At 47.6% G+C, this 230,686-nt stretch carries 180 protein-coding genes, 1 tRNA gene and 1 pseudogene; 108 read left to right on the top strand and 74 right to left on the bottom strand.

Going from position 1 to position 230,686, the window contains the following annotated elements:
- Positions 1-278 precede the first annotated feature (278 nt).
- The 8 genes from BUB30_RS09055 (at position 279) to BUB30_RS09020 (ending at position 13,780) form a co-directional block, all read left to right on the top strand.
- The gene (locus BUB30_RS09055) at positions 279-1,268 is read left to right on the top strand and encodes a DNA-processing protein DprA (RefSeq protein WP_221408682.1); all 990 of its coding nucleotides are present in this window, start codon (positions 279-281) and stop codon (positions 1,266-1,268) included.
- The gene (locus BUB30_RS09050; RefSeq protein ID WP_073132937.1) at positions 1,249-1,626 is read left to right on the top strand and encodes a hypothetical protein; all 378 of its coding nucleotides are present in this window, start codon (positions 1,249-1,251) and stop codon (positions 1,624-1,626) included. The genes BUB30_RS09055 and BUB30_RS09050 overlap by 20 nt, the downstream gene beginning before the upstream one ends.
- 770 nt (positions 1,627-2,396) lie before the next feature.
- A complete protein-coding gene (locus tag BUB30_RS09045; protein WP_073132935.1) occupies positions 2,397-3,116 on the top strand; it encodes a hypothetical protein in 720 nt (239 codons plus the stop codon).
- Positions 3,117-4,053: 937 nt separating this feature from the next.
- A complete protein-coding gene (locus BUB30_RS09040) occupies positions 4,054-7,215 on the top strand; it encodes an SIR2 family protein (protein WP_073132933.1) in 3,162 nt (1,053 codons plus the stop codon).
- An 11-nt stretch (positions 7,216-7,226) separates the two neighbouring features.
- Complete coding sequence (locus BUB30_RS09035; RefSeq protein ID WP_073132931.1) at positions 7,227-10,364, top strand: RNA-directed DNA polymerase; 3,138 nt, start codon at positions 7,227-7,229, stop codon at positions 10,362-10,364.
- Between the two features lie 595 nt (positions 10,365-10,959).
- Positions 10,960-12,642, top strand: a complete 1,683-nt coding sequence (locus BUB30_RS09025) for a DUF262 domain-containing protein (RefSeq protein ID WP_073132927.1) — start codon at positions 10,960-10,962, stop codon at positions 12,640-12,642.
- A 165-nt stretch (positions 12,643-12,807) separates the two neighbouring features.
- Positions 12,808-12,972 carry a hypothetical protein gene (locus tag BUB30_RS35110; RefSeq protein ID WP_178377060.1) on the top strand — a complete coding sequence of 55 codons (165 nt, stop codon included), beginning with the start codon at positions 12,808-12,810 and terminating at the stop codon, positions 12,970-12,972.
- Between the two features lie 505 nt (positions 12,973-13,477).
- A complete protein-coding gene (locus BUB30_RS09020) occupies positions 13,478-13,780 on the top strand; it encodes a hypothetical protein (RefSeq protein ID WP_073132924.1) in 303 nt (100 codons plus the stop codon).
- Between the two features lie 106 nt (positions 13,781-13,886).
- Here the strand turns inward: BUB30_RS09020 and BUB30_RS09015 are convergent, their stop codons facing one another.
- Positions 13,887-14,516, bottom strand: a complete 630-nt coding sequence (locus BUB30_RS09015; protein WP_073132922.1) for a hypothetical protein — start codon at positions 14,514-14,516, stop codon at positions 13,887-13,889.
- 582 nt (positions 14,517-15,098) lie between these two features.
- Here BUB30_RS09015 and BUB30_RS09010 point away from each other — a divergent pair.
- From BUB30_RS09010 to BUB30_RS08990, 5 genes are read left to right on the top strand one after another with little or no spacing between them, the layout of a single operon-like run.
- Entirely contained in the window at positions 15,099-15,701 is a 603-nt protein-coding gene (locus BUB30_RS09010; protein ID WP_073132920.1) for a hypothetical protein, read from the top strand.
- Between the two features lie 24 nt (positions 15,702-15,725).
- Positions 15,726-21,344 carry a hypothetical protein gene (locus BUB30_RS09005; RefSeq protein ID WP_073132918.1) on the top strand — a complete coding sequence of 1,873 codons (5,619 nt, stop codon included), beginning with the start codon at positions 15,726-15,728 and terminating at the stop codon, positions 21,342-21,344.
- Between the two features lie 54 nt (positions 21,345-21,398).
- Positions 21,399-25,397, top strand: a complete 3,999-nt coding sequence (locus BUB30_RS09000; RefSeq protein ID WP_143164824.1) for an Ig-like domain-containing protein — start codon at positions 21,399-21,401, stop codon at positions 25,395-25,397.
- A 22-nt stretch (positions 25,398-25,419) separates the two neighbouring features.
- On the top strand, positions 25,420-32,847 hold the full coding sequence (locus BUB30_RS08995; RefSeq protein ID WP_073132914.1) for a GDSL-type esterase/lipase family protein: 7,428 nt from the start codon (positions 25,420-25,422) through the stop codon (positions 32,845-32,847).
- A 6-nt stretch (positions 32,848-32,853) separates the two neighbouring features.
- The gene (locus BUB30_RS08990) at positions 32,854-33,237 is read left to right on the top strand and encodes a hypothetical protein (protein WP_073132912.1); all 384 of its coding nucleotides are present in this window, start codon (positions 32,854-32,856) and stop codon (positions 33,235-33,237) included.
- 39 nt (positions 33,238-33,276) lie between these two features.
- Here BUB30_RS08990 and BUB30_RS08985 read toward each other — a convergent pair whose 3' ends face one another.
- Positions 33,277-34,389, bottom strand: a complete 1,113-nt coding sequence (locus tag BUB30_RS08985; protein ID WP_073132910.1) for a T9SS type B sorting domain-containing protein — start codon at positions 34,387-34,389, stop codon at positions 33,277-33,279.
- Positions 34,390-34,688: 299 nt separating this feature from the next.
- On the opposite strand from BUB30_RS08985, the gene BUB30_RS08980 reads away from it, so the two are divergent.
- The 3 genes from BUB30_RS08980 to nhaA all read left to right on the top strand — a co-directional run bounded on the left by BUB30_RS08980 (position 34,689) and on the right by nhaA (position 38,819).
- Positions 34,689-36,164 carry a hypothetical protein gene (locus BUB30_RS08980; protein ID WP_143164823.1) on the top strand — a complete coding sequence of 492 codons (1,476 nt, stop codon included), beginning with the start codon at positions 34,689-34,691 and terminating at the stop codon, positions 36,162-36,164.
- A 519-nt stretch (positions 36,165-36,683) separates the two neighbouring features.
- Positions 36,684-37,151 carry a glycosyltransferase gene (locus BUB30_RS08970; RefSeq protein WP_073132904.1) on the top strand — a complete coding sequence of 156 codons (468 nt, stop codon included), beginning with the start codon at positions 36,684-36,686 and terminating at the stop codon, positions 37,149-37,151.
- A gap of 480 nt (positions 37,152-37,631) precedes the next feature.
- Positions 37,632-38,819 carry a Na+/H+ antiporter NhaA gene (nhaA, locus tag BUB30_RS08965; protein ID WP_073134997.1) on the top strand — a complete coding sequence of 396 codons (1,188 nt, stop codon included), beginning with the start codon at positions 37,632-37,634 and terminating at the stop codon, positions 38,817-38,819.
- Between the two features lie 115 nt (positions 38,820-38,934).
- Here nhaA and BUB30_RS35780 read toward each other — a convergent pair whose 3' ends face one another.
- On the bottom strand, positions 38,935-39,060 hold the full coding sequence (locus tag BUB30_RS35780; protein ID WP_262485789.1) for a CBS domain-containing protein: 126 nt from the start codon (positions 39,058-39,060) through the stop codon (positions 38,935-38,937).
- A 500-nt stretch (positions 39,061-39,560) separates the two neighbouring features.
- On the opposite strand from BUB30_RS35780, the pseudogene BUB30_RS08960 reads away from it, so the two are divergent.
- The 3 genes and pseudogenes from BUB30_RS08960 to BUB30_RS08950 form a co-directional block, all read left to right on the top strand.
- Positions 39,561-40,310 (top strand): annotated as a pseudogene (locus tag BUB30_RS08960) (sigma-70 family RNA polymerase sigma factor); the annotation flags it as partial.
- A 1,076-nt stretch (positions 40,311-41,386) separates the two neighbouring features.
- Complete coding sequence (locus BUB30_RS08955; protein ID WP_073134995.1) at positions 41,387-42,544, top strand: sensor histidine kinase; 1,158 nt, start codon at positions 41,387-41,389, stop codon at positions 42,542-42,544.
- A gap of 531 nt (positions 42,545-43,075) precedes the next feature.
- Entirely contained in the window at positions 43,076-43,453 is a 378-nt protein-coding gene (locus BUB30_RS08950; protein ID WP_073132902.1) for a tellurite resistance TerB family protein, read from the top strand.
- 290 nt (positions 43,454-43,743) lie between these two features.
- Here the strand turns inward: BUB30_RS08950 and BUB30_RS08945 are convergent, their stop codons facing one another.
- The 5 genes from BUB30_RS08945 to BUB30_RS08920 all read right to left on the bottom strand — a co-directional run bounded on the left by BUB30_RS08945 (position 43,744) and on the right by BUB30_RS08920 (position 50,677).
- A complete protein-coding gene (locus BUB30_RS08945; RefSeq protein WP_073132900.1) occupies positions 43,744-44,835 on the bottom strand; it encodes a sensor histidine kinase in 1,092 nt (363 codons plus the stop codon).
- A gap of 39 nt (positions 44,836-44,874) precedes the next feature.
- The gene (locus BUB30_RS08940) at positions 44,875-48,249 is read right to left on the bottom strand and encodes a response regulator (protein WP_084137979.1); all 3,375 of its coding nucleotides are present in this window, start codon (positions 48,247-48,249) and stop codon (positions 44,875-44,877) included.
- 8 nt (positions 48,250-48,257) lie between these two features.
- On the bottom strand, positions 48,258-48,830 hold the full coding sequence (locus BUB30_RS08930; protein WP_073132898.1) for a chemotaxis protein CheB: 573 nt from the start codon (positions 48,828-48,830) through the stop codon (positions 48,258-48,260).
- A gap of 8 nt (positions 48,831-48,838) precedes the next feature.
- Positions 48,839-49,645, bottom strand: coding sequence for a CheR family methyltransferase (locus BUB30_RS08925; protein ID WP_073132896.1), 807 nt, complete (start codon positions 49,643-49,645; stop codon positions 48,839-48,841).
- 705 nt (positions 49,646-50,350) lie between these two features.
- Positions 50,351-50,677, bottom strand: coding sequence for an integrase core domain-containing protein (locus BUB30_RS08920; RefSeq protein WP_073132894.1), 327 nt, complete (start codon positions 50,675-50,677; stop codon positions 50,351-50,353).
- Positions 50,678-51,024: 347 nt separating this feature from the next.
- Between BUB30_RS08920 and BUB30_RS08915 the strand changes: the two genes are divergently transcribed.
- The 5 genes from BUB30_RS08915 to BUB30_RS08895 all read left to right on the top strand — a co-directional run bounded on the left by BUB30_RS08915 (position 51,025) and on the right by BUB30_RS08895 (position 56,744).
- Positions 51,025-52,152: an ATP-binding response regulator gene (locus BUB30_RS08915; protein WP_073132892.1), complete on the top strand. Its 1,128-nt coding sequence runs from the start codon at positions 51,025-51,027 to the stop codon at positions 52,150-52,152.
- Between the two features lie 69 nt (positions 52,153-52,221).
- Entirely contained in the window at positions 52,222-52,662 is a 441-nt protein-coding gene (locus BUB30_RS08910) for a response regulator (protein WP_245804053.1), read from the top strand.
- 44 nt (positions 52,663-52,706) lie between these two features.
- Positions 52,707-54,671, top strand: a complete 1,965-nt coding sequence (locus BUB30_RS08905; RefSeq protein ID WP_221408681.1) for a TOL_0244 family TonB-dependent receptor — start codon at positions 52,707-52,709, stop codon at positions 54,669-54,671.
- Positions 54,672-54,721: 50 nt separating this feature from the next.
- Positions 54,722-55,240 (top strand): TOL_0243 family YfiR-like periplasmic protein, encoded by a 519-nt coding sequence (locus BUB30_RS08900; protein WP_178377059.1) that lies wholly within the window; start codon positions 54,722-54,724, stop codon positions 55,238-55,240.
- A gap of 13 nt (positions 55,241-55,253) precedes the next feature.
- The gene (locus tag BUB30_RS08895) at positions 55,254-56,744 is read left to right on the top strand and encodes a sensor histidine kinase, YfiR-like protein-associated (RefSeq protein ID WP_143164822.1); all 1,491 of its coding nucleotides are present in this window, start codon (positions 55,254-55,256) and stop codon (positions 56,742-56,744) included.
- Positions 56,745-56,778: 34 nt separating this feature from the next.
- Here BUB30_RS08895 and BUB30_RS08890 read toward each other — a convergent pair whose 3' ends face one another.
- The 3 genes from BUB30_RS08890 to BUB30_RS08880 all read right to left on the bottom strand — a co-directional run bounded on the left by BUB30_RS08890 (position 56,779) and on the right by BUB30_RS08880 (position 59,462).
- Entirely contained in the window at positions 56,779-57,174 is a 396-nt protein-coding gene (locus BUB30_RS08890; protein ID WP_178377058.1) for a response regulator, read from the bottom strand.
- Between the two features lie 124 nt (positions 57,175-57,298).
- Complete coding sequence (locus BUB30_RS08885) at positions 57,299-57,964, bottom strand: response regulator transcription factor (RefSeq protein WP_073132882.1); 666 nt, start codon at positions 57,962-57,964, stop codon at positions 57,299-57,301.
- Entirely contained in the window at positions 57,957-59,462 is a 1,506-nt protein-coding gene (locus BUB30_RS08880; RefSeq protein ID WP_073132880.1) for a sensor histidine kinase, read from the bottom strand. Before BUB30_RS08880 ends, BUB30_RS08885 begins: the two co-directional genes overlap by 8 nt.
- 351 nt (positions 59,463-59,813) lie before the next feature.
- Between BUB30_RS08880 and BUB30_RS08875 the strand changes: the two genes are divergently transcribed.
- On the top strand, positions 59,814-60,881 hold the full coding sequence (locus BUB30_RS08875) for a PD40 domain-containing protein (protein ID WP_073132878.1): 1,068 nt from the start codon (positions 59,814-59,816) through the stop codon (positions 60,879-60,881).
- A 466-nt stretch (positions 60,882-61,347) separates the two neighbouring features.
- On the top strand, positions 61,348-61,983 hold the full coding sequence (locus BUB30_RS08870) for a site-specific integrase (RefSeq protein WP_084138101.1): 636 nt from the start codon (positions 61,348-61,350) through the stop codon (positions 61,981-61,983).
- Positions 61,984-62,097: 114 nt separating this feature from the next.
- Here BUB30_RS08870 and BUB30_RS08865 read toward each other — a convergent pair whose 3' ends face one another.
- Positions 62,098-62,421 carry a helix-turn-helix domain-containing protein gene (locus BUB30_RS08865; RefSeq protein ID WP_073132875.1) on the bottom strand — a complete coding sequence of 108 codons (324 nt, stop codon included), beginning with the start codon at positions 62,419-62,421 and terminating at the stop codon, positions 62,098-62,100.
- An 839-nt stretch (positions 62,422-63,260) separates the two neighbouring features.
- Between BUB30_RS08865 and BUB30_RS08860 the strand changes: the two genes are divergently transcribed.
- From BUB30_RS08860 to BUB30_RS08840, 6 genes are all read left to right on the top strand, one after another.
- A complete protein-coding gene (locus tag BUB30_RS08860; RefSeq protein WP_073132873.1) occupies positions 63,261-64,172 on the top strand; it encodes an ABC transporter ATP-binding protein in 912 nt (303 codons plus the stop codon).
- A complete protein-coding gene (locus BUB30_RS08855) occupies positions 64,169-64,945 on the top strand; it encodes an ABC transporter permease (protein WP_073132871.1) in 777 nt (258 codons plus the stop codon). Before BUB30_RS08860 ends, BUB30_RS08855 begins: the two co-directional genes overlap by 4 nt.
- Before the next feature lie 318 nt (positions 64,946-65,263).
- Positions 65,264-65,311, top strand: coding sequence for an SEC-C metal-binding domain-containing protein (locus BUB30_RS35935; RefSeq protein ID WP_143164917.1), 48 nt, complete (start codon positions 65,264-65,266; stop codon positions 65,309-65,311).
- 238 nt (positions 65,312-65,549) lie between these two features.
- Complete coding sequence (locus BUB30_RS08850) at positions 65,550-65,870, top strand: Pycsar system effector family protein (RefSeq protein ID WP_073132869.1); 321 nt, start codon at positions 65,550-65,552, stop codon at positions 65,868-65,870.
- Entirely contained in the window at positions 65,867-66,853 is a 987-nt protein-coding gene (locus tag BUB30_RS08845) for an adenylate/guanylate cyclase domain-containing protein (RefSeq protein ID WP_073132867.1), read from the top strand. The genes BUB30_RS08850 and BUB30_RS08845 overlap by 4 nt, the downstream gene beginning before the upstream one ends.
- Positions 66,854-66,855: 2 nt before the next feature.
- Complete coding sequence (locus BUB30_RS08840) at positions 66,856-67,581, top strand: SEC-C metal-binding domain-containing protein (RefSeq protein ID WP_073132865.1); 726 nt, start codon at positions 66,856-66,858, stop codon at positions 67,579-67,581.
- Positions 67,582-67,910: 329 nt separating this feature from the next.
- Here BUB30_RS08840 and BUB30_RS08835 read toward each other — a convergent pair whose 3' ends face one another.
- The 4 genes from BUB30_RS08835 to BUB30_RS08820 form a co-directional block, all read right to left on the bottom strand.
- Positions 67,911-68,678: a hypothetical protein gene (locus tag BUB30_RS08835; protein ID WP_073132863.1), complete on the bottom strand. Its 768-nt coding sequence runs from the start codon at positions 68,676-68,678 to the stop codon at positions 67,911-67,913.
- Between the two features lie 550 nt (positions 68,679-69,228).
- Positions 69,229-70,944, bottom strand: coding sequence for a hypothetical protein (locus BUB30_RS08830; protein WP_073132861.1), 1,716 nt, complete (start codon positions 70,942-70,944; stop codon positions 69,229-69,231).
- A gap of 32 nt (positions 70,945-70,976) precedes the next feature.
- Positions 70,977-72,062, bottom strand: coding sequence for a DUF4297 domain-containing protein (locus BUB30_RS08825; RefSeq protein ID WP_178377057.1), 1,086 nt, complete (start codon positions 72,060-72,062; stop codon positions 70,977-70,979).
- A gap of 153 nt (positions 72,063-72,215) precedes the next feature.
- On the bottom strand, positions 72,216-72,938 hold the full coding sequence (locus tag BUB30_RS08820) for a hypothetical protein (protein ID WP_073132857.1): 723 nt from the start codon (positions 72,936-72,938) through the stop codon (positions 72,216-72,218).
- Between the two features lie 447 nt (positions 72,939-73,385).
- On the opposite strand from BUB30_RS08820, the gene BUB30_RS08815 reads away from it, so the two are divergent.
- From BUB30_RS08815 to BUB30_RS08805, 3 genes are all read left to right on the top strand, one after another.
- Positions 73,386-73,604, top strand: a complete 219-nt coding sequence (locus BUB30_RS08815) for a DUF7695 domain-containing protein (protein ID WP_073132855.1) — start codon at positions 73,386-73,388, stop codon at positions 73,602-73,604.
- Between the two features lie 773 nt (positions 73,605-74,377).
- Positions 74,378-74,536, top strand: coding sequence for a hypothetical protein (locus BUB30_RS35105; protein WP_178377056.1), 159 nt, complete (start codon positions 74,378-74,380; stop codon positions 74,534-74,536).
- Complete coding sequence (locus BUB30_RS08805; RefSeq protein ID WP_073132851.1) at positions 74,537-75,076, top strand: GNAT family N-acetyltransferase; 540 nt, start codon at positions 74,537-74,539, stop codon at positions 75,074-75,076.
- 664 nt (positions 75,077-75,740) lie between these two features.
- Here the strand turns inward: BUB30_RS08805 and BUB30_RS35100 are convergent.
- Together BUB30_RS35100 and BUB30_RS08800 are read right to left on the bottom strand one after the other, a co-directional pair.
- A complete protein-coding gene (locus BUB30_RS35100) occupies positions 75,741-75,908 on the bottom strand; it encodes a hypothetical protein (RefSeq protein ID WP_178377055.1) in 168 nt (55 codons plus the stop codon).
- 142 nt (positions 75,909-76,050) lie between these two features.
- The gene (locus BUB30_RS08800; protein ID WP_073132849.1) at positions 76,051-76,302 is read right to left on the bottom strand and encodes a hypothetical protein; all 252 of its coding nucleotides are present in this window, start codon (positions 76,300-76,302) and stop codon (positions 76,051-76,053) included.
- A gap of 671 nt (positions 76,303-76,973) precedes the next feature.
- On the opposite strand from BUB30_RS08800, the gene BUB30_RS08795 reads away from it, so the two are divergent.
- Together BUB30_RS08795 and BUB30_RS08785 are read left to right on the top strand one after the other, a co-directional pair.
- The gene (locus tag BUB30_RS08795) at positions 76,974-78,083 is read left to right on the top strand and encodes a choice-of-anchor V domain-containing protein (RefSeq protein WP_073132848.1); all 1,110 of its coding nucleotides are present in this window, start codon (positions 76,974-76,976) and stop codon (positions 78,081-78,083) included.
- Positions 78,084-78,613: 530 nt separating this feature from the next.
- The gene (locus tag BUB30_RS08785; RefSeq protein WP_073132844.1) at positions 78,614-79,210 is read left to right on the top strand and encodes a class I SAM-dependent methyltransferase; all 597 of its coding nucleotides are present in this window, start codon (positions 78,614-78,616) and stop codon (positions 79,208-79,210) included.
- 174 nt (positions 79,211-79,384) lie between these two features.
- Here BUB30_RS08785 and BUB30_RS08780 read toward each other — a convergent pair whose 3' ends face one another.
- Positions 79,385-80,107 carry a Crp/Fnr family transcriptional regulator gene (locus BUB30_RS08780; protein ID WP_178377054.1) on the bottom strand — a complete coding sequence of 241 codons (723 nt, stop codon included), beginning with the start codon at positions 80,105-80,107 and terminating at the stop codon, positions 79,385-79,387.
- 140 nt (positions 80,108-80,247) lie between these two features.
- Between BUB30_RS08780 and BUB30_RS08775 the strand changes: the two genes are divergently transcribed.
- The 4 genes from BUB30_RS08775 to BUB30_RS08760 all read left to right on the top strand — a co-directional run bounded on the left by BUB30_RS08775 (position 80,248) and on the right by BUB30_RS08760 (position 83,094).
- Entirely contained in the window at positions 80,248-80,511 is a 264-nt protein-coding gene (locus BUB30_RS08775) for a hypothetical protein (protein ID WP_143164821.1), read from the top strand.
- Positions 80,512-80,627: 116 nt separating this feature from the next.
- Positions 80,628-81,884 (top strand): aminotransferase class I/II-fold pyridoxal phosphate-dependent enzyme, encoded by a 1,257-nt coding sequence (locus BUB30_RS08770; protein WP_073132841.1) that lies wholly within the window; start codon positions 80,628-80,630, stop codon positions 81,882-81,884.
- A 22-nt stretch (positions 81,885-81,906) separates the two neighbouring features.
- Complete coding sequence (locus BUB30_RS08765) at positions 81,907-82,155, top strand: hypothetical protein (protein WP_073132839.1); 249 nt, start codon at positions 81,907-81,909, stop codon at positions 82,153-82,155.
- Between the two features lie 75 nt (positions 82,156-82,230).
- Positions 82,231-83,094: a sigma-70 family RNA polymerase sigma factor gene (locus BUB30_RS08760; RefSeq protein ID WP_073132838.1), complete on the top strand. Its 864-nt coding sequence runs from the start codon at positions 82,231-82,233 to the stop codon at positions 83,092-83,094.
- A 1,466-nt stretch (positions 83,095-84,560) separates the two neighbouring features.
- Here BUB30_RS08760 and BUB30_RS08750 read toward each other — a convergent pair.
- From BUB30_RS08750 to BUB30_RS08730, 4 genes are all read right to left on the bottom strand, one after another.
- Positions 84,561-85,703 (bottom strand): hybrid sensor histidine kinase/response regulator, encoded by a 1,143-nt coding sequence (locus BUB30_RS08750; RefSeq protein ID WP_073132834.1) that lies wholly within the window; start codon positions 85,701-85,703, stop codon positions 84,561-84,563.
- 452 nt (positions 85,704-86,155) lie between these two features.
- The gene (locus BUB30_RS08745; RefSeq protein ID WP_073132832.1) at positions 86,156-86,773 is read right to left on the bottom strand and encodes a hypothetical protein; all 618 of its coding nucleotides are present in this window, start codon (positions 86,771-86,773) and stop codon (positions 86,156-86,158) included.
- Positions 86,774-87,493: 720 nt separating this feature from the next.
- Positions 87,494-88,027: a helix-turn-helix domain-containing protein gene (locus tag BUB30_RS08735; protein WP_073132831.1), complete on the bottom strand. Its 534-nt coding sequence runs from the start codon at positions 88,025-88,027 to the stop codon at positions 87,494-87,496.
- A gap of 637 nt (positions 88,028-88,664) precedes the next feature.
- On the bottom strand, positions 88,665-89,126 hold the full coding sequence (locus BUB30_RS08730) for a hypothetical protein (protein WP_073132829.1): 462 nt from the start codon (positions 89,124-89,126) through the stop codon (positions 88,665-88,667).
- A gap of 158 nt (positions 89,127-89,284) precedes the next feature.
- On the opposite strand from BUB30_RS08730, the gene BUB30_RS08725 reads away from it, so the two are divergent.
- Positions 89,285-89,950, top strand: coding sequence for a DsbA family oxidoreductase (locus BUB30_RS08725; protein WP_221408680.1), 666 nt, complete (start codon positions 89,285-89,287; stop codon positions 89,948-89,950).
- A gap of 158 nt (positions 89,951-90,108) precedes the next feature.
- Here the strand turns inward: BUB30_RS08725 and BUB30_RS08720 are convergent, their stop codons facing one another.
- Positions 90,109-90,438 carry a helix-turn-helix domain-containing protein gene (locus BUB30_RS08720; RefSeq protein ID WP_084137974.1) on the bottom strand — a complete coding sequence of 110 codons (330 nt, stop codon included), beginning with the start codon at positions 90,436-90,438 and terminating at the stop codon, positions 90,109-90,111.
- A gap of 534 nt (positions 90,439-90,972) precedes the next feature.
- On the opposite strand from BUB30_RS08720, the gene BUB30_RS08715 reads away from it, so the two are divergent.
- From BUB30_RS08715 to BUB30_RS08685, 7 genes are all read left to right on the top strand, one after another.
- Positions 90,973-91,473 carry a helix-turn-helix domain-containing protein gene (locus BUB30_RS08715; protein ID WP_073132825.1) on the top strand — a complete coding sequence of 167 codons (501 nt, stop codon included), beginning with the start codon at positions 90,973-90,975 and terminating at the stop codon, positions 91,471-91,473.
- A gap of 1,515 nt (positions 91,474-92,988) precedes the next feature.
- Positions 92,989-94,299: an adenosylhomocysteinase gene (gene ahcY, locus BUB30_RS08710; RefSeq protein ID WP_073132823.1), complete on the top strand. Its 1,311-nt coding sequence runs from the start codon at positions 92,989-92,991 to the stop codon at positions 94,297-94,299.
- Between the two features lie 112 nt (positions 94,300-94,411).
- Positions 94,412-94,729 (top strand): hypothetical protein, encoded by a 318-nt coding sequence (locus BUB30_RS08705; protein ID WP_073132821.1) that lies wholly within the window; start codon positions 94,412-94,414, stop codon positions 94,727-94,729.
- A 458-nt stretch (positions 94,730-95,187) separates the two neighbouring features.
- Complete coding sequence (locus tag BUB30_RS08700) at positions 95,188-95,580, top strand: type II toxin-antitoxin system HicB family antitoxin (RefSeq protein WP_073132819.1); 393 nt, start codon at positions 95,188-95,190, stop codon at positions 95,578-95,580.
- A 91-nt stretch (positions 95,581-95,671) separates the two neighbouring features.
- Positions 95,672-96,721, top strand: coding sequence for a DUF4421 family protein (locus BUB30_RS08695; protein WP_073132817.1), 1,050 nt, complete (start codon positions 95,672-95,674; stop codon positions 96,719-96,721).
- A gap of 208 nt (positions 96,722-96,929) precedes the next feature.
- Positions 96,930-97,376 (top strand): hypothetical protein, encoded by a 447-nt coding sequence (locus BUB30_RS08690; RefSeq protein WP_073132815.1) that lies wholly within the window; start codon positions 96,930-96,932, stop codon positions 97,374-97,376.
- A 565-nt stretch (positions 97,377-97,941) separates the two neighbouring features.
- Positions 97,942-98,688 carry a hypothetical protein gene (locus tag BUB30_RS08685; protein ID WP_143164820.1) on the top strand — a complete coding sequence of 249 codons (747 nt, stop codon included), beginning with the start codon at positions 97,942-97,944 and terminating at the stop codon, positions 98,686-98,688.
- On the opposite strand, the gene BUB30_RS08680 is transcribed toward BUB30_RS08685, so the two are convergent.
- The 4 genes from BUB30_RS08680 to BUB30_RS08665 all read right to left on the bottom strand — a co-directional run bounded on the left by BUB30_RS08680 (position 98,689) and on the right by BUB30_RS08665 (position 101,689).
- Complete coding sequence (locus BUB30_RS08680; protein WP_073132811.1) at positions 98,689-99,108, bottom strand: DUF1801 domain-containing protein; 420 nt, start codon at positions 99,106-99,108, stop codon at positions 98,689-98,691.
- Positions 99,109-99,147: 39 nt separating this feature from the next.
- Complete coding sequence (locus BUB30_RS08675) at positions 99,148-100,479, bottom strand: sugar porter family MFS transporter (protein ID WP_073132809.1); 1,332 nt, start codon at positions 100,477-100,479, stop codon at positions 99,148-99,150.
- 94 nt (positions 100,480-100,573) lie between these two features.
- The gene (locus tag BUB30_RS08670; RefSeq protein ID WP_073132807.1) at positions 100,574-101,128 is read right to left on the bottom strand and encodes an anti-sigma factor family protein; all 555 of its coding nucleotides are present in this window, start codon (positions 101,126-101,128) and stop codon (positions 100,574-100,576) included.
- Positions 101,129-101,131: 3 nt separating this feature from the next.
- Positions 101,132-101,689, bottom strand: coding sequence for an RNA polymerase sigma factor (locus BUB30_RS08665; protein WP_073132805.1), 558 nt, complete (start codon positions 101,687-101,689; stop codon positions 101,132-101,134).
- A 190-nt stretch (positions 101,690-101,879) separates the two neighbouring features.
- Here BUB30_RS08665 and BUB30_RS08660 point away from each other — a divergent pair, with 190 nt between their 5' ends.
- From BUB30_RS08660 to BUB30_RS08650, 3 genes are all read left to right on the top strand, one after another.
- Complete coding sequence (locus BUB30_RS08660) at positions 101,880-102,230, top strand: DUF6249 domain-containing protein (RefSeq protein WP_073132803.1); 351 nt, start codon at positions 101,880-101,882, stop codon at positions 102,228-102,230.
- 311 nt (positions 102,231-102,541) lie between these two features.
- A complete protein-coding gene (locus tag BUB30_RS08655; protein ID WP_073132801.1) occupies positions 102,542-102,844 on the top strand; it encodes a hypothetical protein in 303 nt (100 codons plus the stop codon).
- 83 nt (positions 102,845-102,927) lie between these two features.
- Positions 102,928-104,286: a sigma-54-dependent transcriptional regulator gene (locus BUB30_RS08650; protein WP_073132799.1), complete on the top strand. Its 1,359-nt coding sequence runs from the start codon at positions 102,928-102,930 to the stop codon at positions 104,284-104,286.
- 211 nt (positions 104,287-104,497) lie between these two features.
- Here BUB30_RS08650 and BUB30_RS08645 read toward each other — a convergent pair whose 3' ends face one another.
- Entirely contained in the window at positions 104,498-106,984 is a 2,487-nt protein-coding gene (locus BUB30_RS08645; protein WP_073132796.1) for an ATP-binding protein, read from the bottom strand.
- A gap of 395 nt (positions 106,985-107,379) precedes the next feature.
- Here BUB30_RS08645 and BUB30_RS08640 point away from each other — a divergent pair, with 395 nt between their 5' ends.
- The 8 genes from BUB30_RS08640 (at position 107,380) to BUB30_RS08605 (ending at position 118,018) form a co-directional block, all read left to right on the top strand.
- Positions 107,380-107,943, top strand: coding sequence for an RNA polymerase sigma factor (locus BUB30_RS08640; protein WP_073132794.1), 564 nt, complete (start codon positions 107,380-107,382; stop codon positions 107,941-107,943).
- An 11-nt stretch (positions 107,944-107,954) separates the two neighbouring features.
- Positions 107,955-108,332 carry a hypothetical protein gene (locus BUB30_RS08635; protein ID WP_073132792.1) on the top strand — a complete coding sequence of 126 codons (378 nt, stop codon included), beginning with the start codon at positions 107,955-107,957 and terminating at the stop codon, positions 108,330-108,332.
- Positions 108,333-108,459: 127 nt separating this feature from the next.
- Positions 108,460-109,104, top strand: a complete 645-nt coding sequence (locus tag BUB30_RS08630) for a TetR/AcrR family transcriptional regulator (RefSeq protein WP_073132790.1) — start codon at positions 108,460-108,462, stop codon at positions 109,102-109,104.
- Between the two features lie 8 nt (positions 109,105-109,112).
- The gene (locus BUB30_RS08625) at positions 109,113-110,573 is read left to right on the top strand and encodes a TolC family protein (RefSeq protein ID WP_073132789.1); all 1,461 of its coding nucleotides are present in this window, start codon (positions 109,113-109,115) and stop codon (positions 110,571-110,573) included.
- A 30-nt stretch (positions 110,574-110,603) separates the two neighbouring features.
- A complete protein-coding gene (locus BUB30_RS08620; protein ID WP_073132787.1) occupies positions 110,604-111,734 on the top strand; it encodes an efflux RND transporter periplasmic adaptor subunit in 1,131 nt (376 codons plus the stop codon).
- A gap of 20 nt (positions 111,735-111,754) precedes the next feature.
- A complete protein-coding gene (locus BUB30_RS08615; protein WP_073132785.1) occupies positions 111,755-115,183 on the top strand; it encodes an efflux RND transporter permease subunit in 3,429 nt (1,142 codons plus the stop codon).
- A gap of 179 nt (positions 115,184-115,362) precedes the next feature.
- The gene (locus BUB30_RS08610) at positions 115,363-116,613 is read left to right on the top strand and encodes a metallophosphoesterase (protein WP_084137972.1); all 1,251 of its coding nucleotides are present in this window, start codon (positions 115,363-115,365) and stop codon (positions 116,611-116,613) included.
- Positions 116,614-116,740: 127 nt separating this feature from the next.
- A complete protein-coding gene (locus BUB30_RS08605; RefSeq protein ID WP_073132780.1) occupies positions 116,741-118,018 on the top strand; it encodes a metallophosphoesterase in 1,278 nt (425 codons plus the stop codon).
- Here BUB30_RS08605 and BUB30_RS08600 read toward each other — a convergent pair.
- The 4 genes from BUB30_RS08600 to BUB30_RS08585 form a co-directional block, all read right to left on the bottom strand.
- Positions 118,015-119,508 carry a gluconokinase gene (locus BUB30_RS08600; protein WP_073132777.1) on the bottom strand — a complete coding sequence of 498 codons (1,494 nt, stop codon included), beginning with the start codon at positions 119,506-119,508 and terminating at the stop codon, positions 118,015-118,017. The two genes, BUB30_RS08605 and BUB30_RS08600, sit on opposite strands and share 4 nt — an antisense overlap.
- Positions 119,509-119,597: 89 nt before the next feature.
- Entirely contained in the window at positions 119,598-120,053 is a 456-nt protein-coding gene (locus BUB30_RS08595; RefSeq protein WP_073132775.1) for a DoxX family protein, read from the bottom strand.
- A 218-nt stretch (positions 120,054-120,271) separates the two neighbouring features.
- Positions 120,272-120,595, bottom strand: coding sequence for an RNA recognition motif domain-containing protein (locus tag BUB30_RS08590; RefSeq protein WP_073132772.1), 324 nt, complete (start codon positions 120,593-120,595; stop codon positions 120,272-120,274).
- Positions 120,596-120,779: 184 nt separating this feature from the next.
- Positions 120,780-121,910, bottom strand: a complete 1,131-nt coding sequence (locus BUB30_RS08585) for a glycoside hydrolase family 18 protein (RefSeq protein ID WP_073132770.1) — start codon at positions 121,908-121,910, stop codon at positions 120,780-120,782.
- Positions 121,911-122,063: 153 nt separating this feature from the next.
- On the opposite strand from BUB30_RS08585, the gene BUB30_RS08580 reads away from it, so the two are divergent.
- Positions 122,064-123,248: a DUF5009 domain-containing protein gene (locus BUB30_RS08580; protein ID WP_073132769.1), complete on the top strand. Its 1,185-nt coding sequence runs from the start codon at positions 122,064-122,066 to the stop codon at positions 123,246-123,248.
- 7 nt (positions 123,249-123,255) lie between these two features.
- On the opposite strand, the gene BUB30_RS08575 is transcribed toward BUB30_RS08580, so the two are convergent.
- From BUB30_RS08575 to BUB30_RS08520, 12 genes are all read right to left on the bottom strand, one after another.
- The gene (locus tag BUB30_RS08575; RefSeq protein WP_073132766.1) at positions 123,256-124,083 is read right to left on the bottom strand and encodes a maleylpyruvate isomerase N-terminal domain-containing protein; all 828 of its coding nucleotides are present in this window, start codon (positions 124,081-124,083) and stop codon (positions 123,256-123,258) included.
- A gap of 53 nt (positions 124,084-124,136) precedes the next feature.
- A complete protein-coding gene (locus BUB30_RS08570) occupies positions 124,137-124,865 on the bottom strand; it encodes a head GIN domain-containing protein (protein WP_073132763.1) in 729 nt (242 codons plus the stop codon).
- 363 nt (positions 124,866-125,228) lie between these two features.
- The gene (locus BUB30_RS08565; protein WP_073132762.1) at positions 125,229-125,810 is read right to left on the bottom strand and encodes a TetR/AcrR family transcriptional regulator; all 582 of its coding nucleotides are present in this window, start codon (positions 125,808-125,810) and stop codon (positions 125,229-125,231) included.
- Between the two features lie 45 nt (positions 125,811-125,855).
- Complete coding sequence (locus BUB30_RS08560) at positions 125,856-126,611, bottom strand: SDR family oxidoreductase (protein WP_073132760.1); 756 nt, start codon at positions 126,609-126,611, stop codon at positions 125,856-125,858.
- Between the two features lie 151 nt (positions 126,612-126,762).
- Positions 126,763-128,841, bottom strand: a complete 2,079-nt coding sequence (locus tag BUB30_RS08555) for a ComEA family DNA-binding protein (protein ID WP_073132758.1) — start codon at positions 128,839-128,841, stop codon at positions 126,763-126,765.
- Positions 128,838-129,680, bottom strand: a complete 843-nt coding sequence (locus tag BUB30_RS08550) for a PorV/PorQ family protein (protein ID WP_073132756.1) — start codon at positions 129,678-129,680, stop codon at positions 128,838-128,840. Before BUB30_RS08550 ends, BUB30_RS08555 begins: the two co-directional genes overlap by 4 nt.
- Before the next feature lie 167 nt (positions 129,681-129,847).
- Entirely contained in the window at positions 129,848-131,308 is a 1,461-nt protein-coding gene (locus BUB30_RS08545) for a POTRA domain-containing protein (protein WP_084137971.1), read from the bottom strand.
- 54 nt (positions 131,309-131,362) lie between these two features.
- Positions 131,363-132,517, bottom strand: coding sequence for a prolipoprotein diacylglyceryl transferase (locus tag BUB30_RS08540; protein ID WP_073132754.1), 1,155 nt, complete (start codon positions 132,515-132,517; stop codon positions 131,363-131,365).
- A gap of 103 nt (positions 132,518-132,620) precedes the next feature.
- A complete protein-coding gene (locus tag BUB30_RS08535; RefSeq protein WP_073132753.1) occupies positions 132,621-134,450 on the bottom strand; it encodes an NAD(+) synthase in 1,830 nt (609 codons plus the stop codon).
- 50 nt (positions 134,451-134,500) lie between these two features.
- Complete coding sequence (gene rnc, locus BUB30_RS08530) at positions 134,501-135,235, bottom strand: ribonuclease III (RefSeq protein WP_073132751.1); 735 nt, start codon at positions 135,233-135,235, stop codon at positions 134,501-134,503.
- A gap of 778 nt (positions 135,236-136,013) precedes the next feature.
- The gene (gene fabF, locus BUB30_RS08525) at positions 136,014-137,264 is read right to left on the bottom strand and encodes a beta-ketoacyl-ACP synthase II (protein ID WP_073132749.1); all 1,251 of its coding nucleotides are present in this window, start codon (positions 137,262-137,264) and stop codon (positions 136,014-136,016) included.
- A 37-nt stretch (positions 137,265-137,301) separates the two neighbouring features.
- On the bottom strand, positions 137,302-137,541 hold the full coding sequence (locus tag BUB30_RS08520; protein ID WP_025537672.1) for an acyl carrier protein: 240 nt from the start codon (positions 137,539-137,541) through the stop codon (positions 137,302-137,304).
- 115 nt (positions 137,542-137,656) lie between these two features.
- Here BUB30_RS08520 and BUB30_RS08515 point away from each other — a divergent pair, with 115 nt between their 5' ends.
- From BUB30_RS08515 to BUB30_RS08505, 3 genes are all read left to right on the top strand, one after another.
- Positions 137,657-138,079, top strand: a complete 423-nt coding sequence (locus tag BUB30_RS08515; RefSeq protein WP_073132747.1) for an IPExxxVDY family protein — start codon at positions 137,657-137,659, stop codon at positions 138,077-138,079.
- A gap of 58 nt (positions 138,080-138,137) precedes the next feature.
- Positions 138,138-139,568, top strand: a complete 1,431-nt coding sequence (gene pyk / locus BUB30_RS08510) for a pyruvate kinase (protein WP_073132744.1) — start codon at positions 138,138-138,140, stop codon at positions 139,566-139,568.
- A gap of 110 nt (positions 139,569-139,678) precedes the next feature.
- Positions 139,679-140,176 (top strand): hypothetical protein, encoded by a 498-nt coding sequence (locus tag BUB30_RS08505; protein ID WP_073132742.1) that lies wholly within the window; start codon positions 139,679-139,681, stop codon positions 140,174-140,176.
- A 9-nt stretch (positions 140,177-140,185) separates the two neighbouring features.
- Here BUB30_RS08505 and BUB30_RS08500 read toward each other — a convergent pair whose 3' ends face one another.
- A complete protein-coding gene (locus BUB30_RS08500) occupies positions 140,186-141,736 on the bottom strand; it encodes an NFACT RNA binding domain-containing protein (RefSeq protein WP_073132740.1) in 1,551 nt (516 codons plus the stop codon).
- A gap of 129 nt (positions 141,737-141,865) precedes the next feature.
- Between BUB30_RS08500 and BUB30_RS34540 the strand changes: the two genes are divergently transcribed.
- Positions 141,866-143,701 (top strand): IPT/TIG domain-containing protein, encoded by a 1,836-nt coding sequence (locus tag BUB30_RS34540; protein ID WP_084137970.1) that lies wholly within the window; start codon positions 141,866-141,868, stop codon positions 143,699-143,701.
- A gap of 67 nt (positions 143,702-143,768) precedes the next feature.
- On the opposite strand, the gene BUB30_RS08480 is transcribed toward BUB30_RS34540, so the two are convergent.
- On the bottom strand, positions 143,769-144,533 hold the full coding sequence (locus BUB30_RS08480) for an MBL fold metallo-hydrolase (RefSeq protein ID WP_073132739.1): 765 nt from the start codon (positions 144,531-144,533) through the stop codon (positions 143,769-143,771).
- On the bottom strand, positions 144,530-144,799 hold the full coding sequence (locus BUB30_RS08475; protein ID WP_073132737.1) for a hypothetical protein: 270 nt from the start codon (positions 144,797-144,799) through the stop codon (positions 144,530-144,532). Before BUB30_RS08475 ends, BUB30_RS08480 begins: the two co-directional genes overlap by 4 nt.
- Positions 144,800-144,903: 104 nt before the next feature.
- On the opposite strand from BUB30_RS08475, the gene miaA reads away from it, so the two are divergent.
- The 8 genes from miaA to BUB30_RS08435 all read left to right on the top strand — a co-directional run bounded on the left by miaA (position 144,904) and on the right by BUB30_RS08435 (position 154,579).
- Positions 144,904-145,806: a tRNA (adenosine(37)-N6)-dimethylallyltransferase MiaA gene (miaA, locus tag BUB30_RS08470; protein WP_073132735.1), complete on the top strand. Its 903-nt coding sequence runs from the start codon at positions 144,904-144,906 to the stop codon at positions 145,804-145,806.
- Positions 145,807-145,836: 30 nt separating this feature from the next.
- A complete protein-coding gene (locus tag BUB30_RS08465; RefSeq protein WP_073132733.1) occupies positions 145,837-147,135 on the top strand; it encodes a glycosyltransferase in 1,299 nt (432 codons plus the stop codon).
- Between the two features lie 60 nt (positions 147,136-147,195).
- The gene (locus tag BUB30_RS08460) at positions 147,196-148,638 is read left to right on the top strand and encodes a lipopolysaccharide biosynthesis protein (RefSeq protein WP_073132731.1); all 1,443 of its coding nucleotides are present in this window, start codon (positions 147,196-147,198) and stop codon (positions 148,636-148,638) included.
- 49 nt (positions 148,639-148,687) lie between these two features.
- Positions 148,688-149,770: a DegT/DnrJ/EryC1/StrS family aminotransferase gene (locus BUB30_RS08455; RefSeq protein ID WP_073132729.1), complete on the top strand. Its 1,083-nt coding sequence runs from the start codon at positions 148,688-148,690 to the stop codon at positions 149,768-149,770.
- Positions 149,771-149,776: 6 nt separating this feature from the next.
- Complete coding sequence (locus BUB30_RS08450) at positions 149,777-150,442, top strand: acetyltransferase (RefSeq protein ID WP_073132728.1); 666 nt, start codon at positions 149,777-149,779, stop codon at positions 150,440-150,442.
- Between the two features lies 1 nt (position 150,443).
- The gene (locus tag BUB30_RS08445; protein WP_073132726.1) at positions 150,444-151,532 is read left to right on the top strand and encodes a TDP-N-acetylfucosamine:lipid II N-acetylfucosaminyltransferase family protein; all 1,089 of its coding nucleotides are present in this window, start codon (positions 150,444-150,446) and stop codon (positions 151,530-151,532) included.
- Positions 151,533-151,639: 107 nt separating this feature from the next.
- The gene (locus BUB30_RS08440) at positions 151,640-153,877 is read left to right on the top strand and encodes a LamG-like jellyroll fold domain-containing protein (RefSeq protein WP_073132725.1); all 2,238 of its coding nucleotides are present in this window, start codon (positions 151,640-151,642) and stop codon (positions 153,875-153,877) included.
- A gap of 63 nt (positions 153,878-153,940) precedes the next feature.
- Positions 153,941-154,579, top strand: a complete 639-nt coding sequence (locus tag BUB30_RS08435) for a PIG-L deacetylase family protein (protein WP_073132723.1) — start codon at positions 153,941-153,943, stop codon at positions 154,577-154,579.
- Between the two features lie 220 nt (positions 154,580-154,799).
- Here BUB30_RS08435 and BUB30_RS08430 read toward each other — a convergent pair whose 3' ends face one another.
- Together BUB30_RS08430 and ruvC are read right to left on the bottom strand one after the other, a co-directional pair.
- Positions 154,800-155,948 carry a glycosyltransferase family protein gene (locus tag BUB30_RS08430; protein WP_073132722.1) on the bottom strand — a complete coding sequence of 383 codons (1,149 nt, stop codon included), beginning with the start codon at positions 155,946-155,948 and terminating at the stop codon, positions 154,800-154,802.
- Positions 155,949-156,014: 66 nt separating this feature from the next.
- Positions 156,015-156,560, bottom strand: coding sequence for a crossover junction endodeoxyribonuclease RuvC (ruvC, locus tag BUB30_RS08425; protein ID WP_073132720.1), 546 nt, complete (start codon positions 156,558-156,560; stop codon positions 156,015-156,017).
- A gap of 52 nt (positions 156,561-156,612) precedes the next feature.
- On the opposite strand from ruvC, the gene BUB30_RS08420 reads away from it, so the two are divergent.
- The 7 genes from BUB30_RS08420 (at position 156,613) to BUB30_RS08390 (ending at position 163,539) form a co-directional block, all read left to right on the top strand.
- Entirely contained in the window at positions 156,613-157,746 is a 1,134-nt protein-coding gene (locus BUB30_RS08420) for a glycosyltransferase (RefSeq protein WP_073132718.1), read from the top strand.
- Between the two features lie 53 nt (positions 157,747-157,799).
- On the top strand, positions 157,800-159,029 hold the full coding sequence (locus BUB30_RS08415; protein ID WP_073132717.1) for a GAF domain-containing SpoIIE family protein phosphatase: 1,230 nt from the start codon (positions 157,800-157,802) through the stop codon (positions 159,027-159,029).
- Between the two features lie 65 nt (positions 159,030-159,094).
- On the top strand, positions 159,095-159,715 hold the full coding sequence (locus BUB30_RS08410; protein ID WP_073132715.1) for a polysaccharide deacetylase family protein: 621 nt from the start codon (positions 159,095-159,097) through the stop codon (positions 159,713-159,715).
- Entirely contained in the window at positions 159,712-160,824 is a 1,113-nt protein-coding gene (locus BUB30_RS08405) for a glycosyltransferase (protein WP_073132713.1), read from the top strand. Before BUB30_RS08410 ends, BUB30_RS08405 begins: the two co-directional genes overlap by 4 nt.
- 54 nt (positions 160,825-160,878) lie before the next feature.
- Complete coding sequence (locus BUB30_RS08400) at positions 160,879-161,226, top strand: diacylglycerol kinase family protein (RefSeq protein ID WP_073134981.1); 348 nt, start codon at positions 160,879-160,881, stop codon at positions 161,224-161,226.
- A 472-nt stretch (positions 161,227-161,698) separates the two neighbouring features.
- Entirely contained in the window at positions 161,699-162,475 is a 777-nt protein-coding gene (locus tag BUB30_RS08395) for a TatD family hydrolase (RefSeq protein WP_073132711.1), read from the top strand.
- Positions 162,472-163,539, top strand: a complete 1,068-nt coding sequence (locus tag BUB30_RS08390; RefSeq protein ID WP_143164819.1) for an asparaginase — start codon at positions 162,472-162,474, stop codon at positions 163,537-163,539. Before BUB30_RS08395 ends, BUB30_RS08390 begins: the two co-directional genes overlap by 4 nt.
- Before the next feature lie 27 nt (positions 163,540-163,566).
- Here the strand turns inward: BUB30_RS08390 and BUB30_RS08385 are convergent, their stop codons facing one another.
- The 5 genes from BUB30_RS08385 to BUB30_RS08365 all read right to left on the bottom strand — a co-directional run bounded on the left by BUB30_RS08385 (position 163,567) and on the right by BUB30_RS08365 (position 168,410).
- Positions 163,567-164,427 (bottom strand): NAD-dependent epimerase/dehydratase family protein, encoded by an 861-nt coding sequence (locus tag BUB30_RS08385; RefSeq protein WP_073132709.1) that lies wholly within the window; start codon positions 164,425-164,427, stop codon positions 163,567-163,569.
- An 84-nt stretch (positions 164,428-164,511) separates the two neighbouring features.
- On the bottom strand, positions 164,512-165,414 hold the full coding sequence (locus BUB30_RS08380) for a helix-turn-helix domain-containing protein (RefSeq protein WP_073132707.1): 903 nt from the start codon (positions 165,412-165,414) through the stop codon (positions 164,512-164,514).
- Between the two features lie 131 nt (positions 165,415-165,545).
- Positions 165,546-166,337 (bottom strand): arginase family protein, encoded by a 792-nt coding sequence (locus BUB30_RS08375; protein WP_073132705.1) that lies wholly within the window; start codon positions 166,335-166,337, stop codon positions 165,546-165,548.
- A 224-nt stretch (positions 166,338-166,561) separates the two neighbouring features.
- Positions 166,562-167,782: a hypothetical protein gene (locus tag BUB30_RS08370; RefSeq protein WP_143164818.1), complete on the bottom strand. Its 1,221-nt coding sequence runs from the start codon at positions 167,780-167,782 to the stop codon at positions 166,562-166,564.
- Between the two features lie 151 nt (positions 167,783-167,933).
- Positions 167,934-168,410 (bottom strand): hypothetical protein, encoded by a 477-nt coding sequence (locus tag BUB30_RS08365; RefSeq protein ID WP_073132701.1) that lies wholly within the window; start codon positions 168,408-168,410, stop codon positions 167,934-167,936.
- A 105-nt stretch (positions 168,411-168,515) separates the two neighbouring features.
- Between BUB30_RS08365 and BUB30_RS34805 the strand changes: the two genes are divergently transcribed.
- Positions 168,516-168,731, top strand: a complete 216-nt coding sequence (locus BUB30_RS34805) for a hypothetical protein (RefSeq protein ID WP_143164817.1) — start codon at positions 168,516-168,518, stop codon at positions 168,729-168,731.
- A gap of 72 nt (positions 168,732-168,803) precedes the next feature.
- Positions 168,804-168,893 (top strand) — tRNA-Ser (locus tag BUB30_RS08355).
- A 269-nt stretch (positions 168,894-169,162) separates the two neighbouring features.
- Here BUB30_RS08355 and BUB30_RS08350 read toward each other — a convergent pair.
- Positions 169,163-170,413, bottom strand: a complete 1,251-nt coding sequence (locus BUB30_RS08350) for an alkaline phosphatase family protein (protein ID WP_221408679.1) — start codon at positions 170,411-170,413, stop codon at positions 169,163-169,165.
- A gap of 311 nt (positions 170,414-170,724) precedes the next feature.
- Here BUB30_RS08350 and BUB30_RS08345 point away from each other — a divergent pair, with 311 nt between their 5' ends.
- The 8 genes from BUB30_RS08345 to BUB30_RS08310 all read left to right on the top strand — a co-directional run bounded on the left by BUB30_RS08345 (position 170,725) and on the right by BUB30_RS08310 (position 181,286).
- Positions 170,725-171,834 (top strand): MFS transporter, encoded by a 1,110-nt coding sequence (locus BUB30_RS08345; RefSeq protein WP_221408678.1) that lies wholly within the window; start codon positions 170,725-170,727, stop codon positions 171,832-171,834.
- A gap of 14 nt (positions 171,835-171,848) precedes the next feature.
- Positions 171,849-172,289 carry an MFS transporter gene (locus BUB30_RS35430; RefSeq protein WP_221408677.1) on the top strand — a complete coding sequence of 147 codons (441 nt, stop codon included), beginning with the start codon at positions 171,849-171,851 and terminating at the stop codon, positions 172,287-172,289.
- 53 nt (positions 172,290-172,342) lie between these two features.
- Entirely contained in the window at positions 172,343-172,882 is a 540-nt protein-coding gene (locus tag BUB30_RS08340) for a hypothetical protein (protein WP_073132696.1), read from the top strand.
- A 33-nt stretch (positions 172,883-172,915) separates the two neighbouring features.
- A complete protein-coding gene (locus BUB30_RS08335; RefSeq protein WP_084137967.1) occupies positions 172,916-173,635 on the top strand; it encodes an outer membrane beta-barrel protein in 720 nt (239 codons plus the stop codon).
- 163 nt (positions 173,636-173,798) lie between these two features.
- The gene (locus BUB30_RS08330) at positions 173,799-175,631 is read left to right on the top strand and encodes a YncE family protein (RefSeq protein WP_073132692.1); all 1,833 of its coding nucleotides are present in this window, start codon (positions 173,799-173,801) and stop codon (positions 175,629-175,631) included.
- 220 nt (positions 175,632-175,851) lie between these two features.
- Positions 175,852-176,394 carry a hypothetical protein gene (locus BUB30_RS08325; RefSeq protein WP_143164816.1) on the top strand — a complete coding sequence of 181 codons (543 nt, stop codon included), beginning with the start codon at positions 175,852-175,854 and terminating at the stop codon, positions 176,392-176,394.
- A gap of 357 nt (positions 176,395-176,751) precedes the next feature.
- Positions 176,752-179,007 carry a CRTAC1 family protein gene (locus tag BUB30_RS08315; protein ID WP_221408676.1) on the top strand — a complete coding sequence of 752 codons (2,256 nt, stop codon included), beginning with the start codon at positions 176,752-176,754 and terminating at the stop codon, positions 179,005-179,007.
- Positions 179,008-179,060: 53 nt separating this feature from the next.
- Positions 179,061-181,286 (top strand): FG-GAP-like repeat-containing protein, encoded by a 2,226-nt coding sequence (locus BUB30_RS08310; RefSeq protein ID WP_221408675.1) that lies wholly within the window; start codon positions 179,061-179,063, stop codon positions 181,284-181,286.
- 88 nt (positions 181,287-181,374) lie between these two features.
- On the opposite strand, the gene BUB30_RS08305 is transcribed toward BUB30_RS08310, so the two are convergent.
- Positions 181,375-181,755: an ABC transporter permease gene (locus BUB30_RS08305; RefSeq protein WP_073132683.1), complete on the bottom strand. Its 381-nt coding sequence runs from the start codon at positions 181,753-181,755 to the stop codon at positions 181,375-181,377.
- A gap of 992 nt (positions 181,756-182,747) precedes the next feature.
- Entirely contained in the window at positions 182,748-184,436 is a 1,689-nt protein-coding gene (locus tag BUB30_RS08290) for a PQQ-dependent sugar dehydrogenase (protein ID WP_245804051.1), read from the bottom strand.
- 630 nt (positions 184,437-185,066) lie between these two features.
- Between BUB30_RS08290 and BUB30_RS08285 the strand changes: the two genes are divergently transcribed.
- Entirely contained in the window at positions 185,067-188,138 is a 3,072-nt protein-coding gene (locus BUB30_RS08285) for a SusC/RagA family TonB-linked outer membrane protein (protein ID WP_073132677.1), read from the top strand.
- A gap of 41 nt (positions 188,139-188,179) precedes the next feature.
- Positions 188,180-189,922: a RagB/SusD family nutrient uptake outer membrane protein gene (locus BUB30_RS08280; RefSeq protein WP_073132675.1), complete on the top strand. Its 1,743-nt coding sequence runs from the start codon at positions 188,180-188,182 to the stop codon at positions 189,920-189,922.
- Positions 189,923-190,069: 147 nt separating this feature from the next.
- Here the strand turns inward: BUB30_RS08280 and BUB30_RS08275 are convergent, their stop codons facing one another.
- Entirely contained in the window at positions 190,070-191,977 is a 1,908-nt protein-coding gene (locus BUB30_RS08275) for a M23 family metallopeptidase (protein WP_073132673.1), read from the bottom strand.
- A 677-nt stretch (positions 191,978-192,654) separates the two neighbouring features.
- Positions 192,655-193,284 (bottom strand): hypothetical protein, encoded by a 630-nt coding sequence (locus BUB30_RS08265; protein ID WP_073132669.1) that lies wholly within the window; start codon positions 193,282-193,284, stop codon positions 192,655-192,657.
- 289 nt (positions 193,285-193,573) lie between these two features.
- On the opposite strand from BUB30_RS08265, the gene BUB30_RS08260 reads away from it, so the two are divergent.
- The 3 genes from BUB30_RS08260 to BUB30_RS08250 are packed head-to-tail and all read left to right on the top strand — an operon-like array spanning position 193,574 to position 195,451.
- Positions 193,574-194,020 carry a hypothetical protein gene (locus BUB30_RS08260; protein ID WP_221408674.1) on the top strand — a complete coding sequence of 149 codons (447 nt, stop codon included), beginning with the start codon at positions 193,574-193,576 and terminating at the stop codon, positions 194,018-194,020.
- 10 nt (positions 194,021-194,030) lie between these two features.
- The gene (locus tag BUB30_RS08255) at positions 194,031-194,720 is read left to right on the top strand and encodes a hypothetical protein (protein ID WP_073132665.1); all 690 of its coding nucleotides are present in this window, start codon (positions 194,031-194,033) and stop codon (positions 194,718-194,720) included.
- Positions 194,721-194,734: 14 nt separating this feature from the next.
- Entirely contained in the window at positions 194,735-195,451 is a 717-nt protein-coding gene (locus BUB30_RS08250; protein WP_073132663.1) for a DUF1266 domain-containing protein, read from the top strand.
- A 77-nt stretch (positions 195,452-195,528) separates the two neighbouring features.
- On the opposite strand, the gene BUB30_RS08245 is transcribed toward BUB30_RS08250, so the two are convergent.
- Positions 195,529-199,911 carry an NACHT domain-containing protein gene (locus tag BUB30_RS08245; RefSeq protein WP_143164815.1) on the bottom strand — a complete coding sequence of 1,461 codons (4,383 nt, stop codon included), beginning with the start codon at positions 199,909-199,911 and terminating at the stop codon, positions 195,529-195,531.
- 113 nt (positions 199,912-200,024) lie between these two features.
- Between BUB30_RS08245 and BUB30_RS35095 the strand changes: the two genes are divergently transcribed.
- Positions 200,025-200,186, top strand: coding sequence for a SymE family type I addiction module toxin (locus tag BUB30_RS35095; protein WP_178377053.1), 162 nt, complete (start codon positions 200,025-200,027; stop codon positions 200,184-200,186).
- Between the two features lie 101 nt (positions 200,187-200,287).
- On the opposite strand, the gene BUB30_RS08240 is transcribed toward BUB30_RS35095, so the two are convergent.
- The gene (locus BUB30_RS08240; protein WP_221408673.1) at positions 200,288-201,103 is read right to left on the bottom strand and encodes an alpha/beta fold hydrolase; all 816 of its coding nucleotides are present in this window, start codon (positions 201,101-201,103) and stop codon (positions 200,288-200,290) included.
- A gap of 206 nt (positions 201,104-201,309) precedes the next feature.
- Between BUB30_RS08240 and BUB30_RS08235 the strand changes: the two genes are divergently transcribed.
- Both BUB30_RS08235 and BUB30_RS08230 read left to right on the top strand, forming a co-directional pair.
- Positions 201,310-201,813 carry a VOC family protein gene (locus tag BUB30_RS08235; RefSeq protein WP_245804050.1) on the top strand — a complete coding sequence of 168 codons (504 nt, stop codon included), beginning with the start codon at positions 201,310-201,312 and terminating at the stop codon, positions 201,811-201,813.
- Positions 201,814-201,894: 81 nt separating this feature from the next.
- Positions 201,895-202,461, top strand: a complete 567-nt coding sequence (locus tag BUB30_RS08230) for a DUF4136 domain-containing protein (RefSeq protein ID WP_073132659.1) — start codon at positions 201,895-201,897, stop codon at positions 202,459-202,461.
- Between the two features lie 169 nt (positions 202,462-202,630).
- On the opposite strand, the gene BUB30_RS08225 is transcribed toward BUB30_RS08230, so the two are convergent.
- Genes BUB30_RS08225 through BUB30_RS08220 form a run of 3 tightly spaced genes read right to left on the bottom strand, consistent with a single transcriptional unit; the run spans position 202,631 to position 203,917 of the window.
- Positions 202,631-203,284, bottom strand: coding sequence for a carbohydrate-binding family 9-like protein (locus tag BUB30_RS08225; protein ID WP_178377052.1), 654 nt, complete (start codon positions 203,282-203,284; stop codon positions 202,631-202,633).
- A 24-nt stretch (positions 203,285-203,308) separates the two neighbouring features.
- Positions 203,309-203,443 (bottom strand): hypothetical protein, encoded by a 135-nt coding sequence (locus tag BUB30_RS35775; protein ID WP_262485788.1) that lies wholly within the window; start codon positions 203,441-203,443, stop codon positions 203,309-203,311.
- Between the two features lie 24 nt (positions 203,444-203,467).
- Positions 203,468-203,917: a YybH family protein gene (locus BUB30_RS08220; protein ID WP_073132655.1), complete on the bottom strand. Its 450-nt coding sequence runs from the start codon at positions 203,915-203,917 to the stop codon at positions 203,468-203,470.
- Positions 203,918-204,319: 402 nt separating this feature from the next.
- On the opposite strand from BUB30_RS08220, the gene BUB30_RS08215 reads away from it, so the two are divergent.
- Positions 204,320-204,541, top strand: a complete 222-nt coding sequence (locus BUB30_RS08215) for a hypothetical protein (protein WP_073132654.1) — start codon at positions 204,320-204,322, stop codon at positions 204,539-204,541.
- Between the two features lie 91 nt (positions 204,542-204,632).
- On the opposite strand, the gene pdxR is transcribed toward BUB30_RS08215, so the two are convergent.
- Positions 204,633-206,108: a MocR-like pyridoxine biosynthesis transcription factor PdxR gene (pdxR, locus tag BUB30_RS08210; protein ID WP_073132652.1), complete on the bottom strand. Its 1,476-nt coding sequence runs from the start codon at positions 206,106-206,108 to the stop codon at positions 204,633-204,635.
- A 108-nt stretch (positions 206,109-206,216) separates the two neighbouring features.
- Here pdxR and BUB30_RS08205 point away from each other — a divergent pair, with 108 nt between their 5' ends.
- Both BUB30_RS08205 and BUB30_RS08200 read left to right on the top strand, forming a co-directional pair.
- Positions 206,217-206,798: a hypothetical protein gene (locus tag BUB30_RS08205; protein ID WP_073132650.1), complete on the top strand. Its 582-nt coding sequence runs from the start codon at positions 206,217-206,219 to the stop codon at positions 206,796-206,798.
- Positions 206,799-206,809: 11 nt separating this feature from the next.
- Positions 206,810-207,349 (top strand): hypothetical protein, encoded by a 540-nt coding sequence (locus tag BUB30_RS08200; RefSeq protein WP_143164814.1) that lies wholly within the window; start codon positions 206,810-206,812, stop codon positions 207,347-207,349.
- Positions 207,350-207,420: 71 nt separating this feature from the next.
- Here BUB30_RS08200 and BUB30_RS08195 read toward each other — a convergent pair whose 3' ends face one another.
- The 4 genes from BUB30_RS08195 to BUB30_RS08180 form a co-directional block, all read right to left on the bottom strand.
- A complete protein-coding gene (locus BUB30_RS08195; protein WP_073132646.1) occupies positions 207,421-208,134 on the bottom strand; it encodes a DUF4919 domain-containing protein in 714 nt (237 codons plus the stop codon).
- A gap of 9 nt (positions 208,135-208,143) precedes the next feature.
- On the bottom strand, positions 208,144-208,611 hold the full coding sequence (locus tag BUB30_RS08190; protein WP_073132644.1) for a hypothetical protein: 468 nt from the start codon (positions 208,609-208,611) through the stop codon (positions 208,144-208,146).
- Between the two features lie 362 nt (positions 208,612-208,973).
- Complete coding sequence (locus BUB30_RS08185; RefSeq protein WP_073132642.1) at positions 208,974-209,417, bottom strand: KTSC domain-containing protein; 444 nt, start codon at positions 209,415-209,417, stop codon at positions 208,974-208,976.
- 186 nt (positions 209,418-209,603) lie between these two features.
- Positions 209,604-212,198 (bottom strand): T9SS type A sorting domain-containing protein, encoded by a 2,595-nt coding sequence (locus tag BUB30_RS08180; protein WP_073132640.1) that lies wholly within the window; start codon positions 212,196-212,198, stop codon positions 209,604-209,606.
- 227 nt (positions 212,199-212,425) lie between these two features.
- On the opposite strand from BUB30_RS08180, the gene BUB30_RS08175 reads away from it, so the two are divergent.
- Complete coding sequence (locus tag BUB30_RS08175) at positions 212,426-214,267, top strand: right-handed parallel beta-helix repeat-containing protein (RefSeq protein ID WP_073132638.1); 1,842 nt, start codon at positions 212,426-212,428, stop codon at positions 214,265-214,267.
- 116 nt (positions 214,268-214,383) lie between these two features.
- On the opposite strand, the gene BUB30_RS08170 is transcribed toward BUB30_RS08175, so the two are convergent.
- Positions 214,384-217,458, bottom strand: coding sequence for a right-handed parallel beta-helix repeat-containing protein (locus BUB30_RS08170; RefSeq protein ID WP_084137963.1), 3,075 nt, complete (start codon positions 217,456-217,458; stop codon positions 214,384-214,386).
- Between the two features lie 1,099 nt (positions 217,459-218,557).
- Here BUB30_RS08170 and BUB30_RS08165 point away from each other — a divergent pair.
- The 3 genes from BUB30_RS08165 to BUB30_RS08150 all read left to right on the top strand — a co-directional run bounded on the left by BUB30_RS08165 (position 218,558) and on the right by BUB30_RS08150 (position 220,489).
- Complete coding sequence (locus tag BUB30_RS08165; RefSeq protein ID WP_073132634.1) at positions 218,558-218,815, top strand: hypothetical protein; 258 nt, start codon at positions 218,558-218,560, stop codon at positions 218,813-218,815.
- Between the two features lie 29 nt (positions 218,816-218,844).
- On the top strand, positions 218,845-219,171 hold the full coding sequence (locus BUB30_RS08160; RefSeq protein ID WP_073132633.1) for a hypothetical protein: 327 nt from the start codon (positions 218,845-218,847) through the stop codon (positions 219,169-219,171).
- 1,036 nt (positions 219,172-220,207) lie between these two features.
- The gene (locus BUB30_RS08150) at positions 220,208-220,489 is read left to right on the top strand and encodes a hypothetical protein (RefSeq protein WP_143164813.1); all 282 of its coding nucleotides are present in this window, start codon (positions 220,208-220,210) and stop codon (positions 220,487-220,489) included.
- A gap of 69 nt (positions 220,490-220,558) precedes the next feature.
- Here BUB30_RS08150 and BUB30_RS34535 read toward each other — a convergent pair whose 3' ends face one another.
- From BUB30_RS34535 to BUB30_RS08135, 3 genes are all read right to left on the bottom strand, one after another.
- The gene (locus BUB30_RS34535) at positions 220,559-221,179 is read right to left on the bottom strand and encodes a hypothetical protein (protein WP_221408672.1); all 621 of its coding nucleotides are present in this window, start codon (positions 221,177-221,179) and stop codon (positions 220,559-220,561) included.
- Between the two features lie 170 nt (positions 221,180-221,349).
- A complete protein-coding gene (locus tag BUB30_RS08140) occupies positions 221,350-224,808 on the bottom strand; it encodes a two-component regulator propeller domain-containing protein (protein ID WP_073132627.1) in 3,459 nt (1,152 codons plus the stop codon).
- Between the two features lie 326 nt (positions 224,809-225,134).
- On the bottom strand, positions 225,135-226,265 hold the full coding sequence (locus tag BUB30_RS08135; RefSeq protein ID WP_073132625.1) for a flavin-containing monooxygenase: 1,131 nt from the start codon (positions 226,263-226,265) through the stop codon (positions 225,135-225,137).
- Between the two features lie 721 nt (positions 226,266-226,986).
- Here BUB30_RS08135 and BUB30_RS08130 point away from each other — a divergent pair.
- The 3 genes from BUB30_RS08130 to BUB30_RS08120 all read left to right on the top strand — a co-directional run bounded on the left by BUB30_RS08130 (position 226,987) and on the right by BUB30_RS08120 (position 230,436).
- Entirely contained in the window at positions 226,987-229,047 is a 2,061-nt protein-coding gene (locus tag BUB30_RS08130; RefSeq protein WP_178377051.1) for a histidine kinase, read from the top strand.
- Entirely contained in the window at positions 229,044-229,787 is a 744-nt protein-coding gene (locus BUB30_RS08125; protein ID WP_073132620.1) for a LytR/AlgR family response regulator transcription factor, read from the top strand. Before BUB30_RS08130 ends, BUB30_RS08125 begins: the two co-directional genes overlap by 4 nt.
- Positions 229,788-230,022: 235 nt before the next feature.
- Entirely contained in the window at positions 230,023-230,436 is a 414-nt protein-coding gene (locus BUB30_RS08120; RefSeq protein WP_178377050.1) for a nuclear transport factor 2 family protein, read from the top strand.
- Positions 230,437-230,686: the final 250 nt, after the last annotated feature.

Raw genomic sequence — 230,686 nt, 5'->3', positions numbered from 1 at the left:
CCTGTTGGCTTACGTACAAATTGAACTGCGGCATAAAGTCATTCATAGCCAGCAAGAATCTTGTACCATCTACCAGATGAAGTACAAACATGTCATCGGTAGTTTTGGATCGTTTTGAATTTCTCGAATATCTCCGGGTAGCTTTTAAAATCCTTTGCCTGAAATTGACGACCTTCCTTCCCATCTGGGAATGCTAGCATTTCTCAGTTTTTTTAACTAATTTTATTAGTTAAAAAAACTGCTTCCCGTTACTAGCTGGGGTTTTTTGACCAAATAGAATGAAATCTCCAGCAAATTTGTATATTATTTACAAGCAACAATTGACAATTTTTTGTCCTTTAGATTTGAAAGAAATGAACACTTTTCAGCTAAAATTAGCCAATGAAGACCCGTTGGTTTCCTCGATTGAGCCGTTGAGAGAAATGGCAGCATATGAAGCACTTTGGGAGGACTATGGGGTAACATTTAAGAAAATTGCAGAGCTTTTCGCAAGCCGCCCCGGAAGCTTGCCCTCCGAAATTGTGCCTCAGGACAAAATTCTTTCTTTTGTCAAGATTTTGGCGGATTTGTTCCAACAAAATGCCACAAAGAAACCAGGAATTTTGCTGAATAATACTTTTGATTATCCTGCTAAATTGCGAGCAGCTAAGCATCCTATTGAACTTCTCTATTATCTTGGAGATCTTGGATTAATCAAAACCAGGTCAGTCGCAGTTGTTGGGTCCAGAAAAGCAACACCCGAAGGCAAAAGAAGAACTGCTCAACTCGTGCGAGATTTGGTAAAAGACAAATTTACAATCGTGTCAGGATTGGCGGCTGGAATTGATAGTGAGGCACATCGGAATGCCATAGAACAGGGCGGCAAAACAATAGCGGTTATTGGGACCCCGTTAGATGAATATTATCCAGTTGAAAATAAAAACTTACAAGACGAGATAGCAAAAAACCACTTAGTTGTTTCCCAGGTGCCATTTTATAGATACAGGCATCAGGATTACCGCCATAATAAGGGATTTTTTCCTGAACGAAATAAGACAATGTCCGCGTTAACTGAGGCAACAATAATCGTTGAAGCCAGTGATACTTCTGGAACGCTATATCAAGCTACCGCTGCCATTCAACAAGGACGCAAGCTTTTTATTCTCGACAGTTGTTTTGAAAATAAAGACATAACCTGGCCGATTAGGTTTGAACATCAGGCGATTCGCGTAAAAAACTATTCCGATATTCAATCAGCTTTAATTCAAGATGTCATATCCACTGATTAAGATTGATGAATTACTGACAGCTGATCATCATTTTCTTGAGCCGGAGGATCAATGTTACTATGTAATGGAGTTTACTAAATGGGTTGCTGGAGATCCATATAGTGAAGGAAATGACGTCATCAATAATCTAAAAAAAAAGATGGATAGACGAGGAAAAGCCGATTGGCACTATAAAGCCATCAATATCAACAAAGTTGGAGATATTTTTGCCGGCATTTTTACCAATCCGTCCCTTGCCGGACGCATAATCATACCTATGCCTCCATCCAAATGTAAAGTGCTCTCATCATCGGTTTTCGGGGCAAATTTAACGTTTTCTTTTTGGGTTGTGCTTTTGTCCGTCGGGGCCTGCTTGTGATTCCTTCTCTGTTTTCGCTTCCGATTTCCCTTGTCGGATTCTCTGAAATTGCTTACGCATGTTCTCGTCATACACATTAATGTTTCGTTCCTTCGGGCTGGCTTCGACAAACCATTTTGACTCTTTGTTATCCCGCAGGTATGTCACTTGCTGGAGATTCCGAGGTGGCTGACCACTTCGTTTCGTGCGCCTGTGACAACAACATTCCGTACGGCTGGACAATTCACTTCGCGAAGAACTGACCATCCTTCCTTTTGATTGTCTTGAACTTATCTTCAAATGCAAGTCAGTCTAGCTTAAATAACTCATGGTGATCACGCGCCAACGGAATAAAGTGGTCACCTGGGCCGGAATGCTCACTATTTAAAGTATTTGATTTTATCAGTTTGAATAAATGATTAGAGCCCGCTGAGTCTCCAATAGGTCGGTTCATTTCGTCAGCCCGTTGGGAAGCCCGAATCCATCATTCGGAAAAAATATGATTCTTATTCTTGCTTTACTGAAGTAAAATCATAATTTCGATTATAATTCCTAGCCCACCTGATCCAATCTGATCGCTAGCCCACGCGGAATTGTGAATCCTCTTTGTTCTGGTTTTTCGACGCGGATAGAAATTAAGGAGCTAACCTCGGATAGCTGGTTCGTCAATCACGCTGTCAACCTTTCTATCGCCTTGGTCGTCCCTGGAGATTAATTTAGTCGGGGTGAACAAACGGATTGTTTTCGAGAATCCCCACATATCAAACGCCGAAATTTTAAACCTTCTCAATATGGAAAATACGCCTGTTTTTAACCCTAAGGATTACGACCCACAGCCTCTAATTGAAAATTCAGTTGAACCCGGTCTGCCGTTAATTAAATGGTGTCATCCGCAGCATAATCTGGCCAGAGGATGTAGTACAATATTTCTTGGAACAACGCATTATTATAAAAATTTGGAGACTGAGATTGGCGACAAAACGGAGGGCACGGCTGTATTTGGTCAGGACTATCAACAGGGCGGCTTGATCATGGCAAATAATTTGGTCGTCATGGAAAAAATCCCATCAGTCTATATATTCTGCGCCTCTTATCGTGATGAGAAAGTGTTTGAAGGTTATAATGACAAATATTACATCACAGATCCTCACAGGTTTCTGGTGTTGCTTGCGCAAGTTTTGGCTAACACTCTTGAGCCCTCAGACTTTGAACCGCAGCAGGTTAGTGGTTTATCAATAAATCCACCCTATACTGTTTATCCTAAGATGGAGAAAATAACCTATTTAAATACTTTTCAGCATTGGGGTGTGAATTATAGTAGTAGGCTGATTTTAGAGAACTCCGCATTCAGGAAGCCACAAACATATTCACGCGAGAATGAAGTTCGAATGGGCTATGTAATATCTCATCCTGGACAAAAATACATTTTGAACACAAAGCCTGAACCGAAGATTCTAGATTTTACACCGATAAGGGCAGAACTCGATAAAGTGATTGCCTTAGAGATTTAAAATTTAGTCGAAACTGGTAGTGATTAATTTTTTTTTTAATCTGATTGTAAAATCTCCCACTTCTGTTACCTTAGGTTCAAGATTCCTCGACCCACCTGATCCAATCTGATCGCTAGCCCACTTGGAATCATTTTACTGTTCGTTCATTCTTTTCTAAAGATCTTTAACAAGTTCTTCGCGTGCCAAGCTGTAGCCGTTGCATGGGATCACGCCAAATTCCGAACGAATAGTTCGTCGAATCCATAATTTTATTCTTAAAAATCTTCGCGGGCGTGACACGTTCGAAATTGTGTTAAGAGGTGTGCTTATATACTAAGTTCCTATCAAAAAACAAAAATCCCTTTTTATGCCGTCTTGCAGTCGTTTAACGGACATCGACCACATGTCAATATTATTTTGACCAACCCGCACAAGGGCAAATCAATTCCGATTTTCCGCTTTGATTGATGCCGGTGCCGATGGCAGCGGCTTCCCCGCGCGGTCGCAGATGCACTGGCATACAACTTAAGTGACATACAGCTGGGGAAATTCTGAGAGGGCTTGCCATCTCAATTCATTTTGCATTGACCACTAGTTCCGCAAATGCTTGACCGGGCATATTTTGATCACTTACAATCTTGACAATTAATGCATTCCTTTAGTTAGCGCGGTGTTTTACTCTTATGATAATTTTGGGTGCCATGCCCTGGTGGAATGAAGTGGTCAAAGGGCTCCGAATCTCCAGTTTGAGTGGGCTATTGGCTTCGCTCCGTAGTAAATTCTCACCCTGCCGAAAAAAAATCCTGCTATTCGGAAAAAGATTTTTGCTTTACTAAAGTAAAATCCTAATTTGGAATAGCGATTCCTTGCCCCACCCGATCCACTCGATCAAATTAGCCCACCTGGAATCATAGGTATTATTTGATTCCCATCGGACTAGGCTAACTTTTTATTTTTTATGAGCAAGACTTTAGCATTGGACTACGATGCTTTCATCCGTTCCGTCAAAAGAAACACGGACATATCCCATTCGATGCTGCTTGGCGCTGGTGCATCCATCAGTTCAGGAATTCAATCGGCTGGAGATTGCATTTGGGAGTGGAAGAAAGATATCTACCTATCAAGAAATCATAAGGTCTCGGACTTTTATAAGAATATTAAATCTGATGCCGTAAGGCAAAGTATTCAAAAATGGCTGGATGCAGAATCAGGATACCCGGCCAATAATTCCTCCGAAGAGTATAGCTTTTATGCTGAAAAAGCGTACCCTATTTCCGATGATCGAAGGAAATATTTTCAATCCTTGGTTCAAGGTAAGGAGCCCTATGTTGGTTACAAATTATTATGCCTTTTGAATGAGTATGAAATTGTAAAAGCAGTATGGACTCTAAATTTTGATGGCCTATGCGTTAAAGCGGCCCATCAAGCTAATCTCACACCAATCGAAATTACATTAGATAGTGTGGAACGTATCTTCAGGAGCCAAAGTCGAAAAGAACTTTTATCAATTGCATTGCACGGAGACTTTAAATACGGAGCGCTTAAGAATACGTCAGACGAATTAGATAATCAGAACGCTGTCTTTGTTGAAACCTTTAGACGGTACCATATGGACAAGAACCTTATAGTATTAGGTTATAGTGGCAGGGACAAATCTACAATGCAAACGTTGAAAGATACATTCTCGGTCAAAGGATCGGGAAGGTTGTATTGGTGTGGATATGGGCATGATATTCCTGAAAGTGTCGAAGAACTACTAGAGCTAGCCCGTGGCGCGGGAAGAGAGGCATATTTTATACCAACCGATGGCTTCGATAGAACATTAATTCATCTATCGAAGGCCTGCTTTGAGGATGACAAAACAATCAACCAAAAAATTGATGGTATTTTATCATCGTATGCCACGGAATCTTATGAGATGCCAGACTTCTCTCAGGATGTTTCAAGGACTGATAAGTACCTTAAAAGTAACTTGCATCCGATTCGCTTTCCCAAAGAAGTCTTTCAATTTGAGATAGTCTATAAGCATGGTGAGAAACCCTGGAGTTTGCTGAATGAGTTGTCAAAGAATGACGACATGGTGGCCGTGCCATTTAAGCGAAAAGTTTTTGCAATAGCGACTCTCTCGACCATTCACAAGGTATTTAAAGGACGATTGAAGGGAGAGATATTGCGGGTGCCGATTAGTAAACAAGATGTCGGAAAGGTCACCGCTTTTTCGGCTTTGATGTTAAAAGCTATTTTAAGAGGCTTAACGAGCAACAAGGATTTAGCCCATAATTCTAAGGATAAGCTGTGGCTTAAAAGAGAAGAGAGAATCACGGCCGTAAGTAATACTAAGATTGGGATCCATAAGGCAATTCATGTTTCGCTTTTCTTTGATCTACACGCGACTTATGCCTTCCTATCTTTTAAGCCAACTGTTGAATTATCTTCTGCTGAAGAAATTTCAAGGGAGGTTCGTCAATCTTTAAGTAAAGGTTATCTTGAGAAGTTGCGAAATAAACAATACGAAGAGTTCTTAGAGGAGTGGAAGATTGTCCTCTTTGACGGCGAAAATTTGAAATTTCAATACCCAAATAATTCAGGCACTGGATTTGAATTTTCGATTTCTAATAATACTTCATTTGCTGAAGTTTTGGTGGCTGATCCCAATTTTCGTGCGTTCCATCCAAAGGTTTATGATAAACGACGTACGCAACATAAAGGAATTCAACTTTTAGAGCCACAGCTGGTATTTTCAAATAGCCAAGCCGCGCCCTCAAGAGATTTTCATCCTATGCGAGCACTTATCAATCATAGACCTTATGATTATCCGTTAAATGGACAGGTGTACTCATCAGAGATAAATGTCGGTGTGATCTGCGGGCAAAAGTATGCTGACAAATTTTATAAGTTTCTTAATGAATTGCATCAAAAGCACAGGGCGGAAGTTAACCCGGACTACTTGCTGGACTATCCCGGATTTTCCTCCGCATTTAAAATTCCTATTAATGTGCCCTATTTTAGAGATGATGATAAATGGGTGGACGTTCAAATAGATCATGAGCCCGACATTAAATCTACCGCGATCAAATTGGCGCGGCTCATTACAGCTAAAATTGATCAGTTGGTAAGTAGTCATAGCCAACTGGTTGTAACTATTTTTATTCCCAGCGAATGGCAACAATACAGGGAATTTGAGGACTCAATGGAGACCTTCAACCTTCATGATTACATTAAAGCATTTTCGGCATCAAAGGGGATTTCAACACAATTGATTGAGGAGGATACTTTGTCTGACGCCCTAAAGTGTCAAATATTTTGGTGGCTGTCTCTTTCATTCTATGTGAAATCATTACGAACGCCGTGGATTCTAAACACGACGGATAGCACTACGGCATTTGCTGGAATTGGATATAGCATAAAAAGAGTGGGTGATAGTTCCGAGATTGTACTTGGATGCAGCCATATATACAACTCGCAAGGTCAAGGGCTAAAGTATAAACTTTCAAAAATCGATGATTTCTTTTTGGATAGGCAGTCTAATCCATTTCTTTCGTATAATGATGCTTTTCAATTCGGAGTTTCAATTCGAGAGCTTTTTTATTCCTCGATGGACTCGCTACCGGAGCGAGTGGTTGTGCATAAAAGGACAAGATTTACGGTTGAGGAAGTTAAAGGGATAACCGAAAGTCTCAACATGGCCGGAGTAAAAAATATCGACCTCATTGAAATCAATTACGAACCGGATGCACGCTTCTTCGCGACAAGTATTTTTAGTGGGGAAATGGGAATTGACGGTTTTCCGGTTTCCAGAGGCACATGCATTGTTACCGACAGAAAGGTGGCCTTATTGTGGACACATGGAATCGTCCCTTCAATTAAGAGTGTCAATTATAAGTATTACTTGGGAGGACGAAGTATTCCAGCGCCGTTAAAAATCACGAGGCATTTTGGGGATACCAACATAAATACCATTGCCTCCGAAATACTTGGACTGACCAAGATGAACTGGAACTCATTCGATCTTTATACAAAGCTTCCGGCGACCATTAATTCATCCAATCAAATTGCTCGAATAGGCAAGTTATTGGCGCGCTTTGAGGGTAAGACTTATGATTATAGACTTTTCATTTGAGTTCAAGTTAAATGGAGAACGAGGGAAAAAACGAATTTGTAAAGCTTGCCCGGGAGGCATTTAATAAACTGGCTTCGCATATTTATTTCGATAAGCAAAACCTTTTGGTACGCGAGAAGTTGGCTGACTTTGTTAGAAAGGGGAAGCACAATGCTTTGGATAAGTTTGCTAATGACGTGTATAATTATGACTCTACAGTTAAGAACGTAATAGATAAGGAGATAGATCTCGCCTTTTTGCCTAAAAGCGTTAAGGAAAATTCTAATCTTATTAACCCGGAGTTTCTTTCGAAAAGTTTTTACACCAATCAAGTATATAAGGATCAGCCGCTGGCTGAACGAATTAGCGTTTTTATTGATGCGCCGCTTGAGGTCCACCTGATAAGTGTTATGTGGCTGTTGAAATACGGACACCATTTTGATGAACATTTAGGTAGTCATTGTATAGGCAATCGGCTAGACGGAAACGCAAAGAAGCCAAATAACAGAATTCTATTTAGACGATATGAAAGGCAGTATCAACGTTGGTGGTCTGAAGGAATTGAAGCGGCAAAGATGATGTTTGATAAGGGAAAGAATGTTACAATTCTAAATTTTGATTTCAAGGATTACTATCATTCGATAGAGCTAGATTTAGATTCCTTAAGAACGCAAATTGTGACAAACGATGCGAGGCTTGATATTGGGAATTTGCACGAGATTTTTGTCGACATACATAAAAAATATCGTGAAGTATTTGCGAAGACAAGCCACGTTGCCATGCGGCCGAATGTGAATAGAGTTCCTCTTCCTATTGGATTACTTAGCTCGAGTGTGTTGGCGAATTGGTATTTAAAGGATTTTGATGATGAAATTGCGGGGATAAATCCTTCATATTATGGTAGATATGTTGACGACCTGTTGATTGTAATTGATGATACTGTCATTGAAGAGTTCAATGATAAACAAATTGATTTAATTAAGGAAACGATTCAATTTGAGGATGATCATCATTACATTATTTACTATTATGTAACAAAGTATCTTAACGGTATTTTTAGTTTTAATAGTGAGCCTTCGCCAACTTACTCCGTTCGTACCCCGAAATACCAAAACCTATCCCTACAATCGGAGAAGTTTTTTATCTATCAGTTCAATGTTGACTATTCACCCCAACTATTAAACAAATTTATTGACGATCAAGAGGATAAATCTAGTGTTTTTCAATTTTTGTCGGAGGATGATGATAACGTATATAAAGAATTAGAAAGAATTACGTTTGAGAGCAATTTTGATAGTCAGGACGTTGACAGTGGTGGGTTGAAGGACATTGAAGACAATAAATTTAAACTCTCAGTTTATCTTTCGAAGTTAGCTCGAGGGTCCGTTGTTTCTGGATCTGAATATGATGTGGCGGAGGCGGATAAGGTAAGAAGATATTTTAAGGGCTATCTTCTGAAACATTATTCTTTTTGGGAAAAGTTAATTTCAATTTGGGTGGTGAGGGAGGATTACGATACGCTATATGACACAATCGAATTCATCTTTAGTCAAATTGAATTGTTGTCTTTTAGGATTGGCAAAAATTTTAACGTCGAGGAAAGCAAGCTAATTGAATTTCAGGATAAAGCGAGGGCTGACCTTGTGAGATATTTTAAGGCAGCTGCTAGGATGGCACTTGGGCTTTTTTCAGGGCAGTCTGAGTCTCCGTCGTCTAAAGGAGAAACTGTGCTGCAGTTAGTAGGCGATATTCAGCTATATAAAGAGACGTGGTTGTTGCGTAAGAATTTGATTTTTTTTCCATTGTTGCAATTTTCGGAATACTCTAAATCCAGTAAGTTTCCTCTTTACAACAAAAAGGTGATGGATAACCTGGAAGAAAGAGGATCAAACGCTTTTGAGTTGAGCGCAGCTTTCTTTCCTTATAGAGTGAAATTGAATGAATGCTGCCAGTATATATTTCTTAAGTGGTTTTACAAAGCCGGGACAATAAAATCAAGCAAATCAAAAAAGTATAGCGACTTTTTCAACTGCGAGAAGTTTTTGGATGAAGTTTTTGAAGTGTTTTGTAAGGCAAATTCTATTAAAGATAATTTCAAGCAGCAAATTAAAGATGAGTATTTCATATTGACAGAACCGAGTAAGAGTTTAGGATGGTCAAAACCACCTAAGGGATTGAAAATTCAGGCAGTAAAGGTCCCTAATAGTAGACGAAAAAATAAAGATCTTAGGATTTGCCTTGTTAATAAGTATGTTGATTTTAAGGAGAGCGAGAAGAGCCTTGACGGCAATCCGATTTCGGACATAAAGAGATTTGAGGATTTTAATAGGATATTGGATGAAATAAAAAAAGTCAAGGACCCAGATCTCTTCATTATGCCCGAGATATGTCTGCCGTACCACTTTATCCCACATGTAATTCTGTACTCAGTATATAATCAAACTGGATTTATAACTGGGATTGAGCATTGGAGGATTGGAGAGTTCGTTTTTAACTTCGTATTGACCGCCTTGCCGTTGACGGTGGAGGGCGATAACGATGCTATTGTGATACCACGTCTTAAGAACCATTATGCCCCGGAGGAGGAGGACGTTATTATTGGCAAAAAGAATTTGAAAGTGCCCAAGCCTTTTCCGTATAACTACGAATTGTTTTATTGGAGAGATACCTATTTTTCTACTTATTATTGTTTTGAGTTGGCGAATGTAAGGCATCGTAATGTTTTACTTGGCTTGGTGGATGTTTTATTCGCACCCGTTTGGAATAAGGACATTCATTACTACAACAGTCTTGTCGAGTCAGCAAGTAGGGACATGCATTGTTTCATTGTATTAGCTAATACGACGCAATATGGCGATTCTAGAATTACACGACCAGCGGATCATATACGTAGAGATAAATTGAGAATTAAAGGAGGGACAATACCTGATCACAAAGCGATCGTAGTCGTTAGCGATCTGGAGATTTCAAGCTTAAGAGAATTTCAAATTCAAAAAAGACAGGAACCCAAGGATAGAGACGAGACCGCTGTCAAATTCAAACCCCTTCCACCTGATTTTCCTATCGAGGCAGCTACCCTTAGAATTGAGTCGGCACTCTTTGCGTGTGATGTAAATCCCAGTACTTATAAAAGACTAGATGGGTTTATGGACGACGATTTGCCTTTTTGAATTTGGATTCAGGAAGACTTGGATACATTCAGTTGGATCATTTCGAAACTTCGAAACGCTCTTTTTTACGAACCTCGGAATTTCTACCCGACGCGAAAGTTTGGGACTTCAGGGACGCTCATGAACGGAAGAAAGACCAATCTGGAAATTCCGAGATGGCTGACCATCATATTTCGTTTTGCATTGACCATTAGTTCCGCAGCTGCTTGACCACCAGATTTCGGGTACATTTGATCACTAAGGGTCTTGGTGGGGAATCCGACTCCCTTGACCAGGGTCAATCGTGTTGGGCATAACTTCAAGATAGTCAATACGAGGGATGGTCAGTTCCTCGTGGAATAAATTGTTCGATGGTCCGGAATGTTGTGGTCACAGGCGTACGAAACAAAGTGGTCAACCACCTTGAGATCTCCAAAATGACTAACAAAAAAGCAGAAGACAAGTGTAATCCTTTCAGTATGGTTGCTGTTTACTACTTAAATAAAAAGACGGACCAGCAATTGATAAATCGCTTAACGATTCTGGAACTAAACACTTTTCAGGTCTGTATGGTGACATCATCTTAATAGCTATTACGTCTAATAAAGCAAGCAATATGTCAATAACAAAAAGTCAAACAGAAAAAATTGGATCAATCTTTAACGGTAATAGATTTGTCATTCCGTCTTATCAGCGTAAGTACAGTTGGACGGATACAGAAAGAAAAGCTTTATGGCAGGATATTGAGGAAAGCATAAAGGATAATATGAATCACTTTGTTGGAACCCTTTCTTTCAAAGAGAACAAAGCGGTGGGTTTATCCACAGATACAGTATATGAGATTATTGATGGGCAGCAACGTATTACCACCATATTCATTTTGCTAAAAGTTCTTATTGACAAAATAGAGGATGTGGACATTAAAACAAGTCAACTATTATCATTCATTGGCAGTAAGAACAATCTTAAGTTGCGTCCCCTTGGAGCCGACGGGGACTTTTTGAATAAACTGCTTTTTGATCCACAAAGTATAGAGATAGACAAAATCAATAAACGAAGTCAACGGTTCATGCTTTCCGCTAGGAAATTATTTGTCGCATTCACGAATGCTTTGACTCCCAAGGAGATTGAAGCGCGAATAATTTTTATACGAAGTGGAATTGAGGTTTTAGTCTTCAATGTGGAAAACCAAGCCCAAGCGGTTAAAATGTTCTCTATCATCAATGACAGAGGACTTCCGTTGCGGATTTTGGATAAAACTAAAAGTATTCTAATGCTCTACTCAACCCTACACTTAAAGGAAGGGCTGAATGGCGCCATAAACGATAGCTTTGAAAAAATATTTGACTCTTATGATGACCTTTTGGTATGCAGAGATAATCTTGGAATCCTAGGCAGACTTGAGGAGAATACAATATTTACTCACCACTATTATTCTGCTCGAAAACTTTTTGACGCTACCTGGAATAACAGGGATGGTGCTGATACAATATTTAACAATTTGAAGGTGAAGTGTGAAGAGCTAAAGGATAAGCCAGCAGAATTGCAATCTTTTATTTCAGAATACTTAAATGACTTTGAGGAGTTTGCTGTTAGTTACTCTGATCTAATAAAAGAGATTGAAACAAAATCTATTTATCAGAAACCGTTTAGATATTTGGAGTTTACTGCTACGCTTTATCCGCTTTTGGTGCGGCTATACATGCAGGGCAAACTTGATGAATTGTTATCAACATTAGAGGCGATTGAGGTACGGGTTTATAAGCTGAGGGGAACAAATCCCATTGCTGATATATATTGGTTAAGTTCTCATATTACTGAAAATAATTTAACGTCAAATGAAATAAGAAATCACTTGGTGAATTTTAGTGAGAAGTTCGTGAATAATCACGTTTTTGGAACTTATCTTGATGGCGCCATCTATGGCAATGGTGCTGTAAAGTATATCCTTTCAGAGTACAGCAACGACAATTGTGACATTGTTACTTACAAGGATTTTCAAGTCGAACACATCTTCAGTAGGGAGCCAAATTATGCTTCTTCAGCTTACGGCTTTGCTGATGATTATGACTATGAAAAAAATCGTTTAGGCAATCTTGGCTTACTGGAAAAGAGCCTGAATATTGGTTTGGGAAATTTGCCTCCCATTAACAAGATCACAGGGTATCTTGAATCGATCAATACTGATATTAGAAATATAGCCGGTGAAATTCAAAAAGGCCCATTCAATAAAGTCAATGTTGACGAACGAAGAAAAACTATTGTTGACTTTTGTGTTACTCGTTTCAAATTGAACTAAAGGCATACGAAACAAAGTGATCAACCACCTCGGAATCTCCAATAGCCTTCCAAAGCCTCGCGCAGAGTGCTTTCCAGGGTTCGGATTACGTCTGCCGGATCATTTATAGGAGCTTAAAAACTTAATAGATTAGAATGGAGTTATTGAAGTAAGAATGAAGTATTTTTGAGAGAGTTTTCAGCTCAAATGGCTGAAAAAATTGTAGATATTGCCAATCTCGAAATTATCAGGCGAATCAAAAAAATCGTTGCTGACAAGAAGCATATTCACGAAAAAATAAGGGAAGGTAAAGTTGGAAATTCTGAGGGCATTGACCACTTTATTTCATGAGGGTGTGATCAGGTTAAGTTAAATGCGCGCGGCTGGTGCATTTCAAAACGTAACTTCAAGACAACCAATGGAACGAATGGTCAATTTGTCGCGGAATGGATTGTCCGGCGATGCGAAATATGGTGATCAGAGGCATGCGAAACAAAATGGTCAAGCACTCGGAATCTTCAGGTAGGTGGCCCTAACTTGCTGGATAACAGCCTATGCATAGGACTCAGTAATATCATGGAAGTGAGGAATTTCTTCATCAATTCAGATCGAAATACTAATACAATTAGTACTAAATGACGAGAAAAATCAGATTGGCCCTTATGTGGAGATTCCGAGGTGATTGACCACTTTTTTTCGCGCGCCTGTGACCACAATATTCCGCGATACCGGACAATTCATTCCGCGAGGAACTGACCATCCTTTGCTTTGATTATCTTGAAGTTATGTTCCAACACGAGTGACCCTAGGCTTACTTAACTTATGGTGGTCACACCCTCGCGAAAAAAAGTGGTCAATGGGGTCGGAATCTCCAGCTGCCCGTGGAAAACTGAAAACCACTGGGGGATTTATCTGGCAGTATGGGAATGGCCCCAAGCGGCTGGACGTTGAAAAACATTATGCGTCAACCAAAGAACATTTGAGGAGAATAAGTAAGGCGGTGGCGAAGTACTCCATTGCGGGTGAGTACATCAGAACGTATTCAAGTATTGCCGAGGCGGCGAGGGAGGAAGCGATTTCAGGTAGCAGAATTTCGGATGTTGCAAATGGGAAGTCTAAATCTGCAGGTGGAAACATTTGGAGGTTGGTACAGATCTAAAATTCTGCAACAAGATTCGTTATGCTAATGCCATAGCAGCTGGAACTTCGTAGTTCCTTTATTTCACATTGAGGTGGAGATTTGGACCACAGAGCCCTTTCGGCGGCTATTGCAGCTTCGCAAAGTAATCGAATACCTGAATATAATCATCCAAATCTTTTTTCAATCGAATATGATTTGTTTTGATGTACGCATTTACTTCATCTGCTTTCTTTATCATCAATGCGAGGGCTTCCTTTTCATTAAATTCACTTAACTGGCCGCTGATCACATTCAACAAATAGTTGACGTCTGTTTGAGAGACTCTATATCCCTGATTGCCACTAGGTTGTTGTCTGTTTCTGGACTTAAGTTCCAAGGTCCGACGACTCAGAATAGCAACGTAGGGATTGCCATAGATGTATTCCAAAAAATGTTCACGTTTCATTGAGGTGCTTTCATCCAGAACTGACAAGGCATAAAAGCGATGGGGTCTGTTTTTCGAATCGACATAGTAAAACGTCTTTACATCCTTCACAGTGAGAGCTAGCGTAGTGAATTCGTCCTTAACTTGTAACATCCCCTCAGATACAGCAGGTGAATAGGTCATTTCGCAATGTATCGTGTCGCCCGTTACTAACACGACATAGCCAGTAACCCAGTCGGTAAATTTTTTCTCTAGAGTCTTAGGGTTCACCTGAGACCAGCCAATTTGTGAGGGGCACAACAGCAATAGCAAAAAGACTCTTGAGATCATAAGCCAAAAAGGTCGTCCTTCATAAATATAGTTTTTTTTGAGAAGGATTTAAACAAAGATACAGGTCAAATATTTTTTCTTGGGAAACTTTCAATGATAAAGGTGCGGACGCGCTCGAAAAATTGTTATCTGTCCAGTTCTTTCGTCGCATTGAACATGAGTAAGGAACCTACCCTTATCCATTCCGTTGATCGCGAGCCACTGAGCGCGCTTAGCTCTTTCACCGAACTTAAGATGTTGAGACAGATAGGATTAATGCGCGGCGGTGAATCAGATAGTTTCACAAGCTGGCTAGGAACAATATCGTAACAAGAAAAAAAAATATTTTGATTGATTTTTTTTACACTTCTAAATTCTTATGTTTATAAAGTCAGTCGCAATAACATTGGGAGTAATAGAATCTTTAGCGTCATTTGATAATTGTTGTAGCCACTGAAATTCAAACTCACACACATTACATTTTAGCGAATAACTATTTGTCTTTGTTTTAACAAAGTTGCTTGTGTCTATTTGTGGCCCTAATGATGGACTTCAAATATGAATAAGAAGCGATGGAGTATTGTGTATTTCCCAAAATCATAGATGAACCGAATATCTCTCAAGATTCTTGTCCTGTTGTTTCTACTTGTCAGTTGTGGTAAGAAGAAAGCTACATATCTAGAACTACAAAAATTTGTAGCTGACCCTGCTCATGGCCTTGTTCAATCAAAGAATATTCAGGGAGTTAAAATTGATGTCTATTACAGGCCAACAGATTTACTTGTTCATCAGGAAATAGGTAAGGCAAGAAGTGCAAGTGATTCGACTATTGCCAAGCTCCGTCAGAAATACTCAGCCTATGAGTATTTTGTTCTAAGCCTTTCCAAGGGCCGGAAAGAAATAACGCAAGTGGAAGGACCATGGGATCGCGGTCAAATTATCCAGGCCCTTTCTTTCGAGATGTCTCGATTTGTCAAAATGACTTCGATGGGCAGAGACTCGATTCCTGTATCCGATTACACAATTGTTCGGACTTTTGGATTGGGGAACTCAACCGATGCCTTGTTCGCATTTGAGAAGCCACTCGGTGATACTAAATGGATTCAATTTAGCATGGATGAGTTTGGGCTGGGTATAGGCCGACAAGAGTTTCGCTTTTCCACACGGAACATAGACGCTGTGCCAAAGCTGAATTTTAATGATTAGTCAATAAGAAACAATGTTTAGCGTATGATTCGTAATCGATTTTTGCTTAAGTTCATTTCGGCCTTTTTCTTTTTGGAAATGCTTGGAAGTGTTATTCAACCGGCCATGTTGTTTGCGCTGACAGCAGGACCATCCTCTCCGGAATTTTCTAGCTTTGAGCCAGTGGATACCACAGACATGGTCAATTTGGCGTCTGGGCAGTTGGTATACAATATGCCGTTGTTGGAGGTTCCGGGCCCAGCCGGTGGCTATCCCCTTTCTTTATCATACCATAGTGGCATTCTGGGAGAGCAAGAGGCTTCGTGGGTAGGTTTGGGATGGACTCTGAACCCAGGTTCAATCAATCGGACTATAAATGGTTTTCCTGATGACAATATCGGTGCGCGTAGAGAAGTTCGAGATTATTGGGATGGCGGAACAACTGTGACGAAGACATCAACAATGGGAGCGAGTTTTGCGGGCATTGGGGTGAATTTTACTACGGCGAAAACACAAGATACTTATCGGGGATTTAGTGTGAATCATTACACCTCGGTAAGTTTCAATCCAGTATCTGCCTTTGCTTCGAGAGCCTTTGCGTTCAATAAGCAGAGTCCTAATGCAAATTTCCTGCGAAGTCAAGGGATTGAGCTGTTAGGGCAGCAGAGCTCTCTTGATTTTAATATCAATTCTGGGATTAAAACAAGTTTGACATTGGCTGGTTATACGTTCAATCAAAAAAATAATGCAGCAGGTACACTCAGTAGCCATTCCTGGACGGTTGACGGTGGGGCAGTTCAGTTTGGAATAAAGGAGGTAGGCCTTGGCTTTAGTTATTCGCTGCGAGACTATTACACTCGATATTGGTCCGATCAGTCTGATGCACTTTATGCCTTTGGATCCCTTTACAGCGCTAAGAGCAACGATGCTCAGGATATTTTTAATCACAACGAAAACTTTGCGTATTCTGAGTTTCAGTCAGTGTCTAATGACATCTACGACATTTATGATGCTACTGTCTCCGATGCCAATCAATGGGATGTCCACGACGACGCGGATGTTGCAAAACAGATTGGAGGTTCATTTCCTGCACATGATCGATATGATGTTCTTGGCCAAGGTCTTGGTGGGAATATAGAACCTTACATATTTGAAAACGGGGACATGCGAGGCAAGGAAGCCTATGAGCGCGACCTTGTTGTTGGCACTCCTTTAACGGATTTCAAATCGCTGGATTATAAAAGTCTCAGAAAATTTACTCCCGGAAAAAAAGTTGATTTTAGGTTTAAGAATGATTTTTCTAACAAGCTGTCAGTGAGTCCGCAATCTATCACTAGCGGGACGACCTTCAGTATTAATGCCCAGACGGTCGTTGCCGATGCGGACGGGTTTGAGAATAATGCGACGTCTCAACAACTAGAGGGATCGCGTCACGTCGAGTGGTTTACAAACAAGGAGATACACGATGGAGATGCAAAGGCAAAAAAATTTGTCGATTGTTATGCCCTACCTTCCGACCGCCCCCTTCAACGCGAAGTTTATGAAAACTACCTTCAGCCTGAATCCTGCATGCCTTATTCTAAAGCCACTATTAGAGGTAAAGGTAGCGGAATGATCAAGACAGACAACTACGACGATGCGGACTTATATGACAACATAGATGCCACTTTCCAGAGTTTAAAACCGCGTACCATATCTACAGCGGAAATGATAGGCGGATTCATGATTACAAACGAGAGCGGCGTGACCTATCACTATGCTTTACCAGCATACGCATCGAATGAGTATACCCGAATGAAAATGAAGAAACCTTTAAAGGGAGCTGCAACGATCACCGAAATGAAGAACATTGAACCATATGCCTACACATGGTTGCTAACAGCTGTTACTGGTCCCGATTTTGTGGATCGTGGCCCCACCGGGACCGCGAACGGCATCTTGGATGACGCCGACTTAGGGTATTGGGTGAAATTCGACTACGGAAGGTGGGCTGACAATTATCAATGGAGGACACCCCAAACTGGATATTTAACAGAACTGGAAAGTAGTTATGCTTCATTCTCTTACGGTATAAAAGAACTCTACTATTTGGATGCAATTGAGACAAAAACACATAAAGCAGTTTTTGTCAAATCAAAACGGTTAGATGGTCGCGGGGTCACTAGCCGCCTAGAGGGCGGGAGTAATCCTAGACGATATTCAATGGAATTTAAATGGTACGAAAACGCTCTTCAAAAAAATGGCAGGCTGCAATTTTCAGTTAGCCCAGTAAGTACTTTAAAATTGGATGCCATTTATTTATATGATAAAAAAGATATGGGTCAGGTTCTGCTTCAGAAGGACAGAAGTAACTGGTATGACAACTTTCCGACAAATGCGCCCGCCGTCTATGGGTATTCCGATGGTCACTCTGAGGACGATGATTACTCCTATCAAATTCCATATTCAGATCCCCCAAAATATGTTACCATAAAAAAAGGGGAAGATGCAATTAAAATAAATTATCATAACGGCGATCTTGTCTTTGATCAAGGTGATATTGACCAGATTCCTAACGCGGTGGATAAGGATAACGTTGCAAAATTGGCCGCCAAGATTATCCGTTTTGAAACTGACTATACCCTTTCCGTTGACGTTCCGAATAGCTTTGATTATTTCAGTAATTTTGGGAATCAAACCTGTGCCAATCCTCAGGGAATTTGCACAGACCCGAAAACCGATTTTAATTTTGAATGGCCCTACGCGCGAAAAAGTGGTTGCCATGATCCCTATCGCGCGCACGGTGCGCCCTTTTGCTGTGATATGTATAATAACCAGGTGATGACAGGTTATTCTCGTGATAAAGCCGCGTTCTACTCGCTTGACCCAATTGCCGATATGGACTACTCGAATGCCGAGATCTGTAGAGATGGGAGTGGAAAATACGCAGGAAATGAATTTCGATTTAAGCGGACAGGAAAGTTAACACTCACAGCGGTAAAAGTTTTGGGGCACGGTGGCGCAGACATTTTGCCCTCCACGAAATTTGCGTACGATCTGAATCCTGGTTATAACAAAGAAAAATTTGACAATTGGGGATTCTATAAGTCTGATTTTGTAACAAATTCAGACGTACTGCCATATGATGAAGCTACAACGCCGACAAGACAGTCTAGACGCGTCACCGAGGCATCTGCTCAACTGACCTGGGCATGGTCCCTGAGCGCTGTCACAACGCAACTTGGCGCGACGATTGATATCGACTATGAATCGAATACTTTCAGTAAATCAGTTTATGACGACAATAAGACTTTGTTTGAAGTCGAGAGCGTTGAAAGATATCTGCCTTCAGAAGTTAAGATCAAGTTTAAGGAAAAAGGAATAAATGTCTCAGATTATTTCGTGCCAGGTGATCCGGCTGACATGCGAATATTTATGGTTGGGAATTTCGGGAATACAGGAACGCCGGTTCCAAGCTACTTCGTGAACACGAGCTACATTGTCAACGTTCAAGACGATTACATTGTTCTTAACGATGTTGGTGTTTATAATGCTTTGCAGCCAAATCGCACATTTACCTGGAATGGGGAGACTAAAACGATGACATCTTATTTCGTATGCGGCGCAGTTTCGGTTTCGGATTTTGTTGGTGGGGGAGATATTGGCGGAACAGCCACGCTTAGTGGTGGTGGACCTCGTGTTAAGTCCATTAGTGTTGAGACATTGGGAGGTCATGTTCAGGAGACAGAATACTATTATAATCTGCCTGGAACCACGAACTCATCCGGAGTCACCACCTACAAGCCATACAACGCGATCGGAATCACTTTTCCTACAGAGAAAGACTTTTTTCGAAATCTCGTTAGCGAGAACAGCCAAAACAACCGGAATTTAATGCAGTACCGGACCAAGTTTCAAAAATACCTAAATCAAATGATTGAGAAGGTTCTGGTATTTGGAAGAGAAGCGCCTGGCCCAGGAGTAATGTATGAGTTCGTGACGATTCGTAATAAGTACGATGACAAATATTTGGACAGTTACAGTACGCAACAATTTGAGGTGTTTGATGAGAACATGATTACCTACGATTTTGTCGACTATGGAACGTTGGATAAGCAACGTAGAAATGTAACTCTTAGAAATCAGTCGACAGGCGTGGGGGATGTAAAAAGGGTTCAGACTTTTTCATATCAAAACAATCAACTCATTCATGAGAAGAAATTTGGATACTTGTATGATAATGAGACGAACGCGATTGAGACAACTTTGCAAAGTCAACGACAAGGATTGGTGGAACAAGCGTTTCATAAATTCATTACGGTGAAGGATTTTATCAATCATGGTGTCGATGACGATAATAACCGAGATGTGGACGAGATATTCTCGATAGATAGGGCCGTGGTCTCAGTGAGATCCGATCAAGCTACCGCCATGACGTCGATGGAGGAGAGAAATTTTGTGACCGGGAATACGGCCAAGACGGAGTTTTCAGCCTTTGATTTTTATTCCGGCAAACCAATAAAGTCGCGTGTAACAGACACCTACGGACAAGTCTTTGTCACTGAAACTGTTCCCGCATATAGCTTAAAAGAGGGGGGGGCAGCTGTATACCCGCAGATGGGAGTAAGACTGAAAAGTTTGGACAATAGGCACATGCTTTCACAGGAAGCAGCGACTTATGTTTATAAAATTGATGGTTCCGGTGCGCCTCAATACTTGCAATCCGGGGCAGTACAGACATGGAGTGATGACGTGCCTGTATTGCAACCAGGTAACGTTGAATCTGCATCCGCGCCACAGGTAGGTATTTTTAGAAAATTTCAGACCTTTTCATTTATAGGTGATCCAACTTTAGATGTGAATTCGACAAATGGCCTTTATCCATATTCAGAGGTAGTTCGATTCAATGCCTGGAAGCGAGGAGATCAGGTCCCTCCGGGTTGGCAAAAAGAGGAGGAGGAATCGTTGTATGATGCCAATTCTCATAGTTTGATGGCCTTTGACGTTAATGGACGGTTTTCAACTGTAAAAATGTCTTTGGACCAATCGGATGTAATGGCTATAGCCGGCAACGCAGAGCACCGCGAGGTTGGGTACTCTGGGGCAGAAGAAGTACCCGATTCACAGAATCAAATCGGCTCCGGTGTTTACGTTGAAGGGGGTGGATTTTCACTCGCGGCACATACTGGAACGCGTGCCGTGACAGCGTCTATCAATCAAAAAGCGTTTAGATTTTCGTTGCGGCCGAAGGCGAGAAAATATCATGTTAGCGTGTGGTCACTGCAGCCAGTTGCTAAAATTAAGTATAAGTTGGGTTCGAACTTGACGGTGGAGACCGTTGTAACAAATGTTGGCAAAGCAGGGAACTGGTATTTGTTAGAAGCTGATATAGACATGTCTGGTATTTCAGCGAATGACGCGTTACAAACCTTGGACGTTTGGTGCGAGTCTTCAGGAGGAACGAGCACGTTTGATGATTTTAGATTTCATCCTTTTGATTCAGAGATGACGAGTTATGTGTACAATAGCTGGGGGGAAGTATGGTACATATTGGATGCACAAAACACCTTCTCGAGGTTTGAATACGACGGAGTTGGGCACTTGACCGATACCTATCGCGAGACGTTTGACAATGGAGAGATACATGTCGCCGCGCAGGTTTACCACTATGGTAGAGTTAGATAAACTATGTATATGACCTTGAAATGCTCCCTTTTGATAAATGTCGATCATAATTCTATGAAAAATCGAAACCCGACCTCTCGTTTTATTTGGTTGTCAATAGGTGTTTTTGTAATTGGTTTCAACTCATTGGCGTTCGGGCAAACGTTTAACTATACGGCAGGAGCGACATCCTATGATCCGTGTGCGGGCCCGAATGCGGACTACGTGACTTACTATGGTTTCGCCACGCCAATAAATTCTGGCGGAAATCCACCAACCCCGCCTACATGTTCCTTTGATCTGGGGACAGAGGGGACGGACTTCATGTATAAACCCAACGACCCCGACGCTCATAAGCCTGGGCAGGTAATCGTCAGGTGGCTAAAAGAACATTCTGGGGATGTTCACGCAGACTTTACGGATGGGCACCGGGAAAATATTGCTGCCAACGTCAGCATGACAGTTGAACCGAGTATTTCAATAACGGTTAACACCAACAATGTTTGCCCTGGCTCGTCCCTTACTTTCACGGCACATATTACTGATGCTGGGAACGACCCAGTTGTCAAATGGTACATCGGTAGTGATCAAAACATGGTGCAGCTCAATGGCATGACCTTTACTTCGACCACCCTTCAAAACGGGAACAATGTTTATGCAAAGGTAATCTCCTCTTCCGACTGTGCTTCTGGTGCGACCAAAAATTCAGCGCCTATTACGGCAGTAATTAAGGCGGATTTTCCGTCGACATTTTCACTGACATCGCCCCAGACCATTTGCAATTGTGAAGGTGCTCCTGTGACAGCAAATTTAAGTTTTCCAAACAACTCCTCGCCGACATCGAGCACAACCTACACTTGGTATGTGAATGGGCAACCTCAACACCATAATGACCCAATTCCTGAATGTGGACCAGATAAAGTTGTTTATATACAAAATTCGACAACCATGGGACGCAATTACCAATATTTGGAGTCGCCAACTTCACCGAATACGGTTTACACAGTCAGTTGCGCGGTTTCTTATACCCAGTCTAACGGGTGTTCAGGATATTTGAAATCTGCACAGACGACAATCACGGTTACCCCGCCACCACAATTTACAGTGGGGATCACCATGACCCCGTTTCGATATCCTGCCGTTTATTGTGAAGGGGAAATTTCGTTTCAGGCAAATACGAATTTTGCAGCCGACCAGATTCTTTGGTATAAGAATGAACTTCAGGTGGCGTCCGGGGCGACTTATCATCCGCAAAATATTGCAACCAGCGATAGCATTAGCGTTTGGGCACATACGAATACTGCGTCTTGCGTTGCCAATAATGAAACGAGCTCTGCATTGAGCAGATCCATTTTTACGATTAACAATAGCCCTCTTGGACGTCTGACCATTACGCCTACACTCCCGGTTCTTTGCGCGGGTACAAAGCCGCCGAATGATATGAACGTAGAAGCCAGCGGAAACATACCAAGGGCAACAACCTGGACCATCGAACAAGCTGGCGGTAGCAGCATCGATGCCAATGGAATAATCACTTGGGATCCCAGTTTTTCTGGAAACGCTACTGTCAAGGCCCATGTAACTGGTTGTGCAACAAATGAAGAAGACGAAGGTGTTATCGTGACAGTCGTGCCACTACCTATTTTAGCCACGCCACTGACATTAAAATTTTGTGAATATCAACCTGTAGTTCTATCTGTAGAGAATAACCCGGAGAGTTATCAATTAGAATGGTTCACTGCACAAAATACTTCACTTGGTAGTTTGCCAAGGAAGAATATTGGATTGCTCTCGGCAGGGGAATATACGTTTTCTGTGTCAAGTACGGATCGATTTGGATGTCGGAGCGCTAGCAGAACATCGGTGCCTGTTTTGGTTCAAAATGATTGCGATGATTATCTAAATTGGATCGAGTCGGTGGCTCACTCAAAAGAAGAAATTATTGCTCATTCAAAACAATATTATGACGAGTCCGGTAAGAATCTTCAGCGACAGGATAAGAACTTGTCAGCGGGTAAGATATTTGCGTCGCAGGAATTGCACGACTTGGTCAATCGAACAGTCGGCGGTACGCTACCTGCTCCAATTACGCAAAATGCTTTTCAGTACAATTATCATTTCGTTCGTGACGATCGCTCATCAGCGGTGTTCGAGGCATTGAATGCAAGTCAGCCCGGGACTCTGGGATGGTACTATAGTGTCAATAACAATCTGGAGGAGCATGTGCCAACAACAAGCTTTCCCTACTCCCGAGTTGATTATTATAAAGATGGTACAGAAGTTGAACGACGGAGTGCTTCACCTGGAGAGGCTTTGCGAATGGGAAGCACGCATGAAGGGGTTTCAGGCGCATTCCCGATTTACAATGAACTTGATGATTATGTATCGAAGAGGTCTTCGGTTATGTCTGGCACACCGGGCGGAATCACAACGCTTCAGAATCAAGGCGTTCAGACCTTGTCAGCGGACGAAAATGACTATGAAGAGACCGGCGGAAAAAAGCTAAAATCCTATAATATCAATATCGCGGATAAAAACGGCAAGACTGTGATGAGTGCCAGATCTGGAACATCCACGGATCATATGTTATCTGTAACCAATATTGTAACTGGTAGCGGTAATCCGGCATCCGAACAATACCGGCCTTTAATATATTTTTATCTATTGGATGACGCTGCAGTAACAATCCAAAACGTCTCAGGTCCCATCGGTAGTTTCGTGGCGAGAGACATTCTAAACGACGTAGCTAAAAATGTTGGGCAAACCTTCGATCAGGGAGGTAAATGGCCGGCTGGGTTTTACAGCGTTCAGCTGACGAATGCTACAACGGTGATTAAACTGACCTACACTAACTATTATCAAGACGTTGCTTATCAATTCTTCGATGACGTTGGTCGCCTGGTGGAATCTGTTACCCCCAACGGCGTACTTCTATGGGACAATTATCCGGCTGTCGATAAGACATCGTTTTACTATGATTTTCAGGGAAGGATTATTTCCAGGACAAGCCAGGACGCGGGGAAGAGCGTTTTCAAATATCGAAAAGATGGAAAAATACGATTTTCGCAAAACGCGCAACAATTTAAAAATGAACAGGACGCTGAGTCAAATTCTAACAGCCTTGGTAAGTTTTCCTATACGACGTATGATGAATCACTTCGTCCCATTGAGTCGGGTGAATATGAGGGAAATGATATAAAATTTTCGGAACTCGATAGCCACCTGGAGGAGATTAAACATCCAGCATTCGACCTCAATAAAAAGAAAGACTGGATTCTAACATTCTACGATCAATCTCCTGATGGAACATTGGCCGGGTTATGTGTGAACGCAGGACTACCGGAGCTATACAAACAACAACATTTTACGCGTCGCGCTGTAGCGTCTACAAAAAATGCCAATATGCAAACTTGGTATTCTTACGATGAACGTGGTAATGTTGAATGGACGGTCCAAAAGCCCGATAAACTGAACATGGTTTTTGTCGCTAAATATGAATACAGTGTCACGGGCAATGTACTGAAAATAGCGAATCTTGCATTTACAAAAAAATTGGGCTTGGCAAGCCAATTTTACCATCGTTATGAGTATGACGCTGATCTGCGCCTGAGTAAAGTTTTTACAAGTACTGCTGAGAATGGGAGTGAGACTATAAGAGCATCTTATGTTTATTATTTACACGGTCCGTTGAAGCGAATTGTGCTTGGAAATGACCTTCAGGGAGTTGATTTTGTATACAATATAAATGGATGGTTGACCCAAATCAACCATCCGGATAAGTCCAAAGATCCGGGTGGTGACGACAACGATGCTTTCGGGATGATTATTAATTATTATGAAACAGAAACCGATGCTGAAGCACTTTCTGCCTTGGACCCTTGGAGGCGTTCTTTAAAGCTTCACAACCTGCCAGACGATAGTACATCTGAATCGATGAGTCTGTCGTTTCTAAATTCAAATTTGGTCGATCCGGAATTGTCGGCCTGGAGAAAATACAGTGCGGAAAAAATCAATCGATCAATAAAAATTCGAGAAGGGAAGGCTCCCATTATACCCTCGCCTAAAAAAGGTTAAGATCACTAACTCGCCCTTAGCTATGAAATTTCTCATCCCGATTCTGTTTTTGTCTACAGCTATCGTTTTGTTATCAGCTATCAATGTTAAAGCACAACCAAAAGTGTATTTTCATGCGGGTAACGCCAATGCAGCGCCAGCGCCTTGGAATAATGCACTCCATGATCCTTACGGCGGAACGGTCTTTAGTGACCTGAAGGACGATTCGGGTAACAATACGGGAATCAAGATAGAATTGCTTACATGGTGGGGCGGTGCATACCCTTCCGGCGTCACAACTGGAAATGGCTCCGGTATTGTCCCCGATCCTGTATTGAGTGAATATTACTGGTTTGGGTTGGGTATCTCCTCGGATCAAATGCGGGTGAAGATCTCAGGACTAATGCCATCGACCGCATATACTTTCAACTTCTTGGGCGCAAGTGCCTATCATGGAAGTGGTATCACCAATAATGGAAACACCATTTACACCATAGGGGCCAGGTCTGTATCGCTAGCTGTCGAAAATAATACGACATCCCTAGCCACAATTCCCAATGTGGTATCCGATGCGCAGGGGGAAGTTGAGGTTGTGATTACGCGTGCATCCAACGCCGCGGCCGGATACTTAAATGCTATCATTGTCGATCTTCCCGCTGATGTTCTCTATACGCCATCGGGTCTTAGTTCAAATTATTCTACCAATGCCCTCTCGTTGCAATGGAATGATAACAATAGTACGGAAACCGGGTACGATATTTATCGTGCTAACCCCATAGCGGGTGAAGATTTTCAACTCGTTGGAACGACTGGCGCGAATGTAACCTCGTTTACGGATAACACAGTTCTTGAAGGTTACTCGTACCAATACAAAGTGTTGGCAAAGAATTTGACACGCGCGTCCTCGTTTTCAACTGCCTATGAAGCAGTGATACCGGTTGGTCATGGCGCGTCGATCACGATAGGAAGTCATATTTATTTTGATTTCGGAAACAGCAATTCAAGTTCGGCATCTTGGAACAACGCAGGTCGCGAGCCTTCGGCAGGGTTGGTTTTTAATAATTTGTTGGATCAAAGCGGTGTGAATACCGGTGTCAGTGTGGAATTGCTTACGGCTTGGGGAGGGGCTTATACGGATGGTGCCACGACTGGAAATAACACAGGGATCGTACCGGATAACGTACTGAAGGACTACTATTGGTTTGGCTTGTTTGGGGCCCCCAACGTTGTGAGGTTTAAGATCAGAGGGTTGTCGCCCAGTAGCAGCTACAACCTTCGTTTCGTAGGCAGCAGTGTATTCAGGCAAGCGGGCATAACAAACAATGGCCATACAATCTACAAGATTGGGACGGATGCGGCTAGCCTGGATGTTGAATCCAATACAAGCCAAGCTGCTGAATTTTTGGCGGTCAAAGCCAATGCGCTTGGGGAAGTCGTGGTGACCTTGGAAAAAGGAAGCGATGCTGCAGTGGGATATATAAATGCAATGATGATCGACCTGCCCACAGGAATGATGTACACGCCGCCGGGTTTGAAGGGAATTTATGGGGAGGCAACGGGAGTAGCCTTGACATGGACCGATAACAATACCTCCGAAAGCGGTTATCAAATCTATCGAAGCAATGTCTCAACCGGTGATCCTTATGCTCTAATAGCAACCACCGCTGCAAGTGTGGTAACCTACACCGATGCTACGGTTTCACAAAATTCCATTTATAAATACAAGGTACGCGCAATAAATGGAAGCGGCGTGTCCAACTACTCGCAGGAGATTACTAGTCGCACCACTCCTGTGAAGAAGGTACTTTTTAGTTTCGGAAAAACATTAGATGGCCCTTCGCCTTGGAACAATGCGCACAGCGATCCCCAGGCGGGTATGATATTCAAAAATCTAAAAGACGAATTTAATATTGCTACCGGTCTAAGCTTAGAATTGCTCACTGGATGGGGTGGGGTAAACACAGAGGGAGCGACCACTGGTAATAACTCGGGTATTGTGCCCGATAATGTACTGAAGGAGTTTTACTGGTTTGGTTTCCTTGGTGCTCCCAATGAAGTCCAATTTAGGATCAATGGTCTAAGTCCTGACAAGCTATATAACTTTCGAATCGTTGGCAGTAGTGTGTTTAGATATGGCAATTTGACGGACAACGGCAGTACCGTGTACACCATTAATGGCACGACGGTAAGCCTCAACGTGGAGAGTAACACATCTGCTGCAGCTGAATTTTTTGATGTGTCCCCAGATGCCAATGGCCAGATCGTAGTTAGTGCCACAAAAGGTGTAAACGCCTTTGCAGGCTACCTTAATGCAGTCATGATCGATCTTCCGAAGGACATGCTGTATGTGCCGGCGGGTATTGAAGCCAAATATGTTGCTGGAGCCGGTGTTAATCTCACTTGGACCGACAACAATGCAACTGAAACCGGATACCAAGTTTATCGATCCACTGTTCCAGGGACTGGTTACAGTTTAGTATACACCACCGCAGCCAATGCAGGTGCTTATTCCGATGGAACTGTGCAAGATGGAACTTTATATTACTATAAAATTAGAGCTATAAGTGCAACGTCGACGTCATCCTATTCTTTGGAGACTATCGTTCGGGCTAGTGAAATGAAAAAAATCGCACTAAAATTCGGTAAGGAATTTGCTGCTCCTGCACATTGGAATAGTACTGGCGCTGACCCGGTAGAAGGCGCCAGGTACAACCATCTAAAAGACGAATTTGGATTGGACGCCGGAATCAGCGTGAAACTACTCACCGCTTGGGGTGGACTTTACCGTGGCGGTCCAACCACAGGTAGTAACTCTGGCGCTGTTCCCGATGATGTGTTGCAAGAATATTATTGGTTTGGGATGTTCGGTTCGCCGGAGGAAGTGCGACTCAGGGTTAGCGGGCTAAACCCACTAAAAACTTACAATTTTAAGTTCTTAGGTAGTAGTATTTTTCATGTTGGGGGAACCACAGACAATGGAAATACGATCTACCAGATTGAGGATAGATCAGCCAGTGTCGCTGTAGAGAATAACACTGCTAACTTCGCCGAGCTACAAGAAATTTCTCCAGATACCGACGGAAACGTTGAAATCTCGATCAGAAAGGGTGCCGGCGCTACCGCAGGGTTTATCAACGCTATGATTCTCGAGATGGAAAAGAAACAGTTATATGCGCCGCCATTGACTGCTCGATACACTCAGGGAACAGGGGTCGTGCTCCAGTGGACAGACAATAATACATCCGAAACCGGCTACGAGATATACCGCAGTAACGATGGAGGTGATTCTTATACCCTTTTGACAACTACGTCTGGCTCCGTTTCTAACTATACAGACCACGGGGTTGTGCACGGGAACACTTATTTTTACAAAGTTCGCGCCACAAGCGGCGCTATTACTTCGGTGTACAGCGATCCTTTTATTGCTGATTGCGTCAACAAGCAATTGGTGCGGTTAAAATTTGGAAGAAATCTTTCAGTGCCGGCTCCATGGAACAACACAGCCCGTGATCCAGCATCAGGCGCGATTATTAGTGATTTGCTTGATGACGTAGGGCAAAATTCTGGAGTGAGTGTCGAATTGGAAGGTGATTGGGGGGGTGTCTATAATCAGGGAACTACTACGGGCAATGATTCGGGAGTCGTGCCAGACAACGTATTGATGGAGTATTACTATTTTGGATTCCTGAGTGCAACGACAGAAGTAAAATTCAAGGTAAAAGGCCTCATCCCGAGCGCTCGGTATAACTTCCGCCTTGTAGGCAGCAGCGCTTTCCGTGGTGGTGGCGTAACGGACAACGGTAATACAGTTTACAGTATAGGAGACGAGTCGGTTAGTTTATACGTAGAGGGCAATACTTCGAATTACGCCGAATTCCTAAATGCTGTAGCGGATTCAAATGGCGAGATCGAAGTGCGACTGTCAAAGGGGCAGGGTGCTGCGGTAGGCTATATCAATGCTATGATGCTAGAAGTTCCATCAGGAGGGCTTAATTTCTGGGCCGTGGCTAATGGGAACTGGTCGGATGCAATTTGGAATACAAATAAAAGCGCTACGATTGGCGCCCATCTACCAGCGGGAAGTAGCGTTATCATCGAGGGGAAATCGGTGTTCGTTAATACTAACGCAACTGCGAAAGAAATTAGAATCGCTGCGTCCGGTGAGCTGGCAGGCTCGTTAGTGGTGGATAACGCTGAATTGATCAATAGCGGTCGGCTAGAAGTAAGTGACAATGGTACCAATTTCTTGAAAGTAATGAATCAGGGCAAGTTGACTATGGCTGGCGAGCCCATTAAGATTATTCCTATTGGTAATTCCATCACGCAGGGTAACTCCACCAACTTTAGCTACCGGTACGAACTGTGGAAGAAACTTGTGGATGACGACATCAATTTTGATTTCATAGGCTCGCAATCTACAAATAATATATCGAACCCTGATTTTCCAACGTACAAGGGGAAGACGTTTGATACGGACAACGAGGGCCACTGGGGATGGCGTGCCGACGAAATAGCTGCTGGCCTGCCGGCATGGCTATCCGGCAAAAAGCCCGACATCGCATTGGTGCATGCTGGAACCAACGATATGTACCAGGGACAATCCGTAGCAAGCACAGGCGACGATCTCCGTGCTATTATAAGCACGTTACGAACGGCCAACCCCAATGTTAGAATATTGCTGGCGCAGATCATTCCAATGAATATTCCAGGCGTCAATGCAAACATAACGCTACTGAACGATTTGATTAAACAAATTAGCGTCGAAAAGAATACGCAAGTGTCGCCAATCTACCTGGTGGATCAAAACACTGGGTTTGATTTGAATTTAGATCTGAACGCTGTCGACCTGATTCACCCGACTCCCTCCGGAGAAAAGAAAATGGCCGACCAGTGGTACAAAGGTCTTCTATTGTCGTTACAATCTTTGCAAGAATCGACGGATGCAAGTGAGAACGTATCGCACCCATGTGGGGAGAAGCAATATTCCACGGATGCGATATCGGTGCGTCACGCCCAATTTGCCAATGGCTGCAGCAACGCCTTAAACTCAGCTGATAAGGTGATTCTAGAGAAGGACGTGCTTGTCGAGAAAGGATCGCGACTGTCTTTAACAGCTTCATACGTAAAAGACTTGCTTGAGTATCAAGGCAACTTTAATGGTCTTATATCATCCATTCGATGGCGAACAGAAACACCCTTTGGATTGAAAGAAAATGACTTTACTGGGGGCTATACTTTTGTTTATGATCAAAAAGGCCAAATCAAGGACGCCTCTTGGGCGGATCTTGATCTAACGACCAGTCAGCTTGTAGAAACGGGTGACGGCACTAGGAGCAATAAATTTCGGGTCACCAATTTGTCGTACGATGCAAATGGCAATATTCAGGCGTTGAAGCGCTTCAATGGTCAAAGCCTTCCAATGCATGACTTTTCATATTTCTATGATGAAAATATGAAGAATCGCTTGATTACTGTCAATGGCTATGTGAAGAACTATACTTATGACAAATTGGGAAGGATGACGGTTGCGCAGAAAGATGAGACGAATGACGGCGAATCTCAATACGTTGAATATGATGTTAGTGGCAAGGTGACGTTCATTTATTCCGATGAAGCACGGACGATTAAGAAAGTTCAATATCAATATGATGACCATGGGTTTCGAGTGGCAAAAATTGTGTATCAACCCGATATCCGTACCACTTGGTACATCCGCGACCTCTCTGGTAGCATTATGAGCATCTATGAACAGGAGGGCGAGCCTACGGGTTCGGATGACGACAAAAGTGCCACATTGACCGAAATTCCTCTATATGGATCAGGAAAATTGGGAACATACTATCCTCAACAAGAAGAGTCCGTTGATTATGAGTTGACAGATCATTTGGGGAATGTCCGGGCATTGATTCGAGATAACAAGGCCAGCTTTGCTGCGACAATGGAAGACGATGGTGAAACGAACCTTGAAAACCCCAGAGTGCAGGAAATGCAGTATTTTGAGAACCTTTTTGCAAGTGAACAAGGAAACGTTGAGCCAGGATTGAATCATACGCCACAAACCGGTTCCTATCGACCCAATTATGCTGCCTATCTTAACGGAGAGGATCGGATTATTGGCCCAGCAATATCGCTGCGCGTTCAAGCTGGTGATGAATTGCATCTCAACACGTTTGTTAAATTCGAAGAGCAGAATGCTTTTCCTGGTCCAACGCCCTTAATTAGTATTATCAGCGCGCTAGCTACCACCTATGCGTTGACTCCAGGTATTGAGTCTGTTGCAAAGGCAACTGATATGTTCACCGAGGCGTACACGCTAGCGGCTCCCTTTGGATCCAATACTGACGCGCCAAGAGCTTTCCTGAACTATATTTTATTTGATAACGAAATGCATTACGTAACTGCGCAAGGGATACCGGTGAGTGACGATGCTGGGTTTGAACCAGGGCAAGCCATTAGGACCGATTTTGAGGAACTGGTGGCTGAGATAACAGTAAATCAGAATGGCTATATCTATGTTTTTGTTTCCAATGAAACGCCTGGTGTTAACGTGTGGTTTGATGATCTTCGTATTTCCATTCATCAAAACATTGTGAAGCAGGCAACAGACTTTGGCGTTTGGGGTGATATTGTCCGAGAGCGAAAGAGCGATGCCTCGGAATATCGATTTGCTTATCAAGGCCAATCAAGCGAAAAAGACACGGAGACGGGCTGGAATCATTTTGAAGCAAGAGAATTTGATCCTGCGATTGGAAGGTGGCTGGTGCCCGACCCTATGGCTCAGCACTGGAGCCCATATCTGGCTATGGGAAATAGCGGGGTAAACAAGTTGGACCCTGATGGTAACTGGGATGGTTGGCAAACGCCCGATACCGATGTGAAAAGATTTTGGAACTGGGCTAGCGGACATAGCTACCTGAATAGAGCGTATGACTACATAAAAAACCCCCTGAAAAACCACGTCATCACAAGCGTCGCCTATGTGCCAGGTGCTGTAATTGTTACAAGCGATGTCCTGAATGATGAAGGAAAGGTGCTGGAGACAGGCGTCAATTTTACGATCGGTGGCGACATGGAAGGGTATTATCAAGGCGCATTTGACATGTTCTTTGATCGACGGGATGAGATGGGGATACCAACAGAAGACACTCATGGCCAGAAATGGGCTGGAATGGGAGGTTGGATTGGAAAGAAGCTCTATAGTAGTGCCAAACTTGCAAAAAATATCGTTCTTAGAGAAAGATTCGTTCAAGCCTTAAAAAAAGGCATGGTGGGACCCTATGCTGAAGAGGGCATCAAGACACTGACGGGAAAAGGCATAAACATTGAGGGAGCTGTTTACAAATTTGAGCTTAAGCTACTAGGAAAAGGTGTGCAACACCCGCGACTCTTAGGCAACTTAGAAAAGTGGACCAATCCGAAAACTAAAGAAGTTATAGATATAATCGTTTTCAGGACATTTAGTACAAAATGAGATAATATGATAATACTGAGTGAATTAACTCGAGACTGTTTTTCAGCGATTAACCAAATATTGACAACTGAAAAGGTGGCGTCTGATTTTTATTCATATTTTAAGCTCAACCATGGAGAAACTATGGTTATTTCTGCCGTTGATGATAACGGCGGTGCGAAAGAAGTGATGATATCCGCTGAAGACTTAATAACAGTCGTGAAAAGGAGACTTACGTGGGGTGATAGTCGCGTCGGACTAATTCCACTCGTAATTCACATAGGGATTGGAAGGATTGAGTTTGAATTTGGTAGTTTCGATGTTGAGAAATGTACGGCTGACCTTTTATACAATCACGAATTGGACTTGGTCGATGTGGACTTTTTTTATTATAAAGAGTTTCTCCTCTAGATTATTTAATCATTCATTCAAAGTGTCGGCGAGAATCCCTCACTTTATCAAATAGATGCTGCCCTTCAATGTTCTGGTCCGGTTTCTGGAGTCAATTAAAATAGCATTGTAGAAATATACTCCTGAACTGACTGGGCCGTGATCGGAGTCTCCATTCCACCCGGTTAAAAGGTTTCCTTCAAAAACCCGTTCTCCCCATCGGTTGTAAACCGATAGTTCGCCAGAGACAAGATAGTTGCTATCATAGGAAATGGGCAAAAAAAGATCGTTATAAGGGTCACCGTTCGGCGTGAAAACGTTAGGCATAACAAGGTGGGGATTGCAGTCAATAAACTCCACCGAAGCTGTATCGTACAACTCACATGTGCCACTCGTAACGGTGATTGAGTATTCTCCAGACTGGATCACCGCTATAGAAGAACTAGTCTCTCCAGTACTCCATTGGTAGCTGTACAGCTGTCGATTCGGAGCGCTAAGAATTAAGGAATCTCCTTGACATAAAGTGGAATCCCTTTTTGTCAAAAGCGTTTTGTCGATCAAATCCTTTCGTGAAGAGCAATTGGACAACACCATTCCCGAGCTGTGCAGTGTATAAAGGATAATCCACGTGTGGCCAGCTTGGACCGGAGAAGCAGTAAACGAAAAGGTTTGGGTTGTCCAATCGACAGTGGGAGGCAGTGCGCCAACATAAAAAGCTTTTTGGAGGATCGGCTCGTTAGTATCTGTATAAATTGAAGGTCCGAAGTCGTAACCCGGCTCGCTAAAAGCGGATTCACCTTTTGCATATGTAAACGTGTAGGAGTAGGTCTGTCCGTTTTGAAGGGGTTTATCTAATCGCAGGGCAACGCCCTCTCCCCCTGTTGTCCAATACTGAAATCCCATCCAAAATGCTCGTACATTGCAGCCGGGTGGAGGAATATTGCTATTTACTCTAGCGTCCAGGGCTCCGAGCCACTCAGTTCCATTCCATTCGAGAAGATCTGAAGCGATATAGACGGTTGGGCAACCGCAGATGTTATGGATATCAGCTGTAGTTTCATATTTCCCCGGCTTTTCTATGGAACTAAAGCAGGGATCGACTATATCCTGCGCAGACAACGCCTGGGCACAGCTTAATTCTAGGAGTATTACGATTAGGGTGGGACGAATCATTTTTGACAACAACAGAACCCGAATGTAAATATTTCAACGGAGACCGCCATAGGTCACGTTGGGATAATTCCCAAGCATCGCAAATATTCGGCTTGGGAATATTTGCTTTTGCCGTTTGAAATGACTTGACTCTTTGCTACATTGGTTACATGCAGTGGTTGTCAGTCCGAAATAATCAGGCCCGTCTAAAAGTTGTCTGGTCCCCACAGAGACTCTGTCGCACATCGTTGCTTGTAGTCATAACGTTTCATCTTATTTGTTCAAGTAGAATAGCAGCTTATGCTCAAACGAAGCCGGATTTGCCCGATGTTTCTCAGATCGATGTCCAACAAGCGGAGGAGAGAGCAAAAATCGAGTCAGCGCTTCGTGAGAAGACCATCAGACTGGATTCTCTGAAGACCAAAATGCGTCGACTAGCGACTTGGCGACCGGATACCCTGGAAGGTATAAAACACGTCAATGATTCCTTAGACGTACGTTTGAAGTCTCTGCAAATCGAGATTGATGCTGCAATTGATAGCATTCGAAAAATGACCGTTCAAAAAATCCAAGAATCGAAGTCAAGGGTAGAACAAAATGTCGACAGCGTTTCTCAAAAACTGAAAGCCGGATTAGGCGACATAGAAAAAAAAATAGAGCAACCATTGACAGAGGTCTCTGCCGATCGAGCGTCGGAGTTGCCACCCGCTATGCGGGATCTTCCGACAACGGGAAATAGCCCTTTACCACCGTTGCCATCAGCGCCTTCTGTTGATGGCCTTTCTGGGCTTCAGGATTTAAAGAGCGATGCATCGATTCCTCAAACCGAAATTCCGAATGTCCAGTTTCCTGATGTCAAGGATAGGATTCCCAAAGTAGAGATGCCAAATGTCGCCCAAGAAGTAAATGAAGCTGTGAAAGCAGCCGAAACCAAAATGTCATCTGTAAAAAAAGTACAAGACGGAATCAAGGAAGTAAACGATCAAGGGCCTGAGAAGCTCAATAGCTTGGCACAAATGGGGGAGAAAAAAGTTGAAGATGTTGCCGAGGTCAAAGCTGTCGGTCGTGAAGTGGGAAAAATGTCAAAGGAGCAGGAAAAATACGTCGTCCTGATTAAGCGCTATCAAGATGAAAAATTGTTGAGAGATGAAATAAAACGAAAGACCCGAATCGTGGCAAATGACTACTTCAAAGAAAATGCAGATAAGCTCAAGGCTGCTCAGGAAAAACTGACCTTGGCCAAAAGTAATGCCACTAAAATCAAAAGCCTGAGCGATTTATTTAAAAGACGTTCCACGGAGCTGGAAAACAAAAAATACTATCAACGCCTTGTCCCAGGTGCCAATTTTCAGATATACAACAAAGGTATTGTCTCGGTGGATTTTGGCCTTCAGATCGGGTATCGCATTACACCGAGCATAACGCTGGGCATGGGTTACCTCCATCGGTGGGCTTTTAGCGACAAGTTCAGCAATTTCGTGAAAGACTCACAGCTTTATGGAGGGAGAGCCTATGCGGATGTTCGGATGGTGAAGAATTTTTTTGTTCATGGTGAATTTGAAGCAGCCCATGTCGTGCCATCGTATCAAACCGGTGCAATTGAGGAAGAGAAGGCGCCGGTTTTGGGGAGCTATTTTGGCATAGGGAAGCGCATAAAGCTGTCCCGGAATTTAAGAGGCTATTTTTTGGGATTGTACCGGTTTGATGTCCAAGGTGAGATGCCTGAAATGCATAAGTTTAATGCCCGTGTCGGGTTAGAGTATATTTTTAAGAAACGATTGAAAAAACTCTTCTAGATTTTAATAGAACAAATGATATCCTCCACGATGAAATGTGCGCTTGTTGCCTCCGTGGTTTTGATAGTTACTTTTTCCTGCAGCAAAGAAGATGATAAAATTCCAGACCCTACGTCTTTCTCGTTTGTCATACTTGATTGGAAAATTCCGAGCAAGCTGACCACCAATTTCCGAGGCAAAGTGACCACCCGGAAGAACAGCCATACCGTAGTAATCGGCAAACGCTTCGAAGTTGTCATTCAGCTTCGGCTCATACCGATTGCTTTTAATCACCGCTGACTTCAAATTATCCGGAACAATAGCATTCGGCGCACCTCCAAAGTAATGCAGCGCGTTTTCACAGCAACTGATAAAATCCTCTACACGCTGGCTTTCTACCGCCTGGAGATTCCACTACCCATGAACACCTAATTCCGGGCAGGTGTGAGCAGTGATAGTTAACTTAGGATTCCAGATTGCGCAGAGATTGTAACTGATTAGTAGCCAACGAGGCAAGTTGGCAATGGTTCCCGGAATCAGTTGACCAACTATGCGGAATGGATTGATCATGGGCTCGCGAAAAAAAGTGTTCACAGGTCCCGGAATCTCCACTACCCACCCGATAGTTATTTCACCGGTTTTTGGTTTGGTGAATCTACAACCGAGCTGTCGCCTGACCTGTTGCAATTCATTCAAGCGGGAGAGCCACCGCTACTTATCACCTTTGGCAGCATGCCTTTTGATGTTTCATTCGATATTCAAAAGGCCATTATTAAACTATCAAAAGAACTTGGCATCAGAATACTCATCGTCAAGGGCTGGGGGTTCGAAAATACGGAATGGCTTGAGTCCCATAGTTCCATTAAGGTCATTGCCTCTGCGCCCTTTGACAAACTTCTTCCCTTGGTTAAGGCGGCCGTCCATCATGGAGGTATCGGTACCGCTGCGGAATGTCTGCGTGCGGGCATTCCTTTTTTACCTTGCCCGGTAATTTATCCCATGGGGTGATCAACACTTTTGGGGTCACCTGGCATACCAGAAAGGCTATGCTGTTCGACCGATTCCGTTAAAAAAATTAACTGAAACCCTATTGGAAGGAAGTGTGATCGAACTTCTGGGCAATGATCAACTTTATCTGAACGCACGTAATATGAGGGGATTTTTAAAATCGGAAAATGGTGTCAGATCCGCCGTAACGATAATTGAGAATCATTTTTCCGTCAATCAAACGCTATTCTAATCTTTCAAAGTAACCAATTATGTATTTCTGTACTATGCAATCGAATGAAATTACATTTACAGTTACTGATTGAGGTAAAGGCAAGCTTATTTTGACCTCGCGGTTTCGAGCAGTAAAGATAAATGCCCTACCTTGCGCGCAGGAAAAGGATAAGACGACTTTAGAAAGATCATAGAGTAGTTTACAGGCTACGAATGCCCGGTATTACGCAAGTATGGCCCGGGCCTTTTTTATTTAAAGCACGGGGTATGAAAGTGACTCATTTATTCGAAGATTTCTTCCATAGCGAAAAAGCAGCCGGCCTTGTGTTGATGGCGTGCACCATACTATCTCTTCTACTGGCCAATAGCGGAGCCTCTGCGGGCTACCTGCATTTCTGGCACCTCGAATTTTCCGGCCATAGCGTTTCACATTGGATCAATGATGGACTCATGGCGATATTCTTTCTACTGGTGGGCCTGGAGTTGGAGCGCGAAGTCTATATCGGCGAATTGTCGAGCCTTAAAAATGCATTACTTCCCGTGGTAGCCGCTTTGGGTGGTATGCTCGTACCTGCGGGGTTTCATTTTTTATTTAACCGAGGCACCGACACGCAGGCCGGCGCGGGCATTCCCATGGCTACGGACATCGCCTTTGCCTTGGCCGCGCTTTCGTTACTGGGTAAACGCGTACCAAATTCCTTAAAAATATTCCTAACGGCACTGGCTGTCATCGATGACCTGGGTGCCATTTTAGTTATTGCAATTTTCTACACTGGCTCGGTAGCCTGGATGAATCTTATTGCCGCCCTGTCGGTCTATGGCGCATTGCTACTTCTGAATCGACTTAAAGTCCGCAACCTGATCCCCTATCTTATTGGCGGCGCGGTGATGTGGTATTTCATGCTTCATTCCGGCATTCACGCCACCATTGCCGGCGTACTAACCGCATTCGCCATTCCGTTTGGAAATGGCGATGAGAAATCAACGTCTTTTATTCTTCAGCGATTTTTACATCGTCCTATTGCGTTTGGCGTTTTACCGTTGTTTGCCCTGGCAAACACTGCTGTGGTCTTACCCAACGACTGGGTGCATTCCCTGGTTGAGGCAAATAGTCTCGGAATTTTTACGGGTTTGTTTTTGGGTAAGCCCTTGGGGATTTTCGTGTTCTCCCTGGGCTCATCGCTAATCGGAATCACCCGGCTTCCTTCCGACCTGAAATGGACCCATATTCTGGGTACTGGATTCTTGGGTGGCATTGGGTTCACAATGTCAATCTTCATCACCTTTTTGGCTTTCAACAAGGACGCGATTATCGATCAATCCAAAATTGTTATTCTTATTTCTTCATTGCTTGCAGGCGTTGCTGGGTTCTTCTTGTTGAACATCTGGGTTAAACCTGAGACAGTGGGCGTAGATAGTACTAGGACTCCATCAACTCAGTACGATAACGATTAAGTACAGAGGATTTGGAAAGAAAACCAAGATAAACGTCGCTCTCTATAACCGGAAAGATTCTATTGCTTCGTGGGCATGAAATTTGGCAAAGACCCATGAAGATTTTCGCCCAGTTCTACCCAGCTTCGGGTTTGGTCATAAGATCGCTCACAGTAATGAGGTCGTATTTCGAATTGTCGAACATGATCCCGCGCACTTTGTCCATGTGGATGAGGCCCACGAGTCTCTGTCTTTTTGTCAACAACCGGGAAAAGATTTCGATTGGAAGATGTTATAATCTTGACTAAATCCGAGAGCGAGCTTCCTCTGGCACCACAGAAAAATTTCTCTCGATAAATTCTCATGCTCGGCCTGGGTGGAGATTCCGAGATGGTTGACCACTTTGTTTCGTACGCCTGTGACCACAACATTCCGGACCACCGAGCAATTTATTCCGGGGGAATTGACCATCCCTCGTATTGACTATCTTGAAGTTATGTCTCAACACGATTGAATCTGTGCTTACTTAACTTATGGTGATCATACCCTCACGAAATAAAGTGGTCAAGGGGGTCGGAATCTCCAATTATGAGCGAACAGGAGGCATCATGGGTTGGGCTTGGATGGACATTAAGTGCAGGATTCATAAACAGGAGCGTAGACGGTATCGCAGACGATAATGTCAACGCTCGTCGCGAGGTGCGCGATTACTGGGATGGCGGATTGACAACGACAAAAACAACGACTCTGGGTATTAGTGGAATGACGAAGGGAAACGGCGGCGCGGGGCTTAGTTATACCGTTGCAAAGACACAAGTGGACAAGTATTTACAAGAGATCGGAAGAGTTGACCTTATTACGGCAGATGAGGAGGTGAAACTAACACAGCGTATCAAGGCAGGTGATCAGGCTGCCCTTGAAAAGATGGTAAAGGCCAACCTCAGATTTGTAGTCTCCGTGGCTAAACAATATCAAAATCTCGGCTTGTCTTTGGGAGATCTGATCAACGAAGGAAATATCGGATTGGTGAAGGCCGCCATGCGCTTTGATGAGACCCGCGGCTTCAAATTCATTTCCTACGCGGTGTGGTGGATCAGGCAGTCGGTCATGCAGGCCGTTGCAGAACAGTCCAGGGTTGTCCGAATTCCCTTGAACAGGATAGGTTCCTTGAATAAACTCAACAGGACATTTTCCACGCTGGAACAAAAATTCCAGCGCGACCCTTCTGCGGAGGAACTGGCCGAGGTCCTTGAGGTGGCTCCGGAGGAGATTAGAGATACAGTGCAAATGGGAGCACGCCAAGCTTCAATCAATGCTCCTTTTGTACAAGGGGAGGAGAATAGTCTGCTTGATACATTGGCGGATGAATCGGAGGATACACCGGACTCAACGCTGATCAATAATTCGTTACGGCGCGATGTGCAACGCTCCCTCTCTACGTTGACGCAAAGGGAGTCGGATGTCATATCACTTTACTACGGTTTGAATGACCGACCCGCCATGACGCTGGAGGTAGGGGTTAAGGTTTAGTCCCTTGAGCTCAAGGCAGGTTTTTAATCTATGAATGCTCCGGAGATGATATCTGGAACCTTTACGTTGTTAATTTGAATAGCCCTTTTTTGGGCTATGGTGCAAATATCGAACGATGTACGTTATCTTTGTGCTCCGATGCGTTGGTAAATTACTGAAAATAAATTCGCTAAATTTTCGAATCTTTCTCCTGGACGTATTTGTAACCAGCGTTCAGAAATCGAGAAAAGGGGCAAGTAGTTCAGACGGAATGAAAGCCCCTTTTATTATTCCAGCTCGCTAAGGCGACTAGTATAATTGCACTATTTTTCATAGTAGAATTATACTACCGACTAGTAGAATTATACTACCCACAAGAGTAATTCCCTTGCTCACTAAATTTTTTTAATGCTTCCTTAAGCTATTGTACTAGTTGGTAATTGACTTATTATCCGGGCTTTTCATTGTTCACAGGGAGTGGAGTTCTCAAACGCTTAGCAACTTGGACTTCATGACAGGATTTGAAACAATTATGCGCGGAGTCATGCCATTTATGGGAACCACAGACATTATTCTTTCTTTCTATCTTTAAAAAAAGTAGAAGCGCCTTATGTTGCTTCTTTGACTAGGATAACTCATATCGAAATGACCCACACCAAAGTCATAAATCTCCTGATTATTGGTGTTGTTATACTCATAGCAATACCCGGGCTCCTATATTACTCTGCAATAATTTCGGCTGAAAGACTTGAGCGGTGGCAAAATGGTGGTCGTTGAAACCATACTAGTAGTTTCATGGATTGGAGTTGGTTTATATTCGCTGTTCCAGTTGCTTAGATGGCTTGCAAGGCGCTTTAGACACTAACGAGACTATTTTCTTTAACAGTTTTCATAGATTGCTCCAGGTAGAAGACAACTCAAATAATTCACGGTGCCTTGTTTTATTGCTTTGCGAAATTAATAAATACATCGGCGAACCGTAAATTCAGATAACCTTTCGTTCCTGGAGTTTTTTGCACCTCCATTCTTTTCGCTATTAGACCTGATCGTTCTATTTGCTGGGCTTAATCCAAATCATCATGAATACAACTCTAAGAATACTGATTCTCGAGGATGTTCAAGACGATGTTATTCTCATAGAACATGCCCTTAAAAAAGATGGGATTCAATTTGAACTGATGCAGGTAGATTCTCAAGAAACCTTTATCAACGCTTTGTCCGAGTTCGATCCGGATGTCATTTTATCGGATCATTCTTTGCCCCAATTTAATTCTATGGAAGCTCTAAAGATCTGCCGGAAGCAGGGCCTGGATATTCCCTTTATTCTTGTCACTGGCACGATGTCTGAAGAATTTGCTGTTCGCTGTCTTAAAGAAGGAGCCGATGACTATGTCTTGAAACTGAACCCTGCCAGGCTTTCATCCGCAATTGTCAACTCCATTAAACAAAAAAAGATAGATTCTGAACGAAAGGAAGCCGAAAAGGCCCTGCACCAGCAAAACAAGGAACTTGTCAAAATCAATGAGGAGTTGGATAAATTTGTGTATAGCGTTTCTCATAATTTAAGGGCACCTCTAACATCCGTTCTTGGGCTCGTTAACATTGGACGTATGGAGGATAGCAAAAAGGACGATTCTTTTCAACCCTTATTCGACATGATGGAAAAGAGCATCCGGAAACTGGACGCCACCTTAAAGGAGATCTTGGATTATTCTCGCAATGCGAGGAGCGATATCAACATTGAGAGGGTTGACCTTGCTGTGATCTTTCGGACATGTTTAGAGAGCTTGGAATTTATTGAAGGCTACGAGCACGTAAGAAAAGAAATATCAATTCACAACGATGAAATAGCGTTCTACTCCGATAGCCATCGTCTTGGCGTAATTTTTGACGACTTGATCTCCAACGCCATTCGGTATCGCGACATTTCTAAAAAACAACCAAGCTTAGTCATTGAGGCCGAAATAGCGGCAGACGCGGTGCATATCCTTTTTAGGGATAATGGTATCGGCATTTCAGAAGAGCTTACGCCGCGAATTTTTGAAATGTTCTTCAGGGCTACAGAAAAAAGCGAAGGAGCAGGGCTCGGTCTATACATTGTAAAAGAAATGACGAAAAAATTGAATGGCATAATCCAGGTAACATCGGTCCCTGGACAAGGTACTGAGTTTCATTTAGAAATCCCGAATGCATATCCAGTTGAAAAGCAAACAAATTTTAACAGACAAATATGGTAAGACTAAGGGTCTGATGAACCAGGCAACAGCAACGAATGTCGGGACCTAAGCCATCTGTCGAGTGCCCACAGCTATTGTCAGGGGACCGACTCCTCAGTAGAGGCAAGGTGCATGTGACGTGACTGGACATTTTGCTACCCTTGACCATTTCATTTTGTGAGCATGTAACCAGCAAAAGTTATGTCATCAGGGTAATTCAAGTTAATAGGCAACTACCAATGTCATAGTATGAGATGGTCAATTTGTCACGGAATTGATTGATCTGCATCGCGAAATACGATGATCACAGGTTAGCGAAATGAAGTGGTCAACCACCACGGAATCTCCAGTCAAGTGGGTGATTAACGGTCATTTTCCATTGGCTCTATTATATTTATGGACACAGATCTGAGGCGACGAATTGGAATCTTTGAATGATGAAAGGATTACTTCCTTGTCTGGAGATTTAATTTGGATGTTGTCAGGATTTTCGTTGGAGTTTTTGCAGAGAATAGGTATATTTAAACACCTCCATCCGATATCCATACTACTATGTTAGATCCCATTAAGTTAGCCCATTTCCGGAATCTCATTTCACTCAGTGCAGCAGACGGTAAGATAGAAGAGTTGGAGCGTGTTGCCCTGTCAAAGATCGCCTATGAGAACGGCATTCCCCTGGACCGTCTTAACCTCATGCTCGACCGGGCGAACGAATACCAATACCTCATTCCACAGGACAATTCAGAAAAAGAGAAGCAACTCGACGACATGATCCGGCTCGCGCTAGTAGACGGAGATTTCTCCCCCGCCGAACGGGAGCTGATCAATACAGTCAGCGAGAGGCTCGGATTTTCCAAACCAGCACTCGAAAAATTGATCGACGTCGTGTTGGTTGAGACTAACGGCAAGGCTGGAGTGGAAATTCGGTGATTATCAGGTGAATGACTTTAGCGGCCCACCAGACGTTTCCATCCCGCTCTAAGAGGTGAAAAGGGGCAGCCTAGGCCCATTACGTTAAAGCTACCACGCGTCGGGTGTCAAGCCGACTGAAATTGGCGCGTGGGTAGGCACCGGATGGCCACTCTCAACTGGAGGTCAGATATCTCGCAACGTGAGAGAAAAACGGAAGGCGTGGTGCCAACCAGTTTGCAGGTCTTACGAAGGCTGATCGCATAACCTCATAAAGTTGCAACGCTATACGCACCCATCATTGAGGGGCATTAGAATGGTAAACTAAAATAAAACGCCGCTCCTTGATTGACCTTCCCTTCAGCCCAGATCTTTCCTTTATGCTTCGTAATTATCCGGTGCACTATTGCCAATCCAACGCCCGTTCCTTCAAAATCATCCTGTGAATGTAAACGTTGAAATACACCAAATAATTTATCAGCATATTTCATATCGAATCCGGCACCGTTATCCCTTACGGAAAAAATAATTTCACCGTTTTTCTCTTCTGAGAATATTTCAACGACGGGATCTTCTTTCTTGGATGAATACTTAAATGCGTTTGAGATAATGTTGAACAATACCTGACGAATCAACCCATAGTCTGCTGTCACATTATGTAGTTGGCCAATCTTTATTTGCGGACCATTGCTCATTGTTTGACTTATTTCAGTCAATATTCCATCCACCAATGTTTTCGTGTCGATTACTGTTTTTTGCAAGTCCTTTCGTCCGAGATGGGAGAATGAAAGCAGGTCATCAATTAGTGACTCCATTTTAGCGGCATTTCGGCATATACTATTTATCATCCGATTGCCTTCTTCTTCCAGTATTGCCCCGTAATCTTCTTTCAACATTGCGGCATATCCATTTAGCGCCCTAAGCGGTGCACGCAAATCATGTGATATGGAATAACCGAACGCCTCTAAGTCTTTATTTGAATTCTTCAATTCTTCATTTAGTTCAAATAGAGCAACCTCTTGCTGATGCTTGTCGATAAAAAATTTAACTTTGTTGATCAAGATCTCAGGCTGGAAAGGCTTTGTTATAAAGCTGAATGCTCCTTTCTCATAGCCTTTAAATACATTTAAATTATCTGTGTAAACTGCGGAAATAAATATAAAAGGCAAGTGCATCGTTTTTTCTTCTTCCCGCAGTATACCCGCTAGTTCGTAACCATCCATTTCCGGCATTTGGATATCCAATAACGCTAAAACAAAATCATGATGTAAAGACTTCTTTAGTGCCTCATTGCCACCTCTTGCTTCCACGAGTTCAATATCCAGATTTTTCAGAACCGTTCTTAAAGCAACCAGGTTTTCGGGTTTATCGTCTACGATTAGTATTTTAGGTTTATTATTCATAGGTAAACTGTATTAGCTCAAAATCATATTTGTTGGTCCTTAGTTGCTTAACCATACACGCATAAGGGATAACAATCGCTCAATGTCAATGGGTTTTGCTATATAATCGTTCGCGCCGGCCTCAATGCATTTTCGCTTGTCGTCTTTCATCGCTTTTGCCGTGAGCGCAATTACCGGCAAGTTCTTGAACTTTGTCTGTGACCGAATCTGTTTCATAGCTTCGTAGCCATCCATTTCCGGCATCATAATATCCATCAGCACCAGGTCAATATGAGGATGTTTGCTTAGCATCTCTAAAGCATTTTTCCCGTTTTCCGCTTTCACGATTTCCATTCCTCGTTCCTTTAATATTTTGGATAGTGCGAATACATTTCGCATGTCATCATCCACCAGCAATATCTTTTTTGCACGGAATATGGCTTCCTTATCGTACAGGTTATTTATGATCTGTTGTTTTGATGCGGGCAAATTGCTGATCGTTCTGTGAAGAAAAAGTGCCGTTTCGTCCAGCAATCGTTCTTCCGATTTAACACCTTTTATAATAATGCTTTCGGCGTAATTTTGTAGCTCGTTGTTTTCCTCTTTTGTAAGCTCTTTCCCGGTATAGACGATAATCGGCGGAACTTGCCGGTCTTTAATGTTCTCCAATTTGTAGATCAACTCAAACCCATTTATGTCGGGCAGACCTAAATCAAGTACAATACAGTCTACATGATTTTCAGTGAAGATCGTCAATGCTGCCTTTCCACTTTCGGCATCCAGGCATTTGACATCTCCATTGCCTATTAGTTTTCGTATTGTTTTCCTGGAATTTTCATCGTCCTCTATGATGAGCAGAGTTTTCATTTTCCGATTGGCAAAATTTTCGATCCTGGTAAACGCATCTTCAAGTTCCTTTTTACTGACCGGTTTCGTAAGGCATTCAATTGCACCCTCCTTGATTGAATCCAAAGAACGCTCATGGACAGAGACAATATGGACCGGTATGTGCCGTACAGTCGGGTTTGCTTTTAACTCGGCAAGCACTCTGTGGCCATTGATCCCGGGTAAATCAATGTCAAGGATAATGGCATGCGGCTTGTATTTCGAGGCCAGTATAAGACCGTCTTCGCCTGTGGCGGCGGATAGACATTTGAATCCTTTATAGTTTGCTTGCTTTAAGAGAATGGCGGCGAAATTCAAATCGTCTTCGATGACAAGGACAACCTTATCGTCTTTTGTTATGGAATCCCTGTCATCCTCTACGGCAGGATAATTGAGATATCTCGAACCATTTTCGGAATCTCCCTTGAAAAGGACCGGCTCTTTCGCTGAACTTCTAGCGGATTCCTCCGCTTGATGGATTTCCACAGGAATGATGAGGGAGAAAGTGGATCCTTCATTTGGTTTACTTTTCACCTTGATTTCGGCGCCTAGTAATTTTGCAAGTTCCCGTGAGATGGAAAGACCCAAGCCCGTACCCCCAAACTTCCGCGAAGTTCCTCCATCGGCTTGTTGAAAAGCTTCAAATATGGCCATTTGTTTGTCTTCCTGGATGCCAATACCCGTGTCACTAACGGATATGATCAGGGTACTTTCCGTATATCTGTTTATGCCAATATTTACGCTTCCTTTCTCAGTGAATTTTATTGCGTTCGACAAAAGATTTTTCAAGATCTGATTCAAGCGTTGTGAATCACTGCGGATGGCTTCCGGCAATTCAGGGTCCAATGTACAGCTAAGCTTGAGCCCCTTTCGATCAGCATTATGCTTAAAATCCCGAAGAAGTTCATCGCTGAACGCTCTCAAGGGAACTCTTTCAATATTGATGGCCATTTTTCCCGCCTCGATCTTGGAGAGATCAAGAACTTCATTGATGAGCACGAGCAAGTCCTGGCCGCTTTTATAAATAATTTCAGCACTCTCTACCTGGTCCGGATCGAGGTTTTTCTTTTTATTGTCCGACAGGTCTTTTGAAAGAATAAGTAAACTATTTAGCGGGGTTCTCAGTTCGTGCGACATGTTGGCTAAGAACTCGGATTTATATTTGCTGCTGACTTCCAGTTGTTTTGTTTTTTGTTCAATGTCATATTTTGCTCCTTCAACCTCTTTATTTTTAAATTCCAGGGACTGGGTTTGCTCTTCCAGTTCTTCATTGGTCATTTGCAATTCTTCTTGTTGTTGCTTTAGATTTTGCGCCTGTTCTTCAAGTTCTTCATTCATTTGTTTCATCTCTTCCTGCTGAGTTTGAAGTTCTTCGGCTTGTCGCTGTGTTTCTTCTAAAAGCTCTTTTAGTTTGGTTCTGGATTGTGAAGAGTTAAAGGCAATGCCAATATTTTCGGACACCAGGTCTAGCAATTGCAGATCGAGCTCTGAGAATTGATTGATGGAACCAATTTCAATAACTCCTTTTAACTGCCCGGCATATTGGAAGGGAAAAACGATGATGTTTTTAGGTGAAGAATTTCCAAGACCAGAGTTGATCTTAATATAATCGTCGGGTACTGGGCTGAATATGATGGATTTTTTTTCCAATGCGGCTTGCCCCACGAGGCCCTGACCCAGTTTTATGACATTCGAATTGTCCTTTCTATTTTGAAATGCATAACTGCCAACCAAATTCAATTGTCCGCCTTCGGTAAGGTAAATTGCACCAATTTGTGCCTTCATGTATGAGGTAAGCTGGTTGACCACTTCTTGTGCAAGTTCATTGACTTCCTTTTCACCCTGCGTTTTGCTATTTAGCGCTGTGTTGCCGGCGAGTAGCCAATTCTTACTTGAAGTTTCGGTTTCGGCTTTTTTTAGCGCTCTTAAGTTGGCCGTAATTATAAAGTAGACGCTAAAAAGAACGGTAATAATGATCAGCAACAGGACGGCAAAAACAACGTTAAAGTTGCGGGCATCGTCATCACTGGCTTGCCTTCTTTCAACTAGGAGTGTTTGCTCTACCCCTCTGGCTTTATCAATTAACGCCCTTATTCCATCTTCGATTCTTTTTCCATCTCCGCCGGCTACAATTTTCCTGGCTTTTTCAACATCTTTTTTCCGAAGATCAATATATCCCTTTAAATGATCCATGTGCGTCGTGAGTTCTTTCTCTAACGTATTAACATTTCTTTGCTGAATGGGATTGTCACTTGTCAATTCTCTTACTTTCTCAATATGCTCGGCTATTTTAGCGCTTGCATTGGTAAAAGGCTCCAGGTAATGTTCGTCACCCGTGATAACGTAGCCTCGCGCGCCCGTTTCGGCATCGACAGAGTATAGCCTTATTTGCTCGAACTCATACATTACCTGATTGGTATGGTCTACCCAGATGTTTGACTCAATGAACTTTTCATTGTTTTTAAAAGAAAAGATGGCGACACCAAAAAGGACCATGGTACAGGCAATAAATCCTAATAGTATTTTTCTTGCGAGGGTCATTTTCATCATGAATTTTTTTAACGTTTAGGTCCAGTTACTCCAATCAATAAGTTGACTATGCCATCCAGAGGCGAAATGTGATCTACCGGCATCGTAGCCATGACGGAAGCCGGCATGTAGCTGGATTCTGCAGTTGCAGGATCTTGTACGATAGTTAAGCCTCCGTATTTTTTTATTCGTTTCATACCGTTCGTTCCGTCGGCATTGGAGCCTGTAAGCACGACGCCAATCAATTTATCACGATAAACTTCAGCAGCGGATTCAAACAATACGTCAATCGATGGTCGTGCAAAATTTACCCGCTCGTCTATGGTGAGCGAAAATGTCTTACTTCGCTCAATCAGTAAATGATAATTGGGCGGGGCAACGTAAATTCTGCCGTTCTCAATTTTCTCTTTTTCGTCCGCTTCCTTTATGTCAAATTTGTTTTTATCATTCACTAACTTTATCCATTGGTTGTCGGAACGCGGACCAATATGTTGCACAATAACAATGGGGATACTGAAATCTTTTGGCAAAAGGGTAAACATTACTTTCATTGCATTTAATCCGCCGGAAGAAACCCCTATTACAATTGCCTCGTACCGCATTCCGTTACTTAATATTTTTTCTTAAATATTCGATGCTGTTTATCCAATTCGGTGTATTCATCACGCAAATCCGAGAATCGTAAACCTTCCTTAGCACCCAAACACAAAATTCCACCATTGATCAGGCTGTCAAAAAAGATCTTTTGGACCTTATTCTGCAATTCCGTTTCAAAATAGATAAGCACATTTCTGCATAAAATCAAATGCGCTTCAGCGAACACACTATCGGTTACCAAATTATGATTAGCCCATACAATATTTCTTTTTAAAGACTGATTCATAATAACGTGATCATAATCAGATGTGTAGTAATTCAAAAAAGATTCTTTTCCCCCTGACAATTGATAATTGGTAGTATATTCTTTCATCAGCCCATTTGAAAAAATCCCTCCTTTCGCTTTGTTCAATGCTTGTTGGTTAAAGTCAGTTGCATAAATCGTAGTTCTCCCATACAGCCCTTCTTCCTGCATGAGAATGGCCACCGAATACACTTCTTCTCCCGTCGAACAGCCCGCATGCCATATTTTTATAAAAGGATAGGTCTTTAAGAGCGGGATGACATTTTCCCGCAGCGATTTATAGAAGCCGGGGTCTCGAAACATTTCAGTTACGGTTATTGAAAGATCTTGCAAAAGCTGCGATGCAAATGTTTCATTATTCATCACCTCAGATCTTACATAAGAAATATCTTCTAGTCCCGACAACCTCACCCTGTTCATTATCCTGCGTGTAATATGTGCTTCGGAATACTGTCTGAAATCATAACCGTATTTTTTATAGATAGCGTCCATAATGTCTCTCACATGTGTCTGCATTGATCGGTGTTTTTATTTCGAGTGTATTTGGGGTTGCTTCATGAGTTTCAAATTTTGAAAAAACGTGAAAAAATTGGCTTCTTGTCTTTACTAAAAAGATACAATTCTACAACTGACAAGCTTGTCCACGCGATGGTGCGCCAAATATGCCCTTCAAGATCCTTATTTCTTAATAATCACCTCTAACTCACTAGAAACCAAAAAAAACCAAGTGTGCCTCATCAAGGCCTCCTTTCATTTCATAGTATTTGAATTTTGAGAATATTACTCCACAGTAATAGCATCTGACCTGAGTAATACTTCATGAAGCTGTGCCTCCGTGAAAGAAGACGGAGGTATGGAAAAAGGTTTCGATTTCACTCCTTCTCGGTATGCCAAAAACAAATCGAACCTTGCCGACGCAATTTGACTGCCAAATGTTTAAGCAATTCTAGTTTCTCTTCGTCTATATAATTTTCAATAACGAAAATTCAATGGGTTGCCGAAATGAATATAATCGTTACAACTGGAGATTCCGAGGGTAGACCACTTATTTTAACCGTGAGGGGGTCCCTGAACGTTAAATCATGCCTCGAGTTTATTTGCAATGTGTAAGTTCGGCAAAAGTCAAAGATCGAACCTCTAAAGCTGCTATGTTCTGTGAATCAGCAAGTTATAAGCGTGGTATCGACTTAATGCGATTCGACGCTGGCTACTAAAGTACCTTCAAAAGACCTGCAGTATGAGGTCTCTCCATTTTTTCAACAGGTTAAATGTAGAGTTTCGGGCTTGTTTTTCATACCCTTCTTCAAACTCATCTGGTGTCAAATCATCCAAAGACCTGTGTGGTCCGTGGCTGTTGTAGCCGGTTCTAAAGTGTTCATTTTTTCCGGCATCTTCCGGAGACATGAACCAATGGATGTTGAGGTACTCATCAAGAAACTTGCCATTGAACGATTCAATATATGGATTATCCGTCGGTTTTCCTGGACGGGAATAGTCAAGGATCACGCCATGGTCATATGCCCACTTGTCTAAATCCTTTGATAGCAAGGTGAAAAATAGTATATTGTTTAACCCGTGGGTAAATCATGCTCGCGGAGATCCTATAAGTTCAAGTGAACCGGGTTAATGCACGAAATGCAGAAGCCGGCGCTCGTAGAGTTGTTATTAGCAGCATTGATGGTTACTTCTTGCATTTCATAGACGCTGGCATATTTTCTAAATTCTTTCCGCCAGGCAAGTAAGAGCGGGTACAGTGGGGAGCATATCCACCCCTATATGAAGAAGCTGCACTTTGATCTGTTGGACAAATTATCAGGAGTCAGCGAATTGCCACCAGATACATTTAAACTGATGTGAAACTTATCGGCAATGACCGTTCATTAAATAAAACAGTTATGGATAACGAGAAGGAATTGAAGATCCTCATGCTTGAGGACAGCGATGATGACCGCGGACTGATTGAGTACATTCTTCGAAAAGACAAGCTATCTTTTGTCGCCAGGTGTGTCAATACCCGAGATGAATTTAACGAAGCCATTCGAGGCTTTAGCCCCGATGTGGTATTGTCCGACCACGGCTTGCCGGGATTCAATTCAGCCGAGGCGCTGGAGATTTGTATCAAGCAACAAGCCACTATCCCTTTCATTCTGGTGACGGGAACCGTTTCGGATGAATACGCTATTTCCTGTTTGCGGAATGGCGCTGACGATTATATCTTAAAGTCCAACCTCTCTCGCTTGCCAACGGCCATACGAGGCGCGGTGAGAAAACGAAAAGTTGAAAAACTTAAACGCGAAGCCAGGCATGCGCTCAGGAGACGGAATGAGGAATTGGTAAAAGTCAATCAAGAACTCGACAATTTTGTGTACAGTGTTTCGCATAACCTCCGCGGTCCCCTGGCGTCTGTTATGGGCTTGCTCAATGTCGCGAAAGACATCGACAAAAATCCGGAGTTAACCGGAATTCACGACATGATGGAGTCAAGCGTCCTTAAGTTGGACGATACGTTGAGGGAAATTATCGACTACTCAAGAAACGCACGAAATGAAATCGACTATGCTGAAGTGAACTGGAAGGCACTTGTCGAAAACGCATTGCGAAAACTTGAATATCTACGCGCCGATCACTATTTGAATAAGTTTATAGATCTGAACATCGAGGTGCCCTTTTTTTCTGACGCTGGCCGCTTGGCCGTGATCCTGAATAATCTTTTATCCAATGCCATAGCCTATCGCGAAAACAGTCGTGAACCGATCATTGCCATTGAAATATCGACGACAGAAAAAAACGCCGTTATCGTGGTCAAAGACAATGGCATCGGCATTAAGTCCGATATATTGCCCGAGGTATACAAGATGTTTTATCGGGGAACAGAAAAAAGTCAAGGGTCGGGACTTGGGCTGTACATCGTCAAGCAGATTCTTCAAAGGCTGAACGGGACGATTGCCATCACCTCCGCGGAGGGACGGGGTACCACCGTAATGATTGCTGTCCCGAATGTACGGCAGCAAAGCTTTGATTAATTAATCGCCGGAAAGCAAGCGTTATGTGTTTAAGCGCCCGGGAAGCGCATTTATTTTCATTTTTTTACTATGCCTATGATTCACCAGGAAGTCGAAGTGCTGATTGTTGAAGACAATGATGAAGATGCGGAGTTAGCCATCCGCGCACTGAAGAAACACCGTTTGGCAAATAATGTTGTGCACCTTAGCGACGGCGAGCAAGCCCTGGATTTTATTTTTGGGAGGGGAAATTATTTGGGGCGGGTGATTTCGCAATTGCCTAAGGTAATCCTCCTGGATATAAAAATGCCAAAAGTCAGCGGACTGCAGGTGCTGCAAGCGGTGAAGTCCGATCCGCAGATGAAAGTGATCCCCGTAGTGATCCTGACGTCTTCCGAGGAAGATCCTGACATCAGAAAAGCCTATGAACTGGGAGCGAACAGCTACATTGTCAAGCCCGTTGAATTTGATAATTTCTCCAAGACTGTGGCCGATCTGGGATTGTATTGGATGGTCGTCAACCGGATATGATCCGGTGCCACGACAGATCTTCATTTTTCGTCAAATCGTTGCCTATGAAAAATATATACATGCCCTGTACTAGAAAACACGATCGGATGCTTTTGATCGCGCCCCTTGTTCTTCTGATCGCCGGCATCGTGCTATTACCTCATCGCACCTGCGCGCAAGGCAATTCTTTTCGCGTGGATACTTTAAAGAGATTGAGCCTGGAAGAATTGCTGAACGTGGAGGTGACGTCCGTTTCCAAACGGCCAGAAAAATTGAAAGCGGCGGCGTCGGCCATCCAGGTGATCACGCAAGAAGATATTCGTCAGTCCGGTGCCACGAATGTACCGGAAGCGTTGCGGCTTGCCCCGAACTTGCAAGTGGCCCAGCTAAACTCCAGCCAGTGGGCGATCAGTGCGCGGGGATTTAGCAACGTGCTGGCGAATAAATTATTGGTACTGATTGACGGTCGTGTGGTCTACACCCCGATGTATGCAGGCGTATTTTGGGATGTACAAAATCTGGTGCTGGAAGATATCGACAGGATTGAGGTGATCAGTGGCCCCGGGGGAACTCTATGGGGGGCCAATGCCGTGAACGGGGTGATCAACATCATCACAAAAAAATCAAAGGACACCCAAGGCCTTTTTGCCGAAGCCGCCGTTGGCACAGAACTGCGCGGCTTGGGGAGTCTTCGCTATGGTGGGAAATTTGGTAAAAATCTTTCCTATCGCGTCTATGGTACAACCTACAAACGGGGCAGCACGATCTTCCATCCTGACAGCGTGGAGACCAAAGATGACTGGACCATCGTGCAAGGCGGCGTGCGCCTGGATTGGGAGGCAACCGAAAATGATGCTGTTAGTTTTCAGACGAACCTATACGATGACCGGCCCAACCCGGATGGCAATAATCCCATTATTGCCCGGGGGAGCAACGCCCTGGCACGTTGGGTACATACGACTTCCGATAAATCAAATCTTCAGCTCCAGATCTACTATGACCATACCTGGAGAGATTTTAAAAATGGACTGACCGAAAAAGTAAACACCTACGATATTGAGGGGCAGCATCGCTTCCGGCTGTGCCAACGGCATGAGATCATCTATGGCCTGGGCTTTCGATATATGGACCACGATGTAAAAAACGTTGAACTGTTTGCTTTTTTGCCGGCGAGAAAATCACTTTACCTCTTCAATGTGTTTCTCCAGGATGAGATCGCCTTGGTCCCTGAAAAATTGCGCCTGACGCTGGGCATAAAGATCGAGCATAACTCCTACACCGATTTCCAATATCAACCCAACGCACGCCTCAACTGGACGCCAACGCCCACGCAAACCGTGTGGACGGCCGTATCGCGTGCTGTGCGAAACCCTGCCCGCCTTGACCGGGAGTTCTTTCTTTATGGTGCTCCGCAGGTGCTCGTCATTGCCGGCGGCAACTTTCAATCGGAGGAAGTATTGGCCTATGAGTTGGGGTGGCGTATACAACCCCAAGAAAGTCTGTCGGTCTCACTCGCCACGTTTTATAATGTCTACGACAACATCCGAAGCGTAGAACCGGGTCCTCCGCCCGTCAACCTTCCCTATACGATTGGGAACGGTGTAAAAGGCGACACCTATGGCGCGGAGCTTTCGGCCACCTACCAGTTGAATGGCTGGTGGCGCCTTCGTGGTGGGTACACTTTCTTGAAAAAGAATTTGAAGGTCAAGGAAAACAGCGAGGATGCCAACCAAGGATCGGCAGAGAGTAATGACCCCAGCCACCAAGTATTAATTCAATCGATGATGAAACTTCCAGGACGCATTGAGTTGGGGACTGTATTGCGGTACGTAGGAGAGCTTCCCAGTCCGAAGGTCTCCGGATATGTCGGCCTGGACATCCGGCTGGCTTGGAAATTGGCTAATAGAATTGAATTGAATCTTGTGGGTCAGAACCTGGTGAAAAGTAGTCATACCGAATTTATACCCTCGTCGAAGATCGCGAAGGACGTTGAGCGAAGTGTTTATATGAAAGTGGTATGTCGGTTCTGAAGATAACAAAATATCTAAAGGCAGGCCGCTCAAAAGCAAACCTGTGGCTCATGTTGGTCGCGGTACTGTTGTCTTTTGGTGCGAGCGCGCCACGGCAGGACGAAATCACAAAGGAATACCAGGTAAAAGCGGTCTTCCTCTACAACTTCACGCAATTTATTGAATGGCCGCCCGATGCTTTTGCTCAACCCGATGCCCCGCTGGTGATCGGCATCCTGGGACCAGACCCGTTTGGGAAATATTTGGATGAAACGGTGCAAGGTGAGAAAATAGACGGCCATCCGCTGGTCGTTCAGCGCTTTCATACGCTTGCAGAAATTGCCCATTGTCAGATCCTCTTCGTCAATAGGGATGAGAAAAGCGAGTGGAAGCAGATCTTTGACTATGCCAAAGCCCAGCATGTACTCACGGTAGGGGACGTCACGAATTTCTCGAAGCAAGGCGGGATGATCCGGTTCTTCCCCGAGGATAACAAGATACGTATCCGCATCAATTTGACATCGGTAAAAAATGCTGAGTTAAAAGTCAGCTCCAAATTGCTGCGACTGGCCGAAATAGTTGAACCATAACCTTAAACTGATCATGCTACGCAGGAACACTCCCATTCAGCAAAAGCTCATGAAGGTTATCATGCTGACCAGTGGCGCGGTGTTGTTATTAACATGCAGCTCCTTTTTTGCCTATGAGTTTGTCACATTCCGCCAAAGCAGTATGCGCGAGCTCTCCACCCTGGGCGAGATCATTGCGACCAACAGCACGGCAGCGCTGGCCTTTGATGATTCCACGGCAGCAAATGAAATATTGTCGGCGTTGAAGGCCGAGCGCCATATCGTTGCCGCCGGTGTGTATGACGCTGATGGAAAACTGTTTTCGTATTATCGGGCCAGTCGGAACCAAACACCTTTCCCCACAGTTCCGGAGGCCGACGGATATCAATTTGCCGCCGCCTATTTTGGAGGATACCAGCCCATTGTGCAAGGTGACAAAAGACTCGGAACACTCTATTTAAAATCAGACACCGGCGCGATGTATGAGCGCCTTAAACTGTATGGAACCATAGCACTGCTAGTGGTGGCGTTGTCCTTTCTACTGGCCTATCTGCTTTCAAGAAATTTGCAACACGGCATCACGACGCCGATCCTTGCCCTGACCGAGACCGCAAAAGCGGTTTCCGACCGGCACGACTATTCGGTCAGGGCCGTTAAGCAAGTTGATAACGAAGTGGGCGTGCTCACCGATGCATTTAACCATATGTTGACGCGCATCCAGGAGCAGAACCTGGCGCTGAACGAAAGCAGCGCAAAAATAGTCGCCTTCAATCAACGGCTCGAGCAGCGGGTGGCAGAACGCACGGCCGAGTTGGAAGCCTCCAACAAGGAACTGGAATCTTTCTCGTACTCGGTTTCCCACGATTTGCGCGCGCCCATCCGCTCGATCCATGGATATGGCAATATTCTCAAGGAGGAATACGCCAGCGTGTTCGACGCGGAAGCCCTGCGATTGATCCAAACGATCTTGAGAAACAGTAAACGTATGGGACAACTCATCGACGACCTGTTAGCCTTTTCGAGGCTCGGGCGAAAGGAGTTGATGCGATTTGACGTCTCCGTTCAGGATATCGTCCAGATCATTGTCGAAGAACAAAAGAGCATCGAGGGCGATCGCCCGCTAGAGATCAAGATCGAGAAGTTGCCAAATGCTTTTGCCGACCTCACCACATTGCGGCAAGTATGGATTAATTTGGTGTCCAATGCGCTGAAGTATTCGCGCGATCGGGAAAGGTCGATTGTCGAGATCGGCTCTTTTGAGAAGGACGGCGCGTTGATCTATTACATCAAGGATAACGGCGCCGGATTTGACATGAAATACTATGATAAGTTGTTCGGCGTCTTTCAGCGTCTGCATTCGCAAAAGGAATTTGAGGGAACCGGTGTGGGGCTGGCCATTGTTCAACGGATCATTGCCAAGCATGGTGGGAAAATATGGGCAGAAGCAAAACTGAATGAAGGCGCTACGTTCTATTTTACTTTGAGTGGCATGTCTTCCTCAGCTGTCGCCGTCAACGAAAACTAAACCACAGATGCTACAGGCTTGGGCTGGACATGCTTCAGGACTTTCCGGCTTCCCGTGCTTTTATCGCTCCGCGGATGGCCGAGGGCAAGAGAGAGAGATTCGATTTGAGAATGTAGGCATTGGCACCCCGCTTAAGACACGTTATCGCAAACTCATCCGAAACGGTCCCTGTCACGAGGATAAAAGGAATGGGCTGTGGTTCGCGCATACAAATCTCGAGCGCCTCGACGGAATTGAACTGCGGCAAGCCATTATCGGACAAGATCACATCCGGCTTGAATTCCAGCCTGGCTTGATCAAACTCGGCCCGGGTATTTACGGAGAGAGAATCGAATGCGAGCCCGGCTTTGCGAAGGACTCTTTCAATTAACACAATGTCATCGGGATTGTCCTCCAGCATGAGGATCTTCAGTCTTTTCTCAGTTTCCATGGCCATCATGTATCTAGTTACCACAAACAGTAAAGTCGAACTCAGACAGACCATCGAATATAACCACAAAAAAGCAGGATGCCAAAAGGGCAAGGTTCGGAGGGTGACTAAGAGCCCACAGCTGTCAATCCATGGAAATGATGTTGTTTTTGATCGCGTATTTAACCAGTTCAGCCATGTTCTTTAGCCCGAGCTTACCCAGAATGTTGGCTTTGTGAGTCTCCACCGTCTTGATGCTCAGAAACAGGATGTCGGCAACCTCTTGGTTACTTTTTCCCGACGCAATCAACTCCAGGATTTGATTCTCGCGGGCGGTGAGATCTCTACTTGTTTTGCGATTCTCTTTTTTACTGGTCTTCTCGCTGTGATAGAAATCTTCGAACACCAGGTTTGTGATGGCTGCGTTGAAATACTTCTGACCTTGCATGACACAACGGATCGCTTCCACGAGTGTTGCCTTGTCTACGTCCTTGGGTAAGTAACCGTCGATGCCGCATTTGATCCCTGTAGAGACAAATTCTTTTTTTATCTCCGAAGAAATGATTATCACCTTGATGGCGCTGTTCTGCTCCTTGATCCAACGGGTTGCCTCCAGTCCTGTCATGCCCCGCATCATCACATCCATTAAGATGACATCCGGACGATAGTTTGCAAAATCATTCACAGCTTCCTCACCGCTCGACAATCCGCCGACTACTTCAATGCCTTCGATCTGGTTCAAGATGGAAGCAATGCCGTCGCGAAGGATAGTGTGATCATCGACCAGCAGGACTCTTACAGGGCTACTCATGGGCTTGCAGAATTTGACTATTTAGTTTAACGGTTATCGTCGTGCCCTTTTGCAGGGCGCTTTGGATCTCCAGGGAGCCCCCCAATGTATCCACGGCCTTTTTTGCGATGGAAAGACCTAGACCTGTCCCTTTGATAGCGGTTGCATTTGATCCCCGGTTAAAAGGCTCAAATATTTTGAGAAGATCCGGTTCACTGATCCCGATCCCCTCATCGGTCACGGTGATCTCGACAAAGGGCCCGGTCCAGTTCACCCTTAAAAAAATCGCTGATTTGCCCGGAGAAAATTTAATGGCATTCGACAAAAGATTGATAAAAATGTTTCTCAATAATTTTTCGTCACTTTCAATTTCAATTCCGGCATCGGGCGCCTCGACTTTGACTTGATGCGAATGGTGCGCATTCACTACGACCTCGGTGATGATCCCTTTCAGGAATAACATCAGATCAATTTTTTGATGCGAGGCCTTTAGCTTGTGGGCATCGGCCTTGCCGAGCGTGAGCAAGTCCTCGATCAACGTTCTCATATGTCCGACCTGATGCTCAATGGTTGTCGTTTTTTTGAGCGCGTCCTCGTCGAGATGGCTATTAGCTTTGATAAAATTCACAGACGAGATAATGTTGGAGAGCGGTATTCTAAACTCGTGAGAAGCCAGGGAGACAAAGCGATTTTTGATATCCACCAATTCCCGCTCTTTTTCCAGCGACATCTTGAGTTTAGTTGTTTTGTCCCTGACCATCTGTTCCAACGATTGGCGGTATTGATATAACTCCGTGATGTCGTGGCCTACGAACAAGATCCCGATCAGTCCGCCCGAGGCATTTGTCCGTGGCGTCGCGTTCAGGAGAACGACCACGGGCGAACCGGTTTTGGTTCGGAGTTGAAATTCAATATTGCCAGTGGGTCTTTGATGGAGCACATCCTGGAGCAACGAATGGAAGCGCTCCAGGAATAGACCCTCCAGGATCACATCTGTCTTTTTAGCCAGCACGTCGCCTTTGCCCAGGCCGGTGATGCGCGAGCACTCGGCATTCCATTCGGTGATATATTCTCTGCTGTCGATCCCGAAAATAACCGCGTTGGCCTTTTCAATCAATGTCGACAGATCTTGCACCAATTGGGTGGCGCGCTTTTGAAATATTCTTTCGGTGCTGGTTTCCCGGATCGTCAGGTAAATGTGTTCAAGCTGACCGGTCTCTCCGACGATGGGATTATAGGTGATCTCTAAGTTGTAGACCTTACCCTTACCATCGTGGTGTTCCAATTCATGAACCCGAGATCTCCGGTCAAAGGTTATTTGTTGGAGGATGTCGTGCACGGTTTCATTGCGGCCGATGGATATCAGGTCGGCAAAACTCGTCCCCGTTTCGACAGCCCTGTGAAACATGTTGCTAAAACGGATGGCTTGTTTGTTAAAGAATTCCACACGACCCCCAGCATTTAAAATAATAATGGGATCGGCGAAATAGTCAAACGCCGAAAAGTTTAAAAAATTCATGTATTGCCGTTACGATGAAACGAAATGACGCCAACCAATTAGCTTCTGCTATGTGAATCCCGACTTGCCCGGCAAGGTTCAGAATCGGGAATTCACCGGATCACGTATAAGTTCGTCAAAATTTGTCGATTTTCTAAGCTTGTGACTAAGTTTCTCCCTAGGGGATCTCCCCAGACTTGAAAGCTATACTGTATATTACCCAACTACCGGACAAGCAAGAAGCCCTTTCCGGCCCTGCTAAAACGGCTTTTTATCTCCTTTTCCTCATTCTTTCAAAATGGGGGTGACCCTGATTTGCGGCCTTTCTTTTTGCTCCACCTTTGTTACACCAAACCAAACACACTTAAAGTTATGAAAGACAACAACAAAGTCAGAAAAGCAGTGACCCCTCTCTTGATGACCGTTTTTTTCTCGTTTGCGGTAGTCTATTCAAGTAATGGGCAAGAACAGGTATTCGGCGGAGCCAGCATGGACGCCGACCATCCCATAAGCAAAGCGAAAGAATCAGGAGCGGCTGTTCAGTTTGCAGAAAATGTAAATGCGGACGCTAAGGCCACTCCCCTGAATCGATCCATCAATGGTCCTTACCAAGAAGTAAAGCCGAGACTTGCCCCCAATGGAAACCGGTTGTACTTCAGTCGGATTTTTCACCCGGACAATACGAACGGGGTTAACGATCCTGAGGACATATGGTATGCCGAATTTGACCGGGAAACAGGGAGTTGGTCTGAACCGCTCCGGATGGTAAGTCACCTCAACAATGCCGGCCCCAACTACATCAATAATGTGAGCGTGACCGGCGACACGATCATCCTCGGCAACCAATACATGAAAAAGGGTAAAATGCGTGCCGGTCTTTCTTACAGCGTGAACGTAAATGGCGAATGGTCATTGCCCAAGACGATCAATATCCAGGACGACTACAACATGTCGTCACACGCCAACACGTTTGTTGCTTTGCAAAACGGGGTTATTATCCGGGCCATCCAACGCGGTGAGACCATGGGAGAACGCGATCTGTATGTCAGTTTCTGGGATGGCGAGAAGGCCACTGAGCCGGTGAACATGGGCAGTGTCATCAACTCGGAGTTTGAGGAATCTTCGCCCTTTCTGGCTTCCGATAATAAGACGATGTATTTCGCCTCAAAAGGTCATCATGGTTACGGCGGGTTTGACATCTATGTCACCAAACGTCTGGATGAATCCTGGACAAGTTGGAGCAAACCCGAGAACCTGGGTCCTGCCGTAAATGGTGCCATGGACGATGAGTTCTTTAGCATCACACATTGTGGAAACTTTGCCGTCTTCTCCCGCCAAATCAGTGTGCACAATGTGGATATTTTTAGAATCCCGGTGAGAGAACTTTTTAATGATGTGAAGGAGAAAGAGCTAAGCCAAGGAGCTGTGGCTTCGTTGTAGGCTATGGATCGTATGATCAATTAAGCAGGTTGAAGACAGGCAGTCCTTATGGGGTTGCCTGTCCGCGTTAGATGAGGTAAAAAAACCTCGGTGACCGTCAGATTAAGTAGTTGAATGTTCGGCTCTCGGTTGCCAGTAAGCTCAATCAATAACAATGGCTGTTCAAGCAAATCTCCCTAGACTGGAGATTCCGAGGTGGTTGACCACTTTTTTTCGCGCGCCTGTGACCACAATATTCCGCGATACCGGACAATTCATTCCGCGAGGAACTGACCATCCTTTGCTTTGATTATCTTGAAGTTATGTTCCAACACGAGTGAGCCTAGGCTTACTTAACTTATGGTGGTCACATGCGCGCGAAAAAAAGTGGTCAAGGGGGTCGGAATCTCCAAGTAACCTTAAAAAGATAATTAATATCTGTATCAAGAATGGATGGCTTCTAAGAGACCCATTTACAGGTTACAAAATGAACAAAAAGGAAGTCCTGCGTGAATATTTTTCACAACCAGAGATAGAATTAGCGTATAACAAATCCTTTTCAGCCGAACGTCTCAATGTAGTAAGAGATATTTTTCTTTTCAGCTGCTTCACAGGTCTATCTTATGCAGATATAAAAAAACTTAGACGTTCTGAAATCATAATCGGTGTTGATGGGGGACAGTGGATATCAACCACGCGACAAAAGACGGAATCTCTATCACGTATCCCCTTGTTACCAATAGCCATTGAAATTATGAATAAATACGAGCATAACATCAAATGCTTACATGGAGATTTGGTATTGCCCGTCTTAAGTAATCAAAAGATGAACGCTTACCTGAAAGAAATAGGGGATATTCTTGAGATCAAAAAACAATTCACGTTCCATTGCGCTCGTCACACTTTTGCTACAACGGTAACACTTACAAACGGTGTCCCTATTGAGAGTGTCTCCAAGATGCTTGGGCATAAAAGCCTTAAAACTACCCAGCACTACGCTAAAATTCTAGATAAAAAGGTTAGTGAGGACATGAACGCACTAAAGGAAAAACTTAAAATAATGTCCCAGAAAGCCGCAACAAATGTTTCGAGTGCTCACAAAGACAATAAGACAAATAAGTAACTTATTCGCAGCATCTTGATTATCTCTAAATTGGCTTGGAGGGGCGCTAATTAGCTAGATCATATGCAAAGAGATGATGGATAACCTTCAATTTTAATACCAATAGCCGATTTGTCAGCCGGCCATTCCTTTGCCTCCTTCCATCAATTTAATGACTTGCTGATAACTATAGAACATGATGCCGCCAACTTTTGTATACGACAATATACCATTCACTCTGAAAGTTTGTAAAGTGCCCTGAGATATTCCTAACATTTTTCGGACTTCCGATGACCTAAGCCATTGCTTCCGCAATTGTCCCTTGGATTCTTTAAGTAAATTCTTGATCTCGGAAAGCAGGTCGTTTTTGAAAGCTTCCAAATCACCGATGGTTAAAAGCTGATCGCGATTTATTTGGGATGCTTTCGGAATAGCATTATTAATTTTCTTAGTCTCCATAATGTCTATGTTTGAAAGGGCTTATTAAAGAGGGAGGTAATTGTTTTAAAATATAACGAATAAATATTAAATGCTGCGGGATAGCATTGATGGTTGGATTGTTTCCTTACAAAATTGTACGCAGATGGGAGCCCTTCCAAACAGGTGCGAATTGCGAAGCCTTCACTATGGATATATTGGAGATACCGAGGTGGTCGACCACTTTGTTTCGTCAGCCTGTGGAGATTCCGACCCCCTTGACCACTTTATTTCGTGTGGGTGTGATCACCATAAGTTAAGTAAGCATAGGCCCACTCGTATTGGAACATAACTTCAAGACAATCAAGACAAAGGATGGTCAGTTCCTCGCGGAATGAATTGTCCGGTAGTGCGGAATATTGTGGTCACAGGGGCACGAAATAAAGTGGTCAACCACCTCGGAATCTCCACCGGAATAAAAACGAAGAAAATAGTTGTCCAGAAATAGCGGAATTTAACCTATGAGCCAGGAGGAGCCAGAATTCAATGCTTGGTATTCAGTAGTCAGTATCTAGTAGCCAGTGGTCAAAAATTCAAATATTCGGCATTCAGTATTCTGAAGCCAGTGGCCAAATTTGAGGATGAAGAACAACCTACGCACGTACACCTGCGTACGTCGTTCTTCATTCTCGTTTTGGATGCGTCGCATTTGCGACCCGGTTTATGCCCCTGGAAAATCCATCACGAAACCTGAACAACGAGTAGCCCGTCAACCATAAACGGCCTTTCAGCGCTACTCCTCAGGATCACCCGTACCCGGATAAAAATTATAAGTTCGAATTTATCTGTAACATTTTCCCACATTGTGCGTCACCTGGGGGATGAATAACCTTATCGTTGAAACACATAACCTCTCGTTTGGATTCTCGATATCCTCACCAGTTCTTAAGGACATTAACTTGGCCATTCCACCGGGTAGTATCTATGCTTTTATCGGACCCAACGGCGCGGGTAAGACCACCGCTCTGAAAATTCTTTTAGGACTCGTCCGGCTAAAGCATCAGGATATCTTCCTCTTCGGTAAGGCTCTTTCATCACATCGCCTCGAAATCCTTAAACGGACCGGTTCCTTGATTGAACAACCTTCTATTTACGAACATCTTTCCGGGGAAAGAAACCTAGAAATCCAGAGACTCATTCACCACTGTCCACCCGAACGTATTGATCAAGTACTCGCGATCACTGGGTTGATCCATGCACGAAATCAACTTACGGGTACGTATTCGCTGGGGATGAAGCAACGACTCGGGATCGCGATAGCACTCCTTCACGATCCCGAACTGCTCATTCTCGATGAACCTACCAATGGACTTGATCCAGAAGGAATTATTGAAATCAGAAATTTAATCGTCCACCTCAATCGGGAATTCCGCAAAACGATTCTGATCTCCAGCCATCTACTTAACGAGGTTGAGAAAATTGCCACACATATCGGAGTCATTAGCAATGGCCGGTTGGTTTTTCAGGGAACCAGTAAATACCTGGAGACTTTAAGACATGATTCAAATATTTTCCAGTTAGAGACTACCCAAACGGAACTGGCCTTGGGAATACTCGGCGAGCGTCATGACGTCAACAAAATTGACGACTCGGTTCTACACATCTCAGCCTTGAACAAGGACGAAATTCCATCACTAATCGAACTACTTATCAGCCATGGGATAAAGATCTATGGGGCACAATTCCTTAAGAATGACCTAGAAGAATTCTATCTAAAGTTATTGAACAAATGACAGCAACTTTTCTTCGCAATACGCGAGCCGAATTTCTAAAATGCAACAATACAGCCGCCTATTGGATCACTCTTGCTGGCGCTGGCTTTATTCCATTCGTCAATATGCTAAAATGTTTGCTGCACGCGGACTACTTTGCCCCAAAGCTCGTAGATAATCCATGGACTATATACCTAGAGTATAACTGGCAGATAGCCGCAGGCTTTCTGCTGACCATGTACGTCATTCTTGTGACCAGTCTTCTGGTCCAAATTGAATACAGAAACAATGCCTGGAAGCAGGTCTACACCTCGCCTAGAACTTATTTTGATATCTACTTTTCGAAGTTTTTAATGCTCAATTTTCTTGTCATTATTTGCTTTGTCCTTTTCAACATATTTACGCTCGTGTTTGGGTACGTAATTTCGATCTTTGATAATCGATATAGCTTCTTTTCGCACTCGGTCCCGTGGACAGCGATGATCACTACCTCGTGGAAAATGTACGTATCCGTGCTTGCCATGTTGGCCATTCAATTTGGCGTCGCCACAAAGTTTTCAAACTTTGCTTTGCCTCTGGGGATAGGCCTTGGTCTGTTCACATTAGGATTTATGATTAGACAATGGGAGGGCATCGCGTACTATCCCTATTTATACCCGTTTCTGGTGTACTTCAACAATCCGGGACTTCCAGAAAATATTGCGGGTAAATCTCTCATCAATTCATTTCTTTGGTCACTGCTGGCATTGTTTCTGGGTTACCACAGCACAAAACAACGATTGGTCAAAGGCTGAGTATCCACATATGGATTAAGGCGCGAAGTGTATTTTTCTCCCAACTGCTACCAGCGGCTTTGCGAAATTCAGCCAGCCTTTCTTTCGCTCGACACAAAGCGGATCTCAAAATCAGTCCTCAGCGAGATTGGCGACCAACAGTCGTTTATCTACTGGTTTGGCAACATGCATTTCTTCTTTGATGTTTTTCCATCCGAAGGCCTCGTCGGCGAATGACTTCAATTTGACAAAAAATCAATTTTAACTCCGGGGAGAGAATCGACAAGAAAATTAACTTACTCAAGCTTTCTTCCTTAATTTTCCGAATGACCAAACTCCATGAGTATATGTGGCGCTGACAAAAAATACAAAAAATGCCACATGTGATCGGTTGAGGTTCTTAAGGTGGAGATTCCGAGGTTGTTGACCACTTTGTTTCGTACGCCAGTGACCACAACATTCCGGACCATCAAACAATTTATTCCGCGAGGAACTGACCATCTTTTGCATTGACTATCTTGAAGTTATGTCCCAACACGACTGAACCTATGCTTACTTAACTTATGGTGATCATACCGTCACGAAATCAAGTGGTCAAGGGGGTCGGAATCTCCAGCATGCTAACATGGCCGTGATATTAACAGTCGGATTAATCAACATTCTTTTCACTGTCTGGACGTCGATTCCTTATTTAAAGAAAGGTGGTGATTCGCTTCTCTACTTCGGTAACATCGCCACGATGGATATAAAACAATTTGATATCAAGTCTTCAAATGAGACGGAAGACGGAGGCTTGGCAGATCTTCGAGGGCAGGTGCATGTCCTCGCTCGCGGGCTGCACGCAAAATTCCGCTTCTTAAAGATCGCAGGCATTCTCCTCCTGATTCAGGCCGTCTTCTTTCTCCCCTTAGTAATCTTAATTGTAACTAACATCAAACATCAATGAAAATATACGAAGAATACGTTTCGGCAATCGCCGACGCAATGAAAGCCGATCCGAAACATCGACCAATCAGCGAACAATTTTCGAAAGGCTTTACCTACGAAGCGCTGAACAGGCGACTTCCTAAGAATCAGCTTCAGCCAAGCCTACAGGTCCTTGCTTCACAATTTGGGGTTACGCCCGACTTTCAACAAAAACTCGGAATGCACCCGGATTTCGCACACCTCAAGTCTTCGGCCGGCAGCACGGAGAAGCACTACATTGTGTCAATGTTTGTGGACATCAAAGGCTCAACAAACATGTTCCGCAAGTATATCCCCGAGACCGTGCTCGTTATTACTAATACCATCCAGCGCGCGGCGATTCACACTTGCCTGGTTCTCGGTGGCTATGTGCACAGACTACAGGGGGACGGCTTGTTTGTGTACTTCGGAGGAAAGAACATGTCCATAAAAGAGGCCGTGAAGCGTTCGCTCGTGTTTTCAAGCATCTTCACCTACTTCGTAAAGACTGATATTAAGCGGCTGTTCAACGAACAAGATATCGACGCCGTTTTCACCCGCATTGGAATAGATTTAGGCTACGATGAAGATGTCCTTTGGTCCCTGGCAGGCCTCGGTGAAATCAGTGAGGTGACGACTTGCAGTCTGCACACTAGTCTGGCGAGCAAAATGCAAGCTTACGCGGAGAGCAACGGAATAGTCGTTGGCGACCATATCGTTAAGGAAGCGGTTGCGCCCCCTAATTTCTTTCAACCAGTGTGTCAGCGGACGAAATCCGAGAACGACCGCTACATTTTCCAAATTCCTGATGAACAATTCAACTACACCCAGCATGACTTTGCGTGGCTTCTCTTTCTGAAGGCGCAAAGCTTTATCGCTACGGATTTGTCGGGTAATATACAAGTGAAGCAGAAACCGATCGAGCCGCTTAACACCGCGAGTCTAGCATCGATCGCATCAACAAACCGCCCTTATTTCCCGTAGGCATGATGCGGTTATCGAGGTTTGAACGGGACGTTAAGACTGCCCAGGAAGTATTCCCAAAATTGTCAATTAAATCTTCCAGCCCAGAGGGCTGGAAGATAGGCGGCGAGATTGATGTCTGTGACGCGGACGGCAATTATTGGGACACTTTCCTAATCGAGGTCCTGTTCACGAAGATGTATCCGCACTGTGTCCCGCTGCTGTTCGAGACAGGTGGCAAGATTCAACGCCACATCGACTATCACATAGATGGTGACGGCTTGTGTTGTGTCGACATAACGCACAAGTTACTATATCGTTCTAAAAGGGGGCTATCGGTAATGAATTATCTCCGAGAGTGGGTATATCCTTATTTGGCGAATCAGGTATACCGGGGGACCGGAAGTACCTATGCTGGCGGAGAATATGGGCATCACTTTGCTGGTGTCCGTCAATTCTATACAGAAGACTTAAAACTGTCGGTCGAAAAAGCGGAAGAGGTCCTCCGTGCGATCGTTCAGAAAAGGGATGTAGGCAGAAATGCAAAATGCCCTTGTGGAAGTGGCGAGAAAGTAAAACGTTGCCATGAGGAAAGCATCCTTTTTCTAAAAACATTGGATCGAAAGCTGTTGGAGTCTGACTTGGAGAAATTCAGCGATCTTAATACAGCGGACGACGAGGTTAAGCCCACGCCCTTGCCAGGGATAACAAATTCCGCGTACGATTGCCCGGGCCTTAAGATCTTGTAAAAATGCATTATTTCTTAACGACCCAACTTTTTGCCAGCTGGAGATTCCGGGCCAGGCGACCACTTTATTCCGTGAGGGTGTGATCACCATGAGTTATTTAAGCTAGGCTAAATCGCATTGCAACGTAAGTTCAAGACAATCAAAACGAAGGATGGTCAGTTCTTCGCGAAATGAATTGTCCGATAGTACGGAATGTTGTGGTCACAGGCGCACGAAACGAAGTGGTCAAGGGGGTCGGAATCTCCACACAGACGTACGAAACAAAGTGGTCAACCACTTGGAATCTCTACCTACACCCCGCGCAAATTTTTATAATTTTTCAGAATGACCTATTTGAAGAAAGTAATGATTGCTATATAGGCAAACACTAAACCTATTGCCCCGATCAAGTTTTCAATTACCGACCTCACAACTCCGTGTTCTTTGTGATATGTCTGGTATAGTCCATGGGCTATAAAGATTTCGATTAGTCCAATCATTATCCAATCGATTTTATGAACGTGGATCAGGGACATGTTTAGTGAGGTGAGAAATAGAAATAGAAAAATGTACTCTCGTTTTTTAGGCGCTATAAAATCGTTATCGAAAAAGTGTTTCAATTGGGCAACCTCTTTTTTGAATTCGGTTGAATTGAAGTCCAATGTTCTGTGAAGGGCTTTGTTAATGTCTTCGTTGCTTTTTTTGTCCTTTAACAGTTCGCTTATTTGATGTCTGTACTTCTCAATATCATAGTTGGCAGCGGCAAGACGTTTTTCAACGTCATCTTTTTGTAATTGACATCTCCATAATTCGTTGTCCTCAGCAGTTATATAGAGCCTTAAATCTATCAACACCGTCTCGCAGAAACTGATAATATCCCTCAAACAAAATACTAGGGTTAAATCGGTGGGATTTTTTTGAACTTGAATCAACTGTTCGTTTTTGTGCCGTGGGTCTGGATAAGTCAGAATTAATAGATCAGCGGCTCTTTGATAGTAAGGCAAGGCATCTTCAAAAAATCCTCGTATCTGTGTTCTAGCCTGTAGTTCCTTAATGTAACGTTCCCAGGCGTTGATGGCATCTCTATACATCATTCTCCTACCGGGCTGTATCTCCATAACTGTAATTATATAAGTGAAACCTTAAAGTTTTCAAGGTAGTAAATTTTGACCACAGCCGATAAAATAAATAAGAATAGAGCCGAACTAGAAAAAGCCACCGACCTACAGTTAAAGCGTAACCTGGAATACCCATTTCTTAGACCAATGCGTTTTGTTTCCCAATGCGAAAAACGACGACATGGTAGATACTTTGCAAATGGCTGTTTCGACTTTGTTAAGTGGCACTGGTGGAAATTCCGAGGTGGCTGACCATCGCGTTTCGTTTTGCATTGACCATTAGTTTCCCAGACGCTTGACCACCAGATTTCGGGTCCAATTGATCACTCACGGCGTTGATAATCAAGACGCTCTTAAGTTCGAGCAGCATTTATTCAAATGATAATTTTGAGTGGTCATGCGCTGGCGGAATGAAGTGGTCAAGGAGTCGGAATCTCCACTGTAATGGCTACTCGTGTAGAACGTTCGTGCTTACTAAATAGAAACATCCAAGGAAAAGTAGGAAGACTAGATCCCGATAACCTTTCATCTCTTAATTGATACTATATGATTAAAATAGTTTGAGCGACCCGGAGTTGGCATCGTCATTATAGGCTTTTTCTAGCAGGAGCGTAACATCTGAATTTAAATTGTCGTATTGATCTTCCCGCAATAAACTATATTGGTGTTCGAATTTCATGATGGTGCCGGGAATCTCGACTCCATGTAAGTCAGCCACACCAAGTATTAATTGACAGTCAGTCGGACTTTCGGTTTTGATAAAGTTTAAGAGTTTATCAAGACGAATTTTATCTTGATCCTGCTGATTTGGCGAATCAATGACCATCGGTGCGAATACTGCTGATGAATATTTTCTCATCACCGCAAGAATAGCGTAGTAGTATGCAAGTAAAGCTCTTGGCATATCACTGCCTTGGGCTTTTATGTTGCTTGATATTTTTGAATAGGCTTTTTCACTAAGCTGCACATCAAGTTGGTGCAGATACTTTCGCATGTTTGCCCGATAGTCTTCTGTAATGGTTGTCCGACGCTTCTTGTCTCCGAGGCCTTTGATTTTTTCATTCAGAGTATTGATTTCCATTTGTTTTTCGACCTGTGTGCGAATCACTCCATCAAGGCTTTGTTTAAATATTGATTTAAGTTCATTTTTCCCCTGACTGTTTATTACATCCCTTAAAAGAATTTCACCTTGTCTTCTATCTAATATTGCCTGTATTTCTTGAATCTCATTCAGTGTGTTTGAATGTTTGTCGTTCTCCATTGTAAATTTCAGATCGACATTGAGCCGTTCGGATTCGAGTTCGACTAGCATCTCTGCGCAACGCCCCTCGTCCATCGCAATATCGAAGCGGGTAGCGAAGTCGTTTTCATACACGGCGCCACAGATGGGGCACCCGATCTCGTCCGTTAGGTTTGACGCAAATTTGTAATCTAATCTGGCTTCGCGCATCGCGCTCTGAACAAGCGAAATTTGGTGTTGGATTCTTAATTTGTCATTATTTAGGTCAACAAGATTATCCTTTAACTTTTGTTCCTGAAGTTGCAACCGTTGGCACTTGCTTATCAGATCATTTATTTCCTCTTTAAATATTTCAATGTCGATATTGAAGTCAGCTTCGCTCAGCTCGTCATTCAATCTTCCCGCCATGCCTTTTAATATCCGTTGTTCAGCGTTGAGATTAGAAAGTTCGTCTGTAGCCTTGCTGAGAATGGCTTTGGCAACGTAGTATTCGTTTGGTCGAATTCCTGTGTGATATTCGGCCAAATCATTTTTGAATTTCGGGAATTGCTGCAGCTTTGTAAAGGATGACCAATTGCTTGTCCAACTTGTGTCTTGATCCATGTAGTACGGCAGGAAATAAAACGCAGTTGGTGGAATGACCCCTTCCTTATTTCGATTACTTAAAATGACTTTGAAGTCTAAAAGTTCGGCTAGGAATGGCCCCAGCTCGTTGGTTACACTCGTAAAGGTTTTGATCAATTCAAAGGTTTCATCAAACAACGCGAAGAAGCTCTCACGGCGGAGCAAGTGGAACTCGCTACCGGCTATGTCAAAATGAACTACACTGATAACTTTTGCCTCCCTCCAGCGAGCATCAGTCGTTGGTTCTGCACCGAAGGTCCAAAATAAATTCTTAATGATTGAAGATTTACCGGTATCATTCGTTCCTGTCAGGATCGTTGTCTTTGGATCGAACACGACTCGAATCGCCCTTCTTTGAATCTTTGAAACGAGAGTTATCCCGATGAAAGATAATTTCTTCATTATTTTTTTTTCTTAAATTTCTGATGAGTTTTTTAAAGCTTCCGCTCTTCATAGTATTCAATCAATATCATTGCGGTTAGAAAATGTTCAGTATTAGCGACGTCAAGGCACAGTTCCCTTTTGACGGTTATGATATACCCCATCAGTGAATCAGCGTTGTTGCCTTTGTGTTTGTTGAGCGCTGTGTTTATGTTAACTCTCAACTGTTGGATTGTCAAATTGGCCTCATCCATTCGTAGAACTTCGTATTCTTTCCATCGGGTGCCGATCTCTTTACGAATTGAGAAATGCACACCTTCGGAGGTCAGGACTTGGGACACCTCCGTCCACCTACTACTTAGGTCCGCGTAACTACGATTACTATTAACTATTTTGTCAAGAAACTCCTTCGTTATTGCCTTGTATCTTATGATGTTCTCATACCCGTCAATATTCCATTCATAGTTGTTTTTGGCCCTGATCTGAGCAGCAATAGCTTGTTGAACGGCCTTAACTTGAAATTCCTTTACTCCTCCAATGTGTTCCAGAAATTGCAAAACGTACGATACAGCATGGTTTTCATGATCTCTTACGCTTAGGTCCGTTATGCTGAAGTGGGTAGTGGCTTCGTACGGTACTAGCGTAACGCTCTTATGTTCTAATTTCAACTTATCGGCTACTTTTCTGCGCTCGCCGTCTTTCAATTCATTTAGACATATTTTCGGAGAGTTTAAGCTTCTAGGAATTGAGCTAAGGTCAAAGTTAAATTTCGCATTCGATATGAAATTCACGGACTTTGCATGATCCTTAAAGGTCTTGGTTGAATCATACATCCTGCCTATGATCGACAAAAGATTCTTTTTCTTTGATTTGCGGGATCGTAGAAGGTCGGACAACGACCAAGTTCCTGGATCTTTTGTTTTGATTTGATAGAATTCAATGGCAGAAGGATTGCTAGCTGAGTCTACGATGGCTATGTCATCATGATAGTCGAATATCATCACGTAGTCCTCGCCACCCTTATGGAGTTCAAGCAGCTTACAAAGTGCCCAGGTTAGCTGGAATCCCGTTCGATTTGAGTTGGTTGAGCCGCCTCGATCTCGCGGTTTATTACTATTCAAGGTTACCTTAAGTGTCATACGAAACCGAGGATATACGTTGATGGATGGGGCATCGCTCACTGATAAGTTGCCCATGGGCCAACGAGTTGTATTTAAAAGTAAACAGTTTCCTGCTAACTCCCTAACGCGTGATATCGCGGATTGCAGTGATCGTCTGTTGAGCAAGGTTCGTCATCCTCTGGTCGTGACGCTAAAATCGATATCGGCGAGGATTTTATTCATGAATTCTTCGAAACTTCGATTTTCCAATTCTCGATTTTCTGACTTTGCGAGAAGTTTTCGCGTCGCACTACGAGTAGGACGGTCTACTTTTTTTGACAGTTGAAAAATAATGTCCTGGAGATCATTGACCATTTCCGATATTACCTTTGGACTAACCGTCTGCATGGCTTTATCAAACTGGCCACCTTCGCCTAGTTCTCCGGTAAGTTGCGATATGGATTGTTTCGTCGTTTCAGATAGATTGTTCAATAGATTTTGAATTCCTTGACGTCCCTGCAAGCGGTATGCTAGAACAGGGTCAATTTCCGACAATCCCTCGACGGTCTTTGAATAGTTTGAGCTAAGAGCACGCAGGTCCTCTTCGGGAAGGATTGACCTGTTTTTTGCGATCAGTGTCAGTAATGGCGAGATTGCCTGAAAAAACTGTTCATCGGATATATCGCTCGGTAATTGAGTTGCGAGTTTTTTCCTTAAGAAGGGAGTATTAGCCTTAAATGTTTTGTGGATCCCTGTCAGAAATCCAAGTTGGTGTCTTACTTCAAGCAAATAAAAAATAGTTTTTTTTATACGCCTTCGGTCTTCACGGTTTACTTTGAAGAAGTCACTTAGTTGGGATAGGGCCCAACCTATCATCAGGGTGACGACTGGCAGATACTGCTTTAATAATTCCATAAAAATGTTGTTTAGCACTGTGATGAAAAGTTAGGGGATTGTCAAACACAACGAAATGACCAGCGAATCAGATCCGATGTTGCCTCTGCCTTTCGTCACAAAATGCCAGAACAAATTTGGCTGAAAATGTTGCGGTGCAATTTGCGGACAAATTAGTTGAGAATAAGAATATGTTTTTCTTAAGGTGTTGATTTACAGCTAGTAAGAATCAAAAAAAGGAATGGCGGTCACGATTTTGAGTCGTGCGCTTGTTGTTCATTTTGTTTACAATAGAGGATAACAACGCCCCACCTGATGCCAAATTCGCTATTTTTCCCGCCGTGTGAAATGTACACAGGGAGTTTGCTGGTTCTAGCAGGGCAGTTGATGTTTTCGTTATTCGCGGGGTAGTAAAATGGCAATATTGCGGGAGTTAAAGACCAGCATTAAAGACTGTAAATCAGTATTATGAACCTCATACGCAACGCGGCGAAATGTAAAAGATGCGGGGATGTCGTTGAATCGAAAAGATCGTATCATTTCGCGCAATGTACCTGCAAGTTACTTGCTGTTGATGGTGGATTGACTGGCGCAAGAGTTATAGGTGGTGAGGCGTATTATGAGATTCTTTGGGAATGGGCGACCATAGACAACCCTGCTGAAGTGAAAATCAAAGACATTCCATAGTACGCTATAAATCAATACGTTAAACTCGAATTTGTATAATTAACCTGATAGGTTAATATGGGCTGATGATGCCGCTTTTTGCCCGCTGTCAACAGTTTGCTCCGGATTTCATTGACCCTTACTCCGGACAGGGGTGGTCAATCACACTGGATTCCCCACTCAAGTAAAGCACTTGGTTGAAAATACACCAAGCGTTGTGGATATAGACTGGATGACGGAGGCCGACCAGCCCGAGTACCGCTTTGAGGTGGATAAAAAAAAGGCGATGCGTTATGGCGTGGCTCCTGCCCAGGTGTGGCCACCCTCAACGCCACACTATCGAACATGCCGGTTGGCTGCATTCATAATCTGGTATCCTTCGATCCCGGTAAATATGTACTGCAACTTAGTGATGCGGAGAAATCAAGCCGTCGATGATCTTCGGAATTTCCACAGCCTCATGAGGAGCCGCATCCATCATTCCGTCGGAACGGACAAGGCGAGAGACTACCGTATGTCCCAAAAAAGGTGATCACGGACCAACGAAATAAGGTGGTCAATCATCACGGAAGTTCCAGGTTAGCTCACTTCAAGGAAATCGAAATCTTCAAATTACACCTTGTATTGCGGGAGGCCAATATGGGCTGTCCTGAAAATGGCGTTTTTTTACTGAAAAAGGCATTTGTCGATCTTGAAGATGGTAAAGGAATACTTAGTATTGGTGGAATTAATTGATTTCAAGATAGTGGAGGTGGCGAAACTTTCTTAAATTTGTTGTCGTTTAGTCAGTGATTATGGCAAAACCAATTAAAGAAACACCAGTTTTAAAGGGCAAGGATGCTGAGATATTCGTTGCAAAGACGAGTATTGCTCAAGTAATCCGCCTAGACGCTAACAAACGGGCAAAAATCCGTGAAAATTTTGCCAGTTTGCAGGCCATTGCTAAGTTCTAAATGCCTTTTCCTGCAGGATCGTCACTTATCCGACTTAGTCAGGATTATCAATTCAAGCCCTTCAATTGCGGCGATATAGATTTAAATGATTTTCTGCTAAATGATTCAAAAAGCTATGCGCGCAAGCTCCTGGCTGTAACGTATATACTGGAAAATGAAGCTGAACTGATAGCATTCTTCAGTTTGTTAAATGATAAAATAACAGTGCAAGATGTAGACAGTGGAAACCAGTGGAAAAAGCTGTTTAAGCTCGCAACAGGTAAAAGTTTCAATAGCCATCCGGCAATGAAAATTGGCAGGTTAGGAGTTTCAAATACTTTTAAAGGGCAAGGAATCGGAACTATCATCCTGGATTATATAAAAGAGCTATTCATCACTAACAATCGAACTGGTTGCCGCTATATTACAGTTGATGCTTATGGTGCCTCTCTTGAATTTTATAAGAAAAATGGATTCATTTTTCTTACCTCAAAGGACAAGGGTCAGGATACAAGATTAATGTATTTTGATTTAATGACTTTGGTTGAAGATTTCGCGTAGGTTGACCACTTCTTTTAGTCAGCCTGTTACCTCCTAATTTCGCCGCCAAGTGATCACAAGTTCCGTCATCAATTGACCATTGTCTCCAGTGGTTTTGAAGCAAATCTTTCTTTAAAGGCAAGCAAATTCGAGGCTCGGTAGTAATTCAATAATCTCTTCATCTCTCTTCAGGTTCGCCTCGACCTAAAATGGAAATACTTTCGGTTATCGTTCTTCCTTTTCCTACCCTAAGCTTATGGGTTATTTACCAGCTTTAAGGGGCTTTCTTAGGTCAAGAACAACGGTAACTGTAAACGTCTGTTAATGCGGCTTCCAGGTTGATATTTTATAAGTAAAATTTGCCCCGCTGTCAACAAAAATTACACGGAGCCCCGCATTTGCCCAGCAAAACGTGAACTAAAGTGAAGAGATGTGAAGTGGAGATTCCGACCCCCTTGACCACTTGATTTCGTGACGGTATGATCACCATAAGTTAAGTAAGCATAGGTTCAGTCGTGTTGGGACATAACTTCAAGATAGTCAATGCAAAAGATGGTCAGTTCCTCGCGGAATAAATTGTTTGATGGTCCGGAATGTTGTGGTCACTGGCGTACGAAACAAAGTGGTCAACCACCTCGGAATCTCCACTTTACACAGTTACTTAGTCGTTAATCGACATATCCAATCAGATTTTAGCTTTTTTTAGAATCTGTTCGGCACGTTTTCTCATGGCCTCCAACTTAGACTCAGGGATCCTAATATCTTGATTCCTTTCAACGAGCTCCATAAACCGGATAGCAGAATCACCCGTAAGGGTTGGAATAGTTTTAATTTCTAGAGCCTTAGCTTTCATGTCTCAACCACTTTCGTTAAGGTAAAATTGATATAAAAGTTGCCATTTTACAAAGGCGACGGAAGGGTAAAATTGATGCAGGTCTAAGCAGATGGATCGCAATAAAATGTTCCTGGGCTGGTGAACGATTGGGTGGAGAATTCTATTTCATTCTGTTAACAATCTCCTTCCCCAAATCAAAAGATTCTCCAATTAATTTCTCATATAATTGATCACCTTTGTCTCCGTTTGTAAAGACAACGATTCCCCTTTTTGATTGAGGAAGGAAGATGGCAATTGTCTTGATTCCCGGATTGCCACCTGTATGAAGCAGAGCGTATTCACCATTGCTTAAACCTTTAATAAGTGCATAATGAAAGAATAATTGAATTAAACCTAAAACTTGTATCAACATTAAGGCCACCTAGTGTCTTTCTAAAATTCTCCTTAAGACCAGTAGTAGAATTGTACTACGATAAATAGTAGAATTGTACTAGTGACATTTTTTACACTATAGCAGACCCGATTCGCTTAGAAAGACGATTCGTTTTTTGAAACTCATTATTAACGTCACTTCTGGGGCGACATTCTAACGCTTCAATTATTTTACATGTCTTCGTATGTAAGTTAGGGTTTAATGGAATACTGGTTTGTTAGTTTAGTGAGACCATTTGGCTATAGAAACCATGCCGCGGAATTTATGACTGTAACACTTGAAAGTAGAAGTGTGAAAAATTTAATACTTTACATTGGAATATCGACGCCACCAAGTCTAAACTTATGATGCCCTTCACTGGAGATTCCGAGTTGGTTGACCACTTTATTTCGTGTGCCTGTGACCACTACATTCCGTACTACCGTATAATTCATCCCTCGAGGAATTGACCATCCATTGGCCTTGAACACCTTGAAGTTATGTTCTAACAACAGTTAGTTTTACGATTGCTAACTAATGGTGATCACGCCCTTACGGAATAAAGTCGTCAAGCGGGTCGGAATTTCCATCCATGAATTTACCTAAATTTTACATGAAGGCATTCGCTGGAAACTGAATTTGTATAGTTTTGCTTTGTAAAACTCTCTGTAATGAAAAACTCTCTGTTAACCGTTGTTGTGGTGGTCTTCATCATCGCGGATCTAGCCTTCACCTTTTCAACCAGCGCGCCGCCCGCAGCAAACGCAAACGATCCGGGGAACGACAACTGCACGGCGTGCCATACTACCTTTCCATTGTCGACTTCGGGGGTCCTTTGGAACAATATTCATCTCACGTCTACGGTACCCCTAAGCCAGTTCGCTCCAGGCACAAACTACACGCTTCAATTGTCGTTTGCCGATGCTTTAAGATCAAAGTATGGTTTCGAGCTGGTGGCCCTGCCCTCGGGGGCCGGACCTGGCGACCCGAGCATTGGTAGCCTGACGGCCACCAGTCCGCTAACGGTGTTGCAAACAAGCGGTGGCCGCGAATATCTGAGTCATTCCCCGAGTGGCACGTCGGCACCCAGCAACACCAAAACATGGACCTTCGATTGGGAGACGCCATCAAACTACACCGGCGATGTGGATTTTTTTATTGTTATCAGCTCAACCAACGGTGATGGCACCAGCGCCGGCGACAGGACGTATGCAAGAATATTTTCGTCATCGGTCGTGCTTCCCATAACACTCCTTTCATTTGAAGCCACTCCCTCCGAGGGTAAGGTCCATTTAAAATGGGTGACAGCCTCCGAAGAGAACAATCAATTCTTTACCGTACAACGAACGGTTGACGCTAAAAACTTTGTCGATCTTGACACCGTGGCTGGCGCCGGCACCACCAATGTTGCGCGATCATACGAGTGGGTTGATCACGCGCCCTATGGTGGCAATAGCTACTACAGGATCATGCAAACCGACTACGACGGGAGGTTCACGTATTCAAAACTGGTTTCCGCAAAAATTGATCTTGAGAGTGATCTGAGAATATATCCAAATCCGGTAGGACGAGAAACGCTCACGATAGAAAGCGCCGATCCCGGTTCAATACTTGAACTGGTCGATATCCTGAAGAACTTCACAGCCTTAGATCTGAGTGCTGCGAAAACAGACCAACCCTCTCCAAACAAAATAACGCTTTCCAATTTGGCAAGTGGTTTTTACGTGATCCAAGTCCGTGTCAATGGTGTATTGATGAGCGGAAAGGTGGTTGTTCAATAAGGACATCAAGGTTCAAAACGCATGGCCTCTGCGGATAGCAAACGTCGAGTGTGACACCCTTAAGAAATAACGTTTGCCCACTGGTTTTTTCAAGCTAATTATTTGCTACTGCCCGTAACCGTTTAGGATCATTCTTTCTTTCTGAAAATGACCTCGCATTGCTTGACCAGGTAAGTCGCCATTGTGATTTGAATAGTAGATTGTTCACTGTAAAAAAAAATCTCTGTTGTGGCCGTAAAATTGGAATGTCAAAACTTCCAGATCGTTCCAAAAACCAGGCGCTCATCTACACGGAGTTGGGAGGCAACTCCAAAATCATTGAGGATCTAATTACCTATCCGCTTGTTTCCAATCTTCAGGGCACTCCAGGCATTAAAAGTATCAGGCCTTCCTCCGTGTTCGGCATGAGGTTCATTTTCGTTATCTTCAAGGATGATGATTGATTTTGATCAATGCGCAAATTGAGATGTATCAAGGGACAAATCACGGATCAGTCCTAGCTTTGATTACTTTCAATAAGCAGCCGTCACATGATCTTCGAATTCATTCGTTTAAATATTGATATAACCGACGAAGATTTTAACGCAATCTATCCCCAGAATATCAGCAGTTTGTCCCCGAAACATTGGACACCGGTTTCTGTTGCCAAAACCGCATCCGAGTTCCTGGCCGGAATGCCGGGTTCAAGGGTATTGGATATTGGCTCAGGAGCCGGTAAATTTTGTATGGTAGGCGCTGCCAGCACCAAGGGCCAATTTACGGGCGTCGAGCAACGGTCGGATTTGGTAGAATTATCCCGAAAACTTTGCTCCTCCTATGACATCACCAATACCAGATACATCCATGCCAACATCACTTCCGTTGATTTCAGGGACTTCAACGCATTCTATTTCTTTAATCCGTTCTTTGAAAATGTTGACCTTGCCAATAGGATCGACGACCGGGTCCAACTTGATCCCCGGCTCTATGATACCTATTCCATGCACACTGTTGAACAGCTTGCCGGTCTTCCGCTGGGGGTGAGACTGGCCACTTACCATAGCCCCTTCTCGATTGTTCCTCAAAGCTTCAGGTTGGTGGATGATCTTTACAACGGTGCCTTGCACCTTTGGGAGAAAATATTCTGACCATCATACTAAACAAAAAGACAACTAAGCCAGATGTTCAAAAAAATGAAGAACCTATTCCGTCAATACCGGGATTACATCCGCGTGGACCTCATCTTGTACGGTGTATTACTGATGATGATCCTTGTTTACCTGATCCTGACCGTACTGCAAGTCTTTTGATAGCGACGGCGCTCAGAGTTTCTTTGTATTTGATCCCATCAAATTGGCTTCCTTCACCAGTGCTTTCCGGTCAAGGATGCGAATAGTCTTGTCCGTTTTCTCAATGAGCCCCGCACGCATAAATTCCTGCAAAAGCCTTACGAGTGTCTCTTTGGCCGTCCCAACCATATTGGTCAGATCGGTTCGGGAGAGAATGATCTCGTTCCCTTCATGGGGTAGGTCCTTATTTTTGAACTTTTCATCCAGGATTAGAAGATTAAATGCCAGGCGTTCCTTCACGGACTTCGTGGCCAGGTTGGAGATGCTATTGGCGAAAAAACTGAACTCATGGCCCAGTGCTTTTAACAGCGCGTTGGAAAAGGTTGTGGAGCTTCGAAGGACCTTCAAAAAACCATCTTTTGGGATAAAGGTGATCAGCGAAATTTCGATAGTAGCCGCCGAGTCCATGTAGTACTCTTCACCCAGCAAAGCATGGTAGCCGAGAAGTTCTCCTTGGCTACAGAGGTAGAATATGTGTTCATTCCCTTTTGGGTTGGTCTTGTATTTTTTCACCCTTCCGGCCTTGATGTAAAATATTCCGGTTGGAATGCCCCCTTCACGGAAAATGATCTCCCCTTTCTTGTATTCATGCGTGACCCCAGATCCCATTAATGAGTCCTGTTCTTCTACAGTCAGGACTTCAAAGAGTTGGTCTGTTTTGAGCCGGAAGTTCTCGGACAAAAAGTTTCTAAGCATGGTTCGCTGGTCTTGCGGCAATTTATTCCAATATATCAATATTCTCATTGACTAAAGTCAATGGAATGGTTGACTATGTTCAACATAAAATAAGGAAATGCGGCATAAATTGCAGTCGATATATTAGAGAAAATGCATTTATGGAAGCTTTTTGCAACGAAATTGTCGCGGAGATTAAAGCAGCCAGAAACGAAACTGAACTGATCAAGGTGATTAGTCATTCAATGTCCCAGCTCCGGATAGACCGGAATTCCTATAACGAAACCGGTTACATTATGAATATGATTGTTTCCCTCGGGACAACGGAAGCCTCTGGCTTGTCGTCAGAAATACAGAACAACCTCAAACTTGCTATTGCCATTTTCAGAGAAATCCAGAAGGAAAACCGGGAGCGCATTTGCTGATCAATGCAAGAGTCAATTCAAATTCCTTTTAGGGCCTAAGCTAGCTCGATCGATCGATACGGTTCTGCCATCTATTATTTGCCCCCGTGAGCATAATTTTTAATACGACAGAGTGAATGAAAGATTTATTTGAAAAACTACAGATGGAAACGGGGCCGCTCGCCAAGTATGCCCATTTACCCGAAGACTATTTTTTCTTTCCCAAACTGGAAGGGGACATTGGGCCCCGGATGTGGTTCAACGGAAAAGAGGTACTCAACTGGAGCCTCAACAATTATTTAGGATTGGCCAATCACCCCGAAGTAAGGCAGGCCGATGCTGAGGCGTCCATTAAATATGGTTTGGCTTCGCCAATGGGCGCCCGAATGATGTCCGGAAATTCAGTCCATCACCTGGAGTTGGAAAGGCAGTTGGCCGGATTTGTCATGAAAGAAGACGCTATGCTTCTCAACTATGGATATCAGGGTGTTTTTTCCATTATTGACGCGCTGGTCGACCGCAAGGATGTCATCGTGTACGACGCGGAATCTCATGCCTGTATCATTGATGGCGTCCGCTTGCACATGGGCAAACGTTTCGTTTTTCCCCACAATGATATGGGAGGTCTGGAAAAACAATTGCAGCGTGCAACCAAGTTAGCCAATGAGACCGGTGGGGGAATCCTGGTTATAACAGAGGGTGTTTTCGGAATGTCCGGCCAGATGGGCGACCTGAAAGGGATAGTTGAGATGAAAAAGAAATATAATTTCAGGCTTATGGTGGATGACGCGCATGGGTTTGGAACCATGGGCGCCACCGGTGCCGGTGTTGGTGAAGAGCAAGGCGTTCAACCCACGATCGATTTGTACTTCGCGACCTTTGCAAAATCGATGGCCGGCATAGGTGCCTTCGTCGCGGGCGATAAGAGCGTGCTCAAGTACCTTCGCTACACCGTGCGGTCACAGATCTATGCCAAGAGTTTACCCCTTCCAATGGTCATCGGCACGCTGAAGCGCCTGGAACTTCTCAGGACAAAGCCGGAGCTGCGGGCTAACCTTAAAAAGATCATGAAAGCCATTAAATCGGGTCTGAAAGAAAATGGTTTTAACGTCGGTGATTCACAGACCCCACCCACACCCGTGCTCTTTAAGGGCGGTGTGGGCGAGGCTGCCAACATGGCCATGGATCTGCGAGAGAATTATGGGATATTCTGCTCGGTAGTAATTTATCCTGTTGTGCCCAAGGGTGTTATTATGTTCAGAATTATTCCAACGGCTTCCCATACGCTATCCGATGTAGATGAAACCCTGACCGCATTCAATGAGCTAAAGGCGAAGTTAGACAGTGGTTTCTATCGCAAAGAGGAACTGGTATCGGTAACCAAAATGGCTTAATACTTTATTCACCGAAGACCCTATGCTGCATTTCAGACAAACCGTTCTCAGCCAGATCAAGTCGGCTTCGGACGAGAAAGAGATCGAAAATATCATTCGCCATTCGATCCAGCGGCTGAAGTCCAAGAACATCAATGGCCATATCATTCAGCGATTCATCCAGGCCATGGATAAGACCCTCGATCAAGCCAGGTTGGAGGATACTTCCGAAAAAGCGGAACAGAATATGGACATCGCCATCGGTATGTTCCGGAAACTTCAAAGACCATAAGAAGCGCCTACAAAGAGAAGGGCCGAATTATTCAAGCGGTTATAGTGTTTATTCCAAAAACTCGGAGAAAGAACCATGAGGCAACTTAAAATCACGAAGCAGATCACTAACCGCGAAACCCAATCGTTGGATAAGTATTTACAAGAGATCGGGAGAGTTGACCTTATTACGGCCGACGAGGAGGTGAAACTGACTCAGCGTATCAAAGCAGGTGACCAGGCCGCCCTTGAAAAGATGGTAAAAGCCAACCTCAGATTTGTAGTCTCCGTAGCCAAGCAATATCAAAATCTCGGCTTGTCTTTAGGGGATCTGATCAACGAAGGCAATATCGGGTTAGTGAAAGCCGCCATGCGCTTTGACGAAACGCGGGGCTTCAAATTCATTTCCTACGCAGTATGGTGGATCCGGCAATCGGTCATGCAGGCCGTTGCCGAACAGTCCAGGGTTGTCCGGATTCCTATGAACAGGATTGGTTCTCTGAACAAACTCAACAGGACATTTTCCGCGCTGGAGCAAAAATTCCAACGCGACCCTTCCGCTGAGGAACTTGCCGAGGTTCTGGAGATCGCACCGGAAGAAGTCAGGGATACCGTGCAAATGGGAACCCGGCAAGCTTCTATCAACGCCCCCTTCGTACAGGGAGAGGAGAACGGTCTGCTTGACATATTGGAGAATGATTCGGAGGAGACACCGGATTCAACGCTGATCAGTAATTCGTTACAGCAGGATGTGCAACGTTCCCTTGCCACGTTGACTCAAAGGGAATCCGATGTCATATCGCTTTATTATGGCCTCAATGGTCGGCCAGCCGTGACCCTTGAGGAGATTGCAGACATGTTCAACCTTACCCGTGAACGTGTAAGACAAATAAAGGAAAAAGGTATCCGCAGACTCCGGCAAACTTCAAGGAGCAAGGCATTAAAACAGTACCTTGGATAATATTTGATACAGTCTATTTGTAGAGATCTCGCCGGTAGGGAGAAGGCAAAGAAGACGGCCGATGAATAAAAGCATTTCAACTGGAGCTGCTAGTAGCAAAGCTATATATAGAAGCAGTATTTTTTTCAAATCATCCTGTCCAGAAAAATGATAAGAACAAGGTTAAATAGATGGCTATTTACGTTTTTAATTTCAGACGTTGAATCGAACGCTCAATGACATTTTCCATCTCTTTCTCGTCCGAAGCCGATTTGATCTTGCGGAGAAACAGTATGTCCGAAATGCCGCATTGATGCGGTAATTGATCAGGAAATGTGTTCCGATTTTTCCTTCTGGAATTGCCCGAAAATAGCAATTGCAAGCTTAATGTTGTGGCGGGTTTGCAAAGAAAGATTTGTTAAGTCAGTGTTTCGAAGTGAGAGAATTATGCTTATGATGTAACTGAATTCATGATTGGAATTTTTCACCAGCCGGAGCCGTGACATAGAATAGCTAATAACTTTTATTAATTCACCCTCGTTTTCTGCAGCCTTGATCGCAGTTATCACTTGATCACAAAAGGTGTCCATAAAAAACCTCGATTTAGTATAAATTGAATGCAAATTTAGGCCGTCTTTGACTAATTGAGATTGAAAATAATCAATTAGAACATTGATTAAAGTCAATGCTTTGATGGGAGGGATGTGTTGCAGTGAAAAGCTGATTCACAAAGGTGGTAATAGTGCTTTGATCGTACATTCACAAGGCGTATTGTTTGCGTTCCTGGTGGCATCGCAGGTTGCTTACTACCTGATGGATCAAAGGACTAACTCGTTTTGCTAACGGAATTTCAAACTATAAAAGTGACAAAGGCCATCCCGTAGGCGAAATTGGAAAATGAATAGCGGACATTGGAAATAATACAGGTTGGATTTTTTTGCCGGCATACATTCCCTTTGTCAAAAAAAAGCTAAGTAACATACATGTCCTCTAATGTCTAGTTGGCTTGTGTTATATTTAGCCCCGAAGGGCTAAAGTCTAACGTATGGGTCCTTATCTTTGGTCCTTTAAAAACCCCGGATTGAAAGTCGGGGTTTTTCTATTTTTTTGAATTAGCCCGACTTTCTTGCTGATTGGAGATTCCGGGTAGTTGACCATTTCATTTCACGAGCCAGTGTGGAGATTCCGAGGTGGTTGACCACTAGGTTTCGTACTCCTGTGACCACAACTTTCCGGACCATCGAATAATTTATTCCACGAGGGATTGACCACACCTCGTATTGACTATCTTGAAGTTACGTCCCAACACCATTGAATCCATGCTTAACTTACGGTGATCACACCCTCACGAAATGAAGTGGTCAACCAACTCGGAATCTCCACATAGAGTAGTTGTTAATAAGTGACTATGAAACAGTCGAACCCTTGTGCCTCTTTCTTATCAACTTATAGCGTTGTGCAGCGAAGACCTCGTAAAGCCCTTGAGGCTATTGGGTATCATAGATCTGTTTGTTGATCACATTTGGAATTATCAAATGGAACGCAGTGCCTTCTCCAAAGATCGATTGTACCTCAATTGTCCCACTAAGTTTTTTTGTCATCTCCATTACAATGTATAAACCAAGGCCCGCCCCTTCACTTTTTTCGGTTGCCCTAAAGAACATTTCGAAGATTCTAGGAACAAGTTCTTCTGCTATGCCGACACCATTGTCTTTAAAAAAAATATGCATAGTGCTTTCAGTTATTTCAACTTCAATTGCCAACCTCGATTGGGTTTTGTAAATGTCGCGATACCGGATAGCATTGGATATGAGGTCATCAAAAATAGCCCCCAGGCGATGGCTATCGGAGTAGAAGGCTATCTCATCGTTGCGAACGGAGATTTCTTTTTTTACTTGGTCATATCCCTCAATAAATTCTGAACTCTCCAAAGATATTTGAATGATCGAAGCAAGATCAACCTTTTCAATATTGATGTCGCTGCGCGCATTGCGGGAGTAATCCAGGATTTCCTTCAGCGTGGCATCCAATTTCCGAATGCTCTTTTCCATCATATCGAACAGGGGTTGAAACGAATCATCTTTCTTGCCATCCTCGAGACGTCCAATGTTTACGAGTCCAAGAACGGATGTTAAGGGGGCTCTTAGATTGTGCGAAACGCTATAAACAAATTTATCTAACTCCTCATTGATTTTTACAAGTTCCTTGTTTTGTCGTTGCAATGCTCTCTCCGCTTCCTTTCGTTCTGAATCTGCCTTTTTTTGTTTGAGGGCGTTGACTATGGCGGATGAAAGTCTGGTGAGGTTTAGTTTCAACACATAATCATCGGCTCCTAGTTTAAGACAGCTGACAGCGAATTCTTCCGACATGGTGCCGGTAACAAGAATAAAGGGAATATTCAGACCCTGCTTCCGGCAAATCTTCAAAGCTTCCATGGAATTGAATTGGGGCAAAGAATGGTCTGATAAAATGACATGCGGGCCATACTCTTGCAAGGCATTGACAAACAATTCTTGAGAGTCTACTTGCACCATTTCAAATTGAATGCCGTCCTTTTTAAGGGCGTGTTTTATAAGAATAACATCGTCTTGAACGTCTTCGATAATCAGTATTCTTAGGACTGTATCCATGGTGATCAAAATTAAGCCATCATCAAGATTTTGAAACCACTGTGACAGAGAACTGGACAGCGGGGTTATAAAACTTCGAAGTTCAGAAAATAATGAAAATGCGTGCTGGCCAGGTATTTAGTGCGGAAATTTGTTTAATACCACCCAATACAGCCCCAAATCAATGACGGTCTGTGCGAAATTGTCAAATTCCACCGGTTTGACGATATAGTGGAGATTCCGGGACCTGTGAACACTTTTTTCCGCGAGCCTATGATCAATCCATTCCGCGGGTGCGGTCAACTGATTCCGCAATCAATTGACCACTTGCCTCGTTGGCTACTAATCAATTGCAATCTATGTGCCGTCTGGAATCCTAAGTTAACTTATCACTGCTCACACCTCCGCGGAATTAGGTGTTCACGGGTAGCAGAATCTCCAGCCCCCTCTTCCCGGAATGGGCGTGCCCGATTTCATTTTGTATATAAAGCTGTCAGAAAATCTTCTCTTAATGTATTGTCAATCCTCTTATAGCGAGGGATTAGTCGAGTCTTTGAGAATCCAGGAATTTTTACGGATGATGTTCTACTTGTATACTTAGCTGAACCCGGGTCATATGTTTCCACCTTATAGATTAATTCAATTTCTTTACCACCCGTATTCTCGGCCCAAATATTAGAAGATAAATTTTCCTCATTGTCCTTTGTTATTTTAATTAATGTTTCGTCAAAAAAGTACTTTTTAAAAGTAATGGCGTAATAGAAGTTACATGGTAACCCATCGCACTTTGTACTAAGTGTCACACTCTCTCCATAATTGTTTATTTTCGGTGTACCTTGATTTCTATCGTTTGGATAACACCAGCCACACCCTGATTGTCCGTCAGGCGAATAATCAACACTTATAGCATAGTATCCGTTTTTTGGGAAGACTGTTTGATTATAGAATTTGGGGTTGCTGGAACTTGCTCCAGTGTGTACAAATCTGACATTCTCTGTATAGGTTTCCTGCGCGAATGAACCGATAGATGCAAATAGAAAAACTAGGAAAGTAATCTTAATTGCTAATTGAAGTACAAGTTTTGCTTTCATATTTGTTAGGGTTTTATTTGTGTCTACAGGACTAAAGGCATGACTCTCATATTTTTTAAAAACTTTCTTGAAATGCGACATCGGCTAACAGCCTTAGGTCTTTCTTCTTTTTATTTTTTCACTTCGCATTCGCTCTGTTTGCCTGAATAGACTTCCTTTGTCATACGCAAGTATCTGTCCGCCGTACGTTAAACTTGAGTCGTTAGATCTCCCTATTGTTGTTCATTGGATTAGGTATCCCATGGTTTGTTTTCGGAGTTCTGATTACGGTTGGCTACCGCTCCCATTCGACAATCCACTTCTCCGACACTTGAAGTTCTACAGCCGGCTTCGTAGCCCTCTTAAGAGTTTCGCTAATTACAGTACAATCATTATAGATGGAAGAGTTTCCGAAATTGACATAAAGAAACCCATCATCGTGTTTCTTGCGAAACAGCGCGATGGGCTCCATTCACTTAATATAGGAAACAACCTACCTATAATCAAGACTTAACGCGTATTATTTTTTTTGAATAGGCGACGCTAAATAGTTTAATGGATTGGATATACTTAACTAGTTCCTCATCCTACCTCCAGCTTATCCTTTAGTCATATTGTATAACTCCAAGTTTAAACAATATGAATAGCTCGCTTCGTCGAGAAGGATGATACGACGGCTTGTATCTGCAATATCCGAGAGTCACAAGGTCCTCGACCACCTTATGGTAAGTGGTTTTCGACTTAATCTTGGCAGCTCTCATCACCTGGTTCCTGGAAATATTGAATGGGTTTCGAAATTGATTTGCCGCCCATAGCGTGGAGATTCCGACCCCATTGACCACGTTGTTTCAGGAGGGCGTGACCAGCTAAAGTTACCTGAGGGACTTGAACTTCGCCTAGGTTTCGAACCCCTTGATTGCTAGACTCGTTTCTGGTCAAATGGTGGCGGAATTGGGTGGTCACGTCATCTGAAAATTGATGGTCAGGGCAAAACGGAAAAAGATGGTCAGCCACTTCGGATTCTCCACATGCAAGCAACTCGGACTTTTTGAACAATACTTTTTTGCCGCGCTTATAATGTGGTATTAACCGTTGAGAAGTTTTGTCGTATAAAGTTGCGACCTCTAGATTCAACAGAAGGGCAGCCTCCCGAGTGTTTAATAAGCTGTCGGTATTCAGACCAGTTCGTTTTTCTTCCAATACTTCATTGTAAGTTTCTTTGAAAAGAATTTTGAATTCCTCTATGGTCATCTGACCTAATAATTGTGATTTCATGAATCAAAAGTTTTGTTTTAAAAGCACTATGGAGCTGTTGCAGCTGCATCTACTCTAAACTTATCAAATGACTCCGGTCATATCCAAAAAATCCTAACGAAAACTACCGTAAAGCCAATGGCGCGGAATGACGTTATTTTTCAAGTGGTCTGACCTTCCTAAATTGACTGAGAAAATCCTGAACAATCACGTCGATAATCAAATTGCTTTGGACAATTTGTCCAAAATTGGGTTAAACTAGTTTCCAACGTTGTTTCATGCGGAGAATGAAATAAGCCGCTCACGACTCAAAATCACGTAATGAAAGATCTGAGGGCGCTTTCCGATGGGCTTATTTTCATGAAGGGAGACTCAACCGCGCCGCAAAATCACCCCGTGAACACTATACGTACCGACAAATTCACCTGCTAAAATAGAAATTCCGAGGTCGTTGACCACTTCATTTCGTTTTTCGGTGACTACCTTATTTCGTAACACAATCAATCGGTTCCGCGACAAATTGACCATCACACCCTTTGACATTGAGGAAGTTATACTTGTATAGGGCATGATCCTCATAAAATAACTTTAGGTGATCACACCCTCACGAAACAAAGTGGTCAAGGGTAGCAAAATGTCCACGTTACAGAGGCAATTCTTATTGAACAAGAATACCCAACGTGCCAGTGGCGCTCGATCCTTGGTTCAAAACAATTGGACTACCGTTTTTCCAGTATTTCGGTACATCTTTACCGTCTGCATTTCTTTCAACTCCCACAACGTATACATCATCAATCACTTCAATATCATAGGCAATGGCTTGATGGCTACCATCTGTCAAAATAACTTCACTACCGTTTTTCCTGTACTTAATATGCACCAGCACCCAATCACTTAATTTGCGCTGGTCACATCCTCGCGAAATAAAGTGGTCAAGGGCATCGAATCTCCCCAAACCATTCCCCACCTTTATTTGATTTGAATAAAGTGAACCCGTTGAATTTAACTCGTTGAATTCTTTTGCCCTTTCTTCTTCTGTCAATGCGACGGCGATGATGTAAAACTCAAGCTTCTCAATTTTTTGCTGTATTACTAGTGATATACTACAGTATACCGACATACTGTAGTATAGGAGTTACTAATGTATATTAAAAGTACATACATTTGCTAAAAAAGGAAGTCAAATCAAAGATGTTGTGAAGTACATCCTATTATTCGTGTTCACGATGGCTCAAGGCCAACCGGGAAGAACGCAAAAGAATTAACAGCAGGTCAGATATGGAAGATAAAATGAAAGTTGAGATATGGAGCGATGTGATGTGTCCATTCTGTTATATTGGAAAACGAAAATTTGAAAATGCATTATCGCAATTTCCGGATAAAGACGAAGTGCAAGTAATATGGAAGAGCTTTCAACTCGCCCCAGAAATTAAAACACGAATTGATAAAAATATACATCAATTTTTGTCAGAACATAAAGGCATGAGTATCGAGCAGGCGAAAGGGATGAATGACCACGTAAAGCAATTGGCAAGACAAGTAGGTCTGACTTATAATTTTGAAAGATCCGTTGTTGCGAACAGTTTTAATGCTCACAGGTTTACGCATTTTTCAAAGCAAGACAATAGACAAAATGAAGCTGAAGAAATATTATTCCGCTCGTACTTTACCGATGGAAAGAACATAGATGATTATCAAACACTCATTGAGCTGGGAAAAGAGATAGGACTGGACACAAATGCTTTGCAAACAGCATTGGAAAACGGAAGTTATGCCGACAATGTTCGAGCAGATATTGATGAGGCCAGGCAAGTAGGTGTTCGTGGCGTACCATTTTTTGTGTTTAACAGAAAGTATGCTATATCAGGGGCGCAAGAGAGCAACGCATTTTTAAGTGCACTTCAAAAATCCTTTGACGAATGGCGACAACAGTTAATCCGTTAGGCTTGATTTTTATTTGGATTTTCCTTTCTTCCACCCAAAGTTCTTATTGTGTTGATATGTGCTTTGGCAACCTTATGACTAGGGGCAACCCCAATACCAGCGACCATTAGCCGCGCGGAAGGCTTGGAAAATACAAAACCCTCACTGGCGGGAAATAATCAGGGCATTCTCTTCCAAATATGTTGGGAAGCATCTTTTTGGATATCTTGTGTAGTTGCAACTTTTCCTGCCTCAATCCATGCAAGCAACTCGGACTTTTTGAACAATACTTTTTTACCGCGCTTATAATGTGGTATTAATCGTTGAGAAGTTTTGTCGTATAAAGTTGTGACCTCTAGATTCAACAGAAGGGCAGCCTCCCGAGTGTTTAATAAGCTATCGGTATCCAGACCAGTTCGTTTTTCTTCATCCAATACTTCCTTCAAAATTTCTCTCAAAAGAATTTTGAATTCCTCTATGGTCATCTGAGCTAAAAATCGTGATTTCATGAATCAAAAGCTTTATTCTAAAAGCGCTATGGAGCTATTGCAGCTGCATCTACTCTAAAATTATCAAATGACTCCTGTCATTTCCAAAAAATCCTAACGAAAACTACTGTAAAGCCCAATGGCGCGGAATGACATTATGTTTTCAGGTGGTCTTACCTTCTTAAATTGACTGAGAAATCCTGAACATTCACAGTCGATAATCAAATTGGTCTGGACAATTTGTCCAAAATTGGGTTAACTAGTTTTCAACGTTGTTTCATACGGAGAATGGAATATGCCGCTAACGACTCGAAATCATGTAACGAAAAATCTGAAGGCCCCTCTTCGCTGGGCTTATTTTCTTGAAGGGAAACTCAACCGATCAAATGGATTCAAATTTGGGCATTGTGACCTACGCGGTGTTTCTCAGGCATCGCCAATAAGAATGCCTTCGGTTTTTTGGTTCTCTTTAAACTCTATCAAAAATATAGAATAATCAGTTTATATACAAATTTGATAATAAACTAACCATTAAGGGGGCGCAGTTTGCCCTGAGTGAGGAATAAGGATAAAGAATTTCAAAAGGCTTTTGGAAAACACGTCCGGCGTCTGCGGGAAGAGAAGCAATGGTCGCAGGATCAGTTGGCAACGGAGTCTAAAATGGAAGTGAATCAAATCTCGCGAATTGAAAATGGCAGGCACGCTGCTAATATGCATACGATCAAAGCCATAGCTATTGCACTCGGTAAGTATCCAGACGAACTTCTTAGGTTTGAATTCCCTCTTAAACTCAACACAGACTTCAGTCTACTTCATCGAAAAAAAAATCGCCCCGCGACAACCGCTACCATTATAGAATTATTACATACCGACTACTTGGAAAAACCGAGGTCGGTTCTAGAAATAACAGGAAAATGCGTGGATTTGTACAGCGTGCGTCTAAGTAGTTCTGCTACTTCTGGAGTCCTGAAGAAACTTGTTGTTGAGAAGAAACTGAAAAAAACTCCATCTCCTAATAGGAAAGGCAGTTTTTTATACGAAAAGCGAATAAAATAATCTCTTAAAGCGAGGGTACCTTAACCCCCCCCACAACGATTTCGCCAAAGTCATCTTGATTTCTATCCACAACGTAGTTCCGTACTAGGATGCTCGGCGATTGAGGATTTTCATGGTGGATCGCAAGTCAGGTTAGAAGCCGTTCAGTATGCACAGCAAGTGTGGAAGTTGAATCGGAGGTCTCAGAGGGCTTTCAAGGGTTATGCTATTAACATAATCCTGTAGGTAAACAACGGAATGTGCCCGTCGACCAGAGAAAAGGTTTGTGATCAACTCCCGGGCCCACCGGACATTATGTCGCGATGGGGCTTTTAATACTATCTGGAGAGTTAGATTGAGAGTAGCTTCTTGCCCGACACGGCCATTGCACAGAAGATATCGTTAGCATGGTGGCAGTCGATGAGCTACTCTCAGTATCACACCATAAGGAACGTTGTGACTACTCCTATCCTTGGGCGGAAGGAATCATCTTGATGTTGTATGGATTCCGCTAATCAAGGCCGCATCTTAAGGCCGACTTTGGACAATCAGGGCTACGCGGCCAGCTAACTGAATCAGACAGTTTGACCGACTTCAGCTGAATTCTGTGTAACTCGATTTTCCCACAGTAAATCGAATCATAATGTAGGAGTCAACAGCAGCGCCTAGATTAGATCTCAAATGAATACCGGAGACCGCCGATATCTATGATATCACTGTGCTCGATTACCCCATTAACTTCGCCTCCATTCAAATTTTTCTAAAAGATAACTTTGTGTTGCCGCCTGTTATCGATGGAGGCGTATACGTCTGATGTAGACGTTTGCCGAACAACGGGAAGGCATCAACAAGTTTTGCATTTCTTCGAAACCTTTTCTCACTCCAAGAGATTCAAAAGGCTAATCGTGTCCACGCCCAGGAATGACTTGGGAAGTTACCTGGCAGGCACATCCCATTTACGCAATATCATCCTCAAACTCTGCCAACACCGAATACCACGAAATTTGCCGCGATGTTGGAAAGAGTCTCAAGCAGCCATAAAAAGAATAACGCATACAGCTTATGCCCACTATTACTTCAAATTTGAGGGTAACGCCCAGATTATCTTAGGGTTTGTCAGGTTTATTTAGGTTAAAACTCCCAGATTATTTAGAGTTTAAACCCCTGATTATCTTAGGGTTGATTGGATTTATCTAGGGTTGATTGGATTTGTTTCGCGTTTTTTAGGGCGCAATATAACACCAGGGACAAACAACATCCGACACAATGTCGACCCGGATAACCGGCTTTATAATGGTTTTCATTCGTTAGCGTAAATAAGATTATTGGTTATGATTTTTGGAATAACAGCACCCCTTCCAATATCGTTCGAGCCTGCCCACCGCCGGCTTTAAAAAAATAGCGGGCCTTGGATGGCCATTAAATGCTCAAAAAGCCGCGCCCTAAACTTATAGGCCTTTGCCTGCCGGGGCATGTAGTTATTTAAAAACCTTTATCGTACTTTTGGAGGTCTATTAAAGCAAAAAATCAAATAAAATGACTGTTGACGAGAAAAAACTCCCTTTTAAGGTAAAAGACCTCTCCCTGGCTGAATGGGGTCGCAAAGAGATCAAACTGGCGGAAGCTGAAATGCCCGGTTTGATGGCCCTCCGTGAGGAATTTGGCAAGCAGAAGCCATTGAAAGATGCACGCATCGCAGGATGCCTCCACATGACCATCCAGACCGCTGTGCTCATCGAAACCCTTGTTGAGCTGGGCGCTGAAGTGACCTGGTCTTCCTGCAATATCTTCTCCACGCAAGACCATGCCGCCGCCGCGATCGCCGCTGCCGGTATTCCGGTATATGCCTGGAAAGGGATGAACGAACAGGAATTTGACTGGTGTATTGAACAAACCCTCCATGCCTTCAAAGGCGGCAAGCCCTTGAACATGATCCTCGACGACGGTGGAGACCTCACCAACATGGTGCTGGATCGCTTCCCCGAACTCGTAACCGGCATCCGTGGTATCTCCGAAGAAACCACCACCGGTGTGCACCGCCTCATCGAGCGCATGCACAATGGCAAGTTGCCCCTGCCGGCCATCAACATCAACGACTCGGTAACGAAATCGAAATTCGACAACAAATACGGTTGTAAAGAATCTTGCGTAGACGCGATCCGTCGCGCCACCGACGTGATGATCGCCGGTAAAGTAGCGGTCGTAGCCGGCTACGGCGACGTGGGTAAAGGCTCTGCCGCTTCCCTGCGCGGTGCCGGTGCACGCGTGATCGTAACGGAGATCGACCCCATCTGCGCGCTGCAAGCCGCTATGGACGGTTATGCCGTGAAGAAAATGGACGACGCTGCCAAAGAAGCCGACATCATCGTGACGGCTACCGGTAACTTCGGTATCATCCAGTCACGTCACTTCGAAAGCATGAAAGACAAAGCCATCGTGTGTAACATCGGCCACTTCGACAACGAGATCGACGTGGCTTGGTTGAACAAGAATGGCAAGAAGGATACCATCAAACCTCAAGTGGACATCTACACGCTGGCCAACGGCCGCGAAATCATCCTGTTGGCCGAAGGCCGCCTGGTGAACCTCGGCTGCGCGATGGGTCACCCTTCGTTTGTAATGTCGAACTCCTTCACCAATCAAACCCTGGCACAGTTGGAGCTTTGGACAAACACGAAGAACTACAAGAACGAGGTGTACATGCTGCCTAAGCATTTGGACGAAAAAGTGGCTAACCTCCACTTGAAAAAGATCGGCGTTGAACTGGACGTACTCACCCCCACTCAAGCCAAATACATTGGCGTGGATGTGAAGGGCCCCTTCAAACCGGATTATTACAGATACTGATCCGAAACGATCGTTATACAAACAAAAAAACCTGGCAACCCCAGGTTTTTTTGTTTTGTGGCTGGGCGGTTGTCTTTACCTTTACAGAATTAAATGCCCATCCCAATCCATTATGAGATCCTTCCTGATCCGCCTTGTTCCTGTCGCTTTGTTTATCGTGCTGGCTTCGTTTCGTGCCGACCAGGGCGATAATGTTGAATTCATTTGTATGAAAACCCACAAGGCCAGCAACACTTGTCATTTCAATTTCATTGTCGATGGCGCGAAATACCGCTATGTGGACATCGGCTGTAAATTCAGCAAGAAGCTTAACGACGTGGTGAAAAGCGCAAAAGAGGGAACACTTTTCCTGGCGCGCGAATGGAAGATCGAATGCCCGATGCCGAAGGAGAAAAAGGCTGATGGTAGCGATAGTACGAAGAGTTTTTAACGAATGGCAGGCAGTGTGAGTTAGCGCCAGGAGTTAGAAGCCACTGGGCATCAGGCGGTGCGTTGTTTATAGGCACGCTTATCAAAATGATTTTTAATGCGTTCTATCAGACGCAAGTGCAGGCGCAAGGTGGACTTTGCGTCTTTTTTTGTTTTGGGCGATTCTTTTTTTGAGGAGGTAGCCTTTAAAAGGTAGTAATTTTACTACCTTTGTTGGGTCCTCGCAAGTTGATCTTTTAACCCGTTAGCTATGAAATATTCAGAATTCCATAGACGGATTCGTCGGAGTGGGTGGATTTGGGTGGGGGCCGAGGGGAGCCACTATATTTATGAAAAGATGGTGTTCGATATCCGGTTCCGTTTCATGGGGCGAGAGAAATAGCCGAAGGGTTGCGAAAGAGGATTGTAAAAGATATGGGGCTTTAGACGGGTTCTGTTCAGTAATAAATAAAAAAAAACATGAGAAAGCTTAGAGCGATTATTTCAAAAGGCCCGGAAGACTATGGTGCCTGGATTGAAAAATTTCCAGGCGTGTATGGTGCCGGCGAGACTGTGGCGGAGGCAAAGAAGAATTTGAAGGAAGGTCTTAAACTCTACGTTAAACACAATGAAGTTCCTGATTGGCTAAAGAACAAAGAGTATGTTGTGATCTACAAGTACGACAGCCAAAGTTTCCTCAACTACTTCAAAGGCATATTCACCAACGCTGCGCTGGAAAGACTCTCCGGCATCAACCAACGCCAGATTAATCACTATGCGACCGGAAGAAAAAAACCACGCCCGGAACAGTTGAAGAAATTGGAAATAGGGATTCATAAGTTAGCGGGTGAGTTGCTGGCCGTCGAGCTTTGAGAAATCAGAGCCCAGAATCCAGGGAGCAAGCATTAGAAGCCGCGCGGTAGTTGCCGATTCATCCTTAACTTAAGGGTATAAAAAAGGTCGCATGAAATACAGCTACTGGTTTCTGTTTTTCGTGACTGTGACGGTGTGTTCCGCGCAGCCGAAGAGTCATGGCCGTAGGGGAGGAGTGACGGGTGCGCGCGATGCAGATCCCACCTACATCGGCATCTTTAGCCTGCGCAACGATGTCCGATTGATTTATGGCGCGCAAAGCAATTCTCTCACGTATGGCTCCAAACGCACCAGCGATTCGCCCTTCAGCGGGAAGTTCAACAATGCAAACGACATCGTTGGCTTTGGCCTTACCTACAAAATCATCGATTTCGACGCAACATTCTCCACGGGCAAGTCCACGATCTTCAACGCGCAGAATGAAAGCCTGAAGCAATTCAAAATATCGGGGAGCTACACGATGCGGAAGTTTTATTTCCGCGCTTTCTATAGCGACAGCAAGGGCATGATCTCGACGGCCGAGGGCGACACCTACGTCAGCCAACCCGACGTGCACATGTTGCGCCTGGGCGTTCAGGCTATTTACATTTTCAATGCACACCGCTATTCGCTTCGCTCGGCGTATTTTCAAAATGAACTTCAACGCAAGACCGCAGGCTCCTTTCTTATCCGGGCCGAGCCCTTCTATCGGTCGTTGGGGACCGAAACCCGCTTCGTGCCCGAGCAACATGACCATGCAGAGACCTATGGCAAACAAGCGGGTTTGTATTACCTTCAAGCGCCGGGTTTGTTGATCATGCCGGGCTATGGGATCAATGTTGCCGCACGCGGTGGAGCGATTTTCTTTTCACCGTTTATCCTGGCCGGGTCGGGAGTGGCGCTGAATATTTATAAAAGCGACTCGGGTCGACAGACTTCCTTCAACACGGAATTCGCCGCATCGGCAGGTGTGAATACAGGCTACAATGGCGATAACTTTTATGCGAAAGTGCGCTTCACCTACGACGCCTATTATATGCCAATCAACCCGGCATTCTTTTCGATGCACGATCTCAACCTGGTCTTGGTGGTAGGATATCGGTTTAAAAATTTTGAGCGTTTTATTCCGACGTCGTTTGTTCGCGTGGAAAATAAAAAATGAAACATCGCGACCTTTAGTGGCCGCCACGCCATGAGGACTAAGCCATGCTTCCACGACGCCAAAATTAGCGCAAGTCTCAAGCAACTGCCCGCAAACGTCTCCGAAAATTTCTGTATATCGTAATGTAACAGATCGTTAATCATTTGGACGAAAAAACGCGCACAAAGATGATGGCACTTGACTATCTTGGTAGAAAATATCCGGTGTCATGAATATCGACGACGTCATCGAACTTTTCAAGATGGGGAAGGCCACAGCGAAAAGCCATATGCGCAACCTGATCGAGATGGCCGCGGCCGATGGCGGTCTGGGAACAGAGGAACAACGCTTGTTGAAGTACGCAGCGCAACGAAATAACATCTCATTACAGGAACTACAAGAGATGCAGCGCAACCTGTCTGACGTCCGGTTCCAGGTTCCGGGCAGCGACCGCGAAAAGTTCAACCAGCTATACGACCTGGTTCACATGATGTCCGTCGACAAAAACATTCACGTGGAAGAACAGCGGTTGTGCGAAATCTTTGCCATCAAATTTGGCTTCCGGAAAGAGATCGTCCGGGAAATGATCGACCAGATCCGCGAAAATATCGAAAAGTGGATTGGCCCTGAAGAGACTATGCGCGCGGTAATGGCAAAGATGAAAGTTTTCGATTGAGGTTGTCGGATGGCGGGCGCAACGGAGAATAGCTGACAATACGAAGTTGGAAAAGGCCTTATTTTAAGTTCGATAGCTGCGACGACGGGTTGATAAATGAGAACCCCAGACTCTCCGCTGCTTGAGTGTAGGGTTAACGGCATTTTCTTTCTCTGCAATATTTTCTTTTCGAATCTGTTCAATAAGATCCTGCGCGTCCTTTTCTGCATGGTTGACAAATAACCGGATTGGAATAGCGAGCGAAAAGAATATGGCCGCTGCAATTACTATGGTGACGATGTCAAAGGTTATTGATAAGGCGTTTAGCGCTCGTTGCCACTTTTATCACTTCGGGATTTATAAATTTCAATTTGCAATTTTTTACAGTGAAATCCAGTGATTCGGTGCAGTGTGAACGTTTAGTCTGCAGTTTTCCGGGAAACCGCAAAATCGTTGCAGTGCAACCCTGCAATTAGTGTAGGCAAAGGGTTGAATCTGCCAATCAAAAGTAACTGACCGAAGGCACGAATACTCCAACATGGAATTGTTTTCGTTATTATTGCAAGGCAAAACATCAACAATCACTTTGAAGAGATTTAAGATAGCTATCGGGTTTTTCCTGCTTTTGGGAGCAGGAGGAGAATATATTGAAGGCAGTACCCAAGTTGGATCATGGATCAACCCTGGAATCATAACGGGAGTAGTGCTGGTGCTGCTGCTTTCGACCTGGCTGATCGGCAGCGGCTTCTCGAAGGATCGGTTCGCATTCAAGTCGCTCATATTGCTGAGATATTTCGCCATTTCATTTGGCGTTTTTGTGCTGGTTGCTGTTTTTAACTTGCTTGCCAAAGCTTCTCCGGGGCAGTACGTCGACATCAATGGGCTGAGAATCCCCATCAAAAGATGCGTGGATGGAAATCGTCGGATTATTCCCGATGAAAAATCACGGGAGGCATACTGCGTATGCGCGTTCGAAAAAATAACGAATAATCCTGAACTAAAGGAGAAATATAAGGCGAGACTTGAAGACAACAAGGCCACGGAAGTTCTTCAGGAATTGGAATCGCAGTTCGGTACATTGGGAATCCGGGACTGTCTCCTCTCGTCGGGAATAAACTGGACCGCCCCGATAGCCGACGCCATGATCAGAAATTGGAAGAAGGAACTCACCGGAACGGAGTTCGAACAAACGAATGACGTCAACAAATACTGCGACTGTCTGATAGGAGAATATCAAAAATTTCCACTGCGCGAGGTCGCGGCCGAAGGATTTGGTGAAAGTGCAGCTTCAATACGTGTTGTCCAAGCGTGTGCGGAAGCCTCCAGGAAATAACTACGAATGATGTTCGCTGAGGTAGACCATGGCGTGTTTACACAGTTTCTCTAAGGTCGCAAGGTTGATGTCCGACAGCTTCTTTATGGAAATACAGGATTTTCCCATTTTGAATTTACCAAAGTCATTCAGCAGCCGTTTGCTTTGTTCTGTCGGCGAAAAAACGTACAATGAAAACTCTGTCTTGCGCGGCGAGAACCCAATAAACGGCGCGTCGCCTTCATGCCCGCTGGCATATTTGTAATGATAACTTCCAAACCCGATAATGGTTGGTCCCCACATTTTAGGTTTACATCCGGACCATTCGCTCATGAGGTCAATCAAACGAAAACTATCCGCTTTCTTTTGCTCGTTCTCTACATAGGAATCGATAAAGTCATGCACGTTGACTTCAGTTTCGGCGGTTTTATTCTTTGCCATAAGTTATTGTCGTTTTAACTCTTGACGCGCAAACCCTTCTCAATGAATTCCCAATGACTCCTGTATCCCCTCCAACGATTTTCCCTTTGTCTCCGGCAGCACTTTCCACGCAAAGAACCCGTGCAGCAACATCATCACCGTGAAGATCAGGAAGGAATAGAAGCCCCCCATCTCAGAAGATTCTGCCAGCACCGGAAAGGTCCACGAAATAACGGCGGCCATGATCCAGTGTGTTGAGCTCCCCAAGGTCTGTCCCTGCGATCGCACTTTGTTGGGAAATATCTCAGAGATGAAAACCCAGATCACGGCGCCTTGCGAGAAAGCGAAGAAGGCGATGAAACCCACCAGGTAGAACATCACCGCATAGCCCCCGAATTGTTTTGTGTAGAAGGCGTGGGTGACCAACCCCAGCGAAATGACCATCCCCACGGAGCCAATGACCAGCAACGTCTTTCTTCCAAACTTGTCGATAACAGAAAGGGCCAGCAACGTGAAGATCATGTTGGTGACACCGATGGACACCGCCTGCAACAGTGCCGTGTCTTTCGCCAAACCAGTCATTTCAAAAATGCGGGGCGCATAATACATGATCGCATTTATGCCCGAGAGCTGATTGAACATCGCCAGCACGACGGCATAGAAGATGGGCTTGTTATATTGTCCATTGAAAACGCTTTCCTTGACATCCGTGTCCGAATGGAGTGAAGCCTGGATTTTTTTTATGGCCTCGGCAGGCTGAGGTTCCCCGATATCTGTAAACACTTGCTTTGCTTCATCCGGTCTGCCATGCTTGACGAGCCACCTTGGACTTTCAGGGACAAAGAACACCATCACAAAATAGAGCAGGGCAGGGGCAGCCTGCACACCGAGCATCCAGCGCCATGAATCTTCGCCCACGCCAAACAGCAGGTAGTTAGAGACAAAAGCAATGAGGATGCCGCTCACCACCATGAACTGAAACAACCCCACGAGTTTGCCGCGCGAGTGGGCGGGCGAGATCTCGGAGATGTAGAGCGGTCCCACCACGGACGACGCGCCCACCCCAATCCCGCCCAGGAAGCGGAACATGACGAAGAGCGACCAGGCCGGCGTGAGGGCTGTCACCAGCGAGGTGACCAGGTACAGGAGCCCGATGGCTTGCAGTATTTTTTTGCGTCCGTATTTTTCGGCGGGGCGCCCGGCGATGAGGGCGCCGATCACGGTGCCCATAAGCGCTGCGGCCACAGTGAAGCCGTGCGCGAAATCGTCGAGGGACCAAAGGGTTTGGATGGACTTTTCCACGCCGGAGATCACGGCCGTGTCAAATCCAAAAAGAAAGCCGCCGAGGGCGGCTACGATGGCACTACGGAAGGCGGTTGCGGGTGCGTTCATGTTTCGGCATTGAGTCTTTTAAGGTAAGAAACAATGGGCAATGAAGCATGAAACCGATCAAATCTATCCCGGAAGTTGGGAGGAAGGACGAAAACTAGTGTCCTGCGTGCATGCGGCGCTGGAAGAGGGGTCTCAATACCGCGCGGTCCAACACCAGCCAGGCCAACCCCAGGTTCAACAGGATGACGATGTTGACGATCAGCTTTCCACTCAAGGCAATGGCCGGCAGGCTCTTCGGAACGAATTGCGGCAGGTTCTTCGGAATATATTTCTGGGGCAATTCCTGGTTTAGGTTGATCGTGGTTTGAACCCCGTCGAAGACACCGGAAGAAACCAGAATGGTGGCCAGCCCAACGGCCACCAGGATGCCGATCAGCAGAAATATTCCATTACGGGAGATCAGCGTCGAGGACCGGGCCGGGTATTGGTCCAGCTTGCCCATGACTTGTTGGGTAAAATTGCGCGAGGGTATCTCTTCCAGAGAAATTTTGGATAGCCACAGTTCGACGTTTTGCAGTTCATCCAGGCGGGCTTTCAGCTCGGGGTTGTGGCTGAGCTCCGTCTCCAGGCGTTGCTTGTCGGCAGCGTTGAGGGTGCCGTCGAGGTAGTCGAAAAGCATTTCTTCAAGGGCCTGGGGTATCTTTTTCATACGTTACAAAGTTAACGCTTCCTGTTTTAAGATCAATTTTAACTCGTCGGCCAGCCGCAGCCGGGCGCGATGGATGCGCACCTTGGCCGTGTTGGCCTGCATGCCTGTGATCTCGGCGATCTCCTCCAGCGAAAGTTCGTCGAGATAGAACAAGGTCAGGGCCGTGCGGTCCGCTTCATTGAGGCGGGCCATGGCCAGGGCGAGGTACTTGCGTTTGTCGGTCCGCTCCAGCGTGCCCTCCCCATCGGGAGAATATTCCAGCACCGTATTTTCGATCGACTGGAACGTGTGGCGGCTTTTGCGTTTATAACTGATAGCCGTGTTGAACACGATGCGATACAGCCATGTTGAAAACTTTGCCTCCCGGTTAAAGGTCGACAAATGATGATAGGCCTTTATAAAAGCGTCCTGTGCGGCTTCCTCTGCCTCGGCGCGATTTTGCAGGATCTTGTTGGCGATGGTGAACGCATAGCTTTTATGCTTGTTCACCAGCTCCGCATACACGGAGGGCTCACCGGCCAGGATTCTGTCGATAATGGTATGCTCCGCAGGGATCGTCATGACAGCGCTTTGACGCGTTCTTTTCAAGGGAAGTTACAGATTCGCCACCCGGGGATCAAAAAACTTTGAATATGGCGAGCGGTGGCTTGTCCTGTCAACCTGGTGGGGTCACAGGATTTTTTCAAAAGTCCGTAACCTGGCCTCGAACCCCCGCGTCCTAGAGGCAGATTTAAACAAAATCCTTACAATTATGGAAGTCGCAGTTATCGGGGTATTCATTCCCATCGTCGCCACCATCGGGGCCTTTATCATGGTCATTTATCTCCGTAAATACGCCAATGAGGAGCGTATGGCCATGATCGAAAAAGGTATGGACCCGAATGCCATCGCCCCAAGGCGGAGTAACACGTCCGGGCCCTTGCGTGCATCGTTGCTGATGATCGGGGCAGGTTTAGGGTTGTTGATGGGATATTGGCTCGACAACGCCTTTTATATGGAAGAAGTGGCCTACTTTTCCATGCTGTTTATTTTCGGCGGCTTGGGCTTGGGTGGCTCTTACCTCATCGAAGAGAACAAACAAAAAAAGGAATCCCGTCCATAGTCACCGCCTGTCCCTTCTGTTGCATCACGTTTGTTACAGCATGTGCCTCCGGGCAGATGCTGTAACCGTCATTTGATACTTTTCGTTAACTACACTAGACCCCTTTGTTGGTTTTTATCTCCACGGGTTCACAGTATCTGTGGAACTATAATCTCATCCTGTAGAATACCTCTACAACTTCTGACTACACAATTTCTATTCTTGGTTTTTTAAGGTGCTGATAAACAGTAGCTTATTGGTCCTGCGGCCGTTGGCACTTTCTTTCGTAGTAGGCTAATCATAATTAAATGTTCAACTAAATTCTAACTGTCATGAAAAAAGTAATGATCGCTGCTGCAGCCCTTTTGTCGAGTGTAGCATTTGTAAACGCACAAAATGCAACTGAAAGTGATAAAGCTGTAGCTGCTCCTACTGAAGTGCAGCAAGGCGAAAAAGTAAAAATCAAATCTGAAGAACTTCCCGAAGCCGTTAAAAAATCGCTTGAAGCTCAAGAATATCGTGGCTGGATGATCAGCTCGGCCTACAAAGCTGGCGATGTTTATGAAGTAGAGCTGAAGAACGGTGCAGAAACAAAGACCGTTAAGTTCAACAAGGACGGAAAGAAAGTCGACTAATCGACTTGTCCTCACAACCTGTAAACAACCGATTGGAAGAAAGCTGGGAATTATTCCAGCTTTCTTCTTTATTTTAGCCCCATATGGGCGCGATTCTCGTAATTGAAGATGACTTGACCTTTTCCAGGATACTGGAAGGATTTCTTACCAAGCAAGGATTTTCCGTCACCGTTTGCCACAAGGGTCACGATGGCCTGCAAACGCTGAAAACCAAAGCATTCGACCTCGTTTTGCTGGACTACCGCCTGCCCGACACCACGGGCATGGACGTGCTCACCGAGATCAAAAAGCATTCTCCGCACACCCAGGTCATCATCATGACCAGCTTTTCCGACATCCGCACGGCGGTAAAGGCCATGAAGATGGGGGCTTATGAATACATCACCAAGCCCGTGAACCCCGACGAATTGCTGATGTTGCTCCAGCAGGCGTTAAAAAAAGAAAACGCCCCGACGCCCTCGGTCAATATCCAACCCAAGTCGACAGCACCCAAGCAATTTGTGGAGGGCACCAGCCCCGAAGCGAAGCGTTTGCATGAGTATATCCGCCTGGTGGCGCCCACCGACATGTCGGTGATCATAGAAGGGGAGAGCGGCACGGGAAAGGAGAACGTAGCCCAAACCATCCATCGCCTCAGCGCCCGCGCCAAGGCCCCCTTTGTAGCCGTCGATTGTGGAGCGCTCTCCAAAGAGCTTGCGGCCAGTGAATTGTTTGGCCACACCAAGGGCTCGTTCACCGGCGCCGTCCAGGATAAGGTCGGCCAATTCGTAGATGCCCACAAAGGCACGCTCTTCCTCGACGAGGTGGGCAACCTTTCATACGAAGTACAGGTAAAACTATTGCGGGCCATCCAGGAGCGCATCATCCAACCCATCGGCAGCAATAAGGAAGTCAAAGTAGACGTGCGCATCATCACCGCCACCAACGACGACCTGGCCGAAGCCGTAAAGAAGGGCTTGTTCCGCGAAGACCTCTATCACCGCCTCAACGAATTCAAACTAAAAGTGCCCGCCGTCCGCCATCGCGAAGAGGACCTCGACGAGTTTCTGGACTTTTTCCGCGAACTGGCCAACACCGAACTCGATCGCCACGTCAACGGCTTCAACAAAGAAGTGACCGAGATCTTCCGCACCTACGAATGGCCCGGCAACCTCCGCGAAATGAAAAACGTGGTAAAACGCGCCGTCCTCCTCACCAACGACGGCCTCATCACCGCCGCCGCCCTCCCCGTAGAAATGCTGGAAACCATCCGCAACCCCCAGCCTAAACCCAACAACGACACGCCGGTCTACGATCTGAAAGCCCTGCAAGAATCGCAGGAAAAAGAAATGATCATGAAAACACTGAAAGAAGTGCGCTACAACAAATCCAAGGCGGCCCGTATACTGAACATCGACCGCAAGACCCTGTATCTAAAAATCGAAAAATACGGCATCGAATAACCTTTGGTATCTTCCCAAACAGGGCCTCCACCCCCGTTTGTTGGTGTCCCACCAACAAACATTTTTAACCCGCCATGTCACGGTGAAGAGTCCCATTGATGCGCCCATTCACCACAACCATATTCCCATCCCCTCGCCGTTGTTGGTGTTCTTCACCAACAACATTTTATCCCATCACGCCACAGCGAAGAGCCGTTTGATGCGCCGTATATCACGACACCACATTCACCTGAATACTCATCAACAATCCCTCCACACCGTCCTTCGCATCCAACAACGGCTGCAATACATCCTGCAACGCCACACCGTCGGCCAACTGCATCTCAATATCCCGCAACGTTCCCGATAGCTCAGAAGATCCCATCTGCCCGATCCGTCCCGCCAGCTTGTGAACAATCTCACGGATAGGCGCGGCGCGCATATGTTTCAATTCCAGATCCAGGTTCACGACATCGCGTTTTGTCTCTTCGATAAATTGTTGCAAGACCGACTGGAACAGTGCCTCATCCCCCAGGGTCATGAGCCGCAACATGGAAAGATTGGGATCCAGGGCGTCGGCATTGTCGGCGTCGATGCCCAGCACGTCCAGCAGTTCATGTTCGCGGAAGGGTTTTGACAGGACTACATCGAAGCCTTCGTCCAACAATTGCTGGCGCTCCTGGGGAAAGACGTGTGCCGTGAGGGCGACAAAGCGTGTTTGAGGTGGATATTTTTTTCGCAGCGCATGACAGAGTTCCACGCCGTTGATGTTGGGCATGCGAATGTCCATCAGGATGTGCGACACCGTGGCGTCGGGCGCTTGGCCGATGAGATCTTGCGCTTCGTCGTAGGTGGTGAAATTCACTTCGTTTTTTTGAAGGATGAGGCTGCACAGTCGCAGGATCATCACGTCGTCGTCGACGACCAGTACTTTTCCGGTGAAGGCGCTCTTCGGTTGCTTTTTCTGTGTCGGGTGTCGCGGTGTGCCGGCCGTGGCGCGCGCGAAGGGAATGGTTGCCCGGAACGTCGAGCCTTTCTCCGGCACGCTCTCTACTTCCAGCGATCCGCCCTGGGCTTCGACCAATGATTTTACGATGGTCAATCCCAATCCCGTGCCGCCATAGTGACGCGCGATCAGGGCACTGGCTTGTTCGAATTGATTAAAGATTTTCTCCAGGTCCTCGGGGCGTATGCCGATGCCGGTATCGGTCACTTCGAAAATGCAGCGTATGTACGCGTCTTCCTCATCCTCCACGGTCGTCACCGAAAGTTTCACCGATCCCTTTGCGGTAAATTTGATCGCGTTACCCATGAGGTTATAAAGGATTTGCCGCAGCCGGAAGCCATCGCCCAGCAATTGAAAATCGCGGGCATGTTCAACGTTGAGCACCAGGGCCAGGGCTTTGCGGTCGGCCTGTATGCGCAGGGCGGATTCCACTTCGCGCACGAGTGCAAAGAGGTCGAATGGCTCTTGTTCTAACGTGAAGTTCCCGCTGGAAATGCGGCTGTAGTCCAGCACTTCGTCCACGATGTGGAGCAGGTGTTCGGAAGAGCTGTGGATGGCGTCGATGGCTTCGCGGGTTTGTCCGCGGTGTTTCAATTGTTCGGCAAACCCGATGATGGATTGCAGCGGTGTGCGGATCTCGTGGCTCATGTTGGCCAGGAAGCGCTGCTTGATCTGGCTCAATTCTTCGGCTTCGTCTTTTGCTTTCTCGAGCTGCTCTTTGTAATAGTTACTCCGGCCAATATCGACCCAGATCAAATACACCAGCAGGGCTGCCCCCAGGAAGAACGCGCCGAGCAGGAGCCCGATGTTGGAAATACTTTTTGTTACCAGAGCAATGGCGTGGTCGTTCTTTTCGTGCATCTGCGCCAATTCCTCATTCTCCACGTCGTGGAGGATGCTGAGCAGTTTATTAATGAGCAGGCTGTTAGCGTGGATGAGTTCCAACTCTTGCTGCAACAATTTTTTATTTTCGGCGCGTTGATCTTTCTCGAGGTCCGTCACGATCTTCTCCACTTCTTCGAGCGCTTTATTTTGACGCGACACCGCCAGGGTGTCAACGGTCACGCTAAGCTCTTCCTGGACCTTGACGTGTGTCGTGGCCGGTGGATTATTCTTTTTCTTACTGAAGAGCTTGCCCAACCCCGACCGTTCTTTTTGAGCGGCAACCGAATCGCGCGTGTAGGTGGTAATGGTTTTCTTTTCCGTCGTCACGACACTGCTGTCGACCAGGATCTTTTCATGTTGGAGGATGGTGGAGAGTGTGTCGAGCCGTATGGAGAGGCGGCGGTTGTCGGCTACTTCGGATTTTAGTTTCAGATAGGAAAAGAACATTGAATTCCTTTTCTGCAGGATCTGCTTTATGGTGATCAGCCGGCTGCGTTGCGCCGTATCCCATTTGAGCAAGCCCAGGGAGTCGATCTTATTGCCGAGGGATTTGGATTGTTTGAGAAACGCTTTGTAGGGTTTCCTCGGATTCCGGATGGCCTCTGCCCGCTGGAGTTGATCCAGGGCCGTGATCTCCTGAAAAATATCATTCAAAGCATCCAACTTCCGGTTCGGCGCCGATAGCTCGTTCACGGTATCCAGCATCTCGCGGAACCCAAAATGAGTGATCCCCAAAGCCAGCAAAATGGCGACAAAGGCCAGGAGAAACCCCGCCAGGATCTTCCGTTTCACCGAAGTTGGATAAAGCTTATCGCGAAAATACTGCATACCAATTGGGGGAAAAACAATGATTGGTGGCCATAAGTTAGGGATAGATTGGGTTTTATGGGGCAAATTTTTCGCGGAATCCAGGAGCCAGTAGCCAGTAGCTTGGGACTGACTACCGGACCCTGACTCACGAAGCCTGAAATCAAAGACTTTGGGCCCATTGAAATCCGAGAATAGGGACCCTGGCTATGGTGTCCGAGAAGAAGGAGTCTGGCTACTGAATACTGACTACTGGCTACTGAATACTGGCTACTGAATGCCGAGCACAAGCTCCTGGCTCCTGGATTCTGGCTCCTGGCTCCTAAATTCTGATTTCTTCCAATTAATACTGATTTTGCACCCCCATCCTACAATAATCCGCCCTCCTGTCCCGACTTAGGAGGTAACTAAGCGTAATGGAAGCGATGGACTTGGCCATGCAAATGAAAGAGCAAACATTTCTCCGGGAGAAGGACAAGTTGCTGGGATTTATCCGCAACCGGGTTTCTTCTGTGGAGGAGGCGGAAGACATTCTGCAGGATGTATTCTATCAGTTCGTAGCCGGCTACGACACGATAGAGTCCCTGGACCGTGTCACCTCCTGGCTATTTTCGGTGGCACGGAACAAGATCATCGACCGTTATCGCCGCGATGCCGCCCGTCCGAAACGTGCCGATCTCGAGACGCTTGCCGGGACGGACGACGATGCGCCGCTTACTTTACAGGATATCTTGCCCGATTTGGGCAATACTCCCGAGGACGCCTATTTACGTGATGTGATCTGGGACGCCATTATGGAAGCCCTGGACGATTTGCCCGCCGAGCAGCGCGAGATCTTTATACTCAATGAGATTGAAGAGCGCAGTTTCCGGGAAATATCCGAGGAAACGGGCATTTCGATCAATACCCTATTGTCGAGGAAGCGCTATGCGATCCTCGCTTTGCGAAAAAAATTACAACGACTGTATAAAGACATTTAAAGCATTGGATTATGAACCGAGTAGTAAAATTTGTAGCGTGTGTGGCCCTGGGCGTTTTGGCGATTTTTGTCTTTGGATGGGTGACGATGAGCCTTTGGAACTGGCTTGTCCCGGCCTTGTTTGCCGGTCCCGTTATCACCTTCTGGCAGGCCCTGGGTTTGTTCCTGTTGTCTAAGATCCTGTTCTCCGGCTTTGGGGGCGGAAAACGCGGCTGGCATCGCCCGCATCCCGCCGAAGCCCACTGGAAGAATAAGTTCTATGCTAAATTTTCGTCCATGAGCCCCGATGAGCGGGCTGCCCTCAAACAAAAAATGAAGGACAAATGGTGCCGCTGGGAAGAAAACACCCAAGCAGGCGACACGACCGGTTCCACCGGTTCAAACGGTTGAGGCTGATATTTCCGAAGAAATTCTCTTAAAAAGTTACGAAAAAGTGGAACCATAGCCCGCTTTGAGCGTTCAAGGAAACTATGGAAACTTTTGTAATGTAAATAGTTTCCATAGTTTTGCAACCCTTATGGAAGAACAAGACATCAAACGCAAGATTTTAAAAGGGGCAGAAGGCCTCTTCATGCGATACGGCGTGCGCAGCATCTCTATGGATGACATCGCCCGCCACCTCACCGTCTCCAAGAAGACCCTCTATCAGCACTTTGCCGATAAGGAAGATATGGTCACCATGGTGTGCCAAATGCACCTCAAGGAAGGCCAGAAAGAATTCGACGAGATCCGGGTGAGCGCAGAAAACGCGATCGACGAACTGGCCAAGCTTTCGATTTGTCTGAAGCGCAACATGGAGGAGATCAATCCCTCGTTGTTGTTCGATCTTCAGAAATACCACCCGCGGGCCTGGGCCATCTGGCAGGAATTTAAAAAGAGCTGCATCTACGATTCGGTGAAAGCCAACCTGGACCAGGGCATTGCCGAAGGCTACTACCGGCCCGAGCTCAACACCGAAGTGCTGAGCATCGTTCGAATGGCCACGGTAGAGATCGTTTTTGATGATCGTACATTTCCCCAGCAACAATTCAAGCTGGCCGACGTGCAAATGGAAATCTTCGATCACTTTGTACACGGCCTCGTTACTGAAAAAGGACGGAAGTTGTATCAGAAGTACAAAGAGAAGAAGGCTATAGAAGTAACCCCAGTAAACCAACGATAAACCACAACATGAAATCCCTTTATTACCTATTATTATTTAGTTTGGTTGTGCCCTTACGGGTAACAGCCCAAACTCAGTCGGACGAAAAAACCTCTTTCACCCTGGACGAGAGCATTTCGTATGCCCTGACCAACGCAGTGGCTGTGAAGAACGCACGTGTTGATTCGCAGATCTCGGAATCCAAAGTAAAAGAAACAACCGGCATTGGATTGCCCCAGATAAACGGTAGTGTGGCGCTCCAACACAACCCCAAGCTGCCTCGTTTTTACAGCAAGTACACCGCAGGCCAGCCAAGTATTATCGACCTGAGTCAAATTCCCGGCATCGAAAACGGAGATGTGGTAGCTTTTCAAAACGTTTTTCAATTGCCCAGTAACGGCACGGCCGGCATTACGGTCAACCAACTGCTTTTCAGCAGAAGCTACCTGGTAGGGTTGAAGGCCGCCGACACCTATAAGGATCTTGCTTATAAAACAGAAGAGCAAACCCAGATCCAGGTCGTTGAAATGGTGACCAAAGCCTACTATGCAGTGTTGGTGAACAACGAACGTATTGCACTATTCGACGACAACATTGCGCGCGTTGACACCCTGCTGAGAAATACAACCGAGATGAACAAAAACGGTTTTTCGGAGGCTATCGACGTGGATCGCATCCAGGTGTCTCTGAATAACCTCAAGACCGACCGGTTGAAATTTGTGAACTCTCAGAACCTGAGCCTGGCCTTGCTGAAGTTTCAAATGAACTATCCCATGGAAAAGGAGCTCACCGTAGTGGGCAACCTTGACGAACTGCGGGTGAATGAGAACCTCTTCAACGAGTATCAGGATGGCTGGGACTATAAGAACCGTATTGAATACAAATTGCTCGACACACAACGCAAACTGCAGGAGTTGGACATCAAGAACAAATATTCGAACTCGCTGCCCAGTCTTTCCGGCTATTTGAACATGGGCTACGGAACGCAGTCGCCGACCATCGGCGGATTGTTCAAGACCGAATCCAAGATCGCGAACACGGCCGAGTTCGGACCGGACCGCTGGTATCCCTACACCGCTTTCGGCGTTACGCTGAACGTTCCGATATTCACGGGCTTGCAGCACACTTATCAGATCCAGCAATCCAAGCTGGCCTTGCTGAAGCTTCAGAATAATTACAATTCCCTGAAGCAAAGTATCGATCTGAGCATCGAACAAAATACGCTTCTGTACAAGAACTCCCTGGAGACATTGAAGTCGCAGCAAGACAACATGCGGTTGGCCGACAAGGTAGCGCGAGTGACCAAGATCAAATACGAGCAAGGTGTTGGATCCAATATCGAAGTAACCGATGCGGAGAACAGCCTCAAGCAAGCGCAGATCAACTATTACAATGCTTTGTATGATGTTATTGTCGCAAAGATCGATCTGGATAAAGCATATGCCAAACTCGATCCTTCTAAATATGCAACAGCACAACCTGCAAAATAAGAACCAAACCCAATGAAAAATAACCATTTTATGAAAGCCACGATATACACACGTTTTGCCGTCATTCTGACTGCCGTCATCTTAGCGGCGTGCAGCGCTGCTTCGCCCGACGATAAGAAGGCAGAGTTGGCCAAGCTGAAACAGCAGCAGGCGGATATTACGAAACAGATACAGAAACTTGAGGGTGAGATCGCCAAGGCCAACCCTGACTCTGTGAAGGTGCGAGCCAAAGAAGTGAATGTCACCGAGCTGGCGCCGCGCAAATTTGATTACTTCGTGCAGACGCAAGGTCGCGTGGAAGCGGAAGACAACATCCAGGTCAGCTCTAAAGCTGCTGGCGTAATCACGGCCGTATATGTGCAAGAAGGCGACGCTGTTTCCAAAGGACAGGCGTTGGCACAGATCGATAACTCGGTTATCCTACGCAACATAGAAGCCATGAAGTCGCAGTTGGAATTAGCTACCACGGTGTACCAACGCCAAAAAAATCTTTGGGATCAAAAGATCGGAACCGAAGTGCAGTACTTGCAGGCCAAGACCACCAAAGAAAATCTCGAAAGACAAGTGGCGTCACTGCAAGAGCAAAATAGCATGACGCGCGTCACGGCCCCTTACAGTGGCACCGTGGATGAAGTAACGGCCAAGGTTGGGCAAAACATTGCCCCCGGTATGCCCGCTGCGCGCATTGTGAACACATCCAACCTGAAGTTGAAAGCCGCCGTTTCCGAAGCGTATGTGACCAACATCAAAAAAGGAAACAAAGTGACGGTAACCATTGCCGAGTTGGGCAAAGATATCTCGGCTACGGTAACGTTCGTAGGAAAAACGATCGATCCCCTTTCGCGGTCTTTCCCCGTGGAAGTGAAATTGCCAGCGGAAGCTAACCTTCGCCCTAACATGACCGGCGTCGTGAGAGTGATCTTCCACACCGAACCTGCAGCCATCGTCGTGCCGGTAAACGTGGTACAATCCGTCAACAACGAGAAAATCGTATTCATATCCGAAACCGACGGCAAACAAACCGTAGCCCGCAGGAAAGTGGTGAAGGTCGACGGCGTATACGACAACCAGGCACAAGTACAGGGTCTTAAAGCCGGCGAGAAGATTGTTTCTTTCGGCTATCAGGGTCTGGACGACGGACAAGTGATTAAAACCAACTAGGGCATTAACCTATCCTTTTTATGCAAGACATCGAAAAAGAATTTAAACCCACCAGTTGGTCGATCGACAACAAGGTGGCCATTTATGTGGCCACCGTGATCATCTGCCTGGCGGGGATCATGACCTATAACAGCCTGCCGAAGGAGAACTTTCCTGAAGTAGTGTTTCCGCAGATCTACGTGGCCACGCCCTATCCCGGCGCGCCCGAAGACATCGAAAACCTGATCTCGAAACAAATCGAGAAGCAGGTGAAGTCCATTGCCGGTATAAAGAAGGTGACCAGCAATTCCGTACAGAACTTTTCGAACGTGATCATCGAGTTTCGACCCGATGTGGAAGTGAAGGACGCCAAGCGCGAAGTGCAGGAAGCGGTAGACAAGGCCAAGCCCGATCTGCCCAACGACATGCCGGACGAACCCCAGGTGGTAGACATCGATATCTCCGCAGTGCCCATCCTTTTCATCAACCTGTCGGGCGATTACGACCTGGCAACGTTGAAAGAATATGCTGAACAAATGCAGGACCGTATCGAAGCCCTGAAAGAGATCCGTCGCGTCGACATCGCGGGCGCCCTGGATCGCGAGATCCAAGTGAACGCCGACCTCTTTAAAATGGCCCAGGCGGGTGTAGACCTCGACGACATTTCACAAGCACTGAGAAGCGAGAACGTGCTCATCGCCGGCGGACAGCTTTCTGTCGACGGCATGAAGCGTTCCATAACGGTGAACGGCGAATTTAATTCGGCCGAACAAATGGGCAACATCGTGGTAGGTTCTACCAAGGGCGGCAAAGTGTATCTGAAAGACATCGCGGACGTACTGGACACGCACAAGGAACAAGAAAGCTTCGCGCGTCTGGACGAGAAAAACGTAGTGACCCTGCAAGTGGTGAAACGCGGCGGTGAGAACCTCATCAATGCCTCGGACCAGATCCAGGAGATTGTAAAGGAATTTGAAACGAGTATCCTACCTAAAGGAGCCAAGATCACCATCACAGGAGATCAATCGGAGAATACGCGCACCACGTTGCACGATCTGATCAACACGATCATCATCGGCTTCGTACTGGTAACGCTCATCCTCATGTTCTTTATGGGTGCCACCAACGCCATCTTTGTGGGATTGTCGGTGCCGATATCGAGCTTCATCGCTTTTCTCACTTTCCCCACGCTTGGCTTTACGCTGAACCTGATGACCTTGTTCTCGTTCCTGCTGGCACTCGGTATCGTGGTAGATGATGCTATCGTAGTGATCGAGAATACGCACCGCGTGTTTGACAACGGAAAAGTACCCATTCGCAAAGCTGCGAAAATCGCTGCCGGTGAAGTGTTCATGCCCGTGCTTTCTGGAACATTGGTAGTATTGGCGCCGTTCGTGCCCTTAGCCTTCTGGCCGGGTGTGATCGGGAAGTTCATGGTTTACCTGCCGATCACCCTCATCGTAGCCTTGCTGGCCTCGCTGGTCGTAGCCTACATCATGAACCCGGTGTTTGCGGCCGACTTCATGAAGCCGCACGATCACGATCATAAAAACAAACCGAAGTTTACAAAAGGTTTCAAGATATCGCTCGTGATCTTTGCCGCCATCGCTTTGCTGTTCTACGTGACCGGGTCGATCGGCATGGGCAACTTTACCTTATTCATCTTCGGCATCTATGCGTTGCACCGTTTTGTGCTGGAAGAAGTGATCTCCAAATTCCAGACGCGCGCCTGGCCCTTCGTTCAAAAGGGATATTCGAATGCCATCACTTGGTGCCTGGCAGGATGGAGACCGTACGGGGTTATTGCCTCAGTAATCTGCCTGTTTTTCTTCTCCATCGTGTTCACCGCCATACGCAAGCCGCCCGTGGTATTTTTTCCGAAAGGCGATCCTAACTTTATCTATGCATACGTGCGTTTGCCAATTGGTACGCATCAAAATGTGACCGATTCCATTACCAACATCGTGGAGGACCGTGTGATCAAGACCATTGGTACGGATACGGCGATCGTTGAGTCAGTAATCTCAAACATCTCGGTTGGCGCGGCTGAAGACCAGTTTGCGGGTAACCAGGCTCAACCGCACCTGGGCAAAGTGACCGTGGCCTTTGTGAGCTTCGCCAAGCGCAATGGCCGTTCTTCGCGAGACTTCTTAGATAAGATCCGGAATGCTGTTAAAGGTATCGCTGGCGCAGAAATTTCCGTGGACCAGGAACAAGGTGGTCCTCCTGCCGGTAAGGCGATCAACATTGAAATCGCCGCGGAGGATTTCGACATTCTTGTGAAAACCGCCGACCGTGCCAAACGCTACCTTGACTCTTTGCAGATACCTGGTGTTGAAGACCTCGCGTCTGACTTCCAGAGCGACAAGCCAGAGATCGTCATCAAGATCGATCGCGAAAAAGCCAACCGTGAGGGCATCTCTACGGCTAAGATTGGCAATGTGCTGTACACGGCCGTCTATGGTCTGGAAGTATCGCGCTTCCGCGACGTGAATGACGATTATCCCATTGAATTGCGGATCAAAGAATCCCAACGCAATGACATTAACACGCTGATGAATCTACCGGTGACGTATCGCGACATGAGTCAGGGAGGTGTGGTGAGACAGGTGCCGCTTTCCGCCTTTGCCACCATTGACTACGGCAACAGCTTTGCCGGCATCAAGCGGATCGATCAGAAACGTGTGATCACCTTGGCGTCGAACGTGCTGTCAGACTTCAACCCGAACGAAGTTGTCGGTGCGATTCAGAACAGCTTGAAAGATTTTCCCAAACCCGATGGAGTATCCATCAAGATGACGGGCGAGCAAGAGAACCAGGCAGAAACCTCGGCCTTCCTTGGCGTGGCCGGTATGGTGGCACTGGGGCTTATTTTCATGATCCTGGTGATCCAGTTCAACTCTACCAGCAAGCCACTGATCATCCTGTCTGAGATCATATTCAGTGTCATCGGTGTGTTGCTCGGATTCTCGTTCTTCAAAATGGAAATATCCATCGTCATGTCGGGCGTAGGTATTATGGCGCTGGCCGGTATTGTCGTGCGCAACGGTATCTTGCTCGTGGAATTTACCGACCTGCTCATCTCGCAAGGCATGGAGTTGAAAGAGGCGATTGTTGAAGCCGCCAAAACCCGTATGACACCCGTGTTGTTGACTGCAATGGCCGCTACCCTGGGTCTTATCCCGCTGGCGGTCGGTTTCAACATCGACTTTGTGACATTGTTCACCGAGTTCAAGCCACACATCTTCTTTGGAGGCGACAACGTGGCCTTCTGGGGACCGCTTTCGTGGACGATGATCTTTGGTTTGATCTTCGGTACGTTCCTGACCTTATTCATGGTGCCGGTAATGTACCTGCTGGTGGCCCGTCTCAAGGCACGTGTTTTCAAAATAAAACCGGAAGTAGCCGCGGCGCACCATCACGGAGAAGAAGACGAACCTCTTCCCGGTACGCCAGTAGCCCTGAATTAAAAAATAGAATAAAATTTTATAAAAGTCGTCTTACGAAAGTAGGACGACTTTTTCTTTTTGTACGGATTCAAAAAACTCCAACCACACGAAGAGATTGGCTTACCGTTCAAATAATAGCCATCAATCCGCTTTCACGGGAAGAACCTCTCCCCCTGAAACGCGTATAAAATAACTTACATATGAAACCCAGGATTATGACCGTTGCCATCGTTGCGCTCTTCTTTTTACTGATTGATTACTATGTCTACCAAGGCGTGTCCGTCGTTTCGCAAAACTGGGGTGAGCCGTGGCGAGGCGTGTTTCGCTATGGATTTTGGACGCTCACCCTGTTGAGTTTAGTGGCACTGTTGTGGTACACCTTTGGCGATCCCTACAAGTATCACCCCGACGTAAGAAACTGGGTGAGGGTCGCTTTATCAATGATGTATCTTTCAAAGTTCTTTGGTGTCATCGTCTTGTTTGTCGACGATCTTCAACGCGGTGTGCGTTGGGTAGTGCAATTCTTTAATAAAGGCGCTTCAGGTGATACCGCCGGCACAGCCATTCCCCGCTCTGAATTTCTTGCCAAGACAGCGCTCGTCGCGGCAAGCGTCCCCCTGGGCGCCATGGCCTACGGCATCATTTCCGGTGCACACGATTATAGAATAAAACGGCAGGTGGTGAAATTGCCAAACCTTCCCAAAGCCTTCGACGGTCTGAAGATCGCTCACCTTTCCGACATCCACTCCGGTAGTTTCTTCAACAAAGTGGCCGTGAAAGGGGGCGTACAAATGGCGCTCGATGAAAAACCCGATGTGATCTTTTTCACCGGCGACCTGGTGAACAACGAAGCCCGCGAAGTGAAGGAGTACATCGACATCTTCAACAAATTGAAAGCACCCCTCGGTGTTTACTCCGTGACCGGCAATCACGACTACGGCGACTATCACGCCTGGCCATCGATGCAAGCCAAGCAAAAGAATTTCAAAGACCTCATGGAAGCACACCGCCTGCTGGGCTTCGACCTCCTGATGAATGAACACCGCTTCCTGGAATCGAATGGCGAAAAGATCGCTATTCTGGGAAACGAGAACTACGGCGGAAAACGATTTGCAAAATATGGTCGTTTGGATCACGCCTACGCAGGAACAGAAGAGGCGCCTGTGAAGCTGTTGCTCTCACACGATCCCAGCCATTGGGATGCGCAGGTCCGCAACATGCACCCGGATATCGACATGATGTTTGCCGGCCATACGCATGGATTCCAGTTTGGTGTGGAGATCGGCGGATTTAAATGGAGCCCCTCACAGTATGCCTACAAGCAATGGGCAGGACTATACCAGGAAGGATCGCAATACTTATATGTGAATCGCGGGTTTGGCTACCTGGGATATCCGGGTAGGATTGGGATGCCACCAGAGATCACCCTGATCGAGTTGAAACGGGCCTGACGGGTAATTTTTTCCGCGGTCATACCGGGAGATAACCCGGTTCAAAGCCTTCGCAGGTAGCTCGGAAGATTTGCGGGCTAAAGTTTTTGATTTCTCGTTACCTTTGACCCTTATTCTTCAGGACATAATGGGCGAAGGAATCGGGTATAGAATATTGATGACGGCCGGCGGCATATTGCTCATGCTGCTGGTGGATCTTTATACCTACCAGGCTATACGCACGGCCAGTCACGCTTCGCATCGGTTGGTGAAGAACAGCACGCGTGGCATTTTCTGGCTCACGTCCATCCTCTCTGTGTTTTCGTTGATCTGGGTTGTACTCATCGACATCTCCAACGAAAAGCTCCGGCAATGGCTGGTCATCGTGCTGGCCATTCTTTATTTCTCCAAGATCTTGCTCCTCGTCTTCGTGGTCATCGACGACATCCGCCGGGGAATCCTGCTGGCCAACCGTTTCATGAAAAAACGACGGCTAAAAGAAACTGAACTCACCGACGAAGACTCGCTCATTTCACGCTCCGAGTTTCTTTCGCGCACGGCCATCGTCGCGGGCAGCGTGCCGTTAACAGGTCTTTCGTTTGGCATACTCACGGGTGCGCACAACTACAAAGTACGCAAGCAGGTCATCTACCTGCCCCATCTTCCCAAAGCGTTCGATGGCATCCTGCTGGGCCAGATCTCCGACATCCACACGGGGTCCCTCTTCAACAAAACGGCGATCCAGGGTGGGGTTGACTTGTTAATGCAGGAAAAGCCGGATGTGATCTTCTTCACCGGCGACCTGGTGACCATCGAAACCAAGGAAGCAAAAGACTACGTCCCCCTCTTCGAAAAACTCAAGGCCCCCATGGGCGTGTTTTCCGTCACCGGCAACCACGACTATGGCAACTACCGGGAGTGGTCCACCCCGGAGGCTAAGCGTAGAAACTTCGAAGACATGCTGGCGGTCCACAAGCACCTGGGCTATGATTTACTGATGAATGAACACCGCTTCCTGGAAACAGGAGGCGACAAGCTCGCCATTCTTGGTGTTGAGAATTGGGGTGTGGGTCCAGCCCACCGCTTCCCGAAATACGGCAAACTCAACCTCGCTTATCCCGGCACGGAAGAAGCTCCTGTGAAAATACTCCTCTCACACGACCCTACGCACTGGGATGCCCAGATCAGACCGGAATATGGCGACATCGACCTCACGCTGTCGGGTCACACCCACGGCTACCAGCTTGGTGTGAACCTGGGCAGCTACACCTGGAGCCCGGCGCAATATCGCTTCAAACAATGGGCAGGACTTTACCAGGAGGGAAATCAATACCTGTATGTGAACCGTGGCTTTGGCTGCGTAGGATACCCCGGGCGTATCGGCATGCCCCCTGAACTCACCCTCATCCAACTGAAGCGCAGCTAACGTCTCAGCTGTTGGATATCCTCCATCTCATCTTTCAGGTTTTCGTATAGCCTTTCATACATCGCGAAAGACTTGACGTAGCGCTCGTGGTTCTCTTTTGTGGGGAAATAGGAAACCCGCTCCGACGACCGCAACACCTCATAGTCTGAAATGAGGGCCAGCGACTTCAACCCAAGATAGGCTGCCCCCAACGCCGAGGCGTCCTCGGGATTGATGAGGCAGATCTCCTTGTTGAAAACGTCGGCCAGGATCTGTAGCCAGGCCTGGGAATGGACAAAGCCCCCGCTCACGTGAATCCGATCGATCTCCAACCCCGACTTCTCCATCGCCACAGCGATGCTGTAAAGGGCCATGGAGATGCCCTCGATTACAGCACGCGTGAAATGGGCCTGTGTATGGAAGTTTCGGATCCCAAAAAAAGCGCCACTGGCGTCACTGTCCCAGATCGGCGCGCGTTCGCCCAGGATGTAGGGCAAAAAGATGAGACCGTTGGCGCCCGCCTGAACATCGTCCAGGCCGTCCAGCAGGGCATCATAGTCTTTGCCGCTGGCCAGGGTCCGTTGAAGGAACACCTCGGCATACCATTTCAGGACATAGCCACCGTTGTTGATGGGGCCACCGGAGATGAACGTCTGTTCATCCAGTCGGTAGTTGAACGTCATCGCCTTGAAGTTATAAGTCGGGCGTGTGCTGGCCACCCGTATGGCCCCGCTGGTGCCGATGGTGAGGGCGGCGATGCCGGGCGTTACAGCAAAGCTGCCCAGGTTGGCCATACAACCGTCGCTGGAGCCAATAAAAAAGGGCACAGCAGCTACCGGTGCCAGGTCGGCCGAAAGGGCAGGGGCGAGCCCGCTGCGCGTGTGGTGCGTGGGTACTGGTTCGCTCAGTTGGTTGGTCGTAATGGCGCACAAGCTTAGTGAATCGGTGTTCCAACGTAGTTCTTCAATGTTGAACAAACCCGTGGCGGAAGCAATGGAGTAGTCCACTTCAAACGTGCCGAAAAGGCTAAACCAGATGTATTCCTTTATGGAAATGAATTTATAGGCGGCCTTAAACAAGTCGGGTTGATGTTCTTTGAGCCATACGATCTTGCTGAGCGGGGTCATGGCATGCACGGGTGTTCCCGATTGGCGGTAGATCGCTTCACCGGAGGCCGATTTCTGGATCTGCCGGGCGGTGGCTGCGGCCCGGTTGTCGGCCCAGGTGATCATGTTCATGAGCGGCTCGCCCTGGTTGTCTACCAGGATGAGGCTGTGCATGGCGCTGCTGATGACGATACCGGCCGGCGTTTCCTTGACTTCCTGCACCACGCGGAGAATGCACTGCACAAACGCCTGCCGGATCAGTTGCGGCTGTTGTTCGCTCAGGTTGGGTTGGGGTGTGAGAATGGGGTAGGCCTGCTGGGCGGTGGCCAGCACCTGGCCCGAAACGTCCACGGCCACTGCCTTGGTGCTGCCGGTGCCGATATCAATACCGATGGTATACTTCATGCGTCTTTTCTAGGGCCATGAAGATAGAGAATTAAAACAAAAAGGGCACCTGCTGTGCAGATGCCCTTCGGTTTAGGTTAGATAGAGGGTTATGTTAGATGAGCTGCCTCCATCTCTCTTCTGCGCTTGGCGTCGATGGAAAATTTTCCCGCACCAAACACCATGAAGATGACCAAGCCAACCAAGACAACTAGTGATGCCCAAAGTTCCATATGATGTCCTATGGAAAGAAATCCTGCCGGATAGTTTACCATGAATACGGCGCCGATCAGAATGGGCAATTGAATCAGACACACAATGCGTGTGAAAAGCCCCACGAGAATCAGCGGTCCGCCCAAAATATGTGCGAACACAACATAGTGTGCAAGCGTCATACCGGCGAAGTAAACATTAATACCGGAAGTTGTCATTTCAAGGTCGTGCATGTGCGTTATGAAGTACAGCCCCTTGTAGGTAATGAAGGCACCCAACAGTACCCGAAACGCATCCAAAAATCCAGGGCGATGACTATTACCCCACCGCTCCACATTGGTGATCACATTCATAGCTAGTTCCGTTTTTGGTGAGATACAAAGTTTACAAAATTCTTCGACTAAAAACAAGTGGTTTTTCAGGTTTTAAATTTGATCCAGGGGATATGAACTTTGCGCAACTTTTCGCGTTACAGGCGGGTGATTCAACGGAATGGGTATACGCCAAAAAAACAAGACACAAAAAAAGCCCTGCGTCACGCAAGGCTTTTTCTGATACAATATCGGTTGTCTTAATACTCGTTATTGCTTCTGCGGTTAAAACCACCGCCACCACCGCTTCTGTAGCCACCACCACCACTGCGGGGTGCATCAGTCCGGGGTCTTGCTTCGTTCACCACCAGGGTTTTTCCCAGGAAGTTGAAACCGTTTAAGCTAGTGATAGCCTGACGGGCAGCAGCTTCGTCTGACATTTCGATAAAACCGAAACCACGACTACGCTGAGTTACTTTGTCCATGACAATCTTGGCTGAAGAAACTTCGCCATACTCTTCGAATAATCCCTTCAATTCCTGTTCGGATGCCTTAAAAGGGATGTTGGCAACGTAAATGTTCATTGTTAAAAAGAATAAATGAGAAATTAGTTAATGTAAACTGACAGTCTTCTGGAACTACTGCTCGAGGGGAGAGGGCCTCAGAAAAGATTGACAATAAACATTTAAAAGTAATAAGAATTTTTATTAAAAAGAAAAAGATATAAATCGGGCACTTTAACCTCTTTTACGCCCTGTCGACCCCCGTTTACTTCAGTTCCCGGTTTATCGTGCCCAAAAGATACCCTTTTGGATCTTCCGAGTACTCCCAAAACATCACTCCACCGAGTTTGTGTGCCGTAACATAGTGGCACTTCTCGGTAATCGACATCTCGTCATCATACGAAATGAAGATCTTTTTCTCATCGTTAAACAGGTAGGGCGCTTTGGCCTTCTCATCCCAATAACGCTTAAAACCATTTTTGTCGATCGTTGTTTCTTTTAGTTTGGAGTAGCCACCGCCCCACTGCGCTTGCACGGCCAGTTGGTTCAGCCCCCTGTTGTCGGGGGTGCTCGTCGTCCACGACCGGGCATAGAATGCTACGCCCATCACAATCTTGGATGCGGGCACACCGGCAGCAATGAATTCGGTGATGGCACGATCCGTAGAACGTTCGGTAGCGTAGTCGTTAGACGGATACAAATTGGTGTGATGACCCGTGATGCTGTCGGCACCCGTTTTAAAATCATAGCTCATGATGTTCACATAGTCGAGGTACACTTGTGCTTTGTCCATCTCGGTATGTTCGATGTATTCATGATACCCGCCCACGGCGGTGGTGAGTAAATATTTTTTCTTCGTCTGCTTTTCAAGCGCGTTCAGTTCTTCACGGATCGCTTTGAACATGAGCGTATAATTTTGTTTGTCTTCCGGACGATACACGTTGTCTTCTTCGCCGGGCATGGCCGGATATTCCCAATCGATATCAACGCCATCGAGCTTATATTTTTTGATGATGGCCACCGAAGTTTGCGCGAATTTTTTTCGCGAAGCTTCCGTCAGCACGGCGTCCGAAAACTTGTCGCTCCACGCCCAGCCGCCGATGGAGATGAGGATCTTCAGCTCGGGATTGATGCGCTTCAGCAGATTGAGCTTCCGGAAGTTCACCGTGTCGGTGGCTTCGTTCTCCAACCACGCAGCGTTGTCTTTCACATTGACAAAAGCATAGTTGATGTGTGTCAGTTTGCGCACGTCGATGGAATCGGCATTGACCAGTCCACGGAAGCCGCCGACATAGGCGATGACCACTTTCTTGCTTTTGGGTGGTGTGTTGATGAAGGCCGTTATGCAGCAGGCCATGGCCACGAGCATAACGACAGGGAGGATACGATCTTTCATAGGTTGCAAAAAGGGATGAAGGGTGGAATGAAATGATAAGTGTGTGCGTGTGCTAAATGTGTGTTGTGTTATGTTTTGTTTATAAAATTATTTGACGCTAAATCTCGTCAGGATTTCAATTTAATTTAATTTCGGTGCTTATAAATTTTTACAATGGACAACGGACTTACCACCCAACGCATCCTCTCCATCGATGCACTTCGCGGCATCACCATCCTCACCATGATCTTCGTGAATGAGTTGGCCGGTGTGCACGGCATCCCTGCGTGGATGAAACACATGCCCGCCGATGCCGACGCCATGACGTTTGTGGACGCCGTGTTCCCCGCTTTCCTGTTCATCGTGGGCATGTCCATTCCCTTTGCCATCGCCAGCCGGAAAGCCAAAGGCGACAGTCCTGCGCAATTGCAGGGGCATATCCTTTTCCGCACGCTGGGTCTGTTGGTGCTGGGCGTGTTCATGGTGAATGCCGAAGGCGACTATAACGAAGCCGCCATGCCCATCCCGATCGGCGTGTGGTCGCTGTTGTTCTATGTGGCGGTGATCCTGATCTGGAACGTCTATAACGCAGAGAGTAAAGCCCTGAAATATCGCCTGCGGGCAACCGGTGTGATCATCCTGATCGCTCTTGCGTTCATCTATCGCGGAGGCGAAGACGGCACGGAGTATATGAAACCGCACTGGTGGGGCATCCTGGGATTGATCGGATGGGCCTATTTGTTGGGCTGTATCTGCTACCAGGCTTTCCGAGGCAATCTCATTGCTTTATCGGCGACGGTCGTGTTCTGTATCGGATATTATGCGCTGGGCAGAACCATAGAACACGCCTCCCCGTGGCATGTTTTGTTTAGCCAGGGCGGCCATGCCTCGCACACCTCGCTGGTGCTGATGGGGATCATCCTCTCGCTGATATTTTTCCATGGAAAGAGCATGACCAACCAACAGCGTTTCAATGCCGCCGCCGTGTATGCCGTGGTATTGATCATCGGCGGTGTGTTGTTGCGTCCGTATTTTCAAATCTCCAAGATCCACGCCACACCCAGTTGGTGCCTGTTCAGTGCGGCAGCCTGTGTGGTGATCTTCTCGTTTTTATATTGGCTTATCGACTTGAAGAAAGTCAGCGGATGGACAAACTTCATCAAACCGGCCGCTTCCAATCCCTTGCTTACCTACATCATCCCCTTCGTCGTATATGCCTTGATGGAGACCTTTCACCTGCACTGGCCGTCGTTTTTGCGCGAGGGATTTGTGGGGATACTCTGGTCGCTGGTGTTTGCCGTGGCGGTGATGTCATTGGTGCCCGTGCTTAACCGGATGAAGATCCGGCTGCAGCTGTAATACGTTCTCACGCCATCACCGACACCAGGGTGTAGAGAGGCTCACCCAAAACGCGCTCGCCAGCTATTGAAACAAGACGGCGTGCTTCTTCGGGCGTCAATCCTTTTGTGAAGAGTTTCCAGGCCGTGTCATCGTCGAGTGTGACCTCGGCAAGCGACGGCGTCTTTTCTTTTGTCAACTGCCATCCCTTTTCTTTCCGGACCAGGTACCATTCACCTCCCGCTAAGCCGGTGATGTGGAGTTTCACCGTGCTTCCGGTGGAGGCCGTCACACTCCTGTAATGATGGGGGAGGGCTTGCAGGAAAGTATCCAGCACGGGGTAGTACAATTCGCGCGAGGCAATGCCATAGCGATTCACGGCTTCGCGGATCTGCTGCTGATGATGCCACTTCTCGGTGTAGTCGCGGGCGATGTGAAACCAGTTTGGTGTGGGGTTTGTGCCGGCCCAATCCACCGTGAACACGGCGGGCCCAAACGGGTCGAGTGTATGCAGGTAGGCGATGTATTCGCGGCCGGAGTGCTCGAGCAAATCCACCAGCACCGCAGGGCTGAGACGGCGGACGCCGTTTATCCAGGAGGCGTTCAGATCATTCAGATAGCGCACCATGCCTTCATACGTAGTGTCGGTAGGGCCGGGCTGACCGAAGTACCCATCGCGCAACATCGACAGGGTGCGGAGGTTGCCGTCGAGCAAATGAGTGGCGATATCTTTTACGGTCCATTGTTTGGCGCGCGTGGGCTTGTGCCAGTCGTCGGGAGAGAGGGAGCGCAGCAGGGTGATGAGCTTTTCGTCGAGGGGAGCGAAAAGGTGGAGGGTGGGGATGGCTATGGTCATAGACGTATAAGAGGCATGGTGCGCAGGTATACGTCTATGAAAGCCGGTAGGTTCTAGTAGGCGCGGTCAACGGTGCCGCTGCCGTAAATCTTCTTCTGAGCGGTCTTCGTATTGCCTTTGTGCTTCACGGTGCCGCTGCCCAACACCAGGACATCGATGTTGTTGGTGACGTTCAGGTTGCAATAGCCCGTGCCGCTCACCTTTACCTTTGCGGTTTCCAGGGGACAGTTGTAGCCCGTGATGCCGCCCGAGCCACTCACTATGGCGTCGATGGAAGTAGCATAGCCGCGGAGGTTGAGCAAGCCGCTGCCGCTCACTTCGGCCTTCACGGTATTTCCTTTCAAGTCTACATCAATCGAGCCGGGGCCCGATACGCCCAGGGTCATGTAGTCGGAAGCGATGGAGTTATCGGAAATGATCTTGCCGCCGCCATTCACCTGGAGGTCGTTGATGCTCTTCACGCTCACATAGAGCTTCATGGTGGGGTTCAACTTGATGTCGTCGATCTTGGCCCAGAGGCTTTTGTTGGACGTGTCCGGTTTGCGGTCCACGTTGATCATGAGAATACCATTTTCCACTTTGATGTCGCTGACGCTGAAAATTTCCGTGAGAGCTTCTACGGTGACTTCCTGTTTATTGGTTTGTTTGAGATAAACCGTGTAGTTGGAGTTTACATAAATGCCTTTGAACTCGGGAAGCTCCAGCACCTTCTTCGTGGTCTGGGCGAGCGACAGGTGAGCAATAAATAGCAAGGCGAGGGCGATGATAGGCCTGATTTTCATATAGATGTATTAAAAATTAGTGTCCCAAATAACGGCAGCATGCCCGGATTCAAAAACCCTCCCGACGATTAAAAACGGAGTTGGTCGCCCATAACCCCCAAATCTCTACACAATCCGGGACAAACCTTACTTCGGTTTACGGAAGATGGCTTTCATGATCAAAATAAAGGCTATGCCCCCGATGCACATGACCAACAACACGTCCGGGGTAATCAGCTTCGTAGCATGCATAGCGTATCTCGTTTCGGTGGAGGACCCGCCCCGGAAAAAGGGCGATCCGTGTCTGAAATTTACTATGTTTTGGATATATCCGGATATTCTTTTGAGTTTATCGGGACGCCTCTGTTCCCCAGCGCTTCAGATTCAATCCAGCACGCTCAGCGTTAGTTTTACGATATCCTCTAACGTTGCCCGGTCCGGCTTAGCCTGTCCCGTAAGGCGCATGCCCAGGTAGCTGCTGAAAAGATAGCGGGCAAGGTTTTTTGGTTTTTGCTTCTTAGAGATGGTGCCTTCGCTTTGACCTTGTTTGATCAGGGAAAACATGAGCTCTTCCATACCCTCGAAATCGCTGCCCACGATTTTTGCGAGCTCTTTATTTTGATTGGTCATTTCGGTGGCCGTGTTGATCATAAAGCAACCTTTGCCATGGGCGTCGTGCAGGATGGCCTCCAGGTAGGCGCGGAAAATGACCTCTATTTTCTTCCGCGCCGAGGATTGCTTGTCTAGCGCCTCGGTCAAACCTTTCTTTTGCAAGGTTTGATAATGGCGGAGTGCCGCGACATAGAGCTTGTGTTTGTCTTCAAAGGTCGCATACAGGCTGCTGCGGCTCAGGCCGGTGACTTCCACCAGGTCGTTGATGCTCGCACCATGGTAGCCTTTCTTCCAGAAAAGCTCCATGGCCCGGTCGAGCACGGCATCGGTATCGAATAATTTTTCCTTGGGCATGGCGGTTCATTGGCTTCATCGCCGGCAGGCAGGAAAATGTCAACCTTACAGGGTTGCCATTCCGCCATCGACGATCAATTCGGCTCCTAAAATAAACGATGAATCATCGGATGCAAAGAAGGTAACGGCTTTGGCGATCTCTTCGGGTCTGCCAAAACGGCCCAGTGGAATTTGTCTGACGATGCTTTCGTCCACCTGCTGGCTTTGTTCTTCGCTGACGCCCCGTTTGCCGGCACTGTGGAGCGGCGTGGTGACCGGGCCGGGACTCACGGCGTTTACCCTGATCTTGCGGGAAAGCAGTTCGGCCGACAACGTTCTGATGAGCGTGAGCACGGCCGCCTTGGTCGCCGAATATACCGACGCATTGGCCATGCCGATGCTGGCATTGATGGAGGTGTTCAAGACAATGGAACTGCCTTCCGGCATCAGGGGCAACACTTGTTGTATGCTGAAGTAAGCGCCCTTCACGTTCACATTGAACTGCTCGTCGAACAATTCTTCCGTGGTGGCTTCGATGGGCGAGAACTTGGCGATGCCGGCGTTCACAAACAGGACATCGACCTTCGGGGTCAAAGCTTTTAGTTGCTCACCGAATTGCTTCCACTGGCCGCTGTTGGCCACATCCAGGGCTATGCCTTGTGCGTTTGATCCCAGTTCTTTGAGCGCGGCATTCAGCGCGGTGGCGTTGCGCCCGGTGATGATCACTTTGGCGCCTTCGGCGATAAAATCCTTTGCCGTGGCCAGGCCAATGCCGCTATTTCCTCCGGTAATGACGGCGATCTTGTTTTCTAATCTTTTCATGGTGTTCAGCTATTTTATTGTTTATATGATGTGGAACGATCGTTCCAAGTAAAGGTTCGGAATATTGGACCGAATGTTCCAATATTTTTTTAGACCGTCCAGGAATGGGTCTTTTTAGCCTCAGAAGCCATGGATCGGACGGCATGGAATTTCAAAAGGAGATCCGTACCTGGATCTTCACATCGTTTTGCAGGGCGCCGGCGATCGTTCCCGATGACGATGTAATCTCTTCGCGGCCGACGTAGCGTGTTTGTCCATAGCGCAGCCAAACACTGATGGCTTTGTTCATTTTATATTCGATCAGGAGTACTTTTCTAACCCCTCGGCCATAGTAGGCTGGCATGGAACACGCCAGCCACACATCTTTTTCGTAGGTGTATTGGCGGTTGTCATAGTCATCGGTGTCGAAGAGTGCATAGCGGCCGGTCCATTCCAACGGGCCGGTTTTGAGGGTCACGTCTTGCAGCAGGAGGAAACCCTGAGTTTGCTTGCCACGGAAATCCAGCGTGCTGAGCTGGGCTCTGGTTTTCAGGTGGAGGGCTTGATTGATGCCATATTCCAGGTTGACCCGGTAGAGATGCTTCGTGGCTTCCAGGAGATGATAGAGGTTGTTGCTGGCGGAGGTTTCATTTCGTGCCTTCGCTTCTTCGCGAGCTTCGGCAAAGATCATGACCGTGCGGGAAGGTTGATAGACGATCCTGAGCAATCCCTCATGGCCTTCGGTTGGTGCATAGGCTCTGAACCGCAGCCATGGAAAGCGGAAGAGGTCCATGTAGCCGGCAAAGGTCCAGCGCCGGTTCACTTTATATTTCCATCCCCAATAGAGACCCTCTTCGTTTTGCGTCGTACTGCCTTCCGCGAAAGCGTTGGAATAGAATGCATAAAAGTTGGGTGCAAACTTTCGGAACAGCAACGACAGATCAAGTTTGCCCGAAAGACTCCAGAGCGTGCCCGCGGCATAGGCAGCACCGCCGTTGATCGAACGGGCATATTCGCTGAAGAAGGTCATGTTTTGAAAAGTATAGTTGAGATAACCCCCAACATTTTGATTCTGTGAACCCTTGAAAGCAAAGGGATTGTAGGGCGTGACCCTGGGGGTGACGCTGGCGCCAAAGTCCACGCGGTTGAACAGGAGACCGGCATCCAAGGCGCCAACCTTGTACTGCAGCACGCCGCCCCAACTCCTGTCACTAACCTGGTGGCGAGCTGCCAACTCTTTTTGTGTGCGGTGCAGACCTGTGGTTTGGAAAGACGAGATGAAAATGGTTTCGGCGTCTTCTGCCAGTGCGGATGTCGTGTCGCTGGATTGCACTGCTGCGTCGCGTTTGGTGTTGGAGTAGAACGCGGTGACGGAAAGCACATTCGTCAGCGAAACGGTGGCCGCTGCGCCGCGCATAAACCCGGCTTCGTATACGGACGTGTAGGGCAGCAGCCCGATGTTCGTCCTGCGCACGGTCGTGATGGTTTCGCCGCCCTTGCCCATTCCAAAAATTCCGCCCAACATGAGGCCTTGTCCAAACTGGCTTTGATAGTCTCCCACGACCAGGTTTTGGATCCGGCCTTTATGTTGGAGTTGTGCATGGAAAGAAAAATAGTCGAAACCATAATACTGCGCCGCGGGGTCCCGTCGCAGCGCTTCACCGGCATCTTTCTCGGCGGTGAAGCCGACGCTGAACTCGCCCGGCACTGTGCATCGAAAGCGCATGTACACATTCTCCGGCGAACCTTTGAACCGCGCACTGGAATCGGTTGTCGTGTTGTATTCCCGCGCATTTTGCAAACTGCGGCCAGAGCGAAGCAGGAGATAGCTATCGCTTTGCGTTTTTATGCGCGACAGGAAGCGGGCATCCAGCAAGGTCGTCGGGTCGGGAACGTAGACAAGAGGAGCCAACCGATGCAGGGTTTCCGTATCCAATAAGGGAACGGATTGAAGCTCGTAGACAGAGACAAAGTCTTTGTTTTCGGCGCGATAGGTCAGCAGGCTTTTGATCTGTTCCGGCGAGAGTATTTTAAGAAAGCGAAGTTGTTCCTCCGTGGCGGCGTTCAGGTTGAGCGGGTGGGCGAGGAGTTGCACCAGGTTTTCGTAGAGGTCGCTGTAGTTGAGGTCCAATTCCGGGATGCCATACCACTCATCGATGAGCTGGTTTACGTCGATTTCCTGGCGGGGATATTCCTGCGTAAAGCCGATGGTCGCACACGCAACCCAGGCGACCGCGAGGAGCCGTTTCATTTTTGTTTCCTGTTAAATACATAAGCGACCGTTGCTTCGTGATGTGCACCGCGGCTTCCGGTGTATTGAAAGGCATAGTCGATGGAGAGCGTTTTGGGTTTGAATCCAAAACCAAAGAACCCGGCGTTGGGATGAAACGCAAAGCCAGTGCGAAAGAAAACCTTTTTTTGAAAGCGATACTCCAGTCCGGTCTTCCACAACAAAGGATAGTCCAGGTCTTTCTCCACTTCGGTGGTGATTCGGGTTTGTGGAGCAACCTTGAGCCCGATGCCCGCACAAACTACCGTGGGCAGTCGCTCTCCGTCGGCTTTGGAAAGCACGGGCTGGTTCAGGTTGATGATGTGCGCACCGACAGACAAAGCCGGTGTCAAGGTGGCAATGCCCCCAAAGCTCAAACTGAAAGCGCCTTTTGTTCCAAAGCCCGCCGCATTATACTGCACGTAGTTCACCCGGATCCCCAGCGAGGCCAGTCCGAACGTATTGCTGAATCCCGCGGTCAGTAATTGTTCGTTATACAGATCATTCCCCAACCGGTAAACACCGACCCCCGCCACGCCAAAGCGCACTGGCACAGCTACTGCAGCCGCCATGCGATTGAATAATTTGAAGGATGGAACAGCATTGTAAGTAAATGCAGCCGTTGTGTTCTTCACGTCCGCCAGGCCAGCAACATTATTGAAGAGCGCCCACTCATCCCGCGTACAACTGGAGGCATAGGCGCATCCTGCAGCCGGCGCACCCATAAGCACAGGCGAACTTTGAGCAAAGAGCAACGGCCTCCACAAAAATAAGCTTATCACGAACGACAGCGTCTTCATCACCGGAGTAGGTTTCAGCATGAAATAACGCCCGGGATAGGCTAAGTAAAAAGAATGTAAACGGCTATATCCGGATAAAAAAGATCAAACGAATTTAGAGACGTAAGGAGAAACGGATTTTTGACTACTGGCTATTGAATGCTGAGAATAAGCTCTGGCTCCTGGATTCTGGCTCCTGGCTCCTATTCCTAAAACTCCCGCTTCAAGTTAAAGAAGAATCCATGTCCCCCCTCCGCGTTGAAACTATACTCAAACCGCATCACCGCATCATACGAAGCCACCACATCGATCCCCAAACCAACGCCCGAAATAACCTTGTCGGCCAGCCGGTAGCTATTGGTGTAGTTGGGATAGTTTCGCACATAGCCCAGGTCGGCATAGGATTTCAAATAAATAGAAAGTGGAATGTACCGGAATTGCCGGATGGGCATAGCATTCCAATTATAGATGTGTGAAAATATTCGCTTCTTAAACGTGGTCTTGTTCAGCGCATACCAGGGACCCTCGATCACATACACCTCATAGCCCCGCACAAACTGCCGGCCATAACCCAATGCACTGTAGTTCGAATAGGGCAGTGTGTTGGGCGTGCTCCAGTAGCCCACGGTGTTGTTGGAGAGGAAGAAGTTGTTCTTCAGTTCAATATAACGGGAGTAGGAAGCGTTCATTTCGAACTTGCGCAGATTGTCGCTCTTGCTCAATCCGACTTTGGCCATTCCTCCCGTGAAATGATGTCCCCGCAACGGATAGCCTATGTAATCGCGGTGATCGGATGTGAACTGGTAGGAGAGCACTCCAAACTGCTGCTCGGTCTGATCCTTGCCCATGTACTCGGCGTTGAGCAGGGTCACGGTGTCGGCGATGGAGGTGCTGCGGTATTCGGCTTTCAGGGCATGAGTGTCGTAGAACGAGCCGCGGTATGTGTAGGTGACGCTGGCCCCGCGGGTGATCTTCAGGACATGTTCCGCTTGGGCGTATACCAGTTTGTGGTCCAGCGTTTTGTAGGCGAGGTTCTTGGCTTCTGTGAAATCGGCGCTGATGATGAGCCCTTGCTTTTGCTGTCGGTCGATGTAGGGGAAGCGGTACATGATCTCGAACCTTCGCTGAAAACCAAACTGGGCGGTGAGCCGCAGGGTTTCGTTGCGGCCGCGCATGTTGTACTGATAGAGTCGCAAGCCGTAGTTCACCCGGTCGAAGTCGTGGCCATAGTTCTGCCACCATTCGTTGAAGTTGCGGTCCGACAGTTCGAAGATGGGCGATGGGAAGGTATACCAGCGTTCGTTGATGTCGATGAGCAGGTCGATGTGGTCGGGCTCGAATTCAAGGGGTTTGAGCTCTACCGTGTTGAAAAGACGGGTGTTGATGAGCTTGCGGCGGTCGCGTTCCAGCACGGCGGCCAGTTGGGCGCTGGAAATGGTATCGCCGGGTTTGAGGGAAAGCTCGCGTAGCACGATGCGATCGCGGGTAATGCGGTTTCCGACGATAAAAATGCGGTTCACATGCAGGATGTGGCCGGTGGTGTCGGCTGGGGTAGGCTTGCGTTTAGCCGCACGCTTCAGCGAATCGGCAACCACCCCGGCATCCGGAGCGCCCCAAACCGTCGAAGCGAAGAATAAGCATGCAAAAAAAAGGAAAACTGCCCGCATCATGTAACGCTAAGACCCACTCTAGTGTAAACAAGTTTAACGCTACTTTTCCTAAAATCAGGAATTTTGCACTTCGTTTTTTCGGGCCGGTGTCGGCTCCGCGTCCTTTTTCCGGAAGGACCACAAAAGTATGCCGATGCCTGCCACGACCAGGGGGATGCTCAAGATCTGGCCCATGTTCAGGAACATGTCGTTTTCGAATGCTTCCTGGGGTTCTTTCAGGTATTCGAATAAAAAGCGCAGTCCAAAACACCAGATGAGGAAGATCCCCAGCAGCCTGCCCTGCGGCAGATTTTCCTTGTAGTGCGACCAGATCCACAACAGGAGGAAAAAGAGGATTACGCACGCAAAGGACTCATACAATTGTGCGGGGTGTCGCACGATGCCGAAGGTGACAATGCGCGACGCCAGTGTGCCGTCGGGGAGAGAGACGGTGTTGGTGACGGTGTTGGGGCCGGTGGCATCGAAATATTCGTAGAGCGTATTGGCTAAAATGTCGCGGGCTTTGCGGTCGCTGAAGTCATCGGCTTGCATGGGCGATGTGCCCTTCTTGAAAAAGATATAGATGTTCATCGGCACCCGGCCGTTCTGGCCTCTGGGCAGAGAATCGTTGCGTTGGTATTCGACCGATTCGATCACGCCATTGGGATCATGGCGCGGGCTGGTGATGGCGTCTGTGAAGCGGTTCACAAACACAACACCCCACGACTTTTCGGTAGGCAAACCGATGATCTCGGAATTGAAATAATTCCCCAACCGGATCAGCGCCCCGGCCAGGGCCACGAGGATCACAATGCGGTCTACGACCTGGAAATAGGCTTGTCCCGGTTTCTTTTTGCGGGCATATAACCACAGGGCAAACAGGATACCGATGGCCGCGCCGTGGCTGGCCAGCCCCTGGAGGCCAGTGAATTCAAAGGGATGCAGGGTGAAGGGCAGAAAAATGCTCAGCGGGTTTTCCCAGATCAGTTCAGGCTGGTAGAACAGCACATGGCCCATGCGCGCGCCGATGATGGTGGCGATCACCATGTAGATGGTGAGGGTGTCTACGTCGCGTTCGGGCTTGCCTTCTTTTTTATAGATGTAGTAGAGGATCTGCTGTGTGATCAGGAACGCCAGTGCGAACAGGAGACCGTACCAGCGCAGGGGAAAGCGGCCGATGGTGAAAATCTCCGGGCTGCCGTTCCAAATGATGTAACTCAATATAGCCATAGCCGGCAAATATAGTCCGTTAATTGAAAGACTCGGCGTTCGCCGGGGGTGTTCACGGAAAAAAAATAATGGCTTAAAAAAGGCCCTTTTTGAGGGTTTTGACCTATGGAAGCAGCGCTAATTCGGCTGCAAAGCCCGATGAAAGGATGGGGAAACGGCACCATGACCGCGGATCCACATTGATGTCGTCCAGGTGGAAGGAGGGGGCGAGGCGCTCCCGTTTCCATTGGTTGGCCGACCAGAGGGTGAAGAACTTCCGGATGTGGCGTTTCAAAACCTCGGGTTCGTGGGTGGTCTTCATGGCTTCGAATACCTGCAATGGCGACTTGCGCTCCTGGATGGCGTGGCGCTCGATCTCGGCCAGCACGGGGTAGGGCATCAGGTCCGACTCGTCGGTTTGCTGCCGTTCGAGCGGGCGCAGTTCTGCCGTAGGCTGGAGGTTGTTCACGGCGCTGAGACCATCGTGTTGCAAGGCTTGTTCGGCCCAGCGTAGCCATTGGAGAATGAACACTTTGCTGAGGCCAGCAATGGGGGCCAGGCTGCCGCTGGTGTCGCCATCCATGGTGGCATAGCCCACGTCGCCTTCGCTGCGGTTGCTGGTGGTGAGCAGCACGGCGCGCTTCACGTTGGCCAGCATCCAGATGATGGGCGACCGCGTGCGGGCCTGGATGTTTTGCAGGGTGATGTCGTCGGTATCCCACTTCAGCTCGCGGCCGATGGCGTGGGTTATCTTTTGCGTGTAGGAATTTACTTCGTCGTCGATGTCCCAGCGGTGAAAGGCCGCGCCCACGGAGCGTGCCAGTTCTTCGGCCGCCACGTAGGTGTCGGTGGAGGAGTTCCGGGTGCCCTGGTAGGCGCACGTCAGGAGTTGCCCCACGGCGGCTTGCCATTGCTCGGTGTGGGGTTTGAGTTTCAGGACTTCACGGGTCTTTTCCCATCCCAGTTCGGCCACGGCCCGCTTCACCATTTCGGCCACCATCACGGCGCAGATGCTGGAGTCGGCGCCACCGCTCAGCGAGAGCACGTAGCCATTGGCTTTGCTCTTGCGCAGGTAGTCGAACAGGGCCAGGGAAAGCGCTTGGGCCAGCTCTTCGTTTTTGTCCTTGATGTCGGAGGAGATGAGGATCTCTGTCTTTTCGGGCTCCCTGAAATTGATTTCAGTAGCCATGAGGTTATAGGGTTTGAAAGAGAGCCGCTTGTTCACGCCCACCAGCTTGCCGTGCTGGCCGATGATGATGTCGCCGTCGTAGATCATGCGGCCGGCTTCGTTGCCCAGCAGGTTGGCGAACACATAGACGCAGTGGAACTTGGACGAGCCTTCGGTGACCACTTCATCTTCGCGCAACAGGCTTTTGCCCATGGCATAGTGGCTCGCGCTGGGGTTGAAGATGAGGTCGACGCCCCGGTCATAGAGCCGGTAGCCCGGTCGGTTGTGTTTTCGCCAGGCATCTTCACAGATCTCGAAGCCGAGGCGGATGCCGTCGATGGTGTACATGAGGTCTCCCACGACGATCCTTTCGCCGTGGTAGTCCACTTCGCGGGTCTCGTTTTTGGTCCAGTTGTTGAACCACCGGGGTTCGTAGTGCACGCCGTCGCGCGCCAGGTTTTGTTTGAGGGTGATGCCCTTGATGGCCTTGTTGCTGATGACGCAGGCGCCGTTGTAGGTGATGCCGCCCAGGCGGATGGGCAACCCAACGCTCACGGTAATGTTGTCGCAATGCTCGCGGATGCGCAGCAACTCCTGCCACGCTCTTTCCGACAGCCAGTCGCTCAGAAACAGATCTTCACACCCATAGCCGGTGATGCACAACTCGGGCAGGCAAAGGATCTTCACCTGTTGGCGGATGCCTTCGTGGATGGCGTCGATGATGTTTGCAGAATTGTGGTCCCAGTCGAACGGGATCTGGTTGACGGTGGCTCCTCCTATTTTCAAGCGCTTACGATTTCAGTGAAAAACAATACAGAATATGCGCAGATAACGCCTCAGCTATTCAATAAATTCAGCATTTCGCAGGTTTTGAAGGCAGCATCTTGTTCCGCTTTTTTCTTGCTGTTGCCGTACCCGGTGCCCTTGGCCTCGCTGTTGACCAGCACCTGTGCCGTGAATTCTTTGTGATTACGCCCTTTCTTAACGTTCAGGATCTCGAAGCGCACGTCCTTGCCCTCGCGTTGTGCCCACTCGATGATCTTGCTTTTGAAATTCGAGTCGGAATTGACGAGGTCGTCTACGTTATAGTTGGGATTGATGAGCTTGTCGATGACAAATTTCTTGGTGCGCAGGTAGCCTTTGTCCAGGTAGATGGCACCCACGATCGCTTCGAGGGTGTTGCCCAGGATGACTTGCTGCAGGTGGGCGTTCTTTTGATCGTATTGCACGATGTTGGCGACGCCGATCTTCCGGGCCAACAGGTTGAGCGCCTCGCGGTTGACGATGCGCGAGCGGATTTCGGTGAGAAAGCCCTCGGGTTTGAAGGGAAATTTTTTGAAGAGAAAATCGGCCACGGCCGCGCCCAGGATGGCATCGCCCAGGTATTCCAGGCGTTCGTTGGACTCCTTGTAGCCGGTCCCGTTCTCTTTCGCGATGGAACTGTGCACCGTGGCAAGACGGTAAAGCTCGAGATTGGATGGTGTGAAACCGGCTATGTTTTCAATAGCCGCCACCAGCTTCTTATCGGTTGTTGATTTTCCTTTCGGAATTTTGAGGATTTTCCAAACCAAGCGTTTCTATCAATTGATTTACAGGCTGCTAATTTAGCAAATAACAGTGATGGACCGCAAGGGGCGGGGGAATTCGGTGTTCAGGAGCCAGAATCCAGGAGTCAGGAGCTTGTGATCGGCGTTCTTAGTAGCCAGTATTCAGTAGTCAGTAGCCAAGATCTTTTTCTCGGACTTCAGGAGTCAGAATCCAGGAGCCAAGGCTTGTTCTGGGTGTTCCAGTGATTAGTATTTTTAGTAACCACAGTCTTTGCTTTCGGACTTCGGGAGTTAGCATTTGGGAGTCAGAGTTCAGGAGCCCGAATCTTCTCCAACATTTCAGTGGCCAATATTGAGTTGGATGAATCGGAGTCCAGTAGTGATAGATGGGGGTAGAAGATGACATGTCAGCGACACTTGAATGGAATCACAGTAATATGAATTTTCTTAAGGGTAACGACTCGGCTCCCAGGCTCGCCTGATACTGATTTCTAGCCACTGGAATGAAGTCTGAGGAATAACATCATGGACTCCTAAGAATAAAACCCTGACTACTTGAAGTCCGAGAATAAAGACTCTGGCTACTGAAGTCCGAGAATAAGGATTACTGACTACTGAAGTCAGAGAATAAGGATTACTGGCTACTGAAGTCCGAGAATAAGGATACTGGCTACTGAAGTCCGAGAATAAGGATTACTGGCTACTGAAGTCCGAGAATAAGGATTACTGGCTACTGAAGTCCGAGAATAAGCTTCTGGCTCCTGGCTCCTGGATTCTGGCTCCTGATTGCCGACTCCCCGAACTATTCTACCTTTTTAAGGATCACCGAGAAATTGTGTCCTCCAAATCCAAACGTGTTGCTCAGTGCGATCTTCACTTCGCGTTGTTGGGCTTTGTTGAAGGTGAGGTTCAGCTTGCTGTCGAGGTCGTCGTCGTCGGTGAAGTGGTTGATGGTGGGAGGGATCACCGATTGGTTGATGGCCAGCAGACAGGCGATGCTTTCGATGGCACCGGCTGCGCCCAACAGGTGTCCGGTCATGGACTTGGTGGAGCTGATGTTCATTTTGTAGGCATGATCGCCGAATACTTTCTGGATGGCGCGAATTTCGCCGATGTCGCCCAGGGGTGTGGAGGTGCCGTGGGTGTTGACGTAGTCGATTTGGTCGGGTGTGATGCCCGCGTCTTCCATGGCATATTGCATCACTTTGGTGATGCCGGCGCCTTCGGGATGGGGCGCCGTGATGTGATAGGCATCGGCCGACATGCCGCCGCCGAGGATTTCGCCATAGATCTTGGCGCCACGGCGCTTAGCGTGTTCGTATTCTTCCAGGATGAGGGCACCGGCACCTTCGCCCAGCACGAAGCCATCGCGTTCCTTGTCATAAGGACGGGAGGCCGTTTGGGGTGAGTCGTTGCGTTCTGAAAGGGCACGCATGGCGTTGAAACCGCCTACACCTGCCTCGCACACAGCAGCTTCTGATCCACCCGAGACAATGATATCCGCTTTGCCCAAACGCAGGTAGGTGAAGGCATCGTAGATGGCATTGGTAGAGGAGGCACAAGCCGAGACCGTGACGAAGTTGGGTCCGCGGAAGCCGTATTTAATGGAAATGTGACCTGCACTGAGGTCGGGAATCATTTTGGGAATAAAGAAAGGGTTGAAACGAGGAGTGCCATCGCCTTTGGCGTAGGTCTTCATTTCTTCCTGAAAGGTTAATAACCCCCCGATACCCGAGCCCCAAATGACGCCTACGCGGTCGAGGTCTATACCGGCTATCGGGAGGTTGGAATCCTTTATGGCCTCATCCACCGCCACCATGGCATATTGCGAGAAGGGGTCCATTTTGCGGGCCTCTTTCCGATCCATGAAGTTGCCGATATCGAAGTTCTTTATTTCGCAGGCGAACTTGGTTTTGAAGTGTGTGGCATCGAAACGTGTAATAGGAGCGCATCCACTCTTACCGGCTTTTAATCCTTCCCAGTATTCCTGCAGGGTATTTCCGATGGGAGTGAGTGCACCTAGTCCTGTAACGACTACTCGTTTCAATGTCATGTTTAGCGGGGTGTGTTTGTACAGAGGCAGTTACCAATTATTTCTTCACGTTTTGCTCCAGGTAAGAAATCGCCTGGCCAACCGTTGAAATATTTTCAGCCTGATCGTCTGGAATAGAGATATTAAATTCCTTTTCGAACTCCATGATAAGTTCTACGGTGTCAAGAGAGTCTGCGCCAAGATCGTTGGTAAAGCTCGCTTCGGGAGTAACTTCAGATTCTTCAACACCAAGTTTCTCGATGATGATCTGTTTTACTTTTTGTGCAATTTCAGACATGTTTTTACGGTTTAGTGATTTAAAAATCTGTGCAAATAAAGAGATTTGCGGCAATATTGTCAAACTTTTTTGATCTTGCCTCTTTGGTGTCAAAACCCACTTCCTGGCCCTGGAAATGAAGAAAAGCAAATTACTGATCGACTATGAATTTGACTTTGAACTGCTCGGACTGAGCGCTTCGGCCAAGGGGTATAAGCTGGCCTGGGAGTTGAATCAAGTGCTTGGCATTCAACTGGTGAAACAGCCCGATTTAGTGGTTGGATTCAAAAATAACGAAGAAAAGAGCTTTTCTTACTATGCCTACGAAACCCAGCTCAATCGATTGAAAATGTTCAAAAACAGGCCTTCCGAGGGCGATCCCGGAAAGTATTTCCTAATCCCTGAATTTCCTCATTACGATTTTATAATTTTGGCTGCCATGGAAGAACAGTACGCTCATCAGCACTTGATTCAATTGATCAAACCGATCGCGTCCATCCAGTTAGTTGCCTCCATTCCGTTAGAAGGTCTCAAATCCAAATCCAATTTCATCTTCTGATCGTCATGCGCGCTGCTTCCTATCGACACCATTCACCTATGAAATACCTTTAAACCTTATGCTAGAAAAAGAATCGTTCAACAAAACGAAAATTGTTGCCACTGTCGGCCCTGCCTCTAACTCCAAGGAAATGCTCCGTGCGCTGATCAAAGAAGGCGTGGACGTTTTTCGTCTGAACTTCTCCCACGGAACCCACGAAGACCACCTCAAAGTCATCAACAACGTGCGCGAGCTCAACATTGAGCTGGGCAGCCAGATTAGCTTGCTCCAGGACCTCCAGGGCCCTAAGATCCGTGTCAACGAAATGGAACCCGGCATCGTCATTGAAGGCGGCCAAACCCTGATCATCACCACGCGCGAGCTGCTGGGCAACCGGGAGATCGTGAGCACCTCTTATAAGACCCTCAATAAAGACGTGAAAGTCGGCGACATGATCCTCATCGACGACGGCAAGATCGAGCTGAAAGTGAAAGAAGTCCGCGGCGAAGACGTTGTCACCGAAGTGGTGTACGGCGGCCCGCTCAAGTCCCGCAAGGGGATCAACCTCCCCTTTACCAAGGTGTCGGCCCCGTCGCTAACCGAAAAAGACCTGAAAGACCTCATGTTTGGCCTGGCCAACGATGTGGACTGGATCGCCCTTTCGTTTGTGCGGAAGGCTGAGGATATTCATTCTATGCGGGAGATCATGAAGAAGCACGGCTCGGAAGCCCGGATCGTGGCCAAGATCGAAAAGCCCGAAGCCCTCAGCAACATCGACGAGATCATCGAAGCCACTGATGGTGTGATGGTTGCCCGCGGTGACCTCGGCGTAGAGATCTGGATGGAAGAAGTGCCGATGGTACAAAAGATGCTGGTTGAAAAATGTAACAAGGCCGGCAAACCGGTGATCGTGGCCACCCAGATGATGGAGAGCATGATCGAAAACCCCCGTCCCACCCGCGCAGAAACTAACGACGTGGCCAACGCCGTCATGGATGGCGCGGACGCCCTGATGCTTTCGGCCGAAACCGCCTCGGGAAGATATCCCCTGGAAGTGATCCGCAGCATGGTGCGCACCATTGCCTCCGTAGAAAAGAATGCGGCCATCTACTACCGCTTCCGCGAAGTGGACAAGAAGTCACCCAACTATATCCACGACAACTTTGTGCTGGCGGCCTGTAAGCTGGCAAAAGACGTGGGCGCCAAAGCCATCGTGGGCATGACGCAATCAGGGTACACGGCCTACCAGTCGTCGGCCTACCGACCTAATGCCAACATCTTTGTGTTCACGCCCAACAAGGCGTTGTTGAACAAGATCAACCTGGTGTGGGGTGCGCAAGCGTATTATTATGACAAGACCAACTCTACCGACGAGACCATCGCCGACGTGGAGGCTACCCTCAAGGCGGCAGGTCATGTGAAGTCGGGCGATATCTTTATCGTGCTGGCCAGCATGCCGATCCAGGAGAAGGCACGGACCAATACGTTGAAGATCAATACGGTGAAATAATTTGGAGGGAATTTTCTCCATCGATGTATAGGAAAAGTGCTGTAGCCCATGGTCTACAGCACTTTTTTTTTATAGCATTATGTTTCCATGTTAATGGCTATGGTTTTCGAATGAAGATTAATAATACAACCCGGATCATCCTGACGTGCCTATTGATTTTCGTGGGCCTCTTTGTGAATCCGTCTGACCACACCCTGGAGTCGAACGGGTGGCTGTTGGCGAAGATCGCGGCGACCTGGATCATGCTGACCCACGGCACGTTTGTGGATCGGCGATACTTCTTTCTCGCGTATGTGATCGGATTCGCTGCCGAAGTCGGTGTGGCATTTAAAATATTGCACTACGCAGGAGCCGACGAGCTCCTGGCCGTGTCACTACCCGCCATGACGGTGCTGTATTTCATCCATTTTCTGTCAAAGAAGCAAAAGCAACTGCTGGATATCTTGAAGGTATTGACGGTTTCGCTTCAATTCACCATCGCCTGGCTGGTGATGATGCACTGGATGGAAAGCCACACGTGGGTGTCGTTGTTGCCCGAATATTCTTTCTGGATCACGTTTGCCTATTATATCGTGTTGGGTATACAACGAAAAACGCTGTACGTTTGAAGGACCGGACTATCGTTTCGGTTCTACCATAATAACATCTTCCCGGTCAACCACAACGGCCCCCGCCGGATCGCCTTTTCTTTTTCTTACAAATTTCCGCGGCACCACCACCACGGGACATAACGTATCGGTCTTTCTTTTGGAGTGATAGGCCGCCAACTGTGCGGCGCGCTCAATGACATCTTTCGGAAAATTTTTTCCCGCTTGATGCTTGATGAGCACATGCGATCCGGCCACGTCTTTGGCGTGAAGCCAGAGATCTTCTTTGTAGCCGTACTTCAGCGTGAGTTCATCGTTGGCCTGGGCGTTGCGGCCCACCCAGATGCGGTAGCCGTTGTATTCGGTTTCGTGATAGGGCAGGGGTTTCGGTTGTTTCTCTTTTTCCTTGCTCCATCCTAAACCTTCGGCGAAAGGGCGCAGGCTTTTTATGGTGGTGAGCGCTTCGGCTTCGAGCAATTGCTTCTGCACGCCTTCGCGTTCCCGTTGTTTTTGTTCGAGGATCTGTTGCAGCCGCTGCATTTCCAGCTGTTGCTTTTTTGACTTCTTATAAAATACCTCGGCATTCTTTTGGGGCGAGAGGTCTTTCTTCAGTTTGATCTCTGTGGGGTGATTCTCCAGGTAGAAATTAGGAAGCGTGACGCGCTCTGTGCCGGGTTTGATGGCGTGGAGGTGGGCCATGATGAGGTCGGCCCAGATTTTGTAGTTATTGTCGCCTTGCAGTTCTTCCAGTTTCTCTCGTGTCTTGGCATAATAATTTTCGGTGGCCTGCAATTTTGCTTTGAGCGTGGAAAGCAGGGACGATTTTTCGCGCCCCAAGGTGTCCTGCTGCGAGTAGGTGAGGAAGAAATCGTTGATGGCGGCAACGGGGTCGCGAAAGGTCTTGGTGATCTTTCCGGTGGGGAGGAGGGAGAACACGATCTTTCCGTCGGCTTCGGTGAGGTAGTAGGAGGGATCATTCAAGTCTTGCAACAGGTTTTGGAGGGCGGTCCATTTTTCGTCGAGCGTCTTCGCAGCAAATCCCTGTTCATTCAGATAGCGCCACACCCATTTTCCGAAGGTAAAATAAACCGCGGGCAAATCATCCTGGTGTTGGACGAAGTTCTCGTACGACCAATCGATCGGGCGATGCAGCTGTTCCAGTGTCAGTGTTTCATCCTCCAGGATATTATTCTTAAAAAGCTCGTCGATCGCATCGTCTTTAAACAAGATGATGTTGGACCGGTTGCCGTGCAATTTGAACAACAACGTGATGTGGTTGCCGAACGCTATGGCAAAGCTCCTTTCATTGTCAAACACAAAAATGCGCTCCACGCGCTGGCCGATGAGGTTCCCAAACAGATCGGCGCTGTTCTTTCGCGCACGGTGGAAGGTCTCGGGAAAGGAAAGACACGAAAAGGACGACAGCAGGCAGGCTTTCACAAAATAGGGTTCGCCTCTCGTTTCGAACCGGATGATCAGTTCGTCTTTGTTCTGACTATAACATTCCGAAACGACAGACCCGGTCAGTGTCTTTTGTAAGGGCACCACAAGTTGGCGAAGGAAAAAATAGTTGTTATGCACGCTGAAAGGTAGTGTTTAGTTTCTGGAGACAGAAATTGGCGGATAGGGATAGGTATATAGAATCTCACTGAAATGCCATTGCAGTAAACCAAAATATTTTTGGTGACAAATAAAAAAACCAATACATGTATGAAAAACAAACGAAGAAAAATGCCTTTTCCGTTTAGCTTCTATGCGGGCATTGTCATGATCGGTTTGATGTGCCTGGCATCGTGCAAGAAAGATGATCAGCTTCCCGTTCCTGCTATTACCTCCATCAATCCTGTTCAGGGCGAGATTGGTACCGAAGTCACGATAGCGGGTGTTAATTTCAGCGACCAGGTATCGGCCAATGCTGTTACTTTTAGCGGCGTGCCGGCCGCGATAAAGAGTGCGTCAACTATGCAGATCGTGGCCATTGTTCCTGACCGAGCCGTTACGGGTGCCGTGGTGGTTACGGTGAACGGACAGACGGCCACGGGTCCCAATTTTACGGTGGTGACACCCGTGCCGTTGACGATCGCGGCGATTACGCCGTCCAGCGGACTGGTTGGGATCGATGTGACCATCACGGGCACAGGCTTCAGCGCAACGCCGGCGGAAAACATCGTGAAAGTGAACGGCGTTGCCGCCACGGTGAAGAGCGCGACCGCTGTACAATTAGTGGTTACTATCCCGGCCAGTGCCACCACCGGTCCCATCACCGTAGGAGTGAAAGACAAAACCATAGCCGGCAGTGTCTTCACCGTGATACCCAACCTCACGATAACAGCGTTGCAACCGGCCAGCGGACCTAAGCACTGGGAAGTCACCATTACCGGAACCGGGTTTAGCACAACGCCATCAGACAATAAAGTGACCTTCAACGGCAAGGACGCTGTTGTGAAATCGGCAACCGCCACTGCGTTGATCGTGGAAGTCCCTTTGCGCGCGGGATCGGGCAAAGTAAATGTGGTGTTGGGTGATCAGCATTTCGTTGGTCCAGACTTTCAGTATGAGTATACCTACACCGTTCAAACCATAGCCGGTGGAACCAAGGGAAAGGCCGACGGGACAGGCGCCGCTGCACAATTTAATGGCGTGTATGATTTGGTGGTGGCGAAAGATGGAAACATCTATGCCGGCGAATTTGGGAATACAAGAGTTCGAAAGATCACTCCCAACGGTGTTGTCACCACCTTTGCAGGATCGACGCAAGGGTATAAGGATGACGATAATCCATTGAAAGCTAAATTCGGACACATCAATGGCATCACACAAGATAACCAGGGTAATTTTTATATATCCGAAAGTGCATTCATACGCAAGATCGATGTGAGCGGTAAAGTGACGACGCTGGCAGGTTCGTCGACAAACCAAGGTAAGACCATCGACGGGATAGGAACAGCCGCGGGTTTCAATGGTGCGCAGTTCGTGCAGATGAGTGCTGCAGGGGACCTCTACGTGGCGGAAACGGCTGGCAATGTGATCCGGAAGGTGACATCTGCAGGAAACGTTACAACCATCGCCGGCACACCCGGCAAAGGAAATGGAGGATACCAAGATGGTGCCGCGGCCACCGCGAAATTTAACGCGCCTTCCGCGGCGATAGCCAGTGCCCGGGGAGATGTTTACATCGCGGAAAATAAAAACACAAAAATAAGAAAGCTGAGCGACGGCAGTGTGACCACGCTGGCCGGTGGTGGCGCCGGAGCGAAGGATGGACCGCCCGATGTCGCGCTGTTTGGAGGCGAACTTGGAGGCATGGCCATAGACCAGGATGGAAATATTTATATTGGTGACTACGCCAATCACAGCATCAGAATGATCACCCCCTCGGGCCAAGTGACAACGATCGCCGGCAGATTGGGTACATCGGGCTTCCTGGATGGTTCCGGTCACGAGGCGCTATTCAACGCACCCCTTGGCGTTGATCTGGATGCGGACGGCAATCTTTATGTGACGGATTTTGGGAACAATGCGATTCGGAAAGTAATAATCGAATAGCCCTGTATGGGGTGGGCCGGCCAAAAGCTGGCCCTTCTTTTTTAAACTTGTTTTTTCCAGACCGGGTCTATTGCAGTTCAACCTGCAGGCCATCGTAGGCCAACGAAACATTCTCCGGCAATTTCTTTTCCACCGCGCCATGGAGTCCAAGCTTGTGACTGATGTGGGTGAGATAGGCTTTGGCCGGTTTGATGCGGTCGATCATGGCCAGCGCCTCGCTCAGGTTGAAGTGGGAGACGTGCGATTCGATCTGCAGGGCGTTCAGCACCAGCACTTCGGTGCCCTTCAGGCGGTCCAGGGTTTCTTCCGGAATAATGTTGGCATCGGTGATGTAGCTGAAGTTTCCAAAACGAAACCCCAGCACGGGCAGACGCAAGTGGAGCACGGGGAGGGGTGTTATGGGAACGCCGTTCAGTTCGAAGGGCCTTTCATCGATTTGGTTGAGTGTTATGCGCGGGAGGCCGGGGTAGGCATCTTTCGCAAAGGCATAGGCAAACTCCATTTTGAGCTGGTCCAAAACCTCCTGCCGGCCATACACAGGCATGTCGCTGTTCTGCATGAAGTTGTAGGCGCGCACGTCGTCCAGCCCGGCGGTGTGGTCGCGGTGGGCGTGGGTGAAGATCACCGCGTCGAGGCGCTGCACATTTTCGCGGAGCATTTGTTGGCGGAAATCGGGGCCGGTGTCTACGACAAAGCTTTGGCCGGAGATCTCAACGCGAATGGAGGTGCGGAGGCGTTTGTTCCTGAAATCCAGCGACTGGCATACTTCGCAGCGGCAGCCAATGACGGGCACTCCCTGCGATGTACCGGTGCCGAGGAACGTTATTTTCAAGCGGCTTCAGTGTGATGCAGTTCTTCGTAAAGCTTCTGGCTTTTTTCGGTGAAACGCGTGCCGTCCAGCGTCACGTGTTTCAGGATTTCAAGGAGGGCGTTGATTTTGCCTTCCGTGGTGTAGAACTTATTGATGATGATGATCTTCTGCTCCTTCAATACGCAGTAACCCGACTTGAACGTACCCTTTTCGTACCGCAGCGTATAGTCCGATTCCGCGATCATGTCCTCGAATTTGAGTAAAAATTGGTTGGTGTACTTGATCATGCTATGCTATTTCTGGCGGCAAGATACGAAGAAACAGGGGAAAGTCCGAACGTTTTAGCCCCCTGGATTTCTTTGGATCCGCGGTTCTGCCGTACCTTGCAGGCTTGGAGCACGTTAAGAAACTGATCGTGGTTGTGGGCCCTACCGCCGTAGGCAAAACGGCCGTGGCCATCACGCTCGCAAAACATTTTCGGACCGAGATCGTTTCGGCCGATTCGCGCCAGATCTTCAGGGAGTTAAGCATCGGCACGGCCAAACCCACAGGGGCAGAGTTGGCGCAGGTGCCCCATCATTTCATCGACAGCCATTCCATCCACGAGGCCTACGACGCCGCGCAATACGGACAAGATGCGCTGGAGGTGATTCACCGATTATTTGAACGGCACAACGAGGTGATCCTCTGCGGTGGTTCGGGCCTCTATGTGAAAGCAGTTTGTGAAGGATTTGACGACATTCCGGAAGTGCCTGCACAAATCCGGGAAGAACTTTTGGCTACCTATGAACGCGACGGCATTGAAGCGTTACAAGCGCTGATGCAGGAGCACGACCCACATCTTTACGCCACCATCGACCAAAAAAATCCCCACCGCCTCATGCGCGCGTTGGAAGTGAAGTTGGGCACCGGGCTCTCCATTGCATCGTTCCGGAAAAAAAATACGTTACAGCATCCGTTCACCATTGTAAAAATCGGCCTGACCTTGCCCCGGGAAGTATTGTATGAACGCATCGACCGGCGGATGGATCTGATGATCGAGACCGGATTGTTCGCGGAAGCGGAAGCCTTGTATCCGCTGCGGGCGATCAACGCCCTGCAAACGGTGGGCTACCAGGAGATCTTCGATTTTATGGAAGGGCAGTACGATCGCGAGGAGGCCATTCGTTTGTTGAAGCGAAACTCGCGGCGATATGCCAAACGCCAGCTCACGTGGTTCACACGCGACCTGCAGGTGCAGTGGTTTGGCCCGGCCGAGGTTGAAAAAATAATAGAAGTCGTCAAGAATGCGTAAATCGTATATTCGAACCCCGTCGCCAACGGCATGAGCGAAAAGAAAGTATTGATCATCACGTATTACTGGCCGCCCAGCGGTGGCAGCGGCGTGCAGCGGTGGCTGAAGTTCGTCAAGTACCTACCCGGTTTAGGATGGACGCCCTACGTGTTCACACCGGAAAATCCTTCGTTCGACATTCGTGACGAATCGCTGGCCGCAAACATTCCCCGGCAAGCCGAGGTCATCCGCTTTCCCATCTGGGAACCTTACGATGCGTTCTTCAAGCTTTCGTCGTTGCTGGGAAAAAAGAAATCGGCCAAGCCAACGGACCTGGTGTCGGGCAAGCAGATGTCGACCTTTCAAAAAGTGAGTACGTGGATCCGCGGCAACCTGCTCATCCCAGACCCGCGTGTGTTTTGGGTGAGGCCGTCCGTAAAGTTCCTCGATGGCTTTCTTCGCGAGAAGCAGATCACGACCATCGTCACCACGGGGCCGCCACACAGCATGCACCTCATCGGCTATCGTCTCAAGAAAAAGAATCCCGCGCTGCGGTGGATTGCCGACTTTCGCGATCCCTGGAGCGAGTGGGGTTTGTGGGAAAGTTTGAAGGTGGGGCCGCGCGCCCTGAACCAGCACCGGAAATGGGAGGCGCGCGTGTTGAAACTCGCCGACATCGTGACGACGATCACCCCATTTTACGTTCGAAGATTCGAAGCCCTTTCGGGACGCCCGGTGAACCTGCTGACCAACGGCTATGACGAAGACGACTTTGCGTCGCTGACGATCCGGCGGCCGGATAAATTCGTGATCCGCCACGCCGGCATTGTCAACGAGAAATGCGACCCGCGGCCCTTCATGCGGGCGGTGGAGGCGTTGGCCGCGAAGGACCCGGAATTCCGCACGCAAGTGGTCGTCGATTTTGTGGGCGAGGTACACCCGCAGTTCAGGGCTTTTGTGATGGCCTCTGAAATACTTTCTTCGCTCACATTGTTCACGCCGAATGTTCCTCACAAAGTGTTGATCGGCAAGTATGGCGACGCCGCCCTGCTGCTCCTCGTGCTTACGGGTTACAAAGATGCAGAAGGCTACATGCCCGGTAAACTTTTTGAATACCTGGCCACGGGCCTTCCCATTATCGCCACGGGCCCCGAAGACGGCGACGCAGCACACCTGCTGAACGAGACCGGCGCCGGCGACATGATCGATGGCAACAAAGGTGACGTCCTCCAGGCGAAAGTTGCCTTTCACTACGCGCAATGGAAAGCGGCAACGGCTTCCCTCAAGCAGCATTCCGGTACGGACTATTCGCGTCGCGAGATCACCAGGAAACTGACGGAATTGTTATGAGGCTGCCGATACATTTTAGGAAATTCTGTAAATCGTTTGTCATTCTGAAGCATTGAAAAATTGATCAGCAAAGGTTTCATCAAGAGCTCCCTTATCTACACGCTGGCCGGCACGCTGCCGTTGGCGAGTGGTTTTATTTTGTTGCCTTTCTATATCCTTCACCTGTCGACCGACTTGTATGGAGCCTTGTCGGTGTATCTGGTCTTTTCCTTGCTGGTGCAGATCCTGGTGACGTTCAGTTTTGATACGTCGGTGTACATTCATTTTCACGAGCTGAAAGGCGACCCGCAGAAGTTGTCGCGGTTCATCAGTTCGGCGTTTGTCTTTATGCTGCTGGCCGGTCTGGGTGTGGGACTGGTGCTGACGGCTTCGGGCGATTTTGTTTTCCGGATGGTGTTGTCCAACAAAAATGTTTCTTTCTATCCCTATGGGCTGGTTTCGGTTGGGGCTGGCATCTTCCAGGCCATCTTTAAAGTGCACAGCAGTTTGTTGCAAAGCCGCGAGAAGCCGGAGCTTTTTTTCTGGTCGAATGTGGTTTCGTTTTCGCTGATCGCGTCGCTCACCATCGCGGGATTGATACTTTATCCTGGCACGCTTATCGGGCCCGTTACCGGCCGGTTTGTGGCTTCGCTCATCCCCGGGCTCTGGGCGCTTTTCAGGATCTTCAGGGAATTCGGGTTTCACTATGACTTTGCCTGGCTGCGGTCGTCGTTCAGTTTTAATGCCTATACCTTCTTGTATCAGCTTCAGCAGTGGGTCATCAACCAGTTCGATCGCATCCTCATGCTTTTCTTTCTGCTGCTGGGCGATGTAGGTGTTTATGACTTTGCTATCAAATGCCTGATCCCCATCGAACTCCTGATGAACAGCCTGCACAACTCGTTTTATCCAAAGGTGGTGAGCACGCTCATTGCCCAGTCGGAAAAAGGGTCCGTGCCGGAAGTGAACCGCTATTATCACGGGCTCACGGCGGTGGTCATGCTCATGGTGTGTGGGAGCATATTGGCGCTTCCATGGGGCATCGAGATGTTTGTGCGCAAGCCGTCGTATCAGCAAGCCATCGACTACATACCCTACCTGGCCCTCATTTATCTTTTCCGAACGATGCGGCTATTCTTCTCTGTGCCCTATGGCATATTGAAATATTCGAAGCCCTTGCCGGTGATCTACCTGGTCATCTCTTCTGTGAAGATCCTCGGCATGGTCCTCCTGATCCGCTACCTCCAGGTCTATGGTGTCATCGTGGCTTCATTGCTCAGCGTGATGGTGGAGGTGGTCCTTTTGCGGATGAATATGAAGCGGTTCGTCTTCCGTTTCAATTTCTTTAAGATCGTGATGGCGCCCGTGATCATGTTTGTGACCATCGCGTTGCTGGAGCCGACGGTGGCAAAATTCTATCCCACGGGCATGCACGTGCTTTATGTGTTGAGTTGTGGGGGATTGCTCTGGTGGGCCTACCGGAAAGAATTAAAGCTCATAAATCCCCTCCAGGCAAAGCGATAAGGATAGAAATTTGTAACATTGCCTGGGAATAGCCTATTTTCAAACGTAAATGATCCCCGTCACGAAACCCTTTTTGCCACCGATCCAGGAATACGAACAGTATCTGCAAGATATCTGGAAACGCAACTGGCTTACCAATAACGGACCGCTCGTTAACGAGCTGGAACTTCGGCTGAAAGATTTCCTCGGGCTGAAGCACTTGCTGTTTGTCACCAACGGCACCATCGCCATTCAGCTTGCCATCAAAGCCCTGGACCTGAAAGGGGAGATCATCACGACGCCTTTTTCCTATGTGGCGACGACCAGCAGTATCGTTTGGGAAGGCTGCACCCCGGTGTTCGTCGACATCGACCCCGTGACGTGCAACATCGATCCCAAGAAGATCGAAGCTGCCATCACCCCGCGCACATCCGCTATCCTGGCGACGCACGTCTATGGAAACCCGTGTGAAGTGGAGGTCATTGACGAGATCGCGAAAAGAAGAAATCTCAAAGTGATCTACGATGGTGCGCATGCCTTCGGCGTGAAGTACAAAGGACGATCCGTGTTTGAGTATGGCGATATCAGTACCTGCAGCTTTCATGCGACCAAGCTCTATCACACCATCGAAGGTGGCGCGGTGGTGACGCGCGACCCCGAGCTTTTGAAACGGATGGCCTACTTGCGCAATTTTGGTCACGACGGTCCCGAACGTTTCGCCGACCTCGGCATCAATGGAAAGAATTCAGAGTTCCACGCCGCCATGGGGTTGGTCAACCTGAAATATGTCGACCAGATCATTGAAACACGTCGCAAGCTCTCGGAACACTACAATAAATTTTTGGGAACCTTCCAGGGCACGCGCCCGGTGGTGCCCGACCATGTCACGTATAACTATGCGTATTACCCGGTGATCTTCAACTCCGAGGAGCTGTTGTTGCGCGTCGTGGACACGCTCCAGCAGAACTGGGTAACACCACGCCGCTATTTCTTCCCGTCGCTGGAGGATCTTCCTTATGTGGAGAAAAAGGCGCCTTGTGAAGTGACACATTCCGTGGCGAAACGCGTACTCTGTCTGCCGCTATACGACACATTGTCGCCGGAAGAGATCGATATGATTTTCAGGATCATTTTGCGGGTTCAAAACAATTGATATAGCATGGTCGTTGCCGGTGCCAAAGGTTTTGCAAAGGAAGTGCTGGAGATCCTGGCCCAATGCAACGACCTGGAGAACCTCTATTTTTTCGACGACCTGTCGAACCCCGTTCCGGAAAAATTGGTGAACCGCTTCCCGGTGCTGCGCACGATGGAGGACGTAAAAAAGGTTTTCCAACAAACGGGTGATCTACGATTCACCCTCGGGCTGGGCAACCCCGTGTTTCGCTACCGGCTCTGTCAACGTTTTTTGGAAGCCGGAGGGAAGCTAGCCTCAACCGTGAGCCCCAACACCGACATCGGGCGTTTTGAAAACAAGATTGGCGACGGATGTAACATCCTTTCGGGAACCATCATCACCAGTCATGTCACCATCGGTTCCGGATGTCTGATCAATCCGGGTTGCATTCTGTCCCACGATAGTGTTATCGGTAATTTTGTGGAGTTGTCGCCGGGCGTCCGGATCACGGGAAGTTGTTCGATCGGTGACTATTCGGTGTTGGGAACCAATGCAGTCATCCTGCCAAAAGTACGCGTTGGTCAGAATGTGGTGGTTGGCGCAGGGGCCGTGATCACAAAGGATGTGCCGGACAACTGTGTGATCGCCGGCGTTCCCGGTGTGATCCGGAGAACCCTGTCACCGCTCGAACTGGCAAACCTCTTCGTGTAGCATGAATCTTCACATCGTTCCCGACAGCAGTTTTATAAATGCTTTCTACGATAACCTCAAGGAGATCGGCGCATTGGAAAACAACCGGATCGTCGTGCGTACAAATGCAAAACGCCTCCAGACGATCCGCTATGAGTTGCCGTTTGCAAAACTGAATTCTGGTTCATTCTCGGAAATAGTAGGGGATACTTCTCAGTATGACCAGGTGTTCATCCACTACTTTACGCCCCTCTTGTATCGCTGGGTGGCCAGGAACAAATTCAAGGCACTGCATTGGATGGTGTGGGGTGGTGATCTTTACAATCTAAGAGAACTGGAAAAACTTTGTTACGGTCCAACGACATGGCAACGCTACGTCAACAAGGATTGGTCGGTAACAAAATTTCTCTACGAACTAAAGGTCAGGCTAACGCAGACACCTTATCGCCGTCAGGCGCTTTCGAAAATAAAGAATGTGCTCACCTGGATGGAGGAGGAGTATCGCTTTGCGAAGGATCATCTGCCTTTGTCGGCGGATTTCCGTTTCTTCTTTTACGAGAACAATCAGGCCTATCATAAAATTGATGAACTGGTCACCGCCAAAAATGAAGATCATGAAACACCGGTGTACATCGTTGGCAATTCGGGCTCTCCGGCGAACAATCACCTGGAGGTTGTAAATTATCTTGAGGAAAAAGGGGTGAAGGCGCATTTGCTGATCCCCATCTCCTATGGTGATGCGCGGTATATAAAATTTCTAAAAAAGAATCTTCACTATCGTCAGGGCACCCTGGAATTTGTGGAGCGCTACATGAAATTTGAAGAATATTTGACGCTGCTTTCTAAAACCGATGGCCTCATCATGAACACCATTCGTCCCCAGGGATATGGAAATATTTTGATGATGATGTACATGAACAAGCCCGTTTTCTTCCACGATAAAAACATCTCCCTTCCCGATCTGACCCGGTTGAATATTCAGTGGCATGCCTTGGCGGAAGTGTCGTCCGGAAAGGTGATCCAGGATAGCGGATCGAACAAGTCCCGGATCGCGAACGTGTTTTCCCATGAGCGGATACTGGCCCTTTACAAGGAATTATTTGGCGAATAAAGTGAAAAAGGCACATCCCGGAGCCAGTGCGTCGCAGATTAAACGCAAATCTTTATCTTTGTCCTAGCCCAGTTTTAATCAATTCAAGTTGCGTCCTTTTTCCTGTTATGAATAAGTATTTGGTGGTCCTTTGTGGCCTTTTTTATTCCCTTGCCGGATTATGTCAGACAGACAATGCAGGTTCAGGCAGAGCAATTCGGTTTGATGGCATAGATGACTATGTAGACTTAGGCAATATTTACGACAATCTTGCACTGCCCGTGACCCTTTCCGTCTGGGTTTATACGGATCCTTCCATTAGCACACTGGTTCCCATTTTCGACAGCCAGGATGGATCCCCGGTCTATAACGGTGTCGCGTTAGTTACGTCGCACCAACATGTGGGCATGACCTATGGTGATGGTTTGGGGGGCAATAATCCGGCTTATCGAAGATCCAAGGCCGCGCTCATGAATGATCCTACGGGAAAGTGGATGAATGTCGCGGTGGTGTTCAAGGGGAAAACCAATATGGATATTTATGTGAACGGGGTCAACATGGGCGGGAGCTATGAAGGATATTCAGATGCGCCTATGCATTCCAATTCCCCCTCGGAAGTAGCCAAACTAGGATATTGGTTTAGCAACGGAACCTATTACCGGTTCAAGGGAATCATGGACGAGTTCCGCGTTTGGAACCGTGCGCTTTCGGAAACGGAAATTCGAGACACGATGTGTAAAAAACTTCAGGGCAACGAAACGGGCCTCATCGGCTATTGGAACTTTGATGAAACCACAGGAAGCACAGTATTCGATAAGTCATCAAATGGGTTCAACGGAGCATTGATCGGGTCTCCTGAACGCGTCTATTCATCGGCTCCCATTGGCGATGTGAGCACGTATCTTTATCCGGGATCCTGGACGGGCAACTCCGTTACGTTGACCTATGGTACTGACCGACTGAAGGTCAGCAATGTTTTGGGTTCTCCTTCGGGCATTCAGGTATACGCTGTCAATAGCCTTCCATCCCAAACCGGAGGATTGGCCGCCGGTGAATATGATAAACCCTATATGGGCGTTTTCGCGGCTACCATGAATAGTGGAGTCACTTTTGACGCAGCCTACGCCGACAACAATATCGCCGTCTGTGCCAAGCAACGCACAGACAACAGCGTCGACACCTGGATCAATCAATCCCTGACGGGCATCCTTCAGCGCACAGAATTAATGAAGTATCAATGTTGTGTTGCCTTGGACGTGGACTTGGGTGCCGATCACAGCCTATGCGATAACAGCTCATACACGCTGCAAGCCCCTGCGCAATTTAGTGGAATGGATTTTCTGTGGAGCACGGGCGCCACGACATCGTCGATTACCGTGAGCACATCCGGCGAGTACTGGCTCAAGGTCGGCGATTGCAACCTCAGTCGCGATACCGTGGCGGTAGACTTCCAGCATTCACCTTCCTCGTTTTCACTGGGTCAGGATGAAAATCTATGTACCATGAACGCACGCTTTTTGAATCCTTTCACGGCTCCGCCCGCTGACTATGACTTCACCTGGCAGGACGGTTCGAAAAACCAGGGAATGCTCGTTAATAATTTTGGGAAGTATTGGCTGAAGGTGAAAAATAGTTGTGGAAGCTTTTCAGACACGGTGACGTTCTCCAAAATCTCGGAACCAACCATCAACGTCGATTTGGGTATCGACAAACAAATCTGTGGGCAAACCAACACCACGCTCTCCTTACCCGCCGGTCTGGCCAACAAAACCACCCTGTGGAGTACAGGAAGTACGTTGCCGTCGATCGTGGTCACAGCGTCCGGGAATTATTCCGTAAAAGTTTCAGGCGCCTGTGAATCCGATGCCGACACAATAGCCGTCAGTTTCATGCAGCCACCGCCTGTTTTTTCATTGGGCGACGATGAGGTGATCTGTAATTTTAAACCGCGTAAACTAAGTCCATTAAAAGCGCCAGCGGGCTTTCAATTTGAATGGCAGGACGGCTCCATCGACTCAACTTTTGCCGTTCGCGACTTCGGCGAATATTGGGTGAAGGTTTCCAATGCTTGCGGAACGACGTCTGATAAGATCAAGATCAGTAAGCTGACGGTAGACATAGATAAGATCCCCAACGTGATCACACCGGGCAACGATATGCTCAACGAGAACTTTGTGGTGGAGGCAAACCTGTTGGGCTCACGCTTCACCGTGTTCAATCGCTGGGGCGAACGGGTGTATGACAACATCAACTACCAAAACAACTGGAATGGCGGAGCGCTTCCCAGCGGCGTCTATTTTTATATACTTAAAAACGATTGCGTCGGCCAAGTAAAGGGGCATATCACACTCGTGAAAGGTGATTGATTACTGCCCAAACGAGCGGTCTCCTGATTTTTAATCCTTAAATTTCCGTCTCAAACTACCCGCATGGACATTACTAAATTCAGGACCGTGCTCGTCCTGGCACCCCACACCGACGACGGCGAACTGGGCGCCGGCGGCACCATCGCTAAACTGATCGAAGGCGGTGCCGACGTCTACTACGCCGCATTCTCCACCGCCGAACAGTCCGTACCCGAAGGATTCCCCAAAGACATCCTGAAAACCGAAGTGAAGAACGCCACCTTTCGGCTCGGCATCAAACCCGAAAACCTCATCATCTACAACTACGAGGTGCGCAAGCTCAACTATGTACGCCAGGAAATCCTCGAAGGCCTGATCCAACTGCGCAAACGCATAAACCCCGACCTGGTCCTGCTCCCGTCCCTGAACGACATCCACCAGGACCACAGCACAGTAGCACAAGAAGGTTTGCGCGCATTCAAACAACGCACCATCCTGGGCTACGAACTGATCTGGAACAACCTCACCTTCAGCACCAGCTGCTTCGTGCAACTGAAGGAAGAACATATTCGCCGGAAAAGCGACGCGCTGAAGGCCTATGAATCACAGCAGCACCGTGATTATATTTCTGAACAATTTGTTTTCTCGCTGGCGAAGGCTCGGGGTGTGCAGATTGGAAGTGAATATGCGGAGGCATTTGAAGTGATACGGCTGATATTTTAATCCGCCGCCCTTGTCTCGCCGTTGTTGGTGTTCTTCACCAACAACATTGGATGGCGAGCGCCAATGAACGAAGTGTACGACCCAATGGAGACCCGGTGGAAACTATGTATTTGTTGACCAAATTATAGAGGAGCCACACCGAATGGGTTGTTGGTGAAGAACACCAACAACGGCGGGAGCCGAATGGGTTGTCGGGTGAAGAACACCAACAACGGCGGACCTAATCCAACTTCTTCAAAGCCTCCAACAACACAGCCTGATTGTGTTCCGCACTCAACTCCTCCGCAGCCTTCTGCGTATTCATTTTAAACCGCGTGACATCCTCCTTCGTCAAAGCCTTCAACGCATTTGCCATGCCCTGCGCCGTGAAGTCCTCCGAAACCACCCCAATATCATAACGCTTCACAATCTGTGCGATCTCTCTTAACGGACCGCCTATGGTGCCAAGGCGTGCCTGAATGCCATCGAAAAGCTTATTGGGCAGACCGTTCTCATAATTGAAATTTACCGGCGGAATGAGGATCACCCCCATGTCATAGTGCGCATGCAGGGTCGGCACGATCTCGCTGCCTTTCAGGGCCGGGAGCACTTTGACGTTGCCCATGGCGGCGGCGCGGGCTTTGAAAGTTTCGAAGTATTCCTGGGTTTGGGGTGAGGCGTGGCCGGGCAACAGGTAGATGAGGTCGAGTGTGAAGCGATCGCCCAGCCCTTCCATCATGTCCAGCATGAGGTCGGGGCGGCGCGAGATGTTGAAGATACCGTGGTGGACGAGTTTGATGGGATAGTGGTCGACGGGCTTTGGCGTATGCTGTACATACGGTGAGGCGTTGGTGATGATGAGGGGCTTTACGCCGAAATGCTTTTCATACTCGTTGGCCAATCCAGTGCCGACGGTGGACATGCCCGCCGTCAACGGAATGTATTTCCGGCAAAGCGCAGTGTTGAAGCGCTGGAAGAAAATACGCCAGTACAGTCGGTCTTCAAAATGACGGGGAGCATATTCGTGGGCGTCAAAAAAAACTTTGCTGTGTTTTCCGGCGATGTCGAAGGCCATGGGGAGGGCTTCGATGTCGTTGGCGATGATGATGTCGAATTTGCGTTCGCGGAGGGGGGCGACGTAGGTCTTGTAGTCGTGGAGCAGCGCGTAGGCAATGCGGTTGATTCCCAAGAGGAGAAATATGGACGTGATGGCTTTCCGGAAAAAGGTGAGGTTGGTTTTTTTGAGGATATAGAGCTCGCGCGCCGGGTCGGGATAGGCATCGAAACAGGCGGCGGTGACGCGATAGTTGTCTTTCAAAAAGTTGATCTGGCGGGTGACGCGGGCGTCGTTCTTCAGATCGTTGAAACAAAGAACCAAAAGGGACTTCATGGAGAGAAATTTCGTAAAGATAGAATGCCGCCGAGTTTGGCAACGCCCCGCGGCGGTGTATTAATTTTATTTTGCGCGCCCTGGATTTTCCTTGACAAACGCTTCCCAGGTTTTGGTTTTTGCTTTGGTTTCTCCTTTCTGAAAATGATGACACAAGGCTACGGCCAGCGCGTCGGTGGCATCCAATAGCTTGGGGAGCTCTTTGATGGCAAACTGGGCCATGAGCATCCGCGCCACTTGCTCTTTGGAGGCGTTGCCATTGCCCGTCACGGATTGCTTGACCTTCTTGGGTGCATATTCAACGATCGGGATCTCGCGCGACAGGGAGGCAGCAATCGCCACCCCTTGTGCGCGACCAAGCTTGAGCATGGACTGCACGTTCTTGCCAAAGAAGGGAGCTTCCAGCGCCACTTCGTCGGGACTAAACTCGTCGATGAGGCTGATGACGCGCTCGAAGATCTTCTTGAGCCGCAGCTCGTGGCCGGCATATTTGCTGAGGTGGATCACCCCAAACTGGAGCAGGTCTACTTTGGGCTTGCGCACCAGGATGAGCCCATACCCCATCACGTTTGTGCCCGGATCGAGACCGAGGATGATCTTTTCTTTTGCCATATTTACCACGGCCCAAGATAGGGAGCGTTTGTAAATTTCTGAAATTGCACGCATGACCACCGTCACCATTCTTTTTTTTGCGCTTTATTTCATCCTGGTGATCGTGTTGTTCGTCGGGTGGAAGAAGGCCGTGGCACAAAAGCCGGGCGTCCCTTCAGGATTGCGCGCGACCGTGGTGGTGCCGGCACGCCATGAAGCACAAAACATCGCCCGGTTGCTGGAAGACCTGAAGAGACAGACCCACCCGCTATATGAAGTCATCGTGGTCGACGACCATTCCGAGGATAACACCGCCGACATCGTCCGGCAGCATCTCCCGGAGCATCCACACCTCCGCCTGGTGAGCAGCGCAGGGACCGGTAAAAAAGCAGCCTTGACACAGGGTGTTCAATTGGCGCAGGGAGCGGTGATCATCACCACCGACGCCGACTGCCGCGTGCCGGCGGAGTGGATCGCGACGCTATTGTCCTGCTTTGAGAAAGATGCCGTGCAGATGGTTTTTGGAGGGGTGGCGATCACGGGAAAAGATTATTTTTCCACACTCCAATCCCTGGAATTTACCAGCCTCATTGGCTCGGGCGCGGCCACGATGGCGTTGGGCGTACCCACCATGTGCAACGGGGCCAACCTGGCGTTCCGCAAAGATGCGTTCGAGGCCGTGGGCGGCTATGAAGGCAATTGGCACATCCCCTCGGGCGACGACGAATTCCTGCTGCGAAAGATCGCCCAACATTTTCCCGGAGGAATTGCTTTTTCCGGCGACGAACGCACCGTGGTGACCACAGCGCCCAGCCCAACCCTACGTAACTTCATCCACCAACGGATTCGCTGGGCAGGAAAGTGGCGGCATCACCAATCGTTTGTTAGCAAGGCGTTGGCGTTGTTTGTCGCGGCCTTCCAGGCGTTGGTCTTCGTATTGCCGATAATGGTAGTCATGCAGCGTATCGATGCCGGTGTCGCCCTGGGGTTGTGGGTGGGCAAAGCGGCACTGGAATACTTTTTTTTGAGAAGCATATCACATATTCTCCGGCTATCCTGGAATTGGCCCGCTTTTCTTTCGTTACAACTCTTGTATCCACTTTATATTTTGTCAATCGGTGTCTTTTCGAACTTTCATACGTTTGAGTGGAAGGGGAGAAAACTAAAGTCGCTCACGATCAGTCATAACGAGGTAAAACATTTTTAGGAGCGGCAAAAACGTTGTGTTCAATTCGCTTTTCAGATTAACTTTACCGTAACATGACAGAACAAACCCTCAAAGCAAAATTTGAAATCAAAGAACTCGAGCTCAATGCGCTGCTCGAGATCACGCAGGCTATTAACAGTAATCTATCGGAAGAATCCCTCTACAAGATCTATAACTTCACCCTCCGCTCAAACCTCAACATCCAGAAGCTCGCCCTCTTTGTGTTGGATGATGAATGGAGCTGCAAAGTAAGCTTCGGTACCAAGAAACATTTTCACAAGGCCAACCTCTTGCCGGCCTTTAAGACCATACAAGACATTACGCACCTGCGCGAATTCGAGCAATGCGACTTCACCGTGTTCGACATCATCATTCCCGTCACCCACAAAAGCACCACCCTGGCGTTGGTGTTTGTCGGCGGCCTGGAGATGGACGATCAGAGCTATGAGAACGAAGATGGCATCAAGTTCATCCAGGCGCTCAGCAACATCATCATCGTTGCCATCGAAAACAAAAAGCTGGTGCGCAAACAGCTGGAACAGGAATCGTTCCGCAAGGAACTCGAGATCGCCAGCGACGTGCAGCAGTTTCTCTTCCCCGACAAACTGCCCAACACCGATCGCCTGAAAGTGGAAGCCAGCTACCTGCCCCACGACATGGTGGGCGGCGACTACTACGATTATATCCCCATCAACAAAAATCAATTCCTCATCTGCGTGGCCGACGTCAGCGGCAAAGGCATACCCGCCGCGTTGATGATGTCGAACTTCCAGGCCTCGTTGCGCACCTTGCTGCGGCAGACACCCAACCTGACCGATATCATCGAAGCGTTGAACTTCCAGGTGTTGGAGAATACCAAAGGGGAGAAGTTCATCACCTTCTTCGCGGCCATCTACGACCTCCGCTTGAAGACCATGGTCTATGTGAATGCCGGTCACAATCCGCCGATCCTGATCGACAAAAAGAATGGCTTGCGCTTGCTGGAGGACGGCTCCACCGTGCTCGGTGCCATGCACCCCCTGCCGTTCCTCAACGAAGGTTTCGTGACCGACCTCGACGACTTCCTCCTGTTCTGCTACACCGACGGCCTCACCGAAACGCGAAGTGAACAAGGGGTTGAATTCGGCGTGGAGGCTCTGCTGGATTATTTCAGCCAGGAACTAACGTACACCAAGGAGTTAAAGACCATCCACCAGGATATCATCGTCGCCCTCGACAACTTCAAAGGCAAGAACGGATACAACGATGACATCACCATCCTTTCGTGCCGGGTAGGAGGATAGTTTTTTTGTTGCACGGTAGCCATACTACCGGTCATGGTCGGTCATTTTATATCGGGATTTGATCTATGCTTCACCGGACACCTTCCCTTTTTCCCTTCCTGTATCCTTCGCTCACCTGGAGAATAGAAAACGCGTCGCGGGAATTGTACCTGACCTTCGATGACGGACCCGTTCCCGGCCCCACAGAATTTGTACTGGACACGCTCGCCGCGCACAACGCCAAGGCCACTTTTTTTTGTATCGGTGATAACGTCCGGAAGCATCCCGACATTTTCAAGCAAGTCATTGCAAAGGAACATGCAGTAGCCAACCACACCTTCAATCACATGAACGGCTGGAAGACCAACCGCAGCGACTATGTGCAAAACATAAAACAGTGCCAGGAAGAAATGGCCCGGCACACCCAGGTGCCGGCGCTCTTTCGTCCTCCCTATGGACGGATCACCCGAAGTCAAATAAAAGCCCTTCCCGATTTCCAGATCATCATGTGGGACGTACTTTCCGTGGACTACGACCGGCACCTGAGCGCCGAGCGTTGTCTGAAGAACACCATCAACGCCATACGACCCGGCTCCATCATCGTTTTCCATGACAGCCTCAAAGCCGAACGGAACATGACCTATGCGTTGCCACGCGTGCTCGATCATTTTACCCAACAAGGTTTTCAATTCAAAACACTTTCGTGACCAAACGCATACTGATAGCGCCGCTTGACTGGGGCCTCGGTCATGCCACCCGATGCATTCCGCTGATCCGCGAGTTGCAGCGAAGAGGTTGCGAGGTGTTCATTGCCGGCAGTGGCGATTCCCGTCTGCTCCTGGAGAAGGAGTTTCCACAACTCACCTTCCTGGAACTGCCCGGCTATCAACCCTCATACCCGGCCACGCGGAGCATGGCCTGGAGCATGGCCCGTCAACTTTCAAAGTTCAGACGCGCCATCCGTGAAGAGCATGCCTGCGTGGAACGCTACGTCAAGGAGCATGCCCTCGACCTGGTCATCTCCGACAATCGTTATGGCTGCTGGACCGCGGCGGTGCCCAGCCTATTCATTACCCATCAAAGCAACATCCTCATGCCAAAACGCTTTGGATGGATGGCGCCGTGGATCCGGCGGATCAACCACGCCTTCATTCGGAAATACACCGAATGCTGGATCCCCGACTTTCCCGGCGATCACGCCCTGGCTGGAGAATTGATCTCTTTTGGAAAACACCGGTCGAACTATACGGTCCGCTACATCGGCCCACAATCAAGATTCATCCCAACGCTTAAGGCAAAGGTCGTCTACGACGTTGTCTGTGTCTTCTCCGGTCCAGAGCCACAACGCACCGTGTTCGAGAACATCGTGGTGCCGCAGGTGAAGGCATCGGGTCTGAAATATTTTGTGGTGCGGGGCCTTCCTGCTGCTGCCGAGGAGCAATCCAGTGATAATTGTGTTAACTTCCTTTCGGGGGCAGCGCTTCAAACCGTGTTGGAACAGGCATCGTGTGTCGTTGCCCGGAGTGGGTTCAGCACGGTGATGGACTTGAGCGCTTTGCAGAAGCGGGCGATCTTTGTTCCCACCCCCGGGCAAACAGAGCAGGAATACCTGGCAGCCCGCCTCATGAAGCAAGGCGTGGCCTTCATGCAGGAACAACACCGGTTCAACCTGGCCGTCGCGTTAGAGGAATCTAAAAAGTATCAGGGCTTCACGCAGTCGCACGCAGACCCTGCGTTGTTGGCCGGAGCGTTGGATCATGTATGGGAAACGTTGAATAGCCCCCCAGTGCAAAAAGAACTCGTTGATGGGAAGTAATTTGATGCCGTTCGTTGCGTTTGCTTGTTCGATTACATCAGTGTCAAAAAAAATATGAAGAGCTTTTTAAAGAGTTTTATCTATGCCTTTCACGGCATCTGGTCGGGTATTTCCGGCGAGCGCAATCTCAAGGCCCAGATCGTCGTGGCGTTGTTGGTGATCGGCGCCGGGTTTTATGTCAGCATCACACCCGAAGAATGGTGCATCGTGATCCTCTGCATTGGCGTGGTCATTGGGTTGGAACTGATGAACTCCGCCATCGAGTCGCTGGTGGACCTGGTCACCCTGGAGCGAAAGCCCCTGGCCGGCAAGATCAAAGACATCGCCGCCGGCGCCGTGCTGGTGGTGTCGTGTATGGCCGTGGTGATCGGCATTATCATCTTCCGGAAATATTTGTTGTAATTCTTTAGCCTTGTCTTGCCTTTAATCCGCCTAGGCGGATTTCCGATCATAGCCCCGGGTGAGACCCGGGGAGGAGAGGTTGCCCTTTTCAACCCCAACGGGGTTACCTTCTCGGGGGGAAACGCAGCAGCTTTGAAATGCTTCATTAATAAAACTAAACTTTCCGATTACGATAGAGGTAGTGGCCCTAAAGAGAAACCCCTCCGGGGTTGTTTCTGATTTGTTTCACCTACCCCCAGTTTCACTGGGGGCTATGATGGGAAAGCCCTACGGGCTTTAGCGCAGTAACCCTCCAATGCTTGCCCGCTGAAATAAGTTTACGCTTTTTTGAGCGATCCTGCTACACTATACATTTACGAGGCAAGGGATTTTAAGAGGTTCATCATTAATTGCCCTGATCTTAGACGGAGACTCATCAATTTCTTAACTCCCCCTAGCGCGCATCCTCCCGGAGAACTTGTACTTTTGCGACATGAATTTTTACGTCGACACGCACGCCCATATTTATCACGAGGATTTTATAAAAGACTATGCCGACATGCTGCACCGGTGCGAGGAACAGCAGATCGGCAGGATCTTCATGCCCAACGTGGACCACACGTCCATCGACCGCATGATGGAACTCGAAAGCCGCTCACCCCAAACCTGCATGGCCATGATGGGCTTGCACCCCTGTTCGGTGAAAAAGGATTTTGAACGCGAGCTCTACCTCGTGGAAAACTGGCTTTCAAAACGAAAATTTGCCGCGGTAGGGGAGATCGGCACCGACCTCTATTGGGACAAGACCTTTTGGGACCAGCAAGTGGAGGCCTTCAATGTGCAGATCGAGTGGGCAAAGCGCTATGCCCTCCCCATCGTGATCCATTGCCGCGAAAGCCTGGACAAGACCATCGACCTGGTGGAGAAGGTTCAGGATGGACGCCTCTCCGGGATCTTCCATTGCTACGGCGGCACCGTGGAGCAGGCCGAGCGCATCATCAAGCTGGGATTTTACCTGGGCATCGGCGGCGTGGCCACGTTTAAAAACGGTGGACTGGAGCCCGTGCTCGAAGCCGTGAGCCTCGACCATATGGTTTTGGAAACGGATAGTCCTTATCTTGCCCCCGTGCCGCACCGGGGCAAGCGCAACGAGCCGTCGTATATACCCTTGGTGGCGGATAAGATTGCCACCGTAAAAAAATGTCCCTTGGAAGACGTTCGCTCCATGACCACCCGTAACGCCCTCGCCCTGTTCAACCTTTCCGTATGATGAATCTCAACACCGTCAGCATCAACACCGCGCTGCCGGGCAAGTCGCGCGCCCGCATCCTGATCATTTACACTGGCGGAACCTTCGGCATGACCTACGACCGCGAAGGCGTGCTCGTGCCCTTCAACTTCCCCTACATCCTCGAACAATTGCCGACGCTGAAAAACCTCGCCCTCGAGATCACCGCCGTATCGTTCGAGAACCCGATCGACTCCTCCAACGTCAACATCGAGCACTGGCGCCTCATCGGCAGCATCATCCGCGACCAATACGCGAACCACGACGGCTTTGTGGTCCTGCACGGCACCGACACCATGGCCTACACGGCATCGGCCCTCAGCTTTATGTTGGAAGGGTTGAGCAAGCCCGTAGTCTTCACCGGCGCCCAGCTTCCCATCAGCGAACCCCGCTCGGATGCACGCGAAAATCTCATCACGGCCCTTGAAGTTGCTTCGGCCCGCCAGGAAGGCATCCCCCTCGTGCCCGAAGTGTGCATCTACTTCGACTATGCGTTGCTGCGCGGCAATCGCTCCAAAAAAGTGGAGAGCATGCAATTCGACGCCTTCGACTCCGGCAACTATCCACCCCTGGCCAAAGCCGGTGTGAAGATCGACTATAACTTTTCCGTGATCCGTTCCACGCCCCGGTCCACCAGCCTCGAGTTGCGCGACACCTTCGAAACCAACGTCGCCATCCTCAAACTCTTCCCCGGCATCAACCGCCAGGTGGTGAACGCCATACTGACCATCCCAGGCCTGAAAGCCGTCGTAGTGGAAACCTATGGTTCGGGCAACGCGCCCACGCTGCCGTGGCTCATCGAAGAGCTGCAGGTGGCCATCGAGCAGGGCATCATTCTCCTCAACATTTCACAATGCCCGGGTGGCCGCGTGCTCCAGGGCCGCTACGAGACCAGCAAGCGCCTCCAACAAATTGGCGTCATCAGCGGCGCCGACATGACCACCGAAGCTGCCGTCTCGAAATTGATGCTTTTAATCGGCCAGTTCGGCCCCGAACGCACCCGCGAGCTGATCGGCCTCTCCCTGGCCGGAGAATTGACCTCGTGAGGTTTGGAAACTGTGCCTCACCCGAGGCTACAAAATATCCAGATCACGTGCTACATAGTAACTTGGAACCAGTGGCCTGAAGCTGGTCTTGCTTCTGAGTTTTGAGATGTCCATGATGCCTTCAAAGGGCTTAGCCAATGGCCCTTCTGTGGGGTCGAATGTATCGCTGGCTAATCCAAAAGCATCAACAAGTTCATATAAGCTGATCGGTGCATCATCGGCCACATTGAATATTTCGCCGTTTAGCCCGTCGGTATGAAGCAGTATCGTTAAAGCCTGGGCAACATCTACATGATGTACCATGTGCATTCTATACCCGGAGTGACGCTTCCATTTTTTCAGTACAGGTATGATCCCTTCGATATGAGGATCTCGATCACCATAAACAAACCCCAGACGCAGTACACGTACATCAAGGCCCGTTGTTTTATGAAGCGCAAGGAGTTCGTTCTCCGCTGCAATTTTGCTGGACGAGTATGCCCTGGTGTCGTTCACGTCAAGCAAATCGTCTTCCTTTGATGGCCGTTGGTTGTCGGGGCGATAAACGTTGCCGGTGCTCGTGAAAATAAATCTTTTGACACCTGCTGCCATGGATGCCTTGGCAAGGGCTACGGTTCCTGAATGATTTGTCTTTATAATACCTTCATTGTCGGTAAAGCTTCGGAAGAATGCCGCGATATGGATCACCGCGTCGATATCTTTTACAGCGGGGGGTAAAGTATCCGGGCTATTTAAATCCCCGACAACAACCTTGGCGCCGAGTTCAACCAATGCGGATGCTTTTACAGCATCGCGCACAAGAATGCGAACGTCATGGCCTTTTGCTAAAATGCGTGAAACAAATCTGCTGCCTACCTTTCCGGTAGCGCCTGTTACTAAAACCTTCATATTTTTTATTTAAAATTTATGAAGCAAAGTTCCACACAGCGTGGCGCTCCACGCTAACGAGAATCGAACCATAAAGTATGATTTTCAAACTTTCTGTTTCCGGAGCGATTGGGGAGTAACACCGGTTACCCGCTTGAAGTAGTTGTTGAAATAGGTTGGATATTCAAACCCGAGGCCCTGGGCAATGTCGGCCACACTCCAATCCGTATAAAGCAAAAGGGCCTTCGCTTCTAAAGCAATACGTTCGGCTATGTGTACAGAGGTGGGTTTGCCGGTAACATCTTTTACGGAGCGGTTAAGGTAGTTTGGATGTACCGAAAGACTCCCGGCAAAGTCTTGTGCCGTTCTTAGCCTGAGCGGTTGTTCGGTGTTATCGATGGGGAATTGTCTTTCTAATAATTCCATAAACGACCACGCGATTCTGGTGGCCGCGTTTTTATGTTGCGGTCCGTTTTGTGGCGGCTGAATTCTTAAGGCTTCGTGAATAATGAGCGCTAAACAGTTCTTGAGCAATTCGTCCTTATGACGATAATTACTGCTGTATACGCTGAGCATTTTTTGAAAAAGTCCCGTCATAAAGGCAACCTGTTCTTTGTCAAGCGGAATGACGGGTGTTCCATCCGATCTGAACAATGGGGAATTCTGCAAGATCTCCCTTCGCTCTCTGCTGGAAATAAAAGCTTCGGTAAAAAGACAGGCATAACCTTTTCTTTTTTTGGAATGACGCACAACAGAATGCGGTATGTTGGGATTGACAAAAAACAGAACGGTACCCTTTATTTCTAATAGCCTATCACCATAGTAAAGGGTCATATCACCGGTGACCAAACCCATTTTATAAAAATCGCGCCGGCCCTGAACGACGGCGTGCCGGCCGTTCGCTGCGGATAGATCTGCCCTTTCCGGTAATGCGTGGATCTTAAAACCTTTCAGTTTCAGATCCTTTGTAACGGATTCCGGGACGCCGGATACGCTTCGTGTTGCCATTTGGCAAAAGTATGAAAATCAATCTATTTAACCGTGTACATATTTTATCCCCGATCCGTCATGAACTCGGTGGAGCAGGTACACCTTCTGGAAAGTGACCTTTCTAACAAAAATGGAGTTGTCTCCCTTGTTCAGAGTATAATTTGGTCTATGATGGGTTTTATGGTGTTCAACTGTTCTAACGTTGTAGCGGTTGATTCTGTGATACAAAACCCAACGACATGATAATTTGCTTTTATTTTTCTTATAAGTTCAGTCACGTCAGACACGGAAGACCCAACGTTTGTCGGAAACAAGGAGAATGCATATTCGGATTTGTCTAAAACGTCTAGGTCAAGATGAATGTAAACATTTTTGAAATGCTTGATTTTATCTTGAACGTACTCAAATTGACAATCTCGAATCGTTGTCATATTATGCTCCAGGATATATTGGCTTTCAGGCTCGTCTAAGTCCCTCAATCCGACATAACATATTTGTTCCGGGTTCAGTCTGGAAAACAGCAAGCCAATAAATTCTTCGTTTCCCTCTCCTAAGAGTATTCGCAGCGGCATTCCGTGAAATGCTTTGCTGGGGGAGCTCTCTGGTGTATTCAAATCAGCGTGTGCATCGATATAAAGAATACAAAGATCTTCCTGGTAGAGCTTGTTGAGATAGGAAATGGGCATGATCTCAATTCCACAGTCGCCGCCAATAGTTGACAGTTTATCAAGTTTACTGCTACTAATTATTTCTTTGAAAAGCTTTGCCTGCTCGAGTAACGGTTCAAAGCATTTAATGTTGGCGATGGTTGTTAAACCTTTTTTTGAAAGTGGGATAACGTTGGTGTCGCTATCCTTGAAATAGGAAATGAAAGTCTCTGCTCCCCGTTTCAAATCATCCGTCAAACCTGAGCCTTGCCACTGTGGGTTAATGAAGATCATATTATAATTTTAGGGGTTTTATTTATTCGTTGAATGTCGTTCATACGTTCGCTAAACATTATAGTTCCGCTATTATAACGTAGCAAAGAAAATGCAGTTACCCTTGGTTGGCGTAAATACGACGCAGGTTGGCTTTAGAACATCTTTGCGGGCGTTATCAGCGCAAAAAAAAACGCTGTGCGATTTCTCGCACAGCGTGACAGGGTCTTTTCATTTGGAGTAAACTACGATTTACCGATCCGGTAGTAGTACGACACGTTGATGGAATAATCAGCGAAGGCAGCATCACCTTGCACATGAACCTTTTGTGATTCATCCGTGATCACAGAGTTTTGCAGGTTTTGACTGGCTTTGTCGGCTGCACTTTGAATGCGGTTTCTTACCAGGTTAAAGGGCACGAACAAACTTACACTATGCTTTCCGTTGCGGTAGGAAACACCAGGCTCGACGGCGATAACATAACCAGGTCTGCGATAGGCAACCTGTCCACCAAAGGCATCATAGGCGGGGATGCCTTCAAATCTTCCGGCAGCAGATAATGTCAGGTTTTTGCTCTTTCCAACAGCCGTCATGAAACCTGCCCGTACAAAGTACTGATCCGGTGAAGCGTAAAGGTTATAGCCCGTCAACGTTCCAAGGACATTGCCATTCTTATCCTTTACCACAGTCGGTGCTGACTTGAACGTGCCATTGGATTCTCTGGGGTTGAACAAATAATAGCCGGTACCAAAAGCGTAGATGCTTTTATATACTTGTTTGAATCCTTGCATCTCAACAGAAATACCAATTCCACCATCGCCAGGCTGAATGGCCTGGTCCATCACTTGATTTTGGGTGATCACTTGCTTCGTAGTAGGATCTAATGCAATGGCATCATCGGTTTTTGAATGACTTCCCGTGTTCAGCTTCACACCAAGTCCAACCATCAGGTTTCCTTTTTGATGGGTGGCAGGATCAAATACCCAGTAGTTCGCCGTCACCCGGACGTCTGCGAGCCCTTGAGCATACACGCTGTAACGGGTTCCTTCTAAGGTCTGACCGGTAGTGGGATCTTTTTTGGTTGCCAATACCTGCGAGCGTTCATTGTGAACATAGGGAATGACAAGGTTCACCTGGAAACGGTCAGTGATCGCATAGGAAATGCTAAGGTCGATCGCGTGTGAATAAATATTGACCGCATTTCCTTTTTCATTTCCATTCGCGTCGAAGCCACCGCCTGTATTTTGGCGTTGCTTTTGTTCCTCTGTGCCCACATAATGTCTGAAGGAATGGAAATAGCGATAGTTTGTTCCGATCTGAAAATGACCTTTGGGAAGGGTATAACCACTCGTTGACAACGGGTTAATACCGCCCATCGCGCGAACAGCAACACAACCCTGAGCAAAAACGCCAGCGCTTGTGAAGATGAAAAACAAGAGAATTGAAAGCTGTATAAATTTTTTCATTGGAGTAAGAGTTTGAGTAGTAGTAGTTAAGGTGACAGGCAATTACAATCGTACCCATAGGATCAAATCCTTGGATCAGACCAATTGAAATTTACCGTCATATAAAGAATAGAGAATAGACCTTTTCGCAGCGAAAAGGTGAGGGGGATGGCTAACCTCGGGGAGGAGGGGAGAGTACAGGCTCGTTGCGCTGGAGCAGCGAATAGTCTTTTTCAACAAAGGAAATTAGGATACACCAACCTGAGCCGGCTGATAGTGCCGTTGATTCTGCCGAAGTGTAGTCCTTAAATAGTTTTGCGAACGAATCCAGGGTATGATGGGCACTGGCGGGTAAATTATTGGCCAGGTTGGTATACTCGTTCAGTACTTTGACTAGTTTCTTTTTATGATGATCCTTGATACACACCATAAACAGCGTGTCATTTTCAAGGCGTTGCTTCACCAGGCTATAGTACTCGCCCTGGTATTCAAATTCGCCGTTCGCCCTTTCATAACCCTGTTGTTGCAAGGTGTAAGGAAGCGAGATGGTAGGCACGGAGAAAACCACGAGGTCGTTTGATGAATAATTGTCGGCGTCCAGGCGAACGAGCAGGTCTTTCTGCGCCCGGGATTTTGCTGCCCAATACACCAGATAGTATCCTCCTATGTTGAACAGGAAGATCGAAAGGAAGAATATGGCAAAGGCCTTTTTCAGAGGTTTAGGGTTCTTGGATACTCTAGTTACAAATAATCCATGGAGCCAACAAAAAAGGCCATGGATCTCCGGCCCATTGTCGTATTTATTGGAATAATTTTAAAATTCGCCCCAAAAATCATCAAATTTTATCTTGCCTTTTCAGGGCCGCTTTTCCTCGCAAAGCGTGAAATTGATGCTTTTAACAGGCCAATACCGCCCGAACACACCCGCGCGCTGATCGGCCTCTCCCGGGCCGGAGAAATGACCGCGTGAGGTTTGGAAACTGCGTTTTTTATTGATTTCTTTGCGTCCCGTTTCCAGGAAAAACATCGAAAACACCAAAATGGAGAGGTGTCCGAGTGGTTGAAGGAGCACGCCTGGAAAGTGTGTATACTCGAAAGGGTATCGCGGGTTCGAATCCCGCCCTCTCCGCCAATCCAATAAATGCCCGCCCGACGAAGGAGGGCATTTTTGTTTTAAAGGATTTTGCCGAGTGCCCCACTCGAGCAAAATCCTTTAAAACAAAAATGCAGTGAGCGCAGCGAACGGAGGCATTTATTGGATTGAAGCCCACCCTCACCGGATCACCGAAGGTAATCCCGCCCTCTCGCGACCTACGGCGGACAAGTCCGCCAGTACCCCGCAACTTTTAGCATAGGCGATTTAGGCTAGTCAGTTCCGTTATGCCTCACTCAGATAATCAATTATTGTAATAATCCTGCCGGTATTTTCCCATCCACCTTAGGAAACGGAACACCAAGGAGTTTCACCATGATGGGCGTCATATCGCGCAGATTCATTTCCTGTATGACAGCGCCCTTGCGGATGCCTGGGCCATGCGCTACCAGGCCGGTGCGGATATTTTTCGTGTCGGGGAAATGTCCGTGTGTACCGCCTTTGCCGGGCTTTATGGCATCGCCTGTACTGGCCGTGCTAAATGCAGCGTCATGCTGTCCGGTAAGCGCGAACGCAATATTCGGATTATAGCCACCTTTGTCCAATTGTTCCCTGCTGATGATGCGGTAATATTGTTTCACGGTATCAGGTTGCGCTTGCAATAGTGCCTTTACTTTATTCGCAGTTGCTTTGTCAGAGGGGTCTTTCAGGTACAGGAAAGCCGATCCGCCGGCTGTATTGAATTGCGCTTTCCAGTCGCCTGTTCTCACGTCGTTGATCAACCCGGCTTCTTTCAGCCATACATTGGGCGAGATCATCTTCTTTACATCATAAAACCCGTGGTCGCCGCCCACCAGGAATACCGTGGTTTCCCATATACTTGCGGCTTTCAAAGCGTCTATGATAATGCCTACAGCAGCATCAGCATCCGCCACCGCTTCCTGTACCGGTGTTCCGTGGCGCCCCACATCATGTTGGGCGCCGTCTGCAGAAAATACGTGAATAGTCATCAACTCCGGTTTGCTTTTCTTTATGATATACGCGGCAATCTTAGCCACGTTCTGGTTTTTCCCTGCATCGATCACGTCAACGCCTCCGAACACTTCTTTTTTCACCTCGGCATAAAAACCATGCGGTAAAGAATATTGTTCGCAGACTGAATCGCCCAGGTTGCCAACGTCGGGGATGTTGTAGTCTACAGGAGCGTTGGCAGATACGGGCCAATAGAGCGACGCAACGGTCATGCCTTTTTCTTTGGCCGCTTTCCAGATTGTGGGTACATGAATGGAGCTATCTTGCCAGTAAGGTTTCTGGGGCATTCCATCGGGGGTGAATACGTTGTTATAAAATACGCCATGCTTCTCGGGCTGCACACCGGTAACGATCGTGGTATGGGAGGGATAGGTAACGGAAGGGAACACGCTGTTTACTCCCTTGGCATAAGCCCCGTCTTTCATCAGCGCACGAAGGTTAGGCGTTTGCCACTCGTTGTCCAGGTAAAAATCGGGGCGGAACCCGTCAATGGTAAGAAAGATAACGTGCTTAGCGGTCTGTGCCATAAGCGGCCCTGTTATCATAAACAAGGCAAAGAGTGCTATTGAAAATTGTTTTTTCATACGTATTGTCATTCCGTTTTACGGAGTTTAGGACTGATCCCGTAAACCGGGATAAAGAACGGGAAAGGGTGTGTGTATCCTGTTAATTTTTTGTGATATTATTATCAACGTGGTTCGACAGAAGTCTGAGCAGCCCGTGTGTCGGGGGGACAATTAATACATTGTATTTTCAGGATTTTGAAAAAACAGATAATAATCCTAAACCGTAAATTTGATTTGAAAGGTGAAAGCAAGTGCACCTACCCCGACCCATCATGCCAACCGTCGCGCTAAAAAGTAAAGAAGGAATTTGGGTCATGGTCTCGGCCATTCTGGCGTCGGCCATGGCTTTTATTGACGCCACGGCGTTGAATGTGGTGTTGCCCTCGATGCAGGAAGAACTTCAGGCATCGGTGACGGACATATTCTGGGTGCTCAACGCCTACCTCTTGATGCTGGCCTCGCTCATTCTCATTGGTGGCTCACTGGGCGACACGTTGGGGAGGAAGAAAATATTCATGACGGGTATTGTTCTGTTTACGCTGAGTTCGGCGTTGTGCGGAATGTCGGCGACTATTTTTCAACTGATCGTGTTCCGGATTTTTCAGGGCATCGGCGGCGCCTTGATGATACCGGGTAGTCTGTCGCTGATCTCTTCGTCCATACACGAGCGAGAGCGGGGCAAAGCTATCGGTATTTGGTCGGCCGTGAGCACGGCGGTTACGATCGGCGGACCCATTCTGGGCGGTGCGTTGGCGGATGCCGGATGGTGGCGTTATATATTTTATATCAATGTTCCCATTGGACTGATCGCGTTGTTCATTCTGTTTGCCAAGGTTAAAGAAGTGAAAGGTGGTGGAGCGGACAAGCCCATCGATGTTGCCGGGGCGCTTCTGATCGCCATATGTTTGGCATCGCTCACGTATGGGTTTCTACGAATACCGAAGGTGGGATTTAATAACTGGCAGGTTTATATTTCCCTGGGGGTGGGAATATTGTCGCTGCCGGTGTTCATCGCCCAAGAGAAAAGGGTGCTGCATCCGATGATGCCGTTGCACTTGTTCAAGAATAAGATTTTTAGCGGGACGAATCTTTATACCTTCTTCCTCTACGCGGGGCTTAGCGCCGGCATGTTTTTTCTTTCGTTGAACCTGATCCAGATACAGGGTTACCGCCAGTTTGAGGCCGGGCTTGCATTTTTGCCGTTCACGCTTTTGCTGACGCTGTTGTCAGCGGTGGCTGGCAAGTTGTCTGACCGTTACGGCCTAAATTTTTTTTGGTGGCGGGCGCCACGATCACGGGAGCCGCTTTGCTTTTTCTGGCCTTCATACCAAAAACCAGTGGCCCCACGCAATATTGGTCCACGTTCTTTCCCGGGATTTTGATCTTTGGAGCAGGGATGACTTTCGTGGTTGCGCCCTTGACGGCCACGGTGATGGGTTGTGTGAGCGATCAATATTCGGGCGTGGCTTCGGGAGTGAACAATGCCGTTACGAGGACGTCGGGTGTTTTTGCCAATGCGATCTTTGGAGCGTTGGCCGTTCTGCTCTTTAGCAGCGCCTTGCAAAAAGACCTGGCGAAGACTTCTTTCGGGGAGGAAAGCAAAAGGGAAATCGCCGCGCAAGTCGTCAATCTGGGGAATGCAAAGGCGCCTTCCCATTTGTCGGACGCCGACCGGCAGAAGGTCCAGGAGCTTTATCAGCAGGGATTTCTTGATGCCTATAGAACAATTATGATCCTGGCCGCAGCGTTGTGTTTTGGGGCTACGTTGATGGCAGTGCTCTTTGTTGAAAAAGGAGTCCATGTCCGAGGGGGGGAGGAAAAATTGTCAAGGCCCTGATGACGGCATGTTACCTGCCTTTTTAATAGATTTAGCACAAATCGTTACCAAAAATGAAACAGTTTCCCATCCTCCTGTTGCTTCTGTCTGTTCTTTTTGCTTGCTCAAAAAATGACCCTACCACACCTCCCGTGATGAATGGCTTTACACTAAATGACAAATTCTACCCTACGCCATTTGGTTTATATAGCCATACAGGAGGGGATACAGATTACTCATTTACGTTTATTGATCAGCCCATCATAAAATCGGCCGACGGCAAATACCAGATCGATTTAAAAAACAAAACCATTAACGCGGTCATTTTTTCGGACCTCACATTAAGAGCGAAAGATCAGTGGATTGATGACTTCTTTTCAGATCCAACGGAAACTTTGCCGGGTGGAATTGATTATATCGAATACGATGCAAATCAATTCATGGACGCCCATTCCGATCCGGTAAACCCACCTGACTTTGCGCCACCAAAAAGTGCGACATTCCAAATCATTTCAAAGAATGGCGACACTTTTGAAATTGAATATGATGTTGTTTTTAAAAACGACGCGCATGTCGTTGGCCACTTCAAAGGAGTACTTAAAAGCAATCCCTAGTCAAGTTGTATAGATTCGTAAATAATAGCCAATATGGAAAGGTGGATTTTGATTTTAACTATACTGCTTTTGAACGGCGTAAACGTTGTTGCACAAACAGCACCGACACCACCAGAACGGTATTTGCGCAAACGACTCATATCGAAGTTTGAAGTAACTGCCGGTGGTGGACTGCTCAGAAGCTCTACTTATTTTGGCAATTCGGTCACCAGATTCGGTTATTCATTTGGGGGAGGCGTTTCACACGCCTTCTCCAAAACTTTAGAATTGAAGGCAAGAGTGCTGTATGAAAGGAAGGGGAGTCAGACGGTTGGCGATGGTTATGGTTATGGTTATTATGGACAGGGGCCGCTCGGGCCGATACACTTTACGCGTGATATTACCACCACCCTGAATTATCTAACCATTTCAGTGATGCCGACCATTCACATTTTGCCAAAGAAGAATGTTGTGTTTGGTATGGGTGCCTTCTATGGGTTTCTTAGAAAAGCTGAAGTGATTTATAAAAATATCGATCACATCAATCCGGCAAACAGTTCAACCCTTGTTTTAACGGACCCAAGAAATTTCCCATCGAAGTATGAATATGGCTTCTCTGGTTATGCTGGTTATGTGTTGCCATTATCCAAAAAATATGATCTGACATTTATGCTGCACTACAGCAAGAGTTTGACTGACTTTGTCGATTTTGCCAGCACTTACCAACGAAACAATGTGCTTCTGTTTTCGGTTACATTTGGTTTTTTGCGGTAGGATTTTTTTTCGGTCACCGGGAAAAGGGAACGCCAAAATGCAGAGTCGCCCAGTGATGGAAGGAGCACGCACACCTGGAAAGCGTGTATAACTACAATTGCGCCACCCAACTTTTGGCAAAATCCTAGCCCTAACCTGACTTAAATGCCGAAATTGCCTGAACATGAATCCCGTGAAGGCCACATCAACCATACTCTTAAGCCTATCCCTGGCATCACCCGCCACCCACGCCCAGATCCCCTGGAACATCGAGATCATTAAGCCCGAAGCGATAGGAGGAGAGCCGGGTTTCTCGCCTAGCTTTTCACCCATCAGCAGTCCGAATTACTTTCAACTGGGCCGGGTAACCGTTGAACAAGCCGATGGCCCCGATAGCCATCGGGGCGTCAGTTTACTGAAAATGCTGGATTACAAAACGATGAAGGTGACCAACCTGATCGTGCCGATGGATAAATTCCCGGCGAGCCACAGGGAAGTGCTGGCGATGAAAACGGTGTATAACGGTGACGTGCTCCATTACAACGGAAAAGTCTCAACCGTGAAATTTGATCGCCGCGTGAATTACAAGAATACCGGCGAGTTTGCTTGTCAGTACGATCACGAAAAAGGACAGTGGTCTGAGTTGGTGTCGCTGGGGAACGTGGACGATCTCCACTTTTTCTATCCGATGGGCGTTGACCGGGAAGAAAATTACTATTACTACGCCATCACACACCGGGTGGACTACGCTGCGCGGATGGGGGAGCCAACGCGTTACGACCTGGCCCGGTTTGACCTGAAGACGCGCAAAGTGGATACGTTGTTCACCCTCGACATGCCGAAACGGGAGCATTATCTCCACCTCGATCACACCATGATCAGTCCGGACGGAAGATGGCTTGTGCTCAGTGAATACGGCGACAAGGCGTGGAGGAGATCCTATCCTAAGGATGCTAAGGATGCCCAGCCGGTGGCATACATCATTGATACCCAGAAGAAAAATCACAAGACCTGCCGGATCCCGGATGTGCCCTACGGACACGTGATCACGCCCGACTCGAAGTACATGATCCTGGGTAGCTACGAAACCGGGGAGGTGGTGAAGATCGAACTGGAAACGGGCAAACCGGTGGCGCAAATCAAATCAACCACCACCATCTTCAATTTCTTCTTGGCCCCATCGGGCAACTACTTCCTGGTAGATTATGATGAGGAAAGGTGTCCCAGAAAAGTGTACGATGTGCGCAGCGCCAGCGACTTGAAACTGATCACTTCCGTCATGCTGAACGATCTGTACAGCAAGCCTGAAATGTCGCGCGGGCTGAAATCCATCATGGACGGCCGCCTGCTGATCTCGCGTACAGTAGATCCAAAAGATTCGCTGCAACACGCCACCGCGGTGCTGGTTCACCGCTTGCCGGAAAACATCAAGCCCAATGAACCCGGTAGCTCAACGGCAAAGCGGCTTGAACTGGCAGAAACCATTGCGAATGGTAAACTGTACGCAGGCAAAAATGGCATCGAACTCAATCCGCCGCAATACGACATGGGCAAAGCAACTTCCGTAACCATCGCTTCTGATAAAAACGTTATCGTCGCCGGCAGTCGCTGGACGGATGACGAAACCTCGGAGGAAGTGATCACAAAATTGACGCGGAGCGGTGAGAAGATTTGGGAAGCAAAACTCCCCACCGTTAAACAAGCCATCAGTTCAGCGGGCATGCACATTCCCACACCAGACGGTGGCTGTGTGGTGTATTTCATGTACTACCATCACCCTAAGTCATACGGCATCGGCAGGCTGGCCCTCATCAACGGGAACGGAAAGGTGATCTATGATACGCAGTTCAGTTATCAGCCCAACCCGAACGCCACCTACATGACCAAAGGTATGGAACTGATGCAAGGCGGGGCGGTGAAAATCTACGGCGAGATCTATCCGACGCCGAATGGTGCAAGCCTTCCCTGGACCGGTACCGTGAGCCCGGAAGGGAAGTTGGTGAAGTCGGAGTATTGAATTAAAATACCTACCAAACTTGTCAAATCGTATATTGTCTTTCAGCATCTACAAATTCAGCGAATGGAATTAAAACCTCAAAACTTAAATGATTTGAGGTTTTTTATTGCCCACCCTGTCCTTTAAACACAATACTTTCAATTCCCAGGGCATCCCGTTATTTGGCATCGCCCCAAATTTTGGCTAGATTCGGTCGGTCAATTTTTAAGGCCCAAAGCATTTGAGAAAAATAGTGTCCATAGCGTGTGTTGTCCTGCTGCTCTTTAATGTGGTGGGCTACTATGGATTGTTTTTCGGGTTGCGCTATGCCAACGACCGCGAAATGCAGGAAAAACTGGATGCCGACGCGTTCGATACCTCCGAAACCATTACCATCGCCGTTCCCATCGCCATTCCCTATATGGTGGACTCGCGAACCTTTGAGCGGGTAGACGGCAAGGTGGAGCACAACGGCGTGTCCTATCGCCTACTCAAGCAACGTTTCGAGCGCGACACGCTCTACATGGTATGTGTGAAAGACGTTCAGGACGAACGCATCGACCAGGCCCTGGCCAGGTTTGTAAAAACTTTTACCGACCGGCCACAAGACAATTCGCATCAAACGAAAACATTCTCCACGTTCATCAAAGACTACGTTGCGCAGACCTTTTCCCTCCGCACGCTGGCCCTGGGCTGGCAACAGCAACGGGTAGACAAACCCGTGGTCGTGGCCACTCTCGCCGACTATCATCCGTCCATAACACACCCTCCTAAGTCAATCTGACACGGAGGTTCTTCTGTTGATTTTTTTCTATCCGCACATCGCCTCGCGCATCCTGCGCCGGCAAGACGCTTGCATTTCACCCGCGTTGACCGTTCACGGCAAGCCGGTGATGGCCGGCATGGATCGTGCGTAACAAAGAGTTTACTCAACTACCTCCTGGCGTTGCTTTGCGCATGACCTTGCCAAAGCAACACCGCGACGACGCGTCGCCATTTTCAATTGTTTTTTTTATTCGATGAGGATCGCCCGGCAAAAAGCGGTGTGTCAAACAACGACGCATGCTTTTTGAATTCGCCGGCGATGCTTGACAAGAACAGAGACATGAGAGGTTTAATCTTAAAACTGAGGAATTCTGAAATGAAACAAAAGATACCTTCTGTGCTGGCTTTTGGGATGACCGTTGTTTTGGTCGCGGCCTGCAGCATGGAGTTACAACCCAAGAAAGCATCCGGTAACAAAGAAATGATTCGCATACTGAAAAGTGTGAAGAACGATTCGTTTCATTCTAAAAACATATTCTGTCCGGAAGCCAGACTTCCCTACCTGGATTCGTTGCTGGCCGACCCCAACAGCACAACGGGAGAGACACGCCATAGCCAATATCAGAAAGCCATCGCCCTGCTGGAACTGGGGCGCGAAGAAGAAGCCATCCGCATCCTGGAGCGTCTCACCAAAGACAACACGCCCTATCTGACACCGGGCATCCGGAAGACACTGGCCGTGGCCTACTTGCGCCAGGGCGAGCGTTCCAATTGCATTGCGAATCATGCCGCAGAATCGTGCATACTGCCCATCCAAGGCCTGGGGATTCACCAGGATCAGGATGGCTCGCGCAAAGCGATTGGTCTTTACCAGGACATGTTGAAGACAGACCCCGACAACCTGGAAGCCCGATGGCTGCTGAACGTGGCCTACATGACGCTGGGAGAATATCCACAGCACGTGCCCGCCAAATTTCTTCTGCCCGACATGCAAGGCGACACTACGGTCCAAATCAACGCCTTCCAGGACATTGCCGGCGATCTGAAGCTTGACGTCAGGAACATGGCCGGCGGAAGCATCGCCGACGACTTCAACAACGACGGCTACCTGGACCTCATCACGTCGGGCTGGGGGTTGGCCGATCAGATGCACTTCTTTGTGAACAATGCCAACGGAACGTTTAACGATGTGACCGACAAGTCGGGTTTAAAAGATATTACCGGCGGACTAAACCTCATGCAAGCCGACTATGACAACGATGGCAACAAAGACGTGCTGGTCTTGCGGGGTGCCTGGAAAAGAGACTTTGGAAAAGAACCCAACTCGCTCCTGAAAAACAACGGCGACGGCACCTTCACCGATGTGACCACGAGCAGCGGCTTGCTTTCGTTTCACCCCACGCAAACGGCTACCTGGAACGACTTCAACAACGACGGCTGGATCGACCTTTTCATCGGCAATGAGACCGTGATCGTTGGGAACAACGAACAACATCCCTGCGAACTGTACATCAACAACCAGGATGGTACGTTCAGGGAAGTGGCGCGCCAGGCGCACTGCGATGTGCTCAACTATGTGAAAGGCGTTGCCTCGGGCGACTACGACAACGATGGCTGGAAAGACATTTTTGTTTCCACCATGGACGGCGAACGAAAGCTCCTGAAAAACCGGGGCCTGCAGCAAAAGGAGATCGTGTTCGAAAACGTGACGAAAGCGGCAGGCCTCGCCGCCGAAACCGGCAACACATTTCCCACCTGGTTCTGGGACTACGACAACGATGGCTGGCTCGACATCTTTGCCTGTGACTATACCTTCGAAAAATCGCTGGCGTACTATGCGGCTGCAGAGAAGTTGAACATCGCCGCCGGCAACCCCGAAAAAATGTTGCTCTACCGAAACAATCACGACGGCACCTTCACCAACATTGCCAATGAGGTGGGGCTCAACAAAAATGTGTTTGCCATGGGATCGAACTTTGGCGACATCGACAACGACGGCTTTCTCGACATGTACCTGGGCAGTGGCAACCCGCTGTATCAATCGCTCGTCCCCAACAAAATGTTCCAGAACATCGGTGGCAAAACATTTGCCGACGTGACGGCGTCGGCCCGGGTTGGTCATTTGCAAAAGGGACACGGTGTTTCGTTTGCCGACATGGACAACGACGGCGACCAGGACATTTACATCGAGATGGGCGGTGCCTATGTGGGCGATTCCTATCAAAACTCTTTCTTTCTGAATCCCGGACAAAAGGACAACAACCGCTGGATCGACCTCACGCTGGAAGGCACCACCTCTAACCGCACCGCGATCGGCACACGGGTGAAGGTGACGTTCAAAGAAAAGGGCATTGTCCGGAGTGTTTATCGCGATGTGAATTCGGGCGGCAGCTTTGGGGCTTCGCCACTGCGACGCGAGATCGGCGTGGGACAGGCGGAGATGATCGACCAGATCGAAATCCGCTGGCATGGCAGCGGCAAGGTACAGGTCTTCAGTCATATCAAGCCCAACCAATTTCTGAAAATAACGGAGGGCAGCGACGAGATTGAATCGGTGCACCTCAACGCGATTCAATGGGTGTTGCCCGACCGGTTGTGTTATCCGATGGTGAGCAAAGCCAAAAAGAATTGACCGGTCGCCGGCCGGTCTGAATGCATAATGAAGAGGGTATCAAAAACCAAACTATGAAACCAAAACTACTTTTGTCGATCATGATGTTCATGCTCTTGTGTGTGGTGCAGTCGTGCCAGCACAAGCCAACGTGTCATGAAGAGATGGTGGCGATCTTGAAAAAATTTGATCAGGAAGCCAGCGTGATGAGCAACCAATGGTATCCGCAGGCTGGGCTCGTGTACATGGATTCGCTTTTGAATTCGCCGCGCAGCACGCCCAGCGGGATCCGGTATTGCAAATATTTGAAGGCCAATATCCTTTTGCAGTTGGGCCAGGAAGAACAAGCCATTCAGCTGCTGGAAGAATTGGCAAGCGCGGATGTGAACCATGAATTTCTGCCGCTCTGGAAAGACCTGGCGTTGGCTTACCTGCGCCAGGGCGAACGGTCGAACTGCATTTCGAATCATGCGGCCGAATCGTGTATCCTTCCCGTGAAAGGCGTGGGCGTGCACAGCGATCCGGAAGGGTCCAGGAAGGCCATCGAGATCTTTACAAAACTCGTTGCCCTGAATCCGGGCGATCTTGAATCGGGATGGTTGTTGAACCTGGCCTATATGACGTTGGGTGAATATCCCCAGGGTGTGCCTCGGGGATATTTAATCCCCAACCTCCAGGGCGACACCACGGTGAAAGTGAAACCGTTTCAGGACATTGCCGGCGAACTGAAACTCGACGTGAAGAACATGGCCGGCGGAAGCATCGTGGAAGACTTTGACAACGATGGCTATCTCGACATCATGACCTCAGGGTGGGGCACCACCGAAGGACTTCATTATTTCAAAAACAACGGCAATGGAACGTTTACCGATCGGTCCGACAAGATCGGACTGGAAGGCATCACCGGTGGATTGAACATCGTGCAGGCCGACTATAACAACGATGGCTTCAAAGATGTGCTGGTGTTGCGGGGTGCTTGGAAAATGGAATACGGCAAAGAACCCAACTCGCTCCTGAAAAACAACGGCGATGGCACCTTCATGGACGTGACCACCCAAAGCGGCCTGCTCTCTTTTCACCCCACGCAGACCGCCACCTGGAACGATTTCAACAACGACGGCTGGCTTGATCTCTTTATCGGCAACGAAACGCCAACCAACACACTGGCAGAAAAACATCCCTGCGAACTGTTTATCAGCAACCAGGACGGCACCTTTCGGGAAGTGGCTCACGAAGCCCATTGTGATGTGACCAGCTTTGTGAAGGGCGTGACGTCGGGCGACTATGACAACGATGGATGGAAAGACATTTTTATCTCCACCACCAGCCACGAACGGAAATTGCTCAGGAACACCGGGCAGCAAGGCAAAGAGATTGCCTTTATGGAAGTGACACTCCAGGCCGGTCTGGCCAACGAACACGGAAATTCCTTTCCCACCTGGTTTTGGGACTATGACAACGATGGCTGGCTCGACATCTTTGCCTGCGACTACACCTTCACCAAGTCGCTGGGCTATTATGAAGCGGCCGAGAAACTGAATTTGGAGGCGGGCAATCCCGAGAAGATGTTGCTGTATCATAACAACCACGACGGCACATTCACCAACGTGGCGCCCGATGCAAACCTGAACACCAACGTGTTTGCCATGGGAGCCAACTTTGGCGACATCGACAACGACGGCTTCCTGGACATGTATCTGGGTTCGGGCAACCCGGACTATAAATCGCTTGTGCCCAACAAAATGTTTAAGAATCTCGGTGGCCAGAAGTTTGCCGACGTCACGACCTCGGCCCGCGTGGGGCACTTGCAGAAGGGCCACGGCGTTTCATTTGGCGATCTTGACAACGACGGCGACCAGGACATCTACATCGATCTGGGTGGCGCCTACGTGGGCGATGCCTATCAAAATTCGTTCTTCCTCAATCCGGGCCAGAACAACAACCACTGGATCTGCCTGATGCTGGAAGGAACCCAGTCAAATCGCGCCGCCATCGGTTCGCGAATAAAGATCACGTTCCGTGAAAACGGTGTGTCGCGCAGTGTGTATCGCGATGTGAACTCGGGCGGTTCGTTTGGTTCATCCCCCCTGCGCAGAGAGATCGGGTTGGGCGCAGCGGAGAAAATAGATGAAATTGAAATCCGCTGGCATGGCTCGGGCGATGTGCAACGCTTCAAGGATGTTCAGGTCAACCAGTTCTTAAAGATCAAAGAAGGAAGCAACACCCCCGAACCGCTGAATCTCAAACCCCTGATCTGGACCTTGCCGGACAAACTGTGTCTTCCGGTTGGAAACAGTTAAGATGGGTTCATAGCCGAACAGGATCGTGTTCCGCGTTGAGACAGCAGCATGGTAGATCGGTTTTTGTAGTTTCTAAATTGTTATTGGGCTAATCATTTTTTAAGGAATCAATCGGATTACTTTTTGATGCTCTGATCGTCTGTGATCCAATCGTCAGCAATCCCAGCATCATCAGGATAGCTGTCCCTGAAAGAAGGGTCCCCATTCCGAACTCAACTCGGTTGGGGAACTTCTGACGCCAGAGGTTATTCATAAAATAGCCTAGCGGAGCTCCGATGAAAACTGACACCAGCAGCATTTTGAAAAAACCTTTCGAGAGCAGCAGCGTGATCCTTAAATCCTTAGCGCCCAGAATTTTCCGGATACCAACTTCTCGGGTCTTGCGCTCTGCCATATACGTTGCCATCCCTAACAATCCAAGACAAGCGATAACAATAGCCATTAGGGCGATGAAACCCAGTATCGTCATTACCTTGTAGGGTATATTGACGATGTCCTGATTAAGGCATTCTTTTGCTTGAAGACAAACTTCTCATCTCCGATACCTTCACAGCGCTAACGGGCTTCGACTCATGGCCGAACCTTTTTCTGACATAGGTTAGGATCGACGCGAGGGCATGATCGTCCAAATGAGCGTGCGCCGGCATGAGTCCATTATAGGTCTTGCCTTTCACCACGATGTCGCCCCTGAATCCCATTCAGTACAACACCGATCAGTTTTCCTCGGATGCTGTCACCCACTCTGAAACGACTAAACACCAAATAAATCCTATGGAACGTAATTTCTTGCAACGGCTTATCGATACATGCAAAGAAAACTAACCAGGGAGTTAATGGATGAAGAGATCGGATTGCAGCCTGATAAGATCACGATAAGGTCAGTTTTAACATGGACTGCTTTTGCCCCGCAGTCCATGCACTTTGGGCTTTCCGTTATCATTCCTGCCGGGCGGGTGTTGGTCTGTAGTGCCCTTGGTCTTAACTTGTGCCAACTTTGGAAAAATGAATAAAGGGCTATTATATTGGTTTCTGTTGCTGTCTTTCGGTTGTTCGGCTCAAAAAAATCTGGCTGGAACCTACTCGAGGACAGGCAAAGATTTTAAATACACGTTGCGATTAAATGCTGACAGCACATTCTCTCTTAGTCAGAACTTTTTTGAAGCGGCCCCACATTGTGACGGCAAATGGCAGCGCTTGTCTAAGAACACGATCTTATTAAGATGTTCGGGTGTAAAGGATGTCGCCGAACTTTTGTCAAATGGGTATATGTCTGAAAGAGAGAAGAGGATAATCGTATTGAGTGGGAACAAGTTGAAACTTGGTCAGGTAATTTTGCGAAAGCGTAAAGATTGATACTATCCCGACTTTACCAAGCTAGGAACGTTGTGGTGATTCTAGAAGAATTTCTTCATGGAGCTGCTACAGATAGACTGCCTCTTCAACCTTCGTATTCTCATAGTATTAAGGCATCCTTTTGCTTGACGATAAACTTCTGATCTCCGATACCTTCACAGCACTAACGGGTTTTGACTCATGACCGAATCTCTTTCTCACATAAGTTAAAATTGACGCGAGGGCATGATCATCCAAATGACCGTGCGCCGGCATGAGTCCATTATAGGTCTTGCCTTTCACCACGATGTCGCCCTGCATCCCATTCAGTACAACACCGATCAGCTTTTCCTCGGATGCCGTCACCCACTCGGAATCGGCCAAGGGAGGGAAACGGTTGTTGTCCCCTTTTCCATCGCGCTGATGGCAGGCCACGCAATAGGTGTCGTAGAGTATCCTGCCACTATAGGTGTCTCCCTCTTGTACCAAATCTTTGACCGGGTCGGGGTCCCGGATATAGCTTTGGGTCTTCTTTCGATTTTCCATGGCGGCCAATTCGGATTGGCCAAATTTGTCTTTGTCCCCTTTATACATCACCCTCCAGATCTTTCCTTGATTGGATTCGCTGATATAGAGGGACCCATCCGGACCTGTCGAAAGCCCCATCGGCCGATAGACGGCATCACTGGTGTTCTTAACAACATCGACCCTTGCAAAGCCATCGGCAAAAACCTCCCATTCCCCCGTGGCATTACCGTGCTCATCAAAAGGAGCAAAACAGACGATGAAACCGGACATGGGGTAGGGTGCCCGGTCCGTTGCCCCGTGAAAGGCAATAAAGGCACCGTTGTTATAACGCTTTGGAAATTGGTCACCGTGATAGAACATAACATCCATGGGGGCCCAATGTCCTGGAAACGCGACAGCGGGCACGGCATATCCACTGGCCTTGCCTACGATCTTGCCATCACCGCCGTAGCCAGGCTGTAAGACGTTTTTCTTTTGAAGTTGATCATAGTAGGCATAGGGCCACCCATAATCCGATCCTTCGGTCACTTTCATAAGGGTCTCGGACGGGAGCAGGGCGGCCTGCCAATCCGTATAGAGGGTAGGGAAGATGGTGTGGAAATTATCGATCCCGTTTCCTACGGCATACAGACTTTCGTCTTTGGGGTTCCATTCCATCCCCACGATACTTCGGATGCCGGTTGCAAACTTGGTCCCATCTTCCTGGGTAAGACCGATCTTGTTGGCATCGAACCGCCAGATCCCCGCATGCTTTTCCAACTCTGGACAGGGGTCCAACCCTTTGCCGTTTGGTATGCCGACCGGTCCATACTTTTCCATGTCCTGGCATGCGTCGGATGGAGCCCCAAAAGGCACGTACATGTTTCCCTTGTCATCAAACGCAACGGGCTTTGTCGTGTGCCAGTTCCTTGCTACGTTGGGATCCAGATCCGTCAGCACCACTTCGGGTTCGGCCGTGGGAACCAATTCGCCCGGGATCATTTTGGTCCGGAAGATATGTTTTCGGGAGCTGACATACAGGTAGCCATGGTGTATCGTAATACCGGTGGCACCCCTGCCTTGCTCCAGGTAATCCCCGAAACGGACAATGCTGTCAGCCTTGCCGTCGTGGTCAAGGTCCCGCATGGCGACAGTCCCTTTGCCATCGTCGGCATGCTGAAGCTGGGCATAGATATCACCATTGTCGCTCACGGCAATATGCCGGGTCTCGCCAATACTGTCAACGACCACCAGTGCTTCGAAACCTCCGGGAAGAAATAGGCCACCGTTGTCCTTATCTGCCGTCGGCAAAGATGTTCCCGATGGATTAGAGCACCGCACGAATACAAGTACTAAAAACAAGCTCCATGGCATTTTGAAAATATTCGGCAACGGGTTCCTGAGATCTAAGTTCATATTCAATAGTTGATATTTCTTATTCTACGTTTTGTGGTTCAGTGAATTTTGACTTTTCGACGGTCCTTATTGAAATTATACATTTGTATACTTTAAAGTGACATGATTTCCAGGGACGGTGCAGAACTTCATTGAAATGTGAATACAGCAAGCCGGGAATTGGAGCCCACCCTTACCCGGATCACCGCAGGTAATCCAGCGAAATCCCGGCCTCTCCGCGAACACAACACCTCCCCCGGGAAGTCATCCGGGAACAACACTGTTCCTGGAACGGCCAACGAAAATAATGATGCGAACGCATGCATATTATTTGAATGGAGATTTCAACGGAGATGCCATGGGTTTTTAAACCCTGCGTGAAATCTTCATTAATTAATTCCCCAAAGCTTAGCGGATCACTAACCTAAGCTTAACGGAGAGTTTTCTTTCAGCTTTCTAATTCTCTTTTACTTTGAATTTCATTTGGCCTGGAGATGGCTTAAATGAAAATCTCATTCAACCATCCATAATTTCTAAAACTTTTCTATGAAAAATTTGTATCAAATGCTCCGCGTGGGGCGCCAACTGCCGGCATTGGGCTTAAAGTCCTTTTTGGTAGCGGGAGTATTATCCTTTGTCGCCCTACAGTCGCAAGACGTACGGGCAGAAGGTTACATGTATCAGCAAGGAACGGTAGTGTCCGGTAATGTAAAAGATGAAGAGGGCGCGGCGATGCCGGGAGTAAACATCCTGGAAAAAGGAACCACCAACGGTACCGTGAGCGACGCGAATGGCGACTACAGACTCAATGTGTCGTCGCCCAGTGCTATTCTGGTGTTTAGCTTTGTTGGGGCGGAAACAAAGGAAGTTCCCGTGGGACAACAGACGGAGATTTCTGTGTCACTGACCTCAAGCTTGTCGACTTTAGCGGAGCTTGTTGTGGTTGGTTACGGTACGCAGAAGAAATCTGACGTCACGGGTGCAGTCTCTTCTTTAAAGAGCGAGAACTTTAACCAGGGTGTTGTCACAAATCCCGGGCAGCTTTTACAAGGAAAAGTTGCGGGCGTAAACATCACGACGACGAGCGGTGAGCCCGGCGCTGCTCAAAATGTCATTATCCGTGGTATGGGAAGCTTGCGTTCCGGAACGCAGCCCCTCTACGTGATCGATGGCTTTTTGCTCGACAATTCCACGCAAGGCCTCGACACCAACCCGCTAAACTTTCTTAACCCTTCCGATATTGAAAGCATGGACGTGCTGAAGGATGCCAGCGCTGCGGCCGTATACGGTGCCAGAGCGGCAAACGGTGTTGTGGTAATTACTACAAAGAGAGGAAAATCCGGAAAAACGGAAATGAATGCTTCCGTGTCGACAGGCTGGTCCTCCCTGTCCAATAAGATAAAGGTGTTCAGCGCCGACGAGTTTCGCAGGCAAGTTCCGGCCGAGGGTGGAACGTTGTACGACGGTGGCGGAAATACCGACTGGCAAAAAGAATTAACGCAAACCGGCCTGTCCAAGAAGTTCGACTTTAATATGAGCGGAGCGACCAGCGAGAAGTTTTCCTACTATGCGTCTGTTGGCCTCCAGGATCAGGAAGGGATCTTGAAGAATAGCGACCTGAAACGCTATTCCGGCAAGTTGAACATGAATCAAAAGGCCATCAACGGCAGGCTGAATATCGATTATAACCTGACGGCGTCTCACACCGAAAACTTACGCCCCAGCATCAATTCTACCATCAGCGACATGCTGAATTTGAACCCTACCATTCCGGCCTACACCAACGGCAGCCCAACGCTATTGCCAACGAATGCCCTGAATCCTTTGCAAAGGAATAATCTCTTCAGCGACAAGGCCCTCAACAACCGCATCCTGGCGGGCATTTCACCGTCAATAGAACTATTCAACGGCCTGGTGTATAAGCTGAACCTGGGTGTTGACTACTCCTCTACAAATAGAGACCAGCAGTACAAGCCCTTTCCGACGGTTGTAAATGAGAACAACGTTTCACAGGGCACATTGTCCACGTCCATTAACTCAAACACCAACAAGCTCATAGAGAATACCCTTAACTACAACTGGCACAAGAGCGTTCACAGCCTCAACGTGTTGGCGGGACATTCCTACCAAAGCTTTTTGATCGAAAATAGAACTTTTGCCTATTCCGGCTTCGCCAACAACAACATCGAACCGAAATACCAGGATCAAACCAGTTCAGCCGTATACCCGACAACGGTAACGGCCGATGCCACGAAGAACGAGTTGCAATCCTTCTTTGGAAGAGTGAACTACACCTACGACGAGAAATATTTGCTTACGGCAACCCTTCGTGCCGATGGGTCTTCCAAGTTTGGAACAGGCAAAAAATATGGCTCCTTCCCCTCTGTTGCCCTGGGATGGAACATCAGCAGAGAAGATTTTATGGCTACCTCGGGTATCGACAACCTGAAGCTTCGTGCCAGCTGGGGTAAGACCGGTAACCAGGAGATTCCTTCCAAGATCAGTAAAGCCAGCTATTCGGAAGATCGCTTAATTACCGGTGCGCAAAGTCTGAACACGTATCCCTTGGATCCGAGCGCAACGGCCATTGGAGGTTACCCCTACGGCGTTGTTTATACGCGTTTGGCGAACCCCGGTCTGCAATGGGAATCATCTGAGCAGATCGATGTAGGCATTGATTTCGCCGTCTTTAACAATAGGCTAAGCGGTACGGTAGATTATTTCAACAAGCAATCCTCTAACATTATATCGGAAGTGATTGCGCCAGATCCCGTTTCGCCTTTCCCAACCATCTTTACCAACGTCAAAGGCATGAAGATCCATAACAATGGCATCGAGCTCGGGTTGGATTATAATGGTAATGCCGGCAGCAACTTCTCGTATAACATCGGTGGTAACGTTACCTATATTCAAAACAAGGTTACAGACTCGCCCTATACGGTGTTGACTACCGGAGCGGCCCAAGGTTCCGGACAAACCGGTGCGACCATCAACGGCTATATCAACAATCAGCCCGTTGGCGCATTCTATATGTTCCAATTTGATGGCATTGGTGCCGACGGTCTCAATAAGTTCAAAGACGTGAGTGGCAACGGTTCCATTGGCGACAACGACCGCTCCGTGGTCGGTAGTGCTATTCCGAAGTTCATCTATGCCTATCACCTGAACTTTAAGTACAAAAATTTTGACCTGGGCATTAACTTCAATGGCGTGGCCGGAAACAAGATCTACAACCACACGGCCATGAGCCTGTTCACCAAGGCGCAATTGTCGAAGTCCAACAACACAACGGATTTTGCTGTTCAGTACCCCGAAGAATCGACGACCAACGCCAACACCGTATCCACGCGGTATTTGGAGAGCGGCTCTTTCCTGAGATTGAACAATGCAACGCTTTCCTACAACCTGACCTCCGATAAAGTCGGATTGTCGAACATCTTCCGGAACGCCCGTTTGTCGCTAACCGGCCAAAACCTGTTCGTCATCACCAATTATTCCGGATTTGACCCTGAGATCAACACCGGAACGGCGATCGGCGGAGTTCAAACCTTCGGGATAGACTACTTCACGTATCCAAAAGCAAGAACAATTTTGATCAGCCTTAACGTGACATTCTAAAACAAACATTTCGCTTAGTATCACTTCGAAAAAGAAATCAGATGAAAAATATAAGATATAAGAAAGCACTACCGATAATTATTTTACTGGCATTTTTCGGTTGCACGTCGTTGGATGAACAAATTCTGGATGAGTCTCTCAGCGGAACGGGCCAGTCAGAAGTTGTCAGCGGATCGATCGCACCGGTTTATGGTATGCTCCGTCAGGTATGGATGCACACGGTTAATTTCGGTCTTCAGGAGATCGCCGCCGACGAAGCCATTCTTCCTTACCGTGGCGGTACAGACTGGTATGACGGAGGCAAATACATCGCTATTCACCAGCACCTCCCGACGGCCAGCAATGCCCTGGTGGGAGACTCCTGGAGCGCGATCACGTTATGTCTGGCGAGAGCAGTAGTTGCCACAGAAAATTTGAAACCGGAAATTGAAAAAGGTAACGCAGCCGCTAAGGATGCGATGAATGAAATGATCACCATGAAGGCATACCTCAACATGTTGGCACTCGACAACTGGGGTATTGCTTTCAAAAAAGAGACTTCCGATAAGCAATCCGAAATTGTCAGGGGACAAGAAGCAATCGACTATATCGAAAGTGAGCTTTTGTCGGTGGTGGATGTGATGAGCAATTCCAACAACCCGGGAAGGTTTACGAAAGATGCCGTGAGCGGATTGCTGGCACGTCTATATTTGAATGCCGCCGTTTATCGCGATCCGTATGGAACACCTGCCTTTAAGAAGGAGGACATGGATAAGGTTATACAGTACACAAGCAGTATCATCGGCGGGGCGCATACATTGGCTCCCGAATACTTCTCACTGTTCAACGACGATAACCATACCAACACGGAACTGATCTTTGCACTCGACCAAAGAGGTGTACTCGAAACCGACCAGCAAAGATGGGCCTATTGGCCGATATCCGGTGCCCTGATCCCACGCCCCGAATTCCCAAGCACGCGAGGAACCGATGCAGCCGCAGCCACCCCTGAGTTTATCCAGACTTGGATGGATGCCTATGCTCCCGTAGATCCTGCCGCTGCAGATGCCCGCTTTTATCAGGAAAATACGATCATACCCGATAACCTTAAAGACCTGACCGGCGTAAACCCGACGAACGATGCGGACCATTACTATTGCATACCGGCGACAAAGTTTGAAATCAACCGTGGATTCCTTCGCGGTGTGATCTGGGGCCCCCGCAAAGACAAGAGCGGTAACATCTTGACTTGCGCCGATGGAACCGTGAGGATCTATCCCGTGATCAAACTAAATGATGCCGACGCAAACAAAGTCTATGTCACCCACACGCTCAACGTTGATTTTACCGATCAAGGTAGTCTCCACAACACCGGCTATAGATTTTCAAAGTATCAGTTCAGCCACACCGCCACCAACTGCTGTTCCTACAGCAGCGTTGATTTGGTCTTGCTTCGGTTGGGAGAGGTTTATTTGATGAGAGCCGAAGCGAAGTTGAGAAATGGCGACGCTGCCGGCGCGCTGGCCGATGTGAACACCCTGAGAACTTCCAGAAACGCGCGCGCCTCACAAACGCCACAGCCTCTGGCCTCTATCGACCTGCCCACATTGTTCCGCGAATCGGGATTTGAACTGTACTGGGAAGGCTTGAGACGAGTCTATCAAATCCGGTTCGGCCAATACGAAGGAACCTGGACCGGCAAAACCGACACCGATCCACACAAAAGATTGTTCCCGATCCCTCAAAAAGCAATGGACGGCGCCTCTAACCAAGCAGGATATTTAGTACAAAATCCTGGATACTAGAACCGTCAGCCGATTTTAAAAAGAATAGACTGTCCTTTAAAGGTCGAAAGCTGCACAACAGCTTTCGACCTTTTTTAATGACACGGAGTGGAAAAAATGTTTGTCGTCAAATTTTCTATTTGAAGGGTCGCATAACGTACGATCACACTAACTGTACGGAAATTCCACGGCAACAAGCCTGCGTTGCTGACTTTGTTGTGCATACCTCACTACTTCCACAAAGCTATCCCAGTTGGTGTTTTGCCACATCTCTACAGGACCATCCATCTTTTTCACGATGCCTGCCCAACGATGTTCACTTCCATTGACATAGGGGAACATGTGAATACAATATTTACCATGCACTTTGTATGCATCGAGTTTACTTTCAAATTCAGTAAGGCTTGTACTATAAAAAAGTTCTGTGGTGTAGCCAGCACTTCTGGAAATGCCGATCCAGTGTCTTGATCCGTTCAATGCCACATTAGAGACGTGCACCAGCGCTCTGCCGTCGTGTGCCAGTTCACTTACCTTTGTTTTGAAGGCATCCCAACTATCGCTCATCCAGCAGGTGTTCGCCCACGTGCCCTCCTGGGCGATACCGAAATATTTTGTAGTGCCTCCGTCATCAAAGGCATGTACATGGATCGTTCGCTTTCCATGTTCACTGTGCTGCCGGGTGGCTTCGTCGGCAAAGCTGCTCCAGGTGTCTTTTACCCAAAAACTGGATTTGTCAGTTGACTTACGAAATACACCTACCCATCGCCTGTGACCATTATCTAAAAAACTGGATGCATACGTGATGGGATAGCCCGCATCGGCATAGGCGTGTACTTTCGTTTTAAACGAATCGAAGTCCTCGCTTTTCCAAAACTTGTAGTCCCAAGTGCCGTGTACGGTAAGTCCGGCAGTGGGTACTTTAAACCCGGGCCAGGTAGACTCCGGCCATATCGCTACATATTCTCTGGGAATTCCCTCGGCATCGAGTCTTTCCCACTGGCTGTTATTTTTTGGCGGATTCGATTTTTTTGTGTCTACGATCCAGGCCTTTCGAAAAGGAAACGGTACAAGAGCGCCATACATGTCTCCATATGCGCAGTGAACATGTGTATGGGGGCCTGAGGCGTTTCCGGAATTGCCCGCTCTGCCCAACATGTCGCCGGCGCGCACAAAAGGTTTTGGATTTTTCGCGGTAGGTTTCAGTTCTGCAGGAATAGAGTGCTGCTGAAAATGAGTATAGTATACATATACCTCACCATGCTTTACCCACACATGATTGGCCTCTGGTGCGGGAGAAGGAGGGGATTCTCCTGTATACGTATTGGCGGGAGTATCATCCTGAGCTTTAACAACAATTCCATCGGCCATGGCCCTGACGGGAATTCCCCATATTCGGAAATCGGAATTTTTTGTCGGTTTGGTAATGCCATCCTTATATTGGCTGATCGGCTCGCCATTCACACTGCCCTCCAGAAATATATCGTGGGCATAGATCTGCCAGCCATCAGCGCCACCATTTGCCCAGTGCTCGCCACGGGTCACAAAATATTCGCCACTTTTTATATCGGCTGCGCTGAAGGGAAACAGAAAAGCTCCTTCGGTAGTGGGCGATGTAAAGGGCGCCAACTCAAAGTCTTTGGTCACCACTACCTCACTAAAGTCGGCACACTGTACATGAATGGATATTTTCTTCGGTGCGGGTCCATCATGGTAGTATTGATTAAAAGCTTGTTGTGTGCCATCCGCGTCCAGGTTTACCGTGCCATTGCTCCAGGTGGCTGTTTTATGCGGGTTGATCCAACCGTTAATATCGATGGTCGATTCACCATCGGCTCTGTCGTCGGGGTCAATCGCTTTTGTCACGGCTTCCATCCCTTTTTTCGGGATGCTACTGTCGGGAAAATGAAAGGCAATGTGCGTTACCTGCACCTTTTTGTTTTCGTTGTTGGTGATGCGCAGGCGCACAATGATCTTTGATCTTGCGGTGCCTCCCTTGAATGAGGGGGCCTGAGCAAGATAACGCAGCTTGTTGTCCAATACGGGCTCTACTGCAATGGTGAGATTGGGTTTTGACATAATAGGGTTTTTTAAAGATTAAAGATTATAGATAACACGTGTGTAAGCGTGGCAGCCAATCGTTCTCCTTTGCGGAGATCTATGCTTATTCAATTCTCATGATCGAAATTGCAGAAACGATGGCATTGGACCATTGTAAAAAATCGTCAACCTTCTCGGATAGGGTTACGCATCCCTGCATTCAGGTTGCCCTAAACGGCGGGTTCATTTCGCGGGTCTGCAGACCAAAAACAATTTCCGTTTTCTAAGGATGATGATGCAAATGATCACCCTGAACTGAAAAAATACCGACACTCAGATCGTCTGGGGATTGCCGCAGGAAAAGGGGGGTCTGGGGGGTTACTCCCAATTTAAATTGAAAGACTTGCATTCAGGACAAATCTGATTTTCGCCTTTGAGATTAGCATAGATGCATTTGTTACAATGCCCGGTCTTATTAATATGTATGGTGAGTATTTTTGAATCTATTAAATCCAACGCAGTGATCTTTCTTATTCTCTCGAGTAATGATCCCATGCCTTGCCGTTCCCGAATAGTCTGAAGTTCTTTTTTTTGTTCCGTTGTCAACGGCGGAATCTTTATATCGTTCTTGCATCGGGGACAATGCTTGATCTGCAGATCATTCATACATTTTACTTCCGTTAAAAGCCAGTTGGATTAAAAATCAAATACAATGTTTAAGGATGATGATACAAATGCTCGTCATGGACCGAAAAAACCTCGGCACTCAGATCGTATAGAAGCCCAGGTCCCGTCTGCATAAATTCCTGCAGGTTCCACAAAACAATATCCTCACCGATTTGATCATGCGTGAGTTCCTCGCCGTCGACTAAAAAAATTCTTTTTCCCCAAAGATCAGGAGCGCTGTCCGTTGTACTGTTCTCCAGGTACTTCAATTCGATGGGTGTCATTTCCCCATATTTGTAGGCGCTTGAGTGTGCCCTGCCATAAATACCAAAGTCTCTTCCATCTTTTTTCAAGCGCATGGCATAACAGTTTTCCGAACTCTCCAATAACACGGCAAGAGAATTTTGTTTTTCGAAATGCTTCCCAATGGCAGCATCATCGTCATACCGCCTCCGTGCAAAATCGGACTCGATCATACTTAAAGGTAGCATGTAATGCGCCAGGATGGTGAAATTATTGCAGAAGGAGACCGCCAGAACATCTTTTTCCGGGTAAATGTATTGTCCCAACGTTGCTTTTTCTTTTGAAGCAACCTGCGTGAATCCAAACGATTCAAGCAAATCAGGAATGGAACAGGAGGGAAGCCCCTCGATCACCAACAAATTTTTATATATCCCCATACAGGCAGCTTAAAGATCTTCCATTTTAAATCGACGATAATTTAAGAAAAAATATGGATCAGAACCCTCTACGCATAGTAGAAGTGGCGTCGTACGGCTATCCCTTTTTCATTCCACTTGTAACATACACCCCCTGAGTATGGGGAGTATGACATAAAAAATTAACGATGAATTTACAACGGTGTCGATATTCTACGATAGATTTGTTTGTATAGTTTCTAAATTGCTATTGGGCTACACGCCTAAAACTATTGCCTTAAATTAAACCCTGTTAAACACTATGATCCCCATGACCAAATCAATTTTTATCGCTCTACTCATTGCCTCTTCCTCCACTTCTGTTTTTGCCAGACTTAAAATCCCTTTTGGAGAAAGGGAAGTATTGCACAAGGTCTATGACTTGCCCAATACCGAGGAATTTAAAGTAGAACATGGCAATTTTATGGACCTGGCCACCTTTCATAAGGAATTCAACATTGCTTATTTTCTTCCCTTATACGTCACCGAAGAACCGAAATTGGTGGGTTATGATGAACAATCCGACACGTTTTATGAGATTCCCCAAAACGAACTGGATGCGATTTTAGCAGCACAAAAGCTGAATAAGGATGATCTTAATAAGTTGTCTTTCTACACCCGGTATGGAGGCAAACTCGTAGCACTACTGATTATCGGGTTATTGATCTGGGGGGCGATCCCTTCGAAAAAGGAAGAAGTAGAATCTACGAACGTTTAACCTAACCGGTATGGACCCCATTTTTTTAACGCCGGTAGCCGTCGTTATTATAAGTTTAGTGGTGATGGTGATCATGAAAAAACGTCACCAGGCTGCACAAGCTGAAATAAATATTGATCAGGAACGCGGGAATTATGCTGCCTACAAAAATGAGTTGTTGAACCGGGATTTTTCTTTTCTTAAAACCTGGATGAAGGGTAAAGCCATTGATGCCTTCAGTTCTGCGTCTGTCCCTCAAAGCACAGCCGACAAAGTTCAAAACCTCGTCGGTGATGGACTAAAAAATGTAGCGTTGTCAGCGGTTGGGGTAAAACTCAGGCGGGTAGAAACCGATGCTTTTTTGGTTTTGAGTGGTAGGGATCTGCATTTTTTTGCAACCGATACAGATGGTGAATTAGAAGACCACCTGGTCTTCGACAATTTTCGCATAGAAAAAGCCCGGCTACAAGATGGCGGAGTATTAAAAACGCAGCTTGGATTCTATGCAAAACAAGCCGAAGCAGATCTGCCCAAAGTTCAGCTCATCACGTTTGATATTGACGGACAACCCCTGTCGCTTGAAATTCACGATCGATTGAGATATGAGGTAGACCCAGCGGATGTGTTGAATCTGATAAAACTACATCAAATCAGGGCCAAGTACCAGGTAGTGGGAGAGGGGCTCCTGGCGGAATTAAAATCTCGATTTTCTAACTTATAACGAACCGATATTTTATGAGTTTTCTGACGAAATTATTCAAGGCTTTTTCGGATTTACAGCTAAATGATAAGCAACCGCTACACGGAGAACAACTTGATTTTGTATTGGTAGGCTCCATGTATGCCGCTCAGCAATCGGCTTATTTAAACTCCTATACGACGGGGTTGAGTGAGGACGAACTCAGGGAATTATTAGAAGAGTATTGGGATATTTATAGCAACGAAGATGGAAAGGAAGTACTGGCCAGTTTAATAGAGCGGAACACGGACCCTTATCTTTCGGTTGTCTATGAAGCGTATGAGCATAACGAGCGTTATGTTGAAATATTAAAATCCGGATTACCCGGCGACGAAGACAGCTTCCAGCAATATCTCCAAATCTATAGGAAATTGAAGGACGTAATCCCGGAAGTTACGGCACAGGATGGGGTGTTTGAAAACTATGCTGCGCTGAAGAAAACAAAAGATGCAGGATGGAATTATGGCCGGGCTTCATTCATAGCCAGATGTTGTTTTGATATGGGCTATCTGTCGGAAAATGAGCTTAAACAATACCTGGAAGCGAGCTATCTGGGGTTGAAAAAGTTCTGTACGACTTGGAAAGAATATACTTCGAGTTATGTGTATGGAAGAGCTTTGTGGGGCGGGTCTCATAATGAGGGGATGATATCTATTGGGGAGGATTTGTTGAGTAATAAGAGGAGCCCTTTAAGAGCTAAAGTGAACATTTAAGTGCCAAAACAGATGCGTTTTGGCTGAACGGTTCCGATTTTTTCTTATGGTCGCTGCCTATAATTTCGGAATCAAAACTATTTATTTTGGGATTTCCTTATTGATAATTTCTGCTTTTTCTGTCTTTTAGGTCGCGTAGATATTTTGTTCTTGGTGCCTTTCGAGCTAATTTTTGCCTGTGATTTTTGGGTCTTTACTGAATGCTTTTTTGCTAATCGCTCATCCCCCTCGACCTTTGTTGTTAGGGTGCCTTTAATTTTTATTCCATCAAGATGATAGAAACCTGAAATGTTTAGACGCGTGCCGTCGTCGCCAGATTTTGAATTTAATATCTGCTTTTCTCCGACCAAACTCCAGATGATACAGAGGTCCTCTTGACTAAGGAAGTCGGAAAGTAGGTCCTTCCTGATGAAAAGACTAGACTGGCTTGCATTATTTACGGAAGGGTCAAAGCATGCCATTTGGCCATTCTGATCCAAGAACTCACCTTCGCGGGCTGAAAAAGTGAGAGACAACCGTTCCTTGATGTATTGGGTCGGTTTGAAGTAGCCAATGGTGGTCTCTTTTGAGTGGTCGTATTCAGCTTCCCAAGTGAAATATTCCGATGTTCGTCTGACGGCGCCAACGAATTTAGTGCCGTCAGCCGCAAACACGTCAATCCAATCTTCACCATTATAATACGTTTGGTTAAAGAAATGAAATGCTGGCGACCAATAATATTCTCTGCTAAATATTGCATATAAACTTCTTGCTTCCGGGAAAGCACCTCTGAAGAAGAGTTTTGAAAATGATTTTTTAAATGCCGTTAGATTTTTTTTAGAGATAAGAAAGCTTCTAATTTGATACCAGATTCTTTTTGACGGCGAGGTGGTGGTATCGTTAACTCCTAGTTCGGATTGCCGCCAATCGGGATGCCCTTCCAAGCATATCCAACTCGTTCCATCATCATTATTTGTACGCTCCAAGCATGAGGCAATTTGCGGTAAATTCCTATGGTCGCGGACCCAATGTCCGATTGGGGCGTCGTCGTGATTATTGAAGGGACTTACCCACCATTGACGGGATGCGGGACTTATGGTTCTGGTTTGCCCCGTCTCTCTAATCGTCATAGTTGGATCTATATCACGGACGAATGGGTGCCAGGGTCCGTCACATTGTATTTGGTGCTTACCCTCAAAATCGGTTTCGTCCGCCATTTTGTAGTGATCAGCAACTCTTGCCAAAATCTCATGAAACACCAACCACTGATATTTTTTTCCAATCCTTTCTCCGGTGGAGCTGGTTCGACCGCTACCTTGCGCAGTGTCGAATTTATTGAATTTTTTGACTTCATATCCCAGATTAAAAATTTTTTCAATGGCATAGTTGTGAATGCCAAGAAGATCGATCGCCCAGTCGTCGAATGTTCGTTTGAATATGTAATGGCCAAAGTCGCCGTAAAGGCTGCCATTTTGCCCAAAGTTCATCGATTCTAGAATGGCGGTAGCTCCCCAATTTTGCTTCCCAAACTCGCCGGTTTTGCCTGACGGACGATATTTGCGTTCTATTTCTTCATAAGTTGGTAATACCGTTGGGATAGGCATGCTCTTATAAGGTGGTCTTACGTCATTGATATTGAACCCTAACCTTATACCCCTGTAACTCGCATATTCTATAACGCCTCTGGCGTAGTCCCGAGCTAGATGGTGCGGAAATATTATTTCTTGGCTAAAAAAGTGCTTGTGGATATATTGACTGATTGGGCTCAGGTGAGTTGTTGAATTCGATCTTATAGCGCTCCCATATACAGCGCAGTATAGACGTTCTGTCACATACGCATCATTTACATTTTGAAAGTTGGTAAGTAGTGGAATGACAAGGTGCTGTCTTTTCTCCAGTAGACAAATCGCTCCTTTCGTTGCTGCATCACGAAGCTCCCGGTTGCTACTTGAAAAAAGCCAGCATAGGAGCAGAAGAGATAGCCTTATGGATTCATCTGAAATGTGTGATTTGTCGTCGTTGCCCCAAGCCCAGTCGATCAGTCGTTTGATAGGATTGATTTGGGCATTGCGTCCATACTTGGGGTGAATCCAAATTGTCCAAAATGAATCACGATCAGAAAGTGTGAGGGCCAACAGGCGGGCATGGATATAGTCGGCATTAAAGAAAAAATTAGCACGCGTCGATAGCAAAATTGCTGTATCGAGAAATGGGTATGTTAGAGATTCATTCTTATCGATTACTTCGGATACGAATAACTTAGTCCCGTCCATTATGTGTTCATTAGTTCTCCAGACTAATGAACTAACGAACGAATCGGCGATTGGCTTAAAAAGCCTAGCATGAGGTAGTAGCTCGAATAGTTCTTTACCAGTTCTTTCGGGTACTTGAATAGACAATGCTTCGAGAATGTTTTGAAAGTTTCGGGCTTCACGTTCGTTTTTCAACATGTGAAGTATCGGGCCATCTTTGATTATTTTATCGTCGTTCTCGACTACTAAATATTCATCGAGCAGTTTCTCTGCCACTAAGAAGTCTTGAAGGCGCTGGTACGACAAAAAAACGACGATCGACTGTTTGCCATTCTGATCAAGTTTTACATCCTCCCGAAAGACACCTTCTGCAATTAAGCGCCTTAAATATGGTTCCTTTTTAGCGCATTGACTATCGAACACACTGTCCACCAGAGCGGAGGCTTCGTCATATGGAATTGTGTCGACGTTGTCAGCCGAAATTTTTGATATTATTTTGGATACAGATCGCTTGACTAGTTTTTTATTAAGATCATAATCGAGCTCTGTTGGGCGGCTAAGTTTATTGTCGATACTATCGACGAAATTCGCGATAACCCTGGAAAGGCCAATTTCGGTGAATGTATGTTCGTGCTTTAGTTGATTTTGTGCTGCAATGCAAAAAAGTTTTAAAAATAATGGATTGTGAAATTCTGGATTCAAAATGGGGGTGGAGGGGAGTTCTATTTTGTGGTATTTAAAAAACGCTAGCGTTGCCTCATAACCTATTTCGGAGAAGCCCGTATGCCGGTATCGTAATAGGAGATTTCTGTCAGGTTGATCAGGTGCGATTAGGTCTGCGAAACTATCACGTACCGTGGTCACAAGTCCCAGCCACGGATGTCGCGCTATTGAGTTTATAAAGTAGGGTAGTTCGCTAGGCCAAATTGATCTTCCTTCCCCTTCGTTCAAGGCGTCAATAAATATGATGATACGCGATTGGATCGACTCTGCTTTAGCATTCAGTGCTGTAAGAAAAGTATCCTGGTCAATGTTACGTTGACCCAATTGATTATTAAGAATCTGGGTCCATGGCAGTTCTTTGGTGGTAAAATGTTCGCCGAGGAGGAAAAGGCTAATGTGTCCATCTATTTTTCTTTTATTTATTGCGTCGGCAAGCAGGTGCGATTTTCCTATTCCGGCTTCGCCAGTTATTAATAGAAAAGGACTATTCCAAAGCTTGGCCTCGTGATTTGAGAGGAAATCGAGCAACTTACCTACTTGTCTGCCGAACGGATCAAACATGGAGCGCTGCCGTTGGTAGTTTTTAATATCCTCCTCTGTGGCGCCGCTACCATAACCCTTCGTGAAAAAATATCCTTGTATTCCACTAAGTCCCTCATCTATTATTTTTGCAAGTAGATCCTGAAGATTCGAAAGAGGTAGGGTAGCGGTACCGGTCCAATCGATCGATTCAAATATTGACTTAACAGTTTCGACTGATGCGCGCAAAGCGCTCACTATTGGAGCTATATTGGTATCTTCGTCGATTTCAAAGTCTTTGTACTTATTGACAAATTCGCGGTATAAAATTTCCGCATTTTCCCGAAATGAATCGCTCCTTGATAAGCCTGTAAAGATTTTAGCAATTGGCAAGTCGAGGTTTAAAGATTTCGTGTATCGACTGCCCAGCCGGATAATGTTATCCTCATTTTTTCTATCAAACCAAGCGTCCGTGAACTCATTGCTGTTAAAGAAGAAATAACGCAATCCTTCGTTTCCATTTTTGTTAATTCTTGACAGTAGTTCCGAATTTCCCCAATATGTAAAGTCTACATTTCGCTTGATTTTCTTTGCTGCATATTTTTTCCATTCGTTAACTTTGTTTTTCCATTTGTCCAGAAGTGATGCTTTTTTAGAATGCCTGAGATCGGGAAAATCAATTGGGAAACAGACGATATATCGACTCAGGTCGCGATGACTGTCAATTGCCCGTCTAACTGATTTGTCTATGTTTGCCCACTGACTGGCGTTGAAACTAGTCATGAAGAACTTAGCTTGCCATAGAATTAAATCGCCAGTTTTTGTCGTCCAATAGCATTCTTTGCCTGCATCTGGTTTGCCTACCCTAAAAAACTGGACTTGACCAGGAATTATTTCTTTGGAGGCAAGCTGGCAAATTAGTTCTTCGAAGCCTTCATTCTGGCTGTTATTTACTGATCGGATACTATGCCAATTGAAGGTAATCATGGTATTGGGCATTTAATAGTCATGAAATCAAAATACGATTGTGCGTTTTGTGGCTGTAATTCTAATCGGCGGTGCCAAAGATTCTACCTGTATGAATTGGGAATATAGTAAAATTGACAAACTGGGCCAATTCCGCCAATTTTGATGTTTCTGCCGGCAAATGGCTCGAAGCCTGTGGCTTTGAAGTGGGCCGGTTCATTCACGTGCGGCCCTTGAACAACCCCGTCGTGATCACCTTGCAGGATGAGCGCCCGGATGAAGAGCCGAAGACCTAATCAGAGGGCTCGCCAACGTCGGAGTCCGGGACGGCGCGTGCGGGTGCCATGAGACGAGAAGATCGATGCGGGTCTCGCATGGCACCTTGTTTATCGCGCCATTACTGTAAAAAACGATCCAAATAACCGAATAAGATTTGCGTTTGCATGATCAAGCTCCAATGCCCCTGCGACGGAACAATGGCCAATTGCGATTTGGGCATAGCGCCAAAATCGGCACAGATGGCACCGCCCAGGAGTTGATATGTTTTGATCAACTCAATTTTGTCCAGCCCATCGTTGTCGCCCGCGATCAGCAAGACGGGCGCCGTAATTTTCGCGATATTTTCTTCACCCAGGTCATAAGGCTCGCCGGCTAAAGCAAACATCTGTTCCAGGAACTTTGGCCATTTTGTTTTGTCGGGAGCCACGGCGTTGTAAGCGGCATGCAGTGGCGAGTTTGTAAACATCTCGGGCTTCCTGTTTTTAAACGCGTTGGTTACTTCCGGCATCCAACCACTGGTTTTATAAGTAGTAGAAATGATCACCAAGTTTCTTAACCGCTTCGGACTTTGCAGGGCAAACTGGTAAGCCACCGTGCCGCCAAAACTATACCCGACTACATCCGCCGTGTCAATCTCCAGGTAATCCATCACGCCTTCCACATCACTGGCCAACGTAGCACGCGATAAGGTTCTCTCTGAAAAGGGTGTATGCCCGTGTCCCTGCAATTCAAGGGCAATTACTTTCCTCGTTTTCGACAGTTCAGGGATGAGTTGGCCCCAGTTCATATCGATGGTCATATACGCGCCATGCAGCAAAATAACAGGCCTGCCCTCGCCATAGATTTCGTAATACACTTCGATGCCATTAACCGGTGCGTAGCCGCTGTTGATAAGTTTATCGGGTTGCTCCTTTGATTGCGATGCTGTAGCCATAGGGATTGCTGTTATTTTAATTTTTGTTGACAGCACAAAGTTGGAATTCATTTCAGGATTGGACCGGGTGTGAACTCGACAATTTTGGGGTGAATCGCGACAACGGTCGCCCACCCCGTAGACAGCGGGGGTAGGAGACAGGCTTATTTTTTGTCGCATTTTTACGAAGTCCCTGCTACCCGTTCGGATTAGCTTTGAGTAAAAAAATGAAACGAAACATCATGGTAGCCGCGGTGATCGTATCGACACTGGCTGCTTTTACTCAAATCCAAAAACCAAATTCTAAAATGGAACCGCGATTTACGATTTTAACGTTAGGGGTGGACGATCTTGAGAGGTCGTTCAAGTTTTATCATCAGGGTATGGGGTTGGCTTCAAAAGGTATTGTCGGCAAGGAGTTTGAACATGGCGAGGTGGCTTTCTTTGACTTAAAAAACGGGATGGTCCTTGCCCTGTATACCCGGGATAATTTGGCCTGGGATGCCCAGGTGGGAAGAGGCAACCCCTCATCGACGGAATTTTCAATTGGCTATACTACCCGCAACGAAGCCGAAGTGGATAGCATCATGACCCAGGCCAAGAAAGCGGGTGCCACCATTGTAAAACAGGCTCAAAAAACTTTTTGGGGAGGCTATGCCGGCTATTTTCAAGACCCGGACGGGCATCTTTGGGAAATTGCTTTTAATCAGAATTTGATTCCGAAAGATTAGCGTTTGGAGGGTTGGCTATTTCATACATTTTGGAACACAACGAAGGCTTAAAGTCTTATCTTAGCATAAACCCCCTCTCCATTGAAAAAATTACACATCCTGCGGGTGAGCATTTGCCTTGCCCTATCCGTGTCGCTGCGAGCGCAATCCATCAAGTCGGACCACGACACCCAAACCGATTTCAAGAAGTTCAAGACGTATGCGTGGCTTGCTCCTGGCGACAGCGTCCTGAACCGATACCGCAGAGACAAGCTCTATGGTGGTTCCATCACTTACGCTGCCAATCAGGAACTGATCAGCCGGGGCCTGAAGATGGACACCCTACACCCGGACGCCGTCTTTCTCTTCTTCACCAGCGTGCAGGAAATCATGACCTATTCGCAGACCCCTACGCTCAGCCTGGGTGTGGGTGTGGCGGGCCCCGGATACTATGTGGCCGGCTCGGCCCCGGTTGCCGGGGGGAAGATCATTGCCACCGCCGAAGAAGACGGTATATTAAAGTTTGCCATGTACGACACGCAAACCCGGAAACAGGTGTGGACCGGCATGGCCAACAAGACGTTCAAGTTGACCGACGACGTCCAGCAACTGGTGATGGACTACACCGCCAAGATCTTCAAAAAGTATCCTGTCAAGAAATCGCGTTGAGGCTCAATGCGAATGCGGCTTTTTAACCGGCGGGGAATTATTTTGGCCCTGGCCTTAAGGCCAGGGTTATTAGGCTACCGATGATGGGTGAATGTCGTTGAAAATAGTATGACGTTGTTGCGCTGCCAGATATTTTGGCCATCCAGCTTGGTTTTCTTCTGTTACATCGCTATTCCAATTGAAAGATCCCGAAGGATGACGGGATGTGGAAATCGGGCGTAGCCGATGCCGGTGTCACCCAGCTGATCCATTGCATCGCCTCTTGTTGCAGATCGATCTTCATACATTTGCCCCGGTACAAGCCACAACGCAACGTGCCATGGGTGAGCAGGCCCAGGTCTTTCAGCGACTGCAAACCTATCCTGCCCGTGACCACATAGCCATTCTCATCCAGCCGGGCCTGTACCTGCAGTTGACCCGAAGGCCATTGCCAGGCGCTATCGAATTTCCGGTAGTAGTTGGCGCGGTAGTCGTACACGCGGGCCAGTGAGTCTATCTCGAGGCAATAGTAGGTCGACAGGGTGGTGTCGGGGCTGAAGAAAATTTCCACGCGATCGCCAAAGATCACTTCCGACTTTTCATTCTTGTCCACATACGTTTTGATGTCTTTGTCCCGTACCCGGAATTGCCAATACAACCCGTGGTCGTCGTGCAGTGCCCGAAACGTGATCGCCGCCGAGGGCTTCTCGGGTTCCCAGGGAAAAACAAAGTCATGCAAAGCATGGGCTTGCTCCCACGACACAGAATCGTGTGCGGTAGTTTCGCCTAATGTATCATGCAACATGCGTCTGACCGTATAGGTTTTGGGGTTCGTCGGTTTCAAAGCCATTCAGTTTTTTTGCACAAGTTATTTGAATTTCGGGAACAATACGATCCCTTGTTCCTCCCAATGCTTTTTGAAATACACATCGAGTCCTTTTTCCAAACGGGCCATGTCCTTTTTTGCGGCCGGCGTCCGTCCTGTTTCAGCGTAGGCGGCCATGCGGGGATAAATTAAAAATGACAGTTAAGGCTTTGATGTAAGGTCAGCTTTGCCGGTGGTTACGTCGACGGGGACCGAGACATGTTCGAGCACGATCAGCCAGTGTCCCTCGATCTGGCGATAGCCGTCGGTGACTCGGACGGTCCGGTCGATGGCGCGGCCGTTTGTGTCGATTCCGGTGACGCGCTGGATGCTATGGCTAAACGCGACCGTTCCGTCGACGGTGATGGACAGATCGTTGATGGCGATTTTTGGAGTTCCCCTGAAGTGCGAGAAGAAGCCAACCCAAGCTTTGCGATAAGCCTCTGCGCCCTGATGCTGTCGTGGTGGCACGACATCGAAAACGACGAGACTGCTGTCGGATATATAATTCTTCATCATCGCGTCTACATTCCCCGCGTTGAAGGCCGTCACAAACTTGTCTTCCAGCGTGCGGATCGCCGCCTCTTCATTTGATACTGTTGTGGTGGTCATGTTAGTCGTTGTTGGTTGTGCACTTGCCAGGAATTGGACGCCCGCGCAGAGGAATAACAGCAACGCCCTGTGGGCCCATTTGCATTTCTTTTTTTCGTTTGGACGGGGTTGTATTCTTGCTCGTGCAGTGTCACTCATTTTTCCGGCTTCGAAAACTTAGGTTTAACACGCAGCGCACGGGTTTTGTTGATAGATTTTTATTTGGGATGGGTACTTTGGGTATCGGCGGCTCCTACGGCGATTTGACAATTTCTCGTAGAATATTTAAATTCGATAGACACTCGTATGCCCATTCCCAGGGTGTTGGGCCAATGAAACCTGCGAACAGTTTCGACCCACGAAGCGAGCTTGGTATGCCGTTTGAGTTTAAATAGTCATAACATCATACTAACTGAAATAATTATGTTTGTCCCCATCACATCAGAAGTTACCATTAACACCGGAACGGTGCTTAAGGAAATTGCGACGGATCGGCTTTTCGAAGTAGGCCGAAGAATGAGTGATACAGAAGAAGTTTTGGGAGATGATCCCTGGGAACTGACCGAAATAGACCCCGGGCACTCTGCGCGAACCATTTCATTGCATTATACGGAACTGGCCATGAAATATTTCGCAGAAGTTTAAGATCAAAGCTTTTCTGAAACCTTCTCAAACGCAGGGCTCCCGTCAGAACGATGGGGAGAAAAATCGCCTTCTTGTGGGCGAGTTGGGGATATTATTCCAAAATCTCTTTCAGGATCTGAACCGCTTTCTCCTGCTCTTTAAAATTTAAGGAGGCAAAGCCCATGCCCACCGCGTTGTATTTTTTTCTTTTTGTATCGTAGTCGGTCCCATTGCCCATGACAAGCCCTTTTGCAAGCGCTTTCGCAGCGACTAGCTGCAGATTTTTTTTTAAGAATGAAACCCATACCAGCATGCCTCCTTCCGGAATTGTAAAAGAAACATGTTTTCCCAATTCACTGGTCAGCAAGCTGCAGAAGTGGTCTCTTCGTTCTTTATAAAGCTTCACGGATTTTTTAAGGTGTCTCGCAATGGTGCCATCCTTGAACATTTCCGCAACGGCATTTTCAATGATGCTGTCGCCATGAGAGTCGATATATTTCCGGAAATGCGCCGCAGCGCGTATGAACTCCCCGGGCGCCACGATAAATCCCAGCCGGATGGCGGGAGCCAAGGACTTGGTCAGCGTGCCTAAATAGATCACATTTCCATTCAGGTCGAGACTGGCCATGGGCATCATCGGCTTGCCGTCATAGTGAAAATCATAATCGTAGTCGTCTTCCATGATGGCGAATTTGAATTTTGCGGCCAGTTCCAGCAGGCGGATCCGCTTTTCAGGCGTGAGCGTCGCAGTCGTGGGGTGGTGATGGTGCGGAATGACATAAACCATCCGGATGCTTTTCTGTTTACAGATCTTTTCGACAGCGTCGATATCCAATCCATCTTCATCCACCGACACATAATTTATCCGGGCCCCGATTTGTTTAAACGTTGACTGCGCTCCGATGTATCCGGGTGTCCCGACAATGATCTCTTCTTTTTGTTTTACCAGTAGCGACGCAGCGATATAAATGGCCATCTGGGCGCCCTTCGTGATCAGTATATTTTCGGGGGTGATCCGCAAGCCCCGGGTGTCGCATAAAAATGCAGCCAGGTGTTCTCTTAAATAAAGTGTCCCTTGTGCATTTCCATACATCAGGTATTTTTTGTTGGACGGAATGCGTGAAAGACTTCTTATTTTTCTGACCAGGTCCTCCATAGGTGCGAGGCGCACATCCGGATAGCCACCATCCCGCAAAATTATTTTTCCAGCCGAAGGAAAATCAGAAGATAAGACATCCTTTGCATCGGGGCCAGCGTCATATTTGAATCCCGTCTTTTGGGGTAACGTGAATTCGCTGCGGTCGTCGCTTAATTTCTTTGGCGACAACGTGGAGGGATCCACCTTCACAAACGTTCCCTTTCTGGGCAGCGTCTCAATCCATCCTTGGGCGTCCAATTCCTGAAAGGCAGCCACCACCGTCATGCGGTTGATGTGTAAGGCATCCGCGATCTCCCGCGAACCGGGTAATTTTAATCCCTTTCGAAGTCTTCCCAGGTGAATGTTTTGAATAAACGCATTCGTGATCTGCAAGTAAAGCGGGGTATCCGACGACCGGTCGATCTTGAGCAATTCCTTTACAAGCTGCATTCCCTGGATTAGTTAAGATATTAAAACTGGATTACTTGCACCATCCAGCAAAAATATACTTTTGCAACAACACCCATCGGACAAGTTCCGGATTTAAATAAATCTTCTATGAAACAATTACGGGTTCCGGTAGTACGCCTCTGCATAATCTGCCTGCTGGCGGTCTTCCTGTCCTTCGACGGGGTGGCACAGAAAAAGCCTGACCCATCTTCCGCAGAAAGCAGCGGACAGCACGACTTTGATTTTGAGATCGGCACCTGGAAAACGCACCTGAAGCGACTTCAGAAACCCCTGACCGGATCGACCACCTGGGTGGAGTACGACGGCATCAGCGTGGTCAGGAAGGTTTGGGATGGAAAAGCCAATCTGCTTGAACTTGTGGCCGATGGCCCCGCCGGACATTTCGAGGGACTGAGTCTTCGGCTCTACAATCCTGAAACCCGTCAGTGGAGCCTCAATTTTGCAAATTTAAAGGGTGGTAGTATGGCCTTGCCTACGATCGGTGAATTTAAGAACGGCCGCGGTGAGTTCTACAACCAGGAGACGTTGAATGGCCGTGCCATCTTTGTTCGATTTATTATTTCAGACGTCACTCCAACGTCAGCCCGCTTTGAGCAGTCTTTCTCGGAAGACGGTGGAAAGACGTGGGAGGTGAACTGGATCGCGGTAGATACAAAAGTGAAAGATTAAATCTAATGAGTATGATCCAAAAGAAAATGAAAAATGCAGCGTCGCTCTTTATCACTGCACTGTTAGTCTTAACGCTGCAATCGACATCCTATGGACAGCGTTCATTTGAAGACCCCGACTCTCTGATCCTTTGCCTTCATAAGGTGCTTTCGGGTCCCGCCGGCGCGCGCAACTGGGAATTGTATAGATCACTTTTTCACGAAAAAGCCATTCTCGGTGTGGTAAGAACAGACGCACAAGGGCATCCGTCCTATAGCAGTTCGACGCCCGAAGAATACACCAAACGGACCGACGAATTTTTCCGCACCAACGACTTTTACGTAGAGGAGACCCACCGGATTACTGAGCGATTTGGAGATATTATGAGTCTGTTCTCCACCTATCAATTCCGCGTGGGAGGCGGCGCGAAGAGTCAACAAAGGGGGAAAGGGATAAACTGTTTTCAACTCATTCATGATGCAGGCCGCTGGTGGATCATTAGTCTTCAGTACACAAACGAGCGACCGGATCTTCCTATGCCTAAACAATATGAAGGTATTGACGTGAAGTGACCGGGGATGTTGTTTAGGCGATCTCAAAAATAACAAGCCGTGTGCAAAAAAAAGCAGGTTGTTGCCAGGCGTTAGTTCTCCTCCACAATGTAGTCCTCTTTCTTTAAAAAAGGTTTCCAATGAGAGAGTTCGGCGTATCGGATCAGAATTTCGTCCATGGCACGGGAGTATCCGTTGTACGCTCCAAGAAGTCTTTTGCTCTTGTCTAACATTAGCGCCGTTTTGTTGGGGTTACACCGGAAAGCGGCCTCGTAGATGGAGATCCCCTCAAAAAAGTTATTAATTAAAAAAGGATAGTCATACGAACCGTCTCCATATTTAAAAACGGAAGAGAGCACTTTCACGAGCATGGCGAAATGTAGCCCCGAAAGACTATCGTTCCCAAGTTGTTTGTAGGCCAGAGAGATTTCTTTGTGCCCGGAAATATTATTAGGACTTAACGATAAAAGATCTTTTGCCTTGGAAATGGCGTCCTTATATTTTTTTTCCTCGTTCAGCTTGTACATCGTATTGGCCAGACTATCCAGGAGGCTTGGATTGGTATGGGCCGTTTGAACTTTATACCTTGTGTAACTGATAATTTGTTCAGCGGTCACGGTAGTGTCAAGTTGGGTTAATTTATTTTCTACCGATTTGTAATAATATTCAGATGTAGGATCCGTGGATGCCGAAAGCGCAATACTGAATTTTGGTATAGCGACTTTTGGTTGCCCGCCATACAGTCTTTGTCCGAGTGCGCCACTGACAAAGAGGATAAAGGCTATAGTCAAATAATGTTTTTTCATGCAAGGGGGCTATAGATACCAGATATGTACAAGATCCAGGTTTTGCTCTTGAGCATCCTTGCTGATGGCGATAAGGGCTTCCACGGCCCCAACAGCATCATCATTGACTGGAATATCCTCTCCATGCGCGGCCGTCATTTTCTCAGACCATTTATGCGTGAGGGCCCGGGCATCATTTTTATTGAACCTGGAGAATAGATCTATAATGGCGGTGTCCACAAAAAAGGCGCCGCCTGCCTCTGAATCGAAGTAGAACTTTGTTGTATCCAAACATTCTCTGAGCCCAAATTCGCCAACATCTAGTAATTCAGTGGCAGAACCCACCAGAAAATTTAAATCGTTGGGTTCAAGATGAAGACTGAAGTCAGCAAGCTTGCTTTCAGATTCAAGTTGCTCTAAAAAATCAAAGTCAAACGTTTTGACGGCGTCAATGATTTGTTGTTTATCTCCAATAGCGAATTGCAGCGTCAATCCCATAGCATAGTTTCTTTATAATTACAATTTCGGCAATTTAAGGGCAAACCGGATGATAAACTACATCCTCAGCAGGTCTTACAGAACAACGATCTTCCGGTGAACAACCTTATCGCCCTTTCTTATCCTTAAATCGTTCAGCCCACGGGGAGGTGGTCGAGATGAATGGTTCTGGTTTTTGGGCCTTTTCGTTTTTCTATTGGACAGTATCTATTGTCGCAGCTTCTGCAAGCCTATGTACCTGGCGATCTCGTCTTTGTCCATCCTAATAACAGGTTAACGACGAACCTGTGCTGACTTCACTTATGGTAATCAAACTCTCACGAAATGAAGTGGTCGGGGGCGGAATCTCCACCGAGACGGACTCAAGCTTCAACTGCCTTGGTCACCTTTCGATAGATGAAGGCGTTGTAGATGTGTCTTCTGGCAAAGCGATCGGGAGAGTCAGCGTTCACAAGTTTTAGATAGATATTGCGGGGAACTCCGAAGTACTCAAAAGCGCCACCATCAGCAAAATACACCTGAAGTGTCTGCCCCTTGTATTGAAAGTCGGTCATTTTTGAAGCCGCGATAGCCGCTGTATACTCTTCAAGCTTCTGCGCCCGTGTTTCGGGTGCAATACTTACTAAAAAATGATAAGCCTCAATAAAAGCTTTACTTTTTTCTTCAGCGGCGGCTTTCTCTTCGTTAGATTGAAATTTGTCCGGATGCCAGTCTTTCATGAAATTCCGGTAAATGGTCTTCAGCTCTTTTAAATCGGCAGATTCACCAACACCTAAGAGCCGCCTGTATTCGATTATTCTTTTCATTGCGGCGCAAAAATAAGATATTTATTCAAAAACAGGACTTCAGTAGTATTTTAGTAAGGTTGTTTTTGTATACACGGGGAATCCAGTGTAATTATTTGTCATCAGTTCCTTATAACGCTTGTTTCAGGTAGGTGAAAACATAAAACGAACAACAATATTCTCCCGGTAACTTGTCGCCTTATGGCTTTACTGGACAACGACCTTCCGGTGTACAACCTGATCTCCCTTTCTTATCCTTAAATCATACAGCCCTGCCGGGAGATTGCCGAGGTGAATCGTACTGGATTCTTCCCCGAAGTCAACGGATCCGGCAAAGGCAACGCCACCGGTACTGTTGAATAAAGAAATATCGGCTTGGCCGCGCAATGCGTTGTTGCTTTTCAGATTCACAGTTCCCTGGCTTGGGTTGGGATAGACGAATACAGCATCGTCGGCAGCAGATTCGGTTCCGTTTATCACCAGCGATACCGAAGCAAAATCCGTCGAACGACATCCCTCAGCACTCACACTGTACACCGCATACGTGCCGGTTTCCGTAGCATTGAGTTGGGAGCCGTGTTCGTTCAGGGGTTCGTTGTTCCACGTCCAATCATACGTGCCGCTGCTTCCACTGGCCACTAGTTCGGTGCCCGAAGGCAGCGCAACAAGCTCAGGCCGTGGCGGCAATGCGTTTGCCGTTACGACCGTGGCATTGGACGGCGGACTCTCACAACCATCATTCACTTTTACCGTGTAGTGGCCACTTTCATTTACATCGATCGCCTGCGTGGTGGCGCCGGTTGACCATGCGTAGCCACTGAAACCTGCGGGCGCGGATAGCGTCACTGTTTCGTCAGCACAAAAAACAAGTGGACCACTGGCGGAGATCGTGGCCACCGGTAGGGAATGCACCGTCACCGTAACAGCATCCGACGCCGGACTCTCGCAGCCGTCGTTTACCTTCACGCTATAGTTGCCGCTTTGGCTCACTTCGATCTCACGTAAAGTTGCTCCGTTCGACCACGTGTAGCCGTCAAAGCCTTCAGGAGCGGAAAGCTTTACGGTTGCGCCCGCGCAGAAATCAACGGGCCCATTTGTCGCGATGGTTACCGCTTCGGGCAACGCGTTTACCGTTATCACAGCAGGAGCCGACACCGGGCTTTCACAGCCGTTGCTTACCCTTACGGTATAGCTTCCGCTTTCGCTCACCAGGATCTGGCGCGAAGTTTCTCCTGTAGACCAGTTGTAGCTGTCAAATCCTTCCGGCGCCGAGAGGGTAACGCTTCCGCCCGCACAAAATGTGAGCGCACTTCCGGCGGTAATGGTCGGTTGAGCGGGTTGACCAAACACCAACGTAATGGACGGCGCAACGGTGGTGCCGCATTCGTTGGTCATCGTACAGATCCAGGTTCCTGCATCTGCCGCGCTAAAGGCGGTGAAGTTTAAGGTGGTGGTCGTCTGCGAAGCGTCCACCACGTTGTTGTGTTTCCAGGTAACCGTAGTGGCATTCACGCTGGCCAGATCAAGGCTGAAGGCGGCGCCGTGGCAGATCGTATAGGTTGTTGCTGTGGGTGACTGGTAGGCCGGCTTGCGGCAAACCTGTACAAAGGAAGGCGCAAATCCTTGCCCGTTGAAACGGCCGGCAACGCGGATCTCATCTGAAACAGGATTATATTCAAACACGCCATATTGGGTTGCGCCGTACAATTTTCCATTGGTACTGCTGATCAAACCGGAAGGGAAGATCCCCATGTCATAAATCGACTGGCCCGTAAGCGTAAAGTCGTGCTTTTTGGTAAACGTGTTGGTCGTCAGATCGAACTCGAATAATACACCGCCGCCGGCATTCAGATTGAGGTTGGGTTCCGGTGTGCCCCCGCCGTGCGCTGTGCCATAGAGCTTGCCGTTTTTCGCGCGCACCAGCGAGGTGGGCTCGTAGCTGTACACGCTGTTGGCAAAGTCGTGGACTTTGGTGTAGGTGTTGGCAGCCGTGTTATAGGCGAAGATCACACCCTGGTTGTTGGCGCCGCCGTAGTTGGTGGTCCCATAAAGATTGCCGTTCGCCTCGGCAAAGAAGCCGTTGTATGAATAGCCGTAGTCGACAAGACAGACGGCCAGGTGGCGTATGGCGAGGGTGTTGTTGGCAGGATTCACGCGGACGATCGAGCCCATGTTGGGATTGCCGATGGGGCAACTTGAATTGGTTGGTGTGGCGGCATAAAGGAAATTGTCGGCCGCTTTATAAAATGCCTGACAAAACTGATTTTGCAACGTACTGTTGGAGGGCCCGCCCTTGTAGGTAGGCACGGTGAACGGCTTGGTAAACACCCCGGTGGCGACGTTGTAAGAGAAAACATACCGGCCCTGATACATCAGCCCGAAGATGACGCCGGGCGAAACCTCGGTCAGCGACGGAACACCCTCCGCCCTCGGTGTGGTAATGCCCGGAAGGTGCGTATTGCTGGCGCCAAAGTGCTCGAGCACCCGAAACCGATCGGTCGCCAGGTCGTACTCAAAAAAGGTTCCCGTGGCGAAGACCCCCGAGCCCCCTTGACCACCCGCCGACGCAAGCCCATACAACTTGTTGTTGCTGGCCAATAGGATGGCACTGATGTTTTCGCCGTCGACACTACTTTGAAAATCGTGGACGATCTCCAGGTTGTCGCCAATGGAGTCGGTCTTGAAAAGGAAACCGTTGCCGTAAAGGCCGCCAAAACTTGAGGAGCCCCAAAATTGCTTTTGGGCTTGGGCTGGAGACAACGAGATATAACACAGCGATAAAATAAACAGGGTCTTGCGCATTGTTAAAAGTAGTACTTGGGTACAGATTTTTTCGGGAAGTGTAATATTTTGCGGTTATATCGGTTTTTGCAGGGCCAAAGTAACCCCTAGCGGGAGCGTTGAAATCGGACACCCTTTGCGTGGGCTTTAAAAATAGGGTTTGCCTGTCAAATCGCGTAATTTCAATTTCTGTACAGCGATGTCAAAAAGACGGCCGTATTGTCACAATGGATTCTAATGAATATAGCATGAAAGGAACAGGGTCGAAATGGTTGAGCAGCGTGTTGGCAATTTTTATTTGTGCTACCGTTTGGGGACAGGATACCCTGCGGATAAGCGACTTTTCGTTGATGCCCGGCACACGTGAAAACGCGGTTGGCATCTTACAGAAGGCACTGGCGCAGTGTAGAGAGAAGAAGGCAGCAGTGTTAATTTTCCCGAAAGGGCGATACGATTTCTGGCCGCAATACGCCATTGAAAAACAATATTATGAATCCAATACCGATGTCATCGCGCTTCGGCGGTGTGGCATTCTGATCGAGGATGTGAAGCATTTGGTGATCGACGGGCAAGGGTCGGAATTTGTTTTTCATGATCGGATCCAGCCGTTTACGGTTGATCATAGTGAGGATGTCGTCATCAAGAATGTTAGCATCGACTGGGAAATTCCGATGACGGCGCAGGCGGAGATCATGGAGGTGACCGATCATTATATTGACATCTCCATCAACGTGCTGGAATCTCCTTATATCATCGAAGACGAGAAGCTCACCTTTGTGGGTGAGGGATGGAAGAGCCGCTGGAGTGGCGTGATGGAATTTGATAGGGAGGCGAAATGGATCGCCCCACAGACGGGAGATGCAGGATGTTTGGGGGCGGACTATGAAGACTATAAAGCCGAGCCGTTGCGTTATGGACTCGTCCGGCTTCATTACGCTTTTAAGAGAAAGCCGGCCAAAGGCAACTATCTTGTCCTTCGTCACAGCGACAGGGATCATGCGGGTGTGTTTATTGTCGACAGCAAGCAGGTTTCGATCCAGCATCTGAACATGTACAATAACGCCGGGCTTGGAATACTCTCACAGTATTCACAGGATCTGATGTTCAAAAATGTAAACTCCGTTCCCAACCCTGCCAAGAACCGGATCTTTGCCGGGCACGACGATGGTTTTCACTATTCCAATTGCAAAGGGTCGATCGTCGTGGATAGTTGCCGGTTTCTTGGATTGATGGATGACCCGATCAACGTCCATGGAACGTCGGTGAGAATTGTGGAACGGAAAACGAATAGAACATTGGTCTGCAAATTTATGCACCATCAGAGCGTTGGCTTCACCTGGGCACGGGCAGGGGAGAAGGTGGGGTTCATCGAAAACAATGCCATGCATACGATCGGCAGCGCCACAGTCGAATCGTTTAAAACAATAACACCGGAGTTGTTTGAGATCACGTTCCGGGAACCTGTGCCCTCGAGTGTGACCGACGGCTACGCGCTGGAGAATCTTACCTGGACGCCGGATGTACATATTAAGAACAGTTTCTTTGGGAGCAATCGCGCCAGGGGTATTTTGATGTCAACGCCTGGCCGGGTGATCATCGAAAACAACACCTTTGAAAGCAGCGGCGCAGCCATTCTCATTGCGGGCGACGCGAACAACTGGTATGAATCGGGGGCCGTTGCCGATGTGGTGATCCGGCACAATACGTTCAATGACCCCTGTATGACTTCGATGTATCAATTTTGCGAAGGGATCATCTCGATCGATCCCGAAGTGCCGAAGCCTCAGACAGGTCAACCCTTTCATCGTAACATCCGGATAGAGAATAACACTTTTCACCCCTTTGATTTTCCGGTACTCTATGCGAAGTCTGTCGAAGGATTGGTTTTCTCCGGGAACACGCTTATCCGGAGTCATCGTTTCAATCCTTTTCATACCCGCAAGTCGACCTTTACGTTTGAAAACTGTTTGAATGTTCAAGTGACGGCCAATTCCTTTGTGGGGGATGTGTTGGGGAAAAATATCAAGCTGATCAATACACCTCTCAAGACACTTAAAATTGATAAGAAGCAGGGGCTGATCATAGAGTAGGAAGAATATTTAAAAAAGGATCAGTAGCTATCCATAAAAAAAGTTATCGCGAAAGCCGTTGACGACTTTCGCGATAACTCATTTACCGGGCACCCGATCCCGGGGCGGGGAACGTGCTATCGTTGCACGATCGCCGTCTTGCCCGTGTCTATGCGCTTGCCATTCTGGAGCACGTGGTAGATATACAATTCACCGGGTGTGAAGATCTCTGCGTACATCGGCGGGGTCCACTTGCCCATGTAGATGCGACGACCGGCGTCGTCGAAGATCACGACCGAGTAGTCGTAGCCGCCGGGGTAGTGGTTGTCCAGGAACACAAAGTCATTTTCTGAAGGTGTGATGACCGTCGTCGTCGAGTCAACCGCTGTATCGTCCGTCGGCGGGGCCGGGGGCGCGAAGTCCACGGTGGCCGCGCGAGCGACCGCGATGCCCTTGGCACTAAGCGTTTGTTCTTGTGTCAAGTCAATGACCACGACCCAACCCACGTAGCCGAAGTTCATGGCACTGCCGGACATCTTCCGTGCGCTGATGCCGATCTCGCCATTGGCGTTCGGAGCAAGGGATGCATATTCCACTTGCACCGAGGTATTATTGGTAACATTCAAAGTCTTCACGACACCGCCCACACGGTATTCGAACGTGCCATATTGATCGGACATGCCGTTACCGGAAGCACGCGAAGCACCCATCTGGATGGTGTACCGGTGTGTAGGATTGAGCCGGGTGAGTTTCAGGTTGTCGCCTTGCAACACCCCGTTCACGGTCGTGCCATACGCCGCTTTGTAGTTGAACCAGTTGTTCTGTACCACGGCAGCCGGTTGAATCGTGCCGTTGGTAACACCACCGGCATATGAACTGGTGGCCGTGCCGAAGATGGCAGGGGGCCACTGGCCGGTCGCCACGCTGCTCACCGTGACGTTGGTCGTCGGATCGGTTGCCGTGATCACGCTGGCGTGAGGTGCACCCGCCACGCTGATCCAACCGCTAATGCTGGCCGCCGCAGGCCTGAAGCTGAAACGCGTGATGGCGCCTTTGGAAACGGTCACCGAAGCATCGGCGCCGCCCGAAGCCCCTGCGTTGTCTTTCGCGATCAGGCGGAAAACATAAGTACCTTCTGCCATGCCACTCACCGCAACCGTAGGCGATGTTGGGTTGGAAAGCGTACAGGTGCCTCCGGAAACTTTAGACCATGAATACGATGTGATGGTACCATCCCTGTCAGACGCGCTTCCTACCAGCGAAACCGAATTGGTGGGCAACACCAGCGCTTTGGCGCCACCCGCATTAACGGTTGGTGGATAGTTGGTGCCACCGATCACAACAATCACCGTCTTATCGGCGTAGGCCGTGGTACCGCCATTGTCTTTTACGGTGAGGCGGAATACATAGGTGCCGGTCGCCAGGCCGCTTAGACTCAGGGTAGCCTTGTTGGCATTGGTCAGCGTAGCCGCTCCGCCGGAAACTTTTGTCCACGTGTAGGAGGAAATGGTACCGTCCGGGTCAGAAGCCGTGCCGGTGAGGGACACGGTAGCCGTGGTGATGTTCAGTGTTGTGCCCACGCTTACCGTCGGCGCTTTGTTCGTGTTCACGGTAACGGTCACATCGTCGCTGGCGGTGGCGCCGGCGTTGTCTTTCACGGTGAGGCGGAATACGTAGGTGCCGGCTACCAGGCCGGTCACGCTCAAGGTGGCTGAGGTGGCGTTGGTCAGTGTAGCTGCGCCGCCGGATACCTTCGTCCAGGTGTAGCTGCTAATGGAACCGTCGGGATCGGAAGCCGTGCCCGTTAGGGCTACAGAAGTAGCAGGGATGGTCACGGTTTTATCCGAACCTGCATTCACCACAGGGGACTGATTCGATGCTGCTCCTCCAAATTCAAAAGCGCCCTGGTCGAATGCCCCAATGCGCAACTTGCCGTCCTTGTCGACGGATATGCCAAAGGAAAGCAAGTCGATACCCGCATTGATGGCCGGTGAGCCCGTCAGCAGGTGATAGTCCATGGCGGCCGCATTGACAAACTTCACGTTGGCGATGTTGTTTGTCTTCAGGTTATTGGATTCCACCGTGGCCGCCTGTGCCTTGGGAGCGTTGTATTTGATGTAAGTGTAACCGCTGGCCTGATTGGTCACAAAGATGTTGTTGGCGATGCGCGACGTTGGGCCTTCGCTATACATGAGGATATCGAATTGCGAGCAGTTCACCATGGTGTTGTTCATCACCATGAACCCGGTCGGAGCATAATTGCCGGCATAGTCGATCAGGGAGAAACCTCCCATCAGGGCATTGCGGATAATGTTGTTGAAATAGACAGTACCCCCTCCTGAATCCCAGACGCCATAACCGTTGCCGGTATCGATGACGTTGCTGTATACTTTTGCCTGTGTGGTACCGCCGCCGGCCTGGAAGCCATTATCCTGTCCATAACCACTATGTTGGCCGAAATTGGTCACGGAGTTGTGGTGTACTTCGCAGCCCGAAATGGCCGACCCAACCTGGATGCCTTCGTTACCGGTGTTTTGTATGGTATTGTTATAGACCTTCACGTTCACCACATCGTGCTCCTTCACGGTGAGGCTGGTGCCGTTACAAGTCATGCCTACGCCCGTGTCGTAGTGTGAATTCCCTATGTAAAATCCTTCGCATCCGGTATTGCTGATTAAATTGTCGTGAAATGATGTATTCTTCATGGTGAAATAGCCTCTCCAGGTGGAAGCGTCACAAGTGGGGTCGGTCTTGGCCACGATGCCCACACAATTCGTGTTATGGACATAAAGGTGATCGACTTCGAAATCGGAGCTCAACTGCTGAAAGTTGATCCCCATCTCTGCGCCGGTGATCTCAATGCCGTATTTAACCGACGGATTGTTGCTCCCCGTGAACTTCACGTAAGTCACATTGTCGACCTCCACCGCGTTTCCGAACGACGCAGGCGCGTTAATGATGACTGAACTGTTGCTTTCATTCGAAATGATAACCGGCTGTGCGGCCGTACCATGGATATTGATAAGCTTAATACCCGTCCGGGTTCCCCCTTTGAAACAGATCCTGTCCCCCGGTTTCACTCCTTTGGCTGCCCCATCAAATTGCCACTCCGTCGCCGCAGTAGAAATGGTGAATGTACAGCCGCTCTGGGCCCAGACTGCCATCGGAAAAAGCAGCACGGCCCCCAACAAACCTAAAGTCCTTCTTCTCATCGTACTTTTTATATTTATTGGCAAATAAACCAGATATAAAGACAATGGTTAAATGGCACACTTGTAACTTTCTCCACACTTTTGTGTAAAAAATGGGGCAGCCTTAAACTTTACTCAAGTATACTAAAGTGCAGTAGGGAAGGAACCCATCCGTCGGGCTAAGGATTTTGAAAAATTCCGTCACAACGTCAACGTCTTAATCGACACTTCGGGCGAAAAAATTGGAGGACATATCGAATGCGTTTTGCACAGTCCGGCTAAGGCTCCACGGAAAATAAGATGGTAAAGCGTTGTGGTAACCTGAAGAGCCTCTGGAGCTTATTGAATTATTTCGGCGTCTAATCGTGTACCATTTTCTGATGTAGAGAAAAATTTTGGTGTTAATATTTTATTATGGGGATAAATTCCACACTTTTTTAAGGAGTTTTTAAGGGTATACGCCATCATGATCAAAAGGCTCACACTTTTTTGATACGCAACAAATATGTTGACACGTTTTTTTCATTCGCCCCTGCCGGGACGAGCTACAGCATTTAAACTCCATCCCATGTCAACTCACGTCATCATCATGCGCTTCATCGACTGTCGCTGGCAACAAAGGAAGGGCGATAAGCAGTTTTCAACGCATTCATGATGCGGGGCGCTGGTGGAGCATCAGCTTTCAGTACACAAACGAGCGACCTGATCTTCCTAAACAATATGAAAGTATTGATGTGAAGTGACCGGGTGTGTTGTTTTGGATGGTGCCCTGGCAAGCGACGGAGTCTGGTTGTGGTTAAAAAAGAGAGCAAAGAAGGACTCCTAACGTAGGCGACAAAGTGATCGCCCGAACCGTCACAAGAACTTCTTTTGTTGCCTCCCCGGCACATCTTCGGACATAGAAACCTCTGTTATAGAGAATGGCTTGTGTTGACAATGATCCCATGATTTTTTACATTCGGTGCATAAGAACTCCCTGACTCACCTGTACACCGTTTAATCTGCCATTGGGAGTTGTAACACTTAAATGCAACCCGTTGTTGATATGTGCCCCAGAGGCGTTGCTGCATACGAAGAAGGGATAGGTCTACTGAATATTTTATCGATAACCCCTACCGCTATGTCAAAAAGAAATCATTCTCTCCCCGTCTTCACTGTGTCCCATGAAGAGAAATTCGTTAGCGCAACGATTTCAGACAAAGCCCATGATGAATCCTATATTGACGTGAGCAAGGAAAGCAAGGTGAGACACGAGGAGAGTCTCACCAGGGTTGGAACGGCCTATGTGCAAGCCGATGGAAGCATCTATGTGCAGTTGTATGCTACACCACTCAATGGCAAGATCATTATCAAAGCAACAAAGCAGTTAGCTCATTAACATTTTTGTAAATACCTAAATAATAATTTATGGCTAAACACATGCGTATCTTCTGGGGTCCCCACGTTGGACGATTGGTTTGTACGGTTAACTGGTCCAGTATTCGTGGCGACCGGCTGACGGGTGACTCCGTTGTTTTAGTTTCTGCTTGTGAAGGTATACGAGAGACGAATTCAACTGCTCCAAACGATCGCATGGTCGGAGATGCGAACTTCACAGTAAGTAGCATTGCTCCGCGTTTTAACGCCGTTTCATTTGTCGTCGATATCAATTGGTTTGAACCCCTGAATCTCTGGACAGATGTTACGGTGTTTGAAGAGAATGAGCGAGTGGTTCAGGGATTCGTTACAAGGTGACAAGCAAACCTATTTTCAGGAATGGCAGTAAGTGTTATACTTTACGTTGACAAAATTTCTGACGTCCGCAAAGGTAGGATATTGGGGGTATTTTCATCTCCGGAAATGGCGTGGCAAGCGTTCAAAAACAGGACGGGTAGGGCGCCGTATTCTTTAGGCACGTTTCACTATTCTACCCTGGAAACTTTTCAATTGGAATTGGCGCAAAGTAAAGGTGTTGCGTCTTCTATTAAAATTTACTCGCACACAAATTTCGATATTCTCATTCAATGGAACGTCGTAGACAAACCGTTGCCATAAGGAACGTTGGCGAGAATTCCAGAAGAATTTTCTCGTGGTGCTATTAAGGACAGCCCTTTCCAATCCAGACAGCTTCCGGTCAACTCAAATTTCAATCGCACAATTGTCAGACTGGAGTCAATCGTGATGTTCCGGGTTTCCCAACGGCCGGGATGAACGTACGCGACGTTTCTCCGTACGTGTTTAACCGTTAAATGAAAGATTTAACGTATTCTGACCGGGAATTTCTATAGATTCATGTGAAGTCTTTGCTTCACTAAAGACAGTTCAACCAAAAAGATGTGATCAGGCGGATCACATCTTTTTAATCCTCCGGTTGTGGGCATTAGCAACAAAGGACCCTCTCGCTTTTTCTATGCCCGGCAAAGGCCGTTCTTATTTTCCTCCTTTTAACCGTTAAATGGATGATTTAACGTATTCTGAAAGTGGGATTATTGTACTTTCATACCGTTCTAGACATCACTAAACAGTTCTTATCGGAAAAGATGTGATCAGGTGGATCACATCTTTTTTAATTTTCCACAATAGGGATGGGTGTCTAAAGACCTCTCTTATGTTTGCCGAGATATTCATATGGCGATTGGAAGCGAATCATTAAATCTTAAATATTCTCTTCACATGAAAAAAGGCGTTTACAGTATTGGAAAAATTATTTTCCTTTCAATTTTCGTGGCGATCTATGGGACGCCGCGTCGGCGTCCGTTTGTGAGTGGGTATATCTTAATCGACAATCGCAGTGGAACCTCTTGAATATTGGCCTATCGTTCTTTTGGGATTGGTGTTTACCGTGACCTTACTTTCCGAGAAGGGAAGTGTGATCCGGAAAGTGTATGCAGCCGTTACGGTGATGATGATGATATTGTCGGTGTTGATTGTGGGGTATATGGTGGTGGTGGGCTTTCAGTATGCAGTGAACAGCGAAGCGCCCGAGCCGCACAGGTTACGCTTTGCGGTGAGCTTCATCGCGGTGACGTTGATATTGATGTATTTTAACCGATACTTTAAAGAGGGGCGATGATAGCCGATCGCTAAGAATTCGCCGTAGTTTTTCTTCTAGAATAGTTAAGCGAAAAATCGAGACGTCGAGTCATTTGGCTCTATGCGATGTGTTGGTGGCATTTACCTCCCATGTCTTGCCATTGTCCGGTGAAAATGCCTGACTCCAGACGGGATGGTTTGGGTCGGTTTTGTCCCAAAGAAACACGACGATAATATCCTTGCCTTTAAACTTGTCTTTACAAAAGAACTTACCCAGGTTGCCTTCAAACGATCCTACAACGGGGACATCCATTACCCCGACATTGCTATCGGCCCAATAAATGCTCCAGAGTTTTGTCTTGGGATTGAACAACCGGAGGGCAATTCCTTCAAAGGGCTTACCGTCGACTGCGGTTCTGTAAACATCCATATTGCCAATGCCATTGAGCAGTTTGTGCATTTCGACGGTTGATTCAAATTCGATCCATTCGTTGTTGTTCGTTAATCGAGATTTAAGTTTTTTGTCTTTCAATACCCATTTCCCCACTAAAAAATCAAAATCATTTTGAGAGGAGGTGGCTGATGGTTGAATGTCAAGTTCGCCCGCAGCGGTGAACTTCAATTCTCCAATGGATAGATTCGTGTTGTTGGTTTGCCCGTAAATCGAGTTGGCAATGAACAAGCTTGTCACGCACATCATCAGCGATCGTATCCATTTCAATTTTTTCATAGATTCTGTTATTTAATTCTGCAATCGTCAAAGTGAGTCAACGTCGGGTTTGAGACAGGACGAAGATAAAATTTGCGCGTAAATATCCCTCGTCATACCATCGGTATTTGGTTGAAGCCTGTGAGAATCACACGAAATAGGTGATCGATTCGACACGGGGATGAAACGTATTAATTAGGTGTGGTCCAGCGGTTCTTGAAATATACTTTGAACGTTGTGCCTTCGTCCACCGTGCTGTCCACCTCGATCTTGCCGCCCAGGGCGAGGATCTGGCTCTTCACCAGGTAAAGCCCCAGACCTTTGCCCTCGACGTGGCTGTGAAAACGCTGGTATAGGCTGAAGATCTTATTCCGGAATATGTCCAGGTTCATACCCAGACCGTTGTCGGTTACAGTGAGGCGTATGTAGCCGTTTACGGTTTCTGTTTTCAGGCGGATCACCGGTGTGCGTGCCGGGTGGCGGTATTTGATGGCGTTGCTCAACAGGTTTTGCAACACGCTTTCTACGTAGGGCTTTACACTGTAAATGCGCGGCGCATCCGAAAAATCGGCCCAGATCACACTGCGGGTGTCTTCAATTTCTTTTTCGATATAGCGCTTCACGAGCACGAGCTCCTCGTCGAACAGCACTTCGGTGACGTGGCTATCGTTGTTCTTCCTGATCTCGAGGATCGTGTTCAGGTCGCGCACGACGCGGTCGAGTTCGCGCGCGGTGGCGACCATTTTTTCGTAGATCATACTCTGTTCCTCCGGGCTTATGGCGCCGAGGTTGAGGATGTTGCCCAGCCCCAGGATCCGTGCCACCGGCGCGCGCAGGTTGTGTGCCGAGATGAAGGCAAACTGTTCCAGTTGCTGATTATAGTCCAGCAGCTCTTTGGTGCGCGACTGCACTTCCAGTTCGAGGTTTTCGTTGCGTGCGCGGATGTCGTCGTTTTGATGGGCGATGGTGGCGTAGGCTTCTTCCAGCTTTTCCTTTTGTGCAAATACGATATCGCGCTGGGCCAGGATCTCGTCGCCGCTTTGCTTCAGTTCCTCGTTTTGCGCTTCGATTTCCTGTTGCCGGTCTTGCAGGAGCAAGTTCTTTTCGGTGATGTCCTTGTTCATTTCCTGCAGCTCATGCGTGCGCTCCTTCACGATCGCGCTGAGCTTCCGTGCCTGGTTGGCGATCGCACGTACGCGATAACGATAAAAGCCGTATGCCGCAGCCGCGATCGCCAGTGCAACGGCGACCTTGAAGGTTAACGTCTCGTACCATTGCGGGAGAATGTGGATGACAAGCGATGTGCCGGTTTCGTTCCAGATCCCGTCGTTGTTGCTGGCCTTTACCTTGAAGACATAGTCGCCCGGTTCGAGGCTGGTGTAGGTGGCCGACAGTTGTCCGTCGGCAGCGGCGATCCAGTCGTCGTCGAATCCCTGCAGCTTGTAGGCATAACGATTGCCTTCCGGCCACGAATAGTTGAAGGCGACAAAGTTGAGCGATATAAAATCGTAGCGTGACGATAGCGCGATCTCTTTTGTTTCGCTGATCACATCTTGCAAGGGGCTCTCACTGCTGTCGGCAAACACCGACTTGTTGAAGATCTTTAAGTCGGTGATCAGCACGGGTGGAACGATCGGGTTTTCTTTAATGCTGTCGGGATCGAAGGCGACAAGGCCCTGAACACTGGCAAAGTACATTCTCCCGCCGGAGGCGTAAAGGGGTCTGCCGTAGAACTGGCTTGTGGGTAAGCCGTCGTTTTCAGTGTAGACGGTTGCCTTTTGCGTGGCGGGATGGTAGCGTACCATGCCCTTGTTGGTGGCGAGCCAAAGGTTGCCGTGCCGGTCGCGCAAAAAATTGTTGATGGTGGTTTCGGGTACGTGCTCCTTGTCGCCATAGTGCTGCACCACTCCGCTGGCGGGGTCATAGATTTCGAAACCCGGGGCTCCCATCATCCAAAGCCTGCCCGTGGAATCGGTCGAAATCGCCTCGACATTTTTGAGACGGAGGGCGTCGGGTCGGGCTACAAACTTTCGGGTCACCGGGTTGAAGCAGCTAACACCATTGCCCCAGCTACCCAGCCAGAGTAAACCGTTTCCATCGCGACAAAAGGCTACCGCGTTTTCTTCGCGCAGGCCGTCGCCGGTGCTGTAGGTGCTGAAGGTGTTGGTGCTTCGATCGTAGATGCTGAAGCCGCTGCCGAGGGTGCCGATGTAAAGTGTCCCTTCGTTGTCCTGGTAAAGACACCAAAGCTTGTCGGATCCCAGCGAGGTCGGGTCGCCTTCACGGGGCATGAAATGATGGCATTTTTTTGTGACCGGGTCAAACCGGCTAAGGCCGGCGCCCCACGTGGCGATCCACAGGCATTGGGCTTTTTCGTCCCACTCCAGATCGACCACGAAGTCACCGGGGATGCTGTTGGGATCTTTCGGATCGTGCCGGTAGGCGGTGAACGTTTCGTGCGCTTCGTCAAAAAAGCCGACGCCACCGCCGTCGGAGCCAACCCACAACCCGGCGCCTGGCTGTTCTACGATAGCCGAGATCTTATTGTTGGTCAGATTGGGTTGATGGCTCAGGTTTTTCTGATAGATCACAAAGGGCTTCCGGTTGGCATCGTAAAGACAGATGCCCCGGCTGTTGGTGCCCACCCAGACATTGTTCTGCCGGTCGCGATAGATCGCATAGATGGAGTTGTCGCTGATGCTGCGCGGGTCGAGCTCGTCGTTCACATAATGATAGAAGCGGCCGGCCACGGGGTCGAAAATATCCAGGCCTCCGTTCTCAGTGCCCACCCAAATTCTGCCGGTGTTGTCTTCTCCCAGGCAACGGATCACGTCCAGCGCGAGGCTGTTGGCATCGTCGGCGCGGTGGCGATGGTGTGTGAATGTTTTTCGATCGTGGTCATAGCGGTTCAGGCCGCCGTCGGATCCCACCCACATCACGCCGTTGCGATCCAGAAGGAGATCGTTCACGTTGTTGTGGCTGAGGCTGCCGGCATCGGCGGGATCGTGCGTGAAGTGCCGGGTGATTTGCCGCGCCTTGTTCATCACCACCACGCCGATGCGCGTGCCGATCCAGAGGTTACCCGTGCGGTCGAACTCCAGCGACGTGATGTCGAGTGCGTTTTCGTCGATCAGAAAATGTTGAAAACGGCCCGAGCTGCGGTTGAAGTAGTCGACGTAGCCGTTGGAGAAGGCAAGCCAGAAATTTCCGTCTGCGTCTTCCAGGATTTGGTTGATGCGTCCATCGGAAATGCTGCCCTCTCGCGACGGATCGGGAAGGTAGGAGGTGAAGTTGTTGGAGGCGCGGTGGTATCGGCTAAGACCGCCGGTTGTACCGATCCACAGGTCGCCTTGGCGGTCTTCGAGCATGGCGATGGCCGCGTTGTCGCACAAGGTGGTGGTGTCGCCGTTCTTGTGGTAAAACGAGGTGAAGGTGTAGCCGTCGAAACGGTTGAGCCCTTCGACGGTGCCAAACCACAAGAAGCCCTGGCGGTCCTCGATGATGGAGAGCACTTTGTCGTGCGACAGGCCCTGGAAACTGGAATAATGGCGAAAGGGAACGAACGGCTGTTGTGCCCGCACCGCCGGTGAGGGCATTATGCCGAGCATGATTGCAACAACGATCAATGTATGGCAATACACGCGCGGCATACAGGGGGAGTTTGTCCTTTGGAAGTTATTAAGTTTTTATCAAAAACCGCCAAAATCGCCGCCACGATTTTCTCGTTGAGTGTACGCCCTTTACGAACGGCGAGGTAATCCCCTGGATGTGGCCGGCCTCACGACAGAACACGCTTGCCTGGTCACCACAAGCAACACAACAACGGCCTTGGCCATTGTGCCTATCCTCATCCTTACCTGAAGTTACTACGCAATCTCAGGGAATGTGCGCTTTATGTTCTAACAGTTGACCACGCCCTTCTGTTCTCCATGCGGCTAACCATAAACGTCATCAAGCCAAAGGGCTTCGTTGTGGATCAGGACATGATTTTCCGGTCGATGTCCTGCGCTATTTTTTGTGCATCGCGCGCAATCTCCCGGATCTGGCCTGTGGGTGAAATCCAGAATCCACAAAAATACAGGCCGTCTTTGCCAAAATACTTTTGCTTGTCGAGGCTGACCTTCAGATCGTCGAACCGTGTGGGCTCGACTTGGATGATGTCCGCATAGTCCCGATAGTAGCCAATGCCGGCCACGATCGCGTCAAAGTTGTCGTGGCTGCCGTCGTCGAAGTGAACCGTCTCATGCTGGATATGATCGATGTCGCGGCGTACGGTGATGTGCCCCTTTCGAATGTGAGCAATCGTACCGATATCCAACAAGGGAACCGATCCGTGTTTTTCAATTTGCTCCAGCGGGCCATAGGGGAGCTTTCTGAGACCCAACCCCGTGATGTCTCCCACCAGCAGCCTGATCAACGGAGCGTTCATTTTATCCGCCAACTTCGGAGGGAGGAAGTTCATAAACAACGCCAGTTGCAGAATAGGAATTCCGAAGATATCGCGGGGCACCACATTTACGGCAGACCGGACTGCCATGGACGGTGTCGCTCCCTGTTCAAATAGGTCCATGGCAATCTCGCAGGCCGAATTGCCAAATCCCACCACCAGCACTTTCTGGCCTTTAAAATCCTTGCCGGTCTTGTATCCATAGCTGTGTAAAATTTTTCCAGGGAAGGTTTCCATTCCCTTAAAATGTATGGGCTTTGGTTTACCAAACGGGCCCGTTGCCACGATGACGTATTTTGATTTATAAGTATGGTTTGACGTTTCAGTGACCCAATCGTCACCGTGCTTTCTGACCGATAACGCCTCGGTGTTGAGATCGGGATGGATCTCAAATTCCTTTTGATAGTCGGTTAAATAGTCGACCACCTGTTGGCGGGAAGGATAAAGAGGAATGGATCGGTCAAAAGATTTATACGGCAGCCCGGACAATTTCTTACTGGTATGCAAATGCAGACGCTCATAATGATTCCTCCAGGCAGGAACGACCTGTTGTTGCTTCTCAATAATGCTATACTCTATTCCTCTTTTTGTAAGCGAGGCGGCACTGGCTAACCCGGAGATACTTGCACCGATAATGAGGACCTGTGTTTCTTTTACCATAGTAGACATATGAAATCTAAAAATACCGCATGAACACCAGTTCCAGGCGTTCAAACCGATTTTGGGGTAAAATAGGATTGCCTGGGGTGAAGCGAAACGGATCGGGTAGATTCAAAATGAGGGTGCCCTGAAGTTTTTCAGAAAAACCACGACGTCTTGAAGCATGCCTTGGATTGATGACTATTCATTAAATGTAATGATGATAATAGGTTAAACCCATAGAAGCTCTCTTAAAGTGGCTCATTAAAACATGTGGTCTTTAGCAGTGCAGTCAGGGCTAAAGCCCGGGGAGATGGCGTGTTTTTTTCCCTGGCGTAAAGGCCAGGGTTATTCAATTTCGCATTGTCCTGTTAGCGCACTTCTGCACAAACCTCAGCACATCGAAGTACATCCTCTTAGGATCCACAATAGCGATACCGAGGTACACCCACTTAGGATCCACGATAGTCATACCGAAGTCTATAACAAATTTGCAAACGGTCAAGCGCCCTGTATAGATGTGCTGGCGTAGAACGATCCGGCCCTCAGCCCAAGCGCTAACAATGAACCGAATAACCCTGGCCTTTAGGCCAGGGTTAAAAGTAATTCCTCGTCCCGGGCTTTAGCCCTGACCAGTTCGATTGCTCGTGCTTGCCAATCACACTGATTTATCAGTAAATTACGTTTACCGATAACATTCACGACAATCAAAGAAAGGTCTATTTTGCATATCCTGATGAATATGCTGAACACGCGTCGACGGGCAGTCTTGCTGCTGGGCTTTCTTTCCATCATTCGTTTGGGGCACGCACAGCATACGTTGCGTATCGAAGTCAATGATTTTCTTGGCGCCGAAAATGTTTTTTTATCGGGCAGCATCAACCAGTGGAATCCCAACGACAAAGACTATCAGCTTAAGCGGATCAATTATTTCAGAACCGAGATAACCCTTCACAACTTACCGGCCGGGCAATATGCTTTTAAGTTAACCAAGGGTAGCGTTGAAACCGTTGAAACTACGGCCGACGGAGACGACATTCCAAACCGGGTCATAAACCTCCGGCGCGACACGGCCGTTTTATTTGCCGTGCTGGGCTGGAAAGATAAAATGACCAGCCCTGATCGTTTCACAGACTCTGCTCGTCTGGCGCACGCATTGCAAAAAGGATTTCAATATCTGAAGACCAATGTGGATAGCAGTTTTAAATATGCGCTGGAGACCTTTACACTATCCTCGAAAGTGAGTCCCGTGATGAAGGCCTACGCCACTAACCTTCAGGGGGAGATCCTGCTGCAGCTTGGCAATACCGAGAAAGCGCTTGAGGTATTTAAAGAGGGGCTCCACATCCGGTTGGCGCTCATTAGCCCGATGGATTCGGGTTCGATCTCATACCTCTACAACCAGGTGGGCGATGTTTACTGGCACCTGAAAGACACGGCGCAGGCCGTTGACAACTACCGTCTTTCCATGCGGTGGACTCCCGTGTATGCCTACTTCCATCCCCTTCATGAAGCCATTTGCAGCAGGTTGTGTAATATGGGCAGGGCTTGCCTCGGGCGTCATCAAATAGATTCTGCAAAATGGTACGCCACCCAGTCGGCTCAGGTCGGGGACCGGGTTTCTTGTCTTACGGATTTGTTTTGGGGCGATATCGCGCAAAGCGAGTCAAAACTTCTTACGGCCATTCCCTATTTTCGATCATCGGCAAAATTGGCCTTGCAGCATGATCACAATCTCGACATCGCGTTGCAGTCTTATCAGCGCCTGGCCCAGATTTTTGCGGCGACCCATCAGCGTGATTCTGCAATGGTCTATGCAAGACGCGCCTTTGCCATCGCCAATCAACTCCATGAGAACGCGTCTATCGGCCGGAGCGGTCTCGCCCTGGCCAGCTTGTTCCGGGACCGCGGTCTGTACGATAGCGCGATTTTTTATCAACAAATGGTAATCGAATCTTTAGAGAAGCAGTTTAGCTCTGAAAAAGAGCGACAAGCCCTGAACACTTATTTTAACGAAAAGATCAGGGAGCAAGACGCTGCTGCAAAAAAAAAGGAATACTACGCCACGCTTTGGCGGTATGGCCTGTTTGGTGGTTTATCGGTTTTGGTGCTGCTGGCCATGGTTTATCGCATCCGATTAAAATCCCGGTATGACCGGAAAATGAAAGAGATCGAGATGCGGGCGCTGCGTGCACAAATGAATCCCCATTTTATTTTTAATTGCCTGGGGAGTATCAATCGCTACATTGTGAAAAGCGATACGAAAACAGCGTCTAACTATCTTACTAAATTCGCAAAACTGATCCGCCTGATCTTAGATAATTCATCCAGCGATCACATCAGCCTCGATGCCGAGATCCAGACCCTGCAACTCTACCTGGATATGGAATCGCTGCGCTTTGACGGGAGATTTGACTACGAAATACAGAAGGGCGAAAATCTTGAAGAAGACCATACTTTCCTGCCTTCGATGTTGATACAGCCCTATGTGGAGAATGCGATCTGGCATGGATTGTTACAAAAAGAGGAGAGGGGAAAATTGTGGATCCGGTTTAAGAAGGTGAGCGGCCATACGTTGCAAGCCGAGATCGAGGACAACGGCATTGGCAGAAAAAGCGCGGCGGAACGAAAGAGCAAGGATGCGGTCCGGCAGAAATCGTATGGTATGCAAATCAGCAGCGACCGGATCAAGATCATCAACAATCTCTACAAATTGAATAACTCGGTGACCGTCCATGATCTTTTTGATGAGCAGGGAGGCGCCTCCGGTACCAAGATAATTTTGAAAATACCCGTATCGTGATCAAAGTAGTTTTAATAGACGACGAGAAGAACGCGCTGGAAATGCTGGAGTGGCAATTGCAAACCTATTGCCCGCAAGTGGAAATTGTTGCGCTTGCCAACACGGCCGATAAAGGCATTGATGCCATTCAACGGCACACGCCACAGCTCATTTTCCTCGATATAGAAATGCCGAAGAAGAATGGCTTTGAAGTATTGCAGGCCTTTGCCAGCCCTTCCTTCGACGTGATCTTTACCACGGCGTATGACCAATTTGCACTGAAAGCGTTCCGATTTGCTGCGCTGGATTATTTACTGAAACCGATTGACGCCGGAGATTTGGTCAATGCCCTGAAACGATATGAACGGAAAGTTCAGGGGAATTTTAAGCAGCAACTGGATATTTTGATGCAGCAATATCAACATCCCGGTACCCAACCGGAGAAAATCAGCTTCGCGACCCAACAAGCGGTTCACTTTGTTAAGCCGGAAACGATACTCTATGGTGAGTCGGATGGCAATTATACAACGCTATTCTTTTTGGATAACACAAAATTGATGGTGTCAAAAACGCTGAAGGAAGTAGAAGAGGTATTGGTGCCCTATCAGTTTCTGAGGATCCATAATTCATTTCTGATAAACCTAAAGCATGTGAGCCGGTATATAAAGGCCGACGGCGGTTCCGTCGAAATGGTGGGGGGTGCACAACTTCCCATTTCCCGTCAGCGGAAGGATGCCGTGATGCAAATCCTGAATGTATGATCCTGCGTCATCAGCGCTCCGTCGGGAAGTAAAACAATAAAATATCATTGCCATTTGTTCATCCAGACGTGCCGTTTGCTCAACGGGCAGGTTTGGTCGGAAGGTATTGTTGAAATTAGCCTACATGAAAAAATGATCTGTCAATACCTAAACCGTAACCACTATGAGGATGTTTTCTTGCCTACTGTTTTTTTCAATGAGTTGTGCGATCCTGTCATGCCATCAGGAGAAACCCTTGAACGCTTCGGCGCTTGTTGAATTAGACAGGGTGGAGCAAGCGATGTTTGAGGCATCCTCCCAGGGCGATTCAGCGGCATTCAGGAAGCTTTGTGGCACAGACTATTTCACCATCAATGCCAACGGTGAAGGTCACACGCTGGAGGAGACGATACCCTACGTGCCCCGGTTCAAAGGTTCCACCAATACGCTAAGCGAGCAACGTCAGCGGGTGTACGGGAATTTTGTGTTGAGAAATGGTCGACTTAAGGCCTATATGGATGGCCGGCAAGTCGCGGAGGTATTGTATACTACAGGCTGGCTCTATCGCGATGATCGTTGGCAATTCGTGCATTGGCAGGGCACGATGACGGGGATGATGTTGGCCCCGCTGGCCGACAAAGTGATGCTGGAACCTCCTCCGCTGAAGTAGGTCGATGCCGGAGCATCCCGGTTTTTATGGAGTAGCCTTATCCATGTTGACACGCTCAATTTTAGTAATGCCGGAACAGCAACGAATACGCGCCAAGGTTTTTGTGATTCGCTGGTCGATTTACTATATTCAATAGCCCGTCGATCATCGACTTAATCAATCGTTTGCTTTGGAAAATGATGTGTAAGAGACGCTCCTGGCAGCGGTCGGTTTTTGTCGATGGATCCATTAATAGTAAAAAAATTAAGGT

This window comes from Chryseolinea serpens, assembly GCF_900129725.1.
In the GTDB taxonomy this organism is placed as follows: domain Bacteria; phylum Bacteroidota; class Bacteroidia; order Cytophagales; family Cyclobacteriaceae; genus Chryseolinea; species Chryseolinea serpens.
The sequence above is the reverse complement of the archived record's forward strand: the minus strand, read 5'-3'. Positions and strand labels throughout refer to the sequence as shown.

Excerpts from the sequence above, each read along its gene's own strand:
- BUB30_RS09055 (WP_221408682.1), top strand. The coding sequence starts at position 279 with ATGAAATCTCCAGCAAATTTGTATATTATTTACAAGCAACAATTGACA.
- BUB30_RS09050 (WP_073132937.1), top strand. The coding sequence starts at position 1,249 with ATGTCATATCCACTGATTAAGATTGATGAATTACTGACAGCTGATCAT.
- BUB30_RS09045 (WP_073132935.1), top strand. The coding sequence starts at position 2,397 with ATGGAAAATACGCCTGTTTTTAACCCTAAGGATTACGACCCACAGCCT.
- BUB30_RS09040 (WP_073132933.1), top strand. The coding sequence starts at position 4,054 with ATGAGCAAGACTTTAGCATTGGACTACGATGCTTTCATCCGTTCCGTC.
- BUB30_RS09035 (WP_073132931.1), top strand. The coding sequence starts at position 7,227 with ATGGAGAACGAGGGAAAAAACGAATTTGTAAAGCTTGCCCGGGAGGCA.
- BUB30_RS09025 (WP_073132927.1), top strand. The coding sequence starts at position 10,960 with ATGTCAATAACAAAAAGTCAAACAGAAAAAATTGGATCAATCTTTAAC.
- BUB30_RS09020 (WP_073132924.1), top strand. The coding sequence starts at position 13,478 with ATGGGGTCGGAATCTCCAGCTGCCCGTGGAAAACTGAAAACCACTGGG.
- BUB30_RS09015 (WP_073132922.1), bottom strand. The coding sequence starts at position 14,516 with ATGATCTCAAGAGTCTTTTTGCTATTGCTGTTGTGCCCCTCACAAATT.
- BUB30_RS09010 (WP_073132920.1), top strand. The coding sequence starts at position 15,099 with ATGAACCGAATATCTCTCAAGATTCTTGTCCTGTTGTTTCTACTTGTC.
- BUB30_RS09005 (WP_073132918.1), top strand. The coding sequence starts at position 15,726 with ATGATTCGTAATCGATTTTTGCTTAAGTTCATTTCGGCCTTTTTCTTT.
- BUB30_RS09000 (WP_143164824.1), top strand. The coding sequence starts at position 21,399 with ATGAAAAATCGAAACCCGACCTCTCGTTTTATTTGGTTGTCAATAGGT.
- BUB30_RS08995 (WP_073132914.1), top strand. The coding sequence starts at position 25,420 with ATGAAATTTCTCATCCCGATTCTGTTTTTGTCTACAGCTATCGTTTTG.
- BUB30_RS08990 (WP_073132912.1), top strand. The coding sequence starts at position 32,854 with ATGATAATACTGAGTGAATTAACTCGAGACTGTTTTTCAGCGATTAAC.
- BUB30_RS08985 (WP_073132910.1), bottom strand. The coding sequence starts at position 34,389 with ATGATTCGTCCCACCCTAATCGTAATACTCCTAGAATTAAGCTGTGCC.
- nhaA (WP_073134997.1), top strand. The coding sequence starts at position 37,632 with ATGAAAGTGACTCATTTATTCGAAGATTTCTTCCATAGCGAAAAAGCA.
- BUB30_RS08955 (WP_073134995.1), top strand. The coding sequence starts at position 41,387 with ATGAATACAACTCTAAGAATACTGATTCTCGAGGATGTTCAAGACGAT.
- BUB30_RS08950 (WP_073132902.1), top strand. The coding sequence starts at position 43,076 with ATGTTAGATCCCATTAAGTTAGCCCATTTCCGGAATCTCATTTCACTC.
- BUB30_RS08945 (WP_073132900.1), bottom strand. The coding sequence starts at position 44,835 with ATGAATAATAAACCTAAAATACTAATCGTAGACGATAAACCCGAAAAC.
- BUB30_RS08940 (WP_084137979.1), bottom strand. The coding sequence starts at position 48,249 with ATGATGAAAATGACCCTCGCAAGAAAAATACTATTAGGATTTATTGCC.
- BUB30_RS08930 (WP_073132898.1), bottom strand. The coding sequence starts at position 48,830 with ATGCGGTACGAGGCAATTGTAATAGGGGTTTCTTCCGGCGGATTAAAT.
- BUB30_RS08925 (WP_073132896.1), bottom strand. The coding sequence starts at position 49,645 with ATGCAGACACATGTGAGAGACATTATGGACGCTATCTATAAAAAATAC.
- BUB30_RS08915 (WP_073132892.1), top strand. The coding sequence starts at position 51,025 with ATGGATAACGAGAAGGAATTGAAGATCCTCATGCTTGAGGACAGCGAT.
- BUB30_RS08910 (WP_245804053.1), top strand. The coding sequence starts at position 52,222 with ATGCCTATGATTCACCAGGAAGTCGAAGTGCTGATTGTTGAAGACAAT.
- BUB30_RS08905 (WP_221408681.1), top strand. The coding sequence starts at position 52,707 with ATGAAAAATATATACATGCCCTGTACTAGAAAACACGATCGGATGCTT.
- BUB30_RS08900 (WP_178377059.1), top strand. The coding sequence starts at position 54,722 with ATGTTGGTCGCGGTACTGTTGTCTTTTGGTGCGAGCGCGCCACGGCAG.
- BUB30_RS08895 (WP_143164822.1), top strand. The coding sequence starts at position 55,254 with ATGCTACGCAGGAACACTCCCATTCAGCAAAAGCTCATGAAGGTTATC.
- BUB30_RS08890 (WP_178377058.1), bottom strand. The coding sequence starts at position 57,174 with ATGGAAACTGAGAAAAGACTGAAGATCCTCATGCTGGAGGACAATCCC.
- BUB30_RS08885 (WP_073132882.1), bottom strand. The coding sequence starts at position 57,964 with ATGAGTAGCCCTGTAAGAGTCCTGCTGGTCGATGATCACACTATCCTT.
- BUB30_RS08880 (WP_073132880.1), bottom strand. The coding sequence starts at position 59,462 with ATGAATTTTTTAAACTTTTCGGCGTTTGACTATTTCGCCGATCCCATT.
- BUB30_RS08875 (WP_073132878.1), top strand. The coding sequence starts at position 59,814 with ATGAAAGACAACAACAAAGTCAGAAAAGCAGTGACCCCTCTCTTGATG.
- BUB30_RS08870 (WP_084138101.1), top strand. The coding sequence starts at position 61,348 with ATGAACAAAAAGGAAGTCCTGCGTGAATATTTTTCACAACCAGAGATA.
- BUB30_RS08865 (WP_073132875.1), bottom strand. The coding sequence starts at position 62,421 with ATGGAGACTAAGAAAATTAATAATGCTATTCCGAAAGCATCCCAAATA.
- BUB30_RS08860 (WP_073132873.1), top strand. The coding sequence starts at position 63,261 with ATGAATAACCTTATCGTTGAAACACATAACCTCTCGTTTGGATTCTCG.
- BUB30_RS08855 (WP_073132871.1), top strand. The coding sequence starts at position 64,169 with ATGACAGCAACTTTTCTTCGCAATACGCGAGCCGAATTTCTAAAATGC.
- BUB30_RS08850 (WP_073132869.1), top strand. The coding sequence starts at position 65,550 with ATGGCCGTGATATTAACAGTCGGATTAATCAACATTCTTTTCACTGTC.
- BUB30_RS08845 (WP_073132867.1), top strand. The coding sequence starts at position 65,867 with ATGAAAATATACGAAGAATACGTTTCGGCAATCGCCGACGCAATGAAA.
- BUB30_RS08840 (WP_073132865.1), top strand. The coding sequence starts at position 66,856 with ATGATGCGGTTATCGAGGTTTGAACGGGACGTTAAGACTGCCCAGGAA.
- BUB30_RS08835 (WP_073132863.1), bottom strand. The coding sequence starts at position 68,678 with ATGGAGATACAGCCCGGTAGGAGAATGATGTATAGAGATGCCATCAAC.
- BUB30_RS08830 (WP_073132861.1), bottom strand. The coding sequence starts at position 70,944 with ATGAAGAAATTATCTTTCATCGGGATAACTCTCGTTTCAAAGATTCAA.
- BUB30_RS08825 (WP_178377057.1), bottom strand. The coding sequence starts at position 72,062 with ATGACACTTAAGGTAACCTTGAATAGTAATAAACCGCGAGATCGAGGC.
- BUB30_RS08820 (WP_073132857.1), bottom strand. The coding sequence starts at position 72,938 with ATGGAATTATTAAAGCAGTATCTGCCAGTCGTCACCCTGATGATAGGT.
- BUB30_RS08815 (WP_073132855.1), top strand. The coding sequence starts at position 73,386 with ATGAACCTCATACGCAACGCGGCGAAATGTAAAAGATGCGGGGATGTC.
- BUB30_RS35105 (WP_178377056.1), top strand. The coding sequence starts at position 74,378 with ATGGCAAAACCAATTAAAGAAACACCAGTTTTAAAGGGCAAGGATGCT.
- BUB30_RS08805 (WP_073132851.1), top strand. The coding sequence starts at position 74,537 with ATGCCTTTTCCTGCAGGATCGTCACTTATCCGACTTAGTCAGGATTAT.
- BUB30_RS35100 (WP_178377055.1), bottom strand. The coding sequence starts at position 75,908 with ATGAAAGCTAAGGCTCTAGAAATTAAAACTATTCCAACCCTTACGGGT.
- BUB30_RS08800 (WP_073132849.1), bottom strand. The coding sequence starts at position 76,302 with ATGTTGATACAAGTTTTAGGTTTAATTCAATTATTCTTTCATTATGCA.
- BUB30_RS08795 (WP_073132848.1), top strand. The coding sequence starts at position 76,974 with ATGAAAAACTCTCTGTTAACCGTTGTTGTGGTGGTCTTCATCATCGCG.
- BUB30_RS08785 (WP_073132844.1), top strand. The coding sequence starts at position 78,614 with ATGATCTTCGAATTCATTCGTTTAAATATTGATATAACCGACGAAGAT.
- BUB30_RS08780 (WP_178377054.1), bottom strand. The coding sequence starts at position 80,107 with ATGCTTAGAAACTTTTTGTCCGAGAACTTCCGGCTCAAAACAGACCAA.
- BUB30_RS08775 (WP_143164821.1), top strand. The coding sequence starts at position 80,248 with ATGGAAGCTTTTTGCAACGAAATTGTCGCGGAGATTAAAGCAGCCAGA.
- BUB30_RS08770 (WP_073132841.1), top strand. The coding sequence starts at position 80,628 with ATGAAAGATTTATTTGAAAAACTACAGATGGAAACGGGGCCGCTCGCC.
- BUB30_RS08765 (WP_073132839.1), top strand. The coding sequence starts at position 81,907 with ATGCTGCATTTCAGACAAACCGTTCTCAGCCAGATCAAGTCGGCTTCG.
- BUB30_RS08760 (WP_073132838.1), top strand. The coding sequence starts at position 82,231 with ATGAGGCAACTTAAAATCACGAAGCAGATCACTAACCGCGAAACCCAA.
- BUB30_RS08750 (WP_073132834.1), bottom strand. The coding sequence starts at position 85,703 with ATGGATACAGTCCTAAGAATACTGATTATCGAAGACGTTCAAGACGAT.
- BUB30_RS08745 (WP_073132832.1), bottom strand. The coding sequence starts at position 86,773 with ATGAAAGCAAAACTTGTACTTCAATTAGCAATTAAGATTACTTTCCTA.
- BUB30_RS08735 (WP_073132831.1), bottom strand. The coding sequence starts at position 88,027 with ATGAAATCACAATTATTAGGTCAGATGACCATAGAGGAATTCAAAATT.
- BUB30_RS08730 (WP_073132829.1), bottom strand. The coding sequence starts at position 89,126 with ATGTCGGTATACTGTAGTATATCACTAGTAATACAGCAAAAAATTGAG.
- BUB30_RS08725 (WP_221408680.1), top strand. The coding sequence starts at position 89,285 with ATGGAAGATAAAATGAAAGTTGAGATATGGAGCGATGTGATGTGTCCA.
- BUB30_RS08720 (WP_084137974.1), bottom strand. The coding sequence starts at position 90,438 with ATGAAATCACGATTTTTAGCTCAGATGACCATAGAGGAATTCAAAATT.
- ahcY (WP_073132823.1), top strand. The coding sequence starts at position 92,989 with ATGACTGTTGACGAGAAAAAACTCCCTTTTAAGGTAAAAGACCTCTCC.
- BUB30_RS08705 (WP_073132821.1), top strand. The coding sequence starts at position 94,412 with ATGAGATCCTTCCTGATCCGCCTTGTTCCTGTCGCTTTGTTTATCGTG.
- BUB30_RS08700 (WP_073132819.1), top strand. The coding sequence starts at position 95,188 with ATGAGAAAGCTTAGAGCGATTATTTCAAAAGGCCCGGAAGACTATGGT.
- BUB30_RS08695 (WP_073132817.1), top strand. The coding sequence starts at position 95,672 with ATGAAATACAGCTACTGGTTTCTGTTTTTCGTGACTGTGACGGTGTGT.
- BUB30_RS08690 (WP_073132815.1), top strand. The coding sequence starts at position 96,930 with ATGAATATCGACGACGTCATCGAACTTTTCAAGATGGGGAAGGCCACA.
- BUB30_RS08680 (WP_073132811.1), bottom strand. The coding sequence starts at position 99,108 with ATGGCAAAGAATAAAACCGCCGAAACTGAAGTCAACGTGCATGACTTT.
- BUB30_RS08675 (WP_073132809.1), bottom strand. The coding sequence starts at position 100,479 with ATGAACGCACCCGCAACCGCCTTCCGTAGTGCCATCGTAGCCGCCCTC.
- BUB30_RS08670 (WP_073132807.1), bottom strand. The coding sequence starts at position 101,128 with ATGAAAAAGATACCCCAGGCCCTTGAAGAAATGCTTTTCGACTACCTC.
- BUB30_RS08665 (WP_073132805.1), bottom strand. The coding sequence starts at position 101,689 with ATGACGATCCCTGCGGAGCATACCATTATCGACAGAATCCTGGCCGGT.
- BUB30_RS08660 (WP_073132803.1), top strand. The coding sequence starts at position 101,880 with ATGGAAGTCGCAGTTATCGGGGTATTCATTCCCATCGTCGCCACCATC.
- BUB30_RS08655 (WP_073132801.1), top strand. The coding sequence starts at position 102,542 with ATGAAAAAAGTAATGATCGCTGCTGCAGCCCTTTTGTCGAGTGTAGCA.
- BUB30_RS08650 (WP_073132799.1), top strand. The coding sequence starts at position 102,928 with ATGGGCGCGATTCTCGTAATTGAAGATGACTTGACCTTTTCCAGGATA.
- BUB30_RS08645 (WP_073132796.1), bottom strand. The coding sequence starts at position 106,984 with ATGCAGTATTTTCGCGATAAGCTTTATCCAACTTCGGTGAAACGGAAG.
- BUB30_RS08640 (WP_073132794.1), top strand. The coding sequence starts at position 107,380 with ATGGAAGCGATGGACTTGGCCATGCAAATGAAAGAGCAAACATTTCTC.
- BUB30_RS08635 (WP_073132792.1), top strand. The coding sequence starts at position 107,955 with ATGAACCGAGTAGTAAAATTTGTAGCGTGTGTGGCCCTGGGCGTTTTG.
- BUB30_RS08630 (WP_073132790.1), top strand. The coding sequence starts at position 108,460 with ATGGAAGAACAAGACATCAAACGCAAGATTTTAAAAGGGGCAGAAGGC.
- BUB30_RS08625 (WP_073132789.1), top strand. The coding sequence starts at position 109,113 with ATGAAATCCCTTTATTACCTATTATTATTTAGTTTGGTTGTGCCCTTA.
- BUB30_RS08620 (WP_073132787.1), top strand. The coding sequence starts at position 110,604 with ATGAAAGCCACGATATACACACGTTTTGCCGTCATTCTGACTGCCGTC.
- BUB30_RS08615 (WP_073132785.1), top strand. The coding sequence starts at position 111,755 with ATGCAAGACATCGAAAAAGAATTTAAACCCACCAGTTGGTCGATCGAC.
- BUB30_RS08610 (WP_084137972.1), top strand. The coding sequence starts at position 115,363 with ATGAAACCCAGGATTATGACCGTTGCCATCGTTGCGCTCTTCTTTTTA.
- BUB30_RS08605 (WP_073132780.1), top strand. The coding sequence starts at position 116,741 with ATGGGCGAAGGAATCGGGTATAGAATATTGATGACGGCCGGCGGCATA.
- BUB30_RS08600 (WP_073132777.1), bottom strand. The coding sequence starts at position 119,508 with ATGAAGTATACCATCGGTATTGATATCGGCACCGGCAGCACCAAGGCA.
- BUB30_RS08595 (WP_073132775.1), bottom strand. The coding sequence starts at position 120,053 with ATGAATGTGATCACCAATGTGGAGCGGTGGGGTAATAGTCATCGCCCT.
- BUB30_RS08590 (WP_073132772.1), bottom strand. The coding sequence starts at position 120,595 with ATGAACATTTACGTTGCCAACATCCCTTTTAAGGCATCCGAACAGGAA.
- BUB30_RS08585 (WP_073132770.1), bottom strand. The coding sequence starts at position 121,910 with ATGAAAGATCGTATCCTCCCTGTCGTTATGCTCGTGGCCATGGCCTGC.
- BUB30_RS08580 (WP_073132769.1), top strand. The coding sequence starts at position 122,064 with ATGGACAACGGACTTACCACCCAACGCATCCTCTCCATCGATGCACTT.
- BUB30_RS08575 (WP_073132766.1), bottom strand. The coding sequence starts at position 124,083 with ATGACCATAGCCATCCCCACCCTCCACCTTTTCGCTCCCCTCGACGAA.
- BUB30_RS08570 (WP_073132763.1), bottom strand. The coding sequence starts at position 124,865 with ATGAAAATCAGGCCTATCATCGCCCTCGCCTTGCTATTTATTGCTCAC.
- BUB30_RS08565 (WP_073132762.1), bottom strand. The coding sequence starts at position 125,810 with ATGCCCAAGGAAAAATTATTCGATACCGATGCCGTGCTCGACCGGGCC.
- BUB30_RS08560 (WP_073132760.1), bottom strand. The coding sequence starts at position 126,611 with ATGAAAAGATTAGAAAACAAGATCGCCGTCATTACCGGAGGAAATAGC.
- BUB30_RS08555 (WP_073132758.1), bottom strand. The coding sequence starts at position 128,841 with ATGAAACGGCTCCTCGCGGTCGCCTGGGTTGCGTGTGCGACCATCGGC.
- BUB30_RS08550 (WP_073132756.1), bottom strand. The coding sequence starts at position 129,680 with ATGCTGAAACCTACTCCGGTGATGAAGACGCTGTCGTTCGTGATAAGC.
- BUB30_RS08545 (WP_084137971.1), bottom strand. The coding sequence starts at position 131,308 with ATGATGCGGGCAGTTTTCCTTTTTTTTGCATGCTTATTCTTCGCTTCG.
- BUB30_RS08540 (WP_073132754.1), bottom strand. The coding sequence starts at position 132,517 with ATGGCTATATTGAGTTACATCATTTGGAACGGCAGCCCGGAGATTTTC.
- fabF (WP_073132749.1), bottom strand. The coding sequence starts at position 137,264 with ATGACATTGAAACGAGTAGTCGTTACAGGACTAGGTGCACTCACTCCC.
- BUB30_RS08520 (WP_025537672.1), bottom strand. The coding sequence starts at position 137,541 with ATGTCTGAAATTGCACAAAAAGTAAAACAGATCATCATCGAGAAACTT.
- BUB30_RS08515 (WP_073132747.1), top strand. The coding sequence starts at position 137,657 with ATGAAGAAAAGCAAATTACTGATCGACTATGAATTTGACTTTGAACTG.
- pyk (WP_073132744.1), top strand. The coding sequence starts at position 138,138 with ATGCTAGAAAAAGAATCGTTCAACAAAACGAAAATTGTTGCCACTGTC.
- BUB30_RS08505 (WP_073132742.1), top strand. The coding sequence starts at position 139,679 with ATGAAGATTAATAATACAACCCGGATCATCCTGACGTGCCTATTGATT.
- BUB30_RS34540 (WP_084137970.1), top strand. The coding sequence starts at position 141,866 with ATGAAAAACAAACGAAGAAAAATGCCTTTTCCGTTTAGCTTCTATGCG.
- BUB30_RS08475 (WP_073132737.1), bottom strand. The coding sequence starts at position 144,799 with ATGATCAAGTACACCAACCAATTTTTACTCAAATTCGAGGACATGATC.
- BUB30_RS08465 (WP_073132733.1), top strand. The coding sequence starts at position 145,837 with ATGAGCGAAAAGAAAGTATTGATCATCACGTATTACTGGCCGCCCAGC.
- BUB30_RS08455 (WP_073132729.1), top strand. The coding sequence starts at position 148,688 with ATGATCCCCGTCACGAAACCCTTTTTGCCACCGATCCAGGAATACGAA.
- BUB30_RS08450 (WP_073132728.1), top strand. The coding sequence starts at position 149,777 with ATGGTCGTTGCCGGTGCCAAAGGTTTTGCAAAGGAAGTGCTGGAGATC.
- BUB30_RS08445 (WP_073132726.1), top strand. The coding sequence starts at position 150,444 with ATGAATCTTCACATCGTTCCCGACAGCAGTTTTATAAATGCTTTCTAC.
- BUB30_RS08440 (WP_073132725.1), top strand. The coding sequence starts at position 151,640 with ATGAATAAGTATTTGGTGGTCCTTTGTGGCCTTTTTTATTCCCTTGCC.
- BUB30_RS08435 (WP_073132723.1), top strand. The coding sequence starts at position 153,941 with ATGGACATTACTAAATTCAGGACCGTGCTCGTCCTGGCACCCCACACC.
- BUB30_RS08430 (WP_073132722.1), bottom strand. The coding sequence starts at position 155,948 with ATGAAGTCCCTTTTGGTTCTTTGTTTCAACGATCTGAAGAACGACGCC.
- ruvC (WP_073132720.1), bottom strand. The coding sequence starts at position 156,560 with ATGGCAAAAGAAAAGATCATCCTCGGTCTCGATCCGGGCACAAACGTG.
- BUB30_RS08420 (WP_073132718.1), top strand. The coding sequence starts at position 156,613 with ATGACCACCGTCACCATTCTTTTTTTTGCGCTTTATTTCATCCTGGTG.
- BUB30_RS08415 (WP_073132717.1), top strand. The coding sequence starts at position 157,800 with ATGACAGAACAAACCCTCAAAGCAAAATTTGAAATCAAAGAACTCGAG.
- BUB30_RS08410 (WP_073132715.1), top strand. The coding sequence starts at position 159,095 with ATGCTTCACCGGACACCTTCCCTTTTTCCCTTCCTGTATCCTTCGCTC.
- BUB30_RS08400 (WP_073134981.1), top strand. The coding sequence starts at position 160,879 with ATGAAGAGCTTTTTAAAGAGTTTTATCTATGCCTTTCACGGCATCTGG.
- BUB30_RS08395 (WP_073132711.1), top strand. The coding sequence starts at position 161,699 with ATGAATTTTTACGTCGACACGCACGCCCATATTTATCACGAGGATTTT.
- BUB30_RS08390 (WP_143164819.1), top strand. The coding sequence starts at position 162,472 with ATGATGAATCTCAACACCGTCAGCATCAACACCGCGCTGCCGGGCAAG.
- BUB30_RS08385 (WP_073132709.1), bottom strand. The coding sequence starts at position 164,427 with ATGAAGGTTTTAGTAACAGGCGCTACCGGAAAGGTAGGCAGCAGATTT.
- BUB30_RS08380 (WP_073132707.1), bottom strand. The coding sequence starts at position 165,414 with ATGGCAACACGAAGCGTATCCGGCGTCCCGGAATCCGTTACAAAGGAT.
- BUB30_RS08375 (WP_073132705.1), bottom strand. The coding sequence starts at position 166,337 with ATGATCTTCATTAACCCACAGTGGCAAGGCTCAGGTTTGACGGATGAT.
- BUB30_RS08370 (WP_143164818.1), bottom strand. The coding sequence starts at position 167,782 with ATGAAAAAATTTATACAGCTTTCAATTCTCTTGTTTTTCATCTTCACA.
- BUB30_RS34805 (WP_143164817.1), top strand. The coding sequence starts at position 168,516 with ATGGAGCCAACAAAAAAGGCCATGGATCTCCGGCCCATTGTCGTATTT.
- BUB30_RS08350 (WP_221408679.1), bottom strand. The coding sequence starts at position 170,413 with ATGGCACAGACCGCTAAGCACGTTATCTTTCTTACCATTGACGGGTTC.
- BUB30_RS08345 (WP_221408678.1), top strand. The coding sequence starts at position 170,725 with ATGCCAACCGTCGCGCTAAAAAGTAAAGAAGGAATTTGGGTCATGGTC.
- BUB30_RS35430 (WP_221408677.1), top strand. The coding sequence starts at position 171,849 with ATGACTTTCGTGGTTGCGCCCTTGACGGCCACGGTGATGGGTTGTGTG.
- BUB30_RS08340 (WP_073132696.1), top strand. The coding sequence starts at position 172,343 with ATGAAACAGTTTCCCATCCTCCTGTTGCTTCTGTCTGTTCTTTTTGCT.
- BUB30_RS08335 (WP_084137967.1), top strand. The coding sequence starts at position 172,916 with ATGGAAAGGTGGATTTTGATTTTAACTATACTGCTTTTGAACGGCGTA.
- BUB30_RS08330 (WP_073132692.1), top strand. The coding sequence starts at position 173,799 with ATGAATCCCGTGAAGGCCACATCAACCATACTCTTAAGCCTATCCCTG.
- BUB30_RS08315 (WP_221408676.1), top strand. The coding sequence starts at position 176,752 with ATGAAACAAAAGATACCTTCTGTGCTGGCTTTTGGGATGACCGTTGTT.
- BUB30_RS08310 (WP_221408675.1), top strand. The coding sequence starts at position 179,061 with ATGAAACCAAAACTACTTTTGTCGATCATGATGTTCATGCTCTTGTGT.
- BUB30_RS08305 (WP_073132683.1), bottom strand. The coding sequence starts at position 181,755 with ATGACGATACTGGGTTTCATCGCCCTAATGGCTATTGTTATCGCTTGT.
- BUB30_RS08285 (WP_073132677.1), top strand. The coding sequence starts at position 185,067 with ATGAAAAATTTGTATCAAATGCTCCGCGTGGGGCGCCAACTGCCGGCA.
- BUB30_RS08280 (WP_073132675.1), top strand. The coding sequence starts at position 188,180 with ATGAAAAATATAAGATATAAGAAAGCACTACCGATAATTATTTTACTG.
- BUB30_RS08275 (WP_073132673.1), bottom strand. The coding sequence starts at position 191,977 with ATGTCAAAACCCAATCTCACCATTGCAGTAGAGCCCGTATTGGACAAC.
- BUB30_RS08265 (WP_073132669.1), bottom strand. The coding sequence starts at position 193,284 with ATGGGGATATATAAAAATTTGTTGGTGATCGAGGGGCTTCCCTCCTGT.
- BUB30_RS08260 (WP_221408674.1), top strand. The coding sequence starts at position 193,574 with ATGACCAAATCAATTTTTATCGCTCTACTCATTGCCTCTTCCTCCACT.
- BUB30_RS08255 (WP_073132665.1), top strand. The coding sequence starts at position 194,031 with ATGGACCCCATTTTTTTAACGCCGGTAGCCGTCGTTATTATAAGTTTA.
- BUB30_RS08250 (WP_073132663.1), top strand. The coding sequence starts at position 194,735 with ATGAGTTTTCTGACGAAATTATTCAAGGCTTTTTCGGATTTACAGCTA.
- BUB30_RS08245 (WP_143164815.1), bottom strand. The coding sequence starts at position 199,911 with ATGATTACCTTCAATTGGCATAGTATCCGATCAGTAAATAACAGCCAG.
- BUB30_RS08240 (WP_221408673.1), bottom strand. The coding sequence starts at position 201,103 with ATGGCTACAGCATCGCAATCAAAGGAGCAACCCGATAAACTTATCAAC.
- BUB30_RS08235 (WP_245804050.1), top strand. The coding sequence starts at position 201,310 with ATGAAACGAAACATCATGGTAGCCGCGGTGATCGTATCGACACTGGCT.
- BUB30_RS35775 (WP_262485788.1), bottom strand. The coding sequence starts at position 203,443 with ATGGCCGCCTACGCTGAAACAGGACGGACGCCGGCCGCAAAAAAGGAC.
- BUB30_RS08220 (WP_073132655.1), bottom strand. The coding sequence starts at position 203,917 with ATGACCACCACAACAGTATCAAATGAAGAGGCGGCGATCCGCACGCTG.
- BUB30_RS08215 (WP_073132654.1), top strand. The coding sequence starts at position 204,320 with ATGTTTGTCCCCATCACATCAGAAGTTACCATTAACACCGGAACGGTG.
- pdxR (WP_073132652.1), bottom strand. The coding sequence starts at position 206,108 with ATGCAGCTTGTAAAGGAATTGCTCAAGATCGACCGGTCGTCGGATACC.
- BUB30_RS08205 (WP_073132650.1), top strand. The coding sequence starts at position 206,217 with ATGAAACAATTACGGGTTCCGGTAGTACGCCTCTGCATAATCTGCCTG.
- BUB30_RS08200 (WP_143164814.1), top strand. The coding sequence starts at position 206,810 with ATGATCCAAAAGAAAATGAAAAATGCAGCGTCGCTCTTTATCACTGCA.
- BUB30_RS08195 (WP_073132646.1), bottom strand. The coding sequence starts at position 208,134 with ATGAAAAAACATTATTTGACTATAGCCTTTATCCTCTTTGTCAGTGGC.
- BUB30_RS08190 (WP_073132644.1), bottom strand. The coding sequence starts at position 208,611 with ATGGGATTGACGCTGCAATTCGCTATTGGAGATAAACAACAAATCATT.
- BUB30_RS08185 (WP_073132642.1), bottom strand. The coding sequence starts at position 209,417 with ATGAAAAGAATAATCGAATACAGGCGGCTCTTAGGTGTTGGTGAATCT.
- BUB30_RS08180 (WP_073132640.1), bottom strand. The coding sequence starts at position 212,198 with ATGCGCAAGACCCTGTTTATTTTATCGCTGTGTTATATCTCGTTGTCT.
- BUB30_RS08175 (WP_073132638.1), top strand. The coding sequence starts at position 212,426 with ATGAAAGGAACAGGGTCGAAATGGTTGAGCAGCGTGTTGGCAATTTTT.
- BUB30_RS08170 (WP_084137963.1), bottom strand. The coding sequence starts at position 217,458 with ATGAGAAGAAGGACTTTAGGTTTGTTGGGGGCCGTGCTGCTTTTTCCG.
- BUB30_RS08165 (WP_073132634.1), top strand. The coding sequence starts at position 218,558 with ATGTCAAAAAGAAATCATTCTCTCCCCGTCTTCACTGTGTCCCATGAA.
- BUB30_RS08160 (WP_073132633.1), top strand. The coding sequence starts at position 218,845 with ATGGCTAAACACATGCGTATCTTCTGGGGTCCCCACGTTGGACGATTG.
- BUB30_RS34535 (WP_221408672.1), bottom strand. The coding sequence starts at position 221,179 with ATGAAAAAATTGAAATGGATACGATCGCTGATGATGTGCGTGACAAGC.
- BUB30_RS08140 (WP_073132627.1), bottom strand. The coding sequence starts at position 224,808 with ATGCCGCGCGTGTATTGCCATACATTGATCGTTGTTGCAATCATGCTC.
- BUB30_RS08135 (WP_073132625.1), bottom strand. The coding sequence starts at position 226,265 with ATGGTAAAAGAAACACAGGTCCTCATTATCGGTGCAAGTATCTCCGGG.
- BUB30_RS08130 (WP_178377051.1), top strand. The coding sequence starts at position 226,987 with ATGCTGAACACGCGTCGACGGGCAGTCTTGCTGCTGGGCTTTCTTTCC.